Annotated in this window: 173 protein-coding genes and 1 tRNA gene (1 of these 174 cut by a window edge); 148 read left to right on the top strand and 26 right to left on the bottom strand. The window is 38.8% G+C overall.

Annotated elements, in window-relative coordinates; genetic code table 11:
• Window positions 1-32: 32 nt before the first annotated feature.
• From phoU to BAU16_RS01715, 10 genes are all read left to right on the top strand, one after another.
• Complete coding sequence (gene phoU / locus BAU16_RS01760) at window positions 33-710, top strand: phosphate signaling complex protein PhoU (RefSeq protein WP_048604918.1); 678 nt, start codon at window positions 33-35, stop codon at window positions 708-710.
• 241 nt (window positions 711-951) lie between these two features.
• On the top strand, window positions 952-2505 hold the full coding sequence (gene liaX / locus BAU16_RS01755) for a daptomycin-sensing surface protein LiaX (RefSeq protein ID WP_137605052.1): 1554 nt from the start codon (window positions 952-954) through the stop codon (window positions 2503-2505).
• A gap of 85 nt (window positions 2506-2590) precedes the next feature.
• Window positions 2591-2902 carry a PspC domain-containing protein gene (locus BAU16_RS01750; protein ID WP_161526290.1) on the top strand — a complete coding sequence of 104 codons (312 nt, stop codon included), beginning with the start codon at window positions 2591-2593 and terminating at the stop codon, window positions 2900-2902.
• Window positions 2902-3267 (top strand): phage holin family protein, encoded by a 366-nt coding sequence (locus BAU16_RS01745; protein WP_048604921.1) that lies wholly within the window; start codon window positions 2902-2904, stop codon window positions 3265-3267. Before BAU16_RS01750 ends, BAU16_RS01745 begins: the two co-directional genes overlap by 1 nt.
• 160 nt (window positions 3268-3427) lie before the next feature.
• Window positions 3428-4363, top strand: coding sequence for an HPr(Ser) kinase/phosphatase (gene hprK / locus BAU16_RS01740; RefSeq protein WP_048604922.1), 936 nt, complete (start codon window positions 3428-3430; stop codon window positions 4361-4363).
• Window positions 4364-4375: 12 nt separating this feature from the next.
• A complete protein-coding gene (gene lgt, locus BAU16_RS01735) occupies window positions 4376-5209 on the top strand; it encodes a prolipoprotein diacylglyceryl transferase (RefSeq protein ID WP_048604923.1) in 834 nt (277 codons plus the stop codon).
• A 66-nt stretch (window positions 5210-5275) separates the two neighbouring features.
• A complete protein-coding gene (locus tag BAU16_RS01730) occupies window positions 5276-6295 on the top strand; it encodes an NAD(P)H-dependent glycerol-3-phosphate dehydrogenase (protein WP_048604924.1) in 1020 nt (339 codons plus the stop codon).
• Window positions 6296-6321: 26 nt separating this feature from the next.
• Window positions 6322-7218, top strand: a complete 897-nt coding sequence (gene galU, locus BAU16_RS01725) for a UTP--glucose-1-phosphate uridylyltransferase GalU (RefSeq protein WP_048604925.1) — start codon at window positions 6322-6324, stop codon at window positions 7216-7218.
• A gap of 141 nt (window positions 7219-7359) precedes the next feature.
• The gene (locus BAU16_RS01720) at window positions 7360-7806 is read left to right on the top strand and encodes a DUF948 domain-containing protein (protein WP_048604926.1); all 447 of its coding nucleotides are present in this window, start codon (window positions 7360-7362) and stop codon (window positions 7804-7806) included.
• A 38-nt stretch (window positions 7807-7844) separates the two neighbouring features.
• Window positions 7845-8483 (top strand): YtxH domain-containing protein, encoded by a 639-nt coding sequence (locus BAU16_RS01715; RefSeq protein WP_161526289.1) that lies wholly within the window; start codon window positions 7845-7847, stop codon window positions 8481-8483.
• A 50-nt stretch (window positions 8484-8533) separates the two neighbouring features.
• Here BAU16_RS01715 and BAU16_RS01710 read toward each other — a convergent pair whose 3' ends face one another.
• Window positions 8534-9634 (bottom strand): M24 family metallopeptidase, encoded by a 1101-nt coding sequence (locus BAU16_RS01710; RefSeq protein WP_161526288.1) that lies wholly within the window; start codon window positions 9632-9634, stop codon window positions 8534-8536.
• A 189-nt stretch (window positions 9635-9823) separates the two neighbouring features.
• Between BAU16_RS01710 and ccpA the strand changes: the two genes are divergently transcribed.
• Window positions 9824-10825, top strand: a complete 1002-nt coding sequence (gene ccpA, locus BAU16_RS01705) for a catabolite control protein A (protein ID WP_137605057.1) — start codon at window positions 9824-9826, stop codon at window positions 10823-10825.
• Between the two features lie 46 nt (window positions 10826-10871).
• On the opposite strand, the gene BAU16_RS01700 is transcribed toward ccpA, so the two are convergent.
• Window positions 10872-13286, bottom strand: coding sequence for a transglycosylase domain-containing protein (locus BAU16_RS01700; protein WP_048604930.1), 2415 nt, complete (start codon window positions 13284-13286; stop codon window positions 10872-10874).
• A 170-nt stretch (window positions 13287-13456) separates the two neighbouring features.
• Between BAU16_RS01700 and BAU16_RS01695 the strand changes: the two genes are divergently transcribed.
• Window positions 13457-14368, top strand: a complete 912-nt coding sequence (locus BAU16_RS01695; protein ID WP_161526287.1) for an AEC family transporter — start codon at window positions 13457-13459, stop codon at window positions 14366-14368.
• A 65-nt stretch (window positions 14369-14433) separates the two neighbouring features.
• Window positions 14434-15327, top strand: a complete 894-nt coding sequence (locus BAU16_RS01690; RefSeq protein ID WP_161526286.1) for a deoxyribonuclease IV — start codon at window positions 14434-14436, stop codon at window positions 15325-15327.
• A gap of 98 nt (window positions 15328-15425) precedes the next feature.
• Here the strand turns inward: BAU16_RS01690 and ndk are convergent, their stop codons facing one another.
• Window positions 15426-15824: a nucleoside-diphosphate kinase gene (gene ndk / locus BAU16_RS01685; RefSeq protein ID WP_048604933.1), complete on the bottom strand. Its 399-nt coding sequence runs from the start codon at window positions 15822-15824 to the stop codon at window positions 15426-15428.
• A 219-nt stretch (window positions 15825-16043) separates the two neighbouring features.
• Here ndk and BAU16_RS01680 point away from each other — a divergent pair, with 219 nt between their 5' ends.
• From BAU16_RS01680 to thrB, 9 genes are all read left to right on the top strand, one after another.
• Window positions 16044-16265, top strand: a complete 222-nt coding sequence (locus BAU16_RS01680) for a YneF family protein (protein WP_048604934.1) — start codon at window positions 16044-16046, stop codon at window positions 16263-16265.
• Between the two features lie 637 nt (window positions 16266-16902).
• Window positions 16903-18651: an ABC transporter ATP-binding protein gene (locus tag BAU16_RS01675; RefSeq protein WP_161526285.1), complete on the top strand. Its 1749-nt coding sequence runs from the start codon at window positions 16903-16905 to the stop codon at window positions 18649-18651.
• A complete protein-coding gene (locus tag BAU16_RS01670) occupies window positions 18651-20432 on the top strand; it encodes an ABC transporter ATP-binding protein (RefSeq protein WP_137605063.1) in 1782 nt (593 codons plus the stop codon). The genes BAU16_RS01675 and BAU16_RS01670 overlap by 1 nt, the downstream gene beginning before the upstream one ends.
• Before the next feature lie 111 nt (window positions 20433-20543).
• Window positions 20544-21485 carry a thioredoxin-disulfide reductase gene (gene trxB, locus BAU16_RS01665; RefSeq protein ID WP_161526284.1) on the top strand — a complete coding sequence of 314 codons (942 nt, stop codon included), beginning with the start codon at window positions 20544-20546 and terminating at the stop codon, window positions 21483-21485.
• Between the two features lie 130 nt (window positions 21486-21615).
• Window positions 21616-23343, top strand: coding sequence for a phospho-sugar mutase (locus BAU16_RS01660; RefSeq protein WP_161526283.1), 1728 nt, complete (start codon window positions 21616-21618; stop codon window positions 23341-23343).
• Window positions 23344-23421: 78 nt separating this feature from the next.
• The gene (locus tag BAU16_RS01655; RefSeq protein WP_048604939.1) at window positions 23422-23715 is read left to right on the top strand and encodes an ArsR/SmtB family transcription factor; all 294 of its coding nucleotides are present in this window, start codon (window positions 23422-23424) and stop codon (window positions 23713-23715) included.
• 125 nt (window positions 23716-23840) lie between these two features.
• Complete coding sequence (locus BAU16_RS01650; RefSeq protein WP_161526282.1) at window positions 23841-25091, top strand: homoserine dehydrogenase; 1251 nt, start codon at window positions 23841-23843, stop codon at window positions 25089-25091.
• 2 nt (window positions 25092-25093) lie between these two features.
• Window positions 25094-26152 carry a threonine synthase gene (thrC, locus tag BAU16_RS01645; protein WP_161526281.1) on the top strand — a complete coding sequence of 353 codons (1059 nt, stop codon included), beginning with the start codon at window positions 25094-25096 and terminating at the stop codon, window positions 26150-26152.
• On the top strand, window positions 26149-27012 hold the full coding sequence (gene thrB / locus BAU16_RS01640) for a homoserine kinase (RefSeq protein ID WP_161526280.1): 864 nt from the start codon (window positions 26149-26151) through the stop codon (window positions 27010-27012). The genes thrC and thrB overlap by 4 nt, the downstream gene beginning before the upstream one ends.
• Window positions 27013-27074: 62 nt before the next feature.
• Here thrB and BAU16_RS01635 read toward each other — a convergent pair whose 3' ends face one another.
• Window positions 27075-27926: a pyruvate, water dikinase regulatory protein gene (locus BAU16_RS01635; protein ID WP_137605066.1), complete on the bottom strand. Its 852-nt coding sequence runs from the start codon at window positions 27924-27926 to the stop codon at window positions 27075-27077.
• Window positions 27927-28020: 94 nt separating this feature from the next.
• Between BAU16_RS01635 and BAU16_RS01630 the strand changes: the two genes are divergently transcribed.
• The 12 genes from BAU16_RS01630 (at window position 28021) to glyS (ending at window position 40148) form a co-directional block, all read left to right on the top strand.
• Window positions 28021-28449 (top strand): Fur family transcriptional regulator, encoded by a 429-nt coding sequence (locus tag BAU16_RS01630; RefSeq protein WP_048604944.1) that lies wholly within the window; start codon window positions 28021-28023, stop codon window positions 28447-28449.
• 170 nt (window positions 28450-28619) lie between these two features.
• Entirely contained in the window at window positions 28620-28796 is a 177-nt protein-coding gene (gene rpsU / locus BAU16_RS01625; protein WP_002287321.1) for a 30S ribosomal protein S21, read from the top strand.
• Window positions 28797-28829: 33 nt separating this feature from the next.
• Window positions 28830-29273 (top strand): GatB/YqeY domain-containing protein, encoded by a 444-nt coding sequence (locus BAU16_RS01620; protein WP_048604945.1) that lies wholly within the window; start codon window positions 28830-28832, stop codon window positions 29271-29273.
• A gap of 158 nt (window positions 29274-29431) precedes the next feature.
• Window positions 29432-30409 (top strand): PhoH family protein, encoded by a 978-nt coding sequence (locus BAU16_RS01615; protein ID WP_137605067.1) that lies wholly within the window; start codon window positions 29432-29434, stop codon window positions 30407-30409.
• Between the two features lie 26 nt (window positions 30410-30435).
• Complete coding sequence (locus BAU16_RS01610) at window positions 30436-32637, top strand: HD family phosphohydrolase (protein ID WP_161526279.1); 2202 nt, start codon at window positions 30436-30438, stop codon at window positions 32635-32637.
• Window positions 32637-33110 (top strand): rRNA maturation RNase YbeY, encoded by a 474-nt coding sequence (gene ybeY / locus BAU16_RS01605; RefSeq protein WP_048604948.1) that lies wholly within the window; start codon window positions 32637-32639, stop codon window positions 33108-33110. Before BAU16_RS01610 ends, ybeY begins: the two co-directional genes overlap by 1 nt.
• The gene (locus BAU16_RS01600) at window positions 33094-33489 is read left to right on the top strand and encodes a diacylglycerol kinase family protein (protein WP_171000791.1); all 396 of its coding nucleotides are present in this window, start codon (window positions 33094-33096) and stop codon (window positions 33487-33489) included. The genes ybeY and BAU16_RS01600 overlap by 17 nt, the downstream gene beginning before the upstream one ends.
• A 15-nt stretch (window positions 33490-33504) precedes the next feature.
• The gene (gene era / locus BAU16_RS01595) at window positions 33505-34404 is read left to right on the top strand and encodes a GTPase Era (protein WP_048604950.1); all 900 of its coding nucleotides are present in this window, start codon (window positions 33505-33507) and stop codon (window positions 34402-34404) included.
• Between the two features lie 55 nt (window positions 34405-34459).
• Entirely contained in the window at window positions 34460-35239 is a 780-nt protein-coding gene (gene recO, locus BAU16_RS01590; RefSeq protein WP_048604951.1) for a DNA repair protein RecO, read from the top strand.
• A gap of 166 nt (window positions 35240-35405) precedes the next feature.
• Window positions 35406-36605: a hypothetical protein gene (locus BAU16_RS01585; RefSeq protein WP_048604952.1), complete on the top strand. Its 1200-nt coding sequence runs from the start codon at window positions 35406-35408 to the stop codon at window positions 36603-36605.
• A 560-nt stretch (window positions 36606-37165) separates the two neighbouring features.
• Window positions 37166-38080 carry a glycine--tRNA ligase subunit alpha gene (gene glyQ, locus BAU16_RS01580; protein ID WP_048604953.1) on the top strand — a complete coding sequence of 305 codons (915 nt, stop codon included), beginning with the start codon at window positions 37166-37168 and terminating at the stop codon, window positions 38078-38080.
• A gap of 1 nt (window position 38081) precedes the next feature.
• On the top strand, window positions 38082-40148 hold the full coding sequence (gene glyS, locus BAU16_RS01575) for a glycine--tRNA ligase subunit beta (RefSeq protein WP_161526278.1): 2067 nt from the start codon (window positions 38082-38084) through the stop codon (window positions 40146-40148).
• 56 nt (window positions 40149-40204) lie between these two features.
• Here glyS and BAU16_RS01570 read toward each other — a convergent pair whose 3' ends face one another.
• Complete coding sequence (locus BAU16_RS01570; protein WP_202621224.1) at window positions 40205-42067, bottom strand: ABC transporter ATP-binding protein; 1863 nt, start codon at window positions 42065-42067, stop codon at window positions 40205-40207.
• Between the two features lie 100 nt (window positions 42068-42167).
• Window positions 42168-42842: a TetR family transcriptional regulator gene (locus BAU16_RS01565; RefSeq protein ID WP_161526277.1), complete on the bottom strand. Its 675-nt coding sequence runs from the start codon at window positions 42840-42842 to the stop codon at window positions 42168-42170.
• Window positions 42843-42972: 130 nt separating this feature from the next.
• Between BAU16_RS01565 and BAU16_RS01560 the strand changes: the two genes are divergently transcribed.
• Window positions 42973-44685 carry an ABC transporter ATP-binding protein gene (locus BAU16_RS01560; protein ID WP_161526276.1) on the top strand — a complete coding sequence of 571 codons (1713 nt, stop codon included), beginning with the start codon at window positions 42973-42975 and terminating at the stop codon, window positions 44683-44685.
• Window positions 44686-44687: 2 nt separating this feature from the next.
• A complete protein-coding gene (locus BAU16_RS01555; RefSeq protein WP_048604957.1) occupies window positions 44688-46457 on the top strand; it encodes an ABC transporter ATP-binding protein in 1770 nt (589 codons plus the stop codon).
• A gap of 39 nt (window positions 46458-46496) precedes the next feature.
• Here the strand turns inward: BAU16_RS01555 and BAU16_RS01550 are convergent, their stop codons facing one another.
• The 3 genes from BAU16_RS01550 to BAU16_RS01540 all read right to left on the bottom strand — a co-directional run bounded on the left by BAU16_RS01550 (window position 46497) and on the right by BAU16_RS01540 (window position 48873).
• The gene (locus tag BAU16_RS01550; protein WP_161526275.1) at window positions 46497-47438 is read right to left on the bottom strand and encodes an AEC family transporter; all 942 of its coding nucleotides are present in this window, start codon (window positions 47436-47438) and stop codon (window positions 46497-46499) included.
• 121 nt (window positions 47439-47559) lie between these two features.
• Window positions 47560-48486: a membrane protein insertase YidC gene (gene yidC / locus BAU16_RS01545; protein WP_048604959.1), complete on the bottom strand. Its 927-nt coding sequence runs from the start codon at window positions 48484-48486 to the stop codon at window positions 47560-47562.
• 108 nt (window positions 48487-48594) lie between these two features.
• Complete coding sequence (locus tag BAU16_RS01540; protein WP_048604960.1) at window positions 48595-48873, bottom strand: acylphosphatase; 279 nt, start codon at window positions 48871-48873, stop codon at window positions 48595-48597.
• Between the two features lie 109 nt (window positions 48874-48982).
• Between BAU16_RS01540 and BAU16_RS01535 the strand changes: the two genes are divergently transcribed.
• The 3 genes from BAU16_RS01535 to BAU16_RS01525 all read left to right on the top strand — a co-directional run bounded on the left by BAU16_RS01535 (window position 48983) and on the right by BAU16_RS01525 (window position 51089).
• Window positions 48983-49753, top strand: coding sequence for a TrmH family RNA methyltransferase (locus tag BAU16_RS01535; protein WP_161526274.1), 771 nt, complete (start codon window positions 48983-48985; stop codon window positions 49751-49753).
• A gap of 114 nt (window positions 49754-49867) precedes the next feature.
• Window positions 49868-50371 (top strand): HD domain-containing protein, encoded by a 504-nt coding sequence (locus tag BAU16_RS01530; RefSeq protein ID WP_048604962.1) that lies wholly within the window; start codon window positions 49868-49870, stop codon window positions 50369-50371.
• A 91-nt stretch (window positions 50372-50462) separates the two neighbouring features.
• Window positions 50463-51089, top strand: coding sequence for a YczE/YyaS/YitT family protein (locus BAU16_RS01525; protein ID WP_048604963.1), 627 nt, complete (start codon window positions 50463-50465; stop codon window positions 51087-51089).
• Between the two features lie 34 nt (window positions 51090-51123).
• On the opposite strand, the gene BAU16_RS01520 is transcribed toward BAU16_RS01525, so the two are convergent.
• Window positions 51124-52323 (bottom strand): YdcF family protein, encoded by a 1200-nt coding sequence (locus BAU16_RS01520; protein WP_161526273.1) that lies wholly within the window; start codon window positions 52321-52323, stop codon window positions 51124-51126.
• Between the two features lie 121 nt (window positions 52324-52444).
• On the opposite strand from BAU16_RS01520, the gene BAU16_RS01515 reads away from it, so the two are divergent.
• A complete protein-coding gene (locus BAU16_RS01515; protein WP_161526272.1) occupies window positions 52445-52948 on the top strand; it encodes a GyrI-like domain-containing protein in 504 nt (167 codons plus the stop codon).
• A 60-nt stretch (window positions 52949-53008) separates the two neighbouring features.
• Here the strand turns inward: BAU16_RS01515 and BAU16_RS01510 are convergent, their stop codons facing one another.
• The 3 genes from BAU16_RS01510 to BAU16_RS01505 form a co-directional block, all read right to left on the bottom strand.
• Window positions 53009-54313: a serine hydrolase gene (locus BAU16_RS01510; RefSeq protein ID WP_161526271.1), complete on the bottom strand. Its 1305-nt coding sequence runs from the start codon at window positions 54311-54313 to the stop codon at window positions 53009-53011.
• A gap of 205 nt (window positions 54314-54518) precedes the next feature.
• On the bottom strand, window positions 54519-54665 hold the full coding sequence (locus BAU16_RS13515; protein ID WP_171000836.1) for a hypothetical protein: 147 nt from the start codon (window positions 54663-54665) through the stop codon (window positions 54519-54521).
• A gap of 110 nt (window positions 54666-54775) precedes the next feature.
• On the bottom strand, window positions 54776-55138 hold the full coding sequence (locus tag BAU16_RS01505; protein ID WP_048604967.1) for a DUF4828 domain-containing protein: 363 nt from the start codon (window positions 55136-55138) through the stop codon (window positions 54776-54778).
• 130 nt (window positions 55139-55268) lie between these two features.
• Between BAU16_RS01505 and sfsA the strand changes: the two genes are divergently transcribed.
• From sfsA to BAU16_RS01440, 13 genes are all read left to right on the top strand, one after another.
• A complete protein-coding gene (gene sfsA, locus BAU16_RS01500; RefSeq protein WP_161526270.1) occupies window positions 55269-55994 on the top strand; it encodes a DNA/RNA nuclease SfsA in 726 nt (241 codons plus the stop codon).
• 15 nt (window positions 55995-56009) lie between these two features.
• Entirely contained in the window at window positions 56010-57014 is a 1005-nt protein-coding gene (locus BAU16_RS01495) for a Gfo/Idh/MocA family protein (protein WP_161526269.1), read from the top strand.
• Between the two features lie 11 nt (window positions 57015-57025).
• Window positions 57026-58297, top strand: a complete 1272-nt coding sequence (locus BAU16_RS01490; RefSeq protein WP_161526268.1) for a DEAD/DEAH box helicase — start codon at window positions 57026-57028, stop codon at window positions 58295-58297.
• A gap of 62 nt (window positions 58298-58359) precedes the next feature.
• The gene (locus tag BAU16_RS01485; RefSeq protein ID WP_137605890.1) at window positions 58360-61080 is read left to right on the top strand and encodes a sigma 54-interacting transcriptional regulator; all 2721 of its coding nucleotides are present in this window, start codon (window positions 58360-58362) and stop codon (window positions 61078-61080) included.
• Between the two features lie 128 nt (window positions 61081-61208).
• Window positions 61209-61532, top strand: a complete 324-nt coding sequence (locus BAU16_RS01480; protein WP_048604971.1) for a PTS sugar transporter subunit IIB — start codon at window positions 61209-61211, stop codon at window positions 61530-61532.
• Between the two features lie 36 nt (window positions 61533-61568).
• Window positions 61569-61889 (top strand): PTS lactose/cellobiose transporter subunit IIA, encoded by a 321-nt coding sequence (locus BAU16_RS01475; protein ID WP_048604972.1) that lies wholly within the window; start codon window positions 61569-61571, stop codon window positions 61887-61889.
• A 111-nt stretch (window positions 61890-62000) separates the two neighbouring features.
• Complete coding sequence (locus BAU16_RS01470; RefSeq protein ID WP_161526267.1) at window positions 62001-63437, top strand: PTS sugar transporter subunit IIC; 1437 nt, start codon at window positions 62001-62003, stop codon at window positions 63435-63437.
• Between the two features lie 117 nt (window positions 63438-63554).
• Window positions 63555-63776: a hypothetical protein gene (locus BAU16_RS01465; protein WP_048604974.1), complete on the top strand. Its 222-nt coding sequence runs from the start codon at window positions 63555-63557 to the stop codon at window positions 63774-63776.
• 16 nt (window positions 63777-63792) lie between these two features.
• Window positions 63793-63987, top strand: coding sequence for a DUF3188 domain-containing protein (locus tag BAU16_RS01460; protein ID WP_371851521.1), 195 nt, complete (start codon window positions 63793-63795; stop codon window positions 63985-63987).
• Window positions 63984-64397, top strand: a complete 414-nt coding sequence (locus tag BAU16_RS01455; RefSeq protein WP_048604976.1) for a DUF3284 domain-containing protein — start codon at window positions 63984-63986, stop codon at window positions 64395-64397. The genes BAU16_RS01460 and BAU16_RS01455 overlap by 4 nt, the downstream gene beginning before the upstream one ends.
• Before the next feature lie 41 nt (window positions 64398-64438).
• Entirely contained in the window at window positions 64439-65620 is a 1182-nt protein-coding gene (locus BAU16_RS01450) for a GNAT family N-acetyltransferase (RefSeq protein WP_161526266.1), read from the top strand.
• 98 nt (window positions 65621-65718) lie between these two features.
• Window positions 65719-65792: transfer RNA gene (locus tag BAU16_RS01445), tRNA-Arg, on the top strand.
• 151 nt (window positions 65793-65943) lie between these two features.
• The gene (locus tag BAU16_RS01440) at window positions 65944-66873 is read left to right on the top strand and encodes a DUF7916 family protein (protein ID WP_161526265.1); all 930 of its coding nucleotides are present in this window, start codon (window positions 65944-65946) and stop codon (window positions 66871-66873) included.
• A 43-nt stretch (window positions 66874-66916) separates the two neighbouring features.
• Here BAU16_RS01440 and BAU16_RS01435 read toward each other — a convergent pair whose 3' ends face one another.
• From BAU16_RS01435 to BAU16_RS01425, 3 genes are all read right to left on the bottom strand, one after another.
• Window positions 66917-67273, bottom strand: a complete 357-nt coding sequence (locus tag BAU16_RS01435) for a hypothetical protein (RefSeq protein ID WP_161526264.1) — start codon at window positions 67271-67273, stop codon at window positions 66917-66919.
• Window positions 67270-68601 carry a Y-family DNA polymerase gene (locus BAU16_RS01430; RefSeq protein ID WP_161526263.1) on the bottom strand — a complete coding sequence of 444 codons (1332 nt, stop codon included), beginning with the start codon at window positions 68599-68601 and terminating at the stop codon, window positions 67270-67272. The genes BAU16_RS01435 and BAU16_RS01430 overlap by 4 nt, the downstream gene beginning before the upstream one ends.
• Before the next feature lie 227 nt (window positions 68602-68828).
• A complete protein-coding gene (locus BAU16_RS01425) occupies window positions 68829-69632 on the bottom strand; it encodes a glycerophosphodiester phosphodiesterase (protein WP_161526262.1) in 804 nt (267 codons plus the stop codon).
• 165 nt (window positions 69633-69797) lie between these two features.
• Between BAU16_RS01425 and BAU16_RS01420 the strand changes: the two genes are divergently transcribed.
• The 8 genes from BAU16_RS01420 (at window position 69798) to BAU16_RS01385 (ending at window position 78383) form a co-directional block, all read left to right on the top strand.
• Window positions 69798-70919 carry a baeRF6 domain-containing protein gene (locus BAU16_RS01420; RefSeq protein WP_161526261.1) on the top strand — a complete coding sequence of 374 codons (1122 nt, stop codon included), beginning with the start codon at window positions 69798-69800 and terminating at the stop codon, window positions 70917-70919.
• A gap of 309 nt (window positions 70920-71228) precedes the next feature.
• On the top strand, window positions 71229-71429 hold the full coding sequence (locus tag BAU16_RS01415) for a cold-shock protein (RefSeq protein WP_048604982.1): 201 nt from the start codon (window positions 71229-71231) through the stop codon (window positions 71427-71429).
• Between the two features lie 128 nt (window positions 71430-71557).
• Complete coding sequence (locus BAU16_RS01410) at window positions 71558-71857, top strand: ABC transporter ATP-binding protein (RefSeq protein ID WP_161526260.1); 300 nt, start codon at window positions 71558-71560, stop codon at window positions 71855-71857.
• 157 nt (window positions 71858-72014) lie between these two features.
• Window positions 72015-74783 carry a helicase C-terminal domain-containing protein gene (locus tag BAU16_RS01405; RefSeq protein ID WP_161526259.1) on the top strand — a complete coding sequence of 923 codons (2769 nt, stop codon included), beginning with the start codon at window positions 72015-72017 and terminating at the stop codon, window positions 74781-74783.
• 131 nt (window positions 74784-74914) lie between these two features.
• Entirely contained in the window at window positions 74915-75409 is a 495-nt protein-coding gene (locus BAU16_RS01400; RefSeq protein WP_048604985.1) for a cell wall elongation regulator TseB-like domain-containing protein, read from the top strand.
• 18 nt (window positions 75410-75427) lie between these two features.
• Window positions 75428-76618 (top strand): pyridoxal phosphate-dependent aminotransferase, encoded by a 1191-nt coding sequence (locus tag BAU16_RS01395; protein WP_161526258.1) that lies wholly within the window; start codon window positions 75428-75430, stop codon window positions 76616-76618.
• Between the two features lie 42 nt (window positions 76619-76660).
• On the top strand, window positions 76661-77959 hold the full coding sequence (gene asnS / locus BAU16_RS01390) for an asparagine--tRNA ligase (RefSeq protein ID WP_161526257.1): 1299 nt from the start codon (window positions 76661-76663) through the stop codon (window positions 77957-77959).
• A gap of 202 nt (window positions 77960-78161) precedes the next feature.
• Window positions 78162-78383, top strand: coding sequence for a hypothetical protein (locus BAU16_RS01385; RefSeq protein ID WP_048604988.1), 222 nt, complete (start codon window positions 78162-78164; stop codon window positions 78381-78383).
• A 355-nt stretch (window positions 78384-78738) separates the two neighbouring features.
• Here the strand turns inward: BAU16_RS01385 and BAU16_RS01380 are convergent, their stop codons facing one another.
• Together BAU16_RS01380 and BAU16_RS01375 are read right to left on the bottom strand one after the other, a co-directional pair.
• Window positions 78739-79905, bottom strand: a complete 1167-nt coding sequence (locus BAU16_RS01380) for a tyrosine-type recombinase/integrase (RefSeq protein WP_161526256.1) — start codon at window positions 79903-79905, stop codon at window positions 78739-78741.
• 94 nt (window positions 79906-79999) lie between these two features.
• A complete protein-coding gene (locus BAU16_RS01375; protein WP_161526255.1) occupies window positions 80000-80620 on the bottom strand; it encodes a helix-turn-helix domain-containing protein in 621 nt (206 codons plus the stop codon).
• 156 nt (window positions 80621-80776) lie between these two features.
• Here BAU16_RS01375 and BAU16_RS01370 point away from each other — a divergent pair, with 156 nt between their 5' ends.
• From BAU16_RS01370 to BAU16_RS01300, 15 genes are all read left to right on the top strand, one after another.
• Window positions 80777-81058, top strand: coding sequence for a DNA-binding protein (locus BAU16_RS01370; RefSeq protein ID WP_161526254.1), 282 nt, complete (start codon window positions 80777-80779; stop codon window positions 81056-81058).
• 51 nt (window positions 81059-81109) lie between these two features.
• On the top strand, window positions 81110-81898 hold the full coding sequence (locus tag BAU16_RS01365; protein WP_161526253.1) for a hypothetical protein: 789 nt from the start codon (window positions 81110-81112) through the stop codon (window positions 81896-81898).
• Between the two features lie 15 nt (window positions 81899-81913).
• Window positions 81914-82258: a hypothetical protein gene (locus BAU16_RS01360; RefSeq protein ID WP_161526252.1), complete on the top strand. Its 345-nt coding sequence runs from the start codon at window positions 81914-81916 to the stop codon at window positions 82256-82258.
• Window positions 82259-82274: 16 nt separating this feature from the next.
• On the top strand, window positions 82275-82433 hold the full coding sequence (locus BAU16_RS01355; protein ID WP_161526251.1) for a hypothetical protein: 159 nt from the start codon (window positions 82275-82277) through the stop codon (window positions 82431-82433).
• A 359-nt stretch (window positions 82434-82792) separates the two neighbouring features.
• Window positions 82793-83302 (top strand): hypothetical protein, encoded by a 510-nt coding sequence (locus BAU16_RS01350; protein ID WP_161526250.1) that lies wholly within the window; start codon window positions 82793-82795, stop codon window positions 83300-83302.
• Window positions 83303-83319: 17 nt separating this feature from the next.
• Entirely contained in the window at window positions 83320-84192 is an 873-nt protein-coding gene (locus BAU16_RS01345; protein WP_161526249.1) for an SU10 major capsid protein, read from the top strand.
• 137 nt (window positions 84193-84329) lie between these two features.
• The gene (locus BAU16_RS01340) at window positions 84330-84518 is read left to right on the top strand and encodes a helix-turn-helix domain-containing protein (RefSeq protein WP_161526248.1); all 189 of its coding nucleotides are present in this window, start codon (window positions 84330-84332) and stop codon (window positions 84516-84518) included.
• Between the two features lie 19 nt (window positions 84519-84537).
• The gene (locus tag BAU16_RS01335) at window positions 84538-84786 is read left to right on the top strand and encodes a DUF5659 domain-containing protein (protein WP_161526247.1); all 249 of its coding nucleotides are present in this window, start codon (window positions 84538-84540) and stop codon (window positions 84784-84786) included.
• A 245-nt stretch (window positions 84787-85031) separates the two neighbouring features.
• Window positions 85032-85226: a hypothetical protein gene (locus BAU16_RS01330; protein ID WP_122645116.1), complete on the top strand. Its 195-nt coding sequence runs from the start codon at window positions 85032-85034 to the stop codon at window positions 85224-85226.
• 17 nt (window positions 85227-85243) lie between these two features.
• Window positions 85244-86392, top strand: a complete 1149-nt coding sequence (locus BAU16_RS01325) for a hypothetical protein (RefSeq protein WP_161526246.1) — start codon at window positions 85244-85246, stop codon at window positions 86390-86392.
• Between the two features lie 9 nt (window positions 86393-86401).
• Window positions 86402-86773, top strand: a complete 372-nt coding sequence (locus tag BAU16_RS01320; protein WP_161526245.1) for a hypothetical protein — start codon at window positions 86402-86404, stop codon at window positions 86771-86773.
• Entirely contained in the window at window positions 86770-88341 is a 1572-nt protein-coding gene (locus BAU16_RS01315; protein ID WP_161526244.1) for a phage terminase large subunit family protein, read from the top strand. Before BAU16_RS01320 ends, BAU16_RS01315 begins: the two co-directional genes overlap by 4 nt.
• Before the next feature lie 16 nt (window positions 88342-88357).
• Window positions 88358-89671, top strand: coding sequence for a phage portal protein (locus BAU16_RS01310; RefSeq protein ID WP_161526243.1), 1314 nt, complete (start codon window positions 88358-88360; stop codon window positions 89669-89671).
• A 767-nt stretch (window positions 89672-90438) separates the two neighbouring features.
• Window positions 90439-91131, top strand: a complete 693-nt coding sequence (locus tag BAU16_RS13510; RefSeq protein WP_202621223.1) for a hypothetical protein — start codon at window positions 90439-90441, stop codon at window positions 91129-91131.
• A gap of 11 nt (window positions 91132-91142) precedes the next feature.
• Complete coding sequence (locus BAU16_RS01300; protein WP_161526242.1) at window positions 91143-92108, top strand: hypothetical protein; 966 nt, start codon at window positions 91143-91145, stop codon at window positions 92106-92108.
• 53 nt (window positions 92109-92161) lie between these two features.
• Here the strand turns inward: BAU16_RS01300 and BAU16_RS01295 are convergent, their stop codons facing one another.
• Window positions 92162-92608: a hypothetical protein gene (locus BAU16_RS01295; protein ID WP_161526241.1), complete on the bottom strand. Its 447-nt coding sequence runs from the start codon at window positions 92606-92608 to the stop codon at window positions 92162-92164.
• Between the two features lie 122 nt (window positions 92609-92730).
• Here BAU16_RS01295 and BAU16_RS01290 point away from each other — a divergent pair, with 122 nt between their 5' ends.
• The 25 genes from BAU16_RS01290 to BAU16_RS01175 all read left to right on the top strand — a co-directional run bounded on the left by BAU16_RS01290 (window position 92731) and on the right by BAU16_RS01175 (window position 118955).
• Window positions 92731-93057 (top strand): helix-turn-helix domain-containing protein, encoded by a 327-nt coding sequence (locus BAU16_RS01290; protein WP_202621222.1) that lies wholly within the window; start codon window positions 92731-92733, stop codon window positions 93055-93057.
• 315 nt (window positions 93058-93372) lie between these two features.
• Entirely contained in the window at window positions 93373-94521 is a 1149-nt protein-coding gene (locus BAU16_RS01285) for a CDP-glycerol glycerophosphotransferase family protein (protein ID WP_161526240.1), read from the top strand.
• Window positions 94511-95251 carry a WecB/TagA/CpsF family glycosyltransferase gene (locus BAU16_RS01280; protein ID WP_202621221.1) on the top strand — a complete coding sequence of 247 codons (741 nt, stop codon included), beginning with the start codon at window positions 94511-94513 and terminating at the stop codon, window positions 95249-95251. Before BAU16_RS01285 ends, BAU16_RS01280 begins: the two co-directional genes overlap by 11 nt.
• Window positions 95241-95978, top strand: coding sequence for a glycosyltransferase family 2 protein (locus tag BAU16_RS01275; protein WP_161526239.1), 738 nt, complete (start codon window positions 95241-95243; stop codon window positions 95976-95978). Before BAU16_RS01280 ends, BAU16_RS01275 begins: the two co-directional genes overlap by 11 nt.
• Window positions 95978-96334 carry a DUF2304 domain-containing protein gene (locus tag BAU16_RS01270; protein ID WP_161526238.1) on the top strand — a complete coding sequence of 119 codons (357 nt, stop codon included), beginning with the start codon at window positions 95978-95980 and terminating at the stop codon, window positions 96332-96334. Before BAU16_RS01275 ends, BAU16_RS01270 begins: the two co-directional genes overlap by 1 nt.
• A 3-nt stretch (window positions 96335-96337) precedes the next feature.
• Window positions 96338-97111 carry a glycosyltransferase family 2 protein gene (locus BAU16_RS01265; protein ID WP_161526237.1) on the top strand — a complete coding sequence of 258 codons (774 nt, stop codon included), beginning with the start codon at window positions 96338-96340 and terminating at the stop codon, window positions 97109-97111.
• Window positions 97112-97121: 10 nt separating this feature from the next.
• Window positions 97122-97469, top strand: a complete 348-nt coding sequence (locus tag BAU16_RS01260) for an EamA family transporter (RefSeq protein ID WP_161526236.1) — start codon at window positions 97122-97124, stop codon at window positions 97467-97469.
• A 292-nt stretch (window positions 97470-97761) separates the two neighbouring features.
• The gene (locus BAU16_RS01255; protein WP_003140845.1) at window positions 97762-99081 is read left to right on the top strand and encodes an IS1380 family transposase; all 1320 of its coding nucleotides are present in this window, start codon (window positions 97762-97764) and stop codon (window positions 99079-99081) included.
• A 384-nt stretch (window positions 99082-99465) separates the two neighbouring features.
• On the top strand, window positions 99466-100968 hold the full coding sequence (locus BAU16_RS01250; protein WP_161526235.1) for a DUF2142 domain-containing protein: 1503 nt from the start codon (window positions 99466-99468) through the stop codon (window positions 100966-100968).
• A 25-nt stretch (window positions 100969-100993) separates the two neighbouring features.
• Complete coding sequence (gene rfbA / locus BAU16_RS01245) at window positions 100994-101863, top strand: glucose-1-phosphate thymidylyltransferase RfbA (protein WP_161526234.1); 870 nt, start codon at window positions 100994-100996, stop codon at window positions 101861-101863.
• A 2-nt stretch (window positions 101864-101865) separates the two neighbouring features.
• Window positions 101866-102447, top strand: coding sequence for a dTDP-4-dehydrorhamnose 3,5-epimerase (rfbC, locus tag BAU16_RS01240; protein ID WP_161526233.1), 582 nt, complete (start codon window positions 101866-101868; stop codon window positions 102445-102447).
• Window positions 102448-102465: 18 nt separating this feature from the next.
• Window positions 102466-103494 (top strand): dTDP-glucose 4,6-dehydratase, encoded by a 1029-nt coding sequence (rfbB, locus tag BAU16_RS01235; protein ID WP_161526232.1) that lies wholly within the window; start codon window positions 102466-102468, stop codon window positions 103492-103494.
• 48 nt (window positions 103495-103542) lie between these two features.
• Window positions 103543-104382, top strand: a complete 840-nt coding sequence (gene rfbD, locus BAU16_RS01230; protein ID WP_161526231.1) for a dTDP-4-dehydrorhamnose reductase — start codon at window positions 103543-103545, stop codon at window positions 104380-104382.
• Window positions 104382-107732, top strand: coding sequence for a CDP-glycerol glycerophosphotransferase family protein (locus BAU16_RS01225; RefSeq protein ID WP_237579194.1), 3351 nt, complete (start codon window positions 104382-104384; stop codon window positions 107730-107732). Before rfbD ends, BAU16_RS01225 begins: the two co-directional genes overlap by 1 nt.
• A 76-nt stretch (window positions 107733-107808) precedes the next feature.
• Entirely contained in the window at window positions 107809-110148 is a 2340-nt protein-coding gene (locus BAU16_RS01220) for a CDP-glycerol glycerophosphotransferase family protein (protein WP_161526229.1), read from the top strand.
• A 96-nt stretch (window positions 110149-110244) separates the two neighbouring features.
• Entirely contained in the window at window positions 110245-111156 is a 912-nt protein-coding gene (locus BAU16_RS13640; RefSeq protein ID WP_237579193.1) for a GH25 family lysozyme, read from the top strand.
• 48 nt (window positions 111157-111204) lie between these two features.
• Window positions 111205-112191: a hypothetical protein gene (locus BAU16_RS13635; protein WP_237579192.1), complete on the top strand. Its 987-nt coding sequence runs from the start codon at window positions 111205-111207 to the stop codon at window positions 112189-112191.
• Between the two features lie 114 nt (window positions 112192-112305).
• Entirely contained in the window at window positions 112306-113676 is a 1371-nt protein-coding gene (gene mltG, locus BAU16_RS01210; protein WP_161526228.1) for an endolytic transglycosylase MltG, read from the top strand.
• Between the two features lie 120 nt (window positions 113677-113796).
• Window positions 113797-114279, top strand: coding sequence for a transcription elongation factor GreA (gene greA, locus BAU16_RS01205; RefSeq protein WP_048604997.1), 483 nt, complete (start codon window positions 113797-113799; stop codon window positions 114277-114279).
• A 135-nt stretch (window positions 114280-114414) separates the two neighbouring features.
• Window positions 114415-115146: a cell wall-active antibiotics response protein LiaF gene (gene liaF, locus BAU16_RS01200; RefSeq protein WP_137605237.1), complete on the top strand. Its 732-nt coding sequence runs from the start codon at window positions 114415-114417 to the stop codon at window positions 115144-115146.
• Window positions 115143-116240, top strand: a complete 1098-nt coding sequence (locus BAU16_RS01195) for a sensor histidine kinase (protein WP_161526227.1) — start codon at window positions 115143-115145, stop codon at window positions 116238-116240. Before liaF ends, BAU16_RS01195 begins: the two co-directional genes overlap by 4 nt.
• Window positions 116215-116844 (top strand): response regulator transcription factor, encoded by a 630-nt coding sequence (locus tag BAU16_RS01190; RefSeq protein WP_048605000.1) that lies wholly within the window; start codon window positions 116215-116217, stop codon window positions 116842-116844. The genes BAU16_RS01195 and BAU16_RS01190 overlap by 26 nt, the downstream gene beginning before the upstream one ends.
• Before the next feature lie 80 nt (window positions 116845-116924).
• Window positions 116925-117590, top strand: coding sequence for a potassium channel family protein (locus BAU16_RS01185; RefSeq protein ID WP_048605001.1), 666 nt, complete (start codon window positions 116925-116927; stop codon window positions 117588-117590).
• 15 nt (window positions 117591-117605) lie between these two features.
• A complete protein-coding gene (locus tag BAU16_RS01180; protein WP_048605002.1) occupies window positions 117606-117920 on the top strand; it encodes a HesB/YadR/YfhF family protein in 315 nt (104 codons plus the stop codon).
• A gap of 75 nt (window positions 117921-117995) precedes the next feature.
• Entirely contained in the window at window positions 117996-118955 is a 960-nt protein-coding gene (locus tag BAU16_RS01175) for a glycosyltransferase family 2 protein (protein ID WP_048605003.1), read from the top strand.
• Between the two features lie 15 nt (window positions 118956-118970).
• On the opposite strand, the gene BAU16_RS01170 is transcribed toward BAU16_RS01175, so the two are convergent.
• Together BAU16_RS01170 and BAU16_RS01165 are read right to left on the bottom strand one after the other, a co-directional pair.
• Window positions 118971-119915 carry a phosphoglycerate dehydrogenase gene (locus BAU16_RS01170; RefSeq protein WP_161526226.1) on the bottom strand — a complete coding sequence of 315 codons (945 nt, stop codon included), beginning with the start codon at window positions 119913-119915 and terminating at the stop codon, window positions 118971-118973.
• Window positions 119916-119993: 78 nt separating this feature from the next.
• The gene (locus BAU16_RS01165; protein WP_161526225.1) at window positions 119994-120794 is read right to left on the bottom strand and encodes a DUF1189 domain-containing protein; all 801 of its coding nucleotides are present in this window, start codon (window positions 120792-120794) and stop codon (window positions 119994-119996) included.
• A gap of 153 nt (window positions 120795-120947) precedes the next feature.
• On the opposite strand from BAU16_RS01165, the gene BAU16_RS01160 reads away from it, so the two are divergent.
• The 14 genes from BAU16_RS01160 to BAU16_RS01095 all read left to right on the top strand — a co-directional run bounded on the left by BAU16_RS01160 (window position 120948) and on the right by BAU16_RS01095 (window position 135271).
• Window positions 120948-121403 carry a GtrA family protein gene (locus tag BAU16_RS01160; protein ID WP_137605241.1) on the top strand — a complete coding sequence of 152 codons (456 nt, stop codon included), beginning with the start codon at window positions 120948-120950 and terminating at the stop codon, window positions 121401-121403.
• A gap of 75 nt (window positions 121404-121478) precedes the next feature.
• Window positions 121479-122087, top strand: coding sequence for a superoxide dismutase (locus BAU16_RS01155; protein ID WP_137605242.1), 609 nt, complete (start codon window positions 121479-121481; stop codon window positions 122085-122087).
• Between the two features lie 69 nt (window positions 122088-122156).
• Window positions 122157-122627, top strand: coding sequence for a GNAT family N-acetyltransferase (locus BAU16_RS01150; RefSeq protein WP_161526224.1), 471 nt, complete (start codon window positions 122157-122159; stop codon window positions 122625-122627).
• 83 nt (window positions 122628-122710) lie between these two features.
• Complete coding sequence (locus BAU16_RS01145; RefSeq protein WP_048605008.1) at window positions 122711-122911, top strand: cold-shock protein; 201 nt, start codon at window positions 122711-122713, stop codon at window positions 122909-122911.
• A gap of 154 nt (window positions 122912-123065) precedes the next feature.
• Window positions 123066-123464 carry a glycerol-3-phosphate cytidylyltransferase gene (gene tagD, locus BAU16_RS01140; RefSeq protein ID WP_048605009.1) on the top strand — a complete coding sequence of 133 codons (399 nt, stop codon included), beginning with the start codon at window positions 123066-123068 and terminating at the stop codon, window positions 123462-123464.
• Window positions 123465-123580: 116 nt separating this feature from the next.
• Window positions 123581-124639 carry an ABC transporter ATP-binding protein gene (locus tag BAU16_RS01135; RefSeq protein ID WP_161526223.1) on the top strand — a complete coding sequence of 353 codons (1059 nt, stop codon included), beginning with the start codon at window positions 123581-123583 and terminating at the stop codon, window positions 124637-124639.
• Window positions 124640-124684: 45 nt separating this feature from the next.
• On the top strand, window positions 124685-125494 hold the full coding sequence (locus BAU16_RS01130) for an ABC transporter permease (protein ID WP_048605011.1): 810 nt from the start codon (window positions 124685-124687) through the stop codon (window positions 125492-125494).
• Between the two features lie 224 nt (window positions 125495-125718).
• Entirely contained in the window at window positions 125719-126837 is a 1119-nt protein-coding gene (locus tag BAU16_RS01125) for an LCP family glycopolymer transferase (protein ID WP_048605012.1), read from the top strand.
• A gap of 307 nt (window positions 126838-127144) precedes the next feature.
• Window positions 127145-129286, top strand: a complete 2142-nt coding sequence (locus tag BAU16_RS01120) for a peptidoglycan D,D-transpeptidase FtsI family protein (protein WP_161526222.1) — start codon at window positions 127145-127147, stop codon at window positions 129284-129286.
• 146 nt (window positions 129287-129432) lie between these two features.
• Window positions 129433-129717: a hypothetical protein gene (locus BAU16_RS01115; RefSeq protein WP_048605015.1), complete on the top strand. Its 285-nt coding sequence runs from the start codon at window positions 129433-129435 to the stop codon at window positions 129715-129717.
• Window positions 129718-131781, top strand: coding sequence for a cation:proton antiporter (locus tag BAU16_RS01110; RefSeq protein WP_161526221.1), 2064 nt, complete (start codon window positions 129718-129720; stop codon window positions 131779-131781).
• Window positions 131782-131901: 120 nt separating this feature from the next.
• Window positions 131902-133776 (top strand): ABC-F family ATP-binding cassette domain-containing protein, encoded by a 1875-nt coding sequence (locus tag BAU16_RS01105; RefSeq protein WP_161526220.1) that lies wholly within the window; start codon window positions 131902-131904, stop codon window positions 133774-133776.
• A 12-nt stretch (window positions 133777-133788) separates the two neighbouring features.
• On the top strand, window positions 133789-134733 hold the full coding sequence (locus tag BAU16_RS01100) for a thymidylate synthase (RefSeq protein WP_161526219.1): 945 nt from the start codon (window positions 133789-133791) through the stop codon (window positions 134731-134733).
• Between the two features lie 58 nt (window positions 134734-134791).
• On the top strand, window positions 134792-135271 hold the full coding sequence (locus BAU16_RS01095; protein ID WP_161526218.1) for a dihydrofolate reductase: 480 nt from the start codon (window positions 134792-134794) through the stop codon (window positions 135269-135271).
• Between the two features lie 49 nt (window positions 135272-135320).
• Here BAU16_RS01095 and trhA read toward each other — a convergent pair whose 3' ends face one another.
• Window positions 135321-135974: a PAQR family membrane homeostasis protein TrhA gene (gene trhA, locus BAU16_RS01090; RefSeq protein WP_137605248.1), complete on the bottom strand. Its 654-nt coding sequence runs from the start codon at window positions 135972-135974 to the stop codon at window positions 135321-135323.
• Window positions 135975-136102: 128 nt separating this feature from the next.
• Here trhA and BAU16_RS01085 point away from each other — a divergent pair, with 128 nt between their 5' ends.
• The 17 genes from BAU16_RS01085 (at window position 136103) to BAU16_RS01005 (ending at window position 152673) form a co-directional block, all read left to right on the top strand.
• Window positions 136103-136945: a DegV family protein gene (locus tag BAU16_RS01085; RefSeq protein ID WP_161526217.1), complete on the top strand. Its 843-nt coding sequence runs from the start codon at window positions 136103-136105 to the stop codon at window positions 136943-136945.
• A 181-nt stretch (window positions 136946-137126) separates the two neighbouring features.
• Window positions 137127-138020, top strand: a complete 894-nt coding sequence (locus tag BAU16_RS01080; protein WP_137605250.1) for an SGNH/GDSL hydrolase family protein — start codon at window positions 137127-137129, stop codon at window positions 138018-138020.
• Complete coding sequence (locus BAU16_RS01075; protein WP_137605251.1) at window positions 138020-138661, top strand: YpmS family protein; 642 nt, start codon at window positions 138020-138022, stop codon at window positions 138659-138661. Before BAU16_RS01080 ends, BAU16_RS01075 begins: the two co-directional genes overlap by 1 nt.
• A 72-nt stretch (window positions 138662-138733) precedes the next feature.
• Window positions 138734-139255 (top strand): peptide-methionine (S)-S-oxide reductase MsrA, encoded by a 522-nt coding sequence (msrA, locus tag BAU16_RS01070; protein ID WP_161526216.1) that lies wholly within the window; start codon window positions 138734-138736, stop codon window positions 139253-139255.
• Complete coding sequence (locus BAU16_RS01065) at window positions 139248-139469, top strand: YozE family protein (RefSeq protein ID WP_137605252.1); 222 nt, start codon at window positions 139248-139250, stop codon at window positions 139467-139469. The genes msrA and BAU16_RS01065 overlap by 8 nt, the downstream gene beginning before the upstream one ends.
• A 179-nt stretch (window positions 139470-139648) precedes the next feature.
• On the top strand, window positions 139649-141079 hold the full coding sequence (locus BAU16_RS01060; RefSeq protein ID WP_161526215.1) for a S41 family peptidase: 1431 nt from the start codon (window positions 139649-139651) through the stop codon (window positions 141077-141079).
• A gap of 22 nt (window positions 141080-141101) precedes the next feature.
• Entirely contained in the window at window positions 141102-141662 is a 561-nt protein-coding gene (gene lepB, locus BAU16_RS01055; RefSeq protein WP_161526295.1) for a signal peptidase I, read from the top strand.
• A 72-nt stretch (window positions 141663-141734) separates the two neighbouring features.
• On the top strand, window positions 141735-142601 hold the full coding sequence (gene ylqF, locus BAU16_RS01050) for a ribosome biogenesis GTPase YlqF (RefSeq protein WP_048605027.1): 867 nt from the start codon (window positions 141735-141737) through the stop codon (window positions 142599-142601).
• Window positions 142591-143358, top strand: coding sequence for a ribonuclease HII (locus tag BAU16_RS01045; RefSeq protein ID WP_161526214.1), 768 nt, complete (start codon window positions 142591-142593; stop codon window positions 143356-143358). The genes ylqF and BAU16_RS01045 overlap by 11 nt, the downstream gene beginning before the upstream one ends.
• Before the next feature lie 61 nt (window positions 143359-143419).
• A complete protein-coding gene (gene dprA, locus BAU16_RS01040) occupies window positions 143420-144286 on the top strand; it encodes a DNA-processing protein DprA (RefSeq protein WP_237579191.1) in 867 nt (288 codons plus the stop codon).
• A gap of 130 nt (window positions 144287-144416) precedes the next feature.
• On the top strand, window positions 144417-146495 hold the full coding sequence (gene topA / locus BAU16_RS01035; RefSeq protein ID WP_161526213.1) for a type I DNA topoisomerase: 2079 nt from the start codon (window positions 144417-144419) through the stop codon (window positions 146493-146495).
• A 72-nt stretch (window positions 146496-146567) separates the two neighbouring features.
• The gene (gene trmFO, locus BAU16_RS01030; RefSeq protein WP_161526212.1) at window positions 146568-147860 is read left to right on the top strand and encodes an FADH(2)-oxidizing methylenetetrahydrofolate--tRNA-(uracil(54)-C(5))-methyltransferase TrmFO; all 1293 of its coding nucleotides are present in this window, start codon (window positions 146568-146570) and stop codon (window positions 147858-147860) included.
• Window positions 147861-148033: 173 nt separating this feature from the next.
• A complete protein-coding gene (xerC, locus tag BAU16_RS01025; protein ID WP_161526211.1) occupies window positions 148034-148933 on the top strand; it encodes a tyrosine recombinase XerC in 900 nt (299 codons plus the stop codon).
• A gap of 84 nt (window positions 148934-149017) precedes the next feature.
• Window positions 149018-149563: an ATP-dependent protease subunit HslV gene (hslV, locus tag BAU16_RS01020; protein WP_048605033.1), complete on the top strand. Its 546-nt coding sequence runs from the start codon at window positions 149018-149020 to the stop codon at window positions 149561-149563.
• Window positions 149564-149577: 14 nt separating this feature from the next.
• Window positions 149578-150975 (top strand): ATP-dependent protease ATPase subunit HslU, encoded by a 1398-nt coding sequence (gene hslU, locus BAU16_RS01015; protein WP_137605257.1) that lies wholly within the window; start codon window positions 149578-149580, stop codon window positions 150973-150975.
• Between the two features lie 18 nt (window positions 150976-150993).
• Window positions 150994-151785 carry a GTP-sensing pleiotropic transcriptional regulator CodY gene (gene codY, locus BAU16_RS01010; RefSeq protein WP_137605258.1) on the top strand — a complete coding sequence of 264 codons (792 nt, stop codon included), beginning with the start codon at window positions 150994-150996 and terminating at the stop codon, window positions 151783-151785.
• Between the two features lie 12 nt (window positions 151786-151797).
• A complete protein-coding gene (locus BAU16_RS01005; protein ID WP_048605036.1) occupies window positions 151798-152673 on the top strand; it encodes an aldose 1-epimerase family protein in 876 nt (291 codons plus the stop codon).
• Window positions 152674-152737: 64 nt separating this feature from the next.
• On the opposite strand, the gene plsY is transcribed toward BAU16_RS01005, so the two are convergent.
• On the bottom strand, window positions 152738-153373 hold the full coding sequence (gene plsY, locus BAU16_RS01000; protein ID WP_161526210.1) for a glycerol-3-phosphate 1-O-acyltransferase PlsY: 636 nt from the start codon (window positions 153371-153373) through the stop codon (window positions 152738-152740).
• 106 nt (window positions 153374-153479) lie between these two features.
• Here plsY and BAU16_RS00995 point away from each other — a divergent pair, with 106 nt between their 5' ends.
• The 8 genes from BAU16_RS00995 (at window position 153480) to BAU16_RS00960 (ending at window position 164389) form a co-directional block, all read left to right on the top strand.
• Window positions 153480-153905: a CoA-binding protein gene (locus tag BAU16_RS00995; RefSeq protein WP_137605260.1), complete on the top strand. Its 426-nt coding sequence runs from the start codon at window positions 153480-153482 to the stop codon at window positions 153903-153905.
• Window positions 153906-154063: 158 nt separating this feature from the next.
• The gene (gene parE, locus BAU16_RS00990; protein WP_048605038.1) at window positions 154064-156094 is read left to right on the top strand and encodes a DNA topoisomerase IV subunit B; all 2031 of its coding nucleotides are present in this window, start codon (window positions 154064-154066) and stop codon (window positions 156092-156094) included.
• 11 nt (window positions 156095-156105) lie between these two features.
• Window positions 156106-158571: a DNA topoisomerase IV subunit A gene (parC, locus tag BAU16_RS00985; RefSeq protein ID WP_161526209.1), complete on the top strand. Its 2466-nt coding sequence runs from the start codon at window positions 156106-156108 to the stop codon at window positions 158569-158571.
• Between the two features lie 267 nt (window positions 158572-158838).
• Entirely contained in the window at window positions 158839-161085 is a 2247-nt protein-coding gene (gene pflB, locus BAU16_RS00980; protein WP_048605040.1) for a formate C-acetyltransferase, read from the top strand.
• A gap of 91 nt (window positions 161086-161176) precedes the next feature.
• On the top strand, window positions 161177-161956 hold the full coding sequence (gene pflA, locus BAU16_RS00975; protein ID WP_161526208.1) for a pyruvate formate-lyase-activating protein: 780 nt from the start codon (window positions 161177-161179) through the stop codon (window positions 161954-161956).
• Window positions 161957-162044: 88 nt separating this feature from the next.
• Window positions 162045-162971, top strand: a complete 927-nt coding sequence (locus BAU16_RS00970) for a manganese-dependent inorganic pyrophosphatase (protein ID WP_161526207.1) — start codon at window positions 162045-162047, stop codon at window positions 162969-162971.
• Between the two features lie 69 nt (window positions 162972-163040).
• On the top strand, window positions 163041-163844 hold the full coding sequence (locus tag BAU16_RS00965; protein WP_161526206.1) for a DUF1803 domain-containing protein: 804 nt from the start codon (window positions 163041-163043) through the stop codon (window positions 163842-163844).
• A 107-nt stretch (window positions 163845-163951) separates the two neighbouring features.
• On the top strand, window positions 163952-164389 hold the full coding sequence (locus BAU16_RS00960) for a hypothetical protein (RefSeq protein WP_137605263.1): 438 nt from the start codon (window positions 163952-163954) through the stop codon (window positions 164387-164389).
• Between the two features lie 42 nt (window positions 164390-164431).
• On the opposite strand, the gene BAU16_RS00955 is transcribed toward BAU16_RS00960, so the two are convergent.
• A complete protein-coding gene (locus tag BAU16_RS00955; RefSeq protein ID WP_161526205.1) occupies window positions 164432-165037 on the bottom strand; it encodes a hypothetical protein in 606 nt (201 codons plus the stop codon).
• Window positions 165038-165160: 123 nt separating this feature from the next.
• Window positions 165161-165703 (bottom strand): DUF2179 domain-containing protein, encoded by a 543-nt coding sequence (locus BAU16_RS00950; protein WP_048605046.1) that lies wholly within the window; start codon window positions 165701-165703, stop codon window positions 165161-165163.
• Between the two features lie 168 nt (window positions 165704-165871).
• On the opposite strand from BAU16_RS00950, the gene BAU16_RS00945 reads away from it, so the two are divergent.
• From BAU16_RS00945 to BAU16_RS00910, 8 genes are all read left to right on the top strand, one after another.
• Entirely contained in the window at window positions 165872-166261 is a 390-nt protein-coding gene (locus BAU16_RS00945; RefSeq protein ID WP_137605265.1) for a hypothetical protein, read from the top strand.
• 388 nt (window positions 166262-166649) lie between these two features.
• Window positions 166650-168593: a 1,4-alpha-glucan branching protein GlgB gene (gene glgB, locus BAU16_RS00940; protein WP_161526204.1), complete on the top strand. Its 1944-nt coding sequence runs from the start codon at window positions 166650-166652 to the stop codon at window positions 168591-168593.
• A gap of 1 nt (window position 168594) precedes the next feature.
• Complete coding sequence (locus tag BAU16_RS00935) at window positions 168595-169737, top strand: glucose-1-phosphate adenylyltransferase (protein WP_048605049.1); 1143 nt, start codon at window positions 168595-168597, stop codon at window positions 169735-169737.
• Window positions 169727-170872, top strand: coding sequence for a glucose-1-phosphate adenylyltransferase subunit GlgD (gene glgD / locus BAU16_RS00930; RefSeq protein ID WP_048605050.1), 1146 nt, complete (start codon window positions 169727-169729; stop codon window positions 170870-170872). Before BAU16_RS00935 ends, glgD begins: the two co-directional genes overlap by 11 nt.
• A 1-nt stretch (window position 170873) precedes the next feature.
• Window positions 170874-172310, top strand: a complete 1437-nt coding sequence (gene glgA / locus BAU16_RS00925; protein WP_161526203.1) for a glycogen synthase GlgA — start codon at window positions 170874-170876, stop codon at window positions 172308-172310.
• Between the two features lie 84 nt (window positions 172311-172394).
• Window positions 172395-174803 carry a glycogen/starch/alpha-glucan phosphorylase gene (locus BAU16_RS00920; RefSeq protein ID WP_442896814.1) on the top strand — a complete coding sequence of 803 codons (2409 nt, stop codon included), beginning with the start codon at window positions 172395-172397 and terminating at the stop codon, window positions 174801-174803.
• Window positions 174800-176599, top strand: a complete 1800-nt coding sequence (locus BAU16_RS00915; protein ID WP_161526201.1) for a glycoside hydrolase family 13 protein — start codon at window positions 174800-174802, stop codon at window positions 176597-176599. The genes BAU16_RS00920 and BAU16_RS00915 overlap by 4 nt, the downstream gene beginning before the upstream one ends.
• A 68-nt stretch (window positions 176600-176667) precedes the next feature.
• Entirely contained in the window at window positions 176668-177438 is a 771-nt protein-coding gene (locus tag BAU16_RS00910; RefSeq protein ID WP_161526200.1) for a hypothetical protein, read from the top strand.
• Window positions 177439-177474: 36 nt separating this feature from the next.
• Here BAU16_RS00910 and BAU16_RS00905 read toward each other — a convergent pair whose 3' ends face one another.
• On the bottom strand, window positions 177475-177650 hold the 3' portion of the coding sequence (locus BAU16_RS00905) for a hypothetical protein (RefSeq protein ID WP_161526199.1). It continues 109 nt past the right edge of the window; only the last 176 of its 285 coding nucleotides appear in the window; its start codon lies beyond the right edge, outside the window; the stop codon is at window positions 177475-177477.

The following is a 177650-nucleotide window of genomic DNA, read 5'->3' as shown; positions in this document are numbered from 1 at the left end:
ATACATCAAAATGAACGAGGAGGATACCCCGCATGTTGCGTACGCAGTTTGAAGAAGAATTATTAAATTTGCACAATCAATTTTATGAAATGGGTATGATGGTCAGCAATGCCGTTCATAAATCGGTCAGAGCTTACATTAAACACGACAAGCATCTGGCGCAAGAAGTGATTGATCACGATGAAGAAATCAATAATATGGAAATCCGTTTAGAAAAGAAAAGCTTTGAAATGATCGCTTTGCAACAACCGGTTACGACTGATTTGCGTATGATCATTACTGTGATGAAGGCAAGTTCAGACTTGGAACGAATGGCTGACCACGCAGTATCTATCGCAAAGTCGACCATTAGAGTAAAAGGACAAACCCGGATTGCCGAGATAGAAAAAGAAATTTCCGATATGTCTGATTATGTGAAAAAAATGGTGGATAATGTGTTGGTAGCCTATGTGAAAACCAATGAACAAGATGCACGTGTGATCGCTAATATGGATCAACGGGTGAATGATTATTATTCTAAAATTTATTATCAAACCATTGAAAGCATGAAAGAAAATCCTGAAACAGTAATCAGCGGCACAGATTATCTTTATGTGGCTCAATATTTGGAACGAATCGGAGATTACGTAACAAATATCTGCGAATGGATCGTGTATCTGGCAACTGGAAAAATCACAGAATTAAATACCAACAGAGACGAAGCATTTTAAGCTTTTTCTCTGTTTAAAACCGTCAAATTGTTTGGCGGTTTTTTTGACAGCGTTGAGCAAAGAAGTGTGCCATTTTGCGATTCTGTTTTAAACTAGAGGGGGACACTTACTGCAGAAACCAAAACCACTGCTTGAGATTTAGAAAAAGTTACTACTTTAGTCCTATGACAATTTGCAGCAATGCGGGCATAATAGACATGTAAGGAAAACTTGCAGAAAATTATTTGAGGAGGCAATTTCCATGAATGAAAGAGAACGAGTATTGGATTTAGTAAAAAAAGGTGTGCTTTCGACGGAAGAAGCCTTGGATTTGCTAGAAAGTATGGCGACCGAAAAAGACGAAAAACAAATCAAACAAGCCAATGAAAAAGTAACTGCCGAAAAACAAGATGATTTAGATACCTTGTTACAAGATAATGAACCTGTTGATCATGAAGCAGAATTAAAACAAAAAACTGCGGAAGATAAGAAAAATCTAGAAGAAATTTTAGATTCGCTTGCAACAAAAGCAAATCAGGCTTCGGCTGAACTTGATGAGGTCAATGCGGAAATCCAAGGAGTAAAAGCAGAACTGAAGGATGCACAAAGTCGTTTGATGGAATTGAACACGAAAGAAGAACTGGATGCTTTCACCGAAGACGATTTGGCAGAACGCCATGAAGTAGAAGGCGAGATTAAAGTATTGGAAGCTAATCTGGAAAAATTGATGGCGGAACGGGCAGAATTGGATGCACAGCTCAAAGACATCAAAAAAGATCAATGGTCTCAAACAAAAGAAAAAATCAATTCAAAAATCGATATTCCTGATGACTGGAAAGAACAAGCTGGCGATGCTTTGAATCAAGCAGGAGAAAAAATGGCTGAAGCTGGCACACATCTAGGACGATTTTTGAAAAAAACTTTCCAAACTGTTTCAGAAACTGTCAATGACAATGTGGAATGGAAAGATATCAGTTTGAAAGTACCCGGGATTGCTTCGACAAAATTTGAACATACCTTTGAATATCCTGAAACAGCGGCAACGATCATCGATGTAAAAGTGGCGAACGGAAATGTTCAATTCAAAGCTTGGGATGAACCCGGCGTGAAAGTAGACGCAAAAATTAAATTGTATGGAAAAATGGATTCAGAAACCCCATTTGAAGCTTTTAACGAACGCAGCCAAATTCTAGTGGATGATGAACAAATCTCCTTCCAAGTACCAAATAAACGAGTAGGAGCCGACTTGACGTTCTATCTGCCTCGCAGAGTGTACGATCATGTTTCGGTGAAATTGTTGAACGGCAGCATCTTGGTCAATGAATTGGAAGCAAAAGATGTCTACACTAAATCGACAAACGGCAGCATTGATTTTCAACTGATTCATGCAACGATGTTGGAAATTGAAGGGGTGAATGGCGCTATTGATGTTCGTGACGGAGAAGTACTGGATTCAATTATTGAAACAGTCAACGGAACCGTTACAATGAAGACCACGCCGCAAACCTTAGGTGTATCCTTGGTGAACGGGGATATTCGTTTGACATTGAAGGATACCAATATCAAACGGGTAGATGCTAGCTCAGTGAACGGAAATGTTAAAATTGCATTGCCAGTTGAACTAGGTGTTGAAGGAAATGCCAAAACGAGTCTTGGCAGCATCAATTCTCGGATGACAGAATATGAAGTGATTCGTGAGAAGAAAGAACGCATGAACCAAATGCTGCAATTCCGTCGGGTAGCCGGTGACAGTTTTGCACAAATCGATCTTTCAACGACAACCGGAAATATTTTCTTGAAAAACACAGATAAATAAGAAAAAAAGAACAAGATTTTCCTATCTGAGGAGATGAAATTTCTCTTCAGATAGGGTAAAATTGAGGGGATAGAGGTGAACCAAATTGAGAAAAAAACTAACAAAATCAACTGATAATATCGTCTTGACAGGGACACTTGGAGGGATCGCCGAATACTTGGGTATCGATCCTACAATCGTACGTGTGATCTATGTATTCTTGAGCTTTGTCCTATTAGCAAGTCCTGTCATTCTTTATATTGTGTTGGCGGTCATTATCCCTTCCGGTCGCTCCGGCAGCGGTTCTTATGGACGTCAAAACCAATATTACCAAAAGAATAATTATCGAAAAGATCAAAAGCAAAAAAACCGCAAAGAAGCTGAAAAGATCGATGATAACGACTGGAGTGATTTCTAGTGACATATTTTCAACGTCTCGTTGTGAACACGTTGACCTTTATCTCACTAGCAGTCCTGCTGCCAAATGGTATGTTCCATGTTGAAAGTATCTGGACTGCAGTCATCGCTAGTTTTGTTTTATCGATTTTAAATGGTTTCGTGAAGCCAATCTTAACGATTTTGTCATTACCGTTAACTTTTCTGACGTTAGGACTCTTTGCCTTCGTCATCAATGCGGCGATGTTGAAACTGACTTCAACTTTTGTCGGCGCAGCCAATTTTGGTTTTTCCAGTTTTGGGGCAGCACTTTTGGTAGCCGTAATTATGTCGTTGGTTAATGTGATCGTGACAGATTATAATATGCGAAAATATGAAGGAGAATGACGCTGAACAATCAGTGACATTCTCTTTTTTTATGAAAAAGAAGGCCGGATTACCTAATCAGTCAAACTTTCCAACAAGATTTACTGTGTTTTCTAGTAACTTTTGTTCTAGAATGATAAAATGAGACAGTAAACGAAAAACTGAGAAAAGAGGGAAACCAATGACAGAAATTGTCAAAGTTAACCAGATGGCCCAAAAATTGAGTTTGGAAATCGTCAGCGGCACGGAAACTGGATTAGAACGGGCAATCACAACAGGAGACATTTCACGACCTGGTCTTGAATTGACAGGGTATTTTAATTATTATTCACATGATCGGCTGCAATTATTTGGTAGTAAAGAAATTACCTTTGCACAACGAATGATGCCGGAAGAACGCTTGATGGTGTTGCGTCGGATGTGCAGCGAAGATACACCGGCATTTATTGTATCTCGTGGTCTTGAAGTTCCACAAGAAATGATCCAAGCTTGCGAGGAACATGGAATTCCAGTTTTGCGTTCCCCGATTTCTACTTCCAGACTGTTAGGAGAGATGTCCACTTATTTGAGTAGTCAATTGGCTTCTCGGACGAGTGTCCATGGTGTTTTAGTTGATGTCTACGGGTTAGGTGTATTGATTCAAGGGGACAGTGGAATCGGAAAAAGTGAAACTGCGCTTGAATTAATTAAAAGAGGCCACCGTTTGATTGCAGATGATCGGGTGGATGTGTACCAACAGGATGAATTGACACTTGTTGGCGAACCGCCGCAAATCCTGCAACATTTGATTGAGATTCGTGGAATTGGCATTATTGATGTAATGAATTTATTTGGTGCCAGTGCTGTTCGCGGCTCCATGCAGGTACAGCTTGCGGTTTATTTAGAAGCATGGTCAAAAGAGAAAAAATATGATCGACTTGGTTCAGCAGATGATTCAATCCAAATTGCTGCAGTTGATGTTCCGCAAATCAAAATCCCAGTGAAAACCGGGCGAAACGTTGCAATCATTATTGAAGTAGCCGCGATGAATTATCGGGCGAAGGTTATGGGGTATGATGCAACAAAAACATTTGAAGAACGATTGAGTAAATTGATCGAAGAAAATTCGACGGAATGAGGAGCGGTTTAGATGGTAGGAATGGTGAATCGAGTAGCCTTTGAAATTTTTGGAATCTCGATCTATTGGTATGCGTTGATTATTGTAACAGGAGTGATCATCGCTATGTGGTTAAGTTCTCGAGAAGCCGTGCGGGTAGGACTGAAAGCAGATGATGTCACGGATTTCATGTTGGTGGGTTTGCCTTTGTCCTTGATTGGTGCACGCTTGTATTACATTTTATTTGATTTAGAACCTTACTTGAAAGATCCAATTCAAATTTTTAATGTTCGTTCTGGTGGATTGGCGATTTATGGTGGCTTAATTGCCGGCGGTATTTGGTTGTTTTTCTTTTGCCGTTATAAATTTATCTCCGGATGGACCTTTTTAGATATTGCTGCACCCAGTGTGATTTTGGCCCAAGGTATTGGTCGTTGGGGCAATTTTATGAATCATGAAGCATTTGGTGGAAAAACGACTCTGACTTTTTTAGAAGGCCTGCATTTACCACAATTTATCATTGATAACATGTATATAGACGGTGCTTATCGACAACCGACTTTTTTGTACGAATCGGTTTGGAACGTTCTCGGTTTTCTTTTATTGATTCTGTTGCGTAAACGAAGCAATTTCTTAAAAGAAGGAGAAGTTTTCTTCGGTTATTTGATTTGGTACAGCTTCGGACGCTTCTTTATCGAAGGCATGCGTACAGACAGTTTGTATCTTTTTGGTGATATCCGTGTGTCGCAATTGCTGTCAGTGATTCTGTTTGTTGGAGCATGGGGTCTTTTGTTCTGGCGGAGAAAAAATAATCAAAAGCTGAAGTATTATACCCGTACCTACGGGAGCAATGAATTCATAGTATAACAGGACAAGTTATTCGTTGTATGGTAAAATTAAAGTGCTTTATTGAATCATAAGGAGGTTTCCGTTGTGAAACAAAAAATTGCTGTGCTTGGTCCCGGATCATGGGGAACAGCCTTAGCGCAAGTCTTATCTGAAAATGATCACGAGGTAAAGATTTGGGGAAACAATCCCGCACAAATTGACGAAATTAACACGTACCATACCAATCGTCATTATTTGCCGGATATTAAACTTCCCGCAAATATCGTTGCTGTCAAAGACATCCGTGAAGCCATTGAGGGAGCAGATGCGGTCTTGTTTGTTGTACCTACTAAAGCGGTGCGAGTGGTAGCACAAGAATTTGCGCAACACGTAAAAAATAAACCAATTATCATCCATGCGGCCAAAGGATTGGAACAAGGAACGCATAAACGGATTTCAGAAATTTTAACAGAAGAAATTCCAGAAGAACACCGTCAAGCTGTTGTGGTTCTGTCAGGTCCTAGTCATGCGGAAGAAGTGGCAGTTCATGATATCACAACAATCACAGCTGCCAGCGAAAAAGACGACGCAGCAAAATATGTCCAAGATTTATTCATGAATGATTATTTTCGTATTTATACCAATGATGACGTTATTGGTGTAGAAACCGGTGCCGCGTTGAAAAATATCATTGCAATCGGTGCGGGAGCGATTCATGGCTTGGGCTTTGGAGATGATGCCAAAGCAGCAATCATGACACGAGGACTGGCAGAAATCAGTCGTCTAGGTGTGGCAATGGGTGCGAATCCTTTAACTTTTATCGGATTAAGTGGTGTGGGGGATTTGATTGTTACCTGTACGAGTGTCCATTCAAGAAACTGGCGTGCCGGAAATTTATTAGGCAAAGGGCATAGTTTGGACGAGATTTTAGAAAATATGGGAATGATCGTTGAAGGGGTAGCTACCACGAAAGCAGCAATGGAGCTGGCTCAGCAATTAAAAGTCGATATGCCTATCACAGAAACAATCTATAGCGTACTTTATGAAAAGGAAGACATCAACGAAGCAGCAAAAAATATTATGCTACGGGATGGGAAAATTGAAAACGAATTTTCATTAAAGTAAATGATAGAAAGTTAGGAGCGAAAGCAATGAAAGTCAAAAAAGCAGTTATTCCAGCAGCTGGATTAGGAACACGTTTTTTACCTGCAACGAAAGCAATGGCAAAGGAAATGTTGCCAATCGTTGATAAGCCAACAATTCAATTTATTGTGGAAGAAGCATTGAAATCAGGAATCGAAGATATTCTAATCGTGACCGGTAAAGCAAAACGCCCAATCGAAGACCACTTTGATGCCAATATTGAATTGGAAACAAATTTGAAAGAAAAAGGCAAAACTGAATTATTGAAATTGGTTGAAGAAACGACAGATGTCAATTTGCATTTCATCCGCCAATCCCATCCTCGTGGTTTGGGACATGCTGTCTTACAAGCTCGGGCATTTGTTGGCAATGAACCATTCATCGTGATGCTAGGGGACGATTTGATGGAAGACAAGGTTCCTTTAACGAAACAATTAATCAATGATTATGAAAAAACCCATGCGTCAACGATTGCTGTGATGAAGGTTCCTCATGAAGATACTTCAAAATATGGAATCATCAATCCAGGAGAAGAAGTGGAATCCGGGCTGTACAACGTGAAAAACTTTGTTGAAAAACCTGCGCCGGAAAAAGCGCCGAGTGATTTAGCGATTATCGGTCGTTATTTATTGACACCGGAAATTTTTGATATTTTAGAACACCAAAAACCAGGTGCCGGCAATGAAATTCAATTGACCGATGCCATCGATACCTTGAATAAAACCCAACGAGTTTTTGCCCATGAATTCAAAGGCAAACGTTTTGATGTCGGGGATAAGTTCGGTTTCATGAAAACAAGTATTGAATATGGATTGAAACATCCTGAAGTCAAAGATAATCTGCGTCAATTCATTATTGACTTAGGAAAAGAGCTTTCTGAAGAAACACCGAAGAAAACCAAATAAGTCTAAAAGCCGTTAGAGAAATTTTCTGTAACGGCTTTTTTGAAAAGACAAACGAAATTTCTCGATTCTGTTGTTTTTTATTTGTATTAAAAAATATGAAATGCTATCCTTGAAGTATGATCTTTGGAAGGGAGATAACCTATGAGCGGTGGAGAAATAGCAGCATTGATCGCAGCTTTGGCTTTTGCGGTATTGGTCGTTTTTATCGTACGACTATTACTTCAATTTTCAAAAACAGTCGATCAAATCAATCATGCAGTAGAAAAAGTAAACGTAACGGTGGAGGAAGCAAATAATACAATTCGAATCGTTACAAAGGATGTCGATGTGTTATCCAGTGAGGTAGAAGGACTATTGGTGAAAACGAATACTTTATTAAACGACGTCAATGGAAAAGTAGCCACCATCGATCCTTTATTCACAGCGGTCGCTGATTTAAGCGTGAGTGTCTCAGATTTAAATCGATCTGGGAAAAACTTGGCGACAAAATTAGGTGCAGTGGGTAAAACAACCGCACAGGCCACTGTTGCCGGCAAAGCCGGACAGATGGCGATGAAATTCTTTAAACAACGGAACAAAGATCAATAAAATGATCCTTAACAAAACCAATAAATGGAGGGGAAGTTATGAGTAAAAAAGGCGGATTTTTATTAGGTGCAGTAATTGGCGGCACGGCAGCAGCAGTGGCAGCGTTACTATTGGCTCCGGAGTCTGGAAAAGTTTTGCGAGAAAAATTAGCTGCTCAGGCAGATGATTTGTTAGACAAAGCATCGGATTATACGGATTATGCCAAAGAAAAAAGCGGAGACTTGACTGATATAGCAAAGGAAAAAGCTGGCAAACTTTCCAAACAGGCAGAGGAAATGACTGAAAGTCTGAAGGCAAAAACAAGTGGCTCTTTTGAAGGGCTGCACGATTCTTCGGAAGAAGTCATTGAAAACTTGAAAAAACAAACAGGGGATCTTTCTGAGCGCTTTAAGAAGTCAGCGAATGAATTGAAACACAGCAGTAGTGACGTGGTACAAGAAGCGAAAGAAGATGCACAGGATATTTTCATTGATGTCAAAGATTCTGCGACAGAAATGAAAGAAACCGTCAATGATGGGGTGAAAGAAGCACAACCAATCGTTGAGGACGTGAAAGAAACAGCTTCCACTGCTGTCGATGAAGCCAAAGAGACAGTAGCTGAAACTGATTCAGGTAAATTGGAAGAAGCCAAGGAAGAATTAAAAGATAAACTGGAAGAAAATAATCCAGAAGGCTGATAAAAATAAAAATTCCCATGAGCGGATATAACAAGCTCATGGGAATTTTTTTAGTCGATTATCAGTAACTCTTTGCTGGTCTTGGTGAAAGGTTGACAACCATCTGCTGTTACATAAACACAGTCTTCAATCCGTACACCGACTTGATTAGGAAGATAGATTCCTGGTTCAAGGCTAAAACACATTCCTTCTTCAATCACAAGATCATTTCCTTCAACAAGGGAAGGGTATTCATGAACAGTTGTACCAATCCCGTGACCTAGACGATGATTGAAGTATTCCCCGTAACCTGCTTGAGTAATCACATTGCGGGCAACAGCATCCAATTCACCAGCCGTGATACTAGGTTTTACCGCTGCCTGAGCGGCTAATTGTGCCTCTAGTACCAAATGATGGATTTCTTTTTGAAAAGCAGTCGGTTCTTTAAAAGCAACCGTTCGAGTGGCATCACTGCAATAACCTTTCCAAATAACCCCCAAATCAAACAACACTAAATCGTGAGGCTGAATTTTTGTATTACCGGGATTTCCGTGGGGACTGGCAGCATTCTTCCCAGTTAAAACGATTGTATCGAAACTCATGGCGGATACGCCGCGACGTTTTAATTGGTATTCGATTTCTGCAACAATTTCTTGTTCAGCAGCACCTTCTTTGATTGCACCAAATCCGATTTCAAAGGCAACATCTGCCCAGTCGCCGGCTTCTAAAAGTGTATGGATTTCTTCTTTTGTTTTAAGTAGTTGGAGGCGTTGGATTGCTGGAGTGACATCCACAGAAAAATCTGAAGAAAAAGCATTCCGCAGTTTTTCAAAGCGATCTACAGTCAAGGAATTTTTTTCCAAACCAAAGCGTTGGATAGTTCCGTAACGACTGGTTAGTTCGGCGGTGATTTTTTGCCAAGGGTCTTCACTGTCTAAATAACCCACAACATCAAATGGCCAATCGCTGTTTTGAGCATCTTCCACTTCCAAAGCGGGAGTGAACAAGAATGGATCTTTCTTTAATGGAATGAAAAGTGCCAGAACACGTTCATGAGGCTCACTGGTGTAACCGGAAAAGTACGCAATGTGTCCCGGATCGCTGACATAGACAAGATCGGTTTCTTGTTGGGTCATCCAGTGGCGTAATTCCTGTAATTTTGTTTGATTCATCAATATTCCTTCTTTCCAAGGGTAGATACTTTTATTCTACCACTAAATGACCAAAAGCAACATTTGAAAAAATCACATAATTTTCATGAAAACTAAATTAAAACGGTTGCATTCCTGTTGCTAACGTGATATTCTTACAAAGAAATGTAAATGAGATTTTCTGAAAACAATCGAATAGGAGAAAGAAGAATGGAAAAACAAACAATTACGATTTATGACGTTGCCCGCGAAGCAAATGTTTCGATGGCTACTGTTTCTCGTGTTGTCAATGGCAACCCGAATGTAAAACCTGCGACCCGCAAGAAAGTATTGGAAGTGATTGATCGCTTAGATTATCGTCCAAACGCTGTGGCTCGAGGTCTAGCCAGCAAAAAAACAACGACTGTCGGTGTAATCATTCCAGACGTAAGCAACATGTATTTTGCATCATTGGCTCGAGGTATCGATGATGTTGCAACAATGTACAAGTACAATATTATTTTAGCCAATTCAGATGGAGACAATCAAAAAGAAGTCAACGTATTGAATAATTTATTGGCAAAACAAGTGGACGGCGTTATTTTTATGGGACATCGGATTACTGATGAGATTCGTGGTGAATTTTCCCGCTCAAAAACACCAGTCGTTTTAGCTGGATCCATTGATCCTGATGAACAAGTCGGCAGTGTGAATATTGACTACCAAAATGCAACGAAAGATGCGACAGATTTGTTGGCAAAAAATGGCAATAAAAAAATTGCATTTATCAGTGGAGCATTGATTGATCCAATCAACGGTCAAAATCGGTTGAATGGATATAAGGAAGCCTTGCAAGAAAATGGTTTGTCTTATAACGAAGGTCTGGTTTTTGAAGCAAAATACAATTTCAAAGACGGCATCGCTTTGGTTTCTCGTATTCGCAACAGCGGTGCAACAGCAGCGGTCGTTACAGATGATGAATTAGCAATCGGCTTACTGGATGGTTTATTGGATGAAGGCGTAAAAGTTCCTGAAGAATTTGAAATCATTACCAGCAATAATTCGTTGTTGACGGATGTTGCTCGTCCTAAATTAACCAGTATTACACAACCATTGTATGATATCGGTGCGGTTTCTATGCGTCTTTTGACAAAAATGATGAACAAAGAAGATTTAGAAGAAAAAACAATTATTTTACCTTATGGTGTGGATAAAAAAGGCTCAACAAAATAATATTTAAGAAAAAAGGCGGCTCATCCATCGGATGAACCGTCTTTTTTTATTCATTTTTGTCAGTTTCTTTTTCTTCTTCCTTTTTCTCGTTCGCCTGATTCGTAGTATTTTGCGAGGTTGCGCGATTTGTTGAAGAAGTGGTTTTGGTTGTAGTTTTAATTGCTTTGTTCCAATAATCTAAATAGTTTGCATCTGTTCCGCCGATGCCGAATTTAAAGCTGCTTTGAGGAACGGTATCGGTTGCCCAGTAGGAGGTTGTGGTGTCTTTCGGCGTTTGGACCGAGCGATTGTTTACTGTAACAGTTCCAGGTAAGGCACCGGTGAACTTCGAGACGGTTGCTTTTTTTACACTTTTATCGAGTGTAAAGGTTTGTTCCGTAGCAAAAACATCCGGGCTTGCCATATAAATACGATTGACTAAATTTGCTAGGTATTGACCGGTTCGTTGTCCGGCATCCTGATCATTTTTTGTTGTATTGTCGTCAAAGCCTGACCAACTGCTGATGGTTACGGAAGGTGTTGACACAATCAGCCAAGAATCCTTGTAATAATCTGAAGAACCAGTTTTACCAATCCAATCGGCTTGTGCAAGGTACCAATTCAAATTATTGATAGAAGATTTGAAAGGTGTTGTAATTTGTGCATCCAAAACACTGCGCATCAAGTCATTCATAATCGATGCAGTTGCAGGTGAATATACCTGAACTGGATTTTCTTTGTGTTTATAAATTGCATTTCCTTGATTGTCTGTAATTGATTCAATCAAGTAGCCTTCTTGGTACACACCGCCATTTGCCAGCGCTTGGAAACCATTTGTCTGCTGCAAGGTCGTGACGTCCATTGGTCCAAGTGGGGCAGACTCAAAACTCCATTCATCTAAAGCTGTATAATTCATTTTCTTCAAATAATTTTCATAAGCAAAATTAGCCGAAGTATTTTGTTGCAAGTCCTGATAAACGTGATAGGCAGGAATATTGGTTGATTCATTCAAGGCTTCACGAACGGTCTGGAAGGTTTTCGATCCCTTATTGGTGGCATTCACGATATCTTCGCCAGCATTTTCACCAGCTTTCCAACTGGTTGGATAATCAGACACCCGAGTTTCTGTTCCAATCAGTCCTTGGTCAATTGCCGGACCATAAACTAGAACCGGCTTGATGGAGGAACCAGCCGCCCGCATGGTATCGAAGGCATGATTGTTTTGATTTTTTGAAAAATCGCGACTGCCAACAAAACCGAGAATTCGTCCAGTTTGATTGTCCATCATCACATTCCCAACTTCGACACGATCACCATTGTAATTATCCAATAGGTAGCCGTAATCTGCGACACCTTGTTGCATGGCGTCAAAAATCGCTTTGTCGATCGTCGATTTGACGGTATAGCCGCCAGTGACCAGTTCGTTTTTAGCTAATTCAAGGTATTTTTGATGGGTTTCGTCTTTATTAAATTCTTCCGTAGAAAGTTTGTCATTTGTAGCCAATTGTTTGGCGACGATTTCTTGTGCTTCTCCTAGAACAGTGTAGTAAAGAAAACCATGATCATTCGTAGTGGCATTTTGCCGTTTCAAGAAGTCTTTTTTTAAGTCGTAGTTTTTAGCTTCCTCGTATTCTTTTTTCGTAATGGCATGGTTGCGGTACATACTGAATAGAACAAAATCCTTTCGTTCCAAGCCGGCAGTCAGATTTTCTTTGATCTCACCGGTGTTATCATAGGGACTGTAAATAATTGGGCTTTGGGGAAGTCCGGCGATAAATGCCGCCTGAGCAAGATTGACATCCTTGGCATTTTTTCCGAAGATTCCTTTTGCTGCTTCTTGAACGCCTGCAATATTTTGGCCTTTATTGTTTCGACCAAAAGGTGAGACATTCAAATAGAGGGTAACGATTTCATCTTTACTGAAAAATTTTTCCACCTCCATCGCCAAAAGAATTTCATTGGCTTTACGTTTGAAGGTAGTTTCACTGCTCAACACCTGTTGCTTGACGATCTGCTGGGTCAATGTAGAGCCGCCACCACCGCCAAAACCGATGGCTTCGGATAGCAAGGCACGAACCACTGCTTTGGGAACGACCCCATTGTGCTCGTAAAAATATTCATCTTCTGTCGAAATGATTGCTTTTTTAATCAGTTCGGAAATTTGATCGGATTTAATCGTTGTTCGCATTAAATCTGATCGAATCGTGGCGATTTCTTTGCTGTCAGCATAAGTCAATTTGGAGGTTTCTGAGATATCCCCCAAAGATTTTTGGAGTTCTTTTTTTGTTGGCGTATTTGTATCTTCTACCAGATAGGCAAAATAACCAGCACCAATCCCAGCAGCAAGTGCGCCACCGATAATCAAAACAGCTAGGCCGACAAGCAGCAGTGAATGTAAGACGCGTAAACTAATATTGAAATAAAACCAGCCTTTTGATTTCTCGGAAAAAGGCTCTTGTGTTTTTTTTCCTTTTTGGGGCACGATTTTCACCTCAGTTTTATTTGGGTACCGTGTTATTATAGCAAAAATCAGAAAAAATGAATAGATGCTTAGCAAATGCTTAGAATTTCGGCAAATGTTTTTACGGACTTTCTTTCCCAAATGATTTCAGGTACTATGAACAGAGAATAGGCGTAGTGAAGGGAGCAAGTATGGCGACAATTTTAATCAATGCAGTTGGATTATTTGTTATTATTTTTTTCGGATATTTATTAAAGCGCTTAAATTTATTATCAAAAGCAGATGGAACGACGCTTTCAATCATCATTTTGACCATCACGCTGCCAGCCACGATTATTGTTAATTTTGCTTCTTTGCAAATAAAAAGCAGTTTATTTCTGCTGATTTTTTTAGGCTTCGGACTTTCTATTTTACAAGTATTCGTCAGTTGGTTGCTGACTAAAAAAGAAGCACCTATCAAACAGGAATTTATGATGTATATGGCTTCGGGATTTAATATTGGAAATTTTACGCTGCCCTTTGTCCAAAGTTTTTTACCCATCGGAATTCCCTTGATTTCCATGTTCGATCTGGGAAACAGCATCATGCTGGCTGGAGGAACAACCGTACTGGTGGATCATCTGGTAGGGAAGAATCAGCGCTTCGATTTGCGAAAAGTTTTGTGGAAACTATTTCGTTCGATTCCTTATACCGCTTATTTGGTTATGCTGTTGTTGCGGGTAGGTTCCATTGAATTACCGGAAAGTTTGTTGACCGTGTTGCAACCGATTGCTTCTGCCAACACCTTTCTTTCGATGTTTATGATTGGTCTTTTTTTGGAATTGCGACTGCCTAAAAGTGCGCAACGAATCGTTTTGCAAAGTTTAGTGCTGCGCTATGGCATAGGTCTTGGGCTGGTAGCGCTGTTTTTATTTTTGCCCTTGCCACAGTTAGGCAAATTGGTGCTGTGTTTGTTGGCGGTGGCGCCAATCGCTACTTTTAACGTAATCAATGCAGTGGCTGCGGGGGTGGAGGAAGAAATCGTCGGCTTTTGTTCTTCCGTCAGTTTTTTACTCAGTTTAGGATTGATGACCGTGATTTTGTTATTATTTGGCGGAATATAAGCAGAAAAGTTGCCATCTTTTTGCTTCATTGGAGATAATAGGAAACAGAACTGGAGGAGAAAACTATGTTGATTGGTTCACATGTATCTATGAGTGGGAAAAAGATGTTATTGGGAGCGGCAGAAGAAGCAGCGGGATATCAGGCGACGACTTTTATGATTTATACCGGTGCTCCGCAAAATACACGCCGCAAGCCCATCGAAGAATTAAATATTGAGGCAGGACAAACCTTTATGAAGGAGCATTCTTTAAGTAATATCGTTGTTCACGCTCCTTATATCATTAATTTAGGTAATACGATCAAGCCGCAGAATTTTGGCTTTGCTGTTGATTTTTTGCACACAGAAATTCAACGGGCGCAAGCATTGGGAGCAACTCAAATTACACTGCACCCGGGAGCGCATGTGGGCGCTGGTGTTGACGCTGGGTTGCAGCAGATCATCAAAGGTTTAAATGAAATCTTGGAGAAAGATCAAATTCCGCAAATTGCGTTGGAGACGATGGCGGGAAAAGGAACGGAATTAGGCAGAACTTTTGAGGAATTAGCCGTCATTTTTGATGGAGTGACCTTAAACGAGAAATTGTCGGTTACCTTAGATACCTGTCACACAAACGATGCAGGTTATAACGTCAAAGAGGATTTTGATGGCGTGTTGGAAGAATTTGATAAGATCATTGGGTTGGAGCGTCTGAAAGTGATTCACGTAAATGATTCAAAAAATCCACGGGGCTCTCACAAGGATCGTCATGCAAATATTGGTTTTGGAACGATTGGTTTTGACGCCTTGAATGCCATCGTTCACCATGAAAAATTGAAAGATCTGCCAAAAATTCTGGAGACACCTTATGTAGGAGAAGACAAGAAGAATAAAAAAGCACCTTATGGTTTTGAAATTGACATGTTGCGAAAACAAACTTTTGATCCAAATCTTTTGAACAAAATAAATCCTTCCCTTTAATTGGAAACAGTAAAAATACGGGAACAAAAAAAGGACTCAGAAAGTCCCTTTCGTTAAAAATGGCTGGCGGAACGTGTTCGTTCTGCCTTTTTAATGTGTTACGGGAAAAAACGTGTGATTTCTTTTTCCGCAGCTTCCAGACAATCGGAGGCATGGATGATATTTTCTGATTTGTTGACTGCAAAATCTCCGCGAATCGTGCCGGGATCAGCTTCCAGTGCGTTGGTTTTTCCTACCATTCTGCGGACGATCTCAATAACATTTTCTCCCTCTAATACAAGATAGATTACGGGACCAGAAGTCATATAGGTCACGATTTCGTGGAAAAAGGGTTTTTCGATTAGATGCTGGTAGTGGGTGTTAGCCATCTCAGGAGTCATCACTCCCTGCCGCATTTGAGTGATAGTCAACGTTCGATCTTCAAAGCGCTGAATGATTCGCCCAATCAATTTTCGTTTTACACCATCTGGCTTAATGATTACCAATGTTTGTTCCATTTTCATCACCTCGTCTTTTTTTCAGCTTATCATGTTTTCAAAGCTTTGAAAACGATTTCTTCTGTCTTTTTTTCTTTTTTGGAGATTTACTGATTTTTTGCTGAAGAAAACAAGGGAATTATTTCAAAAAAAAGCATGAATTTTGGAAAACGCCTTTTCTTTTTAATGATTTTCTAGTAAAATAACTCATTGAGACTACCAGAGAAAGGAGAGATTTACATGAATGCAGGTATTGTTATATTGATTGCGGTTGTCGCATTAGTAATCGGCGCTGTTGGCGGGTTCTTTTTGGCGCGTAAATATATGAAAGATTATTTAGAAAAAAATCCTCCCGTTAATGAGGATATGTTACGAACAATGATGATGTCTATGGGGCAAAAACCATCTGAGAAAAAAATTCGTCAGATGATGCAACAGATGAAAAATCAAACGAAGAAATAATCGTTTGTTTTCTGAGACGAGTAACTGACAACGGGCTGATTTTTTCAGCTCGTTTTTTTCATGGCGTGAGTTGTAAGATTATTCAGAAAATTCAAAAGTTTGGATAAGATTATCAGTTCCACTTATCTCAAGTGCATTAGAGGAATGAGGATAGGGCGTGACAATCAAACTAATTTTTCGATAAGAAAAATTAATTCTATAAAAGGAACAAGGATGTCAGTTCCACTTACCTCAAGTACACTAGTGGAATGAGGATAGGGCATGACAATCAAACTAATTTTTCAATAAGAAAAATTAATTCTATAAAAGGAACAAGGATGTCAGTTCCACTTACCTCAAGTACACTAGTGGAATGAGGATAGGGCGTGACAATCAAACTAATTTTTCGATAAGAAAAATTAATTCTATAAAAGGAACAAGGATGTCAGTTCCATTTACCTCAAGTGCACTAGTGGAATGAGGATAGGGCGTGACAATCAAACTAATTTTTCGATAAGAAAAATTAATTCTATAAAAGGAACAAGGATGTCAGTTCCACTTACCTCAAGTACACTAGTGGAATGATATACGGCGTGACAATCAAACTAATTTTTCAATAAGAAAAATTAATTCTATAAAAGGAACAAGGAGGAGAAAAATGTCGATTTTTAGAAAGTTAGGTTGGTTTTTTAAGCAAGAGAAGAAAAGCTATATCGTGGGGGTCACCTTCCTGATTTTAGTTGCGGTGGTGCAGTTGGTTCCCCCTAAAGTAATCGGAATCATTATTGATGAAATTGCAGAAGACAATATTCATTTAAATATTATCGTGTTTTGGGTCATTATTTTGTTGGTTGCGGCAGTTGCGGTTTATGTCTTCCGCTACATTTGGCGAACCAATATTTGGGGAAGTGCCGCACGGTTGGAAAAAGATTTGCGCCGGCAACTTTTTGATCATTTTACAAAAATGGACCATGTATTTTATCAAAAATATCGTACCGGTGATTTAATGGCGCATGCCACCAATGATCTGAATGCGATCCAAAATGTGGCGGGGGCTGGAATTCTGACCTTTGCGGATTCCTTTATTACCGGCAGTATGACCATCGTTGCCATGATGTTGTTTGTTGATTGGCGCCTAACATTGATTGCATTGATTCCACTGCCTTTGTTGGCGTTGACTTCACGAGTGCTGGGTTCACGATTGCATGATGCTTTTCGGGAATCTCAGGAAGCCTTCTCTACCATCAATGACAAAACGCAAGAAAGTATCACTGGAATGAAGGTAATCAAAACCTTTGGACAAGAACAGGAAGATTTAGCAGATTTTAGTTTGAAGATCGATAATGCCATCAGTAAAAATCGGCGGGTTAATTTTCTTGATGCGCTGTTTGATCCCTTTATCACGTTGATTATTGGTGTTTCTTACGTGATTACGATTATTCTTGGCGGAAAATTTATCATGGAAGATACCATCACCATCGGGCAGTTGGTTTCCTTTATCAGTTATATTGGTATGTTGGTATGGCCAATGTTTGCCATTGGTCGGTTATTCAACGTCTTAGAGCGAGGAAATGCCAGTTATGACCGGGTTTCCGGACTATTGGGAGAAAAAACCCATATCGTTGAGAAAAAAGATGCTGTTAAAACAACTGCAAAAGGTGCAATTAATTTAGACGTTGCATCCTTTACTTACCCGGATGATGATCATCCAACCTTGGAGCAAATCAAGTTCACTATTCAAAAAGGGGACACATTGGGAATTGTTGGGAAAACCGGTGCTGGTAAAACAACGATTTTAAAATTGCTGATGCGGGAATATGACGATTATGAGGGGAAAATTATTTTTGGCGAGCATGATGTGAAAAATTATTCGTTGAATGCGTTGCTGCATGCGATTGGTTATGTTCCTCAAGATCATTTTTTATTCTCCATGACGATTCGTGACAATATTCGCTTTGCTAATCCGGCGTACACCCAAGAAGAAGTTGAAACAGCTGCTTCTTTGGCAGTAATCAATGAAGATATCAAAGGTTTGCCGGAAGGATACGATACGCTGGTGGGGGAACGCGGGGTTTCTCTTTCAGGGGGACAAAAACAACGGATCTCAATTGCTCGAGCATTAGCAGTCGATCCAGAGTTGTTGATTTTGGACGATGCTTTATCTGCCGTCGATGCCAAAACGGAAGAAGCGATTTTGCACAATTTAAGAGAATACCGAAAGAACAAAACAACAATTATTTCTGCTCACCGTTTAAGCAGCGTCATGCATGCCAAACAGATTATCGTATTGGATGAAGGACGAATCATTGAACGAGGCACCCACAGCGAATTGCTGGCATTGAATGGCTGGTACCGCAGAATGTGGGATAAACAGCAGCTAGAAGCAAAAATTGAAGGAGGAGAATAATGGAACAACATCAATCAGAGTGGACGAAATCAATTCCCTTCAAAGAACAAAAAACGATCATCAAGCGATTATTCGTTTTTGCACGTCCCTTTCGCAGCACCTTTTTTGTAGCAATTCTTTTTGCTCTTGTGTTATCTGTTGTCAACGTTATTTTGCCGCGGATCATCCAAACGTTTATGGATGATTACTTGACTGAAAAAAACGCGACGACACAAATCATTTTATTTTTTGCCGGACTTTATCTCTTTGGTGTAATCGTTAAAGCAATCATCTGGTTTTTCCAATGGTTTCTTTATTCGATGGCTTCCTTGAAAACCTATCAGTATATTCGAGTAAAACTATTCGAAAAATTGCATACGTTAGGGATGCGCTATTTTGATCAAACCCCTGCCGGTTCAATCGTATCACGGGTGACCAACGATACGGAAACACTTTTTGAGTTCTGGTATGTCTTTTTAATGGTATTGACAGGGATTTTTGCAGTAATTTCCTCTTTTATCGCCATGTTTCAAATCAGCCCTAAAATTGCATTGGCAAATCTTTTGTTTTTGCCGATTTTATTAGTGGTCATATGGTACTATCAAAAATTCAGCTCCCGAATTTATCGACAAATGCGGGAAAAGTTGAGTCAACTAAATACGAAACTAAATGAATCAATCTCAGGAATGCAAATCATCCAACAATTTCGTCAAGAAGCTCGCTTGAATCAAGAATTTGAAGAAATCAATGATGATTACTTGAAAACCCGATTCGCCATGATTAAAACCAACTCACTTTTGCTGGCACCAATCATTAATTTTCTTTATGCGATCGCCATTGCTTTGTCATTGACGCTTTTCGGATTTGATGCCTTGCATTCTCCTGTTGAAGTAGGGTTGATTTACGCCTTTACTACTTACGTTCAGGGCTTTTTCAATCCCATGACGCAAATGATGGACTTTTTGAGCGTCTTTACCGATGGAATGGTGGCAGGCAGCCGAATTCTAAAAATCATGGATAATGAAGAAGCGACACCACAACAAAATGCCGATGCAAAAGAAGTTATCCAAGAAGGAGAAATCGAATTTCGTCACGTAAGTTTTTCTTATGACGGCAAAAATAATGTGTTGAATGATATTTCGTTTGTTGCCCGACCTGGAGAAACTGTGGCACTTGTTGGTCATACCGGTAGCGGAAAAAGCTCAATCATCAATGTTTTGATGCGTTTCTATGAGTTTAGCGAAGGACAGATTTTGATCGATGGAAAAGACATCCGTGAATTTCCAATCGAAGAAATTCGTAAAAAACTTGGCTTAGTTCTGCAAGATGCGTTTATGTTTTACGGGGATATCTCCGACAACATTCGTTTGCTGAATAAAGAAATCTCTGACGAACAAATCGAAGCAGCTGCCCGTTTTGTTCAAGCAGATCATTTTATTCAACAACTTCCTGGCGGCTACCATGCCAAAGTGATTGAAAGAGGTGCCAGCTATTCCAGCGGACAACGGCAATTGATTTCCTTCGCCAGAACAATGGTGACCGATCCTAAAGTGCTGGTTTTAGATGAAGCCACCGCCAATATCGATACAGAAACAGAAGGCTTGATCCAAGAAGGATTGGCAAATATGCGGCAAGGGCGAACAACAATTGCTATTGCCCACCGTCTCTCAACGATTCGCGATGCTGATTTGATTCTCGTATTGGACAAAGGAAATATCGTGGAACGAGGCAATCATAGTGAGTTACTGATGCAAGATGGTTTGTATGCGGATATGTACAAATTGCAAAGTAGTGAGGTATAATTTGCAAGAGTTGATTTTGTTAATAATTGGAAAAGCTTCAAGCAGAAGATTAGACAGAATGGCAAAACTAAACTAAAGTTAACTTACAAATTATAAGTGGGGGATTTTTTAATGTATGATGTAATCGTAATCGGTGCCGGACCTGCCGGAATGACAGCCGCACTTTATGCTTCTCGGTCAAATCTATCCGTGTTGATGATTGAACGAGGAGCACCTGGCGGACAAATGAACAATACCGCCGAAATCGAAAATTATCCGGGATTTGATTCCATCATGGGACCAGAACTCGCTATGAAGATGTACGAAGGTGTTTCCAGATTTGGCACAGAAAATGCTTATGGGATCGTCCAAGACGTCGTAGATCATGGCGCGTATAAAGAAGTCTTCACTGAAGATGAAAGCTACAAGGGCAAAACCGTGATCGTAGCTACTGGCTGTGTACATCGCAAGCTAGGCGTTGCCGGTGAAGAAGAATTTGCCGGTCGCGGCGTTTCTTACTGTGCGGTTTGTGATGGTGCCTTTTTCCGCAATAAAAAATTATTAGTCATCGGCGGTGGTGATTCAGCAGTAGAAGAAGCAATTTATTTGACTCAATTTGCTTCTGAAGTCATCATTGTTCACCGCAGAGAAGAATTGCGAGCACAAAAAATCATCCAGGACCGGGCATTTGCCAATGAAAAAATTTCTTTCATGTGGAATTCGGTAGTAGAAGAAATAGAAGGCAATGAAGTGGTTGTCACAGGCGCAAAGATTCGCAATGTCAAAACCAATGAAGTTCACGAAGAAAGTGCGAACGGAATCTTCATCTATGTAGGATTGGACCCACTGTCTGGACCAGTTAAAAACCTAGGCGTCACAAATGAAGCCGGCTGGATTTTGACGGATGACCAAATGCGGACTTCCATCCCTGGTGTTTTTGCTATCGGTGACGGACGGGAAAAAACGTTGCGTCAAATCACAACAGCAGTTGGTGAAGGCGGAATCGCCGGTCAACAAGTATTTAATTATTTAGAAGAACAAAAAGAACATCCTGAGAATATCGTCGCAAAATAAACGAAAAGTATCTGTTGATTTCAGCAGATACTTTTTTTGTTCTTTAAGGAGTTTGCAGTAGTTTTGTTGGCGTGTACAAAAAGGCGTGTTATACTTAAAAGGTGAAATTAAATGAAAGAGGTGTTATTTCATGTCTTGGGAACAAGTGTATGAACAGTGGATAAACGATGCCAATTTAGAAGAAACACTAAAAAAACAGCTAGGTGATTTACAAGAGGATCCAGAAAAATTAGAGGATGCCTTTTATGCGCCGTTGGAATTTGGAACTGCCGGTATGCGGGGCATCTTAGGACCGGGTATCAACCGAATGAATATTTATACTGTCCGTCAAGCAACGGAAGGATTGGCGCTATTTATGGATGAACAAGATCCAGAAACACGTCGCCGTGGGGTTGCAATCGCTTATGATTCGCGCCATTTGTCACCAGAATTTGCGATGGAAGCAGCAAAAACTTTGGCAAAACATAATATTCCTACTTATGTTTTTGAAAGTTTGCGTCCGACGCCGGAATTGTCTTTTGCGGTGCGCTATTTGAAAGCATTTGCTGGAATTATGATTACTGCTTCTCACAATCCTGCAGCCTACAATGGCTATAAGGTTTATGGGGAAGACGGGGGGCAAATGCCACCAGCTGATGCGGACCGTTTGACAACCTTTGTCCGTTCAATTATCAATCCATTGGAAATCAATGTATTGTCAGATGAAGAAGCAGAACATAGTGGACTAATTCATATTATCGGTGAAGATGTCGATCTTCCTTATTTAAAAGAAGTAAAAACGGTAACGATTAATCAAGAATTAATCAATGAGATGGGTAAGGAATTAAAATTGGTGTACACTCCATTGCACGGTACCGGAAAAATGTTGGGAGAAAAGGCATTGCAACAAGCCGGTTTCGAAAAATTTGTCATTGTTCCAGAACAAGCAGAGCCAGATCCCAATTTCCGTACCGTTCATTCGCCTAATCCTGAAGAACATTCGGCCTTCGAATACGCCATCAAATTAGGAGAAAAAGAAGATGCAGATCTTTTGATTGCTACTGATCCAGATGCAGACCGTTTAGGTGCAGCCGTTCGTTTGCCTGATGGTACTTATCAGGTTTTAACAGGAAATCAACTAGGTGCATTGATGGTTCGTTATATTTTAGAGGCCCACAAACAAGCCGGAACATTGCCAGAAAATGCAGTAGTGTTAAAATCGATTGTTTCCAGTGAATTGCCAACAGTGATTGCACAAAATTATCAAGTGACAATGCTAAATGTTTTGACTGGTTTTAAATTTATTGCTGAAAAAATCAAACAATTTGAAGAAGATCATTCTCATACTTTCATGTTTGGTTTTGAAGAAAGCTACGGCTATCTAGTAAAACCCTTCGTTCGGGATAAAGATGCGATCCAAGCATTGGTTTTATTAGCCGAAGTTGCCGCTTATTACAAGAAACAAGGCAAGACACTTTACGACGGTCTCCAAGATATTTTTGAAGAATATGGTTACTTTAGTGAAAAAACGATTTCTGTTACTCTTAGTGGCTTAGATGGCCCAGCAAAAATCAAACAAATCATGAATAAGTTCCGAGAACAAGCACCGTCTTCCTTTGCCGGAGTTCCTGTTGTACAAACTGAAGATTTCAAACAATTGACACGAGTGGGCTTAGACGGTAACATGCAAAAGATGACTACACCGCCATCAGATGTTCTGAAATATATGATGGAAGATTCTAGCTGGATTGCCGTTCGTCCTTCCGGAACAGAACCAAAAATCAAATTCTACATTGGTGTAAAAGCTGACTCAGAAACGGCAGCAACACAACGAGTGGCTGCTTTGGAAGCCGCCATCAACAAAATCACGAATGACTAGCAAAAAGCCGTAGACGGAATTGGAAAAATCAAAATCCGCTGCGAATAGTTTTTTGAAATGATTGAAAGAGGGAAAAACATGGACCGATATTCATTAGCAGATGTCGAAAAAATCAGCCAATTATTCAAAGTGTTAAGCGATCCTACTCGGTTAAAAATTTTGATGTCGCTAGATGAAGGGGAACGCAACGTGACTTCTATCGCAACCGTTGTTGCAATGGAACAATCGGCTGTTTCCCATCAATTGAAACTTCTGCGGGAAAAACGAGTGGTAAAAGCACGCCGCGAGGGGAAAACCATGTTGTATAGTTTAGATGATAATCATGTGATCGATATTTTAGAACAAACACTAAAACATATCCATCACCAATAAAAAATTGGGGCTTTTCTTTTAAGAAAAGCCCTAGTTTTTTTGAGTCAATTTTGGTATGCTAGATAAAATTAGATGAGAAAAGAATGAATGTGTTTTAATATCATTATTAGTTAAGGAGGCATTGTATGAAGAAACTAACAATCGGAATCCTCGGTTTAGGAGTCGTTGGCACAGGTGTTCTAACGATTTTAGCGGAACAGCAGGAACAGCTTCGACAGCGGGGAATTGATTTGACGATTACAAAAGCGTTGGTGCGTAAAGCAGAAGACAAAACGGACCTTGCAAAAAAATACCATATCCAATTGGTCCATGATGCCGAAGAAATTTTGACAGATCCTGCCATTGATATTGTTGTGGAGGTAATCGGCAAAATCCATCCTGCCAAAGAATTTATCACAACGGCTTTGAAAAACGGCAAACATGTAGTGACTGCAAACAAGGATCTTTTGGCACTCCACGGGGAAGAATTGTCGCAACTTGCCCAGCAGCAGGATTGTTTTCTTTACTATGAAGCAAGTGTGGCGGGAGGTATTCCGATTTTGCGCACTTTGCAAAACAGCTATCTCGCAGATGAAATCACTGAAATTAGTGGAATTATCAACGGTACGACTAATTATATGTTAACTCAAATGAAAGAAAAAAAATTGTCCTACGAAGAAAGTCTGAGCCAAGCGCAACAGTTAGGCTTTGCAGAATCAGATCCGACAAATGATGTGGATGGTTTCGATGCGGCCTACAAAACCATTTTATTAACGGCATTTGCCTTTGATATGTCACTTTCTTTTGAGGAGCTTACGATTGAAGGAATCCGAGATATCCAAAAAGAGGATATTCGCACCGCCAACCGATTAGGGTATGAGATAAAACTAATTGGTCGAGGGCAACGAATTGGAGATGCAGTTTATGCAGAGGTGGCTCCGATGTGGGTTCCTCAACATCATCCTTTAGCCACAATTCGCAATGAGTTTAATGGTGTTTTTGTTAAAAGCCGTGGTATCGGTAGTGGAATGTATTACGGACCTGGGGCAGGCGCACGACCGACAGCCACCAGTGTTGTAACGGATTTGGCAACTATTGCAGAAAATCTACAAGCAGGACTTCCTAAGCTGCCTTTTTATGGAACGCTGGGACCAAAGAAATTAGCCGCCGCCGATAAAGTACTTTCTCGTTACTATTTGTCGTTTACACTTTCAACAGAAGAGATGCCGCAGTTACGGCAACAATTAGCAGCCGCAAAGATTACCGGCACAGAAGTTTTGTCGCCGGATGATCCCACTCGATTCGTTTTGCTGACGGATCCATTGACAGTCACACAGGTACAATCGATCAATGTGGACGCAAACCTTGATCGTCGAATGAAAATATTGGAGGAATAGCCATGTATGAAGGATTACTAAAAAAATATCAAGCGTATTTACCAATCACCGATAAAACACCACAGCTTTCTTTAGCAGAAGGGAATACTCCTTTGATTCCGCTAACTAGTTTATCTAAAGAACTGGGAATTAATTTATATGGAAAATATGAAGGCTTGAATCCCACCGGATCTTTTAAAGACCGTGGAATGGTTATGGCGGTAGCAAAAGCTGTAGAAGAAGGGGCAAAGGCAATTATTTGTGCTTCTACTGGGAATACCAGTGCCGCAGCCGCAGCCTATGCAACAAGAGCCGGTATCAAGGCATACGTTGTCATTCCTGATGGCAAAATTGCAATGGGAAAATTGGCACAGGCAATTATTTATGGTGCCGATATCATTTCCATTCCCGGCAACTTCGATGAAGCATTGAAAGCCGTTCGTGATATTGCAAAAACAGAAGCTGTTGCTTTGGTCAACTCTGTCAATCCCTATCGATTGGAAGGGCAAAAAACCGCCGCTTTTGAAGTCTGTGAACAATTAGGAAAAGCTCCCGATGTGTTAGCAATCCCAGTAGGTAACGCGGGAAATATTTCCGCTTATTGGAAAGGATTCAAAGAATGGCACGAAAAACAAGGCACCACATTACCAAGAATGCATGGATTTGAAGCAGAGGGTGCCGCAGCAATCGTCAAGGGACAAGTAATCGAGCAACCTGAAACTGTAGCGACAGCGATTCGAATCGGCAATCCAGCAAGTTGGAAATTAGCTGAAGCCGCTCGTGACGAATCAAATGGCTATATCCATTCAGTTACAGACGAAGAAATTCTCAATGCTTACCGTAAAGTAGCCAGCCAAGATGGTGTCTTTGTTGAACCGGGATCAGCAGCATCTCTTGCTGGTGTAATCCAACATGTGAAATCTGGAAAAATCAAACAAGGTGAAACTGTTGTTGCGGTCTTCACTGGAAATGGATTAAAAGATCCCGATACTGCTATCAATGCAACAAATACGATCATCCACAAAATGAGTGATGTAGAAGAAATGCGCAGCCATCTTCGTGAAGGAGTGGCAAAACTATGAAAATCCGCGTGCCGGCAACAAGTGCCAATCTAGGTCCGGGTTTTGACTCTTGCGGAATTGCGTTAAATCGCTATTTGGTTATTGAAGTGATCGGTCAAAGTGAAGAATGGCAGATCGACCACAATTTATCTGACGAAATTCCCAGCGATGAAAAAAATCTGCTGATTGAAATTGCACGACAGGTCGCGCCGGAGCTTACTCCCCATCGCTTGAAAATGACCACGGATATCCCAGTTGCTCGCGGCTTGGGCAGCAGTTCTTCCGTAGTAGTAGCAGGAATCGAGCTGGCCAATCGTTTGCAGCACTTGAATCTGACAGAAGAGGAAAAAGTAGCATTGGCTACAAAATTTGAAGGACATCCAGACAATGTGGCACCCGCTATTTGCGGCGATTTTGTCGTAGCAAGTTCGTTGGATGGAGAGACCGATTACGTCAAACACTATTTTCCCGATTGTGGGTTCATCGCATTTATCCCGAATGAAGAGCTTTTGACAAAAGAGAGCCGACAAGTTTTGCCGCGGGAATTGCCCTTTGCAGAAGCGATTAAAGCCAGCAGTGTTGCCAACGTGATGATCGCTGCCGCAATCAAAGGGAATCTTCCCCTTGCTGGAAAAATGATGGAGCAAGATCGGTGGCACGAACCTTATCGTCAGCGACTCGTTCCCCATTTGCCTGCTGTGAGACAGGTTTGTCATGAAGAAGGGGGATATGGCTGCTTTTTAAGCGGCGCAGGACCCACCGTGATGGTATTAGCTTCAACTACCAAAAGCGAGAGAATTATCAGCCGTTTGAAGGAACTATCCTCTCATGCTGCAGTTGAATTTTTACAAATCGATCGAGAAGGTGTTCAAGTCTTTTAAAAAAAGAACTGTCTGCAGAATTTCCAACGGTTATCTGTTGGTTGTCTGCAAACAGTTCTTTTTTAATTGTCATTGGATTCTGTAACAAAGTAGCTGTGGTCTTCTAGATCCAGAGCATTCATGATTAAGGAAGCTGTTTCTTCGATGGAAAGAGTCGCTACATTAATGACTACACACCCTAATTTTTGGTAGAGGTCGTTTGCAAATTCTAATTCTGCCCGAATTTTTTCAATATCGGAATAGGCAGTATCTGGATTCAGACCATACGAACGCATCCGTTCCTTACGAATACTGTTCAGCACGTTTGGATCATTCGTCAAACCGACAATTTTCTTTGGATCAACTTCCCATAGTTGCTTGGGGATGTGGGCTTGCGGGACCAGCGGTAAGTTGGCGACCTTCAAATTTTTATTTGCCAAAAACAAACTTAAGGGTGTTTTTGAGGTGCGGGAGACACCTAACAAGACAATGTCGGCTTCTAAAAAACCGCGGGGATCTTTGCCATCGTCATATTTGACAGCAAATTCCATCGCTTTGATCCGTTTAAAATAATTCTCATTCAGGTGATGCAGTGCACCAGGTTCTCTGGAGGGAGTGATTCCGCTACGTTTTTGGATTTCCAGTACAACCGGATTTAAAATATCAAGACTAAATAACTGGCTTTCTTCACAAAATTCCTTGACGATAGTCACCAATTCTTCGTTAATCATGGTGTGTAAGACCAAGGCATTCTGTTTTTTTGCATCTGCCAAAGCTTTCAGCAATGTTTCCTTGTCATTGACAAAGGTTCGGCGAAAAAGATTGAATTCAACTGTCGAGTATTGGGCCATTGCCGCTTGTGCTAATTTGGTTGCCGTTTCTCCAGCGGAATCGGAAATTACAAAAAAGGTTAAAATTTGTTCCTCATTCGTCATTTTGCAAAAACCTCACTTGTTTTTTTAGATAATCTATTATACCATACAGAAGAGATTTAATTCGTAATCATTCTGATTTAGGAGGAGCGAAAAAATGGCAGTTCAAACGTTACTCGACCATGCAATGACCACATTAAAAAAAAGCGGGTTTAAACATACCAAAAAAAGAGAAGCAATGATTACCTTTTTAGTCAAACGCAATCGCTATGTGTCTGCTCGAGAAGTACACGAGCATATGACGGACTTATTTCCAGGTTTAAGCTATGACACTGTTTATCGAAATTTGCATGATTTTGCAGAAATTGATTTATTGGAAGAAACCGATTTGAACGGAGAGATGAAATTTCGGTTTCATTGTTACCAAGGACATCATCACCACCATCATTTTATTTGTACCGTCTGCGGAAAAACAAAAGAATTGACGATTTGTCCCATGGATTTTTTTGAGGAACAATTACCCGGATGCAAGATTGAAGGACACCGATTTGAGATTTTAGGTCGTTGTGAGGCATGTCAATCGTAATTTTTTGCAGAAAAGACCGATTTAGGCGAAAGTATTTGCAATTTTTCGTGGAATATCTTGACACCCAAATTTTACTTGGTTATAATTTTTTAAGGACAGTCTTGTTTTTTGAGATTAAAATTTCAATGACAAAAACGGTTACTTTTTAGGCTCGGAGGGAGGGAATTTACATGTCAAAAACAGTGGTTCGCAAAAATGAATCTCTTGACGATGCTCTTCGTCGCTTCAAACGTTCCGTGTCAAAAGCCGGTACTTTACAAGAATCTCGCAAGCGTGAATTCTATGAAAAACCTAGCGTACGACGCAAGAAAAAATCTGAAGCAGCTAGAAAACGCAAAAAATTCTAGTTTTCGGCTACTTGAAGAACTGGAGCTGGTAGTGTGTCACTACTAAGTACACTGAACGATGATATGAAACAAGCGATGAAAGCAAAGGATAAGGACAGATTGCAGGTGATTCGCATGTTGAAAGCCGCCGTTCAAAACGAACAGATCAAAGCGAGTCGCGATTTGAATGAGGAAGAGGAATTGACGTTATTGTCTCGTGAGATGAAACAACGTCGTGATTCGTTGACTGAGTTTGAAAAAGCAGGTCGTGAAGATTTGGCAGAAAAAGTGAAAACTGAAATTGCTATTGTTGAACAATATCTTCCTGCACAACTTTCTGAAGAAGAAATTCGTCAAATCGTTGCTGCAGCGATCGAAAAGACTGGTGCTGCTTCACCAAAGGAATTTGGTAAAGTCATGGGTGCTGTGATGCCGCAAGTGAAGGGCAAAGCAGACGGTAACCAAGTCAACGCGATCGTCAAAGAGTTATTACAATAATTTCGTTGATTTGTGAATTGGGACAAGGATCAATTGATCTTTGCCCCAATTTTTTTCTTTCTCACGTGGAGTGACGCGCAGAGAAAAGGGAATATTTTTCTTTTACATAGAGTGTGGTATTATTGGGGAGTAAAGATCAGCAAAGGAGATGCACCTATTTGACAGAAGAAACGACTTCTCTGGAAATAAAATTAACAGAGGCCGATGACATCAGCATGTTGTTAGGCGCTCATGACAATCATATCAAATTGATTGAAGAATATACGGAAACGACGATCCGCTCTCGGGGAGAAATGATCCAACTTGAGGGAACGAAGGAATCAGTCAAAAAAGCAAAGGCAGTGATTCAAGCATTACAGACCTTAATCAATCGAGGAATTCATGTAGGAACGCCAGATGTCGTTGCTGCTTTAAAAATGGTTGAAAAAGGCAGTCTTGATTTTTTTATTGCCATGTATGAAGAAGAAATCCTAAAAGACCGGACCGGCAAACCTATCCGGGTAAAAAATTCGGGACAAAAAAAATATGTAGATGCCGTTCGTTCCCACGACGTTGTTTTTGGTGTGGGACCAGCAGGAACCGGAAAAACATTTCTAGCGGTAGTTTTAGCGATTGCTGCGTTAAAAAAAGGCGAAGTGCAAAAGATCATCTTGACTAGACCTGCCGTAGAAGCCGGAGAAAACCTGGGCTTTTTACCGGGAGATTTGAAAGAAAAGGTCGATCCTTACTTACGTCCGGTTTATGATGCACTGTATCAAATTTTCGGTGTGGATCATACCAATCGACTGATGGAGCGGGGAATCATCGAAATTGCACCGTTGGCCTATATGCGGGGACGGACTTTAGAGGATGCCTTTGTAATCTTAGATGAAGCACAAAATACCACGATTGCCCAAATGAAAATGTTTTTGACCCGGTTAGGGTATCAATCTAAAATGATCGTTAATGGCGATACCAGCCAGATCGATTTGCCAAAAGGCGTGATGAGTGGTCTGGTACATGCGGAAAGAACGTTGCAACCTATTAAAAAAATTGCTTTTGTCAATTTCGAAGCTGGGGATGTCGTTCGTCATCCAGTCGTTGCAGAAATCATTGAAGCCTACGATAAGGCCAGTTTAAAAAGCGATACGAAGTAATTGAGAGATTCTCAGGAGGTGAGAAGATGATTATCAAACCCCTTCAAAAAATTCGTGAAAAACTCGGGAAAGCTTATTTGCCGCTGTTGTTCCTTCTTTTTTTCGGCAGTCTTTTTTTGACACTTTTTACAAGTGTGAAGCAAAAAAATGTTGATTATCAAGAAGGTCAGGTAGCAAGTGAAAGTATCCGGGCAAATAAGACGATTGAAAACACGGCTGCCACAGAACAAAAGCGCAAGCTGGCTGCCGAGGCGGTCACGCCGGAATATACCTATCAAGAGGATCTGGCAAATACGCAGCACGATCGAATCTCACAGCTTTTTACCTTGATTCGACAAGTCAAAACAAATTTGGCCGAGGATTACGAAAAAGCGCAAAAAGATGCCAAAGAAGGCACAACAATCCCTAAACCAACCGTGGATGAACACGTGGCAGCGCTAAAAAAAGAATTTGAAAAATTGGATGCAGAGACCGTTGCCTTTTATCAACGAATCTCCAGCCAATTTTATCAGCTTATTTTTACGCTGACGGATACAGATGTTTCAACGGTTGAAACCAATGCGCTGTCAATTCTTGATCGGGAAATGGGCAAACAAATTCGAGAAAGTGATTTGGAAGGAGCAAAAAATCAAGCTTCTGAATCGGTTTCTAAGCTTTCTACCAGTGACAATAATCAACGAGCAATCAATTATCTATTGGATCAAGGAATCGTCATCAATGATTTCTTGAATGAAAAACGGACGGAAGAATTGCGGGACGCTGCCCGCGATTCGGTTCAGCCGGTGATGATTTATCAAGGTGAAATTTTGGTTCGGGAAGGTTCTCAAATCGATGCTACTGTGATTGAAAAACTAAAATTGTTAGGTTTGACTAGTCAAAACACATCAATTTTTCCAATCGTTGCCATGATTTTAGCCCTTCTTTTACAAATTGCGGTTATGGCGTACTTTGCCCGTCAATTTCACGGGGATGAGTCTAAAATGAACGCATTGACGTTTTATGCCGTTGCAATGGTGTTCAGTATTGTTTTAATGAAGTTTTTCCAAATTTTTCAAACGGAATTGATCCCTTATATTCCGTTGTTTTACCCGGCAGCGTTTGTTCCGTTGGTCTTGAATTTCTTTGTCAATCGACGAACGGGAATTTTAGCTGCGATGTTTCAGGTGATCGCTTCTTTGTTTATCTACTATGACGCGATTGGAACGAATCTGTTGACAATCATTTTAATCTCCTATCTTTTTTCAGGGATGATGGGGGCGATTGTTAAGCGGGAGCGGATTTCAAAACAAGGCTGGCCGGCAGTAATGTGGATCATCGTGTTTCCTTTCTTGATGACCTTAGTATTGATCGTCTTCCAAGGGATGAATTTTTCTGATTCAAAAACCTGGATGACAGTTATCTGTGGTTTGGCGGGAAATATTTTATCCTTCTTATTGACGATGGGGTTGCATCAGTATATTGAGCTGCTGGTCACGGATAACAGTGTGATCGTGCTTAATGAACTTAGTAATCCCAATCATCCGTTATTGAAACAACTTCTGGAAGAAGCACCGGGAACCTATCACCACAGTATGATGGTGGCAAATCTCAGCGCAAATGCAGTTGCCGAAATTGGCGGACGCTCATTATTGACTCGAGTTGCTTGCTACTACCATGATATTGGCAAATTGAAACATGCTAATTTCTTTGTTGAAAATCTGCCGGCAGGAGCAGAAAATCCTCATAATTTTCTGCTTCCAGAAGACAGCAAACAAATTATTTTTGGTCACGTTATCGATGGTGCCAAAATTTTAGAAGAAGAAAAAATGCCGCAAATGGTCATTGATATTTGCCGCCAGCATCACGGAACAACCTTGATGAAGTATTTCTATATCAAAGCACAGGAACGCAATCCGGAAGTTACTGAGGCAGAATTTCGGTATCCCGGCCCCAAACCGCAAACGCGGGAAGCCGGTATCGTAAACATCGCAGATAGTTGTGAAGCAGCAGTGCGGGCGATGGATAATCCAACGAATGAAAAGATTCGGGCTTTCGTGCATAACCTAATCGTGGATCGTATTTTAGATGGTCAGTTGGACGATACTGGATTAACTTTGAAAGAAATCAATCAGATTGAAAAATCACTGGTTAACGGATTGTGCAGTACCTTCCATTCTCGGATTAAATATCCAAAAATGAAATCCGAAGCGGAAAAAATGAAAGAAGAACAAGAAAGAAGCGAAGAATAATGGAAATTACCTTTATGGATGAAACAAATTCTGTTTCCGAAAACAAAATCCACGAGATTGACGAGCTGCTGCAATTTGCCGCAAATTATTTGGAACTTCCGGAAAACACTGAAATGTCCGTGACTTTCATGGATAATGCGGCAATTCAGGTAATCAATCGTGAGTATCGCGGCAAAGATGCACCTACTGATGTCATCAGCTTTGCGTTGGAGGAAACCGGCGAGGGGGAGGTTCCGGTGATTTTTGAGGAAGAAGTTTCTCTGCCACGAGAATTGGGCGATATTATGATCTCAATCGAACGCGCCCGAGAACAAGCCGAAGAATATGGTCACAGTTATGATCGTGAATTGGGCTTCCTAGCCCTACATGGCTTCTTGCACATCAACGGGTACGATCATATGGTCCCAGAAGACGAGAAGGTCATGTTTAGCCTACAGAAAGAAATCTTAGATGCCTATGGACTCAAACGATAGAAATACAAAGAAAAATAAGAACTTTATAACTTCGGTTGAATTTGCTTACACGGGAATTAAAACTGTATTTAAAGAAGAACGGAATATGCGTAAGCATGTGGTATTTGGTCTGCTGGCTTTGATTGCCGGAATTATTTTTCAACTTAGCCGAATGGAGTGGCTTTGGCTGCTCGCAGCCGTGTTTCTTGTTTGGCTTGTAGAGATTATCAATACGATTTTTGAAAACATTGTCGATATGTTTACGGACTTTCACTTTCATCCCATCGGAAAAAAAGTGAAGGATATGGCAGCCGGGGCAGTTTTATTGACGGCACTTTTTGCGATTGTGGTGGGAATGATCCTTTTTCTACCTAAACTTTATCTATGGATTTTTCATTAAGAAATGAGGAAAAAAATGTCAGAACATAAATCAGGATTTGTAGCGATTGTGGGGCGACCTAACGTTGGCAAATCAACCTTACTCAATCGAATCGTGGGACAAAAAATCGCTATCATGAGTGATAAAGCCCAAACGACGCGAAACAAGATTCAAGGGGTGTATACAACACCAGAAGCACAGCTTATTTTTATCGACACACCGGGAATCCATAAACCTCAGCATCGTCTTGGAGATTTTATGGTGGAAGCAGCTTACAGCGCTTTGCGGGAAGTGGATGCCGTGCTGTTCATGATTAGCGCGGATCAAAAGCGGGGACGGGGGGATGATTTTATTATCGAACGGCTAAAAAATGTGAGCTCACCCGTTTTCTTAGTTATTAATAAAATTGACAAGGTCCACCCAGATGATTTGTTAAGAATCATTGAGGACTATTCCCAACAAATGCCTTTTGCCGAAGTCGTGCCGATTTCCGCAACGGAAGGCAATAATTTTGAAACATTGATGGATACTTTGATGCTTCATATGCCGGATGGCCCCCAATATTTTCCTGAAGATCAAATTACGGATCACCCGGAATATTTTATTGTTTCGGAATTGGTTCGGGAAAAAGTTCTATTGCTGACACGAGATGAAGTTCCTCATTCCGTCGCAGTTGTGGTGGACTCAATGAAGCGAAACGAAAATGATAAAGTTGGAATCCAAGCGACGATTATTGTCGAACGAGACAGTCAGAAGGGCATTATCATCGGTAAGGGTGGAAAAATGTTGAAGCAAATCGGCACAAAAGCCCGGAGAGATATTGAACAATTATTGGGAGATAAAGTCTTTTTGGAGCTTTGGGTCAAAGTGCAAAAAGACTGGCGGGACAAACAGCATTACTTGCAGGATTATGGCTACCGCAAAGACGAATATTGATAGGAGTGTGGGGTGAGTTATTCAGCATCCCATGCTTTTTTTAAAGGAGAATGACATGCAGCTTTCTGAAACTAAAGGATTGATTCTTTTTTCACGAGACCATAAAGAAAAAGACAAGTTGGTCAAAATTTTTACAGAATCTGCCGGCAAACAAATGTTTTATGTTAAAGGAGCCCACAAAAAAAATAACCCGCTGACGCCAGCATTAATGAATTTTACCGAAGCAGTCTATTTTGGCACCATTCGAAGTGAGGGACTTTCTTTCTTGAATGGGGCCAAAGAGGTGCAGCCTTTCCATAAAATTCAGGAGGATATTTTTTTAGCAGGTTATGCAACCTATATGCTGAACTTAGTAGACGCTGCAATTGAAGATCGATTATATGATCCCCATTTGTTTCATTTTACTGAACAGGGACTAATACAAATCAATGAAGGTGCCGATCCCGAGATTATCTGCAATATTTTTGAAGTGCAGCTGTTAAATCGTTTCGGAATTTCACCGATTTGGGATCAATGTGCCATTTGTGGAGAAACAACGGGAAAATTTGATTACTCGTCAAAATACAACGGTGTCCTGTGTGAACGACACTGGGGAAACGATCCTCACCGTTATCATGCTGATGCTCGCGGAATCCATTTTTTGCGACTATTTGCCAAAATTTCTTACGATCAGATTCAATCGATCCAAGTAAAGCCGGAGACCAAACAAGCCATCCGTAAGATACTTGATGAATTGTATGAAGAATATGTCGGTTTGCATTTAAAAAGCAAAAAATTTATCGATCAAATGCATGATTGGGAGAAGATGTTGAAACCACCGGAGGAGAAATTGTAACCTATTTTGCTGAGGATGTTGACTTGCTGCTAGTTAAAATCTATACTAATTTTGCTACGTAAATTCGTACAAAATATTATAGTTCGGTATGCAAAGCAACGGCTCTGTAATAAAACGTATCGCTGATAGGAAATATCGCACTAAAAGATCGAAGGGATCTGCAAGGATGAAAAATGTAAAAAAATACAAATGGTTGGTTGTTGGTACAATGGCGGCAGCAGTATTATTGTTGGGTGGCTGCTCCGGAAGTAACGGAGCCTCAGGTAAGACGACAAAAACAACGGCAAAAACGGTGTCGTTCGTTGAAGAAGCCAAAGGGAAAGGAACCTACGTATGGGTACAAGCCGCTGCCAATGAGAATGATGGCTTTCAAATTAGTAAAGATGATACCGTCAATGAAATCTATGTATTAGATAATGGAAAGATAGTTTGTTACCAGATTCAAGATCCCGATGTAACGCTTGGATCCGTCAGCAAATTAAGTGACAAAGAAACAATCGCACTTGCTAAAAAGCAAGATAAAAAGTATTTTGATATCTCTTCAAAAGAAGTACAAAACTTCATTGATGGCGACGATAGCACGAATCGAGTAGGTCAACAAAATGATTTGTGGGGCGATGAAAATATCAAAAATTTGCTTTACGGTTGGGGAACGTTGCATTATCTTGGAGATAAAGGCAGTGAAAAACGCAACGGTGTAGACTACGTGACGTTTTCTAATGTAAAAATCATCACTCAAGAAGCCGATGAGAAAATGCAACATCTTAGTGACGATGATGCGGATGAAAATGCTCCTTTTGGAATGTTAAGTGAGTTCAGTTATCTTATGAAACCAATCTCTGAAGACAATGCAGTCATTACGAAGTATATGGGTGAGGGACTACTGGCAAACATGAAGGAAGTAAAATATCATGCGCCTAAAAAGCAAAAGTTGACGGATTATAAAGAAACAACGGATAATACAGGGAATACCATTGAATCTCAATCAATTTCCTACCAAGCGATTGATTATTTCGAACCAACTCCCTTTGAAGAAAATGTCTATCAGGCTTTCAAAGACGATTCGGTAATGACAGAGTATGCAGAATTAGTTGCTAATGGTGGTCTCGATTACAAGCCGGAAGAAGCAAAGAAGTTAGCTGATCAAATCTTCACAGAGAAAACAGCTAAAACACTCACAAAAGGTGTCTTTGATTACTATACTTGGTCCAAAACTCTAACATTAGGCGCTTCAGCAGATCAAACAATCTATGATTCTCGTTACATTGGTTATGCAATCAATTCTGATCCGGGGGCAGTTCCGGAAAACTACCTATTGACAAAAGCACAGGTTGACGGACAGGAAGCAGTTTTAAGAAATAAATAATCAATATAAAAGAGTTTTTATTGAAATTTCTCGCAAAAAAGTATTCATCCAATCCCTACCTCAAGGAGGGACCCGTTTATGAGTGCTTTTTTGTTTTCCCTCGTTTCTTCGTTTGATAGAAGCTTTTCTATTTTAGTTCATCAGGTAAAGGCTTGGTAAAAGTAATGCTTAGTTGGAAATGGATGTTGTTTAATTAAATGTTAATTTTTTAGGAAACATCAGTTGCAACGAGACCGGGAACACATGAAGGGACTCTATTGACAAATCTTACGATTGAGGGTATTCTTTATTCAACATTAATTACAGCGTTGATATAGAATAAGTAGCTTGCAGGTATTGATTCAAAGCGATTCTGAGACAGTGGAAGTCAGAAAGTCAAGTGTAGGTGAAGGCACTATGGAGCTGTTTAAACAAAGCTGCCGAGGAATTCTCGGAAGTAGGGTGGAACCGCGAATTTTTTCGTCCCTATGTCTATTTATAGACATAGGGACTTTTTTATTTGTAAAAATTTTCGGCACATAGAAAATAAATAGTTCAGGAGTTAAGAAGGGAGCAGGAAAATGAAAACAAAAATGACCGTTCAAAACATTATTTTAACACTGCAAAAATTTTGGTCAGACAATGGGTGCATGTTGATGCAGGCCTATGACACAGAAAAAGGGGCGGGAACCATGAGCCCGTATACTTTTTTGCGGGCGATTGGACCGGAGCCTTGGAATGCGGCTTATGTAGAGCCTTCTCGTCGTCCGGCAGACGGCCGTTATGGAGAAAATCCGAATCGGTTGTACCAACACCATCAATTTCAAGTAGTGATGAAACCATCACCAGAAAATATTCAAGAACTTTATTTGGAAAGTTTGCAACTTTTAGGGATTGATCCATTAGAACATGACATCCGTTTTGTTGAAGACAACTGGGAAAATCCTTCGATGGGGTGTGCCGGCTTAGGCTGGGAAGTTTGGCTGGACGGAATGGAAATTACCCAATTCACCTATTTCCAACAAGTGGGCGGACTGCCTTGCAAACCGGTAACGTCAGAAATTACTTATGGCTTGGAACGTTTGGCCTCATATATTCAGGAAGTCGAAAGTGTCTATGATCTGGAATGGGCGGATGGCGTAAAATATGGCGAAATTTTCAAACAACCAGAATATGAGCATTCTAAATATTCCTTTGAAATCAGTAATCAAGACATGTTGCTAGAAAATTTTGATAAATTTGAAGCAGAAGCAAAACGCTGTATCGATCAAGACTTGGTGCATCCAGCATACGATTACATTTTAAAATGCAGCCATACCTTTAATCTGCTTGATGCGCGGGGGGCTGTTTCCGTGACAGAGCGTGCAGGTTATTTGGCACGAATCCGTAATATGGCTCGGGCGGTAGCGAAAATTTTTGTTGCTGAACGGAAAAAACTAGGATATCCCTTGTTGGATCCTGAGGTTGCCGCAGAACTAATCAAGGAGGAAAAATAAAATGGCGAAAAATCTATTGCTTGAAATTGGTTTGGAAGAAATTCCTGCACATATTGTCACCCCAAGTATGCAACAGTTAGAGAATAAAATCGTTGCCTTTTTAGCGGATCATCATTTAGCCTTTGAAACAATTCGGGCATTTTCAACTCCGAGACGGTTAGCGATTCATGTGACCAATCTTGCTGAAAAACAAGAAGATACCCAAGAAGAAGTGAAAGGTCCAGCGAAAAAAATTGCTTTGGATGCAGAGGGAAACTGGACAAAAGCTGCCCAAGGATTTGTTCGGGGGCAAGGAGTGACGACGGAAGCAATCACCTTTAAAGAGTTAAAGGGTGTGGAATACGTCTATGTTACGAAAAAAACCAAAGGAAAAACAGCGAAAGAAGTGTTAACTGGGTTGAAAGAAGTCATCACAAGTCTGACTTTCCCAGTAACAATGCATTGGAGCAACTATGATTTCACCTATATTCGTCCAATTCATTGGATTGTAGCGCTTTTAGATGAGGAAGTCATCCCTTTTGAAATTTTGGATGTCAAAACCGACCGTCATTCCCGCGGGCACCGTTTTCTTGGCGAAGAGGTAACTTTTGCTCATGCGGATGAGTATGAAACAAAATTAGCAGAGCAATTTGTGATTGCTGATCCTGTGAAGCGGAAAAAAATGATTACCGATCAAATCCAAGTTATTGCAGAGGAAAATAAGTGGGTTATTGCGTTGGATGAAGAGTTGTTGGAAGAAGTTGCCAATCTAGTGGAATACCCAACTGCTTTTGTCGGAAATTTTGCGGAAAACTATCTTTCTGTTCCAGAAGAGGTATTGGTTACTTCCATGAAAGAGCATCAACGGTATTTCGATGTTCGTAATTCAGAGGGCTTGTTGTTGCCGCATTTTATTTCCGTTCGTAACGGTGATCGTGTAAAAATCGATAACGTGATTAAAGGAAATGAAAAAGTTCTGACAGCTCGTTTAGAAGATGCGGAATTTTTCTATAAAGAAGATAAAAAATTAACGATTGATCAATGCGTGGAAAAATTAAAACATGTTACTTTCCATGAAAAAATCGGCAGTATCTATGAAAAAATGCAACGGGTTGCTGTTGCCAGCCAAATCATCGGTGAAACAGTCGGCTTGTCTGATGCAGAATTAACGGATTTAGCCCGAGCAGCTGAAATCTACAAGTTCGACTTGGTTACCAATATGGTGGGAGAATTTCCTGAATTGCAAGGAATCATGGGTGAAAAATATGCGCTATTGCAAGGAGAAACACCAGCTGTTGCCCAAGCAATTCGCGAACATTATTTACCAATTTCCAGCGAAGGGGAGTTACCAGAATCAGCAATTGGTGCAGTATTAGCTATTGCCGATAAATTGGACAGCTTGTTCTCCTTCTTTGCAGTGGGAATGATACCAAGTGGTTCCAACGATCCGTATGCATTGCGTCGTCAAACCTATGGTATCGTGCGAATCATCGAAAACAAAGGCTGGCGTTTCCCAATCGCGGCTTTGCAAGAAGTGATTGACGAAAAAATTAATCAAGATGAAGCATTGTATGGAATCAAATTGGAAAAGGGTCAACAGGAAGTCATTGATTTTATCAAAGGACGTCTGCGTCAATTCCTGACAACCAAAAACATTCGTCATGATGTAATTGATGCTGTAATCAATGCGGAACAAAAAGATATGACTCAATTATTCGCAGCGGCAAAGATGCTGCATACTCATTTGGAAGATCAAGATTTTAAACCATCGATTGAAGCGTTGACGCGTGTAATCAATTTGGCTAAAAAAACGGAAAAAGCTGAAATCAACGAAACACTGTTTGAAAATCAAGCAGAAAAAGAATTGTATCAAGCAGTCGCACAATTGGAAACGAAATTTGCTCAACAAACAATGGAAGAAAATTACGCTGCATTGACAGCGTTGCGACCATTGATTGAACAATATTTTGACGAAACCATGGTAATGGTGGAAGACGAAGCTGTACGGAATAATCGTTTGGCACAATTGCAAAAAATTCGAAAAATGGCTTTAGCAGTTGCTAGTTTGGATGCCTTAGTCACAAAATAAAAAAACCCGTGACGCCCACAAATATGTGGGTGTCATGGGTTTTTATCTGGAAAAAATCATTCAAATTGTAAATGATACAACTCTCGATAAAGACCGGATTCTTGGATCAATTTTTCATGGGTTCCCGTCTGAAGAATTCGTCCTTTTTCTAAAACCAGAATCTGATCCGCTTCTCGTACAGTGGAAAGGCGGTGGGCGATGACTAAGGACGTTCGCCCCGCCAGCGCAGTTTTTAGTGCTTCTTGGATATAATGCTCACTTTCAGAATCCAAATGCGCAGTGGCTTCGTCTAAAATCACGATAGCTGGTGCTTTTAACAGTAAGCGGGCAATCGCCAATCGTTGGCGCTCACCACCGGATAATCGATAGCCGCGATCACCAATCACTGTATCAATTCCCTCCGGCAAGGAAGAAATGAGTTCCCAAATATAGGCCTCTTTCAATGCTTCTTCAATTTCTGAAGGTGTCGCATCTGGTTTGGCATAGCGAAGATTATTTGCAATCGTGTCATGAAACATGTGAGCATCTTGACTGACGACACCGATGGTTTGCCGCACCGAATCCAAGGTTGCATTTTTTAAAGGAAACTCGCCGATTCTGATTTCTCCTTGTTGTGGATCGTACATGCGTGTTAGTAGTTGAGATAGAGTTGATTTGCCGGCGCCACTGGGACCGACTAGTGCAGTCATGTGTCCAGGTTGGATCGTAAAGGAAACATTTTTCAAAATCGGTTCCTCCGATTCCCGTTCGGCTCCCGGCATCAATTCTAAAGAAGCCAGAGAAACTTCTTTGACGGTCGGGTAACGAAAATCAACTTGATCAAACGTAATGCTTCCGCCATTTTGTTTTACATAATCTGTCAATGGTTGGGCATTCGGTAATTCTTTAACACTCGGCTCTAAATCTAAAATTTCGAAAACTCGTTCAAAACTGACCATCGCCGTCAATACATCTACTTGAACATTCGATAATGAAGTGATTGGGGCATACAAGCGATTCAAATAAGAGGCTAACGCCACAACAATTCCGACGGTCAAGGTACCTCTGACTGCCAGCACACCACCCAAGCCGTAAACAACAGCGACTGACAAAGCGCTAACCGTACCGATCGTCACCCGCATAAGAGACCCTGTTAAAGTTTGCTTGATACTTAAATCCCGGACTTTGCGAATTTGTTCAGAATACTGCTGGGCATCGCTTTCCGGAGTGCCATAAGTTTTAGCAAGTTGTGCCCCGGCAACATTAAAGCGTTCATTTGATAATTGATTGGCTTCTGCTTTTAAATCATAGGATTCTCGCATTAATTTCGCTAGCTTCGGTCCAACGATTCGGGCAGGGATAATAAATGCCGGTACCAGTAGCAGGGCTACCAGTGTCAGCTGCCAAGACATAGAAAACATCGCAATCAAAACGAAGGTGACGGATAACGTATTACTGAAAATACTGGATAAGGTTTGGGTGAAAACTGCCTGGGCGCCAGTTACATCTCCATTGATTCGTTGCACCAAGGCCCCGGTTTTTGTTCGAGAAAAAAAGGATAAGGACATTTTTTGGATATGTTGGAATAATTGAGTTTGTAAATCAAAAATAACCCCTTCACCGATCTTTGAGGAAAGCCACCGTTCACCTAACGTCAAAAAGGCACTGGCAATCGCCAAACCTCCTGCCAATAAGGAAAAGTTTACGATGTAGGGAATATCCCCGTTTGTGATTCCTGTATCGATAATCGTTTTTAAAATCAAAGGTGTCAGTGCGCCGATTGCAGCATTCAGCATAATTAGGAAAAGAAAAAGTGCCAGCAACCATTTGTAGGGCGCAGCGTAGGTCAATACTCGTTTGGTCGTACCTTTTTTTAATTTTGTTCCTTTGACGGAGTTGTCTTTCGTAAAGGAACGCATGCCAAAACCACCTTGTGCCATAAAAATTCCCCCTTCCTATTCAGTATAGCATCACCAAATGCAGAAAGCTGTTAGCACGGGTTTAGGCATCAATTTATTTTTTGTAAAAAAAAGAAATCCGCTATTCAGATTTCTCCTTGTGTTTATTTTCTAAAAATTTGGTCAGTCCATCGAGATAGATCGCGACACCGGTCAAAAAATCTTGCTTAGGATTTTCTTTTTGGCGATTAGCAAGTACTGAGGACATATCTCGCAACTGGTGTTCTTTGGTGAAATGATGCATAAACTGCACGTATTCCTGCATATCTTTTTTTCCGCGTAATACCTCTTGTTTCAAAAGAGCCTCTTGCTGCTGATCCATCAATTGACCAATCAACTGATGATGCAACGCATTGATCGTATTGTGGCTTTGCTTAATGGAAAAGCCAGCCTCTTTAAGCAGCGTCATCATTTGCTGAAGATGGAGAAGGCGACTGGGAAAAGCCGGAATCGTATGGATCTCCAATTCTGCGCCGCAGGGAAATTCAGTATACAAATCATAGTAGTTTGCCATAAAGGCAGCGATTTGTTGATTCCATGGCAAAGAAGAATCCGGCAAAACTAAGTGATCCTCCATGACTTCTGCCATCGCTTGCAGAAGGCTTTGTTTATTTTTGAAATACCAATAAAGAGCCGGTGCTTTGATGTCTAATTTTACTGCGAGGGTGCGCATAGAAAGACCGGCAATGGTCTGTTTTTCTGCTAAAAGATCAAAGGCAGCGTGAATAATTCGTTCTTTTGAAAGCTTCGGTTCCATAATTTCATCCTTTTTTCTTTTTTTATTGCATTCTTCTTGCATAAAATTTTCAATCATGGTAAATTATTACCCGGTCTTATTTTACAGTGTTAAATAAAGACTGTCAATTTTATAAAGGGGGTTAGCGCCAATGGATTTAATTATGAAGCATGTGAAGAATTATAAAGCACCCGTCTTAATTTCACTGGTTTCTGTTGCAGTGATGGTCGTGGCATCTTTATGGCAGCCAAAATTGCTTCAGCAAGTATTGGAAGCAATCATGCTGGAAGACAACGACAAAATGAAGGAATTAGGAATTTATTTGATCGGATTAGCTGTTTTGGGGCTGATTGCCGGCGTATTTAATACCATATTTTCAGCAAAGGTCGCTCAAGGAGTCAGTGCAGATATTCGAGAGGAGACCTTCCGCAAAATCCAGACCTTTTCATTTGGAAATATTGAAGAGTTCTCCGCTGGAAATCTCGTGGTGCGTTTAACAAATGACGTAACTCAAATCCAAAATCTGATTATGATCGCATTGCAATCTTTATTTCGCATTCCGTTTTTATTTATCGGAAGCTTTATTTTAGCAATGTATACTTTGCCACAATTGTGGTGGATTATTGTTGTGCTGATCGTTGCTGTTTTGATTATCACCGCATTATCCTTCACACAAATGGGCAAGCATTTCATGATTATTCAAAATTTGATCGATAAAGTGAACAGTATTGCCAAAGAAAATCTCTTGGGCATTCGTGTAGTAAAATCATTTGTTCAAGAAAGAAATCAGTTGGCGGGCTTTTCGAAAGTCAGTGACAAACTGACGGAACACAATATCATTGTAGGAACATTATTTTCAGTAATGATCCCATCCTTTATGTTGGCAGCAAATTTAGCTGTTGTTGGTGCGATTTTCTTTGTCAGTGATTTGGCAAAAGATGATCCAACCATGATTGGCGGAATCGCTTCTTTCATGAATTATTTGATGCAGATTATGATGGCAATCATTATCGGTGGAATGATGATGATGATGACCTCAAGAGCCGCAGTTTCCTTGAAGCGGATCAAAGAAATTTTAGCCACCGAACCAGACATCACCTATCCGGATGTTCCTGAACAAGTACTAGACGGCAGTGTTTCTTTTGAACATGTTTCTTTCCGTTATCCCGGTGACGATGCAGATACATTGAAGGATCTTAGTTTCCAAATCAAGCCAGGTGAAATGATTGGAATCGTCGGTGCAACGGGTGCCGGGAAATCTACCTTGGCACAATTGATTCCTCGTTTGTTTGATCCAACGGAAGGAACGATCAAAATTGGAGGCATTGATTTGAAAAAAGTCAATGAACGCAGTTTACACCATACGGTTTCTTTCGTATTGCAAAAAGCGATCCTTTTTTCAGGGACGATTGCTCAAAACCTGCGGCAAGGAAAAAAAGATGCCACTGAACCGGACATGACTCGTGCTACACAAATCGCTCAAGCAAGAGAATTTATTGAAAAGCTGGCGGATCAATACGAAGCACCGGTTGCTGAACGCAGCAATAATTTTTCTGGCGGACAAAAACAACGGCTTTCAATTTCTCGTGGCGTAATCGGTGATCCTAAAATCTTGATTTTGGATGACTCTACTAGTGCGTTGGATGCACGGTCTGAAAAATTGGTTCGTGAAGCCTTGGATCACGAGTTAGAAGATACCACCACGATTGTTATTGCTCAAAAGATTGCTTCAGTGGTGAAAGCAGATCGTATTTTGGTATTGGACAAAGGACAATTAGTCGGAGAAGGAACCCACGAGGAATTAGCCGCAACCAATCCGATTTACCAAGAAATTTTTGAAACACAAAAAGGAACGGAGGAGTAGCCATGACAGATTTAGTGAAAGCAAGTAAATTTTTCTACCATTATTTGAAACGGTACAAGCTCTCCTTTTTCTTTATTTTCGTGACGGTCATTATCGCAACCTATCTACAAGTAAAAGCGCCGCAATATATCGGAGATGCCTTCAATGAGTTGGCTGCTTATATCGGTGGGCTGATGCAGGGGGTTGATGACAAGAGCAAGTTTATTGCTGTGATTTGGAAGTTGTTGCTGTTTTACGTTTTAGCTAGTGCCGCGAGTTTTGTTTATAGTATCCTTTTCACTCAAGTGGTTGGGAAATCGACGAATCGGATGCGGATTGGTTTGTTCAATAAGCTGGAAAAATTAACGATTCGCTTTTTTGATTCGCATCAAGACGGAGAAATTTTGAGTCGGTTTACCAGTGATTTAGATAATATTCAAAACAGTTTGAACCAAGCGTTGCTGCAATTTTTGACAAATGGCGTGTTGTTGATCGGTATTTTGATCATGATGTTTCGACAAAATGTTGAACTAGCATGGGCAACGATTGCGTCTACACCAGTTGCCGTTTTGATTGCAGTTATCGTGATCCGTAAAGCCCGTAAATATGTTGACCTGCAACAAGATGAAGTGGGAAAATTAAACGGTTATATGGATGAAAAAATCAGCGGTCAACGAATTATCATCACTAATGGTTTGCAAGAAGAAACAATTGCAGGTTTTGTCGAACACAATCAAAAAGTTCGAGCAGCTACTTATAAAGGACAAGTTTATTCCGGTTTATTGTTTCCTATGATGCAGGGAATGGCGTTGGTAAATACCGCCATCGTGATTTTCTTTGGCGGATGGCTGGCATTGAACGGTGACTTAGAACGCTCCGTTGCGTTAGGGCTTGTAGTGACCTTTGTTCAATATTCCCAACAATACTATCAACCGTTAATGCAGATTTCTTCCGGATATAGCATGATCCAATTAGCTGTTACTGGTGCACGCCGACTAAATGAAATGTTTGATGAGCCAGAAGAAGTCAAACCGGAAAATGGTGGAAAAGTTCAATCTGTAACAGAGTCCGTTGCTTTGAATCATGTCGATTTCGGCTATGATAGTGATCGTTTGATTTTAAAAGATGTCTCGATCAAAGTGAACAAAGGAGAAATGATTGCGTTGGTTGGACCAACGGGTTCAGGAAAAACGACCATTATGAATCTGTTAAATCGCTTCTATGATGTAAACAGTGGTTCAGTAACTTTTGATGGAACCGATATTCGGACGTTGGACTTGGAAAGTTTGCGAGAGCATGTCGGAATCGTTTTACAAGATTCAGTTCTTTTCTCAGGAACGATCAAAGAAAATATTGCTTTTGGTAAGCCGGAAGCAACCGATGAAGAAGTGATCGCAGCAGCCAAGCAAGCCAATATCCACGACTTTATCATGGACTTGGAGCAAGGGTACCAAACAGAAATCACTGAGGAAAATAATCTCTTTAGTACTGGTCAGAAACAGTTGATTAGTATTGCCCGGACGATCATTACCAATCCCGCCCTTTTGATTTTGGATGAAGCCACCAGTAACGTTGACACGGTAACAGAAGCCAAGATTCAAAAGGCAATGGACGAAGCAATCAAAGGAAGGACCAGCTTTGTGATCGCCCATCGCTTAAAAACAATTCTAAATGCCGACCGTATTGTTGTTTTACGGGATGGTGAGGTGATTGAAGAAGGCAATCATCATGAATTGCTGCAACAAAAAGGATTTTATGCAGAGCTTTACCACAATCAATTTGTTTTTGAATAAAGAAAAGCAGGACGATTTTTCCCGTCCTGCTTTTTTGCGTCATAAAATCAATTTCAATAAAATCGGAATGTACAACATATAGATCAACACAGAATATCCGAGACTGGAAGCGGCAAACTCTTCGTCCCCGTGATAGGCACGTGTGAGGATCGTGACAGAGTTTTGGACCGGCATGGAGGATTGGATGATAAACACAGCCAACATCAATGGCGGTACGTGGATGAACTGTCCTAGCAGCCAAACAATCAAAGGGGAGAAAAAGAAACGCCCCAGCAAAACGCCGATAACATCGCGATTGATCTTTAAATTTTTCAATCCGCTGAAATACACGATGATTCCGATGACGAACATGGATAAAGGGGTAGTCAAATCTGCCAGATAACCGCCAAAAGTAGCAATAAATTCCGGTACTGGAAAACTTGCCATCATCCAGCCAATTCCGATTAAAAATCCTAATAAAGCTGGAGAAAAAACTTTTTTCAAAACCACCAGTGGGTGAAAGGACACTTTTACTTGGTGGATTTCAGGATTGTCTTGAGCGATTTCGTAGACACCGATTGTCCAAAAAATCGTTGTGTTAACGATATAATACAATAGAACAAAAGGCACTGCTTCCTCACCAAAAATTGCTAAGTTGATTGGCAGACCGATAAAAATCGTGTTGGAACAAGTAAACATCGTCGTAAATGTTCCGCCGCGCCCCTCTTTTGTCGGCCAGATTTTTCGATAAAGCTGGCTTAAAAAGAAGGTCATAAACATTGAAAGGATGGGAATAATCATTCCGCTGAATAAGTTCAGAAATTCTTCTTTAGAAAAATTAGCGGTAATAGTCAAAAACATGTTGAAGGGCAGTGCTAAATTTAAAACCAGTTTAGAAAAAACATCTGCACTACGGTTGGAGAACCATTGTTTAAAAGAAAGCCAGTAACCTAAAAACATTAAAGCAAAGATAGCAAAAATATTCAAATACGCATGGAGCACCTAGAATCACCTCTTAAAATAACTATAGGGGAAGTTATAGGAAGAAACAAGACCTTCAGAAAATTTTGTACAGAGAAAAAACCACGCCGCAACTGGAAGCCGGCGTGGAAAAAAGAATTATTTATTTGGGTTTCCGTTGTTGCTTGTTGGCATTGCGCCCTTGTACATTACGATTTTTTTCAATTTTTTTAGGCGTCTCAACAGGAGTGACATCCTTTTTAGGAGGAGTAACTACCGTTTTAGGAGGATTTGCTTTCATTTCTTCTGCGATTTGCTCTCTGATTCTTGGTTTCATGATGACATTCGTGATGTAGGTTTGGATACAGCTGAAGACCCCACCGACTACCCAGTAAAGAGTCACTCCGGCTGGTGCGCTGAAGGACATAAACACGATCATCAATGGAGAGACAATCAGCATGGTACGCATGGTTTTCTTTTGTTCCTCAGGAATTCCGATTTGGGAAATGTATCCTTGAATCAAATAAGAGATTCCGGCGATAGCCACAAGAACGATACTTGCTTCACCCAAATTGATACCATAGAAAACAGATTCACGAATTCCTTCCGTATAACGGGCTGTATAATACAAAGCAGAGAAAATCGGCATTTGGATCAAGAGGGGCAGACAACCGATTCCACCGGTCATGCTGACGCCGTTTTCTTTATAAACAGCCTGCATTTCCATTTGGGCTGCCATTTGTTCTTCCCGGGTCGTTGCTTCTTTTAATTTTTTCTGTGCAGCAGTGACTTGTGGTTTGATAAATTGCATTTTTTCCGATTGGATCATTGTCTGTTTGGATTGATGGATACCAAGAGGCAGAATGATCACTCGAACGATGATCGTAACGATAATGATCGCCCAACCATAGGACCAGTTAAAATTATTGACCAGATATTGAATAAAGTTTCCAAGCGGTTCTACCAAAATACGATAGACCATGCCTGACTTATCCGGATTTCCATCTTTATCGAGACTGACACAGCCAGAAAGCGTGAGCAGTAGTGCGAGCAAGCCGGACCCAACCAGCCAGTTTTTCATTTTTGTCATGTACTTCTTCCTCTTCATAAATAAATTTACACAAAAGTAACTATACTAAAAAAAGGAAGTGATTTCAATGTAGTTCATAAAAAATTCAAGAAGTCCTGCTTAAATACGTCAGCGATATTTGACGGCAAATTTGTTTCTTTCTTTAATTAATGGGTCTTCTGTAATGTCGACGTAGGTTACGCGACCGACTGGGGAAGGGGAATCTTTGATTTCTCGAATAAATTCCTCCATCGTTTCTTCTTCTCCAACCGCTTCAATGCCAACAGAACCGTCTGCCTCATTCCAAACAGCACCGGTGATTCCTAAACGATCTGCTAAAATTTTTGTCGTGTAGCGAAAGCCTACCCCTTGGACAGTGCCTTGCACATTCATTCGAAGTTTGCGCATCTTGTGCTCATCCTTTCTCATTTCGTTATCTTAATGATAGCGTTTTTTAATTTTTTCAACAAGTAGAGTGTTCCTGAAAGGCATGGTATAATGAAGCGAGGTGAAGAACGTGAAAGAGATCCATTCTACAAAAAATGAAACGATTAAGCAGTTGAAAAAACTGCATCAAAAAAAATATCGGGATCAGCAGAAGCGTTATTTGATTGAAGGATTTCATTTAGTCGAGGAAGCGTCCAAGCAACAATCGATTGAAATGATTTTTGTTGACGACCGGGGAAAACAGGAATGGCAAACTTGGTTGGATGAGCAAAGTGCTGTAGAGGAGTACTATGTTTCCGAGGAGGTTTTGGCTGCTTTATCTGATTTGCCTACGCCTCAGGGGATCATTGCTGTGGTTAAAAAAATAGAACCGACTGCTGTCGACTTTTCTGGTGCCTGGCTATTGTTGGACAATGTCCAAGATCCTGGAAACGTTGGTACGATGATTCGTACTGCCGATGCTGCCGGATTTTCTGGGGTCATTTTGGGAAAAGGAACTGCCGATATTTACAGTACAAAGGTTTTGCGGAGTATGCAGGGAAGTAATTTTCATTTGCCGATTTTACGGGCAGAGCTCAGTGAAAGTATCCAACAGTTTCAAAAACAAGGAGGTAAAGTTTTTGGAACGGAATTAAACAAGGATGCCGTTGATTATCGCAAGGCTGTTCCAACAAAAAATTGTGCGTTGATTCTTGGTAATGAAGGGCAGGGCGTAGCGGCAGAATTTCTGCAGATGACGGATCAAAATCTGTATATTCCGATTTATGGACAAGCAGAATCCTTGAATGTTGGCGTAGCTGCTGGAATTTTGATGTATCGATTTGCGGAAGCCGTTGTTTAAGAACTGTTAAAATTTACGTAAACGGCTTCAAAAAAGATAGAATATCTATAAACAGGGTGTTATACTCGTCTCACGTAGTAAAAAAGTATTTTTCAAAGGTGGCTAGTGTAACGCATGACAGAAAAATGGCAAGCTGATGCAGAATATATGTCTTATGTTCAGGATTTATTAGAAACTGAAGAAGTGAAAAAATTAGCCAAGTTTACACAACATATGAATTCGACACGTTTGGAGCACTCAATCAGTGTTTCCTATAATAGTTTTAAATTAGCAAAAAAATGGGGCGGCGATGCGCGGGCAACGGCTCGAGCTGGATTATTGCATGACCTGTTTTACTATGATTGGCGCACAACAAAATTTGATGAAGGCTCCCATGCCTACATGCATCCTCGGATCGCAGTCAAAAATGCCGAAAAAATCACAGAATTATCTGATTTAGAACGAGATATCATTCTTAAGCATATGTGGGGAGCAACAATCGCTCCACCTCGTTACAAAGAAAGTTATATCGTTACGATGGTAGACAAATATTGCGCAATCAAGGAAGCTTCAGAGCCGTTTACCCAAAATGTTTTGACAAAATGGCATCGTTGGTTTCCAAAAAAACAATCTGTATAGTAGTGACGGAACGGATCGCAACGCCGATTTGTTCCGCCCTTTTTTTGCCTTGTGACTGAAAAAGGGATAAAAAAATGAAAATGAGGAAGCTATGAAAAATTTAACCATACATAATCGTTTGAGCACCAGAATATTATTGACTATCGTCGGCACATTTTTAGTGGCACTTGGCATTCGGCTGATCGTTTTGAGCCAGTTGGGGGCAGATGCACTCAGCACGTTTATTCTTGGAGTAATCCATCATTTGCCGGTTCAATTTGGAACAGTCAGTTTACTTATCAATAGCCTAATTTTAGTCATCGTTTTTTTTCGTAACAAAGAATTGATTGGTTTAGCCAGCTTAATCAATAGTTTTGGTATCGGCTTGTTTCTTAACCTTTTTGATTGGCTGGGAAAGGCGCAGCATTTACCGGAAGGAACTCATTATTTAGCGGTTATCGCCGGACCTATTCTTTTTGCGCTTGGCACAGCCCTTTATTTATTGACTAATATGGGATCAGGCGCCTATGAATGTTTGATGATGGTGGTAAAGAATCAATTTCATCTCTCGGTTCGAACTGCCCGGATTTTGTTGGATGGCTTTTTCATGATCGTCGGCTTCTTATTAGGGGGGACAATCGGCATCGGCACTTTATTGGTTTTATTTTTACTTGGACCTACGCTGGAATTCTTTTTGCAACAGTTACCAAAAAGAGTTTCATTTTTCAAATTTGATTAAAAAAGGCGCCGATCCGAGGATCAGCGCCTTTTTATCAGCGAACAAAAAATGACAACAACATGATGAAAAGAAAGAACAGTGCAATTCCACCAGCAATAAGCAAATGGCGTTTTTTATTCAGCATGATGATGGCAATATATTCTCGTAAAAAAGCGTTTGGCAAATAGTAAAAAGCAGTTGGTGCACCGATACCGTCAGCTTTTAGATTTGCCCAACGAGCATAGATACCCGCCCGAAAAATATGGTAATTATTTGAAGAAAAAAGTGCTTTGCTTCCGCCGGTTTGTTGCTGGATAATCTCTTTAGAAAATGTCATATTTTCTAAAGTCGTGGTGGAATTGGTTTCTACTAAAATTTGTTGTTCCGGGATTCCTTGTGATAGTGCGTAAGTTTTCATAGCGATTGCTTCCGGGATCTTTTCATCTGCTCCTTGACCGCCAGACATGATCAGGCGCAATTCTTTGCCAGTTGCCCGCAACTGTAAACGGTAAAATTCGATGGCTTTATCAATACGTTGCGCCAATAAAGGAGAAACTCGCTGGCCATCAATCAATCCGGCACCCAAAACGATGATATAATCTTGATCGTAACGAGGATGATTAAATTGGTAGATCACTGAAATTGTCAAGAAATTATAAAATACGATAAAAAAGTAGGTTCCGGCAACTGGTAGATAAGCGAGAAGAATGGCTAACCAATTCGGTAGGGTTTGCACCACGAACCAATTGAAAAGCAAGACGATTGTTAATCCAATTGCCAGCAATAACGTCAACAAATTTGCTAGAGAGTGAGACTCTTTTTTTAATACTACAATGGCATTCCAATACAAAAAAATCAGTAGTCCGTAGATTCCAAAAATACCAATCAATAAGGCAGCAACCAAAATAATCGCCAATAATCCCCCCACCAACAGATTCTGAGTTTGAAGAATATTGAATACTAAATAAAAGCCGAAAGAAAGCAGAAAGATGTTGAACAGCCAACCATTCAGCAATCTGCGTTTTTCTTTAAAATAGGAGAAAAGAAAAATCCCCAGAAAAGTGAGCGGCAGCAAAATATAGAAAGTGCCCGTCTGCAATTCGATAATTGCTAAATAAACAAATAAGCTGATAAAAGACCAGAGACTGCAAAAAAAGAGAGTATCCGGATCATCTTTGCGTTTGCGCCAAAGAACCGTCAGCCAATTTCCGATACTAAAGACAAGGATATAACTAATTTCTTGTATAAAATTCATTTTTTCAACTCCTAACAAGTGATAGTATAACGAAAAACACAAAAAAATGCTCAAAATAGCGAATATTTGTCGAAAAAAATAATTTTCCGGTACAATGGAAGAAAGACGAGGAGGAAAACGCATGACGATTGGTGAAGTAAGGCGTGTCAATTTACCGGCATTTACGGTAATTGGCAAAGAAGGAAAAGGGCTTGCGCAAGATGGTTCATCATGGGTACCGCCTTTATGGGAAATTGTAAACGAAAAAATCATTGAAGTGGCAGAAGAGGTGGCAACAGAACCGGCAAGCATTCATTTATGGGGCTTGATGAGTGATGAAGAAGTCTGGTTAGCCCCTTGGAATGAAGTAGGCAGGTACTTAGCTGGAATCGCTGTTCCCGCAGCGACACCGGTACCGGAAGGTTGGCAGAAATGGGAAATGCCGGCGATGAGTTATCTCGTTGTCAAAACCAACAGTGAAAATCTTGCCAGTATGACCGAAGAAATGTTGGCGGTGATTTTACCTAAAGAGCAGGCGATTTTGTCAGCGGCAATTCAAGAACATTACCTACCGGAGTTTGAAGATGGGGAAGTTGAACTATATTTTCCTGTTGCATATTCACAGCAAACCGAAGAAAGAAAATAAACAATAATCCCGAAGAATCATAAGATTCTTCGGGATTATTGTTTATTAATGATACTTAGTTTAAAAAAGATTTGAGAAAAATGTTGCGATTTTTCGACCAGTCAATACGAAGAAATTCGCTTTTTCGACATTGCTGTTAACGATGATGTCAGTTGTTGGCAACTGCGCATCATCTAAATACCCAAGCGTATCTTGAGTTAATTGAAGGGTTGCCGTTCCAATCGTTTGATCTTTGGCAACAGGAGCTGTGATCGTTTCTTTATCTACCAATTTTTTATCAAAGGTTGGCTGGATCGTGGTTTGAGTCTGATCCATATCTTTGCGCACCCACGCTTTTACCGAATCTTTCAAGACAATTGGTGCTTTCAACTCTTTGCCATCTGTCACTGCAATCGTTTTTTGATCAGGAATGGTTGCATCAGCAGTTGAAACCTCTTCTAACGACCAGTTTTCAAAAGAATAGTCCATCAATTTTCCCGTTTCAATGAAACGAACGCTGGGATTTTCCTCATGACCAGCAACGTTTAACACAACGGTAATAACTCGTCGGCCATCTTTTTCCATTGTACCCACGAAACAAGCACCCGCTAGTTCTGTTGTTCCGGTTTTCAATCCGTCAACACCCTCTTTGGCATTGATGAAACCCGGTAGCATCCAATTCCAATTGACCATTTCAACAGGAGATTGGGTATTTTCACCAAACATTTTGGTGGTTGTTTTTGATACTTCCAAGAAATCGGGAAAATCAATCAATAAGTGGCGGGCAACGATAGCAACATCTTTGGCAGAAAGTGTGTTTTCTGCATCTGCACTTGAACCCGGATAAAGATGCTCTCCTAAGTAGCTATTGTTCAATCCCGAAGCATTGACGAGGACTGCATCCGTGATGCCCCAACTTTTTAGTTTTTCTTTCATTAAATCAACAAATTTTGATTCACTGCCGGAAATTTTTTCAGCAAGAGCTACCATTGATGCATTTGCTGATTGAATAACCGCAGAATCGAACAACTCTTTGACAGTGTATTGATTTTCTTTATGTAACGGAACATTAGACAAATCCGGGGTAACACTTAATTCTTCTGCATAATCAGAAATTTCCACCGTATCATCCCAAGCCAATTTACCTTCTTTGACTTGTTCTTCAACTAAATACAGTCCGATGATTTTGGTGATTGAAGCAATGCCCAGCGGTGTGTCAGCATTTTGATTATACAAAATTTTGCCGGTTTCATAATCCACTGAGATGGCTGCTTTAGCATCTACTTGAAAATCTGATTCAGCAGCATTTGCGCGTATAGGTGTGATACTTACCAACAGGATCAAACTGAATACGAGGGCAAAGAGGGTACGAATTTTTTTTGACATGAATAGTCTCCTTTGTTAATACAATCTAAGTCAAAAGTTTAGCAAAGTATATCCTTAGTTTCAATATCAGAAGGCAAGAAAACCGCTGATTTAAGAAAAATGATGAAAATCACTGTTTTTTCACCGTGAATCTGGCGCTAATTGACAAATTTTCCGCAAAAAAAAGACGAAGCCAAAACTTCGTCAGTGATAACATAAAGTACAATTAGCGATGGTGTTGATCTTTTATCCGTACGGGAACTTTTTCCATCCGTTGATCTTCTTCTACGTATTTGTAAACGGCAACTAACGAAATGGCTAATAAGGCCATCAAACTAAAGATCGTTAAAAGCGTAGCTAATGGAGCAAACATATGCATGACCTTCTTTCTATCAAAATTTTATCTAATTGTGCTGAAATTCTTCTTCCTACTTTAGTATAACAAGTTTTTCCTGTTCCTACTAATAAATTAGCTTTGTTATCCTAACTTTTTTTGTTAATGGGAGTGAGGGAGAATGTTTTATCTTCGGTTTCGTCATAAAAGGTCAACTGATTGTTTTTTTCTTCAAAAATAATATGGTAGCCTAATTTATCCAATAAAACCAATCGAGAAGGAGTCAATTCGACTAAAGTCGTTGGTTCCAACTGATCTTGAAAAAGGAGCTGATACTTGTCCGTCACTGTTACAGCTATCGGATTTCCAGTACGTCCCTTTTTGTATTGCCATTCTCCTATGAACCGGCGATAATTTTCAGAATGGACGGACTGCTTTTTTCGCAACAAGATAGAACCCGCCAATCCTGTGAGCAAAGATGCTCCGATCACCAACGGAAAATGTTTTTTCATTCGCTTCACATCCCTTCTTCAAAGTACAGACGTAGTATAACATGAAAAAAGTCGAAAAGACTCAGACTTAAGTTTGAATTTTTAGAAACTTAACTTTGTGTGTGATAGGATACAGATGGTAGGTGAAAAAATGGAATACAAAGATGTCATTTTAGCAGCATTTATTGAGCGAGTAAATCGTTTTATTGCTCATTGTCGCTTGGAAACCGGCGAACTTGTGGTGGTTCATGTAAAAAATACCGGACGGGGAAAAGAAGTGTTGCTGCCGGGAGCAGTGGTCGCTTTGCAACACTGTCCAGCCCCCACCCGAAAAACCAGCTATGATCTGATTGCAGTCAAAAAGAAAAATGCATGGTTCAACATCGACAGTCAATTGCCTAATCGTTTGGCATACGAAGGGATATTGGATGGAAAAATTATTTTACCCGGACTGGCAGGTGAGGTCACTCTTTTAAAACGGGAAGTCCGTTTTGAAAACTCCAAATTTGATTTGGCACTGGAAACCACTCTTGGAGAAAAAGTATTTATTGAAGTAAAGGGAATGACCTTGGAGAACCTGCGAATCGGGGCTTTTCCTGATGCTCCAACCCTGCGAGGGAAAAAACATGTACATGAACTGGCAGATGCAATAAAGGAAGGCTACCGAAGCTACGTCTTGTTTATTATTCAATTTGAAGGAGTTCAGCTTGCAACGATCCATACAGCCATGCAAGAAGAGCTGCGAAATGAGTTTTTACAGGCTATGGCAGACGGCGTGCAAGTTTTAGCGTATAATTGTATCGTAGAACCAAATACTGTGACGGTGAAAGAGGCGATTCCTTTTGAATTGGATTATCCTTTCATCGATCCAAATTAAAAGAGGGGGAGAAAGATGATTCATTTAGGCGTTATTGGTACAGGATGGATTACACATCAATTTGTTGAGGCAGCTCATGCTACGAAAAGCTATCAGCTGGTTGCTGTTTATTCACGGAGACTGTCATCTGCACAAGAATTTGGTGCAAGGTATGGCGAGGTAGAGTATGCAACGGATTTAACAACATTTTTTGGATTGGCTCATATGGATACTGTCTATATTGCTTCACCAAACGGTCTGCATTTTGAACAGGCCAAGCAGGCGATTTTGGCAGGAAAAAATATAATTGTTGAGAAGCCGGCATTTTCCACACCGGCAGAAATGGACGAGATCATTGAACTGGCAAATCAGCAACGGGTCTTTTTCTTTGAAGCCGCTCGTAACATCCACGAAGAAAGCTATAAAAAAATTGCTGAATTTTTACCAGTAAAAGATCATATCATTGGAGCAAACTTTACCTATATGAAATATTCCTCCCGTTACGATGCCGTTTTAGACGGACAGGAACCGAACATTTTTTCTCCACGTTTTTCCGGCGGGTCCATCATGGATCTGGGAATTTATCCGCTGTATGCTGCAATGGGCTGGTTTGGAATGCCTGAATCCATGCATTATTTTGCTCGGAAAATTGCCACCGAAGTAGACGGAATCGGCACGACTATTTTGCGGTACGATTTATTTGATGTAACTATTCAACAAGGGAAAATTGCCGACTCTTATTTGCCCTCTGAAATTTATCTAGATAATGGTACCTTGGTAATGAGTGGCATCAATGCTTTTGACGCAGCAGAGTTTCATGATCGCAACCAAAAGGAAATCGTAAAACTGGATCTGACAGCTAAGGAAAATCCTATGGTTGAAGAGGCAGCCGACTTTGCAAAAGTAATCCAACACCCAGAAGATAAAATGCAAGGTGCACTTTACCAAGAATGGGTCGAGTTGTCCCGCAATGTTAATAAAGTTATTTATCATATGCGTCAAGAGGCAGGAATCGAATTTGCCGCTGACAAAAAAGAGTAGGAAGTTAGTGAATGAATAGAGAAGAATTACCAGAAGCTTGGCAAAAAAGATGGACTGATCAAGCCTTTCAAGAACCGACAAAAATCCAGCAACAAGTTTTTGCTCCATTAAAGAACCACGAAACCATCGTCGGAATTTCTCCCACCGGTTCTGGGAAAACGCTCGCCTATTTATTGCCGCTTTTACTAAACGTTGAAAAAGGCAATGGCAACCAACTATTAATTCTGACCTCCTCTCAAGAATTGGCTGTACAGGTTACAGATGTTGCCAATATTTGGGCAAAGGATATCGATTTACGGGTTCAATCTTTGATTGGCGGAGCAAATGTCAAACGGCAAATCGAAAAGTTGAAGGAAAAGCCGGAAGTTTTGATTGGCACACCTGGCAGAGTCATTGAATTGATGAAGGCACGAAAACTAAAAAGTCATTTGTTGCGGGCGGTTGTTTTGGATGAAGCAGATCAAATGCTGCAAAAAGGCAGTACAGAATTAGTGACCGAAATCGTTAAACAACTGCAAAAAGAAACACAACTGGCTTTCTTTTCAGCAACAGCGGATGCAGCTATCACTGAAATTGCGACGCTGATTGATCAAGTACCAACAGTAATCGATGTGACTAAAGAAGATGACAGTAAAGGCGTAATCCACCATTACTTCTTGCGTTATCCCGGAAGAAAACGTGTGGATGCACTGCGTCGTTTGGCTTACCTCGATTCCTTTCGGGGATTGATTTTTTTCAATCAACTGACAGAGATGGGCAACGCTGAAGAAAAATTGTTGTATCACGGGGTGCCAGTGGCTTCTCTTGCTTCTGATCAATCCAAACAAAGCCGCAAATTAGCATTGGGCTCCTTTCGAGAAGGAAAAATCGTTGAATTATTGACAACAGATCTTGCTGCTAGAGGATTGGATATTACAGATTTGCCTTTTGTGATCAATGCCGAAGTACCTCTAACAAAAGAAAGCTATCTCCATCGTGCCGGGCGAGTAGGGCGTATGGGGAAAACGGGAACGGTAATCACTATCCTTCAAGACAATCAAATGCGAGATCTGCAACGTTTGGCTAAGGAGTTGGGCCTTACCATAGAAGAAATTTTTCTTCATGGGGGTGCGTTACAAACAACCCCACCGATTAGTCAAACAGAAAAACCAAAGAAAGCACCAACGGTTTTTGCCAAAAAATTAGAGATTCACGAAAAAATAGCGACGACGCAAGAAAAACGTAAGAAATCGCTTCATAAAAAACGAAAATCACAAAAAGACAAAGGAAAAAGGCGCAAATGAGCGCCTTTTTGTGTTACCATTAAAGGGAAAAAATGCTTTTTATTCGATCGAAGGAGATACTTATGAATTCTCGAAAAGAAGAAATTTTGCATACTTTAGAAATGCACAAACAAGGAACGACGGCGCTGCAGATTGCAGAACTGCTGAACATCGATCGCACAAACGCTAGCCGTTATTTGAATGAACTGGCTAAAGAAGGCAAAATCAGCAAACATTCCGGTCGACCTGTGGTTTACGAAATAAATGAAGTAGAAGAACAAGTCCATGTGGATACCTCCTCAGAAGTGACTTTTGATAATTTAGTGGGAAAAAATGGTTCATTGAAAATGACAATCCAGCAAGCAAAGGCGGCGATTTTGTATCCCCCTCGTGGACTCCACACGATTATTTTTGGTGAAACGGGTACCGGGAAATCCCTTTTTGCTGAATGTATGTATCATTTTGCGGTAAAATCACACGTGGTAAAACGAGATGCTCCTTTTGTTTCTTTTAACTGTGCAGATTATGCTCAAAATCCGCAGCTTTTATTTGGGCATATTTTTGGTATAAAAAAAGGGGCTTACACCGGGGCGGCTGAAGATGCGCCGGGGTTGCTAGAAAAAGCAGACGGCGGAATTTTATTCCTGGATGAAATCCACCGTTTGCCACCAGAAGGACAGGAAATGCTGTTCACCTTTATTGATAAGGGAACTTATCGACCTTTAGGGGAAAGTGCCAAAACTTATGAAGCTTCAGTCCAAATCATTGGTGCTACGACAGAATCCTCAGAATCTTTCTTGACAACCTTCAATCGACGAATCCCAATGTCGATCACGTTGCCCAGTTTAGCCGGACGCTCATTGGATGAACGCTATGAAATTATTACCTTATTTATCAAACAAGAAGCCAATCGTTTGAATCAGCGAATCGAAGTGGAAAAAGAAGCAATCATTGCCTTCATGCTTTATGATGCAGAAGGTAACATTGGTCAAGTCAAACGTGATTTAAAACTGGTTTGTGCCAAAGCCTTTCTTCATTATCGAACTCATAATGAAAAAAGTCTGTTAATTCATAAACAGGATTGTTCTTTGCAAGTCCAAAAGGGTTTGCTAAAAATGCGAGACATTTCGGATCGGTTGGATAGTTTCTTGGAGGGAAAAGGAAATTATCTAAGTTTTGAACCTGGGGAAGCTGAAGTTGTTTGGTCTCAAGATCCCGAACGAAACATGCAGGTCTACAATGACATTGAAGAGAAAGTTACTTCTCTAAGTGAAACCGGAGTTGCCAGTGTTGACTTGGAAAAATTGATTTCTCGAGATGTGGACGCTTATTTTGAGACTTACGTGGAGGAATTGACCCAAAATACTGTACACAAAGAACTATTGCCGGAGAAAATCTGGTTGATGACCAATCGCTTGTATGATATTGCAGAAGAAAAATTGGAGCGGACTTACAATGAAAAAGCTCGTTTTGCTTTTGCCCTGCATTTACAAAGTACGATTGAACGGTTGAAGGAAGGACATACTATTGTCCATCCTGATTTAAATACCATTCGTAAAAATCTTAAAAGAGAATTTCAAATCGCTTTGGATCTTTCCAGTATTATTGAAGAAGAATGGGATATTGAGATTCCCTTTGATGAAATCGGTTTTATCAGTATGTTTCTTTCAATCCAAGTCGGCAATAGCGAAAAAACGCCAGAAAATCTGGTGGAAATTATCGTCTTGATGCACGGCAATGCAACGGCCTCCAGTATGTTGAACACGGCTCAGGAGCTATTAGGTATGACTAACGGAATTGCGATGAACATGCATTTGGATACCGAGGTTCAAGCGATGTATGAACAACTATTGACTCATGTGCGACAAAACAAAGGCCGCTTATCAAACGGCGTGTTGCTATTGACCGATATGGGCTCGCTGAATTCTTTTGCCAATCTGGTGTTTGAAGAAACCGGGGTTCGTACTAAGGCGATTTCGATGACCAGTACAATGATTGTGATTGAAGCTTTGCGGATGGCAGCAAATGGTCGAAGCTTGGAAGATATCTATCAAAACATTCAGTTGTCATTTGAAAATATCATTCGTGAACAATTCAAAGAAAAACACGACCGAAAAGAAGTAAAAAAAGCGGTTGTCGTTACGTGCTTTACTGGAGAAGGGGTAGCTGCAAAGCTTTATCAACGAATTGTTCCGGTAATCGACCAGTCAAAAGTGGATATTATTCAAATGCAATTTATTGAACGGGAAGCCTTCATCAAGCATATTGATTCTTTAATGGAGGAATATGAAATCAAAGCAATTGCCGGAACCGTTGAAGTAGATTATCAAAACATTCCTTTCTTTTCTGCTTATGAAGTGTTTGATGACGAACGACTCAATGTGTTGAAACGCATCGTCAGTGAAGAAATTCCGGTGGAGAAAATCGTTCAGACCTTGAAGGATACCTTGATTCATGTTCCTTCGCTTACCCAATTGATTCGTTTGCTGCAACGTATCGTTCATCAAATTCAAGGTCAGCTTCATTTGGTAGTAGAACCCAGTGTTGATGCGGGTCTGATTATGCATTTGGCGTTTCTGATTGAAGGCTTGATTAAAGGCGAAAGGACACGGGTGTTTCAGAACCTTTCTGAGTTCCAGAAAAAGTATCGACTTGAAAATGATTCGATTCGTACCAATTTGATGTCGTTGGAAAAAGAATACCAAATTAATATTCCTGAGGATGAAGTTGCCTTTATTACACAGATGTTTTTAGAAAATAAGATAAAAAGCGATTACAAAATTACACACAAATTTAGTGTGTAAGATAAATTTAGGCTAGTGTGCAAATAAAAGAAAGAGTAAAACGCTATCATCATCAGCTTTTACTCTTTCTTAATTTTTGGCATGCTTTTTGCATTATAGTTAAGTGTAAAGAAAGAGAGGTGAAAAAAATGGCAAAGAAAACGATTATGTTAGTTTGTTCTGCAGGAATGAGTACCAGTTTATTGGTTACCAAAATGCAAAAAGCTGCGGAAGCAAAAGGAATGGATGCCGATATTTTTGCGGTAGCTGCTTCTGATGCAGATAACAATCTAGAAGCGAAAAACGTGGATGTTTTATTGTTAGGTCCTCAAGTTCGTTTTATGAAAGCACAATTCGAGCAAAAACTTGCACCAAAAGGAATTCCTTTTGACGTTATCAATATGTCTGATTATGGCATGATGAATGGTGAAAAGGTACTTGCGCAAGCAGAAAAACTGATGGACGAAAAATAGTTCATACCGGATAAAAAGAATTTGGAGGACAGTTAAGTGGAGGAACAACAAAATTTAGAAGCAATTATGGGTTTAATCATGTATGGAGGAAATGCGAAAAGTGATGCAATGGAAGCGATCCAAGCTGCAAAAAAAGGCGACTTTGAACTAGCTGATCAAAAAATCGTTGATGCAGAAGCTTCTCTAGTTGAAGCACACCATTCACAAACCAACATGCTGACACAAGAAGCACAAGGAAATCATATTACGGTGACACTGTTGACTGTTCACAGTCAAGACCACTTAATGACCGCAATTGCTTTTACGGATCTTGCAAAAGAAATTATTGATTTATATCGCCGTTTAGACGAAAAATAAATCACTCTTAATCAAAATTTTCTTTGAACGGATAGTTTTGAACAGCTCTTTGAAAAAAGGTATGAAGAAGTTCCTTTCTTTATATAAATAGAACTTATAGGAGGAAATGAAATGAACGGATTAACAAGTTGGATGGAGAAACACATCCTTCCAGTAGCCGCTAAAATTGGTGCTCAAAAGCACTTAGTCGCGCTACGTGATGCATTTATTGGGACAATGCCAGCAACAATGGCCGGCTCGATCGCCGTAATGATCAATGCAATTATTCGTGATTTACCACCACAATTTTGGCCAAGTTATGATGGTAACACAATTCCAGTGATTCGCGAAATCATCGGAGTCAATGGATTTGTTTGGAATGGTACTTTAGCAATCGCCGGTTTGGTGTTTGCCTTCTCATGGGGTTATAATTTGGCACGTGCTTATGGCGTCAATGATTTAGCCGGTGGGATCGTAGGTTTGGCAACCTTGGTTCAAGGGATTGCCTTCTCTTATACAAACACATTGGCAACAACTGTTTCTCCAGAATTGGTTGATTCTATCAATGCGAGTTCTGCTGATACAGGCTGGTCTGCAACAGCAGAAGGATTAACAGCAACTGGTTGGGGTTGGCTGAACCTGAACCACTTAAATGCAAATGCTTACTTCACTGTTATGATCATGGGCGCTATTTCAGTAATTATTTTCTGTAAATTAATGTTGGCTGATATCACAATCAAAATGCCTGATTCTGTACCACCAGCAGTATCCAAAGCCTTTGCAGCAATCGTTCCTGCAACATTGGCATTGTATGTTGTTGCAATCATCAACTTTGTCGTTGGTAAATTAACAGATGGTCAATTGATCATCGACTTGGTACAAAAATATATCGCTGAACCATTCTTGGGGCTTTCTCAAGGTATCGGAGCTGTATTGATCGTTACCGTATTCGTTCAACTGTTCTGGTTCTTCGGTATTCATGGACCTAACGTTTTGGCACCCGTTTTAGAAGGTATTTGGGGCCAAGCACAATTAGTAAATATTGACGTTTTCCAAAAAGGATACAATGGTAAAACTGGTACGGCCGGAGTTTTAGAAGCAATCGAAGACGGCAAGGCGTACATGTGGGTACGTGGTTCCTTTGATGCCTTTGCATGGTTTGGTGGATCTGGTGGTACGATCACATTGCTGATCGCTATCTTGCTCTTCTCAAAACGTGCAGACTACTTGACAGTTGCTAAACTGTCAATTGGACCTGGCTTGTTCAACATCAATGAACCAGTTATGTTTGGTTTACCAATCGTATTGAATGCAATCATGTTTATTCCATTCTTGGTTGCACCAGTTGTCGCAACAACAATCGGTTGGTTAGCAACATACTTTGGTTTAGTTGCACCGGTTTCACAACAAGTAACCTGGGTTGTTCCGCCACTACTTCTTTCATTCTTGGCAACAGGGGCAGACTGGAGAGCACCGATCGTTACATTGGTATGTATGATTGTTACCTTCTTCATCTGGGCACCATTCGTTATCTCTGCAAACAAGATCGATGTAGCTGCTGGAGAATAATCAACGGTTTATCCGAAGAACTGCTGTCGCTTCCAACGAGGTGGGAGCAGTTCTTTCTTTTACTTGAAAAATAGATAGGTTTTGTGGGAGAATAGATTTATATAGGAGGAATGCACAATGATTAGTATCGCAAGCGCAATGCAACAAGACGCAATCAAAGAACTTTTGGAAGGTTACAATGAGGATGGACTTTCTTTTACTTTTAAGGAAAAACAAGGAATTAAGATGTTTTTTGAAACAACCGGAGAAGATCAAGAAGCAGCGGCTAAAAAAGCCAAAGAATTGATCAAAGCACAGCCTTGGGGCACAGTACTTTATTTCCAATCAGTAGCAGTTTAATTAAGAGATAGGATGATTGAAGATGGAAAGAAATGGTTTGTTTTTATGCAGTATCGGTTTTTTGATTATCTTATTCAGCATGAAGCCGGGCAATATGCAGCTAGATGTTCTTAGTTTAGCAACAGGCGTGGCTTTAGTCGCCCTGGGAGCGTATATTTTTTTCAAAGGGAAGAAAAAATCAGAAGGACAAAACGGGGGTAAACAAGGATGAAAGTCGTCAAAACATTAAATATCCCTGCCAGTTTCTTTTATGATAAGGTGATGGATTCGGTTCTGTTTGATGTCAGAAAAGCAACCGGTAAAAGCTTGACGAGAAAACAACTAAAAGATTTTGAATATGTGAAAGAATTTTCTCAGTCCAGTCGTGCAAAAATCAAGATTGAAGAAGTCGTTGAAAATCAATCCTATCAATTTAAAACATCTACGACACGAAATGAATTTGTTGCTCGTTATCAAGTAGATCAATTAGATGATAAATCCTGTAAAGTGGAATATACAGAGACGATGGAATCTTTTGGCATTCTTCAGCGGTTAAACGATATGCTGCTGGGAACAATCTTGATGTTCTTTAAACGGCGCCAATTCAAAAAAATGCTGGAAATGATTGAAGAATCATATTAAAAAGGGGTCGGTTGACGCCTTTTTTATTTGGAGGACAGAGTATGACAGATGTAAAAGAAATGGGCACCCTTTATACAAAAGAGATGCTGGCTTTAGTTGCATATGCATTTCAATGGGAGCTTTCAGAACGAAATCTCAAGCGCTTTGATATGCTGACGAAAAATTCATGGAATTATGGTTCCTTTGATGATCGTGGTGCTTTAGCAAGTCAAGTAATGGCAACACCTTTCACGGTTGACTTTTTTGGACAGCAGTATAAGATGGCGGGCATCGGCTTTGTGGCTTCTTATCCTGAATACCGCAGTCAAGGACGGATTGATCGAATCATGAAGCAACTCTTGAAAGACTGCAACGATCGCGGTGTGGTTTTATCCTATTTGGCACCATTTTCCTATCCATTTTATCGTCGATATGGGTACGAATTGACATTCGAGCGAATTGCCTATGAAGTACCTGCGGCTCAATGGCCAGATAGCAAAAAAGTATCTGGGCATGTGGAGCGGGTTTCCTGGGAGGATGCAAAAGAAGCGATTAAAGACGTGTATCAACAAATTCCCAAGCATCATCGTGGAGGCGTTCTACGCGCCGATTGGTGGTTGACCTTCAAATTTCCATTACGAAAAGATTTTACCTATGCCCTTTATAAAAATACTCAAAATGAAGTGGAAGGCTATCTTATCTATCAAGTGGAGGGCGGAAAATTTGTCGCCTATGAATGGTCTTACCTGACTGGGGAAGCCTACCGGGGATTAAACCGATTGATTGCCTCTCATAACGGCTCAGTGCAGACAATTTTTTATGAAGAAGGATTTGGCGGTGACAACCAACAATTTTTAGCCAATGCACCGATTGAGAAAGTCAGTGTTCGTCCTGAAATGATGGCACGAGTTGTAAATGTCGCTGACTTTTTGGTGGATTATCCATTTTTAAAAAATCTAACAACAGATTTTGCTGTTGAAATTCAAGGGGATACCTATGCACCTTGGAACGATGGAATATATGAAGTGAGTCTTGAGAAGCGACAAACGACAGTCACCAAAACAGCGACGACTTCCTTGCCGCGAATAACAGCATCGATTCAGCACTTCACCCAATTATTTATGGGATACCAATCTGCGGAGAGGTTGGCGTTTCATGGACTGATTTCTGGAGATGCGCAGGCACTGTCTGCTGTTCAAGAGATTTTGCCTTCGCAAAAACCGATTTTAGAGGATTATTTTTAAGCACTTATCTTCATTTTGTAAAAGATGACAAATGAAACACACAAAAAGTTGAAAGTAGCTTGCATAGAAGAAAAGATAAGGCTAAAATGAAGTGACTTGTCCTTGTAGCTCAGTAGGATAGAGCAGTCGCCTCCTAAGCGACAGGTCGCTGGTTCAATTCCAGTCAAGGACGTTGCCCCTTCAGAAAGCCTTGTTTTTTCAAGGCTTTCTTTTTTGTGGAGTTGTCTTCTTCTTTAGTACCAGTATCAACTTGGTAATGCACGATTTTTTAGCATAGAAATGACTAGAAATCAAATAAATTTAATGAGTAGAGGAGAAAAAACATGGTAAAACGCCTAATCAGCGCAAATTATAGCGAAGTGGCATTAATGGATGCTCAGGAATTAAAACAATCGATCAAGGCAAGTGAAGGTCGAGTACTTTTGGCGGAGAATGTGGTTGTTTCACAACCGCAAGCAGATGATATCACTAACGCCGAAGTAGCGGCAGCATTTGGTGCAGACTTGCTTTTATTGAATGCTTTTGACTGTTTTCATCCGTATATTGCCGGGATGCCAGGGCAGGGAGAAGAAGCCCTACAACCGGATGGAACGATTGTAAATCCGATTCCTCGTTTGAAGGAATTGATTGGTCGACCAGTGGGAATCAATCTTGAACCAATCGCCGATACAACGGATATGCTGAGTGAAAAAATCTCAATCAGCCAAGGTCGAGCAGCATCAAAAGAAACAATTCAAAAAGCAGAAGAATTGGGGCTTGATTTTATTTGCTTCACTGGAAATCCGGGAACTGGTGTGACCAATGCGGAGATTGCTAAGGCAGTAAAAATTGCGAAAGCAAACTTTTCCGGTTTAGTTATTGCTGGTAAGATGCACAGTGCTGGTGCAGATGAACCAGTGGTCTCCAAAGAAGCGATTGAGGCTTATGCCGAAGCGGGGACAGATATCTTACTTTTACCTTCTGTTGGTACAATCCAAGGCTTTTTAGAACAAGACCTTGTGGAAGCGGTTCGTTTTGCGAAAGCGCGTAATCTGTTAACGATGACTGCAATCGGAACCAGTCAGGAAAGCGCACGTCCGGAAACGTTACGACAAATGGCGATCATCAATAAAACCTGCGGGGTAGATATTCAACATATCGGTGATGCTGGGTATGGTGGCATGGCACCCACTGAAAATATTTTTGAAATGTCGGTAGCTATTCGGGGGATGCGTCATACGATCAATCGAGTTGCCCGTTCAATCAATCGATAGAAAAAGAATCATCCCACTGTCAGGGACGATTCTTTTTCTATATCTACGTCAGGTCACTCCACTTTTTTTGCTGATGAAAAGCGACATGACGAATTTCATCGTAATCGATTTTCTGATCTGCTAAGTAGATGCCTAATTCATCATATCCTTGTATTTTTCCAATAATATCCGCGGAGTACAATCCTTCCTCGTTGATTTCTTCTTTTTGAATTGCAATCATTCTTCCTTTGAGTCTGGCTTCATATAAAACATGATCAATCTCATTTTTTGTCATAACTTCTTTTGCCGGCCAGATAAAAGAACGTTCCTTTTTTTCCTGGGTAAGCTGATTGGTGTGTTCAGACAAATAAAAGCCTTGCCATTTTAATTTCTTGCGATCGTGGTATTCATGTAAACTCATAGGCCATCTAAACCTCCTGCTCCGCCAGCGTGTCCGCCAATCAGGTGGCTACGGGCAATACTTCTTGCGCCGTCTAATTTGCTAGTAGCATAGACGATCGCTGAAAATCCATATTTTTCACGGATTTTATCAATAATTTGATCCAAGCGTTCATTTGCGATACTTTGTTCGGGAAGTTCAAACAAATCAAGTTGTTTGTCGGCAGTAAATAATAAGTTTGAATAGCTGACTCCGACATGGCGAACCACCTGTCCAGAATAGTAAGTGCGAAAAATTTGTAGGCAATAATGAATTAACTTTTTCGTGCTGTCAGTAGCGGTGATTTTCATTTGATGGGAGAAACCATTTTCGTTGGCTCCTCGCGAAGTACCAATGTACAAGGAGACACATTGGGTCAAGCAATGGTGACGCCGCAAGCGGGCAGCTACTTGTTCAGCCATTTCCTTGACCACGATTTCGATTTCTTGCGGTTTAAAATAATCTCTTGGCAATACTTGACTGTTCCCATAGGATTTGTCTTTAGTTATCGGGGACGGTTCAGAAAGTAACGTTCGATCGACTCCGTTGGCGTGGTAATACAATTGTTCTCCTAGAATACCGAAATGGCAATGCAAAAAATCGGGGTCTGTATGCGCTAATTGATAGATCGTATCGATTCCTAATTGATACAAGCGCTTTTTCATGCGATTGCCGATTCCCCAAAAATCCGTGATCTCCGGAATAGACCAAACTTTTTTTTCGACGTCTTCGTAGCACCATTGAGCGATAAAATTGGCATTGTGTTTTGATTCATTGTCAAGAGCCAGCTTAGCTAATAGGGGATTATCACCGATGCCTACTGAAAAAATCAAACCGAGTTCAGTCCTGGCTTCTTCCTGAATTCTTTCTGCTAATTTTTGTCTCTTTTCTTGTCGAGTCAAGGAATCATCAGGAATAAATAGTGCGAGGGAATGGGTGACATCCAGAATCGATTCATCAATGGAATAAATCAGCAAATCCTCATCTGCCACATAGCGGCGGAAAAGGGCGTTGAATTTTTTGTTTTCTTGGATGTATAGACTCATTCGCGGTGGCACTTTTTTTAAGTCGGGATGATTGGGCAAATTATCCGCTCGTGTGACATTAGTGATGCCTAAAATTCTTTTTGCTTCGGGAGAAGATGCTAAAATCAAGCCGTTGCCGGTGTTGTCTTCGCTACTCATCACTACCAACATAGTTTTTAGGGGATCCCATCCCCGCATGGCACATTCAACGGTGGCGTAAAAACTTTTGACATCGATAAACAAAATATCGCGAACGGGTTCTTGTGTGTAATCGATGGTTCTCATGTGCTTCACCTCTTCTTAATTATACGAACGTACGTTTGCTTTTGTAAAGCGAACAAAAGGTAAAGTTTGATTTTTTTGAAAGAATTTATTGAGTCAATAGAGCAACCATTCGTACATATACGGTTAAGCAGTAAAAAAACTTTCAACCTTTTAATGTAGGTGACTCCTAAAAATTAGACCAAAGATCTAATTTTTAGGAGTCAGTTCACAATGAAGAAAGTTTTTTGTTATCTGTATTTTTTTTCTAGATAAAGAGCTTTTGCGGTATAGTTAGTAAAATAGTTATCTACGTCGAGTTTTATTGCCGTTTCGATATCTTGACTAGTATCTAGAGTCCAGACATTCAACTCTTTTTCATTTTTCTTTACTAGGTTACAGTTCTTTTTATTAAGCAGTTTTTTATTTATAGAAATAATATCTACATTTTTATAACTAATTGCTTTGTTTAATTCTTGCTGAGTATTTATTAGAAGTAATTTCTTCATTTTAGGAAATTGCTTGTCTAATTCATTAAGTGGTGCAATATCGGAAGCTTGAACAATCACATTTTTTTCTAGTTTATTTTTCTTAATAATTTTTTTAAAGAGATTAACTTGCTGTGAATTTTCTTTTAGTTCGATAACATAGTGAACCTGTTTTTTGTATCTATTAAAAATGGATTGTAAGGTATGAATAGGTTCACCGTTTGAGATATTTTTTAGTTGATTAATTTCATTATCAGTCATTTCGGAGTAGTATTTATTCACGCCAGTGATTCTTTTGGCAGAAAGATCATGAGAAACATATAAAGTACCATCCTTGGAGGTTACTAAATCTTGTTCAATATATTTTGATCCATATTGAATTGCTAAATCATATGCTGCGTAGGAATGTTCAACTTCCTCTCCAGAAGCTCCTCGATGAGAAAATACATGAGCTGTCTCTTTTGATGTATTTATTAGTGGATAGAAATTTAATATGATGGATAAAATGAGAAGAAAAAATAAGATTAATGAAAAAAGTTTATAATAATTTCTTTTTTTTCGATGCATTACATAAATCACCTCAACTTGCTTTATCATATCAAAAAAGGAAATAACTTAATAGTATATTTTTTTCTATATATATAGGCAACAAGGTAAAAAACTTTATGAATAGTTGTAAGCGTGTTACACTTTTATTGTAGAATTTAAAGCTATCCAAGGAGGGATCGTTACATGACAAAAATTGGGAAGAAATTATTGTCACAATTAACATCAGAAGGCGTAGAGGGCCCCTTTGTCACCATTATGCTGAATACTCACGTGGGGCATCAAAACGTAGAAAAGGATCAAATCAAGTTGAAAAACTTTGCGAAAGAAGCAAAAAAACGGTTTGATAAAAAATATCCTGAAAAAGATTGGACGGTGTTCCAAAAAAATGTAGATGCGTTATTGGCGGATCAATCCTTTTGGCGTAGCGGCACGACCAGTGTGGCAATCATTCTTACCGAAAGTGACTGTTATATCCATCGTTTGAGTATTTCAGTTGATGATCAATACTATGTAGGCAATCTTCCTTACATTTTAGCTATCATCAAAAATGCTCAATTTAATTATACTTATTATTTACTGGGATTGAATCGTGATTCCATTAAGCTGTATTTTGTTGACAATAAAATTGTTAAAGAAGTGGAACTGCCAGAAGGGGCACCTGTGGATGTTCCCACGGCACTTGGCGATGAATTGACTGGTGGAAGCTTGAATTACAGCTCTCAAGGCAGTCGGAATGGCTCCAAAGAAGGCGTTGCTTATCATGGCGTAAATGCAAAAGATGAAGAAGTAGAAATTGACTGGGTAAATTATTATCAAGCAGTTGATACTTTCTTTAAAGATGAATTTAACAATGATGAAAATTACCCGCTTTATCTTTATGCGTTGCCGGAAAATCAAACGATGTTCAAAAAATATGCGAAAACCCCTTATTATTGCAGTGATGCGGCTGTGTCGGCTTCTCCTGCACAACTTTCTATTCAAGAAATCAAGAATGGCGCAGAGCAGCTGACAGAAGCATTGGCGAAAAAAGAAATGGCTGAATATCAAAAATTGATGGATCGAAAATTTATCGATCAATTAGTCGATATCAAGTTAGCAGCTACAGAAGGGCGTATCTCTCATCTGTTCATCGCAACAGCCAATCTGGTAGATGGATTTGGAGAAGATGTCGATACGGAATATGATCGGCGCCAAGTATTGAATACGATGGCAGATGAAGTAGTGAAAAACGGCGGACAAGTATTTATTCTTGATCAAAAAGATGCACCGGATGAAAAAAGTCTCGTTGCGATTTTGCGCTATTGATTGCTGAATCCTTCATTTTTCAAGAAAGACTGATCTCTTGCCTGCTTTTCTTTGTGGGAAGCAGGTAGTTATTTTTTAATTAGTAGATTTATTAATAAAATTTCATTCGCTGAGACTGAAAAAGTTATTAAATAATTCATAATTTGCTAAAAAGATTAGCCAGAAACAAATTAGTGTGGTACAATACTTTATGTAGTATTTGTTACGGTAATTTATGGTAAGCTTGTTTCATTTTAAAACATCTTCCACATTTTCACCCGATACAAGTAATTGCAAATATGTGTATCAAACACAAGGAGGATTTTTATTATGCAAACAGGTACAGTAAAATGGTTCAACTCAGACAAAGGTTTTGGTTTCATCACTGCTGAAGACGGAAATGACGTATTCGTACATTTCTCAGCTATCCAAGGTGACGGCTTCAAAACTTTAGAAGAAGGCCAAGCAGTAACATTTGATGTTGAAGACGGTCAACGTGGCCCTCAAGCAACAAACGTTAACAAAGCTTAATTCTAATTATTGACTTGGAAAGTCTGGTGCTTTTGCATCAGGCTTTTTTTATACCCAAAAATCGTGTTGCCAGTATTCTTTACCAATTTTTTTAGATAGAGTAAACTAATAAAAAAGGGGGAACAAACATGGATTCATTAACTAAAAATCACCTTTATTCGCAGCAAGCTACGAAAGCGACGCAGATTTTATTCATCCTCACTAGCATTCTTGCACTTGTTTCAATTATTTTTGCCTTTGTACAAAATTTATGGTGGCTACTTTTATTAGTTGGGATCATGATTTTCTGGTTGGTAGTAAGTAGTGTGCGCAAAACGATTCCTGTTTTCGATTTGACAGAAAAAAAGTTACTTGTCGTGGACAATAAAAAATGGTTGCAGTTTAAGAAAGATTTTCCCAAACAAGTAGCAGCCAATGGAAAAAAATAAAAAGATGATGCCAGTCATCAAAAAGTAGAGGAGAAAGGTAAGTTGCTTTTTCCTCTTTTTTTATTCAAAAATGCAGGCATCTACTTGAAAAGCGCTGAAATGTCTTTGGGATTTGTAGTATAATGCAAAGGTATATGCAAGGAGGCTACCAGTCAAAATGAAGACGTACGCAATTGTAGATATAGAAACGACGGGGACAGATCCGAAAGTTGATCGGATCATTCAACTTGGCTGTGTGTTGATTCGAAATGGGCAAGTGATCCAGCGCTTTGCAACAGATGTCAATCCCGATCGTCTTATTCCAAAACAAATCGAAAATTTGACGCATATTAGCAATCAGCGGGTAAAAAAAGCCCCTTATTTTGAAGATATCGCTTTAACGATTTACAATTTATTGGCAGATACGGTTTTTGTCGCCCATAATATTTATTTTGATTACAATTTTTTGAATAAGGAATTGCAACGTTGCGGTGCGCCGGAATTGACGATCCCTGGAATCGATACGGTGGAGCTGGCACAAATATTTTTGCCAACAGAAATCAGTTTTCGTCTGGGAGATTTGGCGGAAAGTCTGGGCTTGAGCCATGAAAATCCTCATCAGGCAGATAGTGATGCGGAAGTTACCGGAGCATTATTTTTATATATTGAAGCGATGATCAAGCAACTGCCGGTCATCACAGTGGAGAAAATCGCCGCTTTGAGCAAACCTTTAGGCATGCAGACCAGCAACTATATTCGCTCATTAGCAAATGAAATGAAACGACACCCGAAACCATTGGACAGTCAACTGGAGGTGGTTGGCGGGATTGCTTTGCGCAAAAAAAGGCTTACTTACTTTGAGAAAAATTATTTTGCAGAGGATTATCCCAAAAAGAAAAAAGGCAAAGAACATCTTTTTGCCGGAAAGCTTGCCTTCAGAAAAGATCAGGCAAGATTGATGAATTTGGTCTATCGGCATTTTACCGAGACACCGGACAACAAAAATCTGCTGATTGAAGCTGCTACCGGGATGGGAAAAACGATTGGTTATCTTTTGCCGCTGAATTATGTTGCCACACCGGAACAGCCAGCGATTATCAGTACCGTTTCACTTGTTTTGCAGGATCAATTGTTGAAAAAAGACATCCCACTATTGAATCAATTATTTCACCAACCTATCCAAGCAACGGTGATCAAAGGCAATCAGCATTACATCGATTTACAACGCTTTAAAGCGACATTGCAGCGGCCGTTGCCGCAAAAACAATATGCACTGTATCAGTCGGCAGTCTTGGTTTGGTTAACTCAAACAACGACTGGAGATTTTGATGAACTAAATCTTATCAGTTTGAACCATCTGCTGTTTAAAGAAATTCACCATCGGGGAGTATCCCATCTGTCTGTCACAGATGAATTTTATGAACAGGATTTTTTAAGTTATCTGCATCAGCGGATGAAGGAGAGCAATTTTCTGATCGTAAATCATGCGCTGTTAGCGCAGGAAAGCTTGCGGGAGAACCCGTTGTTGCCCCGAAGCCCTTATTTAGTTATTGATGAAGCACATCATCTTCCAGATATTTGTGAACGAGTTGCCAGCCAATCGGTTAATTTTGCGGTATTTCATCGGAAAGCCCAACAACTGTTGGAACCTACCGGGTTGTTTGCTCGACTTGAAGAATTGTTGGAAGATCAGTCAGAGTGTTTGCGGTTGTTGGCTATTTATCAAGAGGAGATTCGTTTTTTGATGGAAAGCCAGGAACTTTTTCTTGAAGCTTTGTCGGAACAAGTATCTTCTGAAAAAGAAACAATCATTACTGCAGATACGTTGCAGCAACTGTCTTTATCAGATGCCAAAAATATTCAGAAAATCCAATTGTATTATGAAGAAATCGTCGAATTGCAGAAGCAAATTACCGACTATCTTTTGCCAGACGAAAATAAGTGGTTGAAACGAGAGCAGTTTGTTTATACCGAATTGTTGGATTTGTTTGAGGAGATGCAACAGCAGGCGACGGTGATGTCACGGTGGCTGGAAAATTGGCAGGAACGCTATATTCATTGGTTTGTTCCGGGAACGAAGGCGACGGCTGGAATAATAAAAATCACCGATTTTGAAGCTTCCTTGTTACCTCAAACTACGTGGTATCAACGATATGATCGAATCATTTATGTTGGTGGAACGTTGAAAATCGCTGCTGATCGTTTGTATTTTCCTAAAAAAATGGGAATACCGGAAGCACCCTTAAAAATTTTGCCCTCGCCTTTTGATTATAAAGCGCAGGCTCGGATTTTTATTCCTTCAGAAGGAAGCTCGATTCCAGAACTTTCTTCCGAAGAATATGTGGATTATTTAGTTAAGACTTTGGAAAATCTTTTAAAAGATTTCAATAAGCCGGTGCTGGTATTGTTCACTTCCCACGAAATTTTGCAAAAAGTTTACGGTCGAATGCACTTGGCGTTTTTAACCAAAGGAAGGGAAATCTTTGCCCAAGGAATTGGTGGTAGCCGGGAAAAAATCTTGAAACGCTTCAGTCAATCAGATGCGGCAATTTTATTTGGTGCAGATAGTTTTTGGGAAGGAATCGACCTCCCAGGAGATACTTTGCAGCTGGTAATCGTGACCCGCTTGCCTTTTGAAAATCCTAAACGTCCGGAAGTTCAAGCTAAAAACGCCTTTTTACAGGAAAAAGGAATCAATCCTTTTTTTCAAGAAGCTATTCCAAAAGCGGCATTGAAATTGCGTCAGGGGTTGGGGCGATTGATTCGCTCCCAACAAGATCGTGGGGTAATGATTTTATTGGATCGTCGACTGTTAACAACGAAATACGGGAAACGAATCCGGCAAGCACTACCGAAAGAAGCCGTGATCGCAGAGCTGCCGCTTTCAGAAATATCTTCAGAAATGTATAAATTTTTGGATAAATCCTCAGCAATGGATGAAAATTAGCGGTATGGAAACAAAAAAATCTGCTATAATGAATAACAACAATTTGTTGAAGACCTGAGCTGACTTTATGTTGTTACCCGTCAGCTAGGGACATAAAATTCAGCGCCAAAAAAGGAACAAGGAGTAATGTAGTGAGCAAAGACAAAAGCAAACGACAGGAAGTTATTTTAATCATCTTAGCTAGTGTGTTGGCGGCAATTCTTTTGTTTGGCGGTATTTTTTATACTCGAGCAACTCGTCCTTTAAGACAAGCAGAAAAAGAAGCGACGGCCATGGCAAAAAAATATACGGATCTTGAAGAGGTGGACCAATTTTATTGGTTTACCCGGGAGAAAACCTATTTTAGTTTGACTGGCAAAAATAAAAAAGGCCAGCAAATTGCTGTAATCATTCCAAAAGATGGAAAGAAAATCACGCTGTTGGCACAAAAAGATGGAATCACGGAGGATGCAGCAAAGGCGATGGTCGCAAAAACCTATCCAAAAGAATCCGTGGAAAAGGCCAGTCTGGGAATTTTTGAGGACGAACCGGTTTGGGAAATCGTCACACGAACATCTAAGGGAGTTAATTATTATTTAATTGCGTTTGAAAATGGTGAAGAGATTAAAACAATCACGAACGTTTAATTTGAAAGGGTGAAGGGTATGAAACTTTCGCAACGAGCGGAGAAATTAGAACCATCAGTAACGCTGGCAGCGTCTACTAAAGCAAAGGCGTTGAAAGCACAAGGAAAAGATATTTTAAGTTTGACTGTCGGGGAACCGGATTTTGTTACGCCTAAAAATATTCAACAAGCAGCAATCCGTGCCATTGAAAGCGGCAAAGCTAGTTTTTACACGCAATCTGCAGGTATCCCTGAGCTTAGACAAGCCGTTGTTTCGTGGATCAAGAAAAATTATGGCCTTGAATACGAAGTAAAGCAAACCATTGTAACAGATGGGGCCAAATTTGCTCTCTACACGCTGTTTCAAGCAATTCTGGATCCGGAAGATGAGGTCATCATTCCTGTTCCTTATTGGGTAAGCTATGGCGAACAGGTCAAGCTGGCACAAGGCGTTCCGGTGTTTGTTGAAGGTCGTCACGAGAATAACTTTAAAGTGACCGTTGAACAACTGAAAAAGGCGGTTTCTCCAAAAACGAAAGCCATGATTTTAAATTCACCGTCAAATCCAACAGGGATGATTTATACGAAAGAAGAATTGCGGCTAATTGGTGAATGGGCAGTTGCTGAAAATATTTTGATCATTGCTGATGATATTTATGGCAATCTCGTGTATAACGGAAATACCTTTACCCCAATCGCCACAATTTCTGAAGCAATCCGCAAACAAACGATTATCATCAACGGTGTTTCTAAAACGTATGCCATGACTGGTTGGCGAATCGGTTTTGCAGTAGGTAACGAGACTGTTATTCAGGCAATGATTGATATCGCTTCGCAATCCACCAGCAATCCGACCGCAGTGAGTCAATATGCAGCAGTTGAAGCGTTAAATGGTCCGCAAGATTCCGTAGAGATCATGCGCAAAGCGTTTGAAGAACGATTGAACAAATTATATCCCTTGATTACAGCAATTCCAGGAGTCAAGTTGGACAAACCACAGGGTGCTTTTTATTTATTTCCAAATGTCAAAGAGACGATGACTTTATGCGGCTACTCAGATATCAATGCTTTTGTTGAAGCAATCTTGGAAGAAGCAGGGGTCGCTCTTGTAACGGGGGCAGGCTTTGGTGCACCGGAAAATCTGCGGATTAGTTATGCAGCAAATTGGGAAACCTTAGAAAAGGCTGTGGCACGAATCCATTCTTTTGTTGAAAAGAAGCAAGGAAAGTAATAAAATTTCTATGAGTGTATAAATTAGATTGGAGAGACATCAGTGGAGCAAATTCAAATTATTGACGCAAAGAATCATGTAGGTGAAACCGTGAAAATCGGTGCATGGGTAGCAAATAAGCGATCAAGCGGCAAAATCGCTTTTTTACAGTTACGAGACGGAACGGCCTATTTTCAAGGGGTAGTCGTTAAAAGCGAAGTATCCGAAGAAATTTTTCAATTGGCAAAAAATTTAAACCAAGAAACATCTATTTGGGTGGAAGGTGAAATTCGTGAAGACAGCCGTTCAAAATTTGGCTACGAAATTGGCATCTCCGGCATTGAAGTTGTAGGTGAAAGCCAAGATTATCCGATTACGCCAAAAGAACATGGAACAGATTTTTTGATGGATCATCGTCATTTGTGGTTGCGTTCTTCACGGCAACACGCCATCATGCAAATTCGAAATGAAATTATTCGTGCAAGTTACGAATTTTTCAACAAAGAAGGATTTATCAAAATCGATCCACCGATTTTAACTGGTTCAGCACCAGAAGGAACGACCGATTTATTCGAAACCAATTATTTTGATCAAAAGGCATATCTTTCCCAATCAGGGCAATTATATATGGAAGCTGCGGCAATGGCCTTTGGCAAGGTATTTTCTTTTGGTCCAACATTCCGGGCAGAAAAATCGAAAACACGTCGTCATTTAATTGAATTTTGGATGATCGAACCAGAAATGGCATTTATGCATCAAGAAGAAAGTTTAGAAATTCAAGAAAATTATGTAGCTTATCTGGTTCAAAATGTATTGGATCATTGCGATTATGCGCTTCATGTATTAGGGCGGGATCGGGCAGTGTTGGAAAAATATACGCAATTGCCTTATCCACGAATTTCCTATGATGATGCGGTCACTTTATTGAAGAAAAATGGATTTGAAGATATTGAGTGGGGAGACGACTTCGGTTCACCTCATGAAACCTTTATTGCCAATTCCTTTGATCAACCTGTGTTCATTTTGAACTATCCAAAAGCGATCAAACCATTTTATATGAAGCCACACCCAACCCGAGAAGATCTTGTTATCTGTGCAGATATGATTGCTCCAGAAGGATATGGAGAAATCATCGGCGGTTCTGAACGTGCCACTGATTATGAATATCTGTTGGAGGAAATCAAGGCGCATGGTTTAGATGAACAGGAATATTCTTGGTACCTTGATTTACGCCAATATGGTTCTGTACCTCATGCTGGATTTGGTCTGGGCTTGGAACGAACGGTCACGTGGCTTTCAGGTATCGAGCATGTCCGGGAAGCAATACCGTTTCCACGTTTGTTGAATCGTATTTATCCATAAATAAAATGAAAGCTTTCAAAATCTGTCAGGATTTTGAAAGCTTTTTTCTATATAAGGAATAAAAAGGAATAACTTTTCTCTTATTTAGAAATGGTATACTTGTATATACACGATGAGAATATAGATATTATCATGATGATATTTGATAAATGATAATTGGTATGGTATTGTAAATATAGGCTAACAGTAAAGGAGTTTTAAAATGATTACAAAAACCGCGATTCAAATTGGAAAGAAGTATGAAGTCAAACCTCACGAATTTCACCGTTCATTTGTTGGTGTCGCGAAGGAAATCACTGGAAAAGGAATCGTGTTTGATGTCGAATATTGTGATATCTGTGATCGAGATAAGGCGACAACAACCGTACTTGCTGATTGTGCCGATGTGAAACAACAAGTAGGAGAAAAATATTTTTTCAGTTAAAATCTAGTAAAATTTAAAAAGTATGCAGCTTGCTGGTATCAAGACTCTTGATAAACGGCACGCTTTTTTTGTGAAAAAATTGAAAACGATTGAAAGAAATATGACAGTTTCTTTACAATTGTTTGTATTCATTTTTCAGAAAAAACAAAATGGATTAAAAAGAATTATTTTTAATATAAACGTTGATAAATCAATGATAGTAAGCTTTTTGTGCTTCGAAAAGGTAATGTATAAAATAGGTATTAAATGTATATTTTGTGCTAATTTTCTCTCATTTTCTTACTTTTCTATCCAGTTTCTAAACTGGTCGATATGCCAAAAAAGGCATAATATCAAGGGTTACAGCCTACGATTCTTAGTTAGTTAAAATGTTATCTAAACTATTGACTGCGTTCAGCTTCTTTTCGGTTGATGTCCCAGCGTAAATGTTCAACGTGAATGCAACATCAGCATGACCTAGAATCTCGCTGATCTCTTTCGGATTATCAACGTACGCAAGCGATAGAGTAGTAAAAGTATGACGTATTTTGTGAGGGTGGAGGTCTTTAAGACCAGTCTTTTTTTCGACCTTTTTCAACCATTCGTACGCAACAGCAGCGGTTAACAGATTATTTTGTAGGTTTGGAAAAATGAGCTGCTCTTCATCTTTTTTTAGTTTAATGCCTTTTTTTACATATCTATCGCTCATGAAAAGTTCTTTTTGCTTATCTTTCCAGTCATTCAACAGCTCGATAGTTTTATCTGATAATGGTACAGTACGGGACTTACCATTTTTTGTTGCTCCAATGCTATAAGAATAGTCCAACTTTTGAGTACGAGAGTGTCTAATATTGAGTAGTTTTTCATTAAAATCGACATCTATCCATTTCAATGCAATCACTTCACCAACCCGTGCGCCAGTGGAAAAGATTAAATAATAGAAAACATATTGATAAAACTTCTTTTTTTGCAATTCGTCAAAAATGATTTTCATTTCTTCTGCTGTAAGATATGTTGAACCAGCTTCACTTTTTTTTGATCCTGTCTTTTTCATTTTTTCAATCAAACGAACAGGATCGCTTTGGACTAATTTTCGTTTCATTGCGAAGTTAAACACTTTACTGATGAAATTCAAGAAGACGGGCGCATTGGAATGTTTCACATTATAAAACATATAATTAGCAAAATTTTGAATATCGTCAACAGATATTTCATCAATTTTTTTTGATCCAATTTCTGGCAAAATATAGTTATTAAACTTCGATTGAGTACCAATTAAAGTTGATTCGCGAACTTGATATTTATATATTTGATCCATCCAGATTTCATAGACTTCCTCAAAAGTAGAATCTCGAAGATTTATCCCTCTGGATTTTTGAAATTCTCTTTTTGCCTCTTGAAAAGCTTCTTCCGCCTCTTTAGAAGTTTTAAAGCCACCAACATTGAAATTTTTTTGTCTTCCATTCAGCGGATTTGTGCCGAGATATCCCTTCTTTCTCCAAAAGGTTTGTCCGTCTTTAGTATATTGTCGTGGTTTCGTCATTTCTTTTCCTCCATTTTGGCGGTGGGGCGCTAAATAGAGATTTTGACAATTACTTTTATTTGTTGATCTTAGCGCTAAAAAAAAGAAACTACTTTTATTTGTTGTTCTTTGATATCAGCAAGTCTATAATATTAAAAATTTCCTTTGGATATTCTTTTTCGAAAGTTCCAAAGTCTAATACATCACCATTTTTAAGTTCAGCAATATATCCAGCCTCAGAAATAACATTTAAAAGATGGTTTGTTAGTTTTAAGAAAAGTTCTGATTGATTTTCTTCTTTAGTAGGACTAATTAAAGTATTCAAACTCTCAAAGCTACTTTTAAGCTCTTTTTCGAGTAAGTCTAATGCTTCATGATTAGCGTTTATCGATTCTTCGATATAGTCTTTAACAAGTTTCAATAGCTCAGAGTTATTAACGTCAGTTTCCAAAGCTGCTTGATAACCTTCTTCTTGTTGTTCTTTTGCCAGTTGCTCAGCTTCTTCGAATGTTAAAGTACCATTTAATAAAAAAGATACAGAGACATTGAAAACATCTGATAATTTTTCCAATGATTCAATGGAAGGCTGCTTTGTTGCATATTCCCAATTTGAATATGCACCACCAGTAACACCAATTTTTCGAGCAACTTCTACTTTTGACCAACCATTTTCTAATCTCAATTTTTTTAGTCTTCTTGCGATATCTTTTATTCTTTCTTCCTTATCGTTTTTCAACATTACGCCTCCTTTCTTCTTAGAAACAATTATAACAAAAATTCGAAAAAAATCTATTCCAAAAGTTTAATTTAATTCTTGACTATTCCTATGGTTTAATTATAATGGGTTTATAAACTATTCCTTTGGTTTAGTAATGAAAGGAGATAAAATCATATGAACATCAATATTGAAAGTGTTGACTTATCGCAAGAAGCTATGAGACCTCTTGTAATTGCACTAGCGCAAGCATTAGAAGAGAGTATGAAATTAAGAGTAACTAGAGAAGAGCTTCCTGAGTACATGACAAAAGGACAAGCCCAACAATATTTGAACGTCTCTTATAACACCTTGATGAAAAAGTATGTCTCAAACGGTTTAAAAGTAAAAATGATTGATGGGATTATGCGGATTTCAAAAAAAGATTGCGATGAATTTATGAATAAATACACTGTTTAGAAAAAAAGCGTGGGGCGCTAAATAAAGTTTTTGACAGGTAGGAGGATAAAAATGAGTGGCGAAGTTTTCAAGTACCAGAGAAATAAAGGCTATGAGTCTATTCCTCGTGCTTTTTTGCAAGATAATAATCTGAGCTATGAAGCACGAGGTCTATTAGCGGAGCTACAATCATATTCAGAGGAATGGGAGCTTTACAAAACGGAGCTATATACGCGGTCAAAGAAAAATAAACGTTCTTCAATCGATCGCATATGGAAAGAGTTAATCGAGAATCGTTATCTTATTCAGTTTCGAAAACGAGAAGGTAAGAAGTGGGTCTATCAATATATTTTCTCGCTTGAAAAATTTTCTAAAGAAGATATTCAAGAACAAATCAATTTCTATAATTCAAGAGGTTTTGAGCCTTATCAAATTTCAAATGCTGAAAATCAACAGTCCAAAAATACTGATAATACAAACGTTTCTTCGACTGTTGAAAATGGACAGTCGAAAATGGACAGCTCAAAATCAACAAGAAAGAGATTTACTATCAACAAGATTGAAGAAGAAGATAATATATATAATACACGCGTACGTGAGGTTTTATCTTCAACACAACTTTTCACCTCTTCTGAGATTGGGTTAATCGTTTCTTCGCTATCAAAGATGATGGTTGATGAAATTACTATCAAAGAACAGCTACGTTCAATGAGTGAACAACCTCAGATTTTGAATCCAATGAAATATTTTTTGAATGGTATTCAAAAGCGACTGAGGTTTGAAACATTTAGGCAACAAGAAAGATTAAAAAAGACTAGCTTACCCAAAATACAGCTTTATGATTGGGTAGCTGAAAATTAAAAAGGAGAATGTAAGATGAAAAGAGAAAACAAGGTTGATGGATTAATGAAATGCTTAAATTTGACGAAAGGCGAGTTCAATTTCTATCTTGCTGATCAATCGCGAGATGATTACTTTGCTATTTTATGTCATATTCGAGATAGAAGGCTAGAAGAATATAAACCATCATTAAACGAGTTTCTATCGAGTTGCAAAAAAATAGGCGTTGCACGAGCTTGTAATCAGCATTTTTTCAGCGGACTAACAGAAATGGAGATTAATATTTTTAATCGTCATTATGACAGTAGAAAATTGAGTGAGACGGAGCTTTTTGCAATTGTAAAAGATAGCTTAATCAATCCATTGCAATTAGTGTTGTGAGAAAGAGGCGGATCGCATGAACGAACTAGAAAAATTGTGGCACGAAAAAATAGAATATGCTACACGACAGTTAGAAAAGGGCATGACTAAAGCTGAGCTTCAACGAGATCAGAAGTTTCTTGCATATCTCAAGAAAGAAAATGAGCTGACAGCGAAGAGAAATGCTAAATTATAACGTGCTTTATCGTTATTTAAAAGCAACTATTTTTTCAATTTTTTTATTTTTAAATGCTTATACAGAGCTTATATACAGATGATGAACAAAAGTTCTTTTTTTGACAGGAATGGAAATATATGTTATATTTAATATATAGATATGAGAGCTTTCTCTCTCTTGTATCTATCGGGAATCGTACTCGCTTAAACGATTTCTCTTAAAACTCGTGCTATTTATCAATAGCATAAAAAAGATACCGTTTGGTGGCGGTTCTTTTTTCATTTCCATTTATTTTCAAAGAAGCTCTTTTTTGTACTGGAAGAGCTTCTTTGTCTATGATCAAAAATGAAAACGCTTTGAAAAGGAGCTGAAAATATATGAAAAAAGATATCAAAGAAAACGAAAATAAAAACGAAGAAATTGAAACAATCGAAAATACTGAGACAGTTGACGAACAAGAACACACCGAACCTTCACTAGAAGAGCAATTCAAAGAATTACAGGCACAAGTCCAGCAGCTTTTACAGACTAAGACACAAGCACAAGATGAGCCAGCACAAGAAGCTGATCCAGTCGATGAAGAGCAGGTAACAGACAATCCAGCAACAGATCGCGAAGCTGATTTTACAGCACGTGAGAAAGCTCTTTTTGATCGTCAAGTAGCGCTTGAATTGAAAGCAGAGGGGTTGGAAGATTTTGCACCACTGATTCATGCTACTAATGAGGCTGAGTTAGCCGAGCAAATCAATAAATTAAAAGAGCTTGTCAACAAGCGAAAACTAAATAATTCATACAAACCGACAGATCACAATACAGCAAGTAATTACTCTCAAGCTGTTAAAAATAGAGATGTTTTATCTATGCTGAAAACAAAAATTAATTATTGAAAAGGAGTTATACATATATGTTAACAACCGATTTAACAAATCAAGAAAATATTTATCTCACTGATGAGATTCATTTAGTTGCCCCAAAACAAACGCCTTTTTCAACTTTGTTGCTATCGAAAAAAGGAAATTCTGAGACAGGCGCTAAAATTCACTCATGGCGTGAAAGAACGCTAGATACCTCCGACTCACTAGCACAAGAAGGGGCGGACGCTGGCGAAGGAGTTCATTCAACGCGTGCTGAACTTTCCAACGTGCTTCAAATTCTATCTAAAACAGTCAAAGTCAGCGGTACTGCTCAAGCCACTGAGAAAGTCGGGGACTTGTTCGCTTCTGAGATAAACGATCGCTTAATCGAAGTAAAAGCAGATTTAGAAAAAGCTCTTTTGACATCAACCAAAAATGATGGATCAGATGGTAAACCGCGAAAGATGTCTGGTTTAATCGAGTTTGCTGATCCTGAAAATCTAGTTCAAGAACCAGTTTCTGAAACAGCGATCAAAGAATTGGCGCGTAAACTTTGGGAAAAAGGGTTTGAAGGTGAAAACCTGTACCTATTTGTTAATGCTGATATCAAAGAAGAGCTAGATAGTTTGTACAAAGATAAATATTTTTATCCAGCCAAAACAAACGATTTTGGTCTGTTAGTAAACACGATCGAAACAAATTACGGAGTTATTAACGTAGTTCTTGATCGTTATATGCCTACTGAAAAAGCTGTTCTCTTCGATTTAGATCAGTTGTCTATCAAGTTCTTAAAAGGTCGCCAGCCTCATTACGAGCCTTTAGGCAAACGCGGAGACAATCTGGAAGGGTTAGTACTTTTAGAAGCCACTTTGGAAGTCGGATCAAAAAAATCTGTTGCTGTACTTGAAACAACGACAGTATAACAATTAGCTACCCACATAATTTTTGTGTTTATATCATATGTTTTTCTTTCCTTTATTTTTAGTTAGAGGACGTTTTTTAAGCGTCCTCTATAAAAAAATAATAAAGAACAAATGTACGAAAAAGAGGAGGAAACGACATGAACGACAACATAACAAGACGAGAGTTTTATATAGCACTACGAAAACGAAAAAACATAAAGCAAACCGAGTTAGCTCAAGTATTACATGTAGCGCGCACAGTTATATCTCGTTTCGAAAATGGGAAATATCTTTTTGATAATGAGCGTGTAAAAGCGTACGAAAACTATATTGATAACAAAAAATAATGAAGCGAGCGTGATATCGATGGATTGGAAGCAGAAAATCGAGCTTAAATATCTCGAACAGATTACACGAGTTAAAAAATTTAAATATGTTTATGATTACGACTTAGTGTTGTATCTTGAAAAAATTGGCATTGATTATATTTCGATTGTTTATTCTGAAAAAGGATCAGCACTTGCCGTTTATGAAAATAACAGTGAGTTACGTAAGTACATTAGAAAATACGATAGGTCTATACCTGTTATTGGAAGTGATATAGTAACTTTTTAAAACAGAAAAGTAATAAAAGTAATCACAAATTTTGTGAGTTTTTAGCTTGCTAAAAGCGAGCAAAATTTGTAGCAAGCGTCCGCGCGATTTTCGCGAAGCAAAATCGTAAGTAGCGCGGTAGGCTCTTGATCTTAATACTGTATACAAAAATTTTTGTTGTAGTTCTTGACTGTTTATATAAATACTAAAAATACTATTTATCTAAACAGCTAAAAACTACAACAATAATGAAGGGAAGAATTTTAATGAATAAACTAACTAACAAAGACTTTTATTTCTGTTACAACGGAGCTAAGACAGCATGGCTCAAACAACAAGGCTTTAATTTTATAACACATGCTTTGACAATCAAAAGTAATCAAGAATATTGGCTCTTTGAACGGAGTCAAGAGTTGAAAATTGCGCTTAAAAGATATAATGATTTTTTTGAAAGTAAATAAGTTGAGGTATGAATCTGATGAATATAACTTTAAGCGAATTAATGACAAATTCCCTATACACAAAATTTGTAGGAAATAAAGTTCAAGAAAAGTATCAGTCAGCAGTTATGAGTGATAAAAAATTCTATTTGCAAACTGATACTAAAAATAAAATTATCAGTAAACTGAGCGAAAAAGCTGGATCAGTTAGATATGTGGCTGGAAAAAAAGGAAAAAACGAACCATATTTTGAGTTAGAAAAGCCCATTTTTGATGACTCTGATATTATCGAAGATCAGCGAGGACACCATAAGAAAAAAGCTGAGTGGTCTGAGTATACAGCTATACTCTTTAATAATGCGTTGCCTTTTTTTGAAAAAGGAAAAACATATACTAAAACTGAGCTATTACGTCAAAGTAGTATATTTCTAAAGGTCGATAGATACCGAGATAAAATCGTTAAAGTTTTGAAAGAAAAAAATAATCGATTCTACTTCAAAACTTTAAGAAGTAAAAAACGTTTGAATTATGATTTGGCTGTTCTTGCCGCTGATTTTTACCGCTTTTTCAATGAGCAAATCACACAAGAAGCGAATAGACTTGTTCGCGAATTTAAAGATAAAGCGGATATTCAGAAAGTATTTGTCGCTGTTTCTTTATCAACTGATGAGAAGAAAATATTTTTAGAAGTTGACGAAAAAATTTTCAATAAATATAAAGAAAGAAAACAGCAAATTAGAGAGCAATTCAGTCGTAAAAAGATGAAGGCACAAAAACGTGAGTTAGAATGCGAAAAAGCGATTAAAGAAATGGCACAGACTGAGTTTGATTGTCTGTTTATGTATGATGGTTTTCAAATATTTGATACTTCAAAAATTGAGTATATCAAGTGTGATAAAGAATATTTGCAAACTCTAGTGAATGATTTATTAAAGAATCGATTACTCGAAAATGCCAAAAAACGTGAAAATCTTTTAACGTATGAAGAAGAAATTAGAGATACTAATCAGAGATTATATCGTGAAAGTTCTTTTGAAGGTGGAAAAATGTACAATCGTGCGCTTGATGAAGAGTTATCCCATATTGAAACGGCAATGTATCAAGAAAAAGCTGATTTCAAGGCAAAAAAATATAAAGAGTATGTGCAAATCTATAGTTTTCTAATTGATTTTGTACAGATGAGATGAGGGCAATAAATGGATATTAAAGATGAAATTAAGAAATTATCAATAAAGAAGAAGATGTATTTTGAAATGTTGTTTCCAGACGTTCGAAAAACAGAGCAGCCAGTTACATTAGAGCATTTCTGTAATTTTATTGGAACCCAAAATATAGACTACTACAAAAATTGGGAAAAGACAGAAGAATTTCAAAGATTAAAGGCATTGCGATATGCTACGATCGCCAATAGTGATTTTTTCGAGATTTATGATTCAGTCAGTGAAAAAGCAAAAAATGGTGATGAAAAATCTATCAAATTGTTTTTGACATTATCAAAAGAATTAAAGTCAATGACGAAGCAAAAAATTACAGTTGAGGATAGCTCAGACGATGGGTTGATGTTATGACATTATCAACAGCTAAAAAATTAGAAAAAATCAATGCTGATCCTGTTTTATGGTTGAAAAACTTTGTAAAGATTATGGATAACGAGGGAAAGTACGTTCCTTTTGTCGTAAATCAACAGCAAAAAGAGTTTTTGGAGAATCGTACGAGATATAATTTAATCGCTAAGTCGCGCCAATTGGGAATGAGTACGCTCATGCTTGGGCTGTTTTTATATATGGCATTGACAAAAGCTAGAACAAATTACTTAATTGTTAGTTATAAATTAGAATCAAGTACTATTCTATTTGAACGTTTGAAAGCTATGAATGATAGTATTCCGCGAGATAAGTTTAAATTTTCCAAAATAAAGCATAGTAACAAAAATAAATTAAGTTTTGAAAATGGCTCTACAATCACGCTTTCTGTAGCTGGTAATAAAGATGTGGCACGAGGCGGTAACTTTTTGGGAGTTCATCTCAGCGAATTAGCTTTTTATACCAGTCAAGAAAAGCTCTTGTTGTCAGTTGAGCAAGCTCTTTCTAAGTCAGAAGACGCAATTTTGACGGTGGAAAGTACGAGTAATGGCTTCAATCACTTTCAGAAGCTTGCTATGTCAGCAGAAAAAGGACTATCAAAATATAAGCTTTTCTTTTTCCCGTGGTTTTCGAAGGCAACCGCGCAACAGTTTAAGGTTGAGATTGACGAAGCGGTAGCGTGGTACAAGGCTAGTATGAAAGAGTTGCTTAGCGAAAAAGATTTGAATAATGAAGAGAAATTGCTCTTTGAAAAAGGCGCTACGTTGCGACTTCTTATGTGGCGACAGTTCAAAAAACTCGATATGAGCGACAGAGACTTTAAGCAAGAGTTCCCTTCAAACCTTCACGAGAGCTTCATTTCTACAGGTTTCAGTGTTTTTGATCAGTCGAAAATTAGTGAACGATTGAATCATGTACCAAAAAAATTAGAATATCATGAGGTTAGTTTGCATTTGGCTAGTGAATTGCTATCGCTAGTATCGAATGGAAGCTTATTTGTGTATGAGTTGCCACGTAAAAATACAAAATATTATTTTGGCGTTGATGTTGCTGGGGGAAGTGGCGGAGATAATTCTACGATCTGTATTCTCGATGAAGAAGGGAAGCAAGTAGCTTCTTTCAAGGACAATCGAACGCCTGTATACCGTTTTGCGAAGATTATAAATGAATTAGGTCGCTTATATAATTATGCCTTTTTAGTCATTGAGCGTAACAGTTTTGGAACGCCTCTATTAGAAAAACTGAGAAGAGAATACTTTTATATGAACATTTATAAAATGAAGCTCTTTGATCAACAAACTGGGCGTAAACGTATGAAGTTGGGCTGGAGTACAACAGCAAGTAATAAAGCTACGCTTATTTCTGACTTGAAAGAAGCTTTTGAGTTAGATGAGATTTTAGTAAATGATCGCGATACCTTAGAAGAAATGCAAATTTTTCAGGAATCAAACGGGAAGACGGGGAACATGAACGGTCAAGGGTTGCATGATGATTTAGTTATCGCTTTAGCGCTGGCTATTCAAGGGAAGAAAGCGAAAAAATGGTATGTATAGGAGGAGCAACAAATAAATGAATATAAAAGAATACATAAAAATTATACATAATAACAATCCGCTATGGTTCATTGACGAAGTGAATCACTATGAGAATCAAAGAAGAATTGCCGATGTATTAAAGATGAAGCACTATCTCGAAGGCAAACACGCAATTATGAATAGGGGAGTAGAAATGTATAATAACCGCCCTTATGAGTCGCGCAAAGTAATGCTTCAATATGCTAAATTAATTGCAAATTTAGAGACTAGTTATCTGTTGAAAAATCCTGTCACGATAGTTGGAAAAGAAGAGCTGTCGGAGCGGTTCAAACGCGTTTATAAAGAAGGATCATTCAATAAGGCTGATTATGATCTGTTATCGCGACTTATTAAATTCGGTGATAGCTATGAATATATTTATATCGATAATGGCAAAATTAAATCGAAAGTAATCGAATCTGAAAATGCCTTCCCGATATACAACGAAGCATTAGAGATAATCGCATTTGTAGAAGCATTTGAGGCGTTAGAGAGCGATTTTTATATTATCTATTATCCAGAAAAGGTGGAAAAATGGAGTAATATCGGTGGCAGTGACTTACGAAGAATTGATAGATATAGCAATGTGAGCGGTCTTCCCATACACTATCACAATGATAATGAGCTAGATAAAGTTTTTGGTAAGTCTGATTTAGCAGATTTTCTCAACATAATTGACAACATGGAGGACTTGCTAAGTAAGTTCAGTGATAGTTTTTATAAATTTCATAACCCGATACCTGTCGTGATCGGGCAACAGTTAAAAGGGGAGGGCATAAATCAGAATTTAGTTGGGGAAGGTCTGGTTTTGGACGATGGTTCAGACTTTAAAATGGTCTCTAATTCCGTCAATGAAAAGGCATTCGAAACTATTTATAAGACCTTGAAACAAGAATTATTAAATATCTCCAGTACGCCAGCGGTGTCTTTGAATAATACTGATGTTTCAAATCTCAGCGAGGTATCTATGAAATTGCTGTTTACTTTAAGCGACATGAAAGCGTCAATGAACGAGAGATTTTTGAGAAATGGTTTCGAAAAAAGATTTGAGATCGTAGAGAAGTTGCTGGATTTACAAGGACAATCAATTGAAGGACAGAATATACATGATTTAGATTTGGTATTCCATTACGCCAGACCCATCAATGAGAAAGATGTAATTGATAATCTCAAATCATTATCAGAAATGGGAGCTATCTCTAAAGAGACTATCATCGATCTTGCTCCATTGCTACAGCAAAGTAGTCATGAAGAACTTAGAAAGATTAATGCTGAGAATAGCAGAGAGAGTAATCTAGTAGTTGAGTAATGATTTATTACTATATACAAAAGGTTGTACAGTAATTTAATTGTATGCTTTTAATCGTTGCTAGATTAATAGTTACATAAAAATAAATAATATTGAAAATTTTTCGCCTTTACTTTTATTAAGATTAAAGTGTGACGTTCTACAAAAAAAGAGTGTGAGCTTAATATAAGCCCACACTATCAGCGTTTAACGGTATTATTCATTCTTGTTATATCTAGTTCATCGTTATTTTAATCCTGTACAAAGCGCTAGTTTACATAATCACGGTTAGATGAAGTGCCTTGTGTACCAACGGTTTGAGCGATTTAAGCTGTGAAATTATATTGGTATACATTATGAAAGCTCGATATAACGCGTTTCTTGCATTTCGATACATTGTGAAAAGAGTTTGTTTTCATAATTCCTTTAAATTGCTGAATTGTTATTTATTTTCATTATCAGCAAAATTATTTAGGTATAGAAACGCTAATATATCAACGATTCTAGCATATTCTTAAGCTGTTTTAAACCAGTAAAACCAATAAAATTTCGGTTTTATCGTCTATTTTTAAATGCTTTGAGAGCTTGCTAGAGGCTTGCTGTCTGACTGTTAGAATAACATATAATTAGTGTTAAAACGCTTTAAAACAGCTCTTAAATGGTTTTAAAATGACGTTTGAGAATTATATACATACGAATGAAGAGAAAAGACAGTTACCCCAATACGAGCAGACCATTCACAAGGATATCTAAAATTTCTCGCACAAAAAAATAAAAAAGGTGAGCCAATGCAACTTGAGAAAATCTACCAAAACTATCCATCGCTACGCCCAATTTCAACAAAAGCTTATCTCACGACTGAGATTTACGACCTCATAGCGCCTTTGATTTTTCAAAAAATCTATAATTTGCTCTCAATTACTGACTTTCAAATATATCAAATTGAATCAATTGACAGCAACAGCAGACTTTTGAAGGGGTTCACTGTAATCGAGCGTGATATGACTTCTCACGAGTTTTTGTTGGCTTATGATGGAAGAGTTTACTATAATCACAAAACAATTCAACTTAAAAGAATAGATCAATACATAAATAAACTTGTGCTATCGTGTTACGAGCTGGGCACAAAGAAGGAGTATCTAAACATGAAAATAATCGACCGTCTCAAGATGGAAATAGAGGGCATTACACTAGCTGACGATCAAGCAACTGTTTATCTAGCTGAAAATAGTTTGTCAGCAAACGAAGAATACAACCCAGCAATTCCAGCACAAAAGAAAGCTATCTATCAAACTGCCTTGAGCGTTCTTCAATCAATAGCTAACAACCCCGCAACTATGAAGAACTATAAACAGGACGACATGAACATTTCAAGCTTCGCTAAGTTCTTGCAAAGTCGTATCAATCAATTGACTAACACAATTCAAGCTATGCCAGATACAAGCGAGCCTACCAATTTTTTCAATCTTTTTAAGAATTGAGGTCTACAAATATGCCTACTATAAATTTATTTGAACAAAACACACCTACACACGATCTCAGAGCGATTTTAGACTGGCGAGGGTCTACTATCTACCGAAACGGACTGTCTGAGCGTGCTCTGATAACGAATGAAGTTAGCGTAAAGGACTATGATAGTAAATTTTTAATCACATTGCATGAGACAACGCGAGGCGATCTCGTAAAATTTGAAGATGATTTTTGGCTTATCACTAATCAAGTTTCAAAAAGATATGAAAGTTACAAAGCAAAAATGCAAAGAATCGAACATAATCTAATTTTTAATTTATCAAAATTAGAAGACAAGCCTTTAAAATATCTCTTGAAACTTCCCGTTTTGGTATCTCAGACCGCTGATTTTAATTTATCGTACAACAAACAGGCACAAATAATAAATGTAGAAAGTGAAATACATGTTTTTACGTCTCACAACGACAAAACGGAGTCCCTTTTACAACTTCTTGATGAGCGGATCGTCTTCGGTCATCGTACCTTCAAAATTGCTGGTATATCGACAGCCAATAAAGGAATTTTAGACATAACCGCTCAGCTCGTTCCAGCGCAAGTAAACGATAATTTAAATGCTGGTATTGCTGATTGTCCTCAAAACTGGCAAGAGTTGATTGACGACAGCACTTATCGTGTTAGCGATGAAAATGTAGCTTTACTACCACCAGCAGGAAAAAGTAGTATTGAGTTTGTCAGTTTTAAAGATGGTATCTTGACATTTACAGCAGAAAAATTGAAAGCTGAATTTGCTGACAGCTTAGTAGGTTACAAGATCACCACTTTTTCAAAAGAATATGTCTGGGGTTATGATGAGCCATTTCTCAAAGAAAACGAAGCTTTCATGACAGCCAGTGAACGCGTTAAAATAGACAATTTACCTGTTGAAGTTTCTTCTGTTTTTGATAATGGGATCGAGAGAATAGAACTTGAAGCGATAAGATTTGAATAAAGAAAGCTATGTCGCATTTGACATAGCTTTTTTGATACAGTAAGTAATTAATTTTAATCTACTATTTCAATATCAATACCAGTTGAATCGACATTTGCTCCCATTATTGTCCCGTATTCTGTACGGTAGTAAAAGAGTGGTATTTTCCCATAACCTTTCATTTCTTGATAAATATCAAAAACATCTCTAGTGAAAGCATTGATTAACACTTTTTTTTCAGAATAGCTCATGCTTGCAACTTCATTTGAGACCCAAATATTTATCACATCACTTTCTTCAAGTTCCATTGTAATGATCTCTAGAAAATTACTATCTCTTAAAGTTCTAAGTTCTTTGTCTAAGGGATTAGTTGTAGAACTACTTTCTGTTTCGCTACTTTTAATTGTAGAACTTTGACTAGTTTCTGTACTTGATTCCTTGCTTTTTGATTCCACTGTCTTGGCTGTTGAACAACCAGAAACAAATAAAACTACTAATATACCCATTATAACTTTTTTCATTTGAACTCTCCCTTCGTTTCATCAACTATTTTAATTGATGAAAAAGTATAAATCAATACTTTTTAGATGGTGTATATTTCTTCTAACTTTGGATAACATTTAAAAGAGTGGGAGGGAATAAAGTGACTAAAAATTTGAATAAAAAAATTGGTAGTCTGATTCGAAAGTTAAGACTTGAAAAGAATTTGTCGCAAATGAAATTAGCTGAACTATCGAAACATTCCACAAACCACATTGGCTCTATTGAAAGAGGAGAAAAGAATATTAGTATTCAAACACTTCACTCGATAACTCGTGTATTAGATATAAGCTTAGAAAGCTTCTTTGCGTTAATTGATCCAGCCGATAAAGATACCAAAGAACTTACCGAAATCTATCTATCTCTTTCTGATGAGCAGAAAACGTTGATTTTACAGCTCTTAAAGTCAACGCAAAAATTAAATAAGTAAATTACAAAAAGCTATGTCAGATTATGACATAGCTTTTTTAACTCTATTTTGCGCCCACACGATTTGATTTTTCTTCTATTAAATGTTATTTTTTTAGTGTTTGTTTTTTGCTTTTTATCTCGATAGTTATATTGCAAAAAGGTTAATATCGGATTAGTATTTGATGAGTCTAAACTACATCTAAACTGATAGTTAAATTATCACCTCGAAACATTGATTTCATAGTATTTTACGAATAGGAGACAGTTTCTTTACAATTGTTTTCTTTTAGCGGTGTTTCAGGTAAAATAAGAAACAGCACAAGGGAGGTTTTCAATGAAAAATGTCCTATTAACTGGCATGAAATCTTTTTATCTTTTTTTAGTTGAACAACGCAGCAAACGCCCAGCTGAAAAAAATGATAAAATTATTTTTCTGCTTAGCTTTCCATCGACAAGCCGCTGGGTTTTGTCGGAATTATATAAAAAATACGGATCACGTTTAGTGGTCTGTTATACTGAGAACAGTCACGAATTAGCAGCAAATTATCAAAAAAAAGGCTGCTTGATTTATGGGATAGATTCGTTTCGTGAATTGCTGTCAAGCATTCCTTTGATGAAAGGTGCTTCAACGATCCTTTGTGATAATTATTTTGCCTTTTTAGGGGGGATGATGTTTGAGCCTTCTACTAAAGTCATCCAGATCTGGCATGCAGGCGGAGCCGTCAAAACATTCGGTTTAGAAGCCAATTACGCGAAAAACAGTACCAAAAAGGATCAGGATCGTTATCAGCAGGTTTATGATCGATTGACTCATTATGTGGTGGCGTCAGATCAAATGGCAACGATTTTCAAAAAGAGTTATCACGTGACGAATGCGGAATTTTTGCCGTTTGGGTATTTTCCGGCAGATCGATATTTTGATGAAGCTTGGCTGAAACAGGCAAAACAGAAATTCCAAGAGCGCTTTGGAAATAAAAAAAGCCTCCTATATGTCCCTACTTATCGAGAGAATGAGAATGAAAATCCTATCGATTTTTCAAGACTAGCTGCTGTACTGGGAGATGAGTGGCAGCTGTTTGCCAAAGCACATCCCCATGATCCTGCTTTACAGCAAAAATTTGAAAAGCATCCGGCAGTCATCACTGATTTTAAAGGCCTTACTTTGCAAGAGATGCTGCCTTCGATCGATTGTCTGATTACCGATTATTCTTCGGTACCATTTGAATATACGTTAGCCAACAAAGAAGGAAAACTGCTCTTTTTCTGTTATGATCTTGAAGAGTATCAGAAGACGGTGGGGATACAAGATGGCTTTTTTGATGCCTTGCCTGAAGCGTTGGCTGTGACGTTCGATGAGCTTTTGGAAAAAGCAGCAAATATGCAAGCAGTGGATCTTGATCGATTCGATCAGACTTGGAATCAGTACAACAAAGGAAATGCAATGAAACAATTAATGAATTGGATGGAAGAAAATGAAGCATGAATGGATCATGGGGATACCCGTGGATCAATTGACGTATGAAGATATATTAGAAGATGTGCCCCGTTATCTGGATTCATCAAAGAAAATGTCTGCCATCAGCGTCAACCCGCAAATCGCGACGCAATCGAAAGATTTTCCAGAAGTCGTTGAATTTATCAAATCAAGTACCCACCGCATCCCAGACGGTATCGGGATCGTACTTGTATCAAAGTTGACAGGCGGCAAAATCAAAGAACGGGTAGCCGGGTTTGAATTGATGCAAAAATTTTTGGAATACGCCAATGAAAACAGCCGCAGCGCTTTTTTTTATGGCGCTAAGCCGGAAGTCTTGCAAGATGCTGTGGCTAATCTGCAACAGCAGTATCCGGCTATGAAGATCGTTGGAGCTATCGATGGTTATACCGCACTTTCTGAAGATGAGGTGGTGGACCGGATCAATCAAGCATCACCTGATTTTTTATTTGTGGCATTGGGATTTCCTAGACAAGAGCAGTGGTTGGCGCGTAATATAAAACGAGTGGACGCTACGATTTTTCAAGATGTCGGCGGCAGCTTCGATGTATTAAGCGGTCATGTCAAACGAGCACCACAATTTTATTTGGATCACCATTTAGAATGGCTTTATCGTTCATTGAGCAATCCAGCCCGGATCGGTCGGATCTTTCAATTGCCGGTCTTTGTGATAAAAAGTTTGTGGTGGAAGATGAGGAGTTTAAAAGTTGAAAAATAATGTTAGAGAAAAAAAGATTTTATTAATTATTCCTGCTTACAATGAAGAGGAAAGTATCTTAGCAACAATAAAAAAAATTAAAGAATTTAGAAAAGAATCACAGTATAATTTTGATTACATTGTAATAAATGATGGGTCAAGTGACGGAACAGAAAGTTTATTGAAAGAAAATAGCGTAAACACAATAACTTTAACTACAAATTTAGGTATTGGCGGAGCAGTCCAAACCGGATATAAATATGCTAAGGAGCAGGATTACGATATAGCAATTCAATTTGATGGTGATGGACAACATGATATAAATTCGTTAGAAAATTTACTAGAGCCAATTTTTAATGGGGAAGCCAATTTAACTGTGGGATCAAGATTCATTAAGACAAGTACTTCAACTTTTCAAACATCTTTCATGAGAAGACTGGGAATAAAAATACTTTCTTTTTTCATAAAATTAGTAACTCACAAAAAGGTTTATGATACAACATCTGGCTATCGAGCTGTTGACAAAAATATAATTAATTATTTTTCTGAAAGGTACCCTATTAAGTATCCTGAGCCAGAATCAATAGTACATGTATTAAAACGTGGATATAAAGTCAAAGAAGTCCCAGTCAATATGTTTGAAAGAATAGGTGGAGAATCTTCTATTACTCCTATTAAATCTGTCAGATATATGCTTGATGTATGTTCTGCTATATTAGTATCTGCACTTATGAAGGAGAATGATTAATGATCAATTGGTTTTTTATTATTATGCTTGTTATTGCTGTTTTTTTCTTATATTTTATTTGCCGTAGTATAAATAAAAATAATTTCTTGTTAAAAAATGCTAGCGTATGGTTGTTATTTGGAATCATATGGGTCTTATTCTCGCTATTTCCAAAGATTCCAGAGTCTATTGCTATTTTTTTAGGATTTCAGGTAACATCAAACTTTCTGATGTTTTTTGCTATCCTTTTCTTACTATACTTAGTTTTGCTCCAATCTTTGCAACTTTCTCAGCAAAGAAAACAAATTAATGAATTGATTCAGAATTTTTCAATTTTAAAGTCTGAAATTAATGCTAGTGATAAGAGGGAGAAATAATAAATGGATTTTGAAAATCATACTTTTGTAATTTGTGCTTATAAAGAGAGCAAGTATCTCGAAGAATGTATAAAATCACTAATGGATCAAACTATTAAGTCTAATGTTATTCTATATAGTTCTACTCCAAACCCATATATCAAGAATTTATCTCGAACTTATGATATACCTTTTTTCACTTCAGATGGGGGAGGAATCGGTAAAGACTGGAATAATGCGTTATCTTTTGTCCATACTAAATTTGCTACTATTGCACATCAAGATGACTTTTATTATCCAGAATATCTGGAAGATATTAAGTCTGTCTTAAATGAAGACACCCTGATTGCCTTTCCTGATTACGACGAATGGAAAAATGGCGGAGTAATTAAAGAAAATAAAAATTTAAAAATTAAACGCTTAATGTTGAAGGCTATGAACCTTTTTCCAAAATCAAAAATTTGGAGAAATCGAATTCTTGCACTGGGAAATCCTATTTGCTGTCCAGCAGTGACGTATAACTTAAAAAAAATTAAAGATTTTAAGTTTAGTGAAAGTATGAAAGTGTCGTTGGACTGGCTGGCATGGTATCAAATTGGGAAAAAAAACGGAGCGTTCAACTATATTGATAAAAAATTAATGTATCATAGAATACATGAGGAATCGGAAACAACTAATACTATTTCCGATAATACACGTACTAATGAAGATATGTTAATGTATAAAAAATTCTGGCCCAATATAATTGCTTCAATTTTAATGAAGTTTTATGTAAAAAGTCAAAATACAAATAGTTAGGGAGATACTTATGATACTTTTTTTTATTTATGTTATTCTGTCAACGTCAGGACTTGTGTTGTTTAAGCTAGGATCAATCAATGGAGGAATCTCCATCAACTTGGCTAAATCAGCTTTTTCGTTTCATATACCTTTGCTAAGTTTACTAGGACTACTTTGCTATATGGTCAGCTTTTTGATGTGGATGTATATTATTTCAAAAACTGATATTAGTTTTATTGTACCTTTGGGCGTAGCCTTAACAAACCTGGCGGTATTACTTAGTTCATATTTTATTCTTCATGAAACTATGTCATATACAACAATTATTGGTGCTGCACTGATTATCATCGGAGCGGTTATATTAAATATAAAGTAATCTTATACTATTTACTAGGGACATTTTTTAGGACTCTATTCCAGTGGTTGAAGCTGTTAATTACCAGAATATTTGCTGTCTATCATTTTAAACATTAAAAAATGTTTCTTATCTTTTACGTAGCATAGAATTTCATTCCTGAATAATTCATACTTTGACTTCAAACCGTCTGAAACTGCCTAACGGCAGTCTTCATTTACTTTTTCATTTTCACCTGTTAAGTGATGCAAAAAGAACCCCATTCTGATATGGTAAAGGTGTCGAAACCAACCATAAGAAAGGAGTTCTTCTCATGACTAGCTTACACAAAAACCAGGTAAAATTCAATTCAAATTTGACTATTTCACATACAGGTGGTCGCTTATCGAGTGATTCGGGTTTGGTCTTAGTTAAAGAGGTGATGAATACCTTCGACTTTTCACACGTAGCTAAACAGTGGCTCCATATTAAAGACAAACGTGTTTACTTCACACATGATAACTTAGCGATATTAGAACAACTCATTATGCAGTTAATTGCTGGGTACTCGGCAGACTCATCAGCTAATCTATTAAGACAGGATCCAGTCTTTCAAGCTGTACTCGGTAAAAAAGAGTTGGCCTCACAATCGTCAATCTCACGGTTTTTAGATCGTTTCACCGAGGAGAACATGGATCAACTCCAAGCATTAAATCAGTCGCTGATTGATAAAGCGCGTTTGATTCGCAATGACACCGAGTTAATCATTGATGTCGATTCCACACATTCGGATACCTTTGGACGCCAAGAACAAACAGATTATAATGCCCATTATCAAACCTACGGCTATCACCCATTAGTTGCATTTGACGGATTGACCGGAGATTTCCTAAAAGCTGAACTGCGTTCAGGCAATCAGTACACGTCTAAAGGGGTAAAAGCCTTTATCGACCCGCTGTTACACCACTACAAGAGCACGTTACCTCATACCGAGATATTGGTTCGGGGTGACAGCGGCTTCGCCACACCAGAGGTGTATGAATCTTGTGAAGCAACTGAAAGCCAGTACGTTATCCGATTAAAGAGCAATCGGAGGTTAAGTCAGTTAGCTGAACACTCTGTTCTTTATGGGGATAATAAAAAATGGGAAGACCGAGAAATACAGTATTTTTCACTCCCTTATCAAGCACAATCCTGGTCAAAACCCCGTCGCGTTTGTATTCGATCAATCCGTGAAGCAGGAGAGCTTCTTTTTCACCACGCATTCATTGTGACGAATCTATCCGATAATGTCTCGCCTGAAGTCATATTCTCTCTTTACGGCAAGCGTGGAACAATGGAAAATTTCATCAAAGAAGCGAAATCAGGCTTTTATTTTGACAAAACAGATAGTCCGCGTTTCCTGGAAAATCATGTCAGAATGATGATCAGTGTCCTGGCTTACAACCTCGTCAATTTTTTAAAGACCATTGGATTTGAACAAGTGAATCGGGGGATGACGATTCATTCTATACGATTGACATTGCTTAAAGTTGCCGGAAAACTCGTTAAAACAGGTAGACAAGTCTATCTCAAACTGTCGAGTTATCATGTGTATCAAACTGAATTTTATAAGGTTTTTGAACGCCTACGGCGATCTAGGCAATGGATTTAGGCTAGTTATCGTAAAAATTTTTAACCTATTTTTCCAAGGGGTCAGTCTGCCCTTAAATAGACAAATAATTTTTATTATAGCCTTCTTCCGTATATATCCTGTTCGAAAACACATTATTTTGGAAGAATGTATCTGCCTAATTTAAATGTAGGCACTTTGTTCAAAAAAATAGCTTAAATTTAGAGCTATGAATTATTCAGGTTCATTATGTATATATTAATTTGAAAAGAAACTTTTGAAATAATATTTGTGAAGCAAATAAAATGATAATAATCAAGTACTAAGAATGTTCATGACAGATAATATAAGGCAAAAATGAAGCTATTACCATTTAAAAGAAGATTAATTGACATAGATAAAAGACTTTACGATGGAGGAGACATCATGTTAAATGATATATGGATAGAAAGAGTGAAAAAAAGGCTGCATCTTTACATTTTTACGATTATAGGAACTTTTTTCTTGTTTTGGCTTCAAAAAAAATTTGAATATCTACCGGTAAAACCCGCTTTGGTAATTATACTAGTATTAATATTTATTATATTTTGTTGGTCCGATAAAGCTGAAATAAATGTACTTTTAGTTACAGTGCCTTTTGGAATTATCTTCTCATTGATATCTCCGGTTTTTGAAGTATGGGATGAACCAGCTCACTTTACGAGAACTGCATATATATCAGAAGGAAATTTAGGTTTGTCTAATGAAAAAAAAGAACACTATGTTACTAAAGATGTAGAAAATTTAGTAACAATTTCTAAATATCTAACAAGACGGGAAAAAATTTTACCTAATACGTTTGAAACCAATCTTTTTCAATATAAACATGAAGTAAAAAAAGAATATCAATTTCGAGTTCCAGTAACCAATGCGTATGGTACATTTTCGTACATTCCAAGTGTAATTGGTTATAAGGTAGGTAATCTTTTATCTAAGGGTAATCTTGGAGTGATGTTTTACTTAGGAAGAATCTTTAATTCACTTTTTTATGCTTTATGTGCTTATATTTCTGTAAAAATTTCTAAAAAATGGAAGAATTTTGTTTCTTTCTTTGCCTTACAACCGATGGCTATCTACATTAGCAGTTCTTTCAATCAAGATGCTATTAGCTACGGGCTAATTTTAATTGTTATTGCGTTGTTTCTAAGCATGGTTAGTTTAGAGAACTATGAATTAAATTGGAAATATATAGCTTCGTTTGGATTTCTATGTGCCTTATTAGCATTCACTAAATTACCCTATATAGTTTTGGCCGGGCTGATATTTTTTATTCCGTTTAATAAGTTTAAAAACAAGGAAACTTATTTAGTAATGCTGATTTCAATATTATTAGTGATTACTATTTCAGGAATTTGGTTTATATTGTATTCTCGAATAACTGGATTAGAAACAACTAGAAATGTTGATGTGGCCCAACAGATTCAATTTATAAGAAATAACACCGGAGAGTTTCTAAGTACGTTGTTTACAAGTATCTTTGGAACTATAACAAAGTATACCCAGTTATCAGCATTTGCTTGGGATAATCAAAATATTAATGAAATTGGCTTGATTACGTTAGTGTCCTTTGGGATTTTACTATCATATCCGCTTCCTGAAAAAAATATAAGTAAATGGACAAAATTGGGGATTATAATAATTTCGATGATTATTTTGATTCTAATATATCTATCAATGTATTTGACTTGGACAGAAGTCGGTGCAAACTATATTTCAGGTGTTCAAGGGCGGTATTTTTTTGGAATAATAATGATACTTCCAATAGTTTTCAACGTGTCAAAATATATTGGGGATTTTAAAAAAAATAAATATAGTGATTATATTTTGCAATCTGTGATGATATTTTTAATAATTTGGACAATAGCAGGTAGAATTGGAATATATTATTAATAATATCGATAAAGGAGTTTTATATATGAAAGGAATAATCCTAGCAGGAGGTTCAGGCACGCGTCTGTACCCATTAACCAAAGCAACATCAAAACAACTAATGCCCATCTATGACAAACCAATGATCTATTATCCAATGTCCGTCTTGATGTTGGCAGGGATCAGTGAGATCTTGATCATTTCAACACCACAAGATACACCAAGATTCCAAGAATTATTTGGTGATGGGAATGAATTAGGGATCCATATTGAATACGCAGTACAACCAAGCCCGGATGGTTTGGCCCAGGCTTTTATCATTGGAGAAGAGTTTATCGGTGATGACAGCGTCTGTCTTGTATTAGGCGATAATATTTATTATGGTGGCGGCTTATCACAAATGCTGCAACGTGCCGCGCAAAAAGTAACGGGTGCCACCGTGTTTGGCTACCATGTAAATGATCCAGAACGGTTTGGGGTTGTTGAATTTGATGACCAAATGCAAGCCATCTCGATCGAAGAAAAACCGGTAGAGCCAAAATCAAATTATGCGGTGACAGGTCTTTACTTTTATGATAACGAAGTGGTAGAAATCGCGAAAAAAATCAAACCATCGCCTCGTGGAGAATTGGAAATCACGGATATCAACCAAGCCTATCTGGAAAAAGGTCAGCTTTCTGTTGAAGTCATGGGGCGGGGCTTTGCATGGTTAGACACCGGTACCCATGAATCATTACTGGAAGCATCTACCTTTATTGAAACAATCGAAAAACGACAAAATCTTAAAGTTGCCTGCTTGGAAGAAATCGCCTATCGAATGGGGTATATCACCAAAGAAAAATTGATCGAACTGGCACAACCATTGAAAAAAAATCAATACGGACAATATTTGCTCCGTTTAGCAAGTGAGGCATAAGCATGGGTAAACTAAAGGTAACGGAAACTAATTTGACGGATGTCAAGATTATTGAGCCGGCTGTTTTTGGCGATCATCGCGGCTTTTTTACAGAAAGCTATTCAGAGCTGGATTTTCAAGAAGCCGGTATTACGCATAAGTTTGTTCAAGACAACCACTCTCTTTCCACACAACCGGGGGTGTTAAGAGGATTACACTTTCAAAAAGGCAAAGCGGCACAAACAAAATTAATCCGCGTGGTGACCGGAGTGGTTTGGGACCTTCTGGTTGATATTCGCAAAGGCAGCCCAACGTATGGCCAATGGGAAGGCTATCTTTTATCGGAATATAACCATCGTCAGTTGTTGGTGCCTAAAGGCTTTGCCCATGGGTTTGTGACCTTGACACCGAATGTGAATTTTTTGTACAAGTGCGACAACTATTACAACGCCCAGGCCGATGGCGGGATTGCTTTTGACGATGCCAATCTTGCGATTGCTTGGCCGATTGATGTAACAAAAGCAATTCTTTCCGACAAGGACAAGCAGCACCCTACTTTACAAGAATTTGAGGGAGAAAATCCCTTTATCTATGGTGAGATTTAAGGAAAGGAGTTCAAGCAAATGAAAAAAATCATTGTAACCGGTGGTGCCGGTTTTATTGGTTCGAACTTTGTTCATTATGTGGTGAACAATCATCCGGAAGTTCAAATCACGGTGTTAGATAAATTGACTTATGCAGGAAACAAAGAAAATATCGCCGGCTTACCAGAAGATCGTGTGAAACTCGTCGTAGGAGATATTACCGATGCCCCTTTGGTGGAAAACCTTGTGAAGGAAGCAGATGCCGTGGTGCATTATGCGGCAGAATCTCATAATGACAATTCACTGAAAGATCCGTTTCCGTTTGTTCAAACCAATTTGATTGGAACCTATACCTTGATTGAAGCTTGCCGAAAATATGGTGTTCGCTACCATCATGTTTCTACGGATGAAGTGTATGGGGATTTGCCTTTACGGGAAGATTTGCCTGGTCACGGAGAAGGCAAAGGGGAAAAATTTACTGCGGAAACACCATATAATCCGTCAAGTCCTTATTCTTCGACCAAAGCAGGATCGGATTTATTGGTGCGGGCATGGGTGCGATCCTTTGGCTTGAAAGCCACCATCTCCAATTGTTCCAACAATTATGGACCTTATCAGCATATTGAAAAATTCATTCCCAGACAAATCACGAATATCCTCAGTGGTGCGCGTCCTAAGTTGTATGGCAATGGGAAAAATGTACGAGATTGGATTCATACCAATGACCACTCTTCGGCGGTTTGGCTGATTTTGACCAAAGGAACTATCGGTGAAACGTACTTAATCGGTGCCGATGGCGAAGAGGACAACAAGACGGTATTGGAATTGATTTTAGAACTGATGGGACAACCCAAAGAGGCTTATGATCAAGTCAAAGATCGTGCCGGACATGATTTGCGCTATGCAATTGATTCCTCAAAGCTGCGGGAAGAGCTGGGGTGGCAGCCAAAATTCACGAATTTTCGTGAAGGCTTAGCAGATACGATTCAATGGTATACGGAGCATCAAGAGTGGTGGCAGGCAGAAAAACAAGCCGTTGAAGCCAATTATGCAAAGAACGGACAATAAAGAGCGTTAAGCAGGCGCACGCCTGCTTTTTTCGAAAGGATGGATCAGATGATTTTAATTACTGGTGGAAACGGACAATTAGGGACCGAACTGCGCTATTTATTGCAAGAACAGGAACTTGAATTTGTCGCTACCGATGCACAGGAATTGGATATTACCGATGCTCAAGCGACGATGACTTATATCAAAGAACTAGCACCAGAACTTATCTATCATTGCGCTGCGTATACTGCCGTTGATAAAGCAGAAGCAGAAGGCAAAGAGGTAGACGAACAGGTAAACGTAGAAGGCACTCGAAATGTAGCCTTGGCAGCCAAAGCAATAGGGGCGACAGTCGTGTACATCAGTACTGATTATGTTTTTGACGGAACCAAAAAAGACGGGGAATACCAGGTGGATGACACCCCAAATCCTCAAAATGAATACGGTCGAACGAAACTACTGGGGGAACAAGCGATTCAAGAAATTTTGGAGCAGTATTACATCATCCGTACCTCCTGGGTCTTTGGGCAGTACGGGCATAATTTTGTCTTTACGATGCAAAAACTAGCAGAGGCTCGAGATACCTTGACGGTGGTCAATGATCAATTTGGCCGTCCGACTTGGACACGAACCTTAGCGGAGTTTATGACTTTTATCATTGCAAAGAAGGCTCCCTTTGGTGTGTATCACTTGTCTAATGACGGGGTTTGTTCTTGGTATGATTTTGCCAAAGAGATTTTGAAGGACACAAAAAACGTGACGGTTTTACCCGTTACTTCCGCAGAATTCCCGCAAAAAGCCAAGCGTCCCCAGTATTCGGTGATGGACTTAAGCAAGGCGAAGAAATTAGGCTTTGTGATTCCTAGTTGGCAAGATGCGTTAGAAAGGATGGAAAAATTAGTTTGATGAAACAAGCATATAAGAAGATAAAAAAGGTTGGAACAACATTTTTCCCATCAAAATATACAAGATTAAGAGAATACTATGCAGAGAATTATGAGAATAGATTAATCAAAGATAATTTGATTGTTTATGAAACGAGAGATGGCTCCTCTATTGTGGATTCTCCCTATGCTATTTTTAATTATTTAATAAGTACACCAGAATACAATAATTATGAACATATTTGGATTATTGAAAGTTTAGATTCAGATTGTGTTAAAATTTTTCCTGAAAGTATTCAAAAAAAGATCAAATTTGTTGAGCGAAGTTCAATTGAATACGTAGATGCTTTATTAGAAGCCAAATATCTGATTACTAACTCAACTTTTGAATCATTTTTTTCCAAAAGAGAAGGACAAGTGTATATTAATACTTGGCATGGTACTCCCTTAAAACATATGGGATTTGATATTCCAGGTAAAGTATCACATTCACAAAATGTTTTAAGAAATTTTTTAATGACAGATTATTTATTATCACCTAATTCGCATACAACGAACATTTTTTCCGACAGTTACAAGTTGAAAGGAATCTATCCGGGGGAAATCATTGAGTCTGGATATCCGCGAATCGATTTAACCATGAATAGCATTAAAAATGATGTATTTAATAAGCTAGAACTTTTTGGGACAGTTTTAAATAAAAAGTTACCGAACTTATTATATTGTCCCACTTGGAAAGGTGAAAATGTAAATGATGCGAATGATGATTTAGATCAGATTGTTAAGGAAATTGGTGAGCTAAAAAAATCATTTAATGAGGAATACAATGTATTATTAAAGGTACACCCTTTTATTTATAAAATTGCTTCTGAAGACGAAAGAATCTCAGATATATTGGTATCAGATTATATTGATGCAAATGAAATTTTATCAGTTACTGATATATTGATTACTGATTACTCAAGCATTTTTTTTGATTTTTTAGTAACAAAGAAGCCAATTATATTTTATGTATGGGATAAAGATATTTATTTAGAAAATAGAGGGATGTACTTAGAAAATTCGGATTTGCCAGGACCTATTGTTGAAAATATTCATGAATTAATAGATGCACTGAAAAATATTAATAGTTATCAGAAAGAATATGAAAATGCCTATCAAGCTCTTTCAAAAAGAATGATTCCATATGAAGATGGTAATTCTACTAAGAGGTATGTAGAATATATTTTCAGGGGTAAATCTTCATCAAATTTGAACGTTGTCAAGTTAGAATCAGCTAAAACTAAATTACTTATATTTCCTGGTGGAATGCGAAACAATGGAATAACGACAAGCTTTTTAAATCTAATTGATAATATTGACTATGACAAATATGATGTGACCATTATTTCTAATGTGGATAGAGAGAAAGAGATATCCAATAACTTAAATAGTATGAATAAAAATGTCAGACCATTGTTCAGGTTTGGGGGAGACATTCTTACTAGGAAAGAAAAAATTATCAATAAGAAATTAGCTGATAAAGGGGTACCAAAAAATAATCAGAAAATTTATCCAGAGATTGCTTATAGAAGAGAGATGAGACGATTAACTGCAGGTATATTGTTTGATGTTTCAATCGATTTTAGTGGATATAGTTATTTTTGGGGGCGTCATATCCTATCAGCAAATGCGAGAAAATATGTTGCTTTTATGCATAATGATTTAATGGCAGATTCTCAGAGAGAAATAAATGGAGTGAAGCCTATGGCAAGGGATTTAAATGGTTTGTTCTCCATATACTTTAAGTTTGATAAATTAGTAAGTGTTTCACCTATGACACGAGATGTGAATCTTAAAAAACTTTCAAATTATGTGACTGCAGAACAAATGTCTTATGTTGTAAATACTATAAATATTGAAAAAATATTGAAAAGTACAAGTATAGACTCTGAAGAAAAAAATAAACTCATTACTAAAAAAACTAGTCTTATGTCCGAAAATAATGAAGAGATACAAATATTTAAAAACTTAACGGAGATTGCGAAAGGTAAATTTTATTTAAAAACAATATCTTCAACAGATAAAATAATTAGTTATGCAGAATATCAGTTTGAAGATAAGGATTTTGTAAAAATATCAATAAATGATGAATATTATGGGTGGAGTGACAAAAAAAATTTTTGCAGACGACCATTAGAAGTTTTGAATGTAGAAGATGTACATGGTTTTGCAACTGTTTCTTGCAATCTGAATTATGTGGTGTGGAAAGATTTGGACTATAGACATAAAGATGAAGCAAAAGTAACTTATATTAAACCTTTCTTTAAACGGTACGTCGAATTCAGCCGGATCGCATATACAAATCTTGGGCGTTACTTCTATATAAAGTATAATGGAAAAAATATTGGGTGGGTTTCCCCTAAACCATTGAGAAGAATACACAAATTAAATAAATGGTCTCCTTTAAATACCTATTTTTATAGAAGAATAAAGGAATTGGAGAATGAAGAGCCAATTAAATACTCAAAAAAAATAAAAAATTTGGAACTTTATGGAATTCTTCAAAATAAGGAAGATATCACATTGTGGAGTGATCCAGAAAATTCAACAATGGCAGAATTGCTTCCTATTTCAGAAGATTACCTTGGAAATCCATATAGAATAATTGAAGAAAATTGGATAGACAGCCAAATGAATTACAAGCTTGTATTACCAGATTATTCAACATTAGGTTATACAAGACAAGAAAATGTCACACTTATTTCCAAAGAAGAGTTTCAACGACTGATTCAACTGAATATTATGAAAGAAACAGAAGTAGACCAAGTTCCAAGAATGGATCTATTGAATCAGGCGGTTCCTAAATTTGATGAAAAATATATAAATATAGTAACAATGGGGCGCTTATCCCCTGAAAAAAATCAAAGCCAACTTATAGAAGCTTTTGCTAGATTTAGATTGAAGTTTCCTAAAAGCCGATTGTTTATTTTGGGAAAGGGACCTTTAGCAAACGAACTGAAAGAAAAAATAATAGAAACTAAACAGGAAGGATTTGTTTTTCTTTTAGGACATATTAACACTCCTTTCAGATTTATCGAAAAGACTAATCTTTTTGTGCTCCCCTCCTTTTATGAGGGGCAACCCATGGTACTGCTTGAGGCTCTGACTTTAGGAATGAGAATTCTTGCATCGAATATTCCCGCAAATATTAATGTGATAGGTAAGAACGAGGAGTACGGATTTTTAACAAAAGGTACAGATGTGGATGCTATCTATAATGGCTTGGTTAGAAGTATAGAAGAGAAAAAGTCGTTTAATCATTTTGATTATATTGAATACAATAAAGGGGCAATTAATAATTTCTATAAAGAAATCAGTTTTGAAGCGTGATAGATTTTAAAGAAGTTATTATCTACAAAAAGAGCTGTATTATAAAATAATACAGCTTTTTTTAGGAGGATCATGGATGAAAAAATATGTTGACAAAGTAAAAAAACAGATTATGACTCCAAAAGAATTAAAGTATTTACAATATAGAAAACAACAAATACAACGTGATACTGTGCTTCTTGAATCTGCACATGGAAAAGAAATTTCAGGTCATATTTATTATATCGCTAAAAAGCTTAAAGAAAAATTCCCAAGAATAAAATTTTATATAGCTTTGCAAAAGGGAAAAGAAGTTCCTGAAATTTTTAAAGAAAATATTGTAGTTCATATGAGTAAAAATTACCTAAGACTACTTGCTACTTCTAAAATATTGATTAATGATACCTCATTTTGGAGTTTTTTTCACAAGAGAATGGAACAAAAATATTTTATTTTTTGGCACGGAACACCCTTGAAGTGCTTAGGTAAGTCAACACAAGTTCAAGGATATGGTAATGTTCAAAGAAATTTAGCAAGTGCCGATAAAATATTCGTAAACAATAAATATACAGGAGATATCTTAAGAAAAGATTTTGGAATTAAAGATATCATTAACAATGAATTAGTTATTGCTCCATCACCAAGAAATGCTCCGCTATTTGAAATGAATAAAGTTGTTAAGGGTAGATATTTATATATGCCTACATGGAGAGATAAAAAGACATCAGACAATCAATTCTCAGATAAGTTGAAGAATATTCTATTAGAAATGGATTCGCTATTGAGTGATAAAGAAGAGTTATATGTGAAGTTACATCCATATGAAGCAGACGTAGTTAATCTTAAGGAGAGTGAATTTAACCACATTAAGCTCTTTCCAAAAGAAACTGAAGTTTACGAATTTCTTCAAACAGTTGAAAAATTAGTGACAGATTATTCTTCTATCATGTTTGATTTCTTTTTAACTAAAAGATCAATCATTTTGTTCACATATGATGAAAAGGAATATATAGCTACGCGGAAACTCTATGAAAGTATTGATTCATTACCATTTAAAAAAGCAGCTACTGTTAAGAATTTATTTAAATTGTTAAGAAGTAAAGTTAGTTATTCTTATGAAGAATTAGTATCTAAATATGCTCCTGTTGATTGTTTAAATGGGCAAGATATTATCATTAATTATTTGATTGAGAATATTTCAAACAAAAGAATAAGCGTTCAAAAAAATTGGAATGGTAAGGAAAACGTTTTAATTTATGCAGGGAAATTCGAAGATAATGGTATAACCTCTTCACTGGTTAATTTATTAGAAACCGTTGATTTAGATTCGCGTAACTATATATTAACATGGAGAGACTTAGATGTCGGCAAAGATGTAGAGTATAAAATTGAAGGCCTTCCCAATGAAGTATTTACATTTATTAGTGCTGGGAAATTACAATGCTCTTTCTTTGAATCAATAAATACGCTACTGTACATGAACGAACATTTTGTTTTTGAAAAAAGAATATTTAGAATGTACAATAGGGAATTTGATCGTCTCTTTCCAAACGCAAAAATTAAACATTTTATACATTATACTGGCTATGATAGATCTTATGCCACGTGGGTAAGTGCATTAAAGGAAAGAAAAATAAAAACCTCCATTTTTGTTCATACAGATATGGAAAAAGAATTTCAATTAAATAAATATTTAAGAAAAGAAATTATTTTTAACGCATATAGGAATGCTGAGAATGTTATTTGTGTGTCAGAAATGATTAAAAAAAAGATTGATAAAATCGTACCATCGGTAAAGTCAACGGTTGTCAATGTTTTATTTAACAAAAATAAATTAATTGTAGATTCAAAAAAAGAAATTACTGAAAAAATTCCTGAAGAATTAATAAGTGCTCTCAATAATGATAAAGAATTAGTATTCATAAATATTGGCAGATTCTCGAGGCAGAAGGGATTGGATCGTTTAATTCAGGCTTTTGAGTCTTTAGAGTATAAATCTTCTAAATTGGTTATTATAGGAAAATATGGTCCTGAGAAGCACAATATATATGCACTTACAGAAAAAAGTGTCAGAAATAAAGATATATTTATTCTCGATACAGTAATGAATCCGTATAATATTTTAAGACAAGCTGACAGTTTTGTTTTTAGTAGTAGATATGAAGGCTTAGGCATGGTGGTAATTGAATCTTTATTGGTTGGAACCCCTGTTATTATGGCAAATATTGCTGAAACAATAGATATTTTAGCTAAGAACAGAGCAGAAGGAGTAACAGTTGTTGACAATTCCATAGCCGGATTAATAGAAGGTATGGAAAATTTTGTAAAAAAACCAATTGAAAGAACTAATTTTGATTACACCTTCTATAAACAAAATGCCATCCAAAAATGGGAAGGTATATTTATCGAAGATCAAACTAGCAAATATAATCAATAAGTCCAGAATCACTTAGACTTATACTGTGCATAAAAAATTGGCTTTTATGCTTGATTAAGGTAAGATTGATATATAAAGAGAAAACGGAGAGTGACGATGAAGAAAAAGTTTTTTGTTACTGTATTTTTTATTAGTACTTTTATGTTTGCGGATGCCGTACTTGCTGAAGAGAAAGATATGCAAAGTACAGAGTCAGTTCAAGTTTCAAGTCAATCGAATGAAATAATCAATGATTCTTCTGGAATGGATTCCTCCAGTAATATTATAGTGGAGAATACTGAAGGATCGGTAGAATCTACAGATTCTTCAACAATAGCAACAGAAGATTCACAATCCAAAGAATTACCTGAGATTTCGTTAGAAGCATTTCCATCAGATGTAAGTAGGTCAGATTTATATGAAGTAATCCAACCAACTATCCGGCGCAGTGCAAGGGCAGCTGTATTGACATTACCTGATATTGCACATAATAATTCAAATACACCAACAAAAGATTTCATCGATGTGTCTTCACATAATGGAATAATCAGTGTTTCAGATTATCAATTTATGAAGAATAATGGTGTGAAAGCTGTTGTTGTAAAATTAACTGAGTATACAACTTATAGAAATCCCTATGCAGCAAGTCAAATTGCAAATGCGCAAGCGGCGGGGCTAAACGTGCATGCGTATCATTATAGTTGGTTCACAACAAGTACGGAAGCCATTAAAGAGGCAGAATATTTTGCTAATTATGCTACAGAACTGGGTTTACCTAAATCAGCAATTATGGTCAATGATATTGAAGAACCAAAAATCAAGGACAATAAAAACCATACACAAAACTCTCAGGCTTTTGCCAATCGATTGAAACAACTAGGATACTCGAATATTCAACATTATATTGGCTTAAATTGGATTAATGAAGGCCGGATAAACGCAAAAACATTGGGTGAAAAAAATGTATGGGTGGCAGCATACCCATACAATCCATCAAAAACACAACTTTATACAGCTTATGGGGCATAGCAATGGACATCTCGTGTATTTTATCCAGGAATTACGAATCCCTTTGATATGTCATCAGATTACGCAAACAAGTTTAGTAATATACAGCCTCAAGGTCCATATATTCCTTTAAATCAGTATATAACTGTGACAAAAGCCAATTCATCAGTATGGCAGAATTTTTCTTGGAAAGTCAAAGGGAATACAAACAATCTGATTAATAAAACGTTGTTAGCTAAAGGGAAATACAATCATTCAAATGGAAAAACCTATTATTCTATTTATGATAACAAAGATGTCTGGCAAGGGTATGTTGAGTCAAATGTTGGGATACTTAGCACAGAACGTTCTGGTGTGTGGCGAAGTTATGGGAAATATGTGACTGTAACTAGAGAAGGTTATAATACATGGAGTGATTTCAATTGGAATTTACGAAATACCTCTGAAAAAATAGTTGGCAAAAAATTATTAGCTAAAGGAAGATATTTTCATTTTAATGGAGCAACTTATCTGTCTCTCTATGATACGGATGGAAAATGGCAAGGATATATTAATGCACGGGGATGTTCTGAAGATAATATACAACAAGGGCCTGCATTGAACGAAAATTTTTATATAACAATAAATAAGAAGAATTTTCCAATATGGCAAAATTTCAGTTGGAAAAAAATAAGAAATTCTGATTCAATTTTTAATGATACATTCCATGTTAAAATTAGCTATAAGCACTCCAATGGTGGTATATATTATTCCCTTTACGATTATCATGGAGGTTGGCAAGGCTACATTAACTCCACTGGGGCTGAAAAGGCATCTGGTGCAGAAGGTATTTACATCAGAAATGGCTCAAAAGTTCAAATAAAAAGTAAAAATTATAGCTTATGGTCAAACTTTTCTTGGAAAAAAAGACATAGTTCCTCCCAATTCTTAAATGAGACTTTTATTGCTCGCGGTCAGTACAATCATATCAATGGAGGAACCTATTACTCGTTATATTCAACTAGTGGAAAATGGTACGGCTACATTAATGCTAATGCATGTAAAATAATTAATTAAGGCATTAACTTAATTTATACTGAAAAAATCTAAATCTAATAACCTGTTCCCCTCCTCCAAACTTTCGTGTATAATAGTACAAGCTAGTACTACGAAAGTAAGGAGGAGTTGTTTTTGTCTAAACAACATCCAGAGGAAGAATCATTTAAAGATAAGATATTAAATTCTCTGAATAATTCAGATTCAAGTAATACTACCGGCGCTTTAAAGGATGCCGAGAAGGAAAAAATCATGGCCCAAAATAACGATCAGCAAGATCAATCAGAATCAGTGGGATCTAGAAGAAGCAAACCTGCTGGCTCTTCAAAAAAGCCTACGCCAAAAAAGGCAAAGAAAACAGAAAATAAAATAGAAAAAAATATAGTTGATAGTAAAGATCCAAGTGATGTCAAACAGCGTAAGGTGATGCGGCGCAAAGAAGACCGAATTGTTAATAAAATCGTTACGGTCGTTGTGCTAGCGTTATTAGTGATTGGCGGAATATTGGTGTTCTCCGTTTATCGGTATGTGTCAGCCAGTTTACGACCATTAGACCCGGATAGTTCTGAAAAAATTTCCGTAGAGATTCCAAGTGGATCCTCCAATAAAGCAATTGGAGAAATTTTAGAGGACAAAGATGTTATTAAAAGTGGTATGGTGTTTAATTATTATACGAAATTTAATAATTTGACAGGATTCCAGGCAGGTAGCTATCAATTCTCACCAGATATGACATTAGATGACATCGGTGAAGCTTTGCAGCAAGGTGGCGCAGGATCGGCTGGTGTCGATGCAAAATTAGCAATTCCAGAAGGATATGACATTGAGCAAATCGGTGATGCTATTGCCAAAGCAACGAAAATCAAAAAAGAAGAATTCATTGCCTTGATGAAAGATCAAGCTTTCTTTGATGAACTGCATAAAAAATATCCAGATCTTTTGGATAGTGCGGCAAAAGCGGAAAATGTTCGCTATCGACTGGAAGGTTATTTATTCCCAGCAACCTATGATTATTTCAAAGGAACGTCACTTAAAGAGATGGTTACGCAAATGGTTGATAAATCAAATGCGGTACTGACTCCGTATTTTGAAACAATCAAAGAAAAAGATATGACGGTGCAAGAAGTACTGACGTTAGCTTCACTTGTTGAAAAAGAAGGAGAAAAAGAAGTGGATCGTAAAAATATTGCACAAGTATTCTTCAATCGGTTAGCTACGGATATGCCACTGCAATCAGATATCTCTATTCTTTACGCAATTGGTGAACATAAAGAAGTCGTAACGATTGCCGAAACACAAACGGATTCACCGTATAACCTTTATATTAACACTGGATACGGTCCGGGACCTTTTGACAGCCCAAGCGAACAATCGATTGAAGCTGTTTTGGAACCAACAGCAAATAATTACTATTATTTCGTTGCAGACATTGATACGAAGGAAGTTTATTTCGCTGAAACCTATGAAGAGCACATGGAATTAGTAGAGAAATATGTAAATAATTAATCAATTATTTATCAATTATGTTATTTACATTTAGCAGAAAGCATGGTAATCTTTTGTGGACTTATTCGCAAAAGATTACCTTTTGCGATTTTTTTAGATGAAGCAAAGGAGATTATTAATATGGTAGAAAAAGTATATCCTATGACAGCAGAAGGAAAAGAAAAATTAGAACAAGAATTAGAAGAATTGAAAACGGTCAAACGTGGCGAAATTATTGAACGAATTAAAATCGCCCGTGGCTTTGGCGATTTATCCGAAAACTCGGAATATGAATCAGCAAAAGATGAACAGGCTTTCGTTGAAGGTCGGATCACAACATTAGAGAATATGATTCGTTTTGCACAGATTATTGATAACCAAGGTGTTGATAAAGATGAAGTATCCCTTGGAAAAACTGTTAAATTTATTGAATTACCAGATGGAGAAGAAGAAGAATATACGATCGTAGGCAGTGCTGAGGCAGATCCATTTTCTGGAAAGATTTCAAATGATTCTCCAATCGCTCAAGCGTTGATTGGCAAAAAAGTCAATGATGAAGTAACGATTGCTACACCTGGTGGAGATATGTTAGTAAAAATCGTTGAAGTGGCTCAAACAAAATAGTCATTGCAGAAGCTGGGAGAGCAAAAGATGCTGTTCCAGCTTTTTTAAGAGACAGGTTTGTTTCAGACTACAGACCGATTTTATTTTGTTAAGAATGCGATATGATAAGATAGAATTAAGAATGGGGGTGGATAGATGAATAATCCATGGCGTTTTTTCATTGTAGTTGAGGCATTGTTGTTTATTTTTGCGATTTGGCAGATTATAAGCAATCCACCGCTATTGATCCTGCTTATAATTGGTATTTTCTTCCTTTACACAGCCTATAAGCGCAAGCAAAAAACCAATGCAAATAATTTTTTATTAGTTATTGGCTGTCTGGCGATTTTTATCAGTTTATTAAACAGTCCTGCTTTGTGGGTTATGGTAGTATTTGCGGTGATCTTTATCGGCCTAAAAGGTTTTGAAATTTCCGGAATTGACTTGACGAAAAATGCTTTTTGGCGAAAAAAACAAATGATCATTGTTGAAACAGATCAACCACGGAGTCATCGTCAAGAAAAAATCAAGCAACAATGGGTAGGCAATGAACGAATTGGTAATCAAGTGTATGAGTGGGATGATATCAACATCAATATCCTATCAGGTGATACCATCGTTGATTTAGGCAATACGATATTACCTAAAAAAGACAATACTGTTCTGATCCGTAAAGGATTTGGTCGTACGCGAGTTCTGGTTCCTTCAGGTGTGGGTGTGATGCTGGAGCATGCAACATTTATAGGTGAAGTGAACTTTGAAGGGGAAAAGACCGCATTAAAAAATGAAAGCCTAAAAGTCTACAGTGAAGATTATGATGAGAGTACCAGACGAATCAAGGTCATTACAAACACCTTATTTGGTGATATTGAGGTGATCCGTGTATGATCGCAAAAATTACCAAAGGAATGTTGGCTCTATATATTGGAATCACTGCTTTTTTGATTCAAATGCTACTGTACTTTTCTTTTTTGTATGCCAGCGGGCAGAGCAACTGGTGGGCGCTGACCTTTCAAACAAAAATTTTTTACATCCCGATAATCTTTTACATCCTCACGATTTCGGTGGGTATCGGGTTGCTTGCCTATCTACTAATCAGTGTCTTTCGTAAAAGGTTCTATAGTGGAATTGAAGAGAAACTACGCTTGTTAGCAGGCGGCAATTATGAAAGTACTATTTTTTCGGAAGCTATTCCCCATTCAAAAGAAAATCGGTATATTCAAGAAATTGATGCGGACATTACGAAGGTTTCGGAAAAGATGAAAGAAATGTCTTCTGAGCTGCAACTTTTGAACAGCCGTCCGCAGCTGGTTGATGGGCAGACGAAAGAAGAGATTTTAGAGGTAGAACGGCATCGATTGGCCCGTGAGTTGCACGACTCCGTTTCGCAACAGCTTTTTGCTGCCATGATGATGATGTCGGCACTGAATGAACAGGCAGAAAAAACGCAAGCGCCTGAAAATCAGCGAAAACAGTTAGCGTTGGTCACCGATATTATCAACGCCTCACAATCAGAAATGCGGGCGCTATTGTTGCACTTGCGTCCGATAACCTTAGAGGGGAAAAGTTTACGTCAAGGAATCGAGCAATTATTAAAAGAGCTGCAAACAAAAATAAAAATTTCATTGAAATGGGAAATTGAAGATATTCCGTTATCAGCGGCGATTGAAGATCAATTATTCCGTGTTATTCAAGAATTACTGTCAAATACGTTGCGACATGCAAAAGCTGATGAGTTGGAAGTTTATTTGCATCAAGTGGACCAAAATGTCTTGCTGCGGGTACTTGATGATGGCGTTGGCTTTGACGTCAGCAATCAAAAAGCCGGGAGTTATGGTTTGATGAATATCCGTGAGCGGGTCAATGGTGTTGGTGGTACGGTGAAAATTATTAGTTTTAAAGGACAGGGAACGAGTATTGAGATAAAGATCCCGCTGTTGAAGGAGGTTATTGAAAATGATACGAGTATTGCTCGTGGATGATCACGAGATGGTTCGTTTGGGCGTTTCTTCTTATCTATCGATTCAAGATGATATTGAAGTCGTTGGTGAAGCAGAAAATGGCGAAATCGGTTATGAAAAAGCGATGGAATTACGCCCAGATGTCATCTTGATGGATTTGGTCATGGACGTGATGGATGGAATCGAATCCACAAAAGCTATTTTAAAAGATTGGCCGGAAGCCAAAATTATTATTGTGACAAGTTTTATCGATGATGAAAAAGTTTATCCGGCAATTGAAGCTGGTGCAGCCGGCTATATGTTGAAGACCTCGACAGCTCATGAAATTGCGGATGCGATTCGTGCTACACAACGGGGGGAACGAGTGCTTGAACCAGAAGTGACTACCAAGATGATGGAACGGCTGACTCGTCGCACACCTATTCTGCATGAGGATCTTACCAATCGGGAACATGAAATCTTAATGTTGATTTCACAAGGAAAAAGCAATCAAGAAATCGCAGATGAATTATTTATTACGCTGAAAACGGTCAAAACACACGTATCCAATATTTTATCGAAATTAGAAGTGGAAGACCGGACGCAAGCAGCGATTTATGCGTTTAAACATGGGTTAGTGAAATAAAAAAGGACCTCTCCGTAGTCAGATGGAGAGGTCTTTGTTATACTGGTAATGTTAATAAAGGCGTTTACAAGGAGAAGAAAATGAAACAAAATTATGCAATTATTGGTTTAGGAAGATTTGGCGGTAGTATCTGTCGAACATTGATTGAAGCTGGACAAGAGGTTTTAGCTATTGATACCAGCGAAGATCGGGTGAATGAATATATGAATATTGCTACTCATGCGGTTGTTGGGAATGCGCAGGATGAAATGACTTTAAAGTCGTTGGGGATTCGCAATTTTGACCATGTAATCGTGGCGATTGGCGAAGATATTCAGGCGAGTATTTTGGTTACCTTGATGGTTAAAGAGATGGGTGTACCGGATGTTCTTGCTAAGGCACAAAACGAGTATCACGCGCGAGTGTTGGAGAAAATCGGGGCAGATCGAGTTGTCCATCCAGAGCGGGATATGGGAATCAGAATCGCCCACAATCTAGTTTCAAAAAATATTTTGGATTATGTTGAGCTGTCTGATGATTATTCATTAGCTGAAATTCGAGTATCCAATCCGAAATTTTTCAATAAAACATTATTAGAGCTAAACTTTAGACAACGGTTTGGTTTAACTGTTGTAGGAATTCGTCGGGTTGGCGGAAAAGTGGTTGTGTCACCAACTGCAGACGAGATCGTTAAGGAAAATGACAATCTTTTAGTGATCGGTGAGACGGGTGACGTCGATATTCTTGATGATAAAATGAATGATTAGAATGGAGCGATAGGTTTGAAATTAGCAGTTACCGAAAAAGCAATTGAATGGTTCAAAAAGGAACTTGTAGTGGATAATGGAATGGGTGTACGCTTTTACGGAAAGGTCTATGGAAAAACGCAGGTTCATGAAGGATTTTCTGTCGGAATGGCTGTGGATGTTCCTAGTCAACCAGTAGTAGAAGAAACCATTGATGGTCTTTTATTCTTTATCGATGAAACGGATGAATGGTTTTTTAAAGGATATGATCTAGTGGTGGATTATGATGAAAAACTGGATGAACCGAAGTATGTGTTTGAAAAAAATCATGAAGATGAGCAAAAAAAATAGGCTAATCACTAGCCTATTTTTTAGGATTGAAGAATACATTTTTTATTTATAGGATGTTTTTAAAGGAGTAACGCAATGTTATCAGTAATTGTTCCATGCTACAATGAAGAAAAAAGTATCCCGCTTTTCTTTGAACATATAAATAAAGTTGTGTTGGATTTAGATATGCCAACTGAATACATTTTTGTCAATGACGGCTCTACCGACCGGACCTTAGCGGTGTTGCGTTCCCTTACGACAACCAGTCATGAGAATGTCCGTTATTTGTCGTTTTCTAGAAATTTTGGAAAAGAAGCTGCTTTATATGCAGGTCTGTTAGCTTCAAAAGGGGATTATATTACTGTCATGGACGCTGACTTGCAAGATCCACCAGAACTACTGATAGAAATGTTTCAACGCTTAGAAGCTAATAATTTGGACTGTGTGGGGACTCGTCGTTCCAATCGAAGGGGAGAACCCAAAATTCGCAGTTTTTTTTCAAAGCTATTTTATCAGTTAGTCAACAAAATTGGTGATACTCAAATGGTGGATGGCGCTCGGGATTTTCGTCTGATGACTCGTCAAATGGTAGATGCGATTTTAGAATTAACTGAATATAACCGCTTCTCTAAAGGAATTTTTAGTTGGGTGGGATTTGATACCGAGTATATCTCCTATGAAAACCGTGAGCGAGTGGCTGGGAGTACTTCCTGGTCTTTTTGGAAATTATTTAAATATTCGATTGATGGAATTATTAACTTTTCTGATGCACCGCTAAATATCGCTTCGTTTGTCGGAGCTTTTTCATGCTTGGGGTCGGGAATTGCACTAGTGTTCATTATTATTCGGGCATTGTTGTACGGGGATCCAACGAGCGGTTGGCCCTCTATGGTGTCGATTTTTCTTTTCGTTGGTGGCTTGCAGTTGCTTTGCTTAGGTATCATCGGAAAATATATCGGAAAAATCTTTTTAGAGACCAAGAAACGACCGCATTTTATTGTGAAGGAAACGGATGAGGATATTAAAACGAATCAAAAAGACCTGCCAGAAAAGTAAATCTGGCAGCTTTTTTTAATACCCTTTTTCCAATGCCACCTCGTTGCGACACAACGTACCATCTTTCACATAGCTTTTAAGGTTTTCCAAAAAGATACCCATAAAAGCTTTTTGAAAATGTGGCGTCATTCCTGCGATGTGGGGAGTGATCAAAACATTTGGCAGTTCCCATAGTGGACTGTTGTCTGGTAGTGGTTCTTCTTCAAAGACGTCTAAGGCAGCGAAGGCGATTTCCTTTGTTCCCAAGGCAGCAGTGATTGCGGAAGTATCTACACTTGCCCCACGCCCAACATTGATAAAAGCGGCGGTAGATTGCATCATTTTGAAGAAAGAAGCATTGAATAAATGATAGGTTTCATCTGTTAAAGGAAGAATATTAATGACGAAGTCTGCTTGTTGGATTTGAGTAAACAGATCATTCATTGGAAATGTTTTGTAAAAACCAGTGACTGGATGCCCACTCGTATTGATGCCAAGTGGTTTAGCACCAAGTAGAGATAAGGTTTCAGCAAGTCGTTGTCCAATATGACCCGTACCCAAAATTAAGATCTGTTGCTCTGAAAGATAACCGTAATGGGTTTCAGCAGGATGCCAGCGTTTCTTTTTTTGGTTAGCGACCGCTTGATCAATGCCACGAAGCTTCATAAAAAGCGTTGCCAAAATGTGATCCGTAATCGCTTGTGCGTGAATACCACTGCCATTAGTCACCTGAATTTTATTTTTTTCAAACAGTGTGAGGGGCAAATAATCGACGCCGGCGGAAATCGTTTGAACCCATTTAAGATTTTTTACTGGAAAGAGTTTTTCTTTCCAAGCTTCCGACCAACCAATGGTGACAGCAACTTCATCCCAAGAAAATTCTTCTCCTGGGGTTTTAAATTCATAGGTTGGAGCAATTTCGTATATCTGTTCAATCAGTTCAGGTTTAAATGGACGTTTGGATAAAATAATTTTAGACATGAAAGTGCCTCCTTTTTTCTAGTCTATCAAATTGGATGAAAAAAAGCATTCTCAAGGACTGCTGAGAATGCTTAAATACTAATTGGTAATTGGGGAAACTGCCTTGACTGCCTGCATATAAATAAATAAACTCGCAATCAACAAAAATGTACTAGAATCAAAGGTAATGAAGATGGAGAAAAGCGCAACAATGATCGCTGGTAATGTTGCAGAAAAGATCGCAATTTTTAGATTGTCAAAAAATTTCAATGGTAAACGTCTCAGTTTGGAATAAATCGTGGCACCCACTGTAATCATTAAGACTGTCAAAATCAAATCCAAGAAGGTAGGGTACAAGGCAACAAAGAAAGTAACCAGTTGTATCCACCAAGGAATTTGATTTTGTTGGAGAAATGTACGGATACGGCTCCCATCTAATGATTGTAGTGCGTCTTCTTTATAGGAAAGAACCAGCTGATTGTCTCCAAGAAATTGAGTGGTAAAGCCCGAGGAAGGCAAGGCAATAACCAGATTATTTTTCAGCAGACCGATGCTGAGAAAATTACCAATCATATCTGTAGAAATATCATTGGCGCTTCGTTTACCTTCGGGATCAAAGGTAAAAATAATGGAATTTGTTTGATAAATAAAACCTTCCGCTGTTTTTTCAGGAGTCAAGGTACCATTTTGAATCGTAAAATCCGGAATTTTTTCAGCAATGGCCTGTCCATCTTTTTGAACATCATCAATAATCCTTGAAACTTGAAAGGTAATCGGAATTGCGAGAAAGGCGCTTAGAAGAACCAAATAACCGATAATTTTTATAAATGAAATCTTGCGGGCTTCCGCTAAATCTTTAAAGCGAAAAAATGAACTTTTGAATAATTGTAAGACTGTCATCGACAAGCTCCTTTTTTAGACTGTATGGCTTCCAAGCTATTGTAACGAAGCTATCTGTAGAAAACAAGGGAAAGAAATAAATTAATCGCTAGAGACTAGTCATTTTGTCTCATTTTAGGTATGATAATAAGGAAATATCAAAGGAGCATTGAAATGAAACTTTTTTTTTGGTTTAAAGAACAATTAGTAAAAAGAGGTCTATGGGAAATATTTATTTACCTGTTCTTTGGCGGCTTGGCGACAGTGGTAAATTTTGCTGCCTATTTTATTAGTAAAGATGTATTTCACTTCAATTATTTATATGCTAACAGTATTTCCTGGATTGCAGCGGTTTTATTTGCCTTTGTGACAAACAAGATTTGGGTTTTTCAGTCTAAATCAGAAAATTTCTGGGAATTGATTGTTGAATTTGCAAAATTTATTTTTTATCGTGTCATCTCTTATGGCATGGACATGGGAATGATGTTTCTAATGATTGACGTTTTTCATTCTGGCGATTTTCTAGCCAAATTAGTCACTCAGATATTGGTTGTCATTGCCAATTATGTATTTAGTAAATTGTTTATTTTCAAGAAAAAAATTGTCATCGAGGAAATCGACAAAGAGTAGGCATATTAATTGAAGAAACCTCCTAACTTTGATAGTGTTTACAGTGTAAAGACTATCAATCAGGAGGTTTTTTTCATGACTTACAAATTACCAGAATTACCTTACGGATACGATGCATTGGAACCTTATATCGATGTAGAAACCATGCATTTGCATCATGACAAGCATCACAATACGTATGTAACAAATTTAAATGCAGCGATCGAAAAACATCCCGAATTAGGTGAAAAATCGGTTGAAGAATTGATTTCAGATATGTCTGCAATACCAGAAGATATTAAAACAGCTGTTCGTAATAACGGTGGCGGACATGCAAACCACAGCTTCTTTTGGGAAATCATGGCGCCAAATGCTGGTGGCGAACCAACAGGAGCAATCAAAGATGCAATCAATGAAACATTTGGTGATTTTACTTCTTTCAAAAATGAATTCAAAACAGCGGCAACAGGGCGCTTTGGCTCTGGTTGGGCTTGGCTGGTTGCTTCAAATGGCAAAGTAGAAATTACTTCCACACCAAACCAAGATTCTCCATTGATGGAAGGAAAAACCCCACTTTTAGGCTTAGATGTTTGGGAACATGCCTATTATTTAAAATATAAAAATGTTCGTCCAGATTATATTGAAGCATTTTGGAATGTAGTAAACTGGGAAAAAGTAAACGAACATTTTGCAAATGCAAAATAATTCGCTACAATAGGTGAAAGGAATTTTTCCTTTCATCTTTTTTATTTGGGGGCAACGCTTATTTTAACCATGCATGAAATACAAACCACGGATGAAGTTTCAACGCTTTTTCCTGTTGTCAAAAAAATTTGGCAAGAATTTTTTACTCCAATTATCGGAGCAGAGCAAGTGCAGTATATGCTGAAGCATTATCAATCGCCAGAAAATATTTGCCAAGAAATCAGCGCGGGGGTCCATTATTTTTCTTTGACGGAGGAGCAGATTGTTGGGTATACTGCGTATGAAATCCGCTCAGATTGCGTGTTTATCAGCAAATTCTACATTGACCATGAACATCGGGGAAAAGGACTGATGACGCAGATTTTTGATTGGTACGATCAGTTGGCAGACTCATTAGGACTAAAACTTCAGCTCAAGGTCAATCAAAATAATACAGAGGCATTGGCTGTTTATCAGCATCGCGGATTTACGATTGTTGATGAGTTTTATGGCGATATTGGCGAGGGATTTATCATGAACGATTTCGTCTTAGAAAAATAGCTTGCTACCGCTTACATTTTTTTGTATAATAATTGGGACGAACGTATTCGTTACTAATTTTATTCTTGGAGGCTACACAGAAGATGGAACAAGGAAAAGTAAAATGGTTCAACAATGAAAAAGGATTTGGATTCATTACAACAGAAGCTGGCGATGATATTTTTGTTCATTTTTCAGCAATTCAAGGGGATGGATTCAAATCACTTGAAGAAGGACAAGAAGTTGAATTTTCAATCGTTGAAGGAGCTCGCGGTCCACAAGCAGCGGAAGTAACGAAACTTTAATCTTCAACAAGCAGCTTTCAGGCATCCTGATACGGACGAGAAATCGTCCTTCATTGGGGTGCCTTTTTGATGAACAAAGAGCTTTCTGGCAAAATATTGCTATTTTGATTATTTTTTGTTATCGTAAAGTATCATGAAAAAAAGAGGGAAAACGATGAAACGTGTAATCACTTATGGAACCTTTGATTTGTTGCATTATGGACATATTAATTTATTGAGAAGAGCAAAAGAGCAAGGGGATTATTTAGTTGTTGCTTTGTCTACGGATGAATTCAATTGGGACGAAAAACAAAAGAAATGCTATTTTTCTTATGAAAAACGTAAACAATTGTTGGAAGCAATCCGCTACGTCGATTTGGTTATTCCAGAAGAAGGTTGGAAGCAAAAAGTCGAAGATATCAAACTTTACCATATTGATAAGTTTGTTATGGGAGATGACTGGGCTGGCAAGTTTGACTTCATCCAAGAACAAACAGAAGCAGAAGTTATTTATTTACCCCGAACACCAGAAGTTTCCACCACTCAAATCAAAAATGATTTAAAATTGAAATAGACTAACAGCCGAGAATAGCTCCTCGGCTGTTTATTTGTCAGAGTAATACTTTACGAGAAGAAAAAATATGGTATCATGTACATTGAATTCCTATGACACAATTATGCATGAGAAGGATGAATGAATTGGAAAATACAAACATCAAAGTAAGAAGTACGCTGGTAACAAAAGAGTATGACTTATATAAAAAGAAATCTGATAAAGTAAAAGCGCTGTTCAAATTCTATCATCGCAATGTTCCACGTTTTTGGGCGCTGAAGGGTGTCAGCTTTGAAGTAAAGGCTGGGGAATCAGTTGGGATCATTGGAATCAACGGGTCTGGAAAATCAACCTTATCCAATGTGATTAGCGGCATTATTCCGCCAACTTCCGGAACAATGGAAGTAAATGGGGACACCTCGATTATTGCTATCGGTGCTGGATTAAAGTACCAATTGACGGGATTAGAAAATATTCGCTTAAAAGCGCTGATGTCTGGTATGACCAACAAAGAAATTGACAAAAAAATGAATGAGATCGTGACTTTTGCAGATTTGGGAGATTTTATCAATCAGCCGGTTAAAAGCTATTCAAGTGGGATGAAATCACGACTGGGTTTTGCGATTGCAGTTCACAACGATCCTGATATTTTGATTATTGATGAAGCGTTGTCCGTTGGGGATGAAACCTTCTATCAAAAATGTGTGGATAAAATCGTTGAGTTTAAGGAACAAGGAAAAACAATCTTTTTCGTCAGCCACTCTTTGCCACAGGTTGAAAAACTTTGTGATCGAACGATTTGGATGCATTACGGAAGTATGCGGATGTTTGGACCGACAGAAGAAGTGATGAAAGAGTACCGTACATTTATTGACTGGTTTAAGAAACAACCGAAAAAAGACCAAAAAAAATACCAAGATGAACAAAAGGAAGGGCAAAAAGCCTTTACTTTAGCAAAGTTGGCAGAAAATTATGAACAAGACAAGTGGCTGAAAGAGCAAAAACTGCCGCAAACGACAGTTGAAAAAAACTTGAAACGTATCCCATTGGGGGATAGAATGAGTGGTCCTACCAAAGCAATTTTAGGTGTCGCCGTATTAGCAACTTGCTTTATGGCGCTCGTCTCCTTTAGCGACAAATCATTGATTTGGTCATTGCAGCATCCTTTGGAAATGTTGCAGCGGGTTTTTAATTAATTACAAAAAATATCTCGTGGGATATATGAGAAAAGGAAGAGTTTAGTGAAAGAAATCTCAGTAGTAATTAAAGAGCAGTTTCAACATCTGGGAATGATTTCTCGGATGTCGCGATATGAAGACAAGGCAACTTATCAGAGTCACTATTTAGGCTTGGCTTGGCAAATCTTGAATCCTGCAATCCAGGTGGGAATCTATTATTTAGTTTTTGGCGTTGGTGTCAATCGAAATCGAGAAATTTCCGGCGTACCATTTATTGTTTGGATGCTGATTGGGATTACCGCTTGGTTTTATATGAATTCTTCTGTTTTGGGGGCATCGAACAGTATTCATCGCCAAGTAGGTATGGTCGCAAAAATGAAGTTTCCGGTTAGCATTTTGCCAACAATCAATATTATCAGTAATCTTACTTCTTACGCTCCAATGACGGTGATCGTTGTGGGATCGCTCCTTGTTAGTGATACCATGCCGACCTTGTATTGGTTGCAGTACTTCTATTACTTTTTCTGCATGCTGGTATTTATGTTTGCTTTTGGACTATTAAATGCGACGATTACCGTTTTGATTCGCGACTACCATATTCTGCTACAGTCGATTCTACGTCTATTGTTTTATGTGTCGGGACCAATTTGGGATATCAATAATCGTAATTTGCCAGTGGCTTTAGTTAAAATTTTACGGCTGAATCCTTTTTACTATATCATTGAAGGCTTCCGAGATAGTTTCTTGAGCCGCCAATGGTTCTGGGAGAAACCAAATTTTACGCTGATTTTCTGGGGAATGGTCTTTATCTTATTAATCCTAGGAAGCCATCTTCATATGAAATTCCGAGCACGCTTTGTTGATTATATTTAAAATCTGAACTGACGGAATTGAAGAACATTCAATGTTCGTCAGTTTTTTTCTCAGCAAATGTACCTAAATCTTTCTGTTTTTTTGAAAAATGGGCTTTCGTTGCGTTTCATTTTCATTTCAGAATTATTAAGATTGTGTTATAAAGCAAGTGTTGCGTTGCTCAAAGACGGAAACTATGGCAAAATTTATTCGATATTGTAAGATTGAAGAGACCGAGGTGTACCATGCGCTTATATCAGAAAATTATTTTAGCGATTCTAGGAATTATTACATTAGGAGTTGCTGGAGTAACTGTTTATGGAATCAAAATGTACCACGATGCGAACACGACTTTTAATAATATTGTTGAAAAAGTGGATCGCAAAACGTCTAAGCGGGAAAAAGAAGTGAGTATCGAAGATCGTGAACCTTTCTCCATCCTTTTGTTAGGAATCGATACAGGAGCGCTTGGTCGGACGGAACAAGGACGATCAGATAGCATGATGGTCGTCACTGTGAATCCAGAACAAAAGAAATCAACCATTGCCAGCTTGGATCGTGATATTTATACGCAAATCGTTGGTTACGATACGATGGATAAGCTGAATCATGCCTATGCATACGGCGGTGTGGAAATGTCGATGGACTCAGTGGAAAATCTGTTGGATATTCCTATTGACCACTACGTAACCATCAATATGCAGGGAATGCGAGATTTGATTGATGCAGTTGGCGGAATTGAAGTGGATAATAAAATTGATTTCACCCTTGAAGGCGTTCATGTTCCTGCAGGGAAAATCACGTTAAATGGAAAAACCGGACTAGCTTATGCTCGGATGCGTAAAGACGATCCAGAAGGGGATATTGGTCGCCAAAAACGTCAACGGGAAGTTATTACCAAAATCGTTAAAAAAGTTATGAGCTTGGATAGCGTCAGCAATTATCAAAAAATTCTCAAAGCGGTGGAAAAAAATTCTAAAACCGATTTAGCATGGGAAGATATGCTGGATATCGCTGAAAACTACATTCCTGCTTTTGATAAAATCGAACAAGTACAATTACAAGGCGAAGGTCAGATGCTTAATGGCGTTTACTATCAAATTCTGGGAATCAATGAATTGTTAAAAGTTCAAAATGCTTTGAAAACGCAACTAGATATGCCAACGAGTGAAACGTTGCCTACAGGTGATCAATACACAAGCGGCTATGCAGAAGGTCAATTTTACGATGATAGTAATGGTTCTTATGATGCAAGTGTGCAAAATCAAGAAGACACAGGTACCTATACAGAGGGAACCGACTATTATGATTATGATGAAACCGGCGCTAACTATGAGGAAAGCTATACAGAAGGCGGCTATTAAAAAAACTGGGAAACCAGTTTTTTTTTATTGCTCAACAAATATACGCAGCTTATGCACAAAACTTTTTCCACAGCGGTATTTTTTTTGATGGTGTTTCACAGGCAGCGTTTTTGAAAAAGATAAGAAAGCAATGAAAGACAATGAAAATTCTTTAGGAATAAAAAGTTTCAAGATTTTTCGTGAAACATTTTGTTGAATTTATCTGTTGTGTTTAAATATTTTTATAGTTCGCAAAAAGTCACTGCTTAACTGACTTTTTTTTGGTAAAATGAGATGGTACGCAATTGTGTCTGGAAGGATTTGGAGAATGAAAAATTTAAAAAAGAATCTACAATCAAAAAACTGGATTGAAAGCATGAAAAAAGGTGCAAAGGAACCGGAAAGTAAAGGAGCAAAACGTTCCCACGTTCCCTTTCGTTTGAATTTTTTATTTTTTGTAATTTTTGCATTATTCGTCGCGCTGATTGCGCAATTAGGCTATTTACAAATTGTAAATGGCGAAAATATCACTAAACAACTAAAATCTTCCTCAGTGATTAAGGTTCAGGGCAGCACGCCGCGAGGGATGATTTACGATTCTACCGGAAAAGCGTTAGTCAGTAATCAAGCCAACCCGGCAATTACGTTTACCCGGGGAAATAAGATGACGGCAGATGACCTTTATACCATCGCAAACAAATTGAATGAACTGATCGATGTCCCTGTAGACAGCAATTTGCGAGAACGGGACAAAAAGGATTATTGGTTAGGAAATAAAAAAAATCTGGAAGAAGCAACGGAACGCTTATCTGACGAAGAAAAGAATTTAGATACCAGTGAACAGTATGCAAAAATCGTTGATAAGGTAACAGACAAAGAAATTCAATTTTCGAAAGAACAGGAAAAGGCGGCAACAATTTTTAAACGAATGAATGGCGCACAGGCCTTAAATACGATTTTTATTAAGAATAGAAATGTCACAGATGAGGAACTGGCAATCGTTTCGGAACGAACAGCAGAATTGCCTGGGGTTTCTACTGGAACAGACTGGACACGGAAATATGAAGAAAAAGGTTCCTTGAAGAGCATTATGGGCAGTGTCTCCACCGAAGAACAAGGAATCGAAGCAGAAGATTTAGAAGAATACTTGGCAAAAGGCTACGCGCGAAACGATCGTGTCGGGACAAGCCAACTGGAAAAGCAATATGAAGAAGTATTGCAGGGAACAAAAACACAATACGAGATCACCTTGGATCATGAAGGCAACATTTCGAATCAAAAGGAAGTTTTTGCAGGAGAAAAAGGTTCTAACCTTGTGCTTTCTATCAATGCGGAGTTCCAGAAAAAAATCGATGCGATTTTGAAGAAGCATTTTGAGAACTTAATCGACAGCGGACGGGCAGAATATTCGCCAGGAATTTATGCGGTAGCAATGAATCCGAATACTGGTGGTGTTTTAGCTATGTCAGGTTTTCAACATAAAACGAAATCTACTGAACTTGAAGAATACGCACTGGGCACCATTACTCATGCCTTTGTTCCCGGTTCCGTAGTGAAAGCAGGAACCTTGACAGCCGGCTGGGATGCGGGCGTTTTAAAAGGAAACGAAGTGTTGTATGATGAACCAATCAGAGTTCAAGGTTCTGCAGTCAAAGGGTCAATTTATAATAAAGATGGCAGTGCCAATCAAAGTTTATCTGCACAAAAAGCGTTGGAAATTTCTTCCAATGCCTATATGATGAAAGTTGCCTTTCGTTTGTTAGGAATGGAGTACAGTTCTGGTGTGGCAATGCCTTATATTGATCAACCAGCACAGATCAAAGCATTCGATGAATTGCGAACGGCTTTTGCTCAATATGGAATGGGAACAGAAACTGGCGTTGATTTGCCAAATGAAGCCTCCGGAATCGTTACACCCCTAGAATCCTTGTCTACCAATGGTACCGGGGGATTGATTTTAGACCTTTCATTTGGACAGTATGATACCTACACGACGATCCAGCTTGCGCAATATGCCTCCACTGTAGCTAATGGTGGCAAACGAATAAAACCACATTTGGTTTCCGGCATTTATGACAATGATAAAAACGGCAATCTTGGCGAGCTGAAAAAAGCAATTGAGCCGACTGTTTTGAACACAGTAGATATTTCTCAATCAGAAATGAAAATCATCCAAGACGGTTTTTATGATGCAGTTCACGGAACTAGTGGCTGGACAACTGCAACTGGTTTGGCTTCAGCAAAAATGGATGTATCTGCCAAAACCGGTACTGCTGAAACGCTCATAATTGATGATGGCAAAGAAGTCAATTTAATCAACAGTAATTTGGTTGCTTATGGACCTTCTGAAAATGCTCAGGTATCCATCAGCATCATGATTCCCCAAATCAAGGAATTATCCGGCGATCACACAAATGTGGAGATTGCAAAAGAAATCATGGACGCGTATTATGATTTGTATATGAAATAAATGAGTGGACATGGCGAAAGTCATGTCCTACTTTCTTGTTTAAAAAAGAGTTAGGCTTTGAAATAATCACTAAAAGCGAGTATTTTAAAGATAGAGAATAAAGAAAGCGAAAATAAAGTAAAGTAGTTTATAAAGGGAGAGTCATCATGACTGAAAATTTTGAAGAGAAAATGCGCCTGCTTCATCAAGAATATGGACACTATACAGTAGAAGAACGACGGCGACTTCTCGAAGAAATGAGACGGAAAAATATTCTGACGTTTCGTAAAATCGAACGCTTGAAACATGATTTGTTACGACTGGAAGCTAAGCGGGCACAACTGCGGTTGTCTGGAAATGAAAAAGAATTGGCACTGTTGGAAAAACGAATGCTGGAGAAAAAAGAAATATTTCTGAAAGTATTTGATAAAGCCCGGAGAAGAGGGGAATAGATGGCATTTATCGAGTTAGTGATTTTAATTGCAGGAGCAATCACCTTCTCCAATATTTTCAATAAAATCGTTCCTGCGATTCCAATTTTCTTTTTACAAATTTTTCTGGGAATTCTACTAGGGCTGACCTCATATGGTCAATCAATTAATTTTGAGCCGGAGATTTTCTTAGTAATGATTATTGCACCCCTGCTTTTTCGTGAAGGAGAACATGCTGATATTCCCATGATTCTTAAAAATTTTGGTGTGGTCTTGGCGTTGGCGTTTGGTGGCGTGCTGTTGACTTTGCTAGGGGTTGGATTATTGTTGCATCAGCTGCTTCCTTTCATTCCATTGGCGGCCTGTTTTGCTTTTGGTGCAGCGTTAGGACCGACCGATGCTGTGGCTGTGGGTTCTTTGACGAAACGATTAAAAATTTCCGAAAAAGCAGTACGGATTTTAGAAGGGGAAGGACTACTGAATGATGCATCTGGAGTTACCGCTTTTCAGTTTGCTGTAGCGGCTTTGGTTTCTGGCACTTTTTCGTGGTCAAGTGCTGGTTTTCAACTTTTTATGGCAAGTGTTGGTGGTGGTTTGATGGGTTTTCTTGTAGTGTGGGTAAAACGCAAAATCATTCAGTTAATCGAGCAAGCTTCTGCACAAGATGTTACAGCTTATCTATTGATTGAATTATTATTGCCATTTTCAGCATATTTGGTTGCTGAAAGTTTCCACGTATCAGGAATTATTGCAGCGGTTGTCGCAGGTGTTGCACAGGCGCATGGTCGCAGAAATCCAGTTACACTGTTTACTGCAGAGTTGGCAAACGTTTCAGAAGCAACGTGGAGTATGATTGGATTTACCTTGAATGGACTAGTTTTTATTTTCTTGGGAATCGAAGTGTCACAAGTTTTTTCACCAATTTGGGAGAATACAGATTATTCCAATTGGTATTTGTTAGGCATCATCCTGCTGATTGCTTTAAGTTTATTTTTGATTCGTTGGGTATTTATTACCGCCATCTATTTGATAAAAGAAGGATGGCATAAGATGAAGGAGAGTTTTTCTGAAATTCTCCTATTGACCTTCGGCGGAGTAAAGGGAACTGTCAGCCTAGCGACAATCTTTATTTTACCTGTCGTTATCCATGAGGAAACCTTTGAAAATCGAGCGCTGTTGCTGTTTTTAACTGCGGGTGTGATTTTGGTAACATTAGTGGTTGCCCTGATGGTGTTACCGCTGCTTTCAGACGGGGAAGCAGAGCTGCCTCTTGATCGAAACCAAGTATTGATTTTAAAAGAGGTTACGAAACAGCTGAGAAAAGACCGAGAAATCGAAACTCTTTCAGAATCGGAAAACGTTGCTTTGCAATCAGTTATTGATGCGTATGAAGGGCGGATTTGGGAAACCTATGAGGAAGCTCTGACAGAAAGCGAGCAGCAAGAAGTCCAAGAAATTCAAGGATTGATTTTATCGATTGAACGAACTGGGCTGGATGAAAATTTTCGAAAAGGAAAAATCAGCCGTGACAGTTATCGTATTTATTCCCGGTTCATTACTAATTTTCAAAAATCAGCGACTCGGCAGTTTTTTTCTTTCTTAGGTTTTTGGTTCCTTGTCGTTTGGCGAATTATACGAGTGATTACCCATCCTCGGCTTTTTTTGCAACGACGTCATTCTGGGAAAAAAGAGTTGAAAAAACGGGATATCAGCGAATTACAACGGGTCTTTGAGGAAAATACGCAAGAAATCCAGCGTAGTTTGGAACATTTGCGGGATATTTATGATGAGCAACTAATTGAAGGATTTTTGCATCGTCGGCAGTCGATTATTGAGCGGTTGCAACGCTCAGATTTCTTTTTTAAGATGATGCTGGAAGGTGATCCTGCGTTTACAAAAGAAATTTTGCGGGGATATTATTTGGAGCGAAAAGTGATCGATGAATTTGAAGAAGCAGAAAAAATCACGACGTTTTCTGCCAATGATTATCGGAAACAGGTCAATTTATTGGAATCCTATGCAATCAATCAGACGGATTTTACAAGTTTGACTAATTTTTTGTGGCAAATTCGAATTGAAAAATAGTGAAAAACATCAAATTTTGGTGTTTTTCTTTTTGCCAAAATTTCTTGCAGAAACGATGAAGCTATTTTTTGGAAAGAATGAATATGTTACAATAAGCAGGAACTATCGAGGAGGGATTTTTTGAAAGAGTTAAAAGTGGCGCATTTGACGAAAACTTATGGAGAAAAAACGCTTTTTGACCAAATCTCTTTTTTGATACATGAAAAAGATCGAATCGGTCTTATTGGTATCAATGGCACAGGCAAATCTAGCCTACTAAAAATTTTGGCAGGGAAAGATAGTGGAGATGGCGATGTTACTGCTGTGTCGTATCCTAATGGGTACCGAATTGGCTTCTTGTCGCAATCAACTGATTTTTCCGATGAGGAAACAATTTTGGAAACCGTTTTTCAAGGGGAAAGCCCGGTAATCCAAACGGTTCGCCGCTACGAACAAGCCTTGTTGGCATTGACAGAAAATGAAAACGATCCTCAAACCCAAGCCGGATTTACACGAGCAGAGGAACAGATGAATGAGAATGACGCGTGGATGACGGATACGAACGCAAAGATTATTTTGCAGAAGCTGGGGTTGAAGGAGCTGCATAAGAAAATCGGTGACCTTTCCGGCGGACAGAAAAAACGGGTGGGTTTGGCTCAGGTTTTAATTGATGAACCGGATCTGCTATTGTTGGATGAACCAACAAACCATTTGGACTACGAAGCAATTTTATGGTTGGAAAACTATTTGAATCAGTATCAAGGAGCATTGATGATGGTGACCCATGATCGGTATTTTCTCGATCGGGTAGCCAATCGCATGTTTGAGCTGTCTTTTGGAAAGCTGTATGAATACAAAGGCAATTATGAAGCCTATCTTTTGGAAAAAGCAGAGCGAGAACGAATTGCCTCTGATCAAGAGGATAAGCGCAAACAATTGTACAAACAGGAATTAGCCTGGATGCGCAAGGGAGCAAAAGCCCGCTCCACAAAACAGCAAGCCCGGATCGGTCGATTTGAAGAATTGAAAGAAAATTTGTATCAAGTTCAAACTACCGATGAGGTAGCAATCGATGTTGCAACAAAACGATTAGGCAAAAAAGTTCTAGAAATAAAGTCCGGAAATTATTCGATTGAGAATCAGCTTATTTTAAAGGATTTTGATTTGCTGATTCAGTCCAAGGAACGCTTGGGAATCACTGGTGAAAATGGGACCGGTAAATCAACGCTACTGAATTTATTGGCGGGACGGCTGGAATTGGATAGCGGGACACTTTCAACGGGTGAAACGGTGCGACTGGCGTATTATACGCAGCAAAATGAAGCGATGGATGAAAATCAGCGGATGATCGCCTATCTGCAAGAAGCAGCAGAACAAGTGCGACAAACAGATGGCACGCAAATTAGTGTTGCGGAAATACTGGAACGTTTTTTATTTCCCAGACAGATGCACGGAACCCTTATCGGTAAATTGTCCGGTGGCGAAAAACGACGTTTGTATCTACTGAAATTATTGATTGGACAACCGAATGTTTTATTGATGGATGAACCCACCAACGATTTGGATATCTCTACTTTGACAGTTTTAGAAGATTATCTTGACAAATTTCCGGGAGCTGTAATCACGGTTTCCCATGATCGATATTTTCTGGATAAGGTTGCAGAAAAGCTATTAATTTTTAAAGGTCAAGGTCAGATTGAAGGGTATTATGGTTCCATTATGGATTATCTTCAAACAACTTCGCCAAGCGTAGAGGAACCAAAAATATCCCAGGAAAAAACAATAGCACCTAAAAAGAAAAAAATGAGTTATTTGGAACAAAAGGAATGGGAAACCATTGAAGAGGAAATTACCAAACTTGAAGAAAAGTGTGAAGAATTAACAGAAGAAATGAACCATCAAGGGGATAATTTTACGAAACTGCAAGAGTTGCAACAAGCCCTTAGTGATACGGAGACGGAACTGGAAGAAAAAATGGCTCGGTGGGAATATTTGAGTGATTTTGCAGACGCATAAAAGGAGGAAACGATGGAACAAGCATATCTGGATTTAGGACGGAAAATTTTAGAAGAAGGTCATCAAAAAGGCGATCGCACAGGAACCGGAACCAAAAGTCTTTTTGGGTATCAGATGCGGTTTGATTTAGCGGAAGGCTTTCCCCTTCTAACAACCAAACGGGTGCCTTTTGGCTTAATCAAAAGTGAATTGCTATGGTTTTTACATGGAGATACTAATATTCGTTATTTGCTTCAACAGAACAATCATATTTGGGACGAATGGGCGTTTGAGCGCTATGTGCAAAGTGATGCGTATAATGGACCGGATATGACAGATTTTGGCAGACGTTCTTTAGTAGATGATGCCTTCAATCAACTCTATCAAGCAGAATTAACTAAATTTTGTGGACGTATTCTTGAGGATGAGGCATTTGCGAAAGTTCACGGGGATCTGGGGCATATTTACGGCTGTCAATGGCGCCATTGGGAAACCAAAGATGGCGGTTTTATCGATCAGATTAAAGAAGTGATTGAAACCATTAAAACAAACCCTAATTCACGTCGGCTAATCGTTTCTGCTTGGAATCCCGAAGATGTGCCTTCCATGGCATTGCCGCCTTGTCACACAATGTTTCAGTTCTATGTAAATGAAGGGAAACTAAGCTGTCAACTGTACCAACGCAGTGGAGACGTTTTTCTGGGTGTTCCCTTCAATATTGCCAGCTATGCATTATTGACACATTTAATTGCTCATGAAACAGGTTTAGCAGTGGGAGAATTCATCCATACGTTAGGTGATGCGCATCTGTACAACAATCATTTTGAACAGATGAAAGAGCAGCTGCGTCGAGAAGTTCGTCCATTTCCTAAGCTGATTTTGGCAGATAAAAAATCTGTCTTTGATTTTGATTCAGCAGATATCACTTTAGAAGGCTATGATCCTCATCCTGCCATCAAAGCACCGATTGCGGTATAGCAGGCATATTGATTTTTGCAACAGAAAAAATAAATGAATAAAAGAAGGGGGAGAAAAAATGTTAGCAGCAATTTGGGCAGAAGATAAAAATGGTTTAATTGGTCATAAAGGAACCTTGCCTTGGCGTTTGCCTAATGATCTTCGCTTCTTTAAAGAAAAAACAACCGGTCATACTATCGTGATGGGACGAAAAACGTTTGAAGGAATGGGAAGTCGTCCATTACCAAACCGAAAGACGATCGTTTTAACCAGTAATCCAACATATCAAGCTGCTGGTGTACGTGTTTTACATTCTGCGGATGAAGTACTGGCGCTAAAAGAGGAACAGCTATTTGTGATTGGCGGTGCTGTGGTTTTTGAGGCGCTACTACCCGCCTGCGATACACTTTTTCGGACAGTAATTGATGCCGAATTTGAAGGAGATACCTATTTTCCTAAGTTAGGTTGGAGCAAATGGGAAAAAGTCGAAGTAATCGAGGGAATCCTTGACGAAAAAAATCGCTACCCACACCAATTTGAAATTTACAAACGCAAATAAAAAAAGACGATGCTTTTCATTTTTTGAAAAGTGTCGTCTTTTTGTGAAATCAGGTAAAAAATAATATGGAAAAATAAATTAACCCGGCACCCAACATCACGAACAGATGCCAGATGACATGCATGAAGCGGATGTGTTTCATGCTGTAAAAGAAGGCACCCACTGTATAAGAAACGCCTCCGCCCACCAATAAAGCTGTTCCCATAATTCCCAGTGATGCTAGTAATTGTTTGGCAGCAAGGATACATAACCAGCCCATAATGATGTAGATAATCGTTGAAATTTTAGAAACGGTTTCTTTTCGATGTAAGGTAATGGACTTATAAACGACACCGCTGATCGCCATAGTCCAAATCAAGACAAATAAAGTCCAACCCAGCCATCCTCTAATGCTTAGCAGACAATAAGGCGTGTAGCTGCCGGCAATCAAAAGAAAAATTGAATCATGATCGAACACTTGAAAAACTTTTTTTGCTTTAGTAAAAATCAAACTATGAAAAAGTGTAGAACATAAAAAAAGTAAAATCATCATTGAACCATATAAGGCATAAGACACCACATGGATCGCCGACCCCATTCGTACACCCCTCACCAATAAAACAACGAGACCAGCTACGCTCAAGCCAAAGCCGATTCCGTGGGTGACCGCATTCAATACTTCATTTAAAATGAGGTATTTGCGACTAAATTTTGAATTTTCCATGAAAGCGTCCTCCTTCTTTTCTAAATAAGATGAAAATTTGATTTCTCTCTGTTATACTTGAAATAGATAAGGTTTAACCGTATTCTACCATGAAGTGTATCCAGTTTTAAAGAGAGAGTGGACAAACAATGATAAAACTTAAGATAGTAACAGATTCTTCTTGCACAATGGAAAAAAGTGTTCGGGATCGTTTGAATATTCATGTGATGCCGTTATCCGTCATGATTGATGGAGTTGTTTATCCAGATGACGACAATTTGAGTGGCGAGAAATTTATGGAAATGATGAAAAACGCAAAGGAATTGCCTAAAACAAGTCAACCACCAATTGGACAATTTGTCGATCTTTACGATGAATTAGGCAAAGACGGCAGCAAGGTGTTGTCTATTCATATGACAAAAGGGTTAAGTGGAACTGTCGAAGCAGCAAGACAAGCCAGCAATCTTTCAAAAAGCAGTGTAACCGTTATTGATAGCGACACGACCGATCAGGGATTATCTTTTCAAGTTATTCGAGCAGCTGAGTTGGCACAAGCCGGTAAAGAAATTACTGAGGTTTTAGACGAAGTAGAACGGGTGCGGGAAAACACCAAATTATATATTGGTGTTTCTACATTGAACAATTTGGTAAAAGGGGGACGAATCAGTCGTGCGACCGGAATTCTATCCAATTTGTTAAACATGCGGGTCGTGATGGACTTTGATCATTCGGAATTGGTTCCGGTAGTCAAGGGACGTGGAGCAAAGACATTCACGAAATGGTTCGATCAGCTAAAAGAAGAATTGAAAGAACTACCCAATGTAAAGCAAATCGGGATTTCCCACGCTGCGGGGCTTGAATTGACAGAAAAATTCAAATCAGAATTACAGGTGCTGTTCCCAGATATGCACATCCCATTACTGCAAACCACACCAATCATCGCTACCCATACAGGCGAAGGTGCGTTCGCCATTATGTATTACACGGAATAATTAAATGATGCAACTTGAAGGACAATCCTTTGAGTTGCATTTTCTTGTACATAACATTTAGAAATTCCTAATTTCAGTAAACTTTCTGGAAGAAAACTACCTTTTTTAGCTTTTTTTTGCTAAAATGCTTTATACATATAAGAAAAAAAGAAACGAATGCGTTAATTGGAGCGGGATTTTTTTGAAAATAATGAAAGGTATTATTCATCTATTATTGGTAGTCATCGGAGCATTGCTAATCTTTTTTGTGTTAAATCAGGCAATCCCAAAGGAACAAGCACGGCTAGAACCGGTTGTGGCTTCTGACAAGGACTCGGATAAGAAACCAAAAGTACACTATGTAGCAATCGGTGATTCTTTGACAGAAGGTATTGGAGATCAAACTAATCGAGGTGGTTTTGTTCCCATCGTAGCCGATGATATTCAAAGCCGATACAATTTAACTAGTGTTGAAGTCGAAAATTATGGAGTCGCTGGAGAACGCAGTGATCAAATTTTGAAACGAATGAAGAAGGATACATCCATTCAGGAGAATCTGAAATCAGCAGACTTTATTACCTTAACTGTTGGTGGAAATGATTTGATGAAGGTTATCCAAGATAATTTTTTTGGTTTGACGATTAAAACGTTTAATAAACCAATCAAAAAATACCAAGCACGGGTGACGGAATTGTTGGATGAAATTCGTACCTTGAATCAGCAGGCACCCATTTATGTGCTTGGCATCTACAATCCTTTTTATCTTAATTTCCCTGAAATCACAGACATGCAGACGATTGTTGACAACTGGAACGCAGCAACTGAAAAAGCTCTTACGGAGGAAACATCTGCGTATTTTATTCCAATCAATGATTTGCTGTATCAAGGATTAGATGATAAAGTTGGTATTACCAGTGAATTGGAAGAAACGGACAACAGTTCTTCTGAAGGTAATAAGCTGTCGATTGTGGATAACAATGTTCTTTATGATGGCGATAAATTTCATCCCAATAACATTGGCTATCAATTGATGGCTAATACGGTACGAGATGAATTGATTAAAACACAAGATGAATGGATAAAGGAGCAAAACTAATGGAAAAGACACCGAAAAGAAAACAGCCGCAAAAGAAAATGTGGAAGTTTCGGGTGAAAAATCCTTGGCGCTCTGCCTTTTTGCTTTTAGTGGCGGTTGTATTAGGTACCGGTTTTTTCTTTGGTTCCCGTATTTTTGCCAATCGCGAACCGAACTATAAAAAAACACCAGCTATTGTTGAGCGTCAGGGAACGCCTGTATTGACGATCAACAGCAATAAAAAGCAAGTCAATGAGTTGATTGATTTTTATTTGGAAGAATTTCAAAAGGATTCGGATGTAAAATATGAATTCACTTTAGAAAATGAAGCAATGCTGACGGGAGAGTTCAAGGTGTTGGGGTTCCCGGTTCAATTTTATTTATATTTTGATCCATATGTCATGGATAACGGCAATGTTCAATTACGAGCTAAAAGTCTGTCCATCGGTACGTTAGGTTTGCCGCTCAAAGAGGTTATGAGCATGGTCAAACGCAGTTATAAATTTCCAAAATGGATTGAAGTCAATCCCGATGATGAAAATATCATGATTCGTTTGGATCAGTTTCGAATGCAAAACGGATTATTCATGCGGGCGAACAAAATCAATCTTGTGGACGATGAAATCCAGATTAGTTTGTATTTACCAGCAACTAAAAAATAAATAAATTGTTTTTATTTTTCGTAGAACGATGTTATAGAGTGAATTCTGATACTTAAAAAGGAGTGTTTTATTGTGGAAAGAGCAATTTTTGCCGGCGGGTGTTTTTGGTGCATGGTTCAACCTTTTGATGAAACGCCAGGGATTTTCTCGGTCGTTTCAGGATATACTGGCGGACATGTTCCTCACCCAACCTATGAACAAGTATGCAGTCATACGACGGGACATACAGAAGCGGTTGAAATCATTTTTGACCCAGAAATTTTTAGTTATCAATCGTTAGTGGATATTTACTGGCAGCAGACAGATCCAACCGATGCTTTTGGGCAATTTGAGGATCGTGGTGACAATTATCGTCCCGTGATTTTTTATACGACAAAGGAGCAAAAGGCAATCGCTCAGCAAAGTAAGGAAGAGTTGCAAGCCAGTGGTCGCTTTGATCGACCAATCGTGACTGCGATTGAACCGGCACAAGTTTTTTATCCGGCGGAGGATTATCATCAAGAATATTATAAGAAGAATCCAGAAAATTTTGCCCGAAATCATGCTCGGCGTGCTGCTTTTGTAGAAAAAAATTGGGGGAACTTGGATGTATAAAAGTTTTTACCACTATTTAATGGCCGTCAAGGGACCGAATCACCGTGATGAAGCACAGGTTTTTGCCACCCATGCGAGCCACGATATCCAATTTCCAAAACAGTCGACGGATTACCACGAATTATCTACTTATTTGGAGATGAGTGTGGATTATCTGCCAACGATGGATATTTTTGATCGTCTATGGGAAAGATATCTTGAAGAAAATAAATAAAAAAACTGATAAAGTCCACCGCTGATTTTATCAGTTTTTTTTGTCAGAAAAGTCTTTGAGAAAGTTTGAATAATCAATTTTTTTCATAGCAAACCAGAGAAACTATGCTAAAATGAAACAGACGCTAAAAAAAGAAAACGGTCAAAACTAGCGAGAAAGATAGAAAGCTGGAGGAAAAAATGAAGCAAGGGATTCCTTTTTATAAATACATGATTTCCATGATTTGTGTTGCAATTATTTTTGGTGGTGGAGGAATTCTCTTCCAACGAAACAGTGATGCACAAGCAGAAAAAAGTGAGACAGCCACAGATGGTGACGAATTGCAAAAGGTACATGATCTATATCAAACTGTCACAGATAATTATTATAAAGATGTTGATAAGGAGAAGTTGATTGAAGGTGCTTTGAGCGGGATGGCAGAAGCATTGGATGATCCTTACACGACCTATTTGAACCAAGAGGATGCCACGGAGTTGGATCAATCTTTGTCTGACAGCTTCGAAGGAATCGGAGCAACCTTGGTGCTGGTGGATAAAATTCCACAAATCGCACAGGCGCCCATCAAAGGAACACCTGCCGAAAAAGCTGGACTACGAGCAAAAGATCAGATTTTAAAAGTGGATGACAAAGAAACTGCGGGCAAAGAATTGACCGAAGTTGTTCAAGAAATTCGTGGGGAAAAAGGAACAAAGGTCAAACTGACCATTCAACGGGGGCAAAAACAATTTACTGTCACCTTAGTTCGGGACACTATTCCTCTGGAAACGGTTCATGGTGAAATTGCTGCGGATCATCCAAAGGTAGGGGTGATTCAAATCACCAGTTTTGGCGAAGGAACCACCACTGAATTAAAAACAGCCATTGAGGCTTTGAGAAAAGACGGAGCAACTTCTTTTCTGTTAGATGTTCGGCAAAATCCTGGCGGTTTATTGGATCAAGTAGAACAAATGTCCAGTATGTTCTTAGAAAACGGCAAAACGATTGTTGAATTTGCTGACTCGGAAGGTGTTGTCTCAACGGCAAAAGCCAGTGAAAAATTAGACAACGGATTTAAAGTCAAAGAACCGGTTGTAGTTTTAGTAGACAGTGGTTCCGCCTCAGCCGCCGAAATTTTTGCTGCGGCTTTAAAGGAATCGGCGAATGTTCCGGTAATCGGGACAACGACTTTTGGAAAAGGAACCGTTCAAAGCATTGCTGATTTAGGAGACGAAAGTGAAATCAAATTAACCATCATGAAATGGTTGACACCTTCTGGAGATTGGATTCACGAAAAAGGTCTCAAGCCGACGATTGAAGCAGACTATCCTAAGTATGCCTATCTACCGCCCCTGCCACGGGATGAAACATTGAAAGCAGGGCAGAATTCCGATGACGTATCTACCTTGAATCAGTTTTTAAATGCCCTTGATTATGGTACGAGCGGTAGTTTGTTCAATGAAAAAACCTCTGCGGCAGTCAAAGAGTTACAAGAAAAATATCAATTAGACGTAACAGGAGAAGTGGAAGAAAAAACTGCTACACAAATTGAAGCACTGATTACTAAAAAACTGCAAACGCAGGATCAGGCCTATTTAACAGGATTAGACGAATCAGCAAAACAGAGTAAATAAAAAATGAAGTGGCGTTTTTATGATGGGAGGAGAATCAGTGAAGAAAAAATATTTGGATGTATTCTGGGTGATTTGCAAATATGCGATTTTGGCTTTTATGATCGCTATTGTGATTCGTGGCTTTCTCCTGATTCCGGTTCCCGTTGAAGGAAACTCCATGGAGAAAACATTGGACCAAGGGGATATGGTACTGGTGGAAAAAATATCCCCAATTCGCCGTTTTGATGTGGTGGTTTTTCAATTACCAAGCGGAACTACTTACATAAAGCGAGTGATTGGTCTACCCGGTGATGTCATCGCCTATAAACAAGATCAATTGTACATCAACGGCAAACCAGTTGATGAACCATTTTTAACAAAAAATAGGCGCAGTGATTCCGGTGATTCATCCTATACGAATGATTTTTCTCTCCAGGAATTGACAGGAGAAGTTTCGTTGGGAGAGAACAGTTATTTTGTATTGGGTGATAATCGGCGGGTTTCTAAAGACAGCCGTTCTTTTGGTTCCATTCAAAATACAGATATCTTAGGAAAGGCACGGATTGTCTATTATCCGCTGCCTCATTGGAAATTTATTGCATAGTACGATAAAAAGTTTTTTTAAAGACTTTTATTTAGCAGAGAAAATATATAATAGACAGGAAAGGAAAAATAAATGACGACGATTCAATGGTTTCCCGGTCACATGGCAAAGGCCAAACGGGAAGTAAGTGAAAAATTAAAATTTGTTGATATTGTTTTTGAATTGGTGGATGCTCGCTTGCCCCTTTCTTCTAGAAATCCGATGATGGATCAAATTTTGCAACAAAAGCCACGATTGGTTCTATTGAACAAAGCAGATTTGGCTGATCCAATCCAAACAAAAAAATGGCAAGGATATTTTGAAGCACAGGGATTTCCAACGTTAGCAATCAATGCCCAGGAAAATCAAGGAGTCAAAGCAATTGTTGGTAAGGCAAAACAGGCACTTCAGGAAAAAATTGCCAGAGACAAAGCGCGAGGAATCAGACCACGAGCAATTCGAGCGATGGTTATCGGTATTCCTAACGTGGGAAAATCGACCTTGATGAATCGACTTGTGGGAAAAAAAATTGCACAGACGGGAAATAAACCTGGAGTTACAAAAGGTCAACAGTGGTTGCGCTCTGGTAGTGAATTGGAATTGTTGGATACACCGGGAATTCTTTGGCCAAAATTTGAAGATGCGATGATTGGAAAGAAATTGGCATTAACCGGGGCAATCAAAGATCAACTGCTGCATTTGGACGATATCGCTTTATACGGATTGGATTTTTTTTCCCGCTATTATCCGGGAAAAATTGCAGAACGATATCAGCTGTCAAAAGAAGAGGAAGAACAATTAGCTCCTGAATTATTAATGAGCATCACCGCAAAAAAAGGATTGCGGGATGATTATGAGCGGGGGAGTGAGTTGATTATTTTTGATATTCGTCATGGGAAAATGGGGCGATTTACGCTCGACCGATACGAAGAAGCAGGAGACACATTGGATGAAAAATGAATCCATTCAGCAAATAAAAGAAAAACTTAATCAAATCAGTGAACGGGAGAATCCCTACCTTTCTGAATTGCGGCAAGACGCCCGTGCAGGGGTTCAAAAATTGCTTCAACAATTTGAAAAACGCATAGTGAAACAAGAACAGTTGATTGCTCAGTATGAGCTTATGAGCCAGTTTGAGAAAAACCTAATTACTCAAGGTCACCGATTTATCGCTGGTATCGATGAAGTTGGGCGGGGACCGTTGGCGGGTCCAGTTGTCTCAGCTGCGGTAATTTTACCAACGAATGTCCAAATTCTTGGATTAAATGATTCCAAACAATTATCCCATCAAAAACGTGCCGAATTATTTGATCAGATTCAGGAACAGGCATTAGCCATCGGAATTGGCGTAGTCGATCATGAAGAAATCGATAAAGTCAATATTTACCAAGCTAGCCGTAAAGCGATGACCTTAGCAGTTCATGATTTGGCTATCCAACCCACCCACTTATTGATTGACGCGATGGCATTGGATTTAGCGATTCCCCAAGATAAAATCATCAAAGGGGATGCTCGTTCAATTTCGATTGCTGCTGCCAGTATCGTTGCCAAAGAATTTCGGGATCAGCTGATGGTAGAATACCATAAAGTTTATCCTTATTACGGTTTCGATCGCAATGCCGGCTACGGAACGAAAGAACACTTAGCTGCTCTGGAAAAATATGGGATGACACCGATTCATCGAAAAACATTCGGTCCGGTAAAAAAATATCTTTAAAAAATATTCCTTTCTTTCTGCGAACTTTCTTTTGAAGAATTCAAAGAAAGAAGGGATTTTTTTGACAACAATTGAAGAATTTATTTTTAGGTTGACCTATTGCAAAGGATTAGGAATTGTCGGCAAATGGAAAATGGTCCAGTTTGCAATGAAGTTTCAGCAGATGGCGTTTTCGCCACAGGAAGTTGTGGAAATTGTTGGAGTCAATAATTATTCTCAGGTGATAAAAGAGTCGTGGCAAAAATTGACACCAGATTTTATTCAAGAGCAAGCAGCAAAACAAAAATTTATTACCTTTTTCTCCGAGGACTATCCGGTGTTGTTGAAAGAAATTCCCCATCCGCCACTGATATTATTTTACGAAGGCCATATCCAACGCCTCCAATTGCCGCTGCTTGCGGTTGTGGGTGCGCGGGATGCTTCCTCCTATGGCAGACGGCTTGTAGAACAATTTGTTCCGGGTCTTGTACGGGAAAATTATGGAATCATCAGTGGATTGGCAAAAGGAATCGATAGTTACAGTCATCACGGAACGATTCAGGCAGAGGGCTACACAATTGGCGTAGTGGGAACGGGCGTCGATCAATGTTACCCGAAAGAAGCATTTCCTATTTATTCCGAAATGAAGGAAAATCATTTGATTATCAGTGAGTATCCGAAGGGAACAGGAGCCAAAAAGCATCATTTTCCCATGCGGAATCGAATCATTGCCGGTTTGTGTCAGGGAATCTGTGTAATTGAAGCCAAAGAACGTAGTGGTTCACTGATTACGGCGCAACTAGCTTTGGAAAACGGCAGAGAAGTCTTTGCCTTTCCGGGGGACTTGTTAAATGGTCGTTCCACCGGGTGTCATCGGTTGATCCAAGACGGCGCAAAATGTGTTGTAACTCTTGCAGATATTCTTGAGGAATTGCCGAATTTTGAATAAAAGTGTTTCGCCTTTCTTGACAAACGTTTTTCTAATGGATATGATAAGCTACGATTTGTATAGAAGCATAACTTGCACAAAACAGTATATAATATAGTAGAAAAAGTTAAGAGAGGAGCCATTTTTATTTATGGCGTACAAATATCTGGTGATCGTTGAATCACCTGCGAAAGCAAAAACAATTGAAAAATATCTCGGCAGAAATTACAAAGTCGTTGCAAGTGTCGGTCATATTCGAGATTTACCAAAGAGCAAAATGGGAATCGATGTTGAAAATAATTATGAACCTCATTACATCTCCATTCGTGGGAAAGGCGATGTTATCAAGGGATTGCGCAGTGCGGCAAAAAAAGCCCAAAAAGTTTATCTCGCAAGTGACCCGGATAGAGAAGGGGAAGCAATTGCATGGCATTTAGCTCATTTGCTTAATTTAGATTTAGCAGATAAGAATCGGGTGGTTTTCAATGAAATCACTAAGGAGGCAGTCAAAGCGGCCTTCAAAGAGCCTCGATCCATTGATCTCGATCTTGTGGATGCCCAACAAGCCCGTCGTGTGTTGGACCGTTTGGTAGGATATTCCATCAGTCCGATTTTATGGCGTAAGGTGAAAAAAGGGTTGAGTGCAGGACGGGTTCAATCCGTTGCGCTGAAAATGATTATTGATCGGGAAAATGAAATTCGTAAATTTATTCCAGAAGAATATTGGTCGATTGACGGCAATTTTAAAAAAGGCAGCAAAAAGTTCAAAGCCAATTTCTGGGGACTTGACGGTAAAAAGAAAAAATTACCGAATGCGGAAAGTATTAAAGAGATTACAAGCCGTTTGGACAGCAAAGACTATGATGTAAAAAAAGTTGAGAAAAAAGAACGCAAACGTAATCCGGCAGCACCGTTTACAACCAGTAGCATGCAACAAGAAGCAGCTCGAAAACTAAACTTCCGGACGCGAAAAACCATGATGGTTGCGCAACAACTTTATGAAGGAATTGCCTTAGGAAAACAGGGAACAGTTGGATTAATCACTTACATGCGTACCGATTCTACTCGGATTGCGGAATCCGCAAAAGCTGAAACGGCTGAATTTATTGAAACGACGTATGGCAAAGAATTTGCCGCTCATGGCGGACGGAAAATAAAAAATGCTCAAGGGGCACAAGATGCCCATGAAGCCGTTCGTCCATCAAGCGTGTTGCGGACACCTGATGAAATCAAACAATATTTGGACAAAGACCAATTAAAACTGTACACCTTAATTTGGTCACGGTTTGTTGCCAGCCAAATGACACCGGCCGTTTTAGATACAATGAAAGTGACATTGGAACAAAATGGCGTAATCTTTATTGCCAACGGTTCAAAAATCAAATTCAAGGGTTTTATGCAGGTTTATGTTGAAGGGCGGGACGATGGCAAAGAAGACAAAGAAAATATTTTGCCGGAATTACTTGTCGGTGATGTGGTTCAATCCGTTCAAATCGAACCAAAACAACATTTTACGCAACCACCTGCTCGTTTCAGCGAGGCAACTTTGATTCGAACGCTGGAAGAAAAAGGGGTGGGGCGGCCTTCCACCTATGCACCGACATTGGAGACGATTCAACGTCGGTATTATGTGAAGCTGCAGCAAAAACGCTTTGAGCCGACCGAACTTGGTGAAATCGTTAATACTTTGATTGAAGAATTCTTCCCACAAATTATTGATGTTAATTTTACAGCAGAAATGGAAGGCGACTTGGATGGTGTTGAAGAAGGCAAAGAAGACTGGGTCGAAGTCGTGGACCGTTTCTACCGCCCATTTGAAAAGGAATTGACCAATGCCGAAGAACAAATTGAAAAAATCCAAATTAAAGATGAACCAGCCGGCTTTGATTGTGACCTTTGTGGGCATCCGATGGTAATCAAATTAGGACGTTACGGAAAATTTTATGCCTGCAGCAACTTCCCTGAATGCCGCAATACAAAACCCATCGTGAAGGAAATCGGGGTAGTGTGTCCAGTATGTCATGAAGGACAGGTCATTGAACGGAAATCCAAAAAAAATCGGCTATTCTATGGTTGCTCCCGTTACCCAGATTGTGATTTTACTTCTTGGGATAAACCAGTTGGCAGGGATTGTCCAAAATGTGGCAAATATCTTGTCGAGAAGAAAGTAAAAGGCGGCAAGCAAGTCGTTTGTATCAATGGAGATTATGAAGAGAACGTTCAAAAATAATTGCAAAAAAAATTGGTGTCTTCTGTAAAAGCGGAAGCACTAATTTTTTCCAACTAGAAAAGAGGATGAGTTATGACACACGTAAATGTAATTGGTGCCGGGTTAGCCGGTAGTGAAGCCGCTTGGCAAATCGCTGAAGCAGGTGTACCGGTAAAATTATTTGAGATGCGCCCCAAGAAATCAACAGAAGCCCATCATTCCCAAAATTTTGCTGAATTGGTTTGTTCCAACTCGCTACGAGGAAATAGTCTAGCCAATGCAGTAGGTGTTTTAAAAGAAGAAATGCGTCGTTTGAATTCAGTGATTGTCTCTTCAGCTGATACTACAGCCGTTCCTGCAGGTGGGGCTTTAGCCGTGGATCGGGATTCTTTTTCTGAATTAGTAACCGAACGCCTAAAAAATCATCCCAATGTTACAATCATGGCAGAAGAAATCACTGAAATTCCGAAAGGACTCACAGTGATTGCCACTGGTCCTTTAACTTCCGCTCCGCTTGCAGAAGCAATCAAAGAGTTCAACGGTTCTGATGGTTTTTACTTTTATGATGCAGCAGCACCGATCATTGACAAATCCACGATTGATATGGAGAAAGTTTATTTAAAATCCCGCTATGATAAAGGGGAAGCAGCCTATCTGAATTGTCCGATGACAGAAGAGGAATTCAATGCCTTTCGCGATGCATTACTTGAAGCAGAGGTTGCCCCTCTAAAGGAATTCGAAAAAGAAAAATATTTTGAAGGTTGTATGCCAATCGAAGTGATGGCAGGTCGAGGACCAAAGACAATGTTGTTTGGTCCAATGAAACCAGTCGGCTTGGAAGATCCTAAAACAGGAAAACGTCCGTTTGCGGTTATTCAATTACGTCAGGATAATGCAGCAGCGTCTCTTTATAACATTGTTGGTTTTCAAACGCATTTAAAATGGGGAGAGCAAAAACGAGTTTTCCAAATGATTCCGGGACTGGAACAGGCCGAGTTTGTTCGTTATGGTGTTATGCACCGCAACAGCTTCATGAACTCTCCTGAATTACTTTTGCCAACTTACCAATCAGCTAAAAGAAATGATTTATTTTTTGCTGGTCAAATGACAGGGGTAGAAGGCTATGTTGAAAGTGCGGCGAGCGGTTTGCTGGCAGGACGCAATGCGGCTCGTTTGGCAAAAGGAGAAGAGCCACTGACTTTCCCGCAAGAAACAGTGTTGGGGAGCATGGCGTATTACATCACTCACGCAGAAGGAAAACATTTCCAACCAATGAATGCCAATTTTGGCTTATTGCCAGAATTACCTGAACGGATCAAAGATAAAAAAATGCGCTATGAAACTTTGGCACAACGGGCATTAACCGCATTGGAAGAAGTAAGATAAACGAATAATTTGCGAAAAACGAGGGCAATTGACCTTCGTTTTTTCTCTGAAATTGTGAAGAAATTGTGTAAATTGTGAGAAAACTTGAAAATATTGTTTAAATTCTGACAACTAGTTTGTCTTTTTTTTCCGGATATGCTACAGTTATTTCGAACTAGAAAAGAGGGAGAAAGATGGCGGAAAAAGATTGGCCTCAGGAGTTTTATCGTTATTTAATCGTTGAACGAGGTTACTCTGATAAAACGCAAAAAGCCTATCAGGAAGATTTTGAAGATTTTTCAGCCTTCTTGAAAAATTCTGGTGATGGCGATTTTTTAACGATTGACCATCGAGATGTTCGGGTATATTTAAGCTTCTTAAATGAAAAAGAATATAGCCGCAATACCATTAGTCGGAAGATCGCAAGTTTACGCTCATTCTATCAATATTTGTTGAAGCAAGAAATCATTGAAGAAAATCCTTTCACCTATATCCATCTAAAAAAACGTACTGGAAAACTGCCTCGCTTTTTATACGAAAAGGAAATGGCCGTGTTATTTGACAGTGTTGAAGGAAATCAGCCTTTACAGCAGCGAAACCGTGCGTTATTAGAAATTTTGTACGGTTCCGGTTTGCGGGTCAGTGAGTGTGCCGGACTTCAGTTGACTGATATTGACTGGTTGGGAGAAGTATTATTGATTCGTGGGAAAGGAAACAAAGAACGTTATGTCCCCTTCGGTTCTTTTGCACAGCAAGCGTTAGAAACCTATATTGAAAACAGTCGTGTGAGTTTGATGAGTAAGAAAAAGAAAACGCATTCGGTTGTTTTTGTGAATCATCTGGGAGATCCGATTACTGCTACGGGTATTGAATACATTTTGAATCAAATCATCAAAAAAAGCAGTTTAGACAGTAAAATCCATCCTCATATGCTACGGCATACGTTTGCAACTCACTTGCTGAATAATGGCGCAGATATGCGGACGGTACAGGAATTATTGGGTCATGCCAATCTGTCCACGACGCAAATTTATGCGCATGTGACAAAAGAAAGTTTGCAAAAAAATTATCGTCAATTTCATCCTAGAGCTTGATTAGTATAGCTGGGATGTTCCTTTTATTTTTTTTAAAGAGAAGAATTAACAGGAAAATTAAGTATCGAAACAGGAGGAAAAGAAATGGAATCACAATTTCACTCAACAACGATCTGCGCTGTTGAAAAAGACGGCAAATTTGCCATGGCAGGTGACGGTCAAGTCACAATGGGAGAACAAGTTGTCATGAAAGGGACCGCCCGCAAAGTTCGACGTATTTATAACGGCGAAGTCGTTGTTGGATTTGCCGGAAGTGTCGCAGATGCCTTCACATTGGAAGAAAAATTTGAAGGAAAATTGAACGAATACAATGGCAATCTCCAACGAGCAGCTGTTGAATTAGCACAAGAATGGCGGACACAGCAGTCCATGCAAAAACTGGAAGCGATGCTGATTGTAATGAATGACAAGGAAATGCTGCTGGTTTCAGGAACTGGGGAAGTGATTGCTCCTGATGATGGGATTTTAGCAATCGGATCTGGTGGAAACTATGCACTAGCCGCAGCCCGTGCGATGAGAACTTACAGCAGTCATGAAATGACCGCAAAAGAAATTGCAGAAAATGCATTAAACATCGCCGCAGATATTTGTGTCTTTACCAATCATAATATTATTGTCGAAGAAATGTAGTGAGGAGACTTTTTATGCAAGCAATAAATCAAACACCTAAAGAAATCGTGAAAGAATTGGATCAGTATATCATTGGTCAGCAAGCAGCAAAAAAATCAGTTGCCGTTGCTTTACGGAACCGATACCGTCGTTTGCAGTTGGAAGAGTCAATGCGACAAGAGATCACGCCTAAAAATATGCTGATGATCGGACCTACTGGTGTAGGAAAAACGGAGATTGCCCGTCGCTTGGCAAAAATTGTTCAGGCACCTTTTGTCAAAGTTGAAGCAACAAAATTCACAGAAGTAGGGTATGTCGGTCGTGACGTGGAGTCCATGGTTCGTGATTTGGTGGAGAATGCGATTCAAATTGTTCAAAAAGAACAATATAGTCGAGTCTATTCTCGGGCGGTCAAAAAAGCCAATCGTCGGTTGGTAAAAGTGTTGGTACCGGGAATCAAAAAAGAAAAGAAACAATCAAGCAATCCTTATGAACAAATGATGAATATTTTTTCTGCACAGCAAACCAAAGAAGAACCAAAAGAAGAATTGACAGAAGAAATCAAAACCAATCGACAAGCGATTTTCGATCAATTGGAAAAAGGATTATTGGATAATCGAGAAGTAACGATTGAGATTGAAGAACCAAAAACCGCCGCACCAATGATGAACAACGGCTTAGAACAGATGGGAATCGATTTGAATGAAACCTTAGGGGCTTTGAAACCGCAGAAAAAAATCGAACGGACTGTGACGGTCAAAGAAGCTCGAGAACTATTGATTCAAGAAGAATCTTCAAAATTAGTTAACGATGCGGATATTCATAGTGAGGCAATTCGCTTGGCAGAATCAAACGGAATCATTTTTATTGATGAAATCGATAAAATCACGTCGAAATCACAGCAGTCAGGAGAAGTTTCTCGGGAAGGGGTACAGCGGGATATTTTACCAATTGTTGAAGGATCGCAAGTCAATACGAAATATGGTGCATTACAAACCGATCATATCTTATTCATTGCTTCCGGTGCCTTTCATTTGTCAAAACCAAGTGATCTGATTCCCGAATTACAAGGACGTTTCCCAATTCGCGTAGAACTGGAAGATTTGACTGCTGAAGACTTTGTTAAAATTTTGACCGAACCAAATAATGCTTTGATCAAACAATACATTGCATTGGTGGAAACTGAAAATGTGAAAATCACCTTTACCATTGAAGCCATCGAAAGAATTGCACAGATTGCGTTTGATGTAAACCGTGATACCGACAATATTGGGGCACGACGGTTGCATACGATTTTGGAAAAATTGTTGGAGGACCTATTGTTTGAAGCACCGGATATGCAAATGGGAGAAATCACTATTACGGAAAGCTATGTAAATGAAAAGTTGGGATCAATCATCCAAGACCAAGATTTGAGCCGCTACATTTTATAGGGAGATGAGGAGTAAAAAATGACAACTTTATTAGAAAAAACCAGACGTATCAATGAATTGCTGCAACAAAAAAATACCTTTGATATGAGTACGGATCTGCCTTATGATAAAATGGCGATGAGTTTGGGGGATATTCTTGACTGCAATGCTTATATCATTAGCAGTGAAGGAACATTATTGGGTTTTAATGAAAAACATGATGTTAACAATGATCGGGTAAAAAGCATGTTTGTTGAAAAACAATTTCCTAAATCCTATACAGATACCGTGGATCATTTAGGAAAAACAGAAGCAAATATTCCAATCAGCAGTGATATGACTGCCTTTCCAGTTGAATCACGGGAGCAATATCCTCATGGTTTAACAACGGTGGTGCCGATTTTTGGTGCCGGAGAACGGTTGGGAACGATTATTCTTGCTCGCATCGATGCTTCCTTTGACGATGATGATTTGGTTTTAGCAGAATACGGAGCAACAGTTGTTGGAATGCAATTTCTTTACCAAAAATCTCGCAGCATTGAAGAAGATGTTCGCAGTGCTACCGCTGTGCAAATGGCGATCAACACCCTTTCTTACAGCGAATTAAAAGCTGTACAAGCGATTTTTGCAGCATTGGAAGGCAATGAAGGACGCTTAACGGCGTCAAATATTGCCGATGAAATCGGAATCACCCGATCGGTTATCGTCAATGCTTTGAGAAAATTGGAATCAGCCGGAATCATCGAATCTCGTTCACTAGGAATGAAGGGAACGTATTTGCGCGTCTTAAATGACCGGTTTAAAGAAGAATTAAATAAACACGCCTACTAGGGGGAGAAAATCATGTCGATCATCATTGAAAACGATCAACTGATCGCTGTAATCGCTGAACATGGTGCGGAGCTTCAAAGCTTAAAAAACAAGGAAAATCAATTAGAGTATATTTGGAAAGGGGACCCGGAATATTGGGGCAAGCATGCACCGCTGCTTTTTCCAATCGTGGGTGCGCTTAAAAATGATCACTATCAGTATCAAGGGAAAAACTATACCTTGCCACGACACGGGTTTGCCCGAAATATGGACTTTGAAGTAGTAAACCATACTGCAGAAAGTGTCAGCTTTTTGTTGAAGAGTTCAGAAGAAACCCGGGAGAATTATCCCTTTGATTTTGAGCTGTATGTTCATTATGAACTTGGGGGAGACGGCATACAGGTTCGTTACGAAGTTATCAATTTGAGTGAAGAAGAAATGTTCTTTTCAATTGGCGGGCATCCGGCTTTTAACGTGCCTTTAGATCCCGCACTGTCCTTTGAGGATTATTACTTAGCATTTTCTCCACGGAAATCTCGGTTGATTTTACCATTGGAAGGTAATTACGTGAACATGGATCAACGAACATTAGGGCAAACGAATACTAATATCGGATTAACTCATGAATTGTTCAAAAACGACGCCTTGATTTATGAAACAAAAGGGCTAAATTCAATTTCGATTTGCAGTGAAAAATCTCCTCACGGGGTTACTCTGACGTATAATAATATGCCTTATGTCGGTATTTGGTCACCAACACCAAAAGAAGCACCATTTGTTTGTATCGAACCGTGGGTAGGAATCGCCGATACGTTGGATGCTTCCGGTGACTTAGTTGAAAAATTGGGTATTCAACAATTAGCCGGTCGGGAAAGCTTCCAAACAAAATATGCGATTACTCTTAGATAAGCTGAAAAAAAGCCCATGAAACAAGCAAACTTGATTTCACGGGATCTTTTTCTAGCGATTGATTTTATTTTTTGCGACTGCTGTTCAAGCCAAAAGGCACGCGGCTTTCAGTTCCTTCTTTAATACGTTTGATGTTTTCACGATGACGATAGAAAATAAACAGCGTGATTCCCAACGTGATAAAAGTCAGCAACCAATTTTGTTTTGGTAAAATGGCAGGAGCAACGATAGGTAAAAGAATAGTGGAAATTGTAATGATGACTGCCGCAATCATGCTTGTCAGACTAACCATACTGGTAAAAAACAATCCGATGACAAACACGATGATGGAGTAAAGAAAGAAAATCGGACTGTAGCCTAAAAGCATTCCACCACTGGTTGCAACGGCTTTGCCGCCTTTAAAGGCGGCAAAAATCGGAAAAGTGTGGCCTAAAATGGCACAAATACCAAACCATAAGGGATTGATTGATGTCAGATGAAACAATGCAGGCAAACAAGTAGCAAGGGTTCCTTTTAAAACGTCTAAGACGAAAACAAGGATACCGGCTGTTTTTCCCAATACGCGAAAAGTATTTGTGGTACCCATATTGCCACTGCCAAATTCACGAATATCTTTTTTGTAAAAAAGTTTACCGACCCAAACACCGGAGGGAATCGATCCCAGTAAATAAGCAGTAAGCATCAGAATGATAATTTTCATGTATAAACCTCTCTTCAATGACTAGGACAATTTTAGCATGAATAGAAATGTGGAACAACTAGAATCACGAAGAGAAGACAGCAAAAAATACCAATGAGGTGAAAAAATGTCTTTTGAAAATCCAGATTTAAAAACCATCGCTTCTTATTTAAATGAAGCAAAAACCATCGCAGTTGTTGGGCTAAGTAAAAATCCTGAACGAACCAGCTACCGGATTGCACAGATTCTACAAGAGCACGGCTACCGGATTATTCCGGTCAATCCAGTCGTTGAGGGAGAAATTTTGGGAGAAAAAGTGTATGATCGTCTACAGGATATTCCAGAACCAATCGATATCGTGGATATTTTCCGTCGAGGGGAGTTTCTGCCGGAAATCGCTCACGATTTTCTAGAAACAGATGCAAAAGTTTTCTGGGCACAATTAGGTATCGAGAATGATGAAGCCGCAGAAATTTTGCGGGCTGCAGGCCGTAATGATATCGTCATGAACCGATGCATCAAGATCGAATTAGGAAAAATTAATCAAGCATAAATTGATACCTAGAATTTTTTTCTAACAAAAATACAGGAGCATCAAAGGGAGTGGTCAAAAAATAATTTTTGGCTTCTCTCTTTTTTTCAGCTGCTTTTTAGAGTATCATAAGAAATGGTGCGATTGATTCGCACAGTTCAAATGAAGGAGCGTTGAATTTGGCAAAAAATAAAACCAACGAATACAATGATGCTTCGATTCAAGTTTTAGAAGGTTTGGAAGCTGTTCGTAAGAGACCGGGAATGTATATTGGTTCAACCGATAGCCGTGGTCTGCATCATTTAGTTTATGAAATCGTAGATAATGCAGTTGATGAAGCATTGTCCGGTTATGGAAATGAAATTAGTGTGACAATCAATCACGATAACAGTATCTCAGTTACTGACAGCGGTAGGGGAATGCCGGTCGGAATGCATGCTTCTGGGATTCCTACTGTTGAAGTTATCTTTACCGTTTTACATGCCGGTGGAAAATTTGGTCAAGGCGGCTATAAAACTTCTGGTGGATTACACGGTGTTGGTGCCAGTGTCGTTAATGCCCTTTCGAAGTGGTTGAAGGTGACCATCGTTCGTGACGGTATGGAATACCAAGAAGAATTTAAAAATGGCGGCAAGCCAGACGGTACCTTGAAAAAAATCGGCAAGACGCGGAAGAAAAACGGAACTACCGTAACCTTCATGCCGGACGATACGATTTTTTCAACAACGAAATTTTCCTACGATATTTTGGCGGAACGATTGCGGGAATCGGCCTTTTTGTTACGAGGTGTGAAAATCACCTTAACGGATTTGCGGGAAGAACCTGTATCAGAAACCTTTCATTTTGAAGAAGGAATTAAAGAGTTCGTCAACTATTTAAATGAAGAAAAGGATACCTTGTCTCCAGTCATTTATTTTTCTGGTGAAAAAGAAGGCATCGAAGTAGAGATTGCCTACCAATACAATGATGGTTATTCCGAAAATGTCTTGTCTTTCGTTAATAATGTCCGAACAAAAGATGGTGGTACCCATGAAGCCGGCATGCGGGCTTCCATGACGAAGGCCTATAATGAGTATGCCCGTAAAGTTGGTTTATTAAAGGAAAAAGATAAAAATCTTGAAGGCAGTGATTTTCGTGAAGGATTGGCGGCGGTGTTGTCGATTCGAGTACCGGAAAATCTTTTGCAATTTGAAGGGCAAACCAAAGAAAAACTAGGGACACCGATTGCGAGAAATGCGGTGGATAATGTCATCGGAGAACAACTAGGTTTTTACTTGCAGGAAAACAGCGAAATGAGCCAAATGCTGGTTCGAAAAGCTGTCAAAGCCCGGGAAGCACGAGAGGCTGCCCGCAAAGCACGGGAAGAAAGCCGCACCGGAAAGAAACGAAAAAAAGGGGAATCTCTTTTATCTGGAAAATTGACACCAGCGCAATCTCGAAATCCCAAACGCAATGAATTGTATCTTGTGGAAGGAGATTCTGCCGGAGGCTCAGCCAAGCAAGGGCGGGATCGAAAATTCCAAGCCATTTTGCCTTTACGAGGAAAGGTTATCAACACAGAAAAAGCAAAAATGCAGGATATTTTAAAAAACGAAGAAATCAATACTATGATTTATACGATTGGGGCCGGTGTCGGGCCGGAATTTGCCATTGATGATTGCAACTATGATAAAGTCATCATCATGACGGATGCGGATACCGATGGTGCCCACATTCAAGTGTTGCTGCTAACCTTTTTCTATCGTTATATGAAGCCGCTAATTGAAGCGGGAAAAATCTATATTGCGCTGCCCCCTCTTTATAAAGTATCAAAGGGTGTCGGAAAAAAAGCCGTGGTTGAATATGCGTGGACCGACGAAGAATTATCTGAGGTAACGACAAAAGTTGGTAAGGGCTACATGTTGCAACGATACAAAGGTCTGGGGGAAATGAATGCGGAACAGCTGTGGGAAACCACGATGGACCCGGCTACCCGAACCTTAATTCGTGTGCGAATTGATGATGCAGCGCAAGCAGAGCGTAGAGTTACAACCTTGATGGGGGATAAAGTCGAACCCCGCCGAAAGTGGATCGAACGACATGTTCAGTTTACTTTGGAAGAAGACGGCAGTATTTTGGATCGTAAGGAAAATGAGACTGGACCTTTAGAAACTACCGAAAAAACGGACGTTCCAGAAACAATTGAAGAAATCAATTTATTTAACGAATAGGAGGTGCCCTCTTGGAACATCATCATGACATTCAAGAATTGACTTTAGAAGAAGTAATGGGGGATCGGTTTGGCCGTTACTCCAAATACATCATCCAAGAACGGGCATTGCCCGATATTCGCGATGGCTTAAAACCCGTGCAACGTCGAATTCTATTTGCGATGAACAAAGATGGCAACACATATGACAAAGGCTTCCGTAAATCTGCGAAATCAGTCGGAAATATCATGGGGAATTATCATCCTCATGGAGACAGCAGTATTTATGAAGCAATGGTTCGCATGAGTCAGGATTGGAAATTACGGGAAGTCCTGATCGAAATGCATGGAAATAACGGGAGTATGGATGGTGACCCACCGGCTGCGATGCGGTACACAGAAGCTCGTCTATCGGAATTAAGCGGCGAAATGCTGAAGGATATCGAAAAAGAAACAGTAGATTTAGTTTGGAATTTTGACGATACTGAAAAAGAACCGACCGTTTTACCAGCAAAATTTCCTAATCTGTTGGTTAATGGGTCAACGGGAATCTCTGCCGGATATGCAACAGAAATTCCTACCCATAATTTGGATGAAGTAATCAATGGAACCATTTATTTAATCGATCATCCTACTGCACCGTTGGAAAAATTACTGGAATTTATTCCTGGTCCGGATTTTCCAACCGGAGGGATTTTACAAGGAAAAGAAGAAATCCAAAAAGCTTATGAGACAGGTCGGGGAAAAGTAATTTTACGTTCTCAGACCAGTATTGAAGCAATGAAAGGCAATAAGCAACAAATTGTCATCACAGAGATTCCTTACGAGGTTAATAAAGCGACACTCGTGAAAAAAATGGACGAGATTCGCTTGAATAAAAAAATTGAAGGAATCGCTGAAGTTCGGGATGAAAGTGACCGGACGGGTTTACGAATCGTGGTTGAGCTGAAAAAAGATGTCAATGCGGAAGGAATTCTAAATTATCTTTTCAAGAACACCGAGTTGCAGATCAATTATAATTTCAATATGGTCGCCATCGATGAAATGCGTCCCAAACAAGTGGGCTTGAAGCGGATTCTCGAAAGCTATATCAAACATCGCAAAGAAGTGATTATGAAACGCAGTCGTTTCGAACTAGAGAAAGCGCAACGCAGACAACATATTGTGGACGGCTTGATCAAAGCGCTGTCGATTCTCGATCAAGTTATCGCAACGATTCGTGGGAGTAAAGATAAAAAAGATGCCAAAAATAATTTGGTTGTTCGCCATGGCTTTACTGAAGAGCAGGCAGAAGCAATCGTTACGTTACAATTGTATCGTTTAACAAATACCGACATCACGCAACTACAGCAAGAAGCGAAAGAACTGCAAATCTATATTGCTGAACGACACAATATTTTGAACAATGAGTCGGAGCTCCTGAAAGTCATCAAGAAAGAATTGAGGGAAGTCAAAAAGAAATACGGTAATCCACGACTGACAAAAATTCAAGATAAGATTGAAGAAATCAAGATTGAAACGGAAGTCTTGGTTGCCCAAGAAGATGTTGTCGTTTCAGTAACTCATGAAGGATATATCAAGCGTAGCAGTCTGCGTTCTTATGGCGCATCGAAACCAACTGAACTGGGAATGAAGGATGGAGATTTTGTCTTATTCACCCAGCAGGCAAATACGCTCGATCATTTGTTGATAGTTACGACTCAGGGAAATATGATTTATCGTCCAGTTCATGAGCTGCCAGATATGAAATGGAAAGACATTGGTGAGCATATTTCTCAAACCATGATGAATTTTTCGACTGATGAATCAATTTTAGCTGTCTTCAGCTACAAAGAATTAGATCCACAAAAGAATTTTGTTTTAATGACAAAACAGGGACTAATTAAACAAACTCGAATGTCAGAATTTGAACCTTGGCGGACCTACAAGAGCCGTCCGTTATCGATTATCAAATTTAAAGAGGCAAAAGACGAATTAATTAGTTGCTACCTTGTTAATCAAGAAGAGACGAAGGATGTCTTTTTAGCAAGCAATCGTGGATTTGGTTTGCGCTATCCATTGACGGAAGTGCCCGTTGTAGGACCAAAAGCTGCTGGCGTTAAGGCAATGAATCTGAAAGAAGATGATTACCTTGTTGGGGGAATGGTCGTTTATTCAGAAGGAGATACACCGGTTGTTATTGTGACGCAGCGTGGAGCGGTCAAACGAATGCTGGCACAAGAATTGAGTCCTCTTGGCAGAGCCAAACGCGGCTTGATGATCTTAAGAGAATTGAAAAAAAATCCGCACCGAATTGCCTATATTGGTCCCGGAGATCAGCGTCAATTGATTTTACAAAATCAAAAAGGACAACAAGTAGAAATTCAGTCGAATGATTACCCAATCAGCGATCGAACATCTAATGGTTCCTTTGCTATGGATGAGAAACAAGGCGGAACAATCCTTCATGTTCAGGAAGTGAAAGATCCAGCCATCGAAGAAAACAAAACTGTTATATAGTTAATTTGAAAAACAGGTATCTGTATTGTTACAGATACCCGTTTTTTGTAGCAATAAATCGCAGGATTTTTTTTATTAGAAAAAATTAAATTAAGCGCTTCACATAAGAGAATTCTATTGTATCAACGTTTATAAGAGGCGATTTTTTGTAAGTCACTTCCTTGTTCAAAATAAAACAAGAAAATGCTTGCAAAGCCAATCGCTTGTGTTATACTAACCTTGTAAAGCTGTTACATATTGAACAGAAAGATTAAGGAGGTCCATTAAATGGAACAATGGAATGGATTCAAAGGCAAACTTTGGAAAGAAGAAATCAACACTCGCGACTTTATCCAAGCGAACTATACGCCATATGAAGGGGATGCAGCTTTCTTAGCAGAACCAACAGATGCAACCAAAACACTTTGGAGCAAATTGCAAGATTTGCAAAAACAAGAACGTGAAAATGGCGGCGTATTAGACATGGAAGCGGATGTTGTTACGGCAGCAAATGCTTACGGTGCTGGCTATATTGATGAAGAACTAAAAGATCAAGAAAAAATCGTCGGTATCCAAACAGATAAACCTTTGAAACGTGCCTTCATGCCTTATGGCGGTATTCGCATGGCAGAAGAAGCGCTTGAAAGCTATGGCTACAAACCAAATCCTAAATTTACTGAAATCTTCAGCAAATATCATAAAACACATAATCAAGGTGTATTTGATGCCTACACACCTGAAATTCGTGCGGCTCGCCGTAACAAAATCATCACAGGACTTCCCGATACCTATGGTCGTGGACGGATTGTTGGCGATTATCGTCGGGTAGCATTATACGGTATCGATTACTTGATGGAACAAAAATTCAAAGATCACGAAAACTGTGGACATGGACAATTCACTGACGAAGATATTCGTTTGCGTGAAGAAATCACTGACCAATACAATGCCTTAAAACGCATGAAAGAAATGGCTGCTGCTTATGGATTTGATATTTCACGTCCAGCTGCTGACGCACAAGAAGCCGTTCAATGGTTATACTTTGGTTACCTTGCTGCAATCAAAGAACAAAATGGTGCGGCAATGTCAATCGGCCGTGTATCAACTTTCTTAGATGTTTATATTCAACGCGACATCAAAAATGGTACGTTGACAGAAGAAGGCGCACAAGAATTGATCGACCATTTGGTAATGAAATTACGTATGGTTAAATTCGCACGTATCCCTTCATACAATGAATTGTTCTCTGGCGATCCAGTTTGGGCAACTTTGTCAATCGCTGGTATGGGCTTAGACGGACGTACGTTGGTTACAAAAAATGACTTCCGTTTCTTGCGTACTTTGCAAAACATGGGACCTTCACCAGAACCAAACTTAACTGTCTTGTATTCTTCACGTTTACCTCAAGGCTTTAAAGATTATGCTGCGAAGATTTCTATCGAAACATCATCAATCCAATACGAAAATGACGATGTAATGCGTCCTGTATGGTTGGATGACTATGCAATCTGCTGTTGTGTATCCGCTACTCAAACTGGTAAAGAAATGCAATTCTTTGGTGCTCGTGCCAACCTTGCAAAAGCTTTATTGTATGCAATCAACGGTGGTGTGGATGAAAAATCAAAAGCACAAGTTGGACCTGCTTATCGCGCAATCACTTCTGACGATGCGTTGGATTATGATGACGTAATGGCAAAATATGATGACATGATGGAATGGTTGGCTGGAATGTATGTCAACACATTGAATATCATTCACTATATGCATGATCGTTATTACTACGAAGCTGCTGAATTAGCTTTGATGGATACAAACTTGAAACGTACATTTGCAACTGGTATTGCCGGCTTCTCTCATGTTGTCGATTCATTATCTGCAATCAAATACGCAAAAGTTTACCCAGTTCGTGACGAAGACGGCCTAGTCGTTGACTATAAGACAGAAGGCGAATTCCCTAAATATGGGAATGACGATGACCGCGCAGATGATATCGCTGTTTGGTTATTGAAAACTTTCTTAGAAAAATTGGAACATTACCATACTTACCGTGATTCAGAACCAACAACATCGATTTTGACAATCACATCAAATGTTGTTTACGGTAAAGCAACCGGTAGCCTACCTGACGGACGTCCTGCAGGTGCACCATTATCACCAGGTGCTAACCCATCTTACGGTGCAGAACAACACGGCTTGTTGGCTTCACTAAATTCATTGACTAAATTGCCTTACGAATATGCTTTGGATGGTATCTCAAATACACAAAGTATCAATCCTGATGCATTAGGACATGATGAAGAAGAACAAGTAGCAAACTTGACAAATGTCTTGAACGGTTACTTTGATCAAGGTGCACACCATTTGAACGTGAACGTCTTTGGTAAAGAAAAATTAGTTGATGCAATGGAACATCCAGAAAAAGAAGAATATGCGAACTTTACAATTCGGGTTTCTGGTTATGCCGTTAAATTTATCGACTTGACTCGTGAACAACAATTAGACGTAATCAGCCGTACATTCCACGAAAAAATGTAGGCTTGTCTACAAATTAAATAGTACAAAAACGAAGGCGGATGGACGGAGTTCTATTCGCTTTCGTTTTTTTTATATAAAGGAGGAGCTGTTTATGTCAATTGTGACTGAACAACCAATTATCGGCAATATCCACTCTACAGAAAGTTTTGGCTCCGTTGATGGTCCTGGGGTACGTTTCATTGTATTTATGCAAGGCTGTCGGATGCGTTGTCAATTCTGTCATAATCCTGATACATGGAAAATCAATGACCCGAAAGCAAAACATCGGACCGCCGATGATGTATTGGAAGAAGCGTTGCATTACAAAAGCTATTGGGGAAAAAAGGGCGGCTTGACCGTCAGTGGTGGTGAACCTCTTTTACAAATTGATTTTTTGATTGATTTGTTCAAAAAAGCCAAGGAACAAGGCATCAATACTACGTTGGATACTTGTGGAAATCCTTTTACCTATAAAGAACCATTTTTCTCAAAATTCCAAGAGCTGATGAAATACACCGACTTGATTTTATTTGATATTAAACAGATTGATGACGAAAAACATAGAGAATTGACAGGTCAAAGCAACAACAATATTTTGGAAATGGCAAAATATTTGTCTGAAATCAATAAACCTGTTTGGATTCGCCATGTGTTGGTACCGTTTAGAAGTGATTTTGATGAATTTCTGACTCGTTTGGATACCTTTATCAAATCATTAAATAATGTTGATAAAGTAGAAATCCTCCCTTATCATACGATGGGTAAATATAAGTGGGAAGAATTGGACCTTGCTTATCCTTTAGAAGGAATCAATCCCCCAACAGAAGAACGGGTACAAAATGCCAAAGAATTGTTGCATACCAGCGACTATACCGGCTATTTAACAAGATAAACAAAACAGGAAAGAGGAGATTTTTTATTGAATCTTTCCTGTTTTTTGCTATTATTAGAATGAAGTGAATAAAAAAGGAGCGAATCACATGTCAAAAATTTTAGTTTTTGGTCATCAAAACCCAGATACAGATGCGATTGGTGCAGCAATCGCCTTTGCGCATTTACAAAAAGAATTAGGTAAGGATACTGAAGCAGTTGCTTTGGGTGCCCCTAGCGAAGAAACACAATACGCTTTGGATCATTTTCAATTGGAAGCACCACGAGTTGTTGAAAAAGCAGGAGAAGCAACCGATGTGATGCTTGTCGATCATAATGAGTTCCAACAAAGTATTGCAGATATTGCAGATGTAAATATTTTGGCAGTCGTTGACCACCATCGTATCGCCAACTTTGAAACAGCGAATCCTTTGTATTATCGTGCGGAACCAGTCGGATGTACCAGTACGATTGTTTTAAAATTATATAAGGAAGCTGAAATCGACGTTCCTAAACAAATCGCCGGAATCATGTTATCCGCAATTATTTCTGATACGTTGCTGTTTAAATCACCAACCTGTACCAAAGAAGACGTCAACGCTGCAACAGAATTGGCTGCTTTGGCGGAAGTTGACTTGAATGAATATGGTTTGGCAATGTTGAAAGCCGGGACCAACCTTAGTGATAAATCTGCAGAAACACTGCTGGATTTAGATGCGAAGAGTTTTCCAATGGGTGATAAAAATGTTCGTATCGCCCAAGTCAATACGGTGGATCTAAAAGAAGTTTTTGATCGCCAAGCAGAATTGGAAACAACGATGGCCTTAGAAAATACTAAAAAAGGCTATGACCTATTCTTGTTGATTGCTACTGATATTTTAGCCAGTAATTCTGAATTGTTAGTTGTAGGTGAACCCAAAGAAGCTGTAGAAGCTGCTTTTCAAACGACACTGACAAATAACCGTGCCTTGTTAAAAGGTGTTGTTTCCCGGAAGAAACAAGTTGTACCACAATTAACAGAAGCTTTTTCAAACTAATTCATTTGAAGAAGAGTGGGTGAGTGATTCACTTCCTCTTCTTTTTTTGAGAATAAAAGAGGGAAGACGATGCATTATTTTTATTCAGGAGAAATGCCAGAACTTCTTAAAAATTCCAACTTCGAAAAACTCACTGATTTTTTACAGGAACAGCCGACTGTGACCTTGCGTCAACTGAAAACTGTTTTTCCGGAGAAGAACTTTGAACGATTTTTGGACCAGATGATTCAATTGGGATTTGTTCGTCGAGAAGATCGCCGCTACTCCCTTGATTTTCCAATTTATGAGGAGAAAATTCCTTCGGTAGAAATACTTGGGTTACAAGAAGAACGGCTAGAAACAGCTGATATAGTGCGCGTTTGCTACGAGGTAATAGAAACATTGAAACAGCGCACATACTTTTTCGCACTGACAGATAAGCAACGACTGCCAATGTATTTTGAGGCAGGAAATCAGATTCGGTTTTATAGTGTTCTTTACCAACGAAATAGCTGTGCTTTGCCGGTTTATTTTACGAATAACCGAGAAGGAAGGACGGAGAAAAATCCGTTGGAGCTGCAGCAGTTGATTGGGGATGTCAATGAGGAGTATTTTTTTGATCAGGTGGAAGTTATTTTGGAACGGAGTAACAAGCAGCGGAAAATTCGTGAAAGTATTTTTTTAAAGGCGCTGCTGGAAACACAGATTCTCCAAGAGGAAACGAAACAAGTAATGGTACCTGTGATTTCAAGTGAAAAAGAGAGTTTTGGTCTAGAATTGGATTCTATTCCTACTTTTAGGCTGTTTTGTCTGCTTGATTATTTGATGAACAAACTTGGACAGGAGTCTTTAACCTTCCTAATTAAGGATGAAAAGGAAGAAAAAAGCCATTAAGATTAAATATTAATGATTATTATTAGAATATAACGAGTGTATTGATTGATTATGCCATTTTTTGTTGCTATCATTGATTTAGAATAGCAATGAAGGAGCGTTTTGTGATGGAAAGTGTGAAGGATAATCCGATAACGAAAACAAAAAATGGTGAAGTAATCACGTTTATTCCTAAGGGTGAAATTGAAAAAGCCCGCAGAGAGTTGTCTGTCAGCGGGTTTGATGAGGGAAAGTTTTCTGATGGTGAATTGATTTTGGCGATTCGTCAGAAACAGTCAGTTGGGGCAGCCACCGTTATTCCTGTCGTTTTAGATTGGCTGATTGAAAAAAATTTCATCCTATCAGGTTCGCAAGCAATCAGTTACCTGCACGATAAAGGAAAGACAGCAAATGAACAATTACGCTATCAAGTTGTAGGAGAGATTGATTTTGACGCGGACGGCAACTACTTTCTTGTGGTAGCGTCCAGCCAGAAGAAAAAAATTGAAAGTATGTTTAAGGTTTATACTGGTGGGCTGATCAAAGAGTTATGGGCAACAAATTAAAAAAACCGGAAATTTTCGAAAGACTGAAAATTTCCGGTTTTTTTATTCTGCAACAACAGCTTCTGCATTTTTAACAAATACACTCAAGGTTGCAATCAAAAATACATCCACCAAAACACTACCGGTATTTGGTAAATTGAATTCTGTCAAGAACAGGGTGTACAAAATACTGAAAAGGTAGATGAATAAGCAGGCTAAAGTGATCAAGGCGTAAATTAAATGACCTGGGTATTTCAAAAAGTTCATAAAATAAAAGAATAAGGCCATCGTAACCAAAAGCAGCTGAATCCCCACTAGTAAAAGATAAGAAAAGGAATGAGGATCAAATACAAAAATAAACGTACGAAGAAGCAGGAGCAATTGACATGCGACAAGTAGTTGCGTCGCCTCGATAAACTCATCCTTCGTTGATCGTTTAAAATAAATGAGCAAACCTGAACTAAATAAAAGGGCAGATAAAATGAAGAAATGTAAAAAAAGTTGCGAGCTGGCAATTTGCTGATAAGCCGTTTCTGAAAGCGGGTCAGTGGGTAAAAAAGCAAGAATTTGTTCCATGGACAGAATGTGTAAAAGAAAAGATAAAATCGCCGCAGCGCCGCAGCTGAGCAAGAAACGTTTTAATCGATTTTCCTGTATATATTGTTTCATTTAGACACCTCCCATCAAGCTACATGACTGATAATAACAAAAGGATGAGAAGTTGTCGAATATTTTCACAAACAATAACAAAAAAAGTGAAAAAAACAGCTGAGAAACTGTTTTTTTCACTTTTTATTGCCGCTTTTGTCGTTTCCGAACTCGTTTTGTCCAGAAACCGCCAGAGATATATTTAGGCTCATAAGAAATAATGAAGGCCCGTTCTTCGACTTCTTTGATTAGACGATACAAGTCCCGTTCGCTTTTTCGCGGGGATAAAATTTCTAAAACCATTCGTTCGCCTTCTAATCCTTGCGCAAAGGTCTGTGTAACACCATAGCCATTTTCCCGTAAGATTTTTGGCAGACTCCGTTCTTCTTCTGTATTGGAAGGTAGGATTGCGGTAACCATGATATACCCGAGAGCCAATGCATCCTCAATTTTAATGCCAACACTGATACCTACGCCATAGCCGAGGGCGTAAACGAATAAATTAATAGGGTTATCCAGGCGATCAAGGACCATGGATAATCCTACGATGTAAATAATGATTTCTGCCATACTAACCAAAGGAGCGATTAAACGATACCCCTTCATTGTTAATAAAAAGCGCAGTGTATTCAGTGTGATATAGGCAAAATTAATAAGGAAGATCATTAGCAACATTTTGATGTCCATTCGATGAACCTCCTTTCGTCAATTTTCAGTATAACAAAAATAAAAAGGAAACAAAAGTTTTAGCGGTTTGTCGAATCATTAGAATAATCAGATAGTTTAGATTGCTTAATGATGAGAAAAAGATTATAATTATCATATAAAACGTTTCCTTTGAAAGAGGTGAAGAGGGTGAAAATCCGTTGGTCATTTTTATGGAGAGGGCACATAACAGTGGCGCTCCTGAGTCTTGGGTATGGCGTGTATATTTTGGGTAACGAATCTCAGACAGTTCTCTCCAGTAAATTTTTGGTGGAACATTTTCCCGGCGATTTTTTACTTTTTGCCTTACTGCTCACACTTATCTTGGGTATTGGAAATCTTTTTGCCGGAGCCGCCTGCTTCTATAACCTGAAAAGCTACCCCTTTTTTAGTTTAGGAATTGGTGGTCTGACACTTCTTCTACTGATAAATTTTCAAACGATACCTGATGTCGGTTCCTGGCTGATTACCGGACTTGTAATTAGTCAGCTGATGATTGTCGGATGCTGTTTGCTTTTGTTAGTTCGTAAAATTTCTTGAAAATAGTAGAACATAGTAGAAATCTTTCTCATCTGGAGAAAGATTTTTTTGTTTTTGAAAATAAATTAGAAAAATTAATAACTCATTTATTTATCAAAAATATAGTTAAATTCTAATGGTGTAAAAAAATATAAATTATGATTAATCGAGAATAAAGTATTTAATTTTGTTCGTTTCGTACGTAATTTTAGGTATATTATCACTTAAATAAAAATGTAAGCGTTTGTTTTATTTATTAAATATTTTTATCTAAAATTCATTGAATAAATATAGAAAAAACTATCACATAAAAATGAGAAGTATGTTATCCTATTATTAGAAAAGAAAAAAGTGATTTTTGTTATTTTTGGAAGATGAAGATTGCAAGCGTTCGGGAAGGGAAATGAAGATGGCTGAAAAAGTAGAACAAATGGAACTGATAAGTGCAGAAAATCGTTTTTTGACCGGAGAAAACTTTTACAGTCAGCATTTGCTGGGGGCTCACCGGGTAAAACAGCACTATGTCTTTCGTGTTTGGGCACCAAATGCGCAACAAGTCTGGCTAGTAGGAGATTTCAATCAATGGGATGATTCCTTGCCGATGTCTTACCGTGAATCATCTGGTATCTGGGAAATAACAACGGATCGACCTCAAGAAGGTCAACTTTATAAATTCAAGGTTCGTCAAGCCGATGGACGAGAAATTTTTAAAATTGATCCTTTAGCGATTCGTTTTGAAAAACGACCGGGAGACGCAGCGATACTTCATACAATTCCGCAAAAAAAATGGAAGGATGGACTGTGGCAGGGACGAAAAAAACGTTCAAGCAGTTTCAAACGTCCATTAAATATTTATGAGATTCATGCCAGCTCATGGAAACACCATGAAAATGGCGAGCCCTATACCTTCAAAGAATTGACAGCTGAACTGATTCCCTATGTTAAAAAAATGGGGTATACCCATATTGAATTTATGCCTTTGATGGAGCATCCCCTTGGAACTTCATGGGGCTATCAGCTGATTGGGTATTTTGCGTTGAGTTCTTATTATGGTACACCAGAAGAGTTTCAACAGTTTGTGGAAACTTGTCATTTAAATAATATTGGTGTTTTTGTTGACTGGGTACCGGGACATTTTTGTATCAATGATGACACACTGCCATACTATGACGGGACACCGACTTTTGAATATGAAGATCCTGATCGCGCAAGTAATGTTCGTTGGGGGTCAATCAATTTTGATTTAGGTAAGCCGCAAGTTCAAAGCTTTCTTATTTCCAGCGCGTTGTTTTGGATTGAAATGTATCACATTGACGGAATACGGGTCGATGCGGTATCGAATATGATTTATCGGGATTATGATGAAGGACCTTGGACGCCGAATCATGAAGGCGGCAATCGGAATCTAGAAGGTTATTATTTTCTGCAAAAATTAAATGCGGTCATAAAGCTGGCCCATCCAACAACAATCATGATTGCAGAAGAGAGTTCTTCGGAAACCAAAATTACCGGATTGATTGAGACTGGTGCGTTAGGTTTTGATTACAAGTGGAACATGGGCTGGATGAATGATGTCTTGCGTTTTTTTGAAATGGATCCACTACTTCGCCGAAATCATTTTAACCTATTGACCTTTTCATTTATGTACATGATGAATGAAAATTATATTCTCCCTCTTTCTCATGACGAGGTTGTTCATGGGAAAAAAAGTTTGATGCACAAGATGTGGGGAGATCGCTACAAACAATTTGCTCAACTGAGAAACCTTTACACTTATTTAATCGGGCATCCCGGAAAAAAATTGTTGTTTATGGGCAGTGAGTGGGGACAGTTTCTTGAATGGAAATACGATCATGGTCTTGAATGGGTGGATTTAGAGGATTCTCTCAACCAAAAAATGCAGTACTTTACCCAAACCCTCAATCAGCTTTACAAACGGGAAAAAGCGTTGTGGGAGTTGGAGGACCAAGTTGAAACCATTGAAATTATTGATGCGGACAATACCCAAGAAAGTGTTCTGAGTTTTATTCGTCAGGGAAAAACGAAAAAAGATTTTCTGATTTTAGTCTTTAATTTGACTCCGGTGGAACGCAAAGACTTTGTGATCGGTGTTCCATATCCGGGAACCTATCAAGAATTATTGAATACCGAAAAAATAGAATTTGGCGGTACCTGGACCAAAAATAATGAGGTCTGTCAAACGGAAGCAGAGGCTTTCAAACAGTTTTCGTACAGGATCAAAACAATCGTTCCGGCACTTGGAGCATTGATTATTAAACCAGAAACAATCAACACACGTCGGCAGTCACTAGGAAGAGATAGAAAGGAGGCAGGTGAGTTTTCACCGAAATAAAATGAAGACAGAAATGTTAGCGATGATCCTGGCTGGGGGACAAGGAACAAGATTGGGTAAATTGACAAAAAATATTGCCAAACCAGCGGTGCCTTTTGGCGGACGGTACCGAATTATTGATTTTGCTTTAAGTAATTGTGCCAATTCCGGCATTCATACAGTAGGTGTGGTGACTCAGTATCAACCGTTAGCTCTTAACCATCATATTGGAAATGGTGCCAGTTGGGGACTAGATGGAATCAACTCCGGTGTAACGATTTTGCAGCCATTTTCCAGTTCGGAAGGCAGTAAATGGTTTGAAGGAACCGCCCATGCCATTTATCAAAATATAGCGTATATCGATCAATTGGACCCGCAATATGTATTGGTTTTATCGGGAGATCACATCTATAAAATGGATTATGAAGCGATGCTTGAAGCCCATAAGGAAAACAATGCTTCATTGTCCGTGGCAGTGATCGAAGTTCCATGGAAAGAAGCGTCTCGTTTTGGTATCATGAACACCGATGAAAATGATCGAATCATTGAGTTTGAAGAAAAACCAGAGCATCCGCAAAATAATTTAGCATCAATGGGTATTTATATCTTTAATTGGGGCCGTCTGCGTAGTGTCCTAACCAGCAGTTATTCAAAGGATGGACAAATGATCGATTTTGGAAAACACGTGATCCCTGCCTATTTGGAAAGTGGAGAGAATGTATTCGCTTATCGTTTTTCTGGTTATTGGAAGGATGTAGGAACCATTGATTCCTTGTGGGAAGCCAGCATGGAATTTATTGAGCCGGAAATGGAGCTGGAAATTCGCGACAAAGGTTGGCGGGTTTATTCTAAAAATACCATCTCTCCACCGCATTTCTTGACAGAAACTGGTTCGGCAAAAAATTCGTTGATCGTTGACGGTTGTTATGTTGCCGGCAGCATTGATCATAGTATTCTTTCAGGAGATGTTCAAGTAAAAGAAGGGTCGACGATTTCCGACAGTATTGTGATGCCGGGTGCAACAATCGGTAAAAATGTGAAAATTCACCGTGCGATTATTGGAGAAAACGCGATTATCGGTGACAATGCAGAAATCGACGGCAGTGAAGAAATTGCAGTTGTGGGGTATTCAGAAGTGATTGGAGTGACCATCGATGAAGACTAATAAAATGTGCGGGATTTTGGGAAATCTCCATCAATACAATGAGCTTTTGCCTTTGACGGAGCACCGACCACTGGCAACCTTGCCTTTTGACTGCAAGTACCGCCTCATTGATTTTAATCTTTCAAGTATCGTAAACGCCAACATCAATACAGTATTTATGGTATTTAATGAAGGGGAGACCCAATCGGTTTTTGATCATATCGGTGGTGGGAAAGAATGGAATCTTGATGGTGTCCAAAATCGTTTCTTTATTCATGTTTATCAAGAATTTCTCAAACGAAAAGCTGAAAACCGTGAGTATTATGATGTGTTGATTGATTATTTGGAAAAATCAAAATCGGAATACACGGTGTTTATGGGAAGTAAAATTTTATGCAATATCGATTTGCGGGCGTTGTTGAAAATTCATCAGCTGCAAAAGAATGAGATGACGGTTGTCTATAAACGAATTGCAAAGGAGAATGTTTATCCTACCGATATCATTTTGGATTTGACTGAAGGTGGAACGATTGAAACAGTAACGGCAGCAAACGACTTGCAGTTACCGGAAACGGTCAACTTATGTGCCGATATCTACATGATTCAAACCCAACGATTGATCGATGAGTTGACAGAAGCTCAGAAAACTGGCGGTACAGTTAACCTTGAATCTTTTTTACGGGAATTGATCGTAAAATTGAATAGCGCCAGCTATGAGTATACAGGTTATTTGAGTAATATTTATGATGTCGCCTCCTATTATCGGGCAAACATGGACATGTTAGATCAACGTCAGTTCAGTTCTCTGATGTATTCCAGTCAGAAAATTTATACCAAGTTGAAAAACGAAGTACCTACCTACTATTCTGAAACTTCGGATGTGGAGAACAGTCAATTTGCTTCAGGATGCATCATTGAAGGACACGTTCATCGTTCGCTGGTTTCCCGCAGCACAAAAATTGCCACAAATGCAGTGGTGGAAGAAACCATCGTCATGGCCAACAATCAAATTGGCGAAGGCGCAGTAGTCAAATATGCGATTTTAGATAAAAATGTCATTGTAGAGCCGGGAGTAAAAATTATCGGTTCACCGGAAATGCCATTAGTCATCAAAAAGAATTCTCACGTGCTTTCTGATGTTTATGGGGGCGAATAAAATGAAAATCCTTTTTGCTTCAGCCGAGTGCGCCCCGTTTTTCAAAACTGGTGGACTAGGAGATGTAGCCGGAGCTTTGCCTAAAGAGTTGGCGAAAAAAGGGGTAGATATCCGCGTGGTGTTACCTTATTTCACAAAAATGCCTGAGGAATACAAAGAACAGTGTGAAGAGTTGTTTTCTTTTTCCGTTCGCGTGGGCTGGCGAAACCAATACTGTGGCATCAAGCGTTTGGTTATGGGCAACGTTACCTATTATTTTATTGACAATCAGTATTACTTTGCTCGGGACAATCTATATGGCTATTACGATGATGGCGAAAGATTTGCTTATTTTCAACAAGCACTAATAGAAATGATGGAGCGTATCAACTTTATTCCCGATGTTTTGCATTTGAATGATTATCACACGGCGATGGTTCCTTTTTTGTTGAAGGAAAAATATCGATGGATTCAAAATTATCGAGGCATTCGAACGGTGTTAACCATTCATAATATTGAGTTTCAGGGGAAATACAGCGGTGAAATGCTGCCGGAATTATTTGGCATGGGGATGGAACGGTATCATGACGGAACTGTCCGTTTGGATGACTGCTTGAATTTCATGAAAGCGGGGATTTTGTACGCCGATCGAGTGAATACCGTCAGTCCTTCTTATGCTGAAGAAATCAAAACCTCAGCTTTTGGTGCAGGTCTGGAAGTAATTTTGCGTATGGAAGCTGGGAAATTGCGGGGAATTATCAACGGAATCGATTATGACAGCTTTGATCCAGAGACAGATCCGGCACTGCCAGCTGCTTTTTCGATGGATGATTTAACAGGAAAAGGCACGAACAAGCAAGCATTGCAGCAAAAAATGGGTTTGCCGATCGACGAAAATATTCCACTGTTAGCGGTAGTGAGCCGTTTGACCTACCAAAAAGGTTTCCATTTATTGTTGGAAGAATTTCCACAGTTGATGCAGCAAGAGGTGCAGTTTGTTTTATTGGGAACCGGTGATCCGGAATTTGAGGAACAGTTTCGACGATTTGCTCATGCGTATCCGGAAAAATGTGCCGTATCGATTTCTTTTGATGTTCAATTGGCACAACAGATGTATGCCGGAGCAGATATTTTTCTGATGCCTTCTGCCTTTGAACCCTGTGGATTGTCACAAATGATGGCGATGCGTTACGGCACCTTGCCAGTGGTTCATGAAATCGGTGGACTAAAAGACACGGTGGTTCCTTTTAATCCGGTTACGGGACAAGGAACTGGATTTGGTTTTATTGAGTTTACTGCTTTTCGTTTTTTGGAGGCAGTTACGAAAGCCGTTGACTTGTATCATACTTCCCAGCCTGCTTGGAACAATCTTATTTATCAGGCGATGTCGCGAGATTTTAGTTGGGCCACTTCATCGGAGAATTATTTTTCGTTGTATAAAGAACTGGTGAAACCTTAATAGATAAAGAAAAGAGTAAGAGGATGAATCATTGACAGCGCTCAATGGCATCCTCTTTTTAAAAAAGGAGAGAAACAAATGCAGTTGACAAAAAAAAGGTTTAAGAACGATATGCGGCAACGGTTGAAAGAGAAATATGCAATGGAGATTACGGATGCTTCTCCGCAAGAATTATTCACTGTGTTGGGCAGTGTGGTTCGGGGATTGTATTCAGATAATTGGCGACAAACTTGGAAAAATTATTTAACGGAAGAGAAAAAGCAGGTTTATTATTTCTCTATCGAATTTTTACCGGGGAAAATGCTGAAAAGCAATTTATTAAATCTAGGGATTCTTCCGCTGGTGCGGGAAGGATTGGCAGAGATGGGAATTGATTTAGAAGAATTAGCCAATGTAGAAAAGGATATGGCCTTGGGAAATGGCGGATTGGGACGTCTGGCATCGTGTTTTATGGATGCCATTGCATCTAGTGGTCTGCCGGGCAACGGCAATGGCATCCGCTATGATTACGGATTGTTCAAACAGCGATTTGTGGATGGGTATCAGGTTGAATTGCCGGATGAATGGCTCAGAAGCGGAAATGTTTGGGAAGTTCGCAAAGAAAGTAAAGCTGTGGATGTTCGTTTTTCTGGAGAAGTTTATATGGTACCGGACGAGTCAGGAAAATTAAAACCGTTTTATAAGAACCAACGAATCTTGCGGGCAGTTCCCTATGATACGGCGATGATCGGGTATCAAAACGATGTAGTGAATACCATGCGTTTGTGGGGGGTAGAGATTCCAACTTCAGAGGAAGCAAAATATACAAGCATTCAAGATCGACGGGAGTTTGAGGATTTGACCGCAGTGCTTTACCCGGATGATTCAAATGAACGAGGGCGAATGGTTCGTTTGGCTCAGGAGTATTTTTTTGTTTCCGCTGGGGTGCAAAGTATTTTACGGTATTTTTTAAAATTAAAAAAACCATTGGATTGCTTAAGTGAATTTGTTGCGATCCACATCAATGATACCCATCCGGCATTGTGTATTCCAGAAATGATGCGGTTATTGTTGGACGAGCAGGGGCTGCAATGGGAACAGGCGTGGGAGATCACCGTCAAAGTGATGAGCTATACCAACCACACCATCATGGCAGAAGCTTTGGAAAAATGGCCGATTGACTTGATGAAATCACTGCTGCCACGGATGTATCAAATTATTGAAGAAATCGATCGTCGCTTTGTGGAGAAAAAGCAATTGGCTTATGATGATTCGTTGATTCAACGGACACGGATTATTCAAAACGGACAAGTCCACATGGCACATTTAGCAATTATTGGCAGTCACAGCACAAATGGTGTGGCCAAACTGCATTCAGAATTATTAAAAAGTGTAGTATTACATGATTTTTATGGGATTTATCCTGATCGTTTCAATAATAAAACCAATGGCATCGCGCAACGTCGTTGGTCACAACTGGCAAATGAGCCGCTTTCAGCAGTCTTGGATAAAAAAATCAAAACTTCTTGGCGTAAAAATCCTGAAGACCTGCGTTTGCTATTGAATTATTTAGATGATGAAGAAACGTTGAATGAGTTGTCGGCTGCGAAGCAGGAAAATAAAATTCGATTAGCGGGTTATATTTATGAAACAACCGGCATCCAAGTAGATCCAACGGCTATTTTCGATGTACAGATCAAACGGCTCCATGCCTATAAACGACAATTGTTGAATTTATTGCATATTTTGAAGCTTTATTTTGAATTAAAAGAAAATCCTGACTTGGCGATTCCTTCACGTGTCTTTATTTTTGGGGCGAAAGCCGCACCGAGTTACAGCTACGCAAAAGCGATTATTAAAGTAATCAACGAGGTTGGGAATCTGATAAACAATGATCCGACGATTGCCGGTCGATTGAAAATTGTCTTTTTAGAAAATTATAATGTTACTTTAGCGGAACGAATCATTCCTGCGGCAGATGTCAGTGAACAAATTTCTTTGGCATCTAAGGAAGCATCGGGAACTAGCAATATGAAATTGATGTTAAATGGAGCCATTACAGTTGCAACTTTAGATGGTGCCAATGTAGAAATTCGGGATGCGGTTGGAGAAGAAAATATCGTTATTTTTGGTTTGACGGAAAAAGAAGTCTATGCCTATTACGAAAACCGTGATTACTCAGCAAAAGCACTGTATGATGAATCGCCCGTGCTGCAAAAAATCTTGAATGCGTTGATTGATGGAAGTATTCCTAATATCGATTTTGAAGGACAGGAAATTTTTGATTCTTTGCTGAAATACAATGACGAATATTTCTTGCTGCGGGATTTTGAGGCTTATTGTCACGCTCAGGAAACCATCAATCAGTGGTATCAGGATCAAACTTTGTGGCAACGAAAAAGCTTGATCAATATCGCCAATGCGGGTCGTTTTTCAGCAGATGAGACGGTTCAACGATACGCAGAGGATATTTGGCAGATAAATCCAACAAAAAGTGGTGGAGAAAACGCATGAAACAGATTTATTATGACCCTTGGCTGATTCAGCACAAAGATCCTTTTGGTGCGGTAGTGGAAAAAGCCTTTGTCAAATTTTCTTTAACAATCAAGGAACCCAACGTTGAAGCAGCTTTTTTGGTTATCCATAAAGATTATCACGCTGCCCATCGTATTCAACTTGAAAATTTTGGCTCTCCGGAATACCAATACGAGTTTTTTTTCAACGAAGGAAAAGGGTTGTATTTCTATCATTTTGAGATTCAGTTTCAAGGAGAAGATCTACTGTATTACGGTAAAAATACAGCCGGAGAAAGCTGTTGTGTGAAAGAGGCATCAGCGATTTCTGACTATCAGGTGACTTGTTATGTGGAAGATAAAGCCCCTAAATGGTACCGAGAAGCGATTTTTTATCAAATTTTTCCTGATCGTTTTTTCAATGGAAATCCGAATCAGCAAGTCAATGCACCGAAACCAAATTCTTTTTTATACGGAACAACAAAGGATGCTCCGTTGTACGTGAAGGATGAGGACGGGGAAATTTTACGGTGGGATTTCTTCGGGGGAAATCTGCAAGGAATCATTGAAAAACTTCCTTATCTTAAAAAAATGGGAATTACCGGGCTGTATCTTAATCCGATTTTTGAAGCCCGTAGCAACCATCGCTATGATACGGGCGATTATCTGAAAATCGACAGTATGCTGGGAACCGAGGAAGAATTTGTTCAGTTGATTAATACATTGCACAAAAACAACATGCATCTGGTGCTAGATGGCGTATTCAGTCATGTGGGGAAAAATAGCCGCTATTTCAATTTTGATGGGGCATACGGTGAAAAAGAAGGTGCCTATCAGTCAACTGCGAGTCCTTATTTTTCCTGGTTCAAGTTTGATTCATACCCAGAAAAATACAAGTCTTGGTGGGGAATCACTGACTTACCGGAAATTGATAAAACAAATCTTGATTTTCAGCAATTTATTTATGGTGAAAATGGCGTGTTAGATAAGTGGAATCGTTTGGGCGTTGACGGTTGGCGGCTAGATGTCGCCGATGAATTGCCGGAAACATTTATTCATGGGATTCGCAAAAATTTAGAAAAATATGAGGAACGTCTTTTAATCGGTGAAGTTTGGGAAGATGCCTCAAATAAGATTTCCTATGGTCAGCGAAGAGAATATGCTCTGGGAAATCATTTGCAGGGAGTGATGAACTATCCGCTGCGGGAAGCAATGCTCAATTTTTTGAAGGGAAAGAGTTCTCCCCAACAAACAGCTGAAGCCGTGACGCAATTACAGGAAAATTATCCGCCAGACTTTTTTTATCAGGCGTTGAATAACCTTGGAACCCATGACACGGTACGATTGCTTACAGAATTAGAAAACGATAAACAAAAAGTTTCACTGGCTTTTGCTCTACTGGTATTTTTTCCGGGAATTCCTTGTATTTATTATGGAGATGAAGCGGGACTGACTGGGGGAACCGATCCAGAAAATCGCAAATTTTTCCCTTGGGAGGAAATCGATACGAGTTGTTATGAAAGTTGTTATAAATGGCTTCAGCTGCGAAAGGAAACCCCTTTATTGTCTCAGGGAGGATTACAGGTATTGTTTTGTCATAATTTGCTGCTGATTCTCCGATTTGATACTGCTGACTATCTTTTGTTGGTGGTCAATCCAACTGAATTCGATCAATCCATCCATGTGAATGAACTGAAAACGACCCGGACGTTGCCTTTTTCGCTTTCACAATTACAGGCTATCGATCATCAACTTATTGTCAGTAAGACGGCGCAAATCTTTTCAGGAAGTTTCTAGCAAAGTAAATGGCAACGAACTTTTTTTGTGGTATGATGGAGAAAAGTCTGACAAAAGGATGAACAAGGATGGGCAATTTTTTAGAAATCAAACGCAAACATTACCGCTTTCCAGCATATTCAGATGAGGAAGGGGTCAAAATACAACGGGAAAACAAACGGCAGCTTTCTAAGACGGATGATTGGATTTTAACCAAAATTCCAGATAATCATGAGAGCAATCGTGGCTATCAGTCTTCGCAAAGTGACTATCCAGAGGTTCATAATCCAGATCGAACATTGCGACGGTCACGAAAAATGACAGCTGAAAAACAAGGGCATTCTGTTCGTCAGCAAGAAGAGTTAAAGAAGCATCGGGAAAATTTACCGGATTATGGGAAAAAGCAAGCACCTGAACCTAGTTTGACCGGTAAAACCTCTCTGTTTGGAGAGGAGCATCGCCGATCCACGTATAAAGTTAAAACTAAGCCGCAGGAAAAAATGGAAAGCACCGTGAAGCGAGAATATTCTGGACGCTCTTATTTTGTACCGAAATATATTCCGGCTTCGATTATTCCTGATCAAAAGCAAAGTGATGTTCCAGAAGACGAATTGCTTCAGTCGATGAATAAATCGCGCGAGAGCTATTTGCTTTTTGATACAGAACCGACAGCTTATCAGGAAAAAAATGATTTGGACCCCAGCGTGCGAAAATTCAACCATTCTGAGGTGACCATGACCCGTGGACAATACCGCCGAACTTCCAAAGAAGAGAAAAAACGTTCTGTTTTGGATCGCTCACTAAAAGGATTGATTGAGGATGGAGAACAAGAATTGGGTCGTAGCGGCTATTTCAAATAGATATGAGTAAAAAGCCCGCGAATTTTCGCGGGCTTTTTAAACGACAATTTTATTGTTTTCTTCTCGAATACCATAAATTTTTTTAGTAGTCGTTCCATCCCAAAACAACAGCTGCCGTCGCTTATTTTTCATTAAGGTTAGTAGCAATTCTTTCATGGAAAGAGGGGCTTTTCCTTTTTCAGAAAAGAAAATCAGTTGCCCCTCTTGGTCGA

It is taken from the genome of Enterococcus sp. JM9B (assembly GCF_009933265.1).
GTDB lineage: Bacteria > Bacillota > Bacilli > Lactobacillales > Enterococcaceae > Enterococcus_C > Enterococcus_C songbeiensis.
The sequence above is the reverse complement of the archived record's forward strand: the minus strand, read 5'-3'. Positions and strand labels throughout refer to the sequence as shown.

Bases quoted from the DNA above. Each gene is read 5' to 3' on its own strand.
- phoU (WP_048604918.1), top strand. From the start codon at position 33: ATGTTGCGTACGCAGTTTGAAGAAGAATTATTAAATTTGCACAATCAA.
- liaX (WP_137605052.1), top strand. From the start codon at position 952: ATGAATGAAAGAGAACGAGTATTGGATTTAGTAAAAAAAGGTGTGCTT.
- hprK (WP_048604922.1), top strand. From the start codon at position 3,428: ATGACAGAAATTGTCAAAGTTAACCAGATGGCCCAAAAATTGAGTTTG.
- lgt (WP_048604923.1), top strand. From the start codon at position 4,376: ATGGTAGGAATGGTGAATCGAGTAGCCTTTGAAATTTTTGGAATCTCG.
- galU (WP_048604925.1), top strand. From the start codon at position 6,322: ATGAAAGTCAAAAAAGCAGTTATTCCAGCAGCTGGATTAGGAACACGT.
- BAU16_RS01720 (WP_048604926.1), top strand. From the start codon at position 7,360: ATGAGCGGTGGAGAAATAGCAGCATTGATCGCAGCTTTGGCTTTTGCG.
- BAU16_RS01715 (WP_161526289.1), top strand. From the start codon at position 7,845: ATGAGTAAAAAAGGCGGATTTTTATTAGGTGCAGTAATTGGCGGCACG.
- BAU16_RS01710 (WP_161526288.1), bottom strand. From the start codon at position 9,634: ATGAATCAAACAAAATTACAGGAATTACGCCACTGGATGACCCAACAA.
- ccpA (WP_137605057.1), top strand. From the start codon at position 9,824: ATGGAAAAACAAACAATTACGATTTATGACGTTGCCCGCGAAGCAAAT.
- BAU16_RS01695 (WP_161526287.1), top strand. From the start codon at position 13,457: ATGGCGACAATTTTAATCAATGCAGTTGGATTATTTGTTATTATTTTT.
- BAU16_RS01690 (WP_161526286.1), top strand. From the start codon at position 14,434: ATGTTGATTGGTTCACATGTATCTATGAGTGGGAAAAAGATGTTATTG.
- ndk (WP_048604933.1), bottom strand. From the start codon at position 15,824: ATGGAACAAACATTGGTAATCATTAAGCCAGATGGTGTAAAACGAAAA.
- BAU16_RS01680 (WP_048604934.1), top strand. From the start codon at position 16,044: ATGAATGCAGGTATTGTTATATTGATTGCGGTTGTCGCATTAGTAATC.
- BAU16_RS01675 (WP_161526285.1), top strand. From the start codon at position 16,903: ATGTCGATTTTTAGAAAGTTAGGTTGGTTTTTTAAGCAAGAGAAGAAA.
- BAU16_RS01670 (WP_137605063.1), top strand. From the start codon at position 18,651: ATGGAACAACATCAATCAGAGTGGACGAAATCAATTCCCTTCAAAGAA.
- trxB (WP_161526284.1), top strand. From the start codon at position 20,544: ATGTATGATGTAATCGTAATCGGTGCCGGACCTGCCGGAATGACAGCC.
- BAU16_RS01660 (WP_161526283.1), top strand. From the start codon at position 21,616: ATGTCTTGGGAACAAGTGTATGAACAGTGGATAAACGATGCCAATTTA.
- BAU16_RS01655 (WP_048604939.1), top strand. From the start codon at position 23,422: ATGGACCGATATTCATTAGCAGATGTCGAAAAAATCAGCCAATTATTC.
- BAU16_RS01650 (WP_161526282.1), top strand. From the start codon at position 23,841: ATGAAGAAACTAACAATCGGAATCCTCGGTTTAGGAGTCGTTGGCACA.
- thrC (WP_161526281.1), top strand. From the start codon at position 25,094: ATGTATGAAGGATTACTAAAAAAATATCAAGCGTATTTACCAATCACC.
- thrB (WP_161526280.1), top strand. From the start codon at position 26,149: ATGAAAATCCGCGTGCCGGCAACAAGTGCCAATCTAGGTCCGGGTTTT.
- BAU16_RS01635 (WP_137605066.1), bottom strand. From the start codon at position 27,926: ATGACGAATGAGGAACAAATTTTAACCTTTTTTGTAATTTCCGATTCC.
- BAU16_RS01630 (WP_048604944.1), top strand. From the start codon at position 28,021: ATGGCAGTTCAAACGTTACTCGACCATGCAATGACCACATTAAAAAAA.
- rpsU (WP_002287321.1), top strand. From the start codon at position 28,620: ATGTCAAAAACAGTGGTTCGCAAAAATGAATCTCTTGACGATGCTCTT.
- BAU16_RS01610 (WP_161526279.1), top strand. From the start codon at position 30,436: ATGATTATCAAACCCCTTCAAAAAATTCGTGAAAAACTCGGGAAAGCT.
- ybeY (WP_048604948.1), top strand. From the start codon at position 32,637: ATGGAAATTACCTTTATGGATGAAACAAATTCTGTTTCCGAAAACAAA.
- BAU16_RS01600 (WP_171000791.1), top strand. From the start codon at position 33,094: ATGGACTCAAACGATAGAAATACAAAGAAAAATAAGAACTTTATAACT.
- era (WP_048604950.1), top strand. From the start codon at position 33,505: ATGTCAGAACATAAATCAGGATTTGTAGCGATTGTGGGGCGACCTAAC.
- recO (WP_048604951.1), top strand. From the start codon at position 34,460: ATGCAGCTTTCTGAAACTAAAGGATTGATTCTTTTTTCACGAGACCAT.
- BAU16_RS01585 (WP_048604952.1), top strand. From the start codon at position 35,406: ATGAAAAATGTAAAAAAATACAAATGGTTGGTTGTTGGTACAATGGCG.
- glyQ (WP_048604953.1), top strand. From the start codon at position 37,166: ATGAAAACAAAAATGACCGTTCAAAACATTATTTTAACACTGCAAAAA.
- glyS (WP_161526278.1), top strand. From the start codon at position 38,082: ATGGCGAAAAATCTATTGCTTGAAATTGGTTTGGAAGAAATTCCTGCA.
- BAU16_RS01570 (WP_202621224.1), bottom strand. From the start codon at position 42,067: ATGGCACAAGGTGGTTTTGGCATGCGTTCCTTTACGAAAGACAACTCC.
- BAU16_RS01565 (WP_161526277.1), bottom strand. From the start codon at position 42,842: ATGGAACCGAAGCTTTCAAAAGAACGAATTATTCACGCTGCCTTTGAT.
- BAU16_RS01560 (WP_161526276.1), top strand. From the start codon at position 42,973: ATGGATTTAATTATGAAGCATGTGAAGAATTATAAAGCACCCGTCTTA.
- BAU16_RS01555 (WP_048604957.1), top strand. From the start codon at position 44,688: ATGACAGATTTAGTGAAAGCAAGTAAATTTTTCTACCATTATTTGAAA.
- yidC (WP_048604959.1), bottom strand. From the start codon at position 48,486: ATGACAAAAATGAAAAACTGGCTGGTTGGGTCCGGCTTGCTCGCACTA.
- BAU16_RS01540 (WP_048604960.1), bottom strand. From the start codon at position 48,873: ATGCGCAAACTTCGAATGAATGTGCAAGGCACTGTCCAAGGGGTAGGC.
- BAU16_RS01530 (WP_048604962.1), top strand. From the start codon at position 49,868: ATGACAGAAAAATGGCAAGCTGATGCAGAATATATGTCTTATGTTCAG.
- BAU16_RS01525 (WP_048604963.1), top strand. From the start codon at position 50,463: ATGAAAAATTTAACCATACATAATCGTTTGAGCACCAGAATATTATTG.
- BAU16_RS01520 (WP_161526273.1), bottom strand. From the start codon at position 52,323: ATGAATTTTATACAAGAAATTAGTTATATCCTTGTCTTTAGTATCGGA.
- BAU16_RS01515 (WP_161526272.1), top strand. From the start codon at position 52,445: ATGACGATTGGTGAAGTAAGGCGTGTCAATTTACCGGCATTTACGGTA.
- BAU16_RS01510 (WP_161526271.1), bottom strand. From the start codon at position 54,313: ATGTCAAAAAAAATTCGTACCCTCTTTGCCCTCGTATTCAGTTTGATC.
- BAU16_RS13515 (WP_171000836.1), bottom strand. From the start codon at position 54,665: ATGTTTGCTCCATTAGCTACGCTTTTAACGATCTTTAGTTTGATGGCC.
- BAU16_RS01505 (WP_048604967.1), bottom strand. From the start codon at position 55,138: ATGAAAAAACATTTTCCGTTGGTGATCGGAGCATCTTTGCTCACAGGA.
- sfsA (WP_161526270.1), top strand. From the start codon at position 55,269: ATGGAATACAAAGATGTCATTTTAGCAGCATTTATTGAGCGAGTAAAT.
- BAU16_RS01495 (WP_161526269.1), top strand. From the start codon at position 56,010: ATGATTCATTTAGGCGTTATTGGTACAGGATGGATTACACATCAATTT.
- BAU16_RS01490 (WP_161526268.1), top strand. From the start codon at position 57,026: ATGAATAGAGAAGAATTACCAGAAGCTTGGCAAAAAAGATGGACTGAT.
- BAU16_RS01485 (WP_137605890.1), top strand. From the start codon at position 58,360: ATGAATTCTCGAAAAGAAGAAATTTTGCATACTTTAGAAATGCACAAA.
- BAU16_RS01480 (WP_048604971.1), top strand. From the start codon at position 61,209: ATGGCAAAGAAAACGATTATGTTAGTTTGTTCTGCAGGAATGAGTACC.
- BAU16_RS01470 (WP_161526267.1), top strand. From the start codon at position 62,001: ATGAACGGATTAACAAGTTGGATGGAGAAACACATCCTTCCAGTAGCC.
- BAU16_RS01465 (WP_048604974.1), top strand. From the start codon at position 63,555: ATGATTAGTATCGCAAGCGCAATGCAACAAGACGCAATCAAAGAACTT.
- BAU16_RS01455 (WP_048604976.1), top strand. From the start codon at position 63,984: ATGAAAGTCGTCAAAACATTAAATATCCCTGCCAGTTTCTTTTATGAT.
- BAU16_RS01450 (WP_161526266.1), top strand. From the start codon at position 64,439: ATGACAGATGTAAAAGAAATGGGCACCCTTTATACAAAAGAGATGCTG.
- BAU16_RS01440 (WP_161526265.1), top strand. From the start codon at position 65,944: ATGGTAAAACGCCTAATCAGCGCAAATTATAGCGAAGTGGCATTAATG.
- BAU16_RS01435 (WP_161526264.1), bottom strand. From the start codon at position 67,273: ATGAGTTTACATGAATACCACGATCGCAAGAAATTAAAATGGCAAGGC.
- BAU16_RS01430 (WP_161526263.1), bottom strand. From the start codon at position 68,601: ATGAGAACCATCGATTACACACAAGAACCCGTTCGCGATATTTTGTTT.
- BAU16_RS01425 (WP_161526262.1), bottom strand. From the start codon at position 69,632: ATGCATCGAAAAAAAAGAAATTATTATAAACTTTTTTCATTAATCTTA.
- BAU16_RS01420 (WP_161526261.1), top strand. From the start codon at position 69,798: ATGACAAAAATTGGGAAGAAATTATTGTCACAATTAACATCAGAAGGC.
- BAU16_RS01415 (WP_048604982.1), top strand. From the start codon at position 71,229: ATGCAAACAGGTACAGTAAAATGGTTCAACTCAGACAAAGGTTTTGGT.
- BAU16_RS01410 (WP_161526260.1), top strand. From the start codon at position 71,558: ATGGATTCATTAACTAAAAATCACCTTTATTCGCAGCAAGCTACGAAA.
- BAU16_RS01405 (WP_161526259.1), top strand. From the start codon at position 72,015: ATGAAGACGTACGCAATTGTAGATATAGAAACGACGGGGACAGATCCG.
- BAU16_RS01395 (WP_161526258.1), top strand. From the start codon at position 75,428: ATGAAACTTTCGCAACGAGCGGAGAAATTAGAACCATCAGTAACGCTG.
- BAU16_RS01385 (WP_048604988.1), top strand. From the start codon at position 78,162: ATGATTACAAAAACCGCGATTCAAATTGGAAAGAAGTATGAAGTCAAA.
- BAU16_RS01380 (WP_161526256.1), bottom strand. From the start codon at position 79,905: ATGACGAAACCACGACAATATACTAAAGACGGACAAACCTTTTGGAGA.
- BAU16_RS01370 (WP_161526254.1), top strand. From the start codon at position 80,777: ATGAACATCAATATTGAAAGTGTTGACTTATCGCAAGAAGCTATGAGA.
- BAU16_RS01365 (WP_161526253.1), top strand. From the start codon at position 81,110: ATGAGTGGCGAAGTTTTCAAGTACCAGAGAAATAAAGGCTATGAGTCT.
- BAU16_RS01360 (WP_161526252.1), top strand. From the start codon at position 81,914: ATGAAAAGAGAAAACAAGGTTGATGGATTAATGAAATGCTTAAATTTG.
- BAU16_RS01355 (WP_161526251.1), top strand. From the start codon at position 82,275: ATGAACGAACTAGAAAAATTGTGGCACGAAAAAATAGAATATGCTACA.
- BAU16_RS01350 (WP_161526250.1), top strand. From the start codon at position 82,793: ATGAAAAAAGATATCAAAGAAAACGAAAATAAAAACGAAGAAATTGAA.
- BAU16_RS01345 (WP_161526249.1), top strand. From the start codon at position 83,320: ATGTTAACAACCGATTTAACAAATCAAGAAAATATTTATCTCACTGAT.
- BAU16_RS01340 (WP_161526248.1), top strand. From the start codon at position 84,330: ATGAACGACAACATAACAAGACGAGAGTTTTATATAGCACTACGAAAA.
- BAU16_RS01335 (WP_161526247.1), top strand. From the start codon at position 84,538: ATGGATTGGAAGCAGAAAATCGAGCTTAAATATCTCGAACAGATTACA.
- BAU16_RS01330 (WP_122645116.1), top strand. From the start codon at position 85,032: ATGAATAAACTAACTAACAAAGACTTTTATTTCTGTTACAACGGAGCT.
- BAU16_RS01325 (WP_161526246.1), top strand. From the start codon at position 85,244: ATGAATATAACTTTAAGCGAATTAATGACAAATTCCCTATACACAAAA.
- BAU16_RS01320 (WP_161526245.1), top strand. From the start codon at position 86,402: ATGGATATTAAAGATGAAATTAAGAAATTATCAATAAAGAAGAAGATG.
- BAU16_RS01315 (WP_161526244.1), top strand. From the start codon at position 86,770: ATGACATTATCAACAGCTAAAAAATTAGAAAAAATCAATGCTGATCCT.
- BAU16_RS01310 (WP_161526243.1), top strand. From the start codon at position 88,358: ATGAATATAAAAGAATACATAAAAATTATACATAATAACAATCCGCTA.
- BAU16_RS13510 (WP_202621223.1), top strand. From the start codon at position 90,439: ATGCAACTTGAGAAAATCTACCAAAACTATCCATCGCTACGCCCAATT.
- BAU16_RS01300 (WP_161526242.1), top strand. From the start codon at position 91,143: ATGCCTACTATAAATTTATTTGAACAAAACACACCTACACACGATCTC.
- BAU16_RS01295 (WP_161526241.1), bottom strand. From the start codon at position 92,608: ATGAAAAAAGTTATAATGGGTATATTAGTAGTTTTATTTGTTTCTGGT.
- BAU16_RS01285 (WP_161526240.1), top strand. From the start codon at position 93,373: ATGAAAAATGTCCTATTAACTGGCATGAAATCTTTTTATCTTTTTTTA.
- BAU16_RS01280 (WP_202621221.1), top strand. From the start codon at position 94,511: ATGAAGCATGAATGGATCATGGGGATACCCGTGGATCAATTGACGTAT.
- BAU16_RS01270 (WP_161526238.1), top strand. From the start codon at position 95,978: ATGATCAATTGGTTTTTTATTATTATGCTTGTTATTGCTGTTTTTTTC.
- BAU16_RS01265 (WP_161526237.1), top strand. From the start codon at position 96,338: ATGGATTTTGAAAATCATACTTTTGTAATTTGTGCTTATAAAGAGAGC.
- BAU16_RS01260 (WP_161526236.1), top strand. From the start codon at position 97,122: ATGATACTTTTTTTTATTTATGTTATTCTGTCAACGTCAGGACTTGTG.
- BAU16_RS01255 (WP_003140845.1), top strand. From the start codon at position 97,762: ATGACTAGCTTACACAAAAACCAGGTAAAATTCAATTCAAATTTGACT.
- BAU16_RS01250 (WP_161526235.1), top strand. From the start codon at position 99,466: ATGTTAAATGATATATGGATAGAAAGAGTGAAAAAAAGGCTGCATCTT.
- rfbA (WP_161526234.1), top strand. From the start codon at position 100,994: ATGAAAGGAATAATCCTAGCAGGAGGTTCAGGCACGCGTCTGTACCCA.
- rfbC (WP_161526233.1), top strand. From the start codon at position 101,866: ATGGGTAAACTAAAGGTAACGGAAACTAATTTGACGGATGTCAAGATT.
- rfbB (WP_161526232.1), top strand. From the start codon at position 102,466: ATGAAAAAAATCATTGTAACCGGTGGTGCCGGTTTTATTGGTTCGAAC.
- rfbD (WP_161526231.1), top strand. From the start codon at position 103,543: ATGATTTTAATTACTGGTGGAAACGGACAATTAGGGACCGAACTGCGC.
- BAU16_RS01225 (WP_237579194.1), top strand. From the start codon at position 104,382: ATGAAACAAGCATATAAGAAGATAAAAAAGGTTGGAACAACATTTTTC.
- BAU16_RS01220 (WP_161526229.1), top strand. From the start codon at position 107,809: ATGAAAAAATATGTTGACAAAGTAAAAAAACAGATTATGACTCCAAAA.
- BAU16_RS13640 (WP_237579193.1), top strand. From the start codon at position 110,245: ATGAAGAAAAAGTTTTTTGTTACTGTATTTTTTATTAGTACTTTTATG.
- BAU16_RS13635 (WP_237579192.1), top strand. From the start codon at position 111,205: ATGTCATCAGATTACGCAAACAAGTTTAGTAATATACAGCCTCAAGGT.
- greA (WP_048604997.1), top strand. From the start codon at position 113,797: ATGGTAGAAAAAGTATATCCTATGACAGCAGAAGGAAAAGAAAAATTA.
- liaF (WP_137605237.1), top strand. From the start codon at position 114,415: ATGAATAATCCATGGCGTTTTTTCATTGTAGTTGAGGCATTGTTGTTT.
- BAU16_RS01195 (WP_161526227.1), top strand. From the start codon at position 115,143: ATGATCGCAAAAATTACCAAAGGAATGTTGGCTCTATATATTGGAATC.
- BAU16_RS01190 (WP_048605000.1), top strand. From the start codon at position 116,215: ATGATACGAGTATTGCTCGTGGATGATCACGAGATGGTTCGTTTGGGC.
- BAU16_RS01185 (WP_048605001.1), top strand. From the start codon at position 116,925: ATGAAACAAAATTATGCAATTATTGGTTTAGGAAGATTTGGCGGTAGT.
- BAU16_RS01175 (WP_048605003.1), top strand. From the start codon at position 117,996: ATGTTATCAGTAATTGTTCCATGCTACAATGAAGAAAAAAGTATCCCG.
- BAU16_RS01170 (WP_161526226.1), bottom strand. From the start codon at position 119,915: ATGTCTAAAATTATTTTATCCAAACGTCCATTTAAACCTGAACTGATT.
- BAU16_RS01165 (WP_161526225.1), bottom strand. From the start codon at position 120,794: ATGACAGTCTTACAATTATTCAAAAGTTCATTTTTTCGCTTTAAAGAT.
- BAU16_RS01160 (WP_137605241.1), top strand. From the start codon at position 120,948: ATGAAACTTTTTTTTTGGTTTAAAGAACAATTAGTAAAAAGAGGTCTA.
- BAU16_RS01155 (WP_137605242.1), top strand. From the start codon at position 121,479: ATGACTTACAAATTACCAGAATTACCTTACGGATACGATGCATTGGAA.
- BAU16_RS01150 (WP_161526224.1), top strand. From the start codon at position 122,157: ATGCATGAAATACAAACCACGGATGAAGTTTCAACGCTTTTTCCTGTT.
- BAU16_RS01145 (WP_048605008.1), top strand. From the start codon at position 122,711: ATGGAACAAGGAAAAGTAAAATGGTTCAACAATGAAAAAGGATTTGGA.
- tagD (WP_048605009.1), top strand. From the start codon at position 123,066: ATGAAACGTGTAATCACTTATGGAACCTTTGATTTGTTGCATTATGGA.
- BAU16_RS01135 (WP_161526223.1), top strand. From the start codon at position 123,581: ATGAATGAATTGGAAAATACAAACATCAAAGTAAGAAGTACGCTGGTA.
- BAU16_RS01125 (WP_048605012.1), top strand. From the start codon at position 125,719: ATGCGCTTATATCAGAAAATTATTTTAGCGATTCTAGGAATTATTACA.
- BAU16_RS01120 (WP_161526222.1), top strand. From the start codon at position 127,145: ATGAAAAATTTAAAAAAGAATCTACAATCAAAAAACTGGATTGAAAGC.
- BAU16_RS01115 (WP_048605015.1), top strand. From the start codon at position 129,433: ATGACTGAAAATTTTGAAGAGAAAATGCGCCTGCTTCATCAAGAATAT.
- BAU16_RS01110 (WP_161526221.1), top strand. From the start codon at position 129,718: ATGGCATTTATCGAGTTAGTGATTTTAATTGCAGGAGCAATCACCTTC.
- BAU16_RS01100 (WP_161526219.1), top strand. From the start codon at position 133,789: ATGGAACAAGCATATCTGGATTTAGGACGGAAAATTTTAGAAGAAGGT.
- BAU16_RS01095 (WP_161526218.1), top strand. From the start codon at position 134,792: ATGTTAGCAGCAATTTGGGCAGAAGATAAAAATGGTTTAATTGGTCAT.
- trhA (WP_137605248.1), bottom strand. From the start codon at position 135,974: ATGGAAAATTCAAAATTTAGTCGCAAATACCTCATTTTAAATGAAGTA.
- BAU16_RS01085 (WP_161526217.1), top strand. From the start codon at position 136,103: ATGATAAAACTTAAGATAGTAACAGATTCTTCTTGCACAATGGAAAAA.
- BAU16_RS01075 (WP_137605251.1), top strand. From the start codon at position 138,020: ATGGAAAAGACACCGAAAAGAAAACAGCCGCAAAAGAAAATGTGGAAG.
- BAU16_RS01065 (WP_137605252.1), top strand. From the start codon at position 139,248: ATGTATAAAAGTTTTTACCACTATTTAATGGCCGTCAAGGGACCGAAT.
- BAU16_RS01060 (WP_161526215.1), top strand. From the start codon at position 139,649: ATGAAGCAAGGGATTCCTTTTTATAAATACATGATTTCCATGATTTGT.
- lepB (WP_161526295.1), top strand. From the start codon at position 141,102: ATGGGAGGAGAATCAGTGAAGAAAAAATATTTGGATGTATTCTGGGTG.
- ylqF (WP_048605027.1), top strand. From the start codon at position 141,735: ATGACGACGATTCAATGGTTTCCCGGTCACATGGCAAAGGCCAAACGG.
- BAU16_RS01045 (WP_161526214.1), top strand. From the start codon at position 142,591: ATGAAAAATGAATCCATTCAGCAAATAAAAGAAAAACTTAATCAAATC.
- topA (WP_161526213.1), top strand. From the start codon at position 144,417: ATGGCGTACAAATATCTGGTGATCGTTGAATCACCTGCGAAAGCAAAA.
- trmFO (WP_161526212.1), top strand. From the start codon at position 146,568: ATGACACACGTAAATGTAATTGGTGCCGGGTTAGCCGGTAGTGAAGCC.
- xerC (WP_161526211.1), top strand. From the start codon at position 148,034: ATGGCGGAAAAAGATTGGCCTCAGGAGTTTTATCGTTATTTAATCGTT.
- hslV (WP_048605033.1), top strand. From the start codon at position 149,018: ATGGAATCACAATTTCACTCAACAACGATCTGCGCTGTTGAAAAAGAC.
- hslU (WP_137605257.1), top strand. From the start codon at position 149,578: ATGCAAGCAATAAATCAAACACCTAAAGAAATCGTGAAAGAATTGGAT.
- codY (WP_137605258.1), top strand. From the start codon at position 150,994: ATGACAACTTTATTAGAAAAAACCAGACGTATCAATGAATTGCTGCAA.
- BAU16_RS01005 (WP_048605036.1), top strand. From the start codon at position 151,798: ATGTCGATCATCATTGAAAACGATCAACTGATCGCTGTAATCGCTGAA.
- plsY (WP_161526210.1), bottom strand. From the start codon at position 153,373: ATGAAAATTATCATTCTGATGCTTACTGCTTATTTACTGGGATCGATT.
- BAU16_RS00995 (WP_137605260.1), top strand. From the start codon at position 153,480: ATGTCTTTTGAAAATCCAGATTTAAAAACCATCGCTTCTTATTTAAAT.
- pflB (WP_048605040.1), top strand. From the start codon at position 158,839: ATGGAACAATGGAATGGATTCAAAGGCAAACTTTGGAAAGAAGAAATC.
- pflA (WP_161526208.1), top strand. From the start codon at position 161,177: ATGTCAATTGTGACTGAACAACCAATTATCGGCAATATCCACTCTACA.
- BAU16_RS00970 (WP_161526207.1), top strand. From the start codon at position 162,045: ATGTCAAAAATTTTAGTTTTTGGTCATCAAAACCCAGATACAGATGCG.
- BAU16_RS00965 (WP_161526206.1), top strand. From the start codon at position 163,041: ATGCATTATTTTTATTCAGGAGAAATGCCAGAACTTCTTAAAAATTCC.
- BAU16_RS00960 (WP_137605263.1), top strand. From the start codon at position 163,952: ATGGAAAGTGTGAAGGATAATCCGATAACGAAAACAAAAAATGGTGAA.
- BAU16_RS00955 (WP_161526205.1), bottom strand. From the start codon at position 165,037: ATGAAACAATATATACAGGAAAATCGATTAAAACGTTTCTTGCTCAGC.
- BAU16_RS00950 (WP_048605046.1), bottom strand. From the start codon at position 165,703: ATGGACATCAAAATGTTGCTAATGATCTTCCTTATTAATTTTGCCTAT.
- glgB (WP_161526204.1), top strand. From the start codon at position 166,650: ATGGCTGAAAAAGTAGAACAAATGGAACTGATAAGTGCAGAAAATCGT.
- BAU16_RS00935 (WP_048605049.1), top strand. From the start codon at position 168,595: ATGAAGACAGAAATGTTAGCGATGATCCTGGCTGGGGGACAAGGAACA.
- glgD (WP_048605050.1), top strand. From the start codon at position 169,727: ATGAAGACTAATAAAATGTGCGGGATTTTGGGAAATCTCCATCAATAC.
- glgA (WP_161526203.1), top strand. From the start codon at position 170,874: ATGAAAATCCTTTTTGCTTCAGCCGAGTGCGCCCCGTTTTTCAAAACT.
- BAU16_RS00915 (WP_161526201.1), top strand. From the start codon at position 174,800: ATGAAACAGATTTATTATGACCCTTGGCTGATTCAGCACAAAGATCCT.
- BAU16_RS00910 (WP_161526200.1), top strand. From the start codon at position 176,668: ATGGGCAATTTTTTAGAAATCAAACGCAAACATTACCGCTTTCCAGCA.